This is a genomic window from Micromonospora sp. WMMC250 (genome assembly GCF_027460215.1).
Classification (GTDB): Bacteria; Actinomycetota; Actinomycetes; order Mycobacteriales; family Micromonosporaceae; genus Micromonospora; species Micromonospora taraxaci.
This window is the reverse complement of sequence record NZ_JAPZBJ010000002.1, coordinates 2002622-2232250: the sequence shown is the minus strand read 5'-3', so window position 1 is coordinate 2232250 and position 229629 is coordinate 2002622. Positions and strand designations below refer to the sequence as shown.

Sequence of the window (229629 nt, the reverse complement as noted above, 5' to 3'; positions counted from 1 at the left end):
CCGGTCGGCGGCCCTGGTGCGGCGGTCGTCGCTCATGCCGTCACTGTAACGGCACGGCACGTGCCGTTGACAAGTCGGTGAGTGCGTGAACAGACTGGGCGCGATCCACAAACGACACGGCACGTGCCGTGTCCCTGCCTCTGACACCCATGTCATCGCCCACGCCATGACGTGCGACCCGCCCGCCCCCTCTACCTCTCCGGCTCCACGAGCCGTGAACACCTGACCGACCGAAGGGAAGCGCCATGACCGAGACGCTGAGCTGGAACGCCGACAGCAACCCGCACCCCCCGCCTGCGCGGAGGTCGCGCAGCCGGCGATTCGACGTCGACCGCTGGCAGCGGCGGTTCGACGAGCTGCGCCACACGCACCACGTCCCCGGCGCGAGCCTGGCCGTGCTGCTCGACGGGCAGGTCCACGAGCTGGCAAGTGGTGTGCTGCACCGAGGCACCGGCGTGACGGTCACCCCGGACTCGGTGTTCCTGTCCGGCTCGATCGCGAAGGTCTACACCGCAACGCTCATCATGCGGCTCGCCGACGAGGGGAAGCTGGACCTCCGCGCGCCGGTCGTGGACGTGCTGCCGGAGTTCGCGACCCCCGATCCCGAGGCGACCAGGACGATCACCATTCGGCAGTTGCTGTCCCACACCGGTGGCGTCACCAACGACTTCAACTTCGACGGCGGCCGAGGTGACGACTGCCTCACCCGATACGTCAGCGCCGCCCGACGGGTGGCGCTGGACTGCCCGCCCGGCACGGCCATCTCGTACGGCGGACTCGGTTACATCGTCCTGGGCCGCGTCATTGAAAAACTCACCGGCCTCACCTGGGACCAGGCGCTCAAGAACCTGCTGTTCGAGCCGCTCGGCCTGGAACGCTCGATGACGCTGCCGGAGGAGGCCCTGCGCTTCCGCGTCGCCATGAGCCACCTGGGCGAATCCGGCGGCTATCCCGACCCGGCCCCGTCCTGGGACCTGATGCCTCGCGCCATCGGTCCGGCGGGCAGGGTCATCGTCTCCGCCGGCGACATGGCCCGCTTCGCCCGGATGCACCTCGACGGCGGCCTCGCGCCCGACGGCACCCGGGTACTGTCCAACGATGCTGTCGCCGCCATGCGACACCGCGCGGTCGACGTACCCGACAAGTGGACGGTGAGCGCCGACGGGTGGGGTCTGGGGTGGACCCTCTACGACTGGGACGGCATCCCCGGCTACGGCCACGACGGAGCGGCCATCGGCCAGTACGCCTACCTGCGCGTCGTACCGCACGCGAACCTCGCCCTGGTCCTGATGACCAACGGCGGCGCTGCCCGCCTGCTCTACGCCGACCTGTTCCGCGACCTGCTCGCCGAACTCGCCGACGTCACCATGCCCGCCCCGTTCGCCCCGGCCCCCGTGCCACAGTCGATCGACCTCGAACCGCTGCTCGGCACGTACCGGCGCGAGGGGGTCGTCCTCACCGTCACCCGGACCGACGACGGCGAGCCGCATCTGCGGTACGAGTTCGTCGACGACATGAAGGACATGTCACCGCCCCTGGAGATGAAGCTGGAACCTGTCACCGCAACGGTCTTCGCCGCCTCCGGCGCGGGACCGTCCTTCAGCGAGGACTACATGCCGGTGGTCTTCTCCACGCTGACCAACGGCACTCAGGTCTGCTACGTGGGTATGCGCGCCACGCCCAAGGTCGACTGAAAGCGAAGCGGGGCGCTGGCACAGCCAGCGCCCCGCCGTGGTGCACCGTCGAGTACGGCGGTCAGCAGCGCACCTCGGTCTCCTTCTGTGCCACGTCCGAGATCCCGCCGAGGGCGCGGGTGCACACCGACAGGGTGTTGGCGCCCAGGGACCAGACCTCCTTGCCGCTGGAACACTGCAGGTCGCGCAGCGTGCTACCGGTCACGATCGAGGTGCAGACCTGGTACGCGCCGTGAGTCTCCCGGTACTGCTGCCACACGTACGTGTAGGCGTAGTTCTTGCCGCAGCCCTTGTACTGCTTGACCGAAGCCGCGGTCTGGCCGCCAACTGTGACGTACGCGGTCGCACCGATCTGGACCGAATCCACGCAGCGCGGGTTGGTCTCGGCGTACGCCGGTCCGGTGAACGCCAACGTCGCGGGCACCGCCAACCCGGCGGCCGCGAGGATGCGCACACCACGTCGGGAGAGACTCTTCATCGGTGACCTCCTTCAATGCACCGGGACCGTGGAGCCCGGTGTCGTCGATGCACCACATTGATCGCCGCCAGCACCCGTTCGGTAGCCTCTGACACGCTCTGACAACGCCTGACGACGCCGTCTGACATGGGGGAGTGATGAAGGACCAGCGTGCCGCCACGGATGGAGTGCAGGACCGGTTGGCCGCAGGAAGGTTCGCCGAACAGTTACGCGCACTGCGGACCGAGGTGGGCGACCCGTCCTTCCGGAAGATGGCTGGTCGGTCGGGCCGGATCTCGCACACGACGCTGCACGAGGCCGCAGCGGGGACCAGGTTCCCCTCCTGGGAGACCACGCGGGAGTTCGTCCGAGCCTGTGAGGCGGACGAGACCCAGTGGCGGCGCAGGTGGGAGGAGGCGCAGCGACCGGCCCCGGCCCAGGGCATCCCGGACGCCGGCCCCACGCCGGACGTCGCCGAGCCCGGGTCCGACGTCGCCGAGTCGGCGGACCTCGGAGCCGAGCCCACCGCGACCGGCGCCGAGGCCGCTGGCAACCCGGAACCGTCGACGACCCACGGGCGGATGGTGACGGGTGGCGCGCTGTCCTCGGCGGAGCATCGGAGCGACCTGCGGGTCGCCGGGTACCCACCGGTCGAAGAGGATGCTGGAGCGCGCAGGAGCCGCTCGCCGTGGCTGGCCGCCGCAGCGGTGGTGATGGTGGTGGCGGTGATCGCCGTCCTGGGCGTGACCCTGCGGGACCTGTCGTCGCGGGACGGCGAGGACACTCCCGCGGCGCCGGCGTCGTCTGGCTCGTCACCGTCACCGTCACCGTCGTCGTCGGCGTTCTCGGACTCGTTGATCGCCGGCGACTCGAGCAAGTTCGTCGCGGACGTCACCATCCCCGACGGCACGCGAGTGAAGGTGAACAGCCAGTTCGTGAAGGTGTGGGCCCTCGCGAACGTGGGGAAGGTCGTCTGGCACAACCGTTACCTGGCGCGGACGAACCCGACCGCCGACGCCGACGGTTGCCAGGTGCCGGATCGGGTGGCGATCGGTGACACGCCACCCGGAGAGCAGGTGATGATCAGCGTTCCGGTCACCGCGCCGAGCAGCCCCGGGAAGTGCTGGGTCAGCTGGAAGATGGTCGACGAGAACGGGCAGGAGTTCTTTCCCACCCGCCGGCCGGTGTACTTCATGGTCACCGTCACCGCCTGAGCGCGCCGTGAGCGGCGTCCGGGTGCTGCCGCTTCGATGTCAGGCCCGGGCGCTCCCAAGCTGACAACACCGCATTCGTCCAGGTCGGAGACGGCCTGACGAATCTGACAGGCCAACGGGGTACCGAACAGCAGGCACCTCCTCGCACTGTGATGTCCGTTCCCAACGCGACTCACCACCCACGAGGAGGATCAACCTTGCGCCGTCCCTGGTTAACCGTCGGGCTCGCCGTGCTCTGTGTGGCAGCGAGCGTCCCGGCCCACGCGTCGGCCGCGACACCCGACACCACCGCCCAACGGGCCGTCACCACAGCCGCGCTGCCGGTGGTGGACATGGAGGCCACAGTCCTGGCCGCCCAGATCGACCCGCGCCGCGCCGACAACACGCTGACCCCGGGTGCGAAGAGTTCCGTGCTCGCCGTCGAGCAGGCGCTCCAGGCCCGGAACCTGCTCGACGCGCAGTGGGTCGACGGCTACTTCGGCACCGTCACCATCTCGGCGTACGCGGCCTACCAGCGCTCGCTCGGCTACAGCGGTCTCGCCGCGAACGGACTGCCCGGCACGACGTCGTTGACCAAGCTCGGGCAGAACCGGTACACGGTCGGCAACCCGATCGGACCGGGCGGCAAGGTGCAGCGCGACGGGCAGGTCGTCAACGCCCGTACTCAGGCCATGCTCACCGAGGCCCAACGTCTGCTCGGGTACGCCCTGGTGCTCGAACAGGGCTCGTACAACCCGGGGGGTGACCCGACCTCGGCCGGTACGCACGACGGCGGTGGCGTGGTGGACATCGCGGTCACCGGCATGACCGCCGCCAAGCGCACCGCCGTGGCCCGGGCGCTCCGCCAGGTCGGGTTCGCCGCCTGGGTGCGTAACCCGAGCCAGGGTGACTGGCCGTGGCACATCCACGCCACGGCGATCAACGACACGGACCTGTCCAGCCAGGCGCAGCACCAGGTCGGGGACTACTACCTCGGCCTGAACGGCCTGGCCAACCAGGGCCCTGACGACGGCCCCCGGATCCCGATCAGGACCTGGGAGCAGTACCAGCGCGGGCAGTGACCCGCACCCCTCACCGTTTTCGGAAAGGACACCATGAACATCCGTAGGAGCCTCGCCGCCGCCGCTGTCGCGCTGGCCGCGACCACCTCGATCCTCAGCGTCGCATCGCCCGCGTCGGCCGCTGCCCGAGACGGGGTCTGCGACAGCGGCGAGTTCTGCTATTACTACAACAGCGACAACGCCGGATCGGTCTCGGACTTCACCGGTTCGCTCGACGACTACGGCACCGAGCAGCCCTCGTGCTACGACTTCAAGGGCGCCGGCGCCGGCAAGGGCCTGTGCATCAAGAACGAGGCCGCCTCGGTCTGGAACCGGAGCACCAAGACCGTGCGCGTCTACTACAACAGCGGTTACGCCGGTTCCTACCAGGACTTCGCGGCCGGTGCGAAGGGGAACCTCAACGCCACGCTGAAGAACAACAACGCCTCGCACCAGTTCTCGCCGTCGACGCGTACGAACATGTCGTACGCCCTTTACCAGGCCAGCGGCGGCGCTGTCACGTGCGGCTTCGACGGGTACACCACGACGCCCGGCCGGCACGAGGGCATCGACATCGCCCGCGGCGTCGGCTCGGACGTACGCGCCCTGGTCGCCGGAACGGTCACCTACGTCGCGCGGGGCGCCACCGGCAGCGGTGGCCTGTCCACGATCGCCGTCTACAACTCCTCGCTCAACAAGACGGTGATCTACCTGCACACCGCGCCGAGGTCCGGGGTGAGCGTGGGCGACGCCATCAGCAAGGGCGAGATCATCGCCGACGAGTCGTGGCACGGGGTGTCCTCCAGTTCGGGCGCGCACACCCACGTCGAGGTCCGGGCCGGCCGGCAGACCCACGCGGCCGTCAGCGTCGGCGATCCCACTCTGGACAACGCCGACCCGACCTCGTTCTGGAACTCCCAGGGCTACAACGAGAGGTAGGACGTCGTGAACATTCGCAAGGGACTCGCCGTCGTCGGCGCCGTCCTCGCCATGTCCACCTCGATCCTGAGTGTCGCCTCGCCGGCAGCGGCGGCCGATCGCGACGGAACCTGCGACAGTGGCGAGTTCTGCTACTTCTACAACAGCAACCAGGCCGGCTCGGTCTCCGACTTCACCGACTCCCTGGACGACTACGGCACGACCCAACCGACCTGCTACGAGTTCAAGGGCGCGGGCAACGGCAAGGGCCTGTGCGTCAAGAACAACGCCGCGTCGGTGTGGAACCGGACCGGTAAGACCGTGCGGGTCTACTTCAACAGCAACTTCGCGGGTGCGAGCCAGGACTTCGCGTCCGGGGCGAAGGGCAACCTCAACGCCACGCTGAAGAACAACAACGCTTCGCACGAACTGGTGAGCGGGCCGACGGGCTGTAGCACCGACGGCACCAACAGCAAGCTGCCGAGCACCATCCTCGTCTACCGGGTCGGGCTCGGACGCGTCGACCGGGTCGACTTCAAGACGTACGTCAAGAACGTCCTCCCGAACGAGTGGATCACCAGCTGGCCGAACGCCTCGCTGGACGCCGGTGCCGTGGCCGTCAAGAGCTACGCCTGGTACTGGGCGTTGCACTCGACCCGCAAGACCCCCGGCGGGCAGTGCTACGACGTCCGTGACGACACCGGGGACCAGGTCTACCGGCCGTCGTCGGCGCAGGCCTCGACGTCCTCCGCGGTGGACCGCACCTGGTCGACCCGGATGACCCGGAGCGGCAACATCCTGCGGGCGCACTACTGCGCGACAACGACCGCCTGTGGCGGCTGGGTGGACGGGGACTGGCTGTCGCAGTACGGCTCCCGTGACCTCGCCAACGAGGGCCGGACCTACCAGGCCATCCTGCGCTACTACTACCGCGACGTGGCCCTGTCCTGAACCCACCGACCGCGCCGCCCGCCGCAGATCCGCGGCGGGCGGCGCGCCCATGTTCCTGGAGGCGCCGCAGCGGCGTCCCGTAGGTTGGTGACGGCGAGTACGCGATGGACAGGGACAGCCGGTCGCGGCCAGTGGGTCGTCGATCTGTCCTCGGAGCTGACGAGAGGCGGACCACTAATGACGGCGGTATCGAGTCACCGACCGCCTGCCGCGGATCCGGCGGTCGCCGGGCGGGGAGCTGCGGAGGAGGATCTCCGGGCGTTGTTCGGGCAGTCCATCGCCGTGTTCGCCCTGCTGGTCGGGCCGGAGCACGTGGTGGAGTCGGCGAACCAGGCGTTCTTCGACACCGTCGGCCAGGAACGGGCTCACACCGGCGTGCCCCTCGGGGACCTGATGCCCGAACTGGCCGGTCAGGGCTTCATCGCGCTGCTCGACCAGGTGTACCGCACTGGTGAACCGTACGTCGGCCGTGACGTCCGGATCATGGTGGGCGCCGGTCCGCACGCGCGCGAGACGTTCTTCGACGTCTCCTACGAGCCGCGCCGCACCGCCGACGGCCAGGTGACCGGGGTCCGCGTGCTCGGTGTGGAGACCACCCAGGTCAAGCACGCCCAACGGTTGATGACCGAACACCGGGCCCTGTTGGAGCAGATCGCCCGTCAGGCGCCCCTGACCGAGGTGCTCGACGGGATGGCCCGCCGCATCGAGGACCTGGCACCGGAGGAGGTGCTCGTCTCCGTACTGCTCGCCGATCCCGACGGCCGGCACCTGCGCCACGGCGCCGCCCCCAGCCTGCCCGACTTCTACAACCGGGCCATCGACGGGATAGCCACCGGCGAGGGCGTCGGCTCGTGCGGCACCGCCGCCCACCGCCGGGAGCCGGTCATCGTCACCGACATCACCACCGACCCGTTCTGGGCCGACTTCCGGCAGTTGGCCGACCAGGCCGGTCTGGCCGCCTGCTGGTCGACGCCGATCCTGGCCCGCGACGGCGGTCTGCTGGGCACCTTCGCCATGTACCACCGCACCCCGCGCGTGCCGCAGGACACCGACCTCGCTCTCATCCGGGTCTTCGCCGGCACCGCGGCGCTGGCCATCGAGCGTCACCACATCGAGGAGGCGAAGGCGACCGCCGAGGCACGGGCCAGGTCCGCACACGACGAACTGGCCGCTGTGGTACGCGTGGAGCGGGAGCTGCGCGCCGAGGCCGAGCGACGCGCGGCCGCCTCCGCCGAACTCGCGGCGCGGATGCGTGCCGCCGCGGCCGCACAGGCCGCCCGGCCCCATCCCGAGCACTGCCAGCTCGGTGATGCCCCAGGATGCACGGCACCCGCCGAGATCAAGATCGCCGACTCGTGGGGTGACTCGGCGTGGGGCTGTGCCGCGCACGTCGAGGAGGCCATCCTCAACGTGCGGTCGGTGTTCATCGCCAACGAGGAACTCGGTGGCCTGGCCGCCTACCTCAACCGCTGACCCGACACCCGTCAACACCAGGTCAGCGTCGAGTTGACGCGCGTGACGTTGCTGATGGTGTTGTTGGCCCCACCGCACGGGCTCTGGGTGATGTTGGTGCCGCTGACGGTCAGGTTCTGGAACCGGATGCCGGAGGAGATCGGGAACTCCGTCCGCGCCGCGATCCTTATCTCGCCCCCGCCCGTCACCGTCCCGGACACCCCGGCGATGACGACGTTGTAGCAGTTCTCCACCAGGATCGAGTTGTTCCCCGTGTTCGAGATGGTCACCCGGTCGATGACCGCGCCACCGGACTCGGACACACAGAAGATCCCCCGGCCACCGCCGGACGCGATCACGGTCCCGACCCTGATGTTGGTCGGGTACGAGGTGCCCACCCGGCCGTTGCGGTTGGCCATCCGGAACGCCGCGTAACCGGTGCCGGCCCCGGCGTTCTGCGCGTCGACGGTGCCCACCGTGGCGTTGATCGTGTCGTTGAGCAGCAGCCCGGAATCCCTGGTGTTCCGTGCCGTGACCGTGCCGATCGTCAGGCCGTCCACGCCGTACGTCTCCACCCCGTGTGTGCCGGTCCCCGACACGTACACGGTGTCGATGCGGACGTTGCGCACCTTGACCGCCCGATCCCCACCGTGGTTGTCGATGCGAATGCCCAGGCCGGCGGAGAGTCGCATGTCGATCTGTCCGAGGGTCAGGTTGTTCACGTTGCGCATGAAGATCCCGTACAGCGGCGACCCGGTCAGCGTGAGGTTCTGGACCTCGACGTCGGTGGTGCCGCGCGAGTACACCGGCGCCTGGTCGCCCGAACCGGACCCGGTCACGTTGATCGTGCCGCACACCGCCAGCGTCGTGTAGGACGGCAGGGACAACCGCGAACCCGCGCTCATCGACCCGGAGCCCCGCACCACCACGCGCTGCTTGGACGTCCGACCCGCGGACAGTGAGTTGACCGCCGCCTGCATCGCCGACAACATGTCCCCGCCCGAGTAGACAGTCGAGGAGCCGTTGCGGGCCGTCCAGGTGCTTCCGTTCAGGACGGCCTCGGCGTTGGTCGACCCGCTGCCGCAGCCGGTGGTGGGTGGCGTGCTGCCGCCGCCCACCGCTACCAACTGCCACTGCTGGTTCGGGCCGTTGAGGTCGGCGTACTGACTGATCCGGCCGCCGTCGGCTGTGGACCGCTCCCAGACCTCGAGGGCCTTGGCGGAATGGCGGTTGATGAGCCGGACGTAGCCGCTGTCCGAGTCGAGGACCTGGAACTGCTGGTTGGCGCCGTTGAGATCGGACCACTGGCGGTACTCGGCGCCGTCGGCCGTGTTCCACTCCCAGAGGTCGACGACCTTGCCGCTGTGCCGAGCCTTCAGGCGGTAGTAGCCACTCCCGGACGAGACGAACTGGAACTGCTGCCACGCGCCGTCGTTACGGGACCACTGCTGGATCACCGCGCCGTCTGCCGTCGAGGTGTCCCGGACGTCGAGGACCTTGCCGCTGTGCCGGTTGACCAGGACGTAGGAGGCGTTGGTGTCGATGCTCGCCGCGGCTGCCGGCGGTGCGCCGACCAGTACGGCACCGACCGCGCCGACCAGTGTGGTGATCACGGCCAGCACCAGGCCGGTACGCCCCGCACGGCGGACCGGCTCGGCGCTGGACGGCGTTCTGGTGGTGCGGAGCATAGCTCCTCCTGTCTGGTGGTGGGCGGCGGCTATTCGCTGTGGAAGGTGGCGGAGCCGCGCTCGGCGGTCGAACTGACGGCCTCGATGTAGAGCAGTCCGTCGCGGTGACGCACGTACCGTCCGGGGAAGTTCTGCGACTCCAGGGAGAGCCCGGAGTTGTCGGCCAGGCCGGCCCGGCGTTGGAAGCTCGCGTCGTTGCCGAAGAGGGACGACCCGTCGTTCTTCTCGACGTACAGCGCATAGCCGCGGTGCCGCAGGTAGTAGCCGGGGAAGTTGGTCGACTCCAGCGACACCGATCCGCCGCCGGCGAGGCCGTTGACGATGCGGAACTGGGAGTCGGCCAGGTTGGTCACGTTCGGCTCGATCCGGGCCCGGTAGTCGTAGTGCCGTACGTAGCTGCCGCTCAGGTCATGTGCTCGCAGCCGGACCGGGGTGGCCCCGTCGGGCACCGGAATGCCGAAGTTCGGCGTGCCGTCGGCGTTCCAGTACAGCTTCTGGAGCCTGGTCCGCCGGTTCGGGTCGTTGAGCGGATCGCCGCTGATGTCGCGGTAGTTGCGGTCGTGGTAGACGAGGATGTCGCTCTGCCCGTCCTCCGAGACGGTGAAGGAGTTGTGGCCGGGGCCGTACTGGCCGGTGGCCGCGTTGCTGGCGAACACCGGGGTGGGGCTCTTGCTCCAGGACGCGGCGTCGAGCAGGTTCGCGGTGGCGGAGGCGGTCAGCATTCCGAGGCAGTAGTTGGCGTCGGTGGCGCTGGCCGAGTAGGTCAGGAAGATACGACCGTTGCGCTGGATCACCGCCGGCCCCTCCGCGACGCGGTAGCCGCGGGTCTCCCAGTCGTACGTCGGCACCACGAGGCGGGTCACCGTGCCCGTGATCTGCCAGGGGTTCGCGCCCATCCGGGCGAGGTAGACGTTGGAGTTGTTGGACATGCCCGGTTCCTGCTGGGCCCAGGTCAGATACCGCACCCCGTTGGCGACGAAGGTCGAGGCGTCCAGGCTGAAGGTGTCCCAGGGTGTCGTGATCCGTCCGCGTTCGGTCCACGAACCGGTCAGCGGGTTCGCGTTGGCGTTCTCCAGCACGTACATCCGGATCCGCCACACGTCATCGGTCCGGCCGGCGGCGAAGTAGACGTACCACCGGTTGTTGATGAAGTGGATCTCCGGTGCCCAGATGTGGGCGCCCATCTCTCCGCTGGTGTGTCGGCTCCAGATCGTCGTCTCCGTCGCTGTCGCCAGCCCTTGCAGGGTCGTCGCGCGTCGTAGCACGATCCGGTCGTACTGCGGCACTGTCGCGGTCATGTAGTAGTAGCCGTCGGTGTGCCGGACGATGTGCGGGTCGGCTCGCTGGTTCACCAGCGGGTTGGTGTAGTTCACGGCTGGTGCGGCCTGCGCCGGGCCGGCGACCGGGAGCCCGGCCGACACGGCGAGCACCACCAACGCGGCTGCCACTGCCGACCGTAGGCGTCGCGAGCCACGGCGGCCGGCTGGCGCGGAATGAACTGCTGGGCAGATGACCGGACCGGTGCGGGGGAGTGGCAGCGACATCTGTCCTCCGTGCGGTTGGTGAGCGTCCAGACGACGCCACCCGGGGACGGTCGACCTACGGCATCCCGCCAGGAGGAAGCGTGAGCGGGCAGGGGAAACATGACGATGGCGTTACGTCGAGGTGGCGAACCAATGTTCGCGTTAACATCGATGTATGTCAAGGTCCGGCGGTCCTGCCCCACCCCTCGGGTGATCATGCTCGACGAACACCGGACCGCCGGCGTCCCCGCCACGTCAGCATCGTCGCGGGGATCGCCGGCGGGTCATTGGCCTGTGGTGTGCGCCGGGGTGGTTCGATCGCGACGCCGGGCATGAGCGCTCGGCCGGTGCGCCCGGCCGAGCGCGTCACCGGGGGCTGGCGCCCAACTCCACCAGCCTGTCCTCCAGTCCGTACGCGATCCGCAGTTCGCGGAAGGTGTCGGCGGCCTCCGGCCCGCGCTGTGGAACCGGTTCCAGCATGATCCGGTGCAACCGTTGGATCTCGGCGGTCGGCTCGACGCCCAGCTCGTCGCGTACGACCCGACGGAGCCGCTGGTAGACCTCCAGCGCCTCGGCGCGTCGACCGCAGCGGTGCAGCGCCACCATGAGCTGACCGTAGAACCATTCGTTGAGTGGGCGGGCGATCACCAGCGACTGCAGCTCGGGAACCATCTCGCGGTGGCGTCCCAGCCGTGCCTGTGCCTCGATACGCAGCTCGATCGCCCTGGTCCGCAACTCCTCGAGATTGGCCGCGTGTGCCGCCAGGACCGCGCCCTGGTTCACGCTCGCAAATGCCGAGCCACGGAACAGGGCCAGGGCGGCGTGCAACTGATCGCTCGCCTCTTCCCATCGCTCGGCCTGGAAGCTCTCCGAGCCCTGGCGCAGCAGCCGTTGGAACTGGCTGGCGTCCGTCTCGTCGACACTGGCGTCGAGGAGATAGCCGGGTGGTCGGGTGAGCAGGACGTTGCGTTCCGGCTCGGTGAGTTGGTTCTGCGCGAACATCCGGCGGGCGTGGTAGACGTACGTCTGGAGGGTGGTCAGGGCGCTCTTCGGCGGGCGATCCCCCCACAGCTCCTCCACCAGCGTATCGACGCTGACGACCTCGCCGGCCCGGGCGACGAGAAGGGCGAGGACCTGACTGATCTTGGATACTCCGAGCAGTATGGTCTTGCCGCCGTCGGTGATTATCTCCAGTGATCCGAGAACAAGGAATTCCATTCTTCCCCCCGATGAACTGTTACTTGACCGTCGTGTCGGGGTTCAACGTGCGTCAGTGCCGCTGATTTTCCCCGGTCGGTCTTTCGACGTGCTGCCGTCGCTTGTCCTCTCGGTCGTCCGAGGTCGCGCTCGTCATTCGTGCCCCCGCCCCGTGGCGTGACGGGAGGTGCTCCCCGTGCTCGATCGGCGCTGATGGCCCCCCATCGGCGTCGGCGCTCACCGTGCGTACACAATCACTACTACCTACCGCTGTCAATGGTTCTGTTGGTGCCTTCAATCGGACACCCGGCAGTTGGTGATTGGTTTTCGAATGACCATCGCGGGATCGTTGTGAGTCCCGACACAGTTTGTTCCCTCTCAATGTCCGTTTAGGTGTGATGACCCTCTTTGTCGTCGGGCAACAGCTATTACCAGCAATTATTGCGCCAGTAACAATATTGTGGGCAGTGGCGACGGAAGGGCTCGACGTCGGCCCCGGAAGCGGCCGTGAGCAGGGCGGCGGCGGACCGGGACCACCCAGTGCCGATCCGGCTGCCGGAGCGCGACGCCGTCCATCCGACAGCACGAGAGGTGCGTCCCGCCCGATCGGGGTGCGGTAAACGCCTTGACGCCAGCCGTCGCTGGACCCGGTTCGACTCGATCGCCACCGTCGAGGATCAGCTAGGGGTTGACGAGGGTGCCGAAGGCCCGGTTGAAGTAGATGGCCGGCCTGCCGTCGTCCACCCGGACCTGTCGTACCCGGCCCAGCAGGATGACGTGGTCCCCAGCCTCGTCGATGCGCTCGGTGGTGCACTCCAGCAGCGCGAGCGCCCCGTCCACCACCGTCACACCGCCGGCTCCGAGCACGAACCGCCCCTGGGCGAACTTGTCGGCGCCCTTACGGGCGAACCGCATCGCCAGGTCAGCCTGCTCGGCGCGCAGCACGCTCACGGCGAACCGGTCGCAGTCGGCGAAGGCGGGGAACGAGTTCGCCGAGCGGGCCAGGCAGACCAGGACCAGCGGTGGCTCCAGGGAGACCGAACAGAAGGAACTGGCCGTGAAGCCGTGCGCGACACCCGCCGAGTCGACGGTGGTCACGATGGTCACCCCCGAGGCGAACCGCGACATGGCCGCCGTGAAGGCCGACCGGTCGAGGTCGCGCCGCGTGGTCTCATCCAGGTCCGAGGAATGCACTGGCGTCACGGCACGGCCCTTCGTCGGTGAGTCAACACCGTCCACGGTGCCCCCGCGTCCTCGAAGACCACTCGATGCCGCCTCGACCCCCGCCGACACGGCCCGATCCGAATCCGGTCGATGTTCGAGCGGCGGACCGCATCGTTGGTGACCAGCCGCGTCCGCACGAACGACGCGTCCGCCGAGGAGGACGGATGACCCTATTGACGACCCGAGGCGCCGAGGAGGCGCAGTGGGTGCTCTGCCAGGGCTGTACGACACCGTTGTACCGCAAGCGGTGGACGCGTGGCCGGAAGGTCTGCCCCGAGTGCGGGCACCACGCACGGCTCACCGCGCCGGAACGGCTCGACCAACTCGTCGATCCCGGCACGCTCGAACCGCTGCCGTTCCCCGCCGTTACCGAGGACATCCTCGGTTTCGTCGACACCGTCGCGTACCCTCGCCGGCTGGCCGACGCGCGGGCCCGGACCGGCCTGGACGAGGCCGTCGTGTGCGCCCGGGCCGCCATCGACGGCCACCCGGTCGTCGTCGCCGTGATGGACTTCCGATTCCTGGGCGGCAGCCTCGGTGTCGGTGTCGGTCAACTGATCGCGATGGCCGCGGAGACCGCGCTGGTCGAGCGGATTCCGCTGCTCATCGCCACCGCCTCGGGCGGCGCCCGGATGCAGGAGGGGACATTGGCGCTCATGCAGATGGCCCGCACCAGCGCGGCGCTCGGGCAGCTCGACGACGCCGGCATCCTGACCATCTCACTGATCACCGACCCCACCTACGGTGGCGTCGCCGCCTCCTTCGCGACCCTGGCCGACGTCATCGTCGCCGAGCCGGGCGCCCGGCTCGGGTTCGCCGGCCGCCGGGTCATCGAGCAGACCATCCACCAGGTGCTCCCGCAACGGTTCCAGACGGCGGAGTTCCTGCTGGAGCGGGGCTTCGTGGATCTGGTCGTCCCGCGTGACCGCCTGCGTGCCGAGCTGTCCCGGCTGTTGGCGGCGGTCGCCGTACCCCCTCGTGGAGCGACTCACGACGGCCGGCCGGGGCCGACGGTCAGTGATCCCGGTCTGCTCCCCGAGTCAGACCCGTGGGAGCAGGTACGCCTCGCCCGCAAGCTGGACCGACCCACCACCCTGGACTACCTGGCGATGGCCTTCACCGACTTCCAGGAACTGCACGGCGACCGGTCGGGTGGTGACAGCCCCGCCGTGGTCGGCGGCACAGCCCGGCTGGCCGGCCGGCCGGTGATGGTGATCGGCCACCAGAAGGGACACACGGCGGCCGAGCTGAACCAGCGCAACTTCGGTATGCCCGGCCCGGACGGCTACCGCAAGGCGGCTCGCCTGATGCGCCTGGCCGACAAGGTGGGCCTGCCCGTGGTGACCCTCGTCGACACGCCGGGGGCGTATCCCGGCGCGGACGCCGAGGAACGCGGCCAAGCGGTGGCCATCGCCGAGAACCTGCGGCTGATGGCCGGTCTGCGGGTGCCCGTCGTCACCGTGATCATCGGCGAGGGTGGAAGCGGCGGCGCCCTGGCGCTGGCCGTGGCGAACCGGGTGCTGATCTTCGGCAATGGCGTCTACTCCGTGATCAGCCCCGAGGGGTGCGCGGTGATCCTGTGGCAGGACCCGGCCGCCGCTCCCCGGGCCGCCGCGGCGCTCGGCGGCTCCGCCCGGGACCTGCTACGGCTCGGGATCGTCGACGGCGTCATCCCCGAGCCCGACGGTGGCACGGGCGAGGACCCCCTGCGCGCGGCCGACCGGCTGCGGGCGGCACTGGTTCCGCTCATCGGCGAACTGTCGGACATGACACCGCAGGCTCTCGTCGCCGACCGGCGGGAACGCTTCAACGCCTTCGGAACGGCCCTCACGGTCGAGACCGGGCTGCGGCCGCTGCGGGAGGAGGTCTCGTGACGGCCCGACTCTTCCACAAGGTCCTCATCGCCAACCGGGGCGAGATCGCGGTGCGTGTCGTCCGGGCGTGCCGGGAGCTGGGCGTCGCCAGCGTCGCTGTGCACTCCACCGTCGATCGGGAGTCGCGGGTCGTCCGCCTGGCCGACGAGGCGGTGCAACTCGGTCCGGCTCCGCCGAAGCTGAGCTACCTCAATGCCGCCGCCGTGCTGGAGGCGGCGCGGATGACCGGGGCCGACGCCATCCACCCCGGCTACGGCTTCCTCTCCGAGGACCCCGACTTCGCCGACGCCTGTGCCGCCGAGGGCATCACGCTGATCGGCCCCCCGGCCGCGGTGATGGCGCAGCTGGGCGACAAGGCGTCGGCCCGCACGTTGATGTCCGAGGCTGGTCTGCCGCTGCTGCCCGGCAGCCTGGACCCGCTCTCCGCCGAGGAGGCGCATCGGCTCGCCGACCGGATCGGCTACCCGGTGATCGTGAAGGCCACCGCCGGCGGTGGCGGTCGGGGCATGCAGGTCGTGCGCTCCTCGGCCGAGTTCCCGGACGCCTACCGGCGTACCCAGGCGACCGCCCGGATGCTCTTCGGCAACGGCGAGGTGTACGTGGAGCGGTACCTCGCCGAAGCCCGGCACGTGGAGATCCAGGTGCTGTGCGACGGGCACGGACACGCGGTCCACCTGGGGGAGCGGGACTGCAGCGTGCAGCGCCGGCACCAGAAGCTGATCGAGGAGACCCCGGCGCCCAACCTGCCGGACGGCCTCGCCGAACAGATGGGCAAGGCCGCCGTCGCCGGAGCGCTCGCGGCCGGGTACGTCGGCGCGGGCACCTTCGAGTTCCTGGTCGACCCTTCCGGCGGCTTCTACTTCATGGAGGTCAACTGCCGGATCCAGGTGGAACATCCGGTCACCGAGATGGTGACCGGGGTGGACCTGGTGGCGGAGCAGATCCGGATCGCCGCCGGCCGGCCGTTACGCCTTACCCAGGAGGACGTACGGCTCTCCGGGGTGGCGATCGAGTGCCGGATCAACGCCGAGGACCCACGGCACGGCTTCGCGCCGACCCCCGGGCGGTTGACCGAGTTCATCCCGGCCGGTGGTCCCTTCGTCCGAGTGGACACCCACGCGTACCAGGGGTACCTCGTCCCGCCCAACTACGACTCGTTGCTGGCCAAGCTGGTGGTCTGGGCGCCACAGCGGGACCAGGCGATCGCCCGGATGCTTCGCGCGCTGGGGGAGTTCCACGTCGCCGGCGAACGGGTCAGCACCACCACCGACTTCCTCGCCGACGTGCTCGCCACGGACGCGTTCCGCACCGCGACACACAGCACCGCGCTCGTCGACCAACTGCGCTGAGAGCCGCTCCAGACGTACTCGACCGGGCTTCGAGCACCGGCCGACAGCCTGGACACCGTCGCCCGGCGCGTGCGGCCGTCCGGCACACCAACTCGCAACGGAGGAACAATGACGCAGGACAAACGGGTCGCGCTGGTCACCGGCGCGACGAGCGGCATCGGGTTGGCGATCGCCCGTCATCTCGCGCGCGACGGCGTGTCGGTCTACCTCTGTGGTCGGAGCGAGCAGACCCTCGCCGAGACCGTCAAGTCCCTCGGCGACGAGGGATTGCAGGTGGACGGGAGCACCTGTGACGTGACGTCGCCGACGGAGGTACGGGCGTTCGTCCGGGCCGCCGTCGAGCGGTTCGGGCCCATCGACATCCTGGTCAACAACGCCGGCCGCTCCGGCGGAGGTGTCACCGCCGAGATTCCTGACGAACTCTGGTTCGACGTGATCAACACGAACCTCAACAGTGTCTTCCTGGTCAGCAAGGAGGTGTTGAACAACGGCGGCATCCTCGGCCGGGGATGGGGACGGATCATCAACATCGCCTCCACCGGCGGCAAACAGGGGGTGCTGCACGGTGCGCCGTACTCGGCGTCGAAGCACGGCGTCGTCGGGCTGACCAAGGCCCTCGGCCTGGAACTGGCCAAGACCGGCGTCACCGTCAACGCGGTCTGCCCCGGGTTCGTGGAGACACCGATGGCGCAGCGGGTCCGGGAGGTCTACTCCGGCCTCTGGCAGGTGCCCCCGGACGAGGTGCTCGAACGGGTCAACGCCCGGGTGCCCATCGGCCGCTACGTCCAGCCCGACGAGGTGGCGGCGATGGTCGGCTACCTGGTCCACCCGGCCGCGGACGCGGTGACCGCGCAGGCGTTGAACGTCTGCGGCGGGCTCGGAAACTACTAGGGGTCGGCCGTGACGCAGGCAGAGACCAGAGACGACCAGCACCTGCTGGAAACCGTCGAGCACAGCGTGCTGCGGCTGCTCTCCGGCTTCCGTGACCCACCGGCCCGACTGGAGATCACCGCAGGAGCGGTCACGGTGACCGCCGAATGGGCGGCCGGCGAGGGTGTCGGCGGCACCGCGACGGCGGCACCGGCGCGCGCGGCGACGGACGTGTCGGACACCCCGGCCGACGACCGGCTGCTCGTCCGGGCCCCGACCGTGGGGGTCTTCTACCGTGCCCCGCAACCGGGCAGCCCGCCCTTCGTGCAGGTCGGCGACCAGGTCGCGGCCGGTCAGCAGATCGGCATCGTCGAGGCGATGAAGCTCATGATCCCCGTCACCGTGGACGTGCCCGGAGCCGTTCTCGACGTCCTGGTCGCCGACGGCGCGGCGGTCGAGTACGACACACCGCTCGTCGCCCTGTCCGCGACCGAGGCGGATTGAACCGCCGCCCAGAATCGAGGAGGAACCATGATCACGACCGGTGTCTCGACCGACCTCTACGCCGAGGTGCTGCAGTTCTACGCCCGGCAGATGCAGGCGCTCGACGGCGGTGACTTCCAGGCGTACGCCGACAGCTTCACCGACGACGGCGAGTTCACCCACTCGCCCGGTCTGCCGCCGGCCCGGACCCGTGCCGGCATCGCCGCCGAGCTGACCGAGTTCCACCGCCGGCGCTTCTCCGGTGCGCCGGTGCAGCGGCGGCACTGGTTCAACCACGTCGTGTTGGACCACCGCCTGGACGGCGGGATCGACTCGACGAGCTACGCCCTGGTGCTCACCGTGCATCCGGGGGAGAAGCAGCCGGAGATCGGGCCGAGCTGCGTCGTACGTGACGTGCTGGTCCGGGTCGACGGCGATCTGCGGCTCGCGTCGCGTCGCGTCGACCACGACCAGGACCGTTGACGTGGGTGCGGTCGTCGTCATCGGCGCCGGCACCATCGGGACCGGCTGGATCGCGCTGTTCACCGCGCACGGGTTGCCGGTGCGGGTGGTCAGCCGCCGGCCGGAGGCCGAGAAGGTGGTACGGGCCGGGCTGGAGCTGTTCGCGCCCGCGTTGCCGGGGGCGCCGGATCCGGCGGCGCTGCTGGACCGGATCGAGTTCGAGCCGGACCTGGCCCGCGCGGTCGTCGACGCCGAGGTCGTCTCCGAGAACGTGCCCGACGACCTGGAGCTGAAGCAGCAGCTGTTCGCCAGCATCGAGCGGGCCGGCACCCAGGCGCTGCTGCTGTCATCGACGTCGAAGCTGGTCCCCGACGACCTCGGCGCCCGGATGCGGGACCCCGCCCGGCTGGTCGTGGGTCATCCGTTCAACCCGCCACACCTGGTGCCGCTGGTGGAGGTCGTCGCCGGCGACGCCACCGCACCGGCGGCCGTCGACCAGGCGATGACATTCCTCCGGTCGGTGGGTCGGCAGCCGGTGCTGCTCCGCCGCGCCCTGCCGGCCTTCGCCGCCAACCGGCTCCAGTCGGCGTTACTGCGCGAGTGCATCCACCTTGTCGTGGAGGGGGTGCTGACGGTGCCGGAACTCGACGACCTCGTCACCAACTCGATCGGCCTGCGCTGGTCGACCATGGGCCCGTTCCAGGCGTTCCACCTGGGGGGTGGGGAGGGTGGCCTGCGCGGGTGGCTGTCGCACCTGGGCGCCGGCCTGGAACGGGGCTGGGCCCAGCTGGGCACCCCGCCCCTGACCGAACAGACCCGGGAGCTGCTGGTCACGCAGACCGAGCAGGCGTACGGCGACCGCACCTACGCCGAGCTGGCAGCCGAACGCGACCGGATGCACCTGGCGGTGCTCGACGCCCTCGCCCGTGCCCGGGCCGAACCTTCCTGATTGGAGCGCGCGCAGATGCGAGTGATGCAGTTCGACAGTTACGGCGGGCCGGAGGTGCTCGTCGCCGCCGACGTCGCCCGGCCGCAGCCCGGTCCGGGCGAGGTGCGGATCCGGGCCGAGGCGATCAGCGTGGGCCACGCGCAGACGCAGATGCGGCGCGACGTCTTCCCGGCGCCGATGTGGAGACCGGTGTTCCCGGTGGTGTTGGGCGGTGACGTGGTCGGGCGGATCACCGGGGTCGGTGACGACGTGACAGGTGTCCGGGTCGGCGACCGGGTCGGCGCCTTCACGCTCTACGGCGCGTACGCCGAGGAGGTCGTTGTCGACGCCGCCACCCTCGTGCCGGTGCCGGAGTCGGTGGACGCGGCCGAGGCGGCGGTGCTGCCGGGCACCGGTCTGATCGCCGGTGGTGTGCTGCGCACCGCGTTGCTGCGCAAGGGGGACACGGTTCTGGTGCACGCCGCCGCCGGCGGCATCGGCCACCTGGCCGTGCAACTGGCGAAGGCGGCAGGCGCGAGCCTGGTCGTGGCGACCGCGGGCTCGGCGTCGAAGCGCGACTTCGCCCTCTCGCTCGGCGCGGACGTGGCGGTGGACTACACGCGGGCCGACTGGGCGGCCGAGGTGCGCTCCGCCACGGGTGGCCGTGGCGTCGACGTCGTCCTGGAGAGCATCGGCGGGGATGTCGTCGAGCAGGGCCTCGACCTGCTCGCGGCCGGCGGTCGCCTGGTCTTCTACGGCTCCTCGGCGGCCGAGCTGGCCGTGCCCACGGTGCCGCTGATGAAGCTGATCGGTCTGCGCTACGTCACCGGGTTCGCCCTGTCGGCGTGGCGGGGCAGTCGACCCGACGAGTACCGCGAGGTCCTCGACGACCTGACCTCCCGGCTGCTCGACGGGCGGCTCCGCTCGTCAGTGCACGCGCGACTGCCGTTGACCGCCGCCGCGCGGGCCCACGAGCTGGTGGAGAGCCGGGCCCACCCCGGTCGGGTGGTGCTCATACCGGGTCTGGACTGAGCTTCGAGCCAGGCTCAGGTCACCGTCCGTAGCGTCCATTGTGGTTCGTTCCGGTACCTCACAAGGAGATGAGATGGCAGGAAACAGGAGATGGATCGGGCGATTCGGCATGGGTGCCGTGGCGCTCAGCGGGGTGCTCGCATCGGTGGGTGTCGCGAACACCAGTGCCGGCGCGGCCACACAGCCGACGCCGGTGACCACCCACAGCACCGTCGCCTACGACTGCCGCACCACCGTGCAGCAGGGCTTCCACCCGGTCGTCTACAGCCGTGACTTCGACGTCACGGCACCGGCCTCGGTCGCCGCCGGGGCCGAGTTCGACGTGACGCTCGACCCCACGCCGATCACCGCGTTCGCGGAGTACAACCAGACCGTGACCGACGTCCAGGTGGCCTACGCGATCCCGCGTGACGCCAAGGTCAAGAGCTACTCGCTGGTCGGCGGCTCCGGTCTGGGTGCGGCGTTCACCTGGGTCGAGGAGCGCGACGACGCACTGGTCGTGCGCAGCAGCGGCCCGTTCACGGGTGGCGTCGAGTTCGACCTCCCGTCCCTGTCGGTGCACCTGAAGGCGGGGAAGAAGGCCGGTGCCGTCGTGTTCGCCTCCGGTGGCCGCAGCTACGTGGAGCCGGGCTTCGGCTGGTTCCGCTACCAGCCGATCCTGAACGAGTGGGGTCCGTTCCAGTGCTTCCCCGACCCGGCCCTGCCGCCGGTGGAGCTGGCGCGGGTGACAGTCACCAAGTGACGTACGGGGCGGGCGTCGGGACACCGGGGCCCGCCCCTCTCCGCGACAATGGGACTCCACTTACCAAAAGCACTGAAAGGAACCCTCATGCCGCTCGCGATGGCGATCACTGAGTTCGGCGACGCTGACGTTCTGCGACCGTTGGAGGTGCCCGAGCCGTCCGCCGGGCCCGGCCAGCTCCGCGTGCGCGTGCGGGCCGCCGGCGTCAACCTGATCGACTGTCGGATCCGGTCCGGGTTCATGCAGTCCATCTACCCGGCAACCTTCCCGCAGGTGCTCGGCAACGAGTTCGCCGGCGTGGTCGACCAGACCGGGCCGGACGTGACAGGCTTCGCCGTCGGCGACGAGGTGCTGGGCTTCGCCTTCATGCAGTCGTACACCGAGGTGCTCGTCGTCGGCGTCGACCAGGTCGTCACCAAGCCCGCCGACCTGTCGTGGGAGGCCGCCGGCTCGCTCTCCGCGGTGGGCCAGACGGCGTACAACGCGCTGCGTGCCCTACAGGTCACCACCGGGCAGACCGTGCTGGTGCACGCCGCCGCCGGCGGCGTCGGCACCGTCGCGGTGCAACTGGCCCGGGCCTTCGGCGCGACGACGGTCATCGGCACCGCCAGCCCCGGCAACCACGACTACCTGCGGTCTCTCGGCGCGGAGCCGGTCGCCTACGGCCCCGGCCTCGCCGACCGCGTCCGGGCGCTGGCCCCGGCGGGTGTGGACGTCGCACTCGACGCCCACGGCGGCCAGGAGGCGCTGGACGTGTCGCTGGCGCTGGTGCCGGACCGCGCGAGCATCGGCACCATCGCCAACTTCCGCGCCGCCGGCCAGCACGGGATCACCATGCTGCGCGGCGAGCGGTCCGCGGAGACCCTGGCCGCCCTGACCCAGCTGTACGACGAGGGCGGCCTGCGGCTGCACGTGCAGCGCACCTACCCGCTGCGGCAGGCCGCCGACGCCCACCGCGAGGCCGAGGCCGGGCACGTACGCGGGAAGCTCGCCCTCGTCGTCTGACGGCTTCCACCTGGAGGACACCGTGCCGCCGCCCCCCGACTCCGGACACCCTCGACGCTGGCGGATCCTCGCGGTGCTGGTGTGCTGCCTACTGTCGATCATCCTGGACAACACCGTGCTGAACGTCGCGCTACGGACCCTCACCGATCCTCGGCACGGTCTCGGCGCGACGCACAGTCAGTTGGAGTGGATCCTCAGCTCGTACACCCTGGTCTTCGCGGCGTTGCTCTTCGCCTGCGGCGCGGCGGCCGACCGCTTCGGCCGACGTCGTCTGCTGCTGTTCGGGCTGGCGGTGTTCGGGCTGGCGTCGCTGGCCTCGGCGTACGCCGACAGCCCTCCGACCTTGATCATCACCCGGGCCGTGATGGGCGTCGGCGCCGCCGCGGTCATGCCGTCCACGCTGGCCGTGATCGCGGCGGTCTTCCCGATGCGCGAGCGGCCCCGGGCGATCGGGGTCTGGGCCGGGGCGGTGGGCTTCGCCCTGGCCATCGGGCCGATCACCGGCGGGCTTCTGCTGTCCCGGTTCTGGTGGGGCTCGATCTTCCTGGTCAACGTGCCGCTGGTGCTCGGCTGCGTCGTCGCCGTGCTGCTGGTGGTGCCGGAGAGCCGGGGACACCCCGACCGGGGCCTGGACCTGCCGGGTGTGGGGCTGTCGGTCGCCGGTCTGGCCGCGCTGGTGTACGGAGTGATCGCCGGAGGCCGACTGGGCACCCTGACCGACGTGCGGGTGTGGGCGCCGATCCTGGTCGGCGTGGCCGCGCTGTGGCTGTTCGTCCGCCACGAGCGGCGTGCCGCCCAGCCCGCCTTCGAGCTGTCCTTCCTGCGCGATCCGGCCTTCTCCGCCGCGCTGGCGGCGGTCGGCTTCGTGTCCTTCGCGATGCTGGGTTTCCTGTTCTTCAGCGCGTTCTACCTGCAGAGCGTGCGCGGCTTCAGTCCGCTGCGCGCGGGTTCCTTCACGCTGGCGCTGGCCGCCGCCAACGTCGTGGTCGGCCCGCTCAGCGCGGTGGCGGTTCGCCGGCACGGGCCCAGGGCGGTCTGTACCGCCGGGCTCCTGTCGGTGGGCGCCGCGCTGCTCGGGGTGGCCCTGGTCCGTCAGCACACACCACCGTGGGCGCTGGTGCCGATGTTCGCCCTGCTGGGCGGCGGGATGGCCGCGGTGCTGCCGGCCGCGTCGATGTCCATCATGACCGCCGTTCCCCGGGAGAAGGCCGGGGTCAGTTCGGCGATGAACAACACCATCCGGCAGGTGGGCAACGTGCTCGGGGTGGCGGTGCTCGGTTCGGTGCTCGCGTCGACCTACCGCGCGGGCGTCTCCGACGAGTTGACGGTGCTGCCTGCTGCGGCACGGCACGACGCGGGCGAGTCGCTCGACGCGACGCTGGCCGCCGCGCACGTGTGGGGCGGCGACACCGACACCCTGGTCGCGGCGGCCCGCGCGGCGTTCATCGACGCGATGCACCTCACCGCGGTGCTCGCGGCAGTGTTGGCGCTGGCCGGGGCGGCGGTCACCCTGCGCTGGCTGCCTCGGACGCTGCCGACCCAGGAGAAGCCCACCGCGCCGATCCCCGGCCGACCACAGCGCTACGCAGTCGAATCGTCACCGAAGCCCTAGGATGAGCCGATGTCCTTCACCGATGTGGAGATCGAGTACCTGACCTCGCAGCGACTGGGCCGGTTGGCCTCGGTCGCGCCCAGCGGCGCCCCGCAGAACAACCCGGTCGCCTTCACCTACAACCCGACCACCGGCACGATCGACATCGGCGGTCACAACCTGACGTCCAGCCGTAAGTTCCGCAACATCAAGGCCGACCCACGGGTGGCGTTCGTCGTCGACGACCTGGCCTCGACCAACCCGTGGAAGGCCCGGGGCGTCGAGATCCGCGGCCACGCCGAGGCACTGGTGGACGTGGAGCCGCCGCACCCCTACTTCGGATCGGCGATGATCCGAATCAGGCCGCGTCGCATCATCACCTGGGGGATCGACGACGCGCCGATGGCCGGCCGCGACGTCGAGCCGTGACCGACCAGCCGACATAGCGCTCTTCGAGTGGGCCGCGAGCCCGCCCTGACACCGTTGACCTGCAACCGCGGGACAGCCGGGAGGGGCGCAGATGACGGCACCGACAGCGCAGCAACTCTTCGAGGACGACTTCACCGACGGCGTACGCAGCGGGGCGGGGGCGCCCTGGCGGCTCCGCCCCGTCGACGCCCTGCCGACAGGTGACGGCGTCGTCCGTACCACCCCCGACGGCCTGGTGGTCGTACCGACCGGGGTCGACGCCCGTTCCGGCGCGCCGGCCTTCGCGCAGCCGGCGACGCCGGTGCAGCACCTGCGGTGGGCGGCGTTCACCACGCACGTGTCCCCGTCCGGCCGCCCGGGTTTCGAGACCGTCGACGGGCAACTGCTGACCGTGTCGGCCGACGTGGCACTGCGCGGGTTCGGGCTGGACACCCACCCGTACGACGACGTCGCCGACGCCACTGTCGACATCCGGCTCGGCGCCGGAGGGCTCATCTCCGTCGACCTGGAATCCGGCATCGTGTTCGACTTCTTCCTCACGCACCACCGCCTCTACGCGGTGTACGAGCGGCTGGCGCTGCGTCCGGAGGCGCGGTTCGCGGCGTTCACCTACGCGGTGCCGGTGGCCGACCGCAGGCCCGAGCAGGTGCACCGGTTGGAGGTCTCCTTCGAGCGGGCGACCGGCACGGCCCGCTGGCGGGTCGACGGTGCGGAGGTGCTGTCGGTCGACCGGGTCGGCACGCGCTGCCTCGACGCGGCGTACCTCAAGCGCGACAACGGCGGTGTCGAGGAGTCGGTGTTGCCCGGCCAGTTCAGCTACGGCCTCGGCCTGTTCGCCGACCGCATGTACGGCCAGGGCGTCGAGCTGTCCGCCGGCCGGCTGCGGGTCACCGCCGTCCCACGTTCCTGACGCCACCCGCCACCTCTCCTTCCGTCACCTCTGGAGGTCAACCGTGTCTTCTTCCGACAAGACCGTGCTCGTGCTCGGTGCCACCGGCAAGCAGGGTGGGTCGACCGCCCGACACCTTCTGCGGCGCGGCTGGTCGGTCCGCGCGTTCGTCCGCGACCCGAACGCCGCGAAGGCCAGGGCCTTGGCCGACCTGGGCGCGACCCTCGCGGTCGGCGACCTGGAGGACGCCGACTCGGTACGGCAGGCGATGAAGGACGTCTACGGGGTGTTCAGCATCCAGACCCCGATGAGCGAGCACGGTGTGGAGGGTGAGGAGCGGCACGGCAAGACCTGCGCGGACGCGGCGAAGGAGTTCGGCGTCCAGCACTACGTGCACAGCTCCGTGGGCGGCGCCGAGCGGCCCGAGGGCATCAACTGGCGGCTGTCCAAGCTCGCCATCGAGCAGCGGATCGTCGAGAACGGGCTGCCGTTCACCTTCCTACGCCCCTCGTACTTCATGGAGAACCTCAACCACGACATGTCACCGCTCGTCCTGGTCGACGGGGAGTTGGTGTTCCGGCGCGGCCTGGGCCCGACCAACACCCTCCAGATGATCAGCGGACCGGACATCGGCTACTTCGCGGCCGATGCCTTCGACAACCCCAACCGGCACATCGGAGCGAAGATCGAACTCGCCGGTGACGAGGTGACCGGCGACGAACTCGCCGCCGCGTTCGGCCGACACACCGGCCTCCCGGCCCGGTTCGAGTCGGTGCCGCTGGACCAGCTGCACGAGGAAGGTCTGGTCTGGCAGTCCATCTCCTACCGCTGGCTCAACGGCATCGGCTACCACGCCGACATTCCCGCACTGCGGGCCCAGTTCCCCGGGCTGCTCACCCTCGACCAGTGGCTGGCGAAGACCAACTGGCAGCCGCTGCCGCCCGCGCCGACCGAGTGACCGATCCACCGCGACACGAGTCGCGTACGAGCGCGCGACGCCATGGTTGAACCGAATCGATGAGGGGGCCGAGATGCCGGATCTGTTGGCGGCGACACGTGACGTCGTCGAGCTCGCGGCGAAGAACGCCGCCGACGCGGAGACCAACCGCAGACTGGACCCGGAGGTGGTCCGGGGAGTCGTTGCGGCCGGGTTCGCCAGGCACTTCGTGCCGACCCGGTTCGGTGGCCGGGCCTCGACGTTCACCGGTCTGGTCGAGCCGGTGGCGGTGCTGGGCGAGGCGTGCGTGTCGACCGCCTGGTGCGCTTCGCTCACCGCGGCGCTGGGCCGGATGACCGCGTACCTGCCGGTCGAGGGCCAGGCCGAGGTCTGGTCGGACGGGCCGGACGCGTTGGTCGTCGGGGCGCTGATGCCCCTGGGTCGGGCCGAGCCCACCGAGGGCGGCTGGCGTCTGTCCGGCAGTTGGCCGTTCGTCAGCATCGTCGAGTACTCCGACTGGGCCCTGGTCTGCGCGATGACGCCGGGTGCGGACCGTCCGCAGCCGTGGTTCTTCGCGGTGCCGCGCGACACCTACCGGATCGCCGACACCTGGCACACCATGGGCATGCGGGGCACCGGCAGCAACGCGTTGATCCTGGACGACGTCTTCGTCCCGAGCGAGCGCGGTTGCAGCCGGGAGAGCATCGCCACCGGCGACGCGGTGGCCGCCGAGGCGATCTGCCACACCGTGCCGATGCGCGCCGTCAACGGCCTGGCCTTCGCCGTGCCGGTCCTGGGAGCGGCGCGAGGCGCGGCGGCGGCCTGGACCCCGTGGGTCGCCGAGAAGCTCGGTGGTGGCTCGAACGCGATCTCGGCCCTCGACCGGGGAGCGTACGAACAGACCCTGGCGCGGGCGCACGGCGAGATCGACGCGGCGCAGCTCCTCCTGGAACGGGTGGCGCGGGTGGCGGACGCGGGCGGCGTGACCCCGCTGGCGGTGACCCGCGGCTCCCGCGACTGCGCCCTCGCCGCCGAGACGCTGGTCGCGGCGACGGACCGACTCTTCACCACGGCGGGCACCCGCGCCCAGGCCGAGAACAACCCGCTGCAGCGGTTCTGGCGGGACGCCCACGCGGCGGCCAGCCACATCGGCCTGCAGTTCGGCACCGCGGCCAGCGCCTACGCCGGCCGGCTGCTCGCCGGCCGCTGACGACACCACACTTCCGGAGGCAAACAGTGGATCCGACCAGGACGGACGCGGGTTTCGTCGCGATCGTCACCTTTCCCACCGACGGCCCGGAGACGGCACGCGAGCTGGTCGAGCTGGCGACCGGGGGAGTTCAGGAGTGGATCCGGGCGGTGCCCGGCTTCCTCTCCGCCAACTACCACATCAGCTCCGACGGCACCCAGGTCGTCAACTACGCCCAGTGGAGCAGCGAGGCGGCCTACCGCGAGTCCTTCACGAACAATCCCAGGTCGGCCGAGGTGCGAGCGTCACTCAGCGCGCTGCCGGGTCTCACCGGGCCGCCGCGCTCGGTCTTCTGCACGCTCGCCGCCAGCATCCTGCCGGCGCCGGTCGAGGAGACGTCCGCGTGAGCCGCCGGGTCGTGATCACCGGCATCGGGGTACGGACCCCGGGCGGGTCGGGCGCCGAGGAGTTCTGGGATCTGCTCACCGCCGGCCGCACGGCCACCCGCCGGATCAGCTTCTTCGACCCCGCGCCCTACCGGTCCCAGGTGGCCGGCGAGTGCGACTTCGACGCCGAGGCCGAGGGCTTCACCCCACGCGAGATCCGTCGGATGGACCGTGCCACCCAGTTCGCCGTGGTGTGCACCCGCGAGGCGGTGGCCGACAGCGGTCTCGACCTCGACGGCGTGGAGCCGCACCGGATCGGCGTGAGCCTGGGCAGCGCGGTCGCCGCCGCGACGAGTTTGGAGAACGAGTACCTCGTCCTGTCCGACCGCGGGCGGGAGTGGGAGGTCGACCCGACGCACCTCTCGCCGTACATGTTCGACTACCTGACCCCGGGCGCGATGCCGGCGGACGTGGCCTGGACGGTGGGGGCGGAAGGGCCGGTAGCGCTGGTCTCCAACGGCTGTACCTCCGGGCTGGACGCGGTGGGGCAGGCCGCGCAGCTCATCCGGGAGGGCAGCGCCGACGTCATGATCACCGGTGCGACGGACACCCCGATCACCCCGATCGTCGTCGCCTGCTTCGACGCCATCAAGGCGACGACCCCGCGCAACGACGAGCCGGCCCGCGCCTCCCGGCCCTTCGACGGCTCCCGTAACGGCTTCGTGCTGGCCGAGGGTGCGGCGATGTTCGTGCTGGAGACCCACGAGCGGGCGGTGGCACGCGGCGCGCACATCTACGCCGAGGTGAGCGGGTACGGGGCGCGCAGCAACGCGTACCACATGACCGGCCTGAAGACGGACGGTCGGGAGATGGCCGAGGCGATCCGGGCCGCGTTGGCCGAGTCGCGGCTCGACCCGGAGGCGATCGACTACATCAACGCGCACGGCTCGGGCACCAAGCAGAACGACCGTCACGAGACGGCGGCGTTCAAGCGGAGTCTGGGTGAGCACGCCTACCGGACGCCGGTCAGCTCGATCAAGTCGATGGTCGGGCACTCGCTGGGCGCGATCGGCTCCATCGAGATCGCCGCGTGCGCGTTGGCCATCAAGCACAACGTGGTGCCGCCCACCGCGAACCTGCACGACGCCGACCCGGAGTGCGACCTGGACTACGTGCCGGTCGTGGCGCGTGAGCGCCGGCTCGACGCCGTGCTGACGGTGGGCAGTGGATTCGGTGGTTTCCAGAGCGCGATGGTGCTCACGCGGGCGGGGGGAACGCGATGACGACGGTGGTCACCGGGGTTGGTGTCGTCGCCCCGAACGGGCTCGGGGTCGACTCGTACTGGAAGGCGACGCTGGACGGGGTCAGCGGCATCGCACCGCTGACCGGGTTCGACACGTCCCGGTATCCGGCTCGGCTCGCCGGGCAGATACGCGACTTCGACGCCCGCGACCACATCCCCGGCCGACTGCTGCCGCAGACCGACGTCTCCACCCGGTACGCGTTGGCGGCGGCGGACCTGGCGCTGGCCGACGCTCAGGTGCGCACCGACTCGCTGCCCGACTACGACATGGGGGTGGTGACGGCCAACGCCCTCGGCGGCTTCGCCTTCACTCACCGCGAGTTCCACAAGCTCTGGTCGCAGGGGCCGGAGTACGTCAGCGTCTACGAGTCCTTCGCCTGGTTCTACGCGGTCAACACCGGCCAGATCTCCATCCGCAACGGTATGCGTGGGCCCAGTAGCGCCGTCGTCACCGAGCAGGCCGGCGGGCTCGACGCGATCGGGCACGCACGGCGCTCGATCCGGCTGGGTACCCCACTGATGCTCACCGGTGGGGTCGACTCCGCGCTCGACCCGTGGGGCTGGGCGTCGCACCTGTCCAGCGGCCGCGTCAGCCTCGTCGAGTCGGCCGACCGGGCGTACCGGCCGTTCGCCGCGGACGCCACCGGCTACGTGCCCGGCGAGGGCGGGGCCATCCTGGTGCTGGAGGACGAGGCCGCGGCGCGACGTCGGGGTGCCGGCCCCGGCTACGGCCGGGTCGTCGGGTACGCCGCGACCTTCGATCCCCCGCCCGGTTCACCGCGCCCGCCGGCGCTGCGCCGCGCGGCCGAGGCCGCCCTCGCCGATGCCGGCATCGGGCCCGCCGACGTGGGTGTGGTCTTCGCCGACGCGGCCGGCGTCGCGGAGCTGGACCGGGCCGAGGCGGAGGCGCTGCGCGGCATCTTCGGACCGCGCGGCGTGCCGGTCGCCGCGCCGAAGGCTCTGGTCGGGCGGCTCTTCGCCGGTGGGGGAGCACTGGACGTCGTCACCGCCCTGCTGGCGATCCGCGACGGCGTCATTCCGCCGGTGCCGCGCTCCGTCGACGTCCCGGACGACTACGGGCTCGATCTCGTGTACGGCGAGGCCCGGCAGGCCCCCCTGTCGTACGCGCTCGTCCTGGCCCGTGGCAAGGGCGGCTTCAACTCCGCGGTCGTGGTCGGTCAGGCCACGACCGGACATCAGCATTGATCGAGAGGACCAGGTAGATGACCGACATCACCCTCGACGACCTCCGGCGCGTCATGGCCGCCTGCGCGGGCGCTGACGAGAGCGTCGACCTCGACGGCGACATCATCGACGTGCCGTTCGAGGATCTGGGCTACGACTCGCTGGCCGTGATGGAGACGGCCGCGATCCTGGAACGCGACTACAAGGTCACGATCCCGGACGAGAAGATCGCCGGCCTGCCCACGCCGCGGGCCATGCTCGACGAGATCCGGCACAGCCTGGCCGCGGCGAGCTGAGCCGTGTCGCACCGGACCGAACACACGCTGACCGTCGCGGCGCCACCCCGCGTCCTCTACGACCTGGCCGCGGACGTCACCCGCTGGCCGGCCATCTTCGCCCCGACGGTGTACGTGCACCACCTGGAGCGGTCGGAGTCCGCCGAGCGGTTCCAGCTCTGGGCGCTGGTCGGTGGCGAGGTGGCCACCTGGACGTCCCGCCGCAGTCTGGACGCGGCGGGGCTGCGGATCGGCTTCACCCAGGAACGCAGTCAGGCGCCGATCGCCTCGATGAGTGGTGAGTGGATCTTCCGCGCTGCCGCCGGCGGCGGGACCGAGATCGTGCTGGTGCACGAGTTCACCGCCGTCGGTGACGACCCCGGGTCGGTCCGCTGGATAACCGAGGCACTGGACCGTAACAGCCCTGTGGAGCTGGCTGCCCTGGCTCGCATCGCCACCACCGGGCATCCGGTCGAGGACCTCGTGTTCACCTTCGCCGACCGGGTGCCGGTGGACGGCGCGGCGGCCGACGCGTACGAGTTCGTGAACCGCTCCGATCAGTGGCCACAGCGGCTGCCGCACGTGGCCCGGGTGGTGCTGCGCGAGGTGAGCCCGGGAACGCAGGACATGGAGATGGACACCGTCACCGAGGACGGCTCGACGCACACCACCCGGTCGGTGCGGATCTGCACACCGGTCGAGCGGATCGTCTACAAGCAACTGGTCCCACCGCGCCTGCTGCTGGGTCACAGCGGTCGGTGGCTCTTCACCGACGACGGTGGCGGGGCCACGGTTACGGCGGAGCACACGGTTGCCATCGATCCGGACCGGGTGCGGGAGGTGCTCGGCGCAGGTGCCACGCTCGCCGACGCACGGGACTTCGTCCGCTCCGCGCTGGGCGGCAACAGCCGTACGACGCTGGCACACGCCGGCTCGTACGCGGCTGCCCGACGATGACCGTGACGGGGCCGGCGGTGACGTCGGTGGCGGCGGAGTTGACCGAGGTCGCCGACGGGGTGTTCGCGTACACCCAGCCCAACGGTGGCTGGTGCCTGAGCAACGCCGGCATCGTCACCGGGCCTGAAGGGGTCCTGCTGGTCGACACGGCGGCGACCGAGCGGCGGGCCCGCGCCCTCGCCGAACGGGTCGACGGGCTGCGGGCCGGCCCGGTCCGCACGCTGGTCAACACGCATCATCACGGCGACCACACCTTCGGGAACGGGATCTTCACGCCCTCGGCGACCGTCATCGCCCACGAGCTGGCCCGCCAGGAGATGGCCGAGACCGGGCTCGCGCTGACCGGGCTCTGGCCGGACGTGCGGTGGGGCGACATCCAGGTGGTGCTGCCCGACGTCACGTTCGCGCACGAGTTGACGGTGCATGTCGGGGAGCGCCGCGCCGAGCTGCTGCACGTCGGCCCGGCGCACTCCACCAACGACGTCGTGGTGTGGCTGCCGCGTGAGCGGGTGCTGTTCGCCGGGGACGTGCTGATGTCCGCGTGTACGCCGTTCCTGCTGTTCGGTTCGGTCACCGGGGCTCTCGACGCGGTGGCGCGGTTGCGGGCGCTACGGCCTCGGACGGTGGTCTGCGGACACGGCCCGGTGACCGGTCCGGAGATCTTCGACGCCACCGAGCGTTACCTGCGGCGGGTCGTCGAGGTGGCGGCCGAGGCGTACCCGCAGGGGCGCACTGCGCTGGAGGCGGCCCGTGCGGCGGACTGGTCGGAGTTCGCGCACCTGCTCGACCCGGAGCGGGTGGTGGGGAACCTGCACCGGGCGTACGCCGAGCTGGCCGGTGTTGCGTCGGGGGCGCCGCTGCCGGTGGCCGCGGTGCTGGCCGAGATGATCGAGTACAACGGAGGGCGACCGCTGACCTGCCTGGCCTGACGGGCCGTCCCGCGCGTCGACCGGTCGCGCGCGGGGCGGCTCAGGCTGGTTCGGCGTACGTCGACAGGCCTCGCATGATGATCTCCATGCCCAGCTCGAAGCGCCGCTCCGAGTCCAGGGACGTGATCGGCCCCGCCATCTGCGTGAGGTTGGGGAACCGGTCCGGGGGCAGTGAGGTCAGGTAGTCGTGGATCTGCGCCACGTACGCCTGAACGGCGCTGGTGTCCGCGCCGTCGCCCGGGAAGGCGTCGTCGAGTGTCTCGGTGGTGACGAAGGAGGTCACCAGGTCACCGGCGTAGGCGGCGATGTCGTCGGGGAGGCCACCGGCGCGCAGCAGCGCCATGGTGCGTTCCATTCCGGCCACGCCGTTCGTGCCCAACGGGATCCGCGACAGCGACACGCGAGCCAGGTCGCGGTGCGACCGGAAGACCTGGCGCAACGAGCGCAGCATCTCCTTGACCTGCTCGGCCCAGCGTGCCGGGTCGGGTTCGGGGATGTCGACCTCGGCGAGCACCCGGTCGTACACCAGGTCCAGCAGTTCGTCCTTGTTGGCGACGTGGGCGTAGAGCGACGCCGGCCCGGTCTGGAGCTCCTGGGCGACGCGACGCATGCTCAGGGCGTCCAGCCCTTCGGCGTCCAGGACCCGCAGTGCCGTGGTGACGATCAGCTCCTGGCTCAGGGGCTGCCGAGGTGGGGGTTTCGGGGGCGTCTGCCATGGCGGCGTGGGGATCGCCTGGGTCACGCGGGCCTCCATGCTCGCTCGTCTCCGGTTGACACATCGTAGTTGACGCCATTCGGTGTTTGCTGTTAGAACGGTGTTCGTGCGTGGAACAGCGTACGCTGATCGCCGTGGAGAGGTCGAGATGAATCCCCTGACCGAGCAGGAAGCGCCCGAGGCGCCGGCCGACGAGACACCGCAGCCGTACCGGCATCGGTGGATCGCCCTGGCGGCGATCCTCGGCGCGGAGGTCATGGACCTCTTGGACGGCACGATCATGAATGTCGCCGCGCCGACCATCCGGCACGATCTCGGCGGCGGCCTCACGGCGATCCAGTGGATGACCGCCGGCTACACGCTGCCCTTCGCGGTCCTGCTGATCGTCGGCGGCCGGTTGGGCGACATGTTCGGCCGCAAACGGATGTTCCTCGTCGGCGCGGCCGGCTTTGCCCTGGCATCACTGCTCTGCGCCGTGGTGCAGGACCCGTGGCAGCTGATCGCAGCCCGCGCGCTCCAGGGCGGCCTCGGCGCGCTGATGATCCCGCAGGGCCTGGGGCTGATCAAGCAGATGTTCCCGCGCCGTGAGCAGGCCGCGGCCTTCGGGGCGTTCGGGCCCGTGATGGGGCTCTCGGCGGTCGGCGGACCGATCCTGGCGGGCTTCCTCATCGACAGCGACCTGTTCGACACCGGCTGGCGGATGGTCTTCCTGATCAACCTGCCGATCGGCATCGCCACCCTCTACGCGGCGGCCAGGTTCCTGCCCGAGTCCCGGGTCGCCACCCGCCCGAGGTTCGACCTCGGTGGCATCGCGCTGGTCACCACGGGTCTGCTCCTGCTCGTCCTGCCGCTGGTGCAGGGGCACGAACTCGACTGGCCGGCGTGGACGTTCGCGATGATGGCCGCCTCCGTCGTGGTCCTCGCCGCCTTCGCCTGGTACGAGTTGCGCAGGGAGAGCAGCGGCCGGGCCGCCGTGATCGAGCTGAGCCTGATGCGTAAGCCCCGCTTCCTGGCGGGTCTGCTCGTGGCGCTGGTCTTCTTCGCCGGCACCGCCGGGATGTCCCTGACGCTCGGCGTCTACCTCCAGGCGGGTCTGGGCTGGAGCCCCACCCGGACGGCCGCGACGATGATGCCCTGGGCGATCTTCCTGGTCGTCGGCGCGATCCTGACCGGTGCCGTCCTCGGTGCCAAGCTCGGTCGGGCCGCGCTGCACCTCGGTCTGCTGGTGATGATCGTCGGTGTGCTGTTCATCCGGTTCACCATCGGGCGCCACGCCACCGACCTGACCAGCTGGGACCTCGTCCCGTCGATCGCGATCTCCGGTCTCGGGATGGGCATCATGATCGGCCTGCTGTTCGACATCTCGCTGGCCGACGTGGAACCGGAGGAGTCCGGTACCGGCGGCGGGGTGCTGACCGCCGTGCAGCAGCTCGGTTTCGGCATCGGCGTGGCCCTCATCGGCACGATCGTCTTCGGCGTCGTCGGCAGCCACGCCGCCTCGGCGCAGGCCTCCCGTGCGGCCTTCACCGACGGGATCCTGCGCGGCCTCACCGTGGTGATCGGGCTCCTCGCGCTCTCCTTCGTCCTCGCCTTTCTGTTGCCACGTCGGGCGCGAGACGAGTCGGAGGCGCACTGACCCGCAAGCTCTGCCCGTCCAGGCCGCCCACCGGGCCGGTCGACACCCCCTGACCCCACAGCCACCCTGACCCCGCCGCCCTGCCCCGTACCGTCAACGCAAGGAGACACACAGCCATGACCAAGGTTCTCGTCATCGGTGCCACCGGCAACCAGGGAGGAGCGGTCACCGACCTGCTCCTCGACCATGGCCACGAGGTCGTCGCGTACGTCCGCGCGCCCGAGTCACCCGCCGCCCAGGCGCTCGCCGCCCGTGGTGTGCGGCTCGCCCCCGGCAACCTCGCCGACGCCGAGGCGCTCGGCCGGGCCGCCACCGGCGTCGACGCGGTCTTCGGACTCTCGGTGCCCTTCGGTGACGGTGGCAAGGAGGAGGAGATCGCCCAGGGACGCCTGATCGTCGACACCGCGACCCGTGTCGGCGCCCACCTGGTGTACTCGTCGGTCCGTGGCGCGGACCGCTTGGAGGACAGCGACATCGACCATGCCGACAGCAAGCAGGTGGTCGAGACGTACCTGCGCGGGCAGGACGTGCGCGCCACAGTTCTCGGACCGGTCTACTTCATCGAGAACGTGCTCAACCTGAACTTCAGCCGCCTGGGCGACGGCGTCCTCTCCAACCCCCTGTCGCCGGGCAAGAAACTGGACCAGGTCACCGTGCTCGACATCGCCGGCCTGGCGGTGTACGCCATCGAGCACCCGGACGAGCTGGTGGGTAAGCGGATCGACGTGGCCTCCGACAGCGTGACCGGCGAGGAGGCAGCCCGGATCCTCGGTGCGGCGATCGGCCGGGAGATCCCGTACCGGCAGATGCCCCTCGCCCAGGTCAGGCAGTGGGCTGGCGACGAGATCGCGGACATGTTCCAGCGTTTCGAGGACAACACCGACTTCGTCGACGTGGCCGGTCTGCGGGCGCAGTACCCGGGTGTGACCTGGCACAGCTACGCCGATTGGGCCAAGACGGTCGACTGGGACCGGGTGCTCAAGGGCTGACGACGGGGCGGCGCGGGGAGGTCCGGGCGCTCCCCGCGCCGCCGCCACCACTCGCGCACGTACGACGGAGTCGGGCCAGGGTGACCTGCGGCTTGTCGGTTCCGGCTGCCCGCGGCCGGCCGAATGGCACAGTGATGTCCATGGACAGGAAGCACGTCAACGACTGGCTCGCCGCCTACGAGCGGGTGTGGCGGACGCCGGGCACCAACAACCTGGTCACCCTCTTCACCGAGGACGCGAGCTACCAGCAGGGGCCGTACTGGACGCCCGTCGTCGGCCTGCCGGCCATCGCGCGGATGTGGGAGAAGCAGCGCAAGGGTCCCGACGAGGTGTTCCGGATGACCAGCGAGATCGTCGCGGTCGAGGGCGACACCGCGGTGTCGCGTCAGGAGGTCCGCTACGGCGAGCCGGTCGAGCAGGAGTACCGCGATCTGTGGATCATGCGGTTCGCCGAGGACGGACGGTGCCGGTCGTTCGAGGAGTGGCCGTTCTGGCCGGGCCAGCAGCCGGCCAACCCTCCGGACGGTTCGGTCGAACAGTGAGCCGCTGAGGGGGCAGCAAGAGGCAGCGATCATGGCTAACATCCTCCGGCGATCACATGTCATCGGGGGAGAGTCATGCGCCGTCGTACGATCCTGCAATGGCCGCTGCTGGCCGGGGCCGCCGGTGCTTTGCCGATCTTGACGGCGAGTCCCGCCCTGGCCGCGGAAACCCGCCCGTGTTTGCTCGTCTCCGGCACTGACTTCGACGAGCTGCGTGGCCGAGCCGCGACTGAGCCCTGGAAGAGTTGGAAGAGCGCAGCGATCAGCCGGGCCGGCTGGGAGTACGTAGCGAACCCGGACGCCAGCGCCCGCTCCAAGCGCATTGCCGAGATCGCCAGCTACTCGTCCCTGGCATACATCCTGGACGCGGGTGAGAACGCCCCGGTCCACGCCCAGAAAGTCCTCCAGATGGTGGGCCGCCTCCGCCAGGAGATCTCCACCCCCGGCGTGATCAACAAGACGCAGTGGGGCGGCACCGTCCCACAGGCCAACGCCCTGTTCCACCTGGTGCTCGGGCTGGATGTCGTCCACGCCGCGCTGACGTCGAGCGAGCGAGCTAGCGCGGAGACCCAACTGGGAGAGATCGCCGCAACCTTCGCTGACTTTGCCTCCTTCCCGAGTTGGACGGCAGCGCCGATCGGCGCCTACGGCACCTGGCTCGCCTATCGGGTGACGGGCGGCGGGAGCACCGCGGACCTGGCGGCGCTCGGCAGGACCATCGGCGAGCTCGAAAAGCACCTTCAGTCCGTCATGGGCAAGAGCGGCGCGTACCTGGCCGCACCCACGTACGTCGGCCATCGCCTGGGTTCGCCGGGCGACCGGGACCCGAAGTCCTATTTCGTCGATGTCCTGAGCAGGGAGCCAAAGCTCTACTCCGGGGTGCCCGGATATCGCGACTACTACCAGGACCCGCACTACCAGAAGGCGATCGAGTTCTACGCCGGCTACCTCACCACGCCGGTGACCCGTCGGCTGCCTCGTCGGAGACTGACCGCCGAAGCCAACGTCACGGTGCGCGGTGGAAAATACGCCGGAGATCCGGGCGAGTCTGGTGGGCTGCTGCACGCGAAGGTGGACGAGCCCGACTTCACCCGGGAGTGCTACCTGCGCTTCGATCTCGGTGACCTGACCGCTGACCAGGTCGTCACAGTGCGGCTCCGGCTCTACATGAAAGAGGTCGGCGCCGACGGTTGCCGGTTGGAGGTCTCGCAGGTGGGCGACGTGTGGCCGGAGAACGTCAGCTGGAGCGGTCGGCCGGCCGCCAAGGCGTTGCTGGGCACATGGATTCCCCGCACCAGGTTCGTGGCGGAGTTGGACGTGACGACGGCTGTCCGGGACGCGCTGACGACCGGCTCCCGGAAGTTCTCCGTCGGCATCCGATCCACAGTCGCTGGTGCCGAGCGGTTCGCCCAGCTCTTCTCGCGGCAGCCGAGCACCCCCGACGAAGCCAATTCGGTGCCCAGACTTCTGGTCAACACCACCACCGATGTCGTCGCCCGCGACGAGTACACCTTCGGCGACAGCGCGACGATCGGCGGCGCGGTGTCGCGCTCCGCCCGTACCTACAGCGCGTACAGGTTCAGCACGGCGGCGGGGTCAAATGCGGCCTGGAGCCTGAACCGGGTCACCATCGCGCCGCTTCCGATGATGACGACGTATGCCCTGACGGCTCAAGCGCCATCGCCCACCGTCGCCGTGCCGAGCCGGGTCTTTCCCGACGCGGGTGCGTGGTTCTTGCAGAACAGTCACGACCAGCGGGCGCTCGCCGGTGCGCTGTGGAACGCCGTCAAGGACGGCGGCCACCAGCATCGGGACACGAACTCGCTGCACCTGGCCGCCTACGGCGAGCATGTGTTGCGCAACTCTGGTTACAACGGCTACCCCTATCCGGCTGTCGGCTTCACCTACGCTCAGATCAGGGACCTGGCCGTGCTCAGCAACACCGGGCTCATCGGTTATGAGCCGTCGTTCGCCGATTTCGCCCCGCCGAGTCTCAACAATCACGTGAGGACGTACGGCGCCGGCATCGTCGAGGACCTCATGTGGGGTGGCATCGACTACGCCACCGGCGACTCCGGCGGCGCGCTGCCCAACGGCCGGCACCGGCGCAGCCTGGTGTTCGTTCATCCGAACACCGGCACTCAGGGCTACTGGACGGTCTTCGACGAGTTCACGGAGGTGAGTGGCGCGGGTCCGGTGGGGCTGGCCTGGCATCCCAACTCGGCCAGCGACCCGGCCGCGGACCCAGCGATGGCGGACTACACCTTCCCTGTCGATGTGGACCCGTGCACCGACACCGGGGTGAAGCTCACCGCGTTCCTCGCCACGCCCCCGTCCCAGGTCCACGTCAAGAGTGGGCCATTGGCCGATTGGACCGACGGGCACCTCGGGAGGTACCTCTACGTCACCTACCCACCGGACGCCGCAGCCCGCAAGAACGCCGTTACCGTGCTCTTTCCCTCTGACGACGTACACCCGAAGGCTGCGATGAGCAGGGTTGGCGGAACCGGCTACTCGGGTGCGTCCATCACGCACACCAGTGGCCACACCGACTACGCGATCGAGTCGAAGGGCTCTCCCGAGATCACCATCGGTAACGTGACGTGGCAGGGTTGGGCTGCCTGGTATCGCACGACGGGCGGAGCCTCGCCGACCACCGTCGACGTGACGAACTACCTCGTTCGCAAGGGGCGCATCCTGCGGTGGCGGGAGTACGGGTTCGAGACCGACTCGTATGTCAGCATCCTGGCAAAGGGCCGTGGTGGTCAGGTGCTGAACACGACCGGTCGCGAGATCACTGTCACCTTCTACCACCCTGGGCTGAGCCTCGTCCGCCTCGACCGCGAGCCGGCTGCCACGACGGCTTCGGGGTCCGGCTGGCGCTCGGTCATCGTCCCCGCCGGGAGGGTGGTCTTCGAACTCGTGACAACCTAGGGCACCCGCGGCAACCGCCACCTCAGTGGCGCACGGTGAGGCAGACGGCCTCCAGCCGTTCCAGCGTCGCGGTCATGCTCGTGATCCAACTGCGGCCGTCGTCCATCGCCGCTCGCTCGTCGGCAGGCAGTGGGGAGCAGTCGTAGGTCTCGGTCACGATGGTCGCGGCCGGGCCGTCGGGGGTCAGCTCGAAGGCCCACCGGTGTCCCCACCGCCTCAGCGGGGTGGCACCGGGTGCGGTGTCCGGGTGACCTCGGCCCGGTTCCGGCGTCCAGCCGATGCGCCGGTTCACCTCGTACTCGACGACGTGGTTGTTCATCTCGTAGTCGCCGTAGGGCGAGTAGTACATGCGCATCACGAAGACGTCGCCGACCGCGCTGATCGGCCGGTCCGACACGGCACCGCGCAACATCCCGGAGCCGTCGAGATCGGTGTGTCGGCGCGGGTCCGCGAGGATCCGGAAGATGTCGGCCGCCGGTGCGGCGATCCGCCGCGACACCGCGACGGGTTCGATCTGACCACTTGTCATCGGTACGCCTCCTCCACATCGTTCGACGCATGTCGGTGGATGTCGTCGAGCCGGTCGGTCAGGAAGGCCCGCTCGACCGTGTTGTGGGCTTGGGCCAGCGCCTCCCGGTAGGCGTCCGCCGCGGCTGCCCATCTCTCGAGTCGGCGCAGGAAGTCACCACGGGCGGCGCTCAGGTAGCCGTAGGTGGCCAGGGTCGGTTCGGCGAGCAGCGGGGTCAGCGCGTCGAGACCGGCCTGCGGACCGTCGCGCAGACCGACGGCCACGGCCCGGTTGAGCTCGACCACCGGAGAGGGCCAGAGCTGGAGCAGGACGTCGTACAACCCGACGATCTCCGCCCAGTCGGTGTCCTGCCAGGTCGGTGCCTCGGCGTGTACGGCGGCGATGGCGGCCTCCACGGCGTACCGGGTCGGTGGCCTGCGGCTCAGCGCGTCGGTCACCAGGGCGACGCCCTCGCTGATGAGCCGCGTGTCCCAACGTGCGCGGTCCTGTTCCCAGAGCAGTCGCAGCCGCCCGGTGGGAGACAGCCGGCTGTCGGCACGCGCGTGGATGAGCAGCAGCAACGCGAGCAGGCCGCTGATCTCGGTGTCGGTCGGCATGAGCAGGTGCAGCATGCGGGCGAGGTTGAGGGCGCTGTCGACCAGGTCACGGCGGACGAGGTGCGCGCCGCTCGGCGCCGTGTGGCCGGTGGTGAAGATCAGATAGAGGACGTCGAGGACGGCGCTGACGCGTTCGGCCAGGTGGTCGGGCGACGGCACCCGGTACGGGATGCGGGCGGCGCTGATCTTCTTCTTGGCCCGTGTGATCCGGGCGGCCATCGTGGGTTCCGGCACCAGGAACGCGCGGGCCACCTCCGCCGTGGACAGGCCGCACACCAGCCGCAGCGTCAGCGCGACCTGAGCGTCGCGGGACAGGGCCGGATGACAGCAGGTGAAGACCAGCCGGAGCCGGTCGTCGTCGAGGCCGTCCTCCGGACCGGGCACCGACTGGTCGGTCACCAGCAGCGGTAGGGCCCGACGCATCACCGACTCGCGGCGCAGCACATCCAACGCCCGGTTGCGGGCGGTCGTTGTCAGCCACGCGCCGGGGCGATCCGGGATGCCGATCTGCGGCCAGACCCGCAGCGCCTGGGCGTAGGCGTCCTGGGTGCACTCCTCGGCAAGATCGAGGTCCCGGGTCAGACGCGCCGTCGCGGCCAGCAACTGGGCCCAGTCGCGGAGGTGCGCCTGCGCGACCGCCGCGACGACCTCGGCACTCATCCGTGATCGACCACCGGACGGATCTCCACCCCGCTGTGCCCGGCGGAGACCTCGTAAAGCCGCGAGGCGAGACCGATCACCTCGTCGAGGTCGGAGGCTTCGACCAGGTAGTAACCGCCCACCGCCTCCTTGGTCTCCAGGAACGGCCCGTCGGTGATGGCCAGCCGACCGTGTGCGTCGGTGCGCAGTGTGGTCGCGACGGCCGCCGGTTCCAACTGCTGGCCGTCGAGGACGGCCGAACCGGCTGCGGCGCAGAAGGCGCCGTGGGCCTCGTCGCGCTCCCGCATCTCCTGCGGCGACATCGCGGCCCACTGCCGCTCGTCGCCGTGGATGAGGATCAGGTACTTCGCCATGTCGCGCATCCCATCGTGTGGAGCCCGGCCGGGCCCGTCTACCTCACCGACGAGTCAACCCGATCCCGGATCGACAGACGAGGGGACCGATGTGTGTCGCAAGCACAGTGGGTCGGCGGACCAGACACCGCACCGCGGCGTCCGCCCGCCGTTCACACCCGGGCGTCGACGGGCTTCGGCGCCGTGTCGAGCGGCAGGTCGCGCATCCGACGGATCGGGGTGGACAAATAGATGATCGGCGACAGCACGGTGAGCGCCCCGAAGAGCAGCAGGGTGGTACGCGCGCCGAGCTGCCCGGCCAGGAAGCCGGCCAGCAGACCGCCGAGCGGGATGGCGCCCCAGGAGACGAACTTGACCGTGGCGATCACGCGGGACAGGAGCTCCGGCGGGCTGGCGAGCATCCGGTAGGTGCGGGTGGTCACGCTGAGCACCACAGTGGAGCCGGCGAAGACGAGGTTTCCGGCGGCGAAGGCAACGTAGGCGGCGGTGCCGGTGCCCAGCGGGATGACGAGAGCGCCGGCCACGCCGACGAAGGCGGCGATGATCAGGCCGCGTGCGGTGCCGACGCGGTCGGTGAACCGGGTCGTCAAGGCGGCGCCGATGAGCGTGCCGAGGCCGTCGGCGGCAAGGAGCAACCCGATCAGGAGCGGCGATGCGTGCAGCTCCCGCACCAGGTAGAACGGGAAGAGCGCGAGCATCGCGCCGTTGACGAAGTTCGTCGCGGTGGCGTCCCACATGGCCGGCCCGATGATCGGATGGCGGAGCACGAAGTGCCAGCCTTCCCGGATCATCGTGACCATCGGCGGTCGCTCGGTCGGCCGCTGCACCGTGCGGGCCGGGAGGGTGCGCAGCAGCACGGCGGAGACCAGATAGCTGACGGTGTCCACGAACAGCGTCGGAACGGCACCGAGCACCTGCACCGCGAGGCCGCCCAGAGAGGGCCCGCCCAACTGGGTGACGGCGTGGGTGCCGGAGTTGAGGCTGTTGCGCGCCTGCAACTGCGCGGCGGGCACGATCTCTGGCAGGAAGGTCTGGTTGGCCACGTCGAACAGCACGTTGGCGAAGCTCACGACCAGTGCGACCCCGACCAGTTGGGCCACCGTCAGGGCGTCGAACCACCAGGCCAGGGGGACGGACGCGATGGCCAGGGCCCGGATCAGGTCCAGGGTCACCTGCATGCCGCGCAGCGGCAGCCGCTGCACGACCACCCCGGCCGGCAGGCTGATCAGCAGGTACGCGAGATAGCCGGCTGCCGTGATCAGACCCATGTCGAAGGCTGACGCGTCGAGGACGGTCAGTGCGGTCAGTGGCAGGGCCACACCGCCGACCGCCGAGCCGAGGTGACTGGTCGTGCTGGCGGCCCACCAGCGCCAGAAAGCAGTAAGTCCCATAATGGAACTCACCATAGTGGTCGGCGCGGATCCAGGTGACCCCGCCAACGGAGGTGTGGGCTCGCGCGAGGTGGCGGCCCTCGATGCAAACCGAGCGAATCGCCAGGTGCCTACGGTTCCCGCATCCGGGACCTGAGCACGTCCAACTCGCACCCCGGCGCGTCCGGATCGAAGCCGTGCTCGATCAGCCAGCGCGACGCCACCAGGCTGCGCAGTGACCACCAGGCGCGGATCACATCCCGGTCCACGTCGGTGCCGTAGCCGGCAAGCAGGTCGTCCAGACGTTCCTCGTGCCCCAGCGTCACGATGGCGAGGTCGAACATCGCGTCGCCGGGCGCGGCCTCGGACCAGTCGATGACGCCGGTGACCGTGTCGTCGTCTACGAACACGTGGGTGATCTGCAGGTCGCCGTGGATGAACACCGGCTTCCACGGCCGGAGCGCGGCTCCGGCGATCTCGCGATTGCGGCGGATCACCTCGGCTGGCAGAACGCCGTTGGCGAGCAGCCACGCGCACTCGTCGTCGAGCTCCGCCGCCACGTCGTCGAGCCGGCGACCCGGCCACGGCGGCAACGGCGCGTCGTGCAGCCTGCGGATGGCCGCGCCTGCCGCGGCCCATGCCGCCGGTGACGCGGCGGACGGTTCGCCGAGGAGGCCGAGAGCCCTGCCGGGCACGGCGGCGATCGCGAGCACTGGCGGCTCGTGCCAGAGGATCGCCGGGGTCGGTACCGGTGCCAGGGCCATGGCCCGTACCTCGATGTCGGCATGCGCCGGATCTCCGTCGACCTTGAGGAACACGTCGCCCACGCGTAGCGTCGCGCGCTGCCGGTGGGCGACGACGACTTCGACCGCTTCCATACCGGCCATCCTGGCGCGGATGGTCGCCGATGTCGCCGGACTTCGCGGGTGGTGGGACACCGCCGGTCTCCGTCGGTTGCGCCGCACGAAGCGCCCCGTCCGCGGTGGACGGGGCGCTTGGTCGTGTCAGTCGGACTGCGTGTCGGAGACCGATCCGTCCTCGCCGCTCGTCGACGCCGGAGCGCTTGCTACCTCGATCCGGGGCGACCGGTCCGGCGGAAGGTGGGCGAGGTCGGCGATCACGACCACGTCCACTTCTCCATCGATCATTCTCTGTTCGACGGTCTCCCAAGGTGCCCGGACGATTCCCTTCAACCGGTAGTCGTGGTGCCGAAGGTGCGACAGGCACACGGCGACGGCAGGCTCCGACGGTTCGATGTCGGCGGGGATCCAGATGACAGCTATCTCCATGATCTCTCCTGATCAACGTCGTGGACGCGGCTGGGTGATCAGGAGTTGCTGTGGCGGTGGAGGGCCCCGCTCCACGGGCCTGCTGGTGGCGCGCATGTCGACGGCAGCCACGGTGAGCCCTCGGGACAGCGGTGAGATCGGTGGCGGACGTTCGGCAGCCGAGGTCGGCGCGTCGACGCCGCTGGCGCCGAACCCGCTGGGTGCGGTGGCCAGCGCCAGCACGAACGCCGGCGGACCGGAGTCGGGGCGGACGGGCGGGCCCGGCATCGGCGCCGCCGCCGCGGCCACCGCCGTCGGTGGCCGGTCCGCCGAGCGGGTCCGGCTGCCGCCGACGCCGTGGAGGTCGCCACGGGACACCGTCACCGTCGCGGCCAACGACGGCGAGGACGACGGCGGCGACGGCGAGGCAGGGCGCGCAGCGGGGGACGCGCCGCGGGCGGTGGGTGACGGTGACGGGCGAAGCGTACGAGGCAGGTCGGGAACGGCGGTGGGAGGTGTCACCGACGTCGAGGGCAGAGGGAGTGCCGGCAGCGGAATGGACGACGGCAGCGGCAGGGGAACGGCGGAGGGCAGCGGCAGGGCGATGCCGGACGGCAGTGGCAGAGGAACGGACGACGGCAGCGGTAGGGCGACGGCCAGGGGTGACTCGACCACGCGGGGCAACAACGCCTCGACGATGGTCGGCGACGCCGGGGCCTGTGTCGGGAGTAGGCCGGTCGGCGGCGGTGTCGGCTCGTACGCGTGGGCGTGGTCGGCGCCCAGGGCCGCGCCGAGTGCCGCCGCGCCGAGTGCCGCCGCGCCCAGTGCCACCGCGGGCAGACTGTGCGTCAGACGCATCGGGCGAGGGCTGCGGGACGTCGTGTCGCCAACTCCGCTCGGGCCGGTTCGCCGGGCCGGTGTCGCTGACCGAGCAGTCGCCCCTCGCTTCCCGCCGTTCGTTCCATGCGCGGGTTCTTGCCCCCGGCAGACGCGGACTACACCTCCCGTCGACAGGTAACCCGCGGGTGATCGAGGAAAGAGTCCACTGTGGGCCGATGGCGATCCACCAGACAGGTCCCGATCACCAGGGCGCGGCGTCTGGTGGTGTCGGGGGCGGCTGCCGGAGGGCGTCGTCGATGATCCCCGGCATCCGTCGGGCCACCCCGGCGACGAGGTCCGCGACCTGGACGCGCGGGTCGTCGCGGGAGTCGACCATCACCAGCCCAGCGAGCGGCGACACACCCACCGGCAACGCCTGGGCCGGTCCGGTGCCCGCCACCCAGCTGCTTCCGTCGGCCAACACCCGCTGGAGGCGGGTCAACCGATCGGCCGTCAGGGCGCTCTGCTCGTCGTGGGTCACCAGCACCTGCCGCCGCCCGCCGCTCCAGGACAGAACCGTCTCGGCCAGCGCCGGCAGCAGCGGTTCCAGCGGTGGTGGAACCGACCGGTCGTCGTTGTCCAACCTGCCCAGGACGGCCCGCACGTGGTCCGGGTCGAGCCCGTCGAGGATCTCGTCGGCCTCCGGGCCGAGGCGGTGTCGGAGCAGCGCGTCGCGGGTCTCGAAGAACCGCCGCACCGTCTGATGGACCGGCAGCCGCCGCTTCATCCGTACACAGTCGACGAACGCCGACAGGAAGGCGTCCCAGTCGCTTCCGGATGAGCGTCCGGCGGCGTGCAGGGCGACGGCTGCCGGAAGGTGCTCCCTCGCCAGGCGGGTGCCGGCCGCGTACGACGGCTCGACCATTAGGAGGTCGACGATCCGGGTGACGAGGAAGAACTCCTTGTCGATCACGTGAACGTGGGTACGCCCGGTCAGCTCCGTCCGGAGCCACCCCAGGGCCTCGTCCGCACCCGAGCCGCGCAGGAACCGCCCCGACTTGAGTTCGTGTGGTGAGAACCGGAAGCCCGACCGCAGCGTGGTGATGAGCGCGACGGCCTCGTCGACGGTCAGGTCGACACTCGCGTGCGTGATCACCGGGGCGGTGGATCGCAGCAGGTTGGTGCCGGAGAATCCGGACTCGTCGCAGGCGATCTCCACGACGGCGCCGACCACCGCGTCCCTGAGCGGCATCCCGCCCTGAAGTGGTGATCTCACACCCGGGTTCCCGCCATGCCGACCATGGTCACCCGTGCGCCCACTCCGAACAAGCCGATTGCGGGGCGGGACGGGGACGGCGGTGGGGGTGGATGCGGTGGTGAGCGGGAGGTGTGTCGGCTCACCACCGCGTCGGCACGGCGGGTGAACAGCGGGTCAGCGGGGTGAGCTGAGCAGCCGGTCGCCGTCCTCCGAGTCGTCCGCGCCGACGGACGGCGTTGGTGTGTACCCCCACTCGGACGAGATCTGCCTGGCGGTCTCCAGCAGGAGCGGCAGTGCCTGCTTCAACGTGTCGAGGCTGGCGATGACCTCGATGGCCGTCATCGAGGCGGCGGCGATGACCTGCCCGCGTGAGTCCCTGACGGGTGCGGCGATACACCTGACGTAGGCGTCGTGTTCGCCGTTGTCGGTGGCCCAGCCCTGCTCGCGGATGCGGGCGAGTTCGGCTTCGAGGGATTCCTGGTCGGCGAAGGTGGTGTCGGTGAACCTCTCGAACACGACGTGGGAGAGGAGACGGTCGCGCTCTGCCGAGGGCAGGTAGGCCAGGATCGTCTTACCGACGGCGCTCGCGTAGATCGACACCGCGCGTCCGACCCGCGACGGCAGCTTGACGGCGTCGAACGCCGGGCTGTCCACCTTGTCGATATAGATGATCTCGTCACCGGTCAGTTGCGCCAGGTGCACGGTGTGGCTGGTCTCCCGTTGCAGCGACCGCAGGTGTGCCGCGGCGAACTGGCGCAGGTCCATCGAGCCGAGCGCGAGTTCGGACAGTTCGATGACGCCGCTACCGAGCACATAGGTGCCCGCGCCGGTGCGGCGTACGAAGCGGGCGGACTCCAGTGTCTGCAGAATGCGCAGGGCCGTGGACTTGTGGACGCCGAGCACGTCCGCCGCCTCGGTGAGCGACAGCGGGTGCTCCGCCGATCGACGGATGAGGTCGATCGCGCGGCGAATCGATTGCGCCAAGGCCCTGTCTCCCCTCGCTGCGCCGGTCTGGTGCCGCCGCTGCCATTGCGTATTACGCAATATAGTTCACGCGATGCGCAATCGCTACTTGACACCGTTGCACATGACGCTACGATCGTTGCAATTTAATCGGCACGACGCTGACTCGTAACAGTGGAGTAACTATGGGTAATCGACGCGTTCGTCTCGGCATCGCCGGTGCGACATGTGCCCTCGGAATGGTTGCCGCCCTCCTGACCGGCTGCGGCTCCGACGGTGGCTCAAGTGACGGCGTCACCAAACTGACCTTCGCCGCCTCGACCTTCGGCGACCCCGGCCGTGGGCCCCAGTTGACGAAGTGGCTCGACGAGTTCAACGCCAGCCAGGACAAGGTCCAGGTCTCCGCCGCCGCGGTGCCGTACCCGACCTTCGGCCAGACGGTGCTCACCCAGATGGGCAGCGGCAAGGGCCCCGACCTGGTCCGTTTCGACATGCCCGAGTTCGAGGCCGCCTCGGACGCCGGCCTCGTCGCACCGCTCGACAAGATGATCGACGCCAGCAAGTACGACCTGCTCAAGCAGCCGGACCAGTTCATGGTCCACGACGGTGTGCGGCACGGCGTCATCTTCGAGGCGTCGAACTACGCGATGTTCTACAACGCGGATCTGATCCCGACGCCGCCGACCACCTACGAGCAGTTCGCCTCCACCGCCAAGTCGCTGACCAAGGGTGACGTCTTCGGCCTGGCCTTCCGCCAGACGGAGGCCGAGGAGGCCGGCGTCTGGCAGGACATCTTCAACTACGTCTACGGTTTCGGCGGCGCGTGGTCCGACGGTAAGAACCTGACGATCAACTCGCCGGAGAACCTCAAGGGCCTGCAGGCGTTCAAGGACCTGTACGACGCCAACGTCATTCCGCGCGGCGCGGACGCCGCGACGTTCCGGCGGATGTTCGCCGAGGGCAAGGTCGGGATGGAGCTCAACAACGGTGGATACGTGACCGCGACGCGCGGTCAGAACGCGAAGCTGAACTTCACCGTCGCGCCGATCCCGTTCCCGGTGCGCAAGCAGGGCGCGATCCTGGCGCCGATCGTGATCAACGAGGCGAGCGAGGGCAAGGACGAGGCGGCCACCTTCATCAAGTGGACGTTGGAGCCGCAGAACCAGGTGAAGCTGCAGGAGATCCTCGGCGCGAGCAGCGTCGCCACCACCACGCAGCGCAGCGCCGAATCGCTCAAGGCGACCCCGTTCCTCCCCGTCTTCGACGGTCTCACCGACACCAGCCTGCCGCAGATCGTCCTCGGGTTCGAAGCCAAGACGCCGGACATCCGCAAGGTGGTCGTGCAGAACGTGGTCGCGGCACTGCAGGGCAAGGCCGACCTCAAGTCGGCGCTGGACCGCGCCCAGCAGCAGGCGACCGAACTGGTCCGCTGACCGCTCGACACGGCGACGCCGCCGACGCGACGATCCGTGCGTCGGCGGCGTCCTTCCCCCAGAAGGACCGATCCGATGACTGTGGTCGAGCAGACCGGAGTACCGAAGACAACACCCTCAGGTCGGCCCCGGCGTCGGCCCAGCCCGCTGGGTAGCAAGTGGACGCCGTACCTGTTCCTGGCACCCGCCGCACTGTTCATCCTCGTCTTCCAGGCGGTACCCCTCGTCCAGGAGGTGTACCTCAGCTTCACGAGGACGAGACTGCTCAACCCCACCCGCAGTGAGTGGGTCGGGCTCGACAACTTCAACCGGATCTTCGGCGACCCCGAGTTCCACCGCACCCTGCTGATCACGGTCGTCTACGTGATCACCTGCGTGGTCGTCGCGATCGGCGCCGGACTCGGCGTCGCGCTCCTGCTCAACGGGAAGTTCCGGGGCCGTGGCGTGGCACGGGCGCTGGTGACCGTCCCCTGGGCCGCGCCGGGCATCGCGGTCGCGCTCATCGCCACCTGGATGCTCAACGCGCAGTACGGCATCGTGAACCGGTTCCTCGACGCGGTCGGGCTCGGCGTCCCGGGCGGCGCTATCCTCGACAGCCCGCGCTACGCGCTCCCGGCGGTGCTCGCCACCACCATCTGGCAGCTGTTCCCGTTCACCTCCGTGGTGCTGCTCTCCGCGCTGCAGTCCGTACCGCAGGACCTCAACGAGGCCGCGACGGTGGACGGCGCGGGCCGGTGGGCCACCTTCCGCGCCGTCACCTGGCAGGTCATCAAGCCGACCGTCGGCCTGCTCGCCCTGCTGATGACGATCTGGTCGCTGCGCCGGTTCGAACTCATCTGGCTGATGACCAAGGGTGGACCCGTCGGCGCCACCGAGACGCTCGTGATCGACCTCTACTCGCAGGCCTTCGACTCGAAGGAACTCGGTTCGGCGGCGGCCATCGGCATGGTCGGCGTCGTCATCTCGCTCATCGTCGTCATCGGCAGCCGCCTGGTCGCCCGTGCCGTGGAGAAGGGGGACGTCCGATGAGGCGCTTCCGTTTCGGTATCACCGCACGGATCGTCGCCGTGCTCGTCGTCCTGGGTGTCGCGGTGTTCCCGCTGTACTGGATGTTCGTCACCGCGCTGTCGAGCAACAGCGACCTCTTCGCCGATCAGCCCCGGCTCACGCCGGACCTCGGCCAGTTCGGGGTCTTCGTCGACGCGTTGGCCGAGGGCAAGGCCGCCGGTTGGCTGCTCAACAGCCTGATCATCGCCGTCGGCACGATGGTGCTCTCCGTGGGCCTGGGCATCCCGCTGGGCTACGCGTTGTCCCGGTTCTCGTTCTGGGGCAAGGCCGTGCTGACGGTCGTACTGCTGTTCACGCAGATGCTTCCCGAAGCGCTCATGGTCGTCCCGCTGTTCGCGCTGTTCCGCCGCTTCGAACTGCTCGACTCACTGACCGGCCTCGTCCTGGTGAACTCCGCCTTCGTCCTGCCGATCGTCGCGTTGATCCTCAAGGGCGCCATCGACGGCATCCCGAAGGAGCTGGAGGAGGCCGCGCGCGCCGACGGAGCCCGACCCTTCACCACCCTGACCCGCATCAACGTGCCGCTGATCGCCCCGTCGATCGCTGCGACAGCGGTCATCGCCTTCTTCCACGCCTGGAACGAGTACGTGTTCGCGGTGACGTTCATCTTCAACCCGGACCTGCAACCGGCGTCCGTCGGCATCGCGAACTTCATCGGCGAACTGGGTACACCGATCCAGACGGTGATGGCCGTCGCCTTCCTGTTCACGCTGCCGGCCGTCGCCTTCTACCTCCTGGTCCAGAAGTACGTGGTGTCCGGCATGACCGCCGGCGCGGTGAAGGGTTGAGCCGAAACATGAAGATCGTCTCCGTCGACACGGTGGTCGTCGACTTCTACCGCACGAATCTCGTCATCGTGCGCGTGCACACCGACGAGGGGATCGTCGGGCTCGGTGAGGCCACCCTGGAGGGCAAGGAACGGGCCGTCCAGGGCGCCGTCGCCGAGCTCGCCGAAGCGGTGGTGGGCCTGGACCCCACCAGCATCGCGAAGACCCTCTACGAGCTTGCCCGCAACTGGTACTGGCGCGGCGGACCGGTCGTTATGACCGCGCTGAGTTCGTTCGAGATGGCCCTGTGGGACATCTCGGCGCGGGACCTCGGCGTGCCGGTCTCCCGACTGCTCGGCGGCGCGACACGGGACCGGGTGCGGGCGTACGCGAACGGATGGTTCTCCGGTGCCGTCACGCCGGAGGACTACGCGGCGGCGGCGCGCAGGACCGTGGAGTCCGGCTTCCGCGGCCTCAAGTGGGACCCGTTCGAGAACTACGACCTCACCATCACCACCCAGCAACTGGACCGGGTGCTCGCCCAGATCGACGCGGTGCGTGGCGCGGTGGGCCGTGACGTCGAACTGTTCGTCGAGGGGCACGGACGCTTCGACGTCCGGCACGCCGTCAAGGTGGCGAAGGAGATCGCCCAGTTCGACCCGGTGTGGTTCGAGGAGCCCTGCCCACCGGACAACCTCGACGCGCTTGTCGACATCCGCCGCGCGTCGCCCGTGCCGATCGCGGCGGGGGAGCGGTGGTACGGCCGGCAGGGCTTCGCGCCGGCGCTGGCTCGTCAGGCTGTCGACTTCGTCCAACCCGATGTGACGCACGCGGGAGGGATCGCCGAGCTGGCCTTCATCTCGACGCTCGCCGCGACCAGCTACGTCGGGTTCGCACCACACAACCCCAGCGGCCCGCTCAGCACGGCCGCGACGCTGCAACTCGGGGCGACACTGCCGAACTTCAGGTACCTGGAGATCATGGCGACCGACGTACCCTGGCGTCCCGACATCACCAACGAGCGGCTGGTGCTGACCGCCGACGGAGACGTGTTGATCCCGACCGGGGTCGGGCTGGGCATCGAGCTGGACCTCGCGGCGATCGAGCAGCATCCGTTCACACCGCATCCGCTGCGGATGTTCGAGGACGCCGTCTACGACATCCGCCCTCGCGACGAGCGGTCCTTCTTCAACCTAGAGAGCGGCTCATGACGGTGCCACGGCCCCGGGGGGCGGCAGTGGAGGCGGGGTGGTCCGGCACCGCCGCCGAGGCGCTGCCGGACGATGCCGACGCCAGTGTCCTCGTCGGCCGCATCTGGGATCCGTCGGTCGACGGTCCGACTCCGGTGACCGTCCGCGACGGCATGGTCATCGACGTCAGTCGTCAGTTCCCGACCGTCCGGGACATCTGCGAACTACCCGATCCCGCCGCGGTGGTCGCCGGGCTCGACGGGCCGACGGTCGGGGACTTCGGGGAGATCTTGGCCAACACGGAGGCCGCGACCCGGGACCGCACCCGGCCCTGGTTGCTGGCCCCGGTCGACCTCCAGGTGCTCAAGGCCGCCGGGGTGACCTTCCCCGTCTCGATGATCGAACGCGTCATCGAGGAACGGGCGCGCGGAGATCTGGGCCTCGCCGCGGACATCCGTCACCGGATGCTCGCCGACGTCGGCGTCGACCTGCACAGCCTGGCTCCGGGCTCGGTGGAGGCGGACCGCCTCAAGAGCCTGTTGGTCGCCGAGGGCATGTGGAGTCAGTACCTGGAGGTGGGGATCGGCCCGGACGCCGAGATCTTCACCAAGGGGCAGGTCCTCTCCGCCGTCGGCACCGCCGTTCCGGTCGGAGTGCTCGCCGCGTCGACCTGGAACAACCCGGAACCCGAGGTCACCCTCATCGTCGCGTCCACCGGGCGGATCGTCGGCGCCACCCTCGGCAACGACGTGAACCTGCGGGACGTGGAGGGTCGCTCGGCGTTGCTGCTTCCGCTGGCGAAGGACAACAACGCCTCCTGCGCCCTGGGTCCCCTGATCCGACTCTTCGACGAGCGGTTCGGGATGGCCCAGGTGCGCGACCTTGAGGTCAGCCTGGAGGTCAGCGGTGTGGACGGCTTCCTGCTGGAGGCGGTCTCGGAGATGACGCGGATGTCGCGTGACCCGGAGGAGCTGGTGCGGCAGTTGATCGGCCCGCACCACCACTATCCGGACGGCGCCGCTCTGATGCTCGGCACCATGTTCGCGCCGATCCAGGACCGGGACCGCCCCGGTGAGGGCTTCACCCACAAGGTCGACGACGTGGTGCGGATCAGCTGCCCGGCGCTCGGCACCCTGGTCAACCGGGTGTGGCACGCGGAGGAGTGCGAGCCCTGGCACTTCGGCGTCCGCGATCTGATGGGCAATCTGGTGAGGAGAGGACTGCTGTGAACGTGGTCATCACTGTCGACCCGCGCGACGGCCGGCGGCGCTCGACGGATCTCAGCGAGACGGACGAGTCTCGGCTGGAGGCCGTCGCCGACCAGGCGGCCCGAGCCGCCCAGTGGCTGTCCGGGCTGGGCAGACTCGGCAGGGCGGACATGCTCGACCGCATCGCCGCGTCCCTTGAGTCCCGGCGCGCCGACCTGATCGCGGCAGCCGAGGCCGAGACCGGGCTCAGCACGGCGCGGCTCAACCAGGAACTCACGCGGGCGGCACTCCAGTTCCGGATGTTCGGCGACGTGGTGCGCGACGGGGCGTACGTCGAGGCGGCCATCGACCACGCCGCCGACACCCCGATCGGGCCCGGTCCGGACCTGCGACGGATGCTCGTACCCCTCGGACCGGTGGCCGTGTTCGGGGCCAGCAACTTCCCGTTCGCCTTCTCGGTCGCCGGGGGCGACACCGCCGCCGCGCTCGCCGCGGGGTGCCCCACCGTCCTGAAGGCCCACCCGTCGCACCCGCTGACGTCGCACGCCTCCGCCGACGCGATCGAGGCGGCCATCCGCGACCTGGGTGGCCCCGAGGGGGTGATCGGCATCGTGTACGGGGAGCAGGCAGGCCGGTCGCTGGTGCGTCACCCGGCGATCCGGGCGGCCGCCCTGACCGGGTCCGTCGGTGCCGCCCGTGCCATCCAGGCGGCCATCGACGAACGACCCGATCCGATTCCCCTCTACGCCGAGCTGAGCAGCGTGAACCCGATCGTCGTCCTGCCCGGGGCGGTCGAGGACCGGAGCGACCGGATCGCCGAGGGCCTGTTCACCTCCTTCACGGCGTCGGGCGGTCAGCTGTGCACCAAGCCCGGCCTCGCGTTCGTGCCGTCCGACCCGGCCGGTGACCAGTTGGTCGACGCGCTGCGGGAGCGGGTCGCCTCGGCGGGGGGCGCGGTTCTGTTGAACGAGCGCATCCGGGACGCCTACGAGAAGCAGGCGGCGGCGTTCGAACGAGCGGGCGCTCGGGTCGCGGCGCGACCGCAGGTCGAGCCCGGCGAGGGCTTCACCGTCGCGCCGACACTGCTGGAGGTCGGTCTGCCGGACCTGACGACCGAGATCGCCGACGAGTGCTTCGGCCCGCTGCTGATCGTGGTCCGGTATCGCGACGTCAGCGAACTCGACGCCGCCCTGGCGACCGTCCCACCGTCGCTGACCGGTGCCATCCACAGTGGACCCGCTGACCAGACCGCAGTGGTACGCCGGCTGGTCGACGTGTTCGCCGCCCGCGCCGGCCGCATCGTCTTCGACGGGTACCCCACCGGTGTCCGGGTTTCCTGGGCCCAGCACCACGGCGGACCCTGGCCGTCGACCAACGCCGTACACACCTCGGTGGGCGCCACGGCGATCCGACGGTTCCTGCGCCCGCTGGCGTGGCAGGACGCCCCGGAGTGGGTCCTCCCCGAGGAGCTTCGAGACGAGTACGCCGCGATTCCGCGTCGAGTCGACGGAAGGCTGGAATCGAAGGGGGAATAGTCGCGACGGAGGCCGTCACCGCACGTCTATTCGGTGGTGCCAGGTCGGCCGGCGAGCAGTTCCGCGAATTGATCCTGCATGGATTCGCGCCGGTCGCCCTGGTGTCGCTGAAAGGTGCCCACAATTGCTTCTGCATCGCCCGGCAAAATGCGTCATTGACCGTCATCGCATTTCGTGGTTGTGTTCTGGACAGGGGCCAGATGTTAGCGCTCGCATAACAACATCGCCCGTTCCTGGTATCCGTTCACCTCACCATCGAATGGTTGGTCGACTGCTCGGTGCGGTCCGGCCACACGCCGAAGAGGGAGCAGGAAACATGTCCGTCGCCACACCCCGTCCCCCGACGTCGTCGCCGCGCCGCCGGCTGGCGATCGCACTGCTCGCCGCCGTCACCGTCGCGGCCGGAACGGTAGCGGTTCCCGCGGCGTCGGCCGCACCGCCGACACCGATGGGCCCGACCGTCATCCGCACCGACAAACCCCCGACCGGGTACGCGGTGACGTTCCGGTACCGGGCGCCCGACGACGTCCAGCAGGTCCACGTCTACGGCGACTGGTTCTTCTCCCGACCGGAGAACATCCCCTGTCAGGACTGCGGAGACGCCCGGCCACCCACCGAGTGGCAGCCCGGCGACGTGGCGGCCACCCCGTGGCACATCCTGCCCATGCGGAAGGGCCCCGACGGGGTGTGGACGTTCACCACGCCGCTGCCGGCGGGCACCTTCCGCTACGCGTTCACCCACGACTGCGCCAACGAACTCGGCACCGGCTGCACCCTGTACGACGACCCGGCCAACCGGTGGCAGATCCAGCCGCAGTACCCGGGAGCGCCCGGCGCGGTACGCAGCACGATCTACGTGCCGACCAGCAGGAAGTTCCCGACCTACGACACCGCCTACCAGGCGCCGGTCGCCCGGATCGGCCGGTTGGAGTCCCGGCGGTACACCTCGCCGCTGTCCACCAACCCGGCCGGAGCGCACGACATCGTCGTCTACACGCCGCACGGCTACGACCCCGACCGGGCCGAGCCGTACCCGACGCTCTACCTGAGCCACGGCAGTGGTGACCACTCCACGGCCTGGACGATGCAGGGCGTGGCCCACCTCATCCTGGAGAACGCGATCAAGGATCGGGCGGCGCAGCCGATGGTGATCGTCTCCACCGATTTCAACGGACTGCCCGGCGGGAACGAGGGGTACGTCGACGAGCTGCGGAACAACATCTTCCCGTTCGTCGAGCAGAACTACCACGTGTCCACCCGAGCACAGGACCGGGCGTTCGGAGGCTTCTCAGCCGGCGGCAGTCGGGCGTACACCATCATGTACAACCACACCGACCTGTTCGGCTACCACGCCGCCTGGAGCGCGGGGGGCCCGGCCGCCACCCCCGAACAGATCGACGGCATGAGGGCGGTGGCCGGCGGCATCATGATCGGCACCGGGCTCCAGGACCGCCTCGGCAACATCGCCGAGAATTCGCAGCGCAACGCCGCCGCCCTGCGGGCCGCCGGTGTCGCGCTGGACGAGTACAACGTGCCGGGCGTGCACACCTGGCACGTCTGGCGTCCGCTGCTGAACCACTACCTGCGTACGCTGGCGTTCCGCGCCACGACGACGGGCCTCGACGTCTCGGCGGCACCCGTGGGCGGCTCGCGCCACACCGGTGTCACCGCCACCGCGACTGTCGGCGCCGTCAGCACCGGCGCCGCCGCGCCCTCCGGCACCGTCGAGTTCTCCGCCGGCGACCGGCGTCTCGGGTCGGCCCGGGTGCACAACGGTGTCGCACGGCTGAAGACGATCCTCCACGGTGACCTGGACGCCCCGGTGGTCGCCCGCTACCACGGCGACAAGCTCTTCAACGGATCCCACAGCTCCCCGGTCGACGCCCGGTAACCCCGGCTCGACGGCGAACTCCCTGTGGTGGGGAAGCCCCGGCCGCGTACCCCCTGGTGAACCCAGGGTGTACGCGGCCGGGGTGGTTCGTCAGCCGATCACGTGGTCACGTCGGTCGCCCGAAGCCGCAGCATGGTCCAGGACGCGGGCGGGAGCGTCAGCTGGACGCCCGTGTCGGCGCTGCGGGCCGTGCCGTTGGGACGCGGCTCGGCGTGGTCCGGGCCGTCGGCCGTGTTCTTGGCGTGCAGGTCGGTCCCGCCGACGGTGACGCACTCGATGATGCCGGCCAGCCGGGCGCCGGTGACATCCACTGTCACCTCGGCCGGGGTGGTGACGACGCGGTTGACGAGGAACACCGTCATCTCACCGGTGTCGTCGTCCCAGGTGGAGACCGCGTCGACGGCGTCGATCTCGCCGAAGCGGTCGGTGGACGTCGTGCTGCCCTCGCGGAGCACGTCGAGCACGGCGCCCCGGGCGTGCCGGGCGGTCCGGGCGAAGGGGTGGAAGATGGTCTGTCGCCACGCCGCGCCGCCCGGTTCGGTCATGATCGGTGCGATCACGTTGACCAGTTGGGCCTGGCAGGCGGCGGTCACCCGGTCGCTGTGCCGGAGCAGGCTGATCAGCAGACCGCCGACGACCACCGCGTCGGCCACGCTGTAGTGGTCCTCCAGCAGGGGTGGGGCGACCGGCCAGTCCTCGCCGCTCGGCGGGTTGGAGGGGGCGGCGGACTGGTACCAGACGTTCCACTCGTCGAAGGCGATCATGATCTTCTTGGTGGACCTGCGGATCGCCCCGACGGAGTCGGCGATGGCGGTGACCGCGTCGATGTACCGGTCCATGTCCTCGGCGGAGGCGAGGAAGCTGGCCAGGTCGTCGTCGACCGGCTGGTAGTAGGCGTGCAACGAGATCAGGTCGACGTCGTCGTACGCCTCGGTGAGCACGTCACGTTCCCAGGCGCCGAACGTCGGCATGCCGAGGTGTGACGAGCCGCAGGCGACGAGTTCGAGGTCGGGATCGAAGCGGCGCATGGCCTTCGCGGTCTGCGACGCGAGTCGCCCGTACTCGGTGGCGCTTCGCTGACCCACCTGCCACGGGCCGTCCATCTCGTTGCCCAGGCACCACAGCGTGATCCCGTACGGATCGGCGGCGCCGTTGTCGCGCCGCTGGTCGGCCAGGTGGCTGCCGCCGCGGTGGTTGGCGTACTCGAGCAGGTCGACGGCCTCGGCGGTGCCGCGGGTGCCGAGGTTGACCGCCATGATCGGGTCGACGTCCGCCTTGCCGACCCAGCGCATGAACTCGTCCAGCCCGAACTCGTTCGTCTCCAGGCTGTGCCAGGCGAGATCCAGCCGGGCGGGCCGTTGGTCGACCGGGCCGACGCCGTCCTCCCATCGGTAGGAGGAGACGAAGTTGCCGCCCGGATAGCGGACCGTGGTGACGCCCAGTTCCCGGACGAGGGCGAGGACGTCGCGCCGGAAGCCGTCCGCGTCGGCCGTCGGATGTCCCGGCTCGTAGAGGCCGGTGTAGACACAGCGTCCGAGGTGCTCCACGAACGAGCCGAAGAGCCGCCGTGGCACCGGCGCGACGCGTCGGCGTGGGTCGAGGCTCAGACGGTAGGGGAGTGGACGGTCCGTGCCGGACGGTGGTTGCGGCGCTGCGTCGAGGTGGGTGTTCAGGGCTGGCTCCCTTCGTGCGGGGTCCCGCCGTGACGTGGACGTCGCGTACGCGGGACCCGGGGGTGGTGGGTCAGTGCGAGCTCTGGACAACATGATGATCGCCGATTACGTTCTTGATCTATGTAAACGTTACCGATCACGTTTACGGTAGGGAATCCGATGTCCATGATCAATGTCGGAGTCGGCGGCCGGGGGTGCGCCGCCCCGGCCCGGGTCGGGCGTCCGGCGTCCCTGTGTGCGCGTCGATCGTCGATGCCGGGATCCCGTCGCGTCCGCCTCGCCGTCGTGGCGGAGTGGTCCCGACGGGGAGGTGGCGCTTCGATGTCGACGGTGCCGAGCCACGGTGAGCGACGACGCCGTCGCCGGTCGCCGGTCGCAATGGTTGTTAACGTGCCCACGGTCTCGGGGAACGCGTGTCCATGACCGTGTAGTCGTCCTGGTAGGACGGTCGGTGCGAGAGTGAAGAGGTCTTGTGTTCGTAATACTTGTCCGTTACGTTGGCAACACCCTGGAAACGTAACCGATAACGATTGCAGTCCAGAGGGAGCGGCATGACCGAGGTCAATGCGCCCGTGACAATGAGTGATGTTGCTCGGGTTGCCGGCGTTTCCACGGCTACTGTTTCGCGCGTCGTCAACGGCCATTACGGCGTCAGCGCCAACACGGTGGCCCACGTCCGTTCGACCATCGAGCAACTCGGTTACGAGTCGAGTCTGGTCGCGACGAGCCTCCGGCGCAGCCGCACGAACGTCCTCGGCCTCGTGACCCACAGCTTCCAGTCGTACACGGCCGAGGTGCTCAAGGGGGCGATGAAGGCACTGAGCCGCTCGGGCTTCGACCTGATCGTCTACGCCAACAGCGACCTCTACGGGTCGTACTCGGAGGGCTGGGAGCGGCGACACCTGACCCGCCTGTCGGGCACCCTGACCGACGGGTGCATCGTGGTCACCCCCTGGGGCGAGGTGCAGAGCCGCACGCCGGTGGTGGCCATCGACCCGGCGAGGGGCACGACGGGGCCCTCGGTGATGGCCGACAATCTCGCGGGCGCCACCACCGCCGTCGAGCACCTGCTCGCTCTGGGCCACCGACGCATCGGCTTCATCGCCGGTCGGTCCAGCCTGGAGGCGGCCTGGTCCCGTGAGGAGGGCTACCGCGCTGCGCTGGCCGCCGCCGGCGTCCCGGTCGACCCGACGTTGATCGGTCGAGGCGACTTCAACCCCGAGTCGGCGGTTCCGTTGGCGCGGGCCCTCCTGCAACAGGCGGACCCGCCGACGGCGATCTTCGCGGCGAGCGACGGGATGGCCCTCAAGGCCCTGGAGGTCGCCAGGGAGTTGGGAATCTCCGTCCCTGCGGACCTGTCCGTCGTCGGGTTCGACAACATCCCGGAGTCCGCCTCGACGGCACCGGGTTTGACCACAGTGGACCAGTCGATGTACCAGCTGGGATACGAAGCCGCCCGCATGCTGAAGTCACTGGTGACCGGCGAGTGGGAGGGGCCGCACCGGATGGTGCTTCCGACCAGCCTCGTGGTCCGCAGCTCGACCGCGCCGCCGAAAAGCACCTTGGCTTGACGGTGTCAACGCAGAACCACGGCTAGATCCACCAGTGAATCGAGCCGGTCAGTCGGGTCGCATCCGCTGCCGGCGCAGAGAGGAGTGGAGCGTGACAACCGAACCGTACCATGGGCGCCTACGCCGGCTGGGTGGGCGTCGACTCTCGGCGGCCTTCACCGCCGGAGTCATCGCCGTCGCAGCGGTAGTGCTCGCACCGCAACCGGCGGCGGCCGACACCCCGTGGCTGACCGTCTCCCCGGATCGCTACGCGTCGTTCACCGTTCCGGCAGCCTACGTCCAGGAGCAGCTGGGCACGGTGTCGCAGGTCGTGGTGGAGGGCAATTTCGGGCCGTCCTCGGCCACGGCGGAGTTCGGATTGACCCGCCGTGGCGACGTGTGGTCCGGCGTTCTCGGCGCACTCGAGCCGGGGCTCTACCACTACCAGTTCACCGCCGACGACACCAAGAGCATCAAGGACCCGACGAACGACACGAGTGTGGCGTCCAACCCGCTGCTGAGCACCTTCCTCGTCGCGGGTGACTCGGCACGGTGGTTGGTCGACGCGCCACCCGGCGCCGGCGGCACGGTTGGGACGCTGACCTACCGGACCAAGGCCGGGCAGCGGTCCGCAGTGGTCTGGACACCACCGGGGTACGCGGCCAAGGGCCCGAAGGCCTACCCGGCGCTCTACCTGCAGTCGGGTGACGGGGTGGCCGCCACCGACTGGCTCGATCTCGGACGGACCAGGCAGATCCTCGACAACCTCTCCGCCGCGGGCACCATGCGGCCGATGGTGGTCGTGATCACCAACGGCTCGGGTGACAGGGAGCTGAAGGACCTCCGTAGGGCGGTCGCCGACACCTACCGGGTCCTCCGCGATCCGGCACACCAGGCGATTGCCGGAGTGTCCGACGGCGCGACGGCGGCGGTGGAGGCGGCGCTGGCCAAGCCGGCCCAGTTCGGCTACGTCGGCTGGTTCTCGGGTCGGTCGGTCCCGGACGTCGACCGCACGGACGCCAGGACGGTCAACCGCACCGTGAAGCTGCTGCGCCTCTACACCGGCAACGTGACCGATCCGGCGCACAATGCCACCTACCGGCTGGCGAAGGCGTTGGGCCGGGCCGATGTCAGGTTCGAGTCGGACGGGGTCAACCCGGACGGTGGCGCGAACTGGGACACCTGGCAGGAGAATCTGGTCGACTTCCTGCCGAGGCTGTTCCGGCACGTGTCGGACCACGGTCCGAGCCCCGGTCACGGGCAGTTGAAGGGGGAGTTCAACCCGCCGCCGGCGGGCACCACCCCGACGCCCTTCGTCAACGAGGACGGCTTCGTCACCTTCGAGACCACCACCGACTTCGCCGACGCCCAGCACGTCACGGTCTGGGCGAACATCGCTCCGGGCGGCAGTTGGCTGCGGGTGCCACTGGCCCGTGACGGTGACCGGTGGCGGGCGACAGTGGGCCCTCTGGATCCCTGGTTCTACTACTACCGGCTGATCGTGGACCGGGTGCCGTTCAAGGACACCTCGAACCCGACGAAGGTGACCACCGAACCGATGTGGAGCACCTTCTTCATCCCGGGGCCGGAGGCCCGTCTGCTGTCGGACGTCCCCGCGGGCCAGGGCGGGAAGGTCGAGAGCATGACCTACGCCAGCACCGTGGCCGGCCAGGACCGCACGGCGCTGGTGTGGACCCCGCCCGGGTACGACCCGGGTCGTGCCGAACCGTACCCGGTCCTCTACCTGCAGCACGGCGGTGGGCAGAACTACACGGACTGGGTCGAGATGGGACGCGCCAAGCAGATCCTCGACCACCAGTTCCTCGACGGTGACCTGGTGCCCATGGTGGTCGTGATGGGCAACGGCAACTCGTCGAACTTCAACCGCGAGCTGTTGGAGAACATCGTTCCCACGGCCCGTGCCCGCTACCACGTCTCCAGCGACCCGTCCCAGCAGGCGCTCGCCGGTCTGTCGATGGGCGGTGGGCAGGCGTTCGGCGTGCTGCGGGCGTACCCGGGGCAGTTCGCCTACGTCGCTGCCTTCTCGGCCGGGTTCGGCAGCGGCACCGGCGTCGACGTGGAGGCGATCAACAACGGCACCACGATGCTGCGCCTCTACGTGGGTGACCAGACCGACTTCGTGTACCCGAGTTTCATGGCGTCGCTGGCCACGTTGGACAACCTCGGCATCCGCTACGAGTTCGACGGGGTGACCCCCGGGCCGCACGGCTGGGACGTGTGGCAGAAGAACCTCATCGACCTGGCGCCCCGTCTGTTCAAGCGCTAGGAGCCGTTGCAGGCGACGCCACCGGAGCGGGCTTCCTGCCCCGGTGGCGCCCGCCAGCGCCCGGATGCCTCCGCACCGCCACCTTGGAAGGGAACCACCTCAATGAAGAGAAGACGGATACTCGCCACGGTTGCCATGCTCGCGGTCGGGAGCGGCCTCGTCGCCTGCTCCTCCGACGAGGGCGGAAACGACGCGAGCAACTGCACGAACACCATCACCAAGAAGGACCTGCCGGTCGTGACGATGTGGGGCTGGTACCCCAACACCCAACTCGTCGTCGACAACTTCAACAAGCAGAACAACGAGGTGCAGGTCTGCTGGACCAACGTCGGGCAGGGCGGCGACGAGTACGACAAGTTCCAGACGGCCATCTCGGCGGGCACCGGAGCACCCGACGTGATCATGGTGGAGGCGGACCGGATCCCGACCTTCCAGATCCAGGGCGCGCTGATCGACATCAAGAAGTACGGCTACGACGCGGTGAAGGCCAACTACAGCGAGGGTGCCTGGAAGGACGTGTCGGTGGGTGACGCGGTCTACGGCGTCCCGGTCGACGGTGGCCCGATGGGCATGATCTACCGCAAGGACATCTTCGACAAGTACAAGATCACCCCACCGAAGACCTGGGCCGAGTACGAGCAGACCGCGCAGAAGGTCAAGGATGCCGGTGGCCCGCTCTTCGGCGACCTCGGCGCGAACGTCCCGGCGGTCCTGATGGCGCTCCAGATCCAGAAGGGCGCCTCACCCTTCACCTTCGATCCGGCGCAGCCGAAGTCGATCGGTGTGAAGCTCAACGACCAGGCGTCCAAGGACGTGCTGGACTACTGGGGTGGCCTCGCCAAGAAGGGCCTGGTCGGGACGCAGGACCAGTTCACCCCGGAGTACATCTCCGGCGTGATCAACGGTAACTACGCGACGTACATCTCGGCGGCGTGGGCGCCGGGCTACCTGACCGGCGCGGGCGTCGGCAAGGGCCAGGACACCGGCAAGTTCGCGGTGGCGCCGCTGCCGCAGTGGGACGAGGCCAACCCGGTGCAGGTGAACTGGGGCGGGTCGGCGTTCTCGGTGACCAAGCAGTCCAAGAAGCCGGAGTTGGCGGCGAAGGCCGCCTACGGGCTCTACGCCGACAAGGAGTCGCTCACCGACGGCTGGACCAACCAGATCATCTTCCCGCTCAACCTCACGGCCCTCAAGGACCCCGCGTTCATCGACCTGAAGGTGCCGTTCTTCGACGGCCAGCAGGCGAACAAGGAGGTCTACGTCCCCGCCGCGGACGCCTACAAGGGCGTCGCGTACGCCCCCTTCGGCCAGTACTACCTCGACGCCATGACGAAGCAGGTCAGCGAGGTCATCAAGGGGTCCATCACCGGCTCGCAGGCCGCCGACCGGATCCAGGAGGACGTGGCGAAGTACGCCAAGGAGCAAGGCTTCACCGTTCAGTGACCTGACGGGTGGGCCGCGCCGTCAGCGGGCGGGCGGCCCACCCTCGACCCTCGGCGTCCACGTCCCGGAGACCACAATGACACTCACCGAGAAGAGCGCATCGCGTGCTCGTAACGAGACGCGCACGATCCGTGGCAAGGTACACCTTCGCGAACACCTGATGGGGTGGCTCTTCGTCGGGCCGTTCGGGATCGTCTTCCTGGCGTTCCTCATCGCGCCGCTGGCGTACGCGCTGTATCTCAGCCTCTTCCAGAAGAAGCTGATCGGCGGCACCAGCTTCGTCCTCTTCGACAACTACGTGAAGGCGTTCACCGACCCGAGCTTCCTGTCCGGGGCGTGGTTCGTCATCCGCTTCTCGCTCGTGTCCATCCCGATCCAGATCGTCCTCGCGCTCGCGATGGCACTGATCCTGGATGCGGTGACCACGCTGTTCGCGCGCTTCTCCCGCCTGATGATCTTCCTGCCGTACGCGATTCCGACCGTCATCGGCGCGGTGATGTGGGGGTTCCTCTACAGCAAGGGCTTCGGCCCGCTCACCGACATCTTCGGCTTGTTCGGCGCCACCGCACCGGACTTCCTGAGCAGCGATCTGATCTTCTATGGCCTGCTCAACGTCGTCACCTGGCAGTGGGCCGGCTATTACATGATCATCCTGTACGCGGCGTTGCAGGGCGTCGATCCCACTCTCTACGAGGCCGCCCGGATGGACGGCGCCGGGCGGTGGCAGATCGCGACGCGGATCAAGATCCCGCTGATCGCGCCGGCGCTGATCCTGATCCTGGTCTTCTCGCTCATCGGCACCCTGCAGTTCTTCAACGAACCGCAGATCCTGCGATACCTCGCCGCGGGCACGATCGGGACGGACTTCACCCCCAACATGTACGCGTACCAGCAGGCGTTCTCGCTGGCCAACTTCAACTACGGGTCCGCGATCTCGTTCGCCCTCGGCGGCATCGTCTTCATCTGCGTGTACGCCTTCCTGTTCTTCACCCGCAAGCGGAGGAGCTTCCTGTAGATGACCGCCCCCACCAGCGCCCGCGCCGGCTCCCGCCGGCCGCAGCGCTACCTCCCCCTGCAGATCCTCCTCGGCTTCCTGGTGATCTATTTCCTCGTACCGTTCTGGTGGGTCATCGTCAACAGCTCCAAGGACGCGCCGGGCCTGTTCGGCGGCGACAACACCCTGTGGTTCACCGACCAGGTCGACTACCTCGGCAACCTTCGGCAGCTCTTCACCTACGACGGGGGCATCTACCTGCGGTGGATCCTCAACTCCACGCTGTACGCCGTCGCGGGTGGCGTGGGCGCCACGGTCCTGGCGGTGATGGCGGGCTACGGGTTCGCCAAGTACCGTTTCGCCGCCCGGCGGTTCAGCTTCGCCGTCGTGCTCGGCGCGTTGATGGTCCCCGCCACCGCCCTGGTCATCCCGACCTTCATCATGTTCTCCCGGCTCGGTCTGACGAACACGGTCTGGGCGGTGATCCTCCCGTCGCTGCTCAACCCGTTCGGCGTCTACCTGATGCACGTGTACGCGCGCGACGCGGTGCCCGACGAACTCCTGGACGCCGCGCGGGTCGACGGTGCGGGCGAGGTGCGCACGTTCCTGCAGATCGCCCTTCCGATGATGCGCCCCGCGGTGGTCACCGTGCTGCTCCTGTCCGCGGTGGCGTCCTGGAACAACTACTTCCTGCCCCTGGCGATGCTCTCCGACAACCGGCTCTTCCCCGTCACCGTCGGTCTCGGCCTCTGGCAGGGGATCGCGTCGGCGAACAACGCGGGAGGCACCTCGCTGTGGAGCCTCATCATCCTGGGCTCGCTCGTGTCGGTGATTCCGCTGATCATCGCGTTCTTCAGCCTGCAACGACACTGGCGCGGCGGGTTGTCCGTCGGAGGCCTCCGGTAGGCCCCACCCGTGTCACCAGCCAGTGCACCACCAGCTCACAAATCGCCGCGAACCCCCGCGGCGCGGACGGATGACAGAGGAGTCTGCTGATGTCGACGACGAATCGACAGCTGCGCAGCGCGCAGTGGTTCGGTGCGGAGGGCCGCAACGGCTTCATCCACCGGTCCTGGATGCGTAACCAGGGGTTCGCGGACGACGTCTTCGACGGCCGCCCGGTGATCGGCATCGCCACCACCTGGTCGGAACTGACCCCCTGTAACGCCCACCTGCGGGACCTGGCCGAGTCGGTGAAGCGGGGGGTGTGGGAGAGCGGCGGGTTGCCGCTGGAGTTCCCGGCGATGAGCCTGGGTGAACCCCTCATGCGGCCCACGACCATGCTCTACCGCAACCTGCTGGCGATGGAGTTGGAGGAGTCCGTCCGGGCCAACCCGCTCGACGCGGTGGTCCTGCTTTCCGGCTGCGACAAGACCACCCCCGGCCTGCTGATGGGGGCGGCGAGCGTCGACCTGCCGACCCTGATGCTGACCGGGGGCCCGATGCTCAACGGCAAGTTCCGCGGCCAGGACATCGGCTCGGGCACGGTCGTCTGGCGCTTCACCGAGGAGATGCGGGCGGGTCGGATGAGCGCGGCCGACTGCGCGGAGGCGGAGGTCGGCATGTCCCGCAGTCGGGGGCACTGCATGACCATGGGGACCGCCTCCACCATGGCCTGTGTGACCGAGGCGCTCGGCGTGCAACTCCCGGGGGCCGCCGCCGTGCCGGCTGTCGACTCCCGGCGGTACGCGCTCGCCCACGCCGCGGGGCGCCGGATCGTCGCCATGGTCGAGCAGGACCAACGGTTGTCCACGGTGCTCACCAGGGAGGCGTTCGAGAACGCGGTCCGGGTCAACGCCGCGATCGGCGGTTCGACGAACGCCGTCGTACACCTGCTCGCGGTTGCCGGACGCCTCGGCGTCCCGCTGTCGTTGGAGGACTTCGACGCCCTCACCGCCGACGTGCCGATGCTGGTCAACCTCATGCCGTCCGGGGCGTACCTGATGGAGGACTTCGCCTACGCGGGCGGTGTCCCGGCCGTGATGGCGGAGATCGCCCCGCTGCTGCACATGGACCACGTCACCGTCAGCGGAAAGAGCGTGGCCGACAACATCGACGGCGTGAAGTGCTGGAACCGGGAGGTCATCGCCACCATGGCCGAACCGTTCCAACCCGCCGGCTCCGGCACCGTGGTGCTCCGCGGGTCGCTCGCGCCGTCCGGGGCCGTGCTGAAGGTCTCCGCGGCCTCCGCCCACCTCCTCACCCACACCGGGCCGGCGCTCGTCTTCGACCGGATCGAGGAGTACGTCGTCGCGGCCGACGACCTGGACCTCGACGTCACCCCCGACACGGTGATCGTGGTCCGCAACGCCGGGCCACGCGGCTACCCCGGGTTCCCGGAGGTGGGCAACGTGCCCATGCCACGACGGCTGCTCGCCGAGGGGATCACGGACATGGTGCGGATCTCCGACGCCCGGATGAGCGGCACCGGGTACGGCACCTGCGTCCTGCACGTGGCCCCGGAGGCGTCGGTGGGCGGCCCGCTCGCGTTGGTGCGCACCGGTGACCTGGTCCGCGTCGACGTGGCGACGCGGTCTCTGGACCTGCTCGTCGACGACGCGGAACTCGCCCAGCGCCGCGCCGCCTGGCAGCCACCACCGCCGGTCGCCGACCGGGGGTGGGTACGGCTGTACAGCGAGCACGTCCTCCAGGCCGACCAGGGCGCCGACCTGGACTTCCTGGTCGGCGGCAGTGGCAGCGACGTGCCCCGGCACTCGCACTGACCACGCCGCGACGCACGAAGCCGGGAGGAACCGGTAGCAGGGAAGGTGGGACGGCCCGCGGGGTGAGGCCCCGCGGTTGCCGCCTCAGGAGGAGATCGCGCGCGCCCACGGCACGAGGAGGCGTTCGAGGCCGGCCATCAGATAGAAGAGCAGTGCCCCCATGAGCGCGAGCAGGATCAACGCCGCGAACGCGAGCGGAGTGTCCGCGGACTGGCCGGAACTGGCGATCACCGCGCCGAGCCCGGCCTGGGGGTTGATCACTTCGCCGATGATCGCGCCGATGATGGCGAGTGAGGTCGCCACCTTCAGCCCGACGAAGATCTGCGGCAGGGCCCACGGAAGTCGGACCTTGAGGAAGGTCTGCCACCACGAGGCGGAGAGGGAGCGCGCCAGCTCACCGAGGTCGTTCGGCGTCGAGGTCAGGCCCGCCATGGTCGAGATCAGGATCGGGAAGAAGCAGAGCAGCACGACCATCACGATCTTGGCCTCGTAACCGAAGCCGATCCAGACCAGGAGCAGTGGCGCGAGCGCCACCTTCGGCACCGCGTTGATGCCGGCGATCATCGGTAGGACCATCCGCTCGACGGTCCGCGACGCGGCGAGCAGGACGGCGAGCAGCAGCCCGCCCACCGCCGCGATGCCGAAACCGATGATCGTCTCCAGGAAGGTGATCCAGGTCTGCTGGGCCAGGTGACCGGGGAGCCGCAGGAACGCGTCGACCACGTCCGGGGGCGCCGGAAGGAAGAACGGCTCGATGTCGAAGGCCCAGGTGGACAACCACCAGAGCCCGGTCGCGACCACCGCGCCCAGGGCCGGCAGCCCGAGGGTGTGCCAGCGTCGTAGTGCCCGGGAGTCGCCGGTCACGACTTCTTGACGAAGGTCGGGTCCACGACGGCCGCCGGGGTCAGACCCGACGGAATCAGGTTGGCGCGTTCGAGGACGGCGATGGTCTGGGCCACCCGCGACTCGTCCAGGAACCCGATCGGGGCTCCGTCGGCGGGGCGGACGTGCGGGGCCATCGCCTCGATCTCGCCCTTGCCCGCAGCCACCGTGTAGGTGGGCTTCGCCTTGTTGAGGATCGTCGCCGCCTCGTCCGGGTGCTCGATGCTGTACGCCAGGCCCTTGAGCGCGGCCTTGGTGAACCGCTGCACGAGGTCGGGGTCCTTGCTGATGAGCGACGGGGTGGTGATGATCGCGTTGCCGAACAGGTCCGGTAGGTAGTCGCTGTACGGCAGGACCACGACGTCCTTGCGGGCGGCGGTCTGCAGGGCGCCTCGGCTGAGCAGGAACGTGCCCAGCGCGTCGACCCGCCGGCTCGCCATGAGGCCGTTGAGGGCGGTGGGTTGCACGCCCTCGATCTTCACCGTCGCCGGGTCGAGCCCGGCCAGCCGCGCGTACGCCGGGAACAGCAACTCGGTCACGGAGCCGCTGCCGGTGGCGATCGTCCTGCCCCGCAGGTCCTTCGGGGTGGTGATGTTGGTGTCCTTGGTGGTCATCACCGAGATCAGCGTCTGCTGGTGCACGGCGGCGATCGCCCGCCAGTCGGTGAACTCGCCCTTGCCCGCCTGGATGACGGCACCGGTGAGGTCGAGAGCGCCGAACTGCACCTGCCCCGACTTGAGCGCCGTCAGGTTCTGCTGGTTGCCGGCCCCCTCCTTGATGTCGACCTCGATGCCCACCTCGGCGAAGTAGCCCTTCTCCTTGGCCACCCACGCGAAGGCGTCCCGGCCCACCGCGCCGAACGCGGTGATGTAGGCGACCTTGTCGATCTCACCGCCGGGCGGGTCGCCGCCACTGTCACCGGTGTCGCCGCAGCCACCGGCGGCGAGAGCCACGGCCAGCCAGGTAGCCACGAGCGTGGAGAAGCGCTTACCCATGCGGTGCCTCCAGCCTCCGGGCTCGCGGCGCTCGGCCCAACCCTGTCGAGGGGATCGGCGGAACGACGCGAGGTCGGCATCGATAGACGATTTTAGATCAGGTAGGTGGTGTCCGTCTGTCCCGAGCGGGCAATCGGTTTACCGGACAACGATTCCCACAATTCCATAGTGGACGGTGGGTGTGACAGCATCTTGAAACAAGCATGATCACCGATATGCTTGCGCTCGGCGGCTCCCGGCTCGTGACCGCCGCGCTCGACCGAGCGCACCCGTACGACCCCGCTCTCGGGGCTCACCGAGGAGCGCGATGCCTGACCCGCTGGTCCCCTCCGCCCGTGCCCGCACCGTGGTCCGCGGCGCCTACGACACGCACGTGCACGTGGCCCCCGACGTGATGGCCCGACGCATCGACGACGTCGATCTGGCGCACCGCTGCGCCGAGGTCGGGCTGGCCGGTTTCGTGCTCAAGTCCCACTACGTGGCGACTGCCGAGCGGGCAGCGGTGGTCCGCAAGGTGGTGCCCGGCGTCGACGTCCTCGGTGCCGTCACCCTCAACGGCGCGATGGGCGGCATCAACCCGGTCGCGGTCGAGGTCGCCGCGCGCCAGGGTGCCCGGATCGTCTGGATGCCGACAGTGGACTCCGGAAACCAGCGGCGCAGCACCGCCACCGATCTGCCGGGCGCCACACCGGCGATGTGGGGCGCCTTCCAATCCGACCTGCACAGCCAGGGCATCGTGCCGGATCCGGTCGAGGTCGTCGACGACGAGGGGCGGGTCCTCGACCGCGTACGCCAGGTGCTGCGGGTGATCGCCCGGCACGACATCACGCTCGCCACCGGCCACCTGAGCGGCGGCGAGATCGCCGCCGTGGTCCGGGCCGCGACGCAGGAGGGGGTACGCCGGATCGTGGTCACCCATCCCGAGTTCACCTCGCAGCGACTGACGCCCGCGCGGCAGCGCGAGCTCGCCGAGGCGGGTGCCCTGTTGGAGCGCTGCTTCACGACCCCGCACTCGGGCAAGGTCGACTGGTCGGACCTGTTCGCCACCATCCGGTCGGTAGGTGTGGCGCACTCCGTCCTCTCCAGCGACCTGGGGCAACCGTTCAACCCGCCGGTGGAGGACGGTCTGGCGCTCTTCGCCGACCGCCTGCTCGAGGCCGGCTTCACCGAAGACGAGGTCCACGTCATGGCGGTGGTCAACTCGCGCCGTCTGGTGACGTCGGCCGGAACGACACCGGCATGAGCGGGCGACGGATGCTGGTGGTGGGCGCCCACTCGGCCGACTTCGTCTGGCGGGCCGCCGGAGCCATCGCCACGCACACGCGGGCCGGCGGCGAGGCCGTCGTGGTGGCGCTCTCCTACGGCGAGCGGGGCGAGTCCGGCGAGCTGTGGAAGGACCCGCAGCAGACGGTGGAGAACGTCAAGCGACTGCGGCACGCCGAGGCGGAACGCTCTGCCGCCGCGGTCGGCGCCCGGTTCGAGGCGTTCGACCTGGGCGACTACCCGCTGCGGATCCGGGACGAGGACATCGACCGGCTGGCGACGTTGATGCGCGAGTACGCGCCACACGTGGTGCTCACCCACCCCGAGCGCGACCCGTTCAACCCGGACCACCCCACGGCACACGCCGCGGTGGCGACCGCCCGGCAGCTCACCGCGGGCGCCGGAGTGTCCAGCGGCTTCCGAACCGCCCCGCCCTCGGAGTTCCTGGCCTTCGAACCCCACCAACCTGAACTCTGCGGTTTCGTTCCCACCGTGTTCGTCGACATCACCGAGGCGATGCCGGCCAAGCGGGAGGCGATGGCGGCGATGACGGCTCAGGGCTACCTGCGTGAGTACTACACCCAGCGCGCCGACCATCGTGGCAACCACGCCCGCCGGGTGACCGGCGACGCGGCCATCCGACAGGCGGAGGCGTTCCAACGGTTGATCCCGAACGTCGTGGCGACACTGTGAACTCCGTCCACGACGCGGCGGACGTCGACCCCACGGTGATCGAGACACTGGCCGCTGCCGGGGTGGCGACCGTCTACGAGGCCGCCGGTCGGCGGGGCCTGATCGACGTGGACCTCGTGCAGGTGGTGCCGGGTTCCCGGGTCGCCGGCCCCGCCCGGACCGTCGTCTGCGGCCAGGGTGACAACCGGGCAGTGCACGAGGCCATGACGCTCGTCCGCCCCGGCGAGGTGCTCGTGCTCACCATGCCCGAGCCGGCCCCCGTCGCGCTGATCGGCGAGCTGCTGGCCACGCAGGCCAAGGTCGCCGGCGCGGCCGGTGTCCTGGTCGACGCCGCGGTACGGGACGTGGACGAGCTCCGGACGCTCGGTCTGCCGGTCTGGGCCCGCTGGCGTCGGGTTCGCGGAGCCACCAAACGCGACAGGGGTTCGCTCGACGTGCCGGCGTCGGTCGGCGGTACGACGGTCGAACCGGGGGACATCATGGTGCTCGACGCCGACGGGGCCGTGGTGGTGCGGCGGACGAGCGCGGACGCCGTGGCCGCCGCGACGAGGAGCCGGACGGCCAGGGAGACCGGATTGCGGGCCCGGCTGGAAGCCGGCGAGTTCAGCTACGACCTGCACGGGATGCGGACGGAGGACGAGCCCCGCGGGCGGTAGGACCGGGCGGACCGCCCGACCCCACCGCCCGACCCGGTCAGCCCAGGTACTTCTCCCACGGGCCGGTGATGGCCAGGGTGAGGCCCGGGTCCTGCATGTTGACGAAGAGCACCTGGCCGTCGGCGCTGAAGGTCGGCCCGCAGAACTCCGAGTCGTTGAGCATGTTGCGGGCGATCGCGTACGTCGGGCCGCCCGGGATCGTGCTGAGCACGTGCGAGGCGCCCTTGCCGTCCTCGGCGAGGACCAGGCTTCCCCACGGGGTGACTGTCACGTTGTCCGGGCCGTCGAAGGTGATGTCGGTGTACTTCACCGGCGTCCCCTCCTCGGCGAAGGTCTGGTGCGGGAAGTACGTCACCAGCTGGATGGTCTGGTCCTTGAAGTTGTAGAACCAGACCATGCCGTCGTGCGGCGCCGCGTCGGACGGCAGGTCACCCTCGTCCCAGGCGAAGGAGTTGACCACGTACACACCCTCGTCGGTGCTCCACACGCCCTCGAACTTGCGCCCGCGGGTGACCTGGCCGTCGGTGAACTGCTCGCGCACCGACGTGTGCCGCGCGTCGCGGTCCGGCACCTCGATCCACCGGACCGGGAAGGGGCGGCCCAACTGGGCGGAGGTCAGGTAGGCGACGTCCGGCAGCACCGAACCGTCGTCCATGATGATCTGCATGGCGGCGAGGACGCCCGCGTTCGGCGCGAGGCGGGTCAGCACGCCGGGGCCGACCTTGACGCCGCGCGGCGCCGACCAGCGGTAGAAGAGGCCGTTGGGCTCGTCGGCGTCCTCGGACAGGTAGATGTGGGTGCGGTCCTTGTCGATCGCCAGGGCCTCGTGGGAGTAGCGGCCCAGGCACTTGATCGGCCGCGGGTCCGCGCTGCCGTCGGCCCAGACCTCGAAGACGTAGCCGTGGTCCTTCTGGTACGTGCCGGTCCGGCCGCCCTCTTCCCACTGGTCGCCGGCGCGGTCCTCGGTTTCCTCGCAGGTCAGCCAGGTCCCCCACGGGGTCGGGCCGCCGGCGCAGTTGGAGATGGTGCCGGAGAGGGCGACGAACTCACCCAGGTTGCGGCCCGCACGGTCCGTCTTGATCACGGTGCAGCCGCCGGCGTCGACGGCGCCCGGGTCGTACACCGTCCCCTTGACGTGCGGTACGCCGAACTCGGCGCCCGGGTCGATCTCGTGGTTCTGGATCAGGGTGTAACGGCCGTGGCCGGCGTCGTAGACGGCCATGCCGTCGTGGTCGGCCGGGGTCATGCCCTGGCCGCGGTCCAGCCGGGTGACGCCGGTCCGGGTGACCACCGTGTAGCTGAAGCCCTCGGGCAGGGCGAGGACGCCCTTCGGGTCGTCCACGAGCGGCGGGAACGGCACGTGGCCGGACGTGACCGGCGGGTGCGGGCGGCCCGGGCTGGCCTGCGCCAGCGACGGCAGACCGCCGGCGACGGCGAGGCCCACACCGGCGGCGGCGCCGCCGGCGAGGAAGGTACGACGAGAGGAAGGCACGTGATCAGCTCCTGGTCAGGACAAGTGCGACGAGTCGGAGCCAACCCGTGCGGACGAACAGCAACACGTCGTCGACGGGATCGGTCGGTGACATCGGGGTGAAGAAACAGCGCCGCCGGCGACGTGACGTTTCCCGTGCGCACGGTGGGTAATCAGCCGCGCCCACCCAGTCCGTACGGGGGTGCACACCCCTCACGAGAAGGAGCCGATGGCCGTGTCAGATCAGAACATCACCGTTGTCCTCGTTCACGGCGCGTTCGCCGAATCGGCGAGCTGGAACGGTGTGATCGAGCGGCTGGGTGCTGGCTACTCCGTGGTGGCCGCCGCCAACCCGCTCCGCAGCGTCGCCGGGGACGCCGAATACGTCCGGGACGTGGTGCGAGGGGTCGGCGGACCGGTCCTGCTCGTCGGCCACTCGTACGGGGGCATGGTCATCACCGAGGCCGCGGCGGGCGAGCCGATGGTGCGTGGACTGGTCTACGTCAACGCGTTCGCCGCCGACACGGGCGAGTCGGCGACGACGCTGTCCGCCAAGTTCCCCGGCAGCACGCTCGCCGACACCCTGGTCTCCTACCCGGTGGCGACCGGCGGGAACGAGGTGGCCATCGCGCAGGACGCCTTCCGGCAACAGTTCGTCGCGGACGTCTCCGAGGACACTGCGGCGTTGATGGCGCGGACCCAGCGGCCGATCACCGAGCAGGCGCTCGGCGGTGCGCTCTCGACGTCCGAGCCGCCGTGGAAGTCGTTGCCCAGCTGGTTCGTCTTCGGCGACGCGGACCGCAACATCCCGGTCGCCGCGCACCGCTTCATGGCCGAACGCGCCGGCGCCCGAGGCACCCGCGAGGTCGCCGGTGCCTCCCACGCGATGACGATGTCCCAGCCCGGCGAGGTCGCCGAGTCCATCATCGAGGCGGTCCGGGGCGTCGGGGCCGGCTAGCACCGGCGTGACCGGTTCGTGCCCCGGGCAGAACGGCGCGTGAACCCACCGGCGACCAACGACGGACGGCCCCAGCCGCGATCCCGCAGCGGCCGGGGCCGTCCGTCGTTGAATCCTCTTCCGGCGCGACGCAACCTGGTGGTCGTCGCGACCCGTCGAGGGTGCGGAGGAGGGAGCCTCGATGGCGGATGCCGAGGGTGAGTTCGTGCAGTACGTCTCCGCGCGACTGCCGAGTCTGCACCGGACCGCGTTCCTGATGTGCGGAGACGCCCATCTGGCCGACGACGTGGTGCAGCAGACGATCACGGCGTTGTACGTGAACTGGCGTCGGGTCAGCCGGGTGGACAACGTCGACGCGTACGTGCACCGGATGCTGGTCCACAAGCTCGTCGACGAGAAGCGGTTGAGTTGGGCGAAGGTCCGGCTGTTCGGTGCGGTGCCGGAGCCGTCGCGTGCGCCGGTCACACCGCACGACGAGGTGGTCGAGCGGGACAGCGTGGTCGGCGCGCTGGCTCGTCTGTCCCGCGGCCAGCGCACCGTGCTGGTCCTGCGGTTCCTGTGCGACCTGTCGCTGGCCGAGACGGCGGCGGCCATGGGTTGTTCCGAAGGCAACGTGAAGGCGCAGACAGCTCGGGCGCTGGCGGCGGTCCGCCAGGTGCTCGACGTCGCGGAGATGTCCGGGAGGAGTACGAGATGACGGTGGACGAGCAGCGGATCGCCGCGCTGCTGCAATCGGCGCCGGTGCCCGAGCCACGGGTCGACGTCGCACGGGCGATCAGCGACGGCCGGCGTCGCCGTCGACGCCGTCGCACCGGCGGGGTCGCCGCCGTGACGGTGCTGGCCGGGCTCGTCGTCGTGGGTGCCGTCGGGTTCGGTGGTGCCGGCCGGCCGCAGGCCCCGGACACGCCATCCGTGGTGGCGGCGCCGACCGCCGTCGCGTCCACCGCGGGGGCCCCGCCGGTCACCTGCGAGGCGTCGTGGTTGCCGCAGCCGATCGGAGGGCCGGTCGCGGTGGCGGGCGGCGTGGACCCCACCGGGCGGTACATCGTCGGCGACATCGGCACCGGGAACGAGGACGGGAGGATCGTGCTCTGGACCGACGGCAAGGCGACGGTCCTGCCCGCCGGGGCACGCCACGCGGCGGCGGTCAACGCCCGGGGTGACGTGGTCGGCACCGGAGGCAACGGCGTCGGCTGGGTCTACCGGGCCGGAAAGCTGCGCTTCCTGGTGACCCCGCCCGGCTACCAGGCGGTTCTCGTGCACGCGGTCAACGGCCGGGGTGACATCGTCGGCACCGCCCGCGGGGCCCGCGACTCGCACCAGGCGGTCGTGTGGTCGGCGAACCGGCCGCAGGAGTACCGGCTCGTCGGGGGGCCCGGCTCCGCCGCTACAGCGATCACGGAGGACGGTTCCGTCGTCGGCGCGATGGGTGATCTGCCCTACCGGTGGACACCGGAGGGCACCGGGATCGCGCTGGCGGTGCCCGACGGTCTCCCGTACGCCTCGGTGCAGGCGGCGCGCGGCGAGTGGGCGGTCGGGATGGCCCCCGGTGAACGGCAGGGCTCTACCGTACGGATGCTGCCGGTGCGGTGGAATTTCACCACGGGTGCGGTGAGCCTGATGCCGTTCCCGAGTATCAGCGCGATCGCCGGCAACGGTGAGGTGTTGGTCGACGACGGCGCCCCGCTGCTCGTCGCCCCGGACGGCACGTCGCGCCGGTTGCCGGGCAGGCCCGAGGTCCGGGCGACCGGGGCGGGCACCTACTCGGCAAGCGGGATCAGCGACGACGCCATGACGGTGGTGGGTTCCGTCCACGAGAACGAGGCGTACCGGCCTCTGGTGTGGCGCTGCCGCCGCTAGTGGTGCTGAGGACGGTGCCCGCCGACCGATGGTCGGCGGGCACCTCGGCTCAGAGGGTGAACACGAGCGTGGAGATGCTGCGCGCGCCCACGTTGATGGTGGCTTGTCCTCCGTTGACGCTTGTCGGTTGGCTGGCCGCGTTGGCGTTCTGCGAGGTGAGGTAGTGCTCGGCCCGGGTGACGTTCTGCGGGGCCTGGATGACGGCGTTGTTGACCGCGCTGTTCGAGCGGTTGAGGATGACCAGCGTGATCTTCCCGTCGCCCTGGTAGGCGGTGACCTCCAGCGGGGAGGCCTTGGAACTCTTCGTCAGGGCGACCCGCTGGTAGCCGGGGCGGACGTACTTGGCGTACTGGGAGAAGGCGTACCCGCGCTTGAGCGGGGCACCCGCGACGGTGCCGTACGCGGACTCGCCGTCGCCGATGAAGGAGTAGTAGCGCTTGCCGTACCACCAGATGTAGGCGCTCCAGTTGGCCTCCATCGACTTGTGCACGGTGCGCATGATGTCGTCGAGGGTTTCGTTCCAGACCGTCGTGTTGGCGGGGTTGCCCCAGATGTTGGAGCCTCCGCCGTCGGCGGCGTGCAGGTTCCACTCGGTCATCCACACCGGCTTGTTGTGCTGCTCGGCCAGGTTGTAGGGCCGCAGCCGGCCGGACTCCTCGGTGCCGTAGAGGTGCCCGCCGATGTAACCGATGTTGTTGCGGGCGGTCGAGTCGTTCAGGGTCGGGTCGGTGAAGTTGTAGTTCAGGTTCACCGCCTCGGCGACCATCAGCTTGGTGTTCTGCACCTTGGTGCCCTGGTCGCGGACGAAGGTGCGCAGCTCGGTGCCGCTCCAGTCCATCGAGTCGTAGTCCGGGTGCCAGTCCGGCTCGTTCTGCACCGAGGTCACGTCGATGGTCACGCCCTGGCCGCGCATGTACTGCACGTAGCTGTTCAGGTGGTTGGCGTAGTCGTCGTAGTAGTCGGTCCGCAGCTTCCCGCCGTTGACCCGGCTGTTGTTGGTCTTCCACGCCGCCGGTGCGGTCCACGGCGAGGCGAGGATCTTCACGTTCGAACCAGAGGACTTCGCCGTCTTCAACGAGTTCACGTGCGTCGCCCACTCGCTCGACACCGGCGACAGACCGGTCCGCACGATGGAGAGACCCAACTGGTTGGCGCCCATCCCGACCAGGGTCTGCGTCTCGGCGGTCGACCACGCGCTGCCCCAGATGGACTGCGCGGCCCCGAACCCGTCGACGGTCTGGTACCTGGTCGCGCTGTTCACCGTGATGTCCGCCGGCCCGTTCGGCGGCGGTGTCGTCGGCGGGGGTGTGGTCGGCGGGGGAGTGGTCGGGGTCGTGTCGCCGGTGCAGGCCACCCCGTTCAACGCGAAGCTCGTCGGAGCGGGGTTGCTGCCGCTCCACGAACCGTTGAAGCCGAACGAGACCGTCCCGTTGGTCGCGATGCCCCCGTTGTAGCTGACGTTCTTCGCGGTCACCGCCGCGCCGCTCTGGGTCACCGTCGCGTTCCACGCCTGGGTCACCGTCTGACCCGCGCCGTAGGACCAGGTCAACGTCCAACTCGACACCGCGTCACCGAGGTTGGTGATGGTCACGTTGGCCCCGAAGCCGTCCTGCCACTGCGACGACACACCGTAGTTCACCGAACAACCGGCGGCCGCTGCCCCGGCCGGCGTCGCCAGGGCGACCGCCGTCGACGCCAGCAGGACGGCGCCGGCCGACACCAGGACGGCGTTGGTCCTTCTTGGTCTTCTCATGAAGCTCCTCCTGAACGGTGGTGGTGTCCACGCCTTCGGAGGGCTCGCCGTCCCGGCAAGATTCCGTCACTCATCGGGCATATTGGGAGCGCTCCCAGCTCGGCGATTGCCAGGAAGGTAATTCATCCAATGATTGTTGTCAATGCTCTGACCCTCTGAGCAGGGGCGGGATGGCTCGGCGGCGCTGTCACGCACAACGCCGCCGACCGTCAGCCGGTGAGGCCGAGCAGGTGTCAATCGAACTGCCCGAACTCCGGCACGTCACCGACGGTCCACGTGAGACGCACACCCCCGTATGCCACGGCCCAGCCGAGCACTGCGTACGTCAGACTGTGGTCCGCCCGGCCGACGATCGGCGTCGCTGTCGCGATGCCTCTGATCGTCGCGGGGCGGGGGCGCGGCCGGCTCACGCGGGCAGGGGAGGGTGCTCCCTCGCGGGAGGGAGCGTCGGGTCTCAGGCGAGTGGCTCCGAATCCCGGCTCCGGTCGGTGCCGGTGATACCGGCGGCCTGGTCCCGGGCTCGACTCAGGATCGTCTCCGCCTCCTGGCGGGCGGCCGTCACGAGCTCCTCGCTTTCGCGCCTCGCTTCGGCGCGGTGGTCGTTGGCCTGTTCCTCGGCGAGCTTGAGGATCCGTTCGACCTGAGTGCCGAGGCCGCTGAGAGTGGGGCGTTCGTACCGCTGTCTCCACTCCTCGTACGAGGTGTCCGTGCTCGTACCGCTTCCGTCGCGGCCCGCTGTGCCGTCGGCGACAAGGTCGGCCTCGCTCTCACCGACCATGGCGAGGCCGACTCCGAGTGCGGCCACCGCGACCCCGGACCACAGGGCGGCCGTCCCGAGAGACGGTCCGACGGCCGCACCGACGCCCAGTCCGAAGAGGAGGGCTGCGGTCTTGGCTGGCTTTCGCATGGCTCGTCCTCAGGGCTGCGGGAGAAGGGGCTGCTGGTCCCAGCATGCGAAGCCGGGTCAACCCAGTGCCGCACGACACCGGCGGTATAGACGCCTTCGGCGGGGTGGGGCCGCAGGCGGTAGGACCTCCGCGGAAGGAGGCCGCGGTCGTGCGGTGGTCCGAGTTACTCGGCCGGTGGCAGGACGCTGCGTACCGCGACGCAGGGGTCCGTCGCCGGCGCGGCGGCGTGGATCGCCTCGGCGGCGCGGGCTGCGAAGTCGCGGAAGGCGTCGCGCTGATCCTCGGGCAGCCCACCCAGCACGTGGTCCTCGGCGTGGGTGACCCGCCGCTCGGCCTCGGTGAGCGCCGCACGTCCGCGGTCGGTGGCCACGATCCGGCGGGCGCGCCGATCCTGGGGATCGAGCTTCCGTTCGATGAGGCCGGCGTTCTCCAGGTCGTCGATGACGTACGTCAGGACGCTGCGGTCGATGGCCAGGCGGGACGCCAGGGCGCCCTGCGTGGGCACGTCCTCGTGGACGACGACAGCCAGGATGTGGTAGCCCCGGCTGCCGTGCGGCAGGTCGTTCAGCATCTCCTCGACGTACTCGTGCCAGCGGCGCAGCACCACGCCCAGGGACCAGCCGAAGGTCGAGCCGCGTCTGCGGTCGGCCGGCAGTTCGCACGGGTCGGTGGCGGTCATGCACCGGACGCTAACAGGCGAGGTGTCGACCGAGCTGAGGTTCCGGAGCGGCCTGGAATGCGTGGGCGGACAACTGCGTTGTGGGACATACGATCTGCTGGACAGAACATAGTCTGGCAATATGACCACGGAGATGCTGACACGATGCCTGATTACGGTCACGAAATCCTGTTCGGGACGTTCCTGACACCCGCCGCTCAGGACCCGGACCACGTGGTGGCGCTCGCCGAACTGACCGAGTCGGCCGGCCTGGACCTCACCACCTTCCAGGACCACCCGTACAACGCCGACTATCTCGACACCTGGACCCTGCTGAGCTGGGTCGCCGCCCGGACGGAACGGTTGCGGATCTCGGGAAACGTCCTCAGCCTTCCGCTGCGCCCGCCGGCCGTCCTGGCCAGGGCCGCGGCGAGCCTGGACCGGTTGTCCCACGGCCGGTTCGAGCTGGGCCTCGGCGCGGGCGCGTTCTGGGACGGCGTCGAGGGCATGGGCGCTCGCCGGCTGACGGCCGGGCAGGGCGTCGAGGCGTTGCGCGAAGCGATCGACGTCCTGCGCGGTGTCTGGGACGACGCCGCACCCGGGCCGCTGCGCCACGACGGGAAGTACTACCCGATCCCCGGCATGCGGCGCGGCCCCGCGCCGGCACACGACATCGACATCTGGCTCGGCGCGTACCAGCCGAAGATGCTGGCGTTGACCGGGCAGAAGGCGAACGGCTGGCTGCCGACGCTGGAGTACCTGCGGTCCCCGGACCGGGTGACGGCCAACCGCCTCATCGACGAGGCGGCGGTCGCGGCGGGACGCGACCCGCGGCAGATCCGGCGGCTCCTCAACCTCTTCACCGTCGACGTCTCGTCACGCAGCCGAGGTTTCCTCCAGGGGCCACCGGAGCAGTGGGTCGAGCAACTCCTCCCGCTGGTCGTCGAGGAGGGATTCAGTACCTTCCTGGTCGGCCGCGACGACCCGCGACTGATCCAGGCCTTCGGGCAGGAGATCGCTCCGGCGCTACGCGAGGCGGTCGCCAGGGAGCGCGCGGCGACCGGGCCGGACGCCAGTCGGCCCGGCGCGGTCGCCGTCCGGTCCGAGCGTCGTTCGGGGCTCGACCGTGAGGCGCTGCCGGCGTCGCTGGCCGCCCGGACCGTCGAGCCCGGCGACCGGGAGTACGAGGGCGTCCGCCACACCTACAGCTGGAAGGGGGCACCGGCCCTGGTGATCCGTCCGGAGAGCGCCGCCGAGGTCGCCGAGGCCGTGTCGTACGCGCGGACGCAGGACGTCCCGTTGTCGGTGCGCAGTGGCGGGCACGGCATCAGCGGCAGGTCGACGAACGACGGCGGAATCGTCATCGACATGTCGAGGATGAACAGAGTCGAGGTTCTCGACCGGGCGAGTCGTCGGATCCGGCTGGAGCCGGGCGCCCGGTGGGGGCAGGTGGCGCAGGCGCTCGCCCCGTACGGCCTGGCGATGAGCTCGGGTGACTATGGCGACGTGGGGGTCGGTGGTCTCGCCACCACCGCAGGCGTCGGATATCTGGCGCGCAAGCACGGTCTGACCATCGACCACGTCGTCGCCGCCGAGATCGTCACCGCGGACGGTCGCCTGCTCCGCGTGGACGACGAGCATCACCCCGACCTGTTCTGGGCCATCCGTGGCGCCGGCGGCAACTTCGGCGTCGTCACCGCCCTGGAACTGGAGGCGTACGAGGTCGACACTGTGGTCTTCGCTCACCTCGTCGCCGACGCGACCGACGCCGCGCAGCTGCTCCGCCGCTGGGGTCGACTCGTCGAGGACGCGCCCCGGGAGCTGACGAGTTTCCTGTCCCTCTTCCCCGGGCGTCGCGGCGATCCGCCGATGGCCCAGGTCACCCTGGTCTACGCCGGTGACGACGTCGAGGCCGCCCAGTCCGCCCTGAGCCCGTTCCTGGAGATCGGGCCGATCCTCGATCAACAGGCGCAGCTCGTGCCGTACCCGGCGATCGTCGCCCCACCCGGCAACCAGCATCGAGGTCAGGGGCTGCGCGACACGCGCAGCGGCCTGTCGCACCACATCACCCCGGAGGTGGCCGACCTGATGGCAAACATGATCAATTCCGGCGACGTGATGATCATGCAGGTCCGGTCCGTCGGAGCGGCGGTCAACGACGTGGCACGCGACGCGACCGCGTACCCGCACCGGGACCAGAACTTCTCGGTGCTCGCCGCCACTGTCGAGGACCGGCGGCCCCAGCTCGACAAGCTGTGGGCCGAGCTGTACCCGCACCTCGACGGCCTGTATCTCAGCTTCGAGTCCGACACCGACCCGGCGCGACTGCTGGACGCCTGGCCCGAGCCCACCCTGAGCCGACTGCGTGCCGTCAAGGCCACCTACGACCCGGACAACGTCTTCAACCGGAACTTCCCGATCCCCCCGGCCGACTAGAGCGCGCCCGACAGGTAGTCCCGACGTCGCTGCGGTTCGAACTTCTCGATCGCGTACCGCAGCATCACCCGGGGCATGGCGCGGTAGCGGCGGAGCAGGAACTCCTCCTCCGCCGCTCGGTCACGGTTGCCCACCTCGCGCAGCATCCAGCCCACCGCCTTGCGGACGAGGTCATGCGGGTCGTGCAGGAGCCGGTCGCTGAGTCGGAAGGTCCAGTGGAAGTCGTCGACCCTGATGAAGGCGAAGGTCGCCATGATGGCGATGCGTCGGTCCCACACCAGGTCAGACCCGGCCAGCCGGTCCAGGACGCCGCGATCCTTGTCGACGAGCCAGGGGCCGACGATGTACGGCGCGGACGAGTCCACCAGGTCCCAGTTGTTGAGCCGGTCGGTGTTGGCCAGGACGATGCGGAAGATCTCGCCCCGTTCCCGCTCGTCGCCCTTGGCGAACTTGCGCACCAGGATGAGCAGCGACGTCAGCCGCTCCTCGTGCACCTCACCGTGCAACAGGTCCGTCGTCTCCACCAGGGAGAGGTCGCGCCAGTATCGGGCGGCAACCCGGCGCTGGTCGGGCACGGTGACGCCGATGGCCCGGTCGCCCTCGCCGTAGCCGCCGGGGACCATCTGCAGGAACCGGCTCGACGCCTCGGCGCGACGTGGGTCGGCGAGGCTGGCGAGATCTCGACGGACGTCGACGCTCGTGGCCATGACGTGCAAGCTACTGCGATCAGCGGCAGTCAGGGCGTCCTACCCGCCGCGGACTGCCGCAAACGAGGTCGTCGGATGACGGGCCCGGGAATGGGCGCCGGCCCGAGGGGTACGGCCCCACCATGCTGAAACGAGCGGTGTGGCAGGGGTTGGCGGCGGGGCTGGTCGGGGCGGCGGTGATGACGGCCGCGGAGAAGGTGGAGCAACGGGTGACCCGCCGGCCCGACTCGTACGTGCCGGCCCAGGTGCTGGCACGGCTGGCCGGTCTGCCGGAGTCCTCCGGGCAGCAGCCCCGCTGGCAGAACCTGGCGATGCACTACGGTCAGGGCGCGGTGGTCGGCGTGCTGCGCAGCGTCATGGCCCAGGCCGGGCTGCGGGGCGTCTGGGCCTCCAGCGTCTTCACGGCGCTGCGACTGGCCAACGACCAGATCCTGGAGAACGCCACAGGTGTGGGGGCACCCCCACTGACCTGGCCCCGCTCGGAACTCGCCATCGACGTGCTGCACAAGTCCGTCTACGCGTTCGCCACCGGAGCGGTGGCCGACGCGCTCGCCGCCCGCGACGGCGCCGGGCCCGGGCAGCGGCACGCGGCGATGCGCCCCGGTCGCCAGTCGGACGTCGGGCCCCTCCCGTACGAGGGGCGGCGGAACGGCCGGGTCCCGGCCAGGCCGAGATGAGGTCGGCGCGGCGGTAGCCGGTGCGGGGAAGGGCCCTGACGGTGGCCCTTCCCCGTATGTCACCCGTCAGGCGTTGGCGAAGTGCTCGCGGTGGTCGTTGGCGAACTCGGCGAAACTCCGCGGCGCCCGGCCGGCGACCTGCTCGACGTGGTCATTCGTGAAGTCGCCCCAGCCGGAGCCGTAGGCCACCCGGTATTCGGCGAGAACCTCCGCCGACCACTCGTCGAGCCCCGCCTGGAGCAGGCTGTCGCGCACCTCGTCCGGGCTCTGCGGCGCGTACCGCACCGGCTTGCGGGTCGCGCGGGCGATGTCCTCGGCGGCCTGGTGCAGGGTGATGCTCTCCGGGCCGGTGGGCGTGTAGATCCTGCCCTCGTGCCGCTCGGGCGCGGCGAGGATCGCCGCCCCGGCCGCGGCGATGTCCCGGGCGTCGATCAGACCGACCTTGGCCTCGCCGAAGAGCCCGTAGAGGTGTTCACCGGCCTTGGCGGCGAGCAGATTCTGCATGAAGAAACTCGGGCGCAGGATCGTCCAGGGGATGCCGGACTCCTGCACCTCGGCGTCGGAGAACGCGTGCAGGCGGCCGTTGCGGGTGGGCGCGTCGTGCGCGGCGCCGATCGCGGAGAGCCGGACGACGTGCCGCACCCCGGCCTGCCGGGCGGCCCACACCGCGTTCATGCTCTGGCTCGGCGCCGTCGGGCCCATCGGGGTCAGCAGCCAGAGTGTCGTCACGCCCTCGAACGCCGGGGCGAGGGTGCGGGGGCGGTCGAGGTCGCCGACGACGACGTCGACGCCGTCGAGTTGGGGAGCGCGTGCGGCGTCCCGCACGAGGGCGCGCACCGACTGCTGCCCGGCGAGTTCCCGCAGCACCTCCCTCGACACGGTGCCGTTGGCTCCGGTGATCAGAATGGTCATTGTTGTCCTCCGGTCGGGTGGACAGCGGTCGGGCTGGCCGCTGGTCGACGCCCGCCACGTTATAGTCCAAAACTTGTACCGTCCAATGATTGGACTACTTTATGAAGCGCAGCACACTCAAGGAGCAGGACCCGGACCTCGGCATCCTGGCCGTGCAGCTCTCCGCGCGCGTCCAGCGGGAGATCTTCCGACGGTCGGCGGAGCACGGATTCGGCGACGTCCGGCCCCGGCACGGGGCGGTCCTCGCCTACCTGGACGCCGAGGGCACCCGCCCCGGCGAACTGGCCCGGCTGGCCGGACGCAACAAACAGACGATGGGAGCGATCCTCGACGAGTTGGAACGGCTGGGCTACGTCCGGCGTACGCCCGACCCGGCCGACCGTCGGGCGAAGCTGATCGTGCCGACGGACCGGGGTCGCGAATTCATGGAACTCACCGACGGCATCGTCGACCAGATCGAGCAGAAACTGTCCGACACGCTCGGTGCCGAGCAGTACCAGATTTTCCGGAGCGCACTGGGCCGTGGCGTGGCGGCCCTCCCGGCGACCGGTCACGACACCGAGGGCTGAGGCGTCGTGGCCCGGCTCGCCCGCATGTGACGGCGCAGAGCGGGTACCCGGCCGTCGCTCACCAGCGGGACCTCCGGGTTCCACCGCCGTCAGCGCAGCCCGAGGAGCACCGACATGCCGATCGCCGGGAGGGCCCGACTCTCGCCGAGGGTCTCCCTGCTGCTTCTGGCGTCGATCCTCGTGTCGTTCCTGGCCGCGTCGGCCGCCCCGACCCCGCTCTACGGCACCTACCAGGAGCGTTGGCACTTCTCGCCGGTCACGACCACAGTGGTGTTCGCCGTCTACGCGCTCGCGGTGTTGGCGTCGCTGCTCACGTTCGGCAAGTTGTCGGACCACGTGGGTCGCCGCCCGGTCCTGGCCGTGGCGATCGTGGTGCAGATGCTCTCGCTCGTCGTCTTCATCTTCGCCAACGGCGTACCCACACTGGTGGTCGCGCGACTGCTCCAAGGGCTCGCCGCCGGTGCCGCCACCGGCGCCGTCGGGGCCGGGATGCTCGACATCGACCGCGCCCGCGGCACGCTCGCGAACTCCATCGCCCCCGGCATCGGCACCGGGAGTGGCGCCCTGCTCTCGGCGCTGCTCATCGACTTCCTGCCCGCGCCGACGCGGCTGGTGTACGTCGTCCTCTTCGTGGTCCTCCTGATCCAACTCGTCGGTATCGCGCTGATGCCGGAGACGGTCACGCCGATGGCGGGAGCGCGACGCAGCCTGCGACCCGAGATCAAACTGCCACGCGCCGTACGCGAACCGCTGCTGGTCGTCGTCCCGGTGCTGTTCGCGGTCTGGGCGCTGGCCGGCTTCTTCGGGGCGCTCGGCCCGGCGCTGGTACGCAGCCTCATGAACACGTCGATCGTGGTCGGCGGTCTGGTCCTCTTCGTCTTCGCGGTCTTCGGGTCGATCGCCGTCCTGCTGATGCGCAACACCGCCGCCCGGACCGTGATCCTGATCGGGATCGTCGCCCTCGTCCTGGGAATGGTCGTCACGTTGGTGTCGGTCATGGCGGAGTCCGTCCCGGGATTCTTCGTCGGCCTCGCGCTCGGCGGCGTCGGCTTCGGCGGGGGATTCCAGGGCAGCCTCAAGACGATCACCCCATTGGTGGAGGCACACGAGCGCGCCAGCGTGCTGTCGCTGCTCTACATCGTCTGCTACGTCGGGTTCGGGCTCCCGACGGTGATCGCCGGCTTCCTCGTCGTGTACGCGGGCGGCCTGCCGCAGACCGCCGACGAGTACTCCGTCGCCGTCATCCTGCTCGCACTGGTCGCCCTGTTCGGGGTGCGCAGGGCAACCAGGACCACTCAGCCAGCAGCAGCGACCGGGAGGGGAACGCGATGAGCCCGAAGAGCGCCCAAGGGGACGCCGGCATCGAGAACGTCGACGTCAAAGTCGAGGTGATCGTCATTCCGGTGTCGGATGTCGACAGGGCGAAGGAGTTCTACCTGCGCCTCGGGTGGCGGCTCGACCAGACGCCGCCCGGCATCGTTCAGCTGACGCCGCACGGCTCCGGATGCTCTGTCCAGTTCGGCCCGGGGCTCACCCCGGCGGCACCCGGTTCGGCCATGGCGTACCTGGTCGTGTCCGACGTCGAAGCGGCCCGCAACGCCCTGGTCGCCGCCGGGGTCGAGGTGGGCGGGCTCTTCCACGTCAGCCCGGACGGCCCGGTCGACGGGCTGGACCCGGAGCGGCGTAGCTACGTCTCGCGCGCCACGTTCCGCGACCCGGACGGCAACACCTGGCTCATGCAGGAGATCACGACCAGGCTGCCCGGGCGCATCGAGGGCGGACTGACGTCGTTCGGCTCGGCGAGCGACCTGGCGAGCGCCCTGCGCCGCGCGGCCGCCGCGCACGGCGAGCACGAGGAACGCACCGGCCAGCGGGACGAGAACTGGCCCGACTGGTACGCGACGTACATGGTCAGCGAACAGTCGGGGGCCAAGCTGCCCGAGTGAGGATGGCCGGTCCGCTGGCTGCGTCAGCGCAGCCCGCGGACGAGGTTGTCGACCAGGGTGCGCGCGAAGTCCTCGGTGAGCGGGAGGTCGGCGATGAGCAGCCGGTGGTAGCAGGCGCCCCAGAGCTGGTCCACAACGGATTCCGGGTCGATGTCGGCCCGTAGCTGCCCCCGGCTCATGGCCCGGCCGAGGGTTTCGACGGCCAGGGCCCGACGGGGGGCGGAGTAACGCTCCCGGTAGGCGGCGGCCAGCTCCGGGTCGGTCTGCGCCTGCCCGATGAGTTGACTGATGACCCGCCCGGCGGTGGTGTCCCGGACGAGGTGGACGAAGGCGACGAGCTGGTCGGTCAGGTCGGTGACGATGTCGCCGGTGTCCGGGAACGCCAACGTGGGTGCGACGACGGTGAAGTAGCCGTCCAGGGCGAGCGCGCCCTTGGAGGGCCACCACTTGTAGATCGTCATGCGGCTGGCCCCGGCGAGCGCCGCGACCTTCTCGATGGTGAAGCCGGCCATGCCCTCGTCCAGCAGGAGGCCGCCCGCGGCCGTGAGGATCTCGGCCCGCACCTGGTCGGCGGGCCGACGGCCGCGACCCCGCCGGGCCGACGCGGGGGGTTCCGGGGTGAGCTGGGCCACTGGTCCTCCGATTATATGGACAGCGTGTCTTCATGCTGTTTATATGGACACAGCGTACACAGGGTGGCGACAACCGAAGGAGACGAGCGACATGGCGGGTCTACGACGGCGACAGTTGGGTGCCTCCGGTCCGGAGGTGTCGATCATCGGGCTCGGCGCGATGGGCATGTCGGACCTGTACGGGCCGGCCGACGAGGCGGAGAGCGTCGCGACACTGCACGCGGCCATCGACGCCGGTGTGAACCTCGTCGACACCGCGGACTTCTACGGTTCGGGTCACAACGAGATGCTGATCGGCCGGGTGCTGCGGGAACGCCGCCGCGACGAGGTGGTGCTCAGTGTGAAGTTCGGCGCCCGGCGGACACCGGACGGCGGTTTCCAGGCGGCACCGTACGACGTGTCGGCGGCGGCGGTGAAGGACCGACTGGCGTACTCGCTGCGCCGGTTGGGCACCGACCACATCGACATCTACCGGCCGTCCCGACTCAACCCCCAGGTGCCGATCGAGGAGACCGTGGGTGCGCTCCTCGAGATGCGGGAGGCCGGCTACATCCGGCACATCGGGCTCTCCGAGATGGGCGCGGACACCATCCGCCGGGCGGCGGCGGTGGCACCGATCAGCGACCTCCAGATCGAGTACTCGCTGCTGTCCCGTGGCCCCGAGGCCACGATCCTGCCGACCCTGCGCGAGCTGGGCATCGGGCTGACCGCCTACGGGGTGCTGTCCCGAGGCCTGCTCAGCGGCCACTGGTCGGCCGAGCGTGAGCTGACCGGCACGGACTTCCGGGCGAACAGCCCCCGCTTCCAGGGCGAGCATCTGGCCGCGAACCTGCGCCTCGTGGACGCTCTGGGCCGGGTCGCGCAGCGACTGGGGGCCACCACCAGTCAGGTCGCGATCGCCTGGGTGGCGGCGCAGGGCGAGCAGATCGTGCCACTGGTCGGGGCGCGGCGGCGGGACCGGCTCACCGAGTCGCTGGCCGCCGTCGACGTGGTGCTGGACCGGGACGCGTTGGACGAGATCGAACGTGCCGTACCGGCCGGCGCGGCCTCCGGCCAGCGCTACGCGAGCCCGATGATGTCCCTCCTCGACAGCGAGAAGTGACAGCGAGCGGCCGGCGGACCCTGCTGCGGTCACGCCGGCCGGTCATCGTCTGGCGCTGTCCCAGGCTCGCACCAGCTGCATCCGATTGTGGATCCCCAGTTTGTGGTAGATCGACCGGAGCTGGGTGTCGACGGTGTGGAAGGAGACGAAGAGGCTCCTGGCCGCCTCCTTCTTCGTGGCACCCGAGGCGAGCATCTCGGCCACCCGCTCCTCGGCCGGGGTGAGCGCCGCGATGCCCGTACGCACCGGCCCGTCGCTCGCCGGCCGGTGCCGTGGTGCGGTGGCGAGCTCGGCGCACCGGCGGTCCGCAGTCGCCTGGTCGCCCGGTGCCCCGATCCGGGCGTAGAGGGCAGCGGCCTCGTGTGCGGCGTCGCGTGCCTGCACGGGCCGCAGCGCCGGGCTGTTCGCCAGGTCGAGCAACGCGTCGGCGAGCGCCGGCCACGCGTCGGTGGTGCGTAGACCGTCGACCGCCGACCGGAGCGCGTCCGGGTCGCGATCGCGCAGCCCTCTGGTCTGGTCGGCCAGCGCGCGCCACAGTGGAACCGGGGTGCGCGTGGCCACCGACTCGACCAGTTCGGTGACCCGTCGGGCGGCCGGGGTGTCACCGGCGGCCATCGCGGCGCGTACCAGCCGAGGGCCGAACTGCGGCACGGGCAGCAGCGGTCGCACCGACCGGTGCAGGTCGGCGACGACCCGGGTGAGCAGGTTCGCGGGCACGCTGAGGGCACTGTCGCGAACGGCGACGCAGAAGGCGGGCGTCCACAGCGTGCTGTCGGGCCAGCGAACCTCCGCGAGGCACGGACGGAGCACCGCGCGCGCGTCGTCGTGGTCGCCACGGCGGTAGCGAACCTCGCCGATCACCGCGACGAGCAGGGCACGCACCTCCGGGCGGAGGCCCACCGGGCCGGCGGTGAGCGTCGTGACCGCGAGTGCGGCCGCCTCGGGCAGTTCGCCAACGGCGACCATCCGCAGGCAGTCCAGCGCGGTCAACGCGCTGCTGAACAGGGGATCGGCTTCGTTGGAGGTTGGGCGGGTCGCGGTCCGCGCGTCCTGGTGCCGGCCCAGGCCGAGCTGCACGAGGATGCGTTCGGCCCGGATGGACGAAGCGTCGGCTCGTGCCGCCGAGGACCCCGGGTCCAGGGCCGCCAGCACGGCGTGAGCCCCCAGCAGATCGCCGTACGACAGCGAGCGCGCGGCCCGGCCGAGGGCGAGGTGACGGGCCGACGAATGGTCCCCCGACGCGGCGTGCGCGATGCCCGCGTCACGGAGCAGGGCGTCGGTGTCCGGATGACCCACGCGGGCGGCGGTCCCGGCGACCAGCGCGAGCAGCAAGCTGCGGCTGCGGGCGTCCAGCCGCTGGTCGAGCGCCGTGCGCAGACCGACGAGGGCGACAGTGGGCTGTTCCAGTGCCACGATCCGCGTGAGGTGACCCAGCAGGTGCGTACGGTGGCGCTCGCCGTGCCGGTTCGCGGCGATCTCCGCCGCCAGGACGGCGAGTGCCGCCGTCCCGCGTCCGGCACGTCGCAGATGGTCCGCCGTGGCGGACACCCGCTGGCGTCGTCGCTCGGCGTCGTCGTGGTCGGCCGGGAAGGTGCCGGCGTCGAAGGATGATCCGGACAATGGCGTTCTCCCCGGTTGTTACCCGGCGCGTCGAATTGCCGTCCTGCGACCGAGCCTAGCCACGACGGCAGGGGCGGGCGCCCAGATCGACGAAGCGGCCGGACTGCGCCGATTCGCCCACGCCGTCCGGGATCCGCCGTGCCGCAATGGCGCGATCACGTGATGCGACGACGACGTCCGGCCGCCGATCATCGAAGGCATGGCCCACTCGACCGAACTTCCCGGCCTGCACCGGCTCCGCGTCGTACTCCTGATGTTCGTTCTTCTCGCCAGTACCGGGGCGGGTGGTCACGCCCCGCTGTGGACCCGCCTGGTGCTGGTGGCGACCGCAGCGGCGATTCCGGTCGCGGTCGCGGTCCAGTACGGCCGGGCCGGGGTACGCGCCCTGCTGGGGCTGTCGTCCCGGCTACGGCTGCGGGGTGGATCCGTTCCCGCGCCCCGTCCGATCCAACCCGAGTGAGGAGTCAGCGATCATGGCGAACAGCGATCCCCAGCCGCGGCGAGGTGACCAGGGCGCGCCTCCCTTCGCAGGCCGCAACGTCGAACTCGAACGGCAGAACCCCGACCTGTTGGTGCCACCGACCACCGACAGCCGGCTGGTGCCCAATCTGAAGTTCTCGTTCTCCCAGGCGCACACCCGGGTCGAGAAGGGCGGCTGGACCCGGGAGGTCACCAACCGCGACCTGCCGATCGCCAGCCAGCTGTCCGGTGTCCAGTTCGGTCTCGAACCGGGCGCGTACCGGGAGATCCACTGGCATCAGCAGTCGGAGTGGGCGTACGTGCTCAGCGGCAGCTGCCGGATCAGCGCCGTCGACCAGGAGGGACGCAACTTCATCGAGGACGTCAAGGAGGGTGACCTGTGGTTCTTTCCGCAGGGCATCCCCCACAACATCCAGGCGCTGGCGGACGGCTGCCAGTTCCTGCTGGTCTTCGACGACGGCGCGTTCTCGGAGAACAACACGTTCCTGCTCAGTGACTTCTTCGCCCACACACCTCGGCACGTCCTGGCCAAGAACTTCGGCTGGACGACCGAGCAGATGGAGAACCTGCCCGAACGGGAGAAGTACATCTTCCAGGGTGACGTTCCGCCGCCGCTGCAACAGGACCGGGTGGTCAGCCCCACCGGCGACATCCCGCGAAGCTTCAAGCACCGGATGCTCGCGCAGACACCGCAACGCTTCCGGGGTGGGACGGTCCGGGTCACCGACTCGACCAACTTCGCCGCGTCGGTGACCACCGCCGCCGCCCTGGTGGAGGTCGAGCCGGGCGGGATGCGCGAGTTGCACTGGCATCCCACCACCGACGAGTGGCAGTACTACATCTCCGGCACCGGACGGATGGGTGTCTTCGCGTCACAGGCCGCCGCCCGGACGTTCGACTTCCAGGCCGGCGACGTGGGTTACGTGCCCTTCGCGTACGGCCACTACATCGAGAACACCGGCGACGAGCCGCTGGTGTTCCTGGAGATGTTCCGGCACCCGCGCTTCGAGGACATCTCGGTGATGCAGTGGATGGCCAACACGCCCCACGAGGTCATCGCGGACACGATCAACGTGCAGAAGTCCATCGTCGACGCCCTGCCGGCCACCAAACAAACGGTGATCTGACCACGGTGACCGGTTCTCGCGTGGCCGTCACCGGGAGCGCCCGTCCGGCCCTGACGGCCCGCTCGGGCACGGCATCCGGCCGCCCGTCGTCGGACGGGCGGCGGGACCGGTGGATCAGGAACCGGCGGGCGCCGGAGACGTGGGCGCCTCGGCAGGTCGTCGGCGTCGGGACACCGCGCCGACGACGACGTCGATGACGAGGAAGGCCAGCAGGGTGAGCCCGAACAGCGGCAGCGCCCAGCCGATCGCCGCCACCACGGGTACGCCGATGAGCAGTGCCCGGAGCGGCAGACCACGGACCCCACCACGGGCCGGTGGGGTGCCGGCGAGGGCGCGTCGGTCGGTGCGGGTGGGGCGGCGTTGCCACCACATGCGGTAGCCCCAGACGATGACGCAGAGCAGCCCGAGGGCGATCGCGGCGAGCAGGATCTGGTTGATCGGTCCGAAGAGGATCCCCATGTGGGCCTGGATGCCGAGGCCGCTGAGTTTGGCAAGCAGGGGCCAGTCGGCGAAGTCGCTGCGGGCCGTGACCTCACCGCCGGACGGGTCGACGGCGACCCGGTCCTTGGCAACCGGCCAGGTGTTGTCGACCTGCGTGACGGTCCACGCCGAGCCCGGATCGGCGGGCGGGGCGATCTCGACCGGGCCGGACAGACCGGCCTCACGGGCGGCCGTCGCCACCCGGTCGAAGGCTGCCGACTCGACCACCCCACCCGCCCCGGGAGTGCCGTGGTGGCCGCCGCCGGTCGCGTCGGGGGCGACGGGATCGGCGAGGAGGCTGGTGGAGATGACCGGTGTGCGGGCGTTGAGCGCGTCGAGGCCGGCGCTGAAGTTCGCCCCGGCGTAGCGGGACCACGTCAGCCCGGTCGCGGAGAGGAAGAGCAGGCCGACGGTGAGCCAGATGCCGGTGGTCGCGTGCCATCCCCGGGTGCGGCGTACACCCTTGCCGGCGGACAGGTCCGGTACGAGCAGGTGGCGGGCGGTGGCGCGGGCGGCGCTGCGGCGACGCCACCAGAGGACGACCCCGCCGAGCGCGAGCACCCAGAGCCAGCTCGCGGCCAGTTCGGAGTAGTGCTCGCCGACCGCGCCGAGGTGCAGGTGGCGGTGCAGGTCGTCGAGCCAGGTGGTGGCGGGGGTGGAGCCGAACCAGGTGGTGAGCTGTCCCTGCGACTCGGCCGTGTACGGGTTGATGTAGACGGTGTGCTGGTTCTCGCCGAGTTCCGGCATGGAGAACGTCACCCGGGTGGTCTGGTCGCCCTCGCCGGGCTGCACGGCGGTGATGCTGCCCTCGGGGTGCGCGTTGCGGGCGGCTCCGACCTGCTCGGCCAGGGACACGGGACGGTCACCCACCTGCGCGACTGTCAACTTGTCGCCGTAGAGGAGCTGGTCGAGCTGCGGGGTGATGGTGAACGCCAGCCCGGTCAGCGCGGCGGTCACCAGGAACGGCGCGACGAGGATGCCGGCGTAGAAGTGCAGTCGCAGCAGCAGCGCGCCGAACGGCGACGCGCGCCGGACCGGTCGGGCCGGGGCTTCGGCGCTGGTGGCGGGTTCCGGCGTCGCCGCGCCGGACAACTCGGTGAGAGACATGCTGATCCGATCGGGATAGTCGGGATACCCCCGAGGGTGTCTCCCGTACTGACGTGGTCGCCCGGTGGTGGTGTGGCGTCGGTTCCGGCCCTGACGTGGTAGTCGGACAGCCGGACCGATTGGTTCCCACTGATGCTCGGCCGGCGAGCGGTTCGGCTCAGCGGCGGGCAGCCCGTCGCCACAGCAGCACGGCCGCCACCGCGACGAGGATCACGAGCGCCGCACCCGCCACGAGGACGCCGGCATCCGCGCCGCCGCCGTCGGGTCGCACCGCCGCCGCGGCGGACGGCGTGCTGGACGTGGCGGCCTCGACGACCGGCGCGGCGCTGGACGTGGGGTCGGCCACGGTGAACGGGTACGACCCCTGCACCGGGTGCCCGTCGGCGGAGACGACCCGGTAGGCGACTGTGTACGTGCCGTTCGGGAGGGTGTCGGTCACCTGGACGGTGCCCTTCGCCCCGGCGACCACCGGCTCGCCCGTGCCGACCTTCCGCTTGGCGGCGTCGGTGAGAACGATGGTGGTGAACGTGGGATCGAGCCGAGACATGAACTCGAGCACGATCTCCGTCGGTGCGCTGGTCAGCATCGACTGCTGCACCGGGGTGGCCGCCCGCAGCGAGTTGTGGGCAAAGGCCGGGCCGGCCGCGACGAGCAGTGCGACGAGGACGGCGAGCGCCGCCGCGCCGAGTCGGACGGCGGTGCGGCCCAGCGGCGGTACGGGCATGTGGAGGCTCCGGTTCATCCGAGCACCTGCTCGCCGATCCACCCGCCCGCTTGGCAGCCGGGTGGGATGGCGAAGACGGCGGAGCCGATCGGGGTGGTCCACTCGTTGAGCAGGTCCCGCTCGGCCAGCCGGCGTTGGATCGGCAGGAACTGTCGGGCGACGTCCGCCTGGTAGGAAGTGAAGACCAACCCGCTGTCGGCGTGGCCCTCGGCGGTCGGCACCCCGTCGTAGTTGTAGGGCCGGCGCAGGATCTTCAGCCGGTCGTCCGTCACGTGCGCGCGGGTCAGGTGGGAGAAGTCGGGGATGACGGTGAGCCCGTCCGGGCCGGCGGCAGCGAAGTCGGGCTCGTCGTGTTCGGCGGTGCCGGTGAGCGGGGCGCCGGTGTCGAGCCGCCGGCCGACGGCGAGTTCCCGGTCGGTGCGGCCGAGCAGGTCCCAGGTCTCCATGTTCATGCTGATCCGGCGTACGACAAGAGTGGTGCTGTCGCGCAGCCACGCGGGCCCGTCGGGCACCCAGACGGCGGAGTCCATCGGCACCCCGGGTCGGGGGTTGGCGGTGCCGTCGAGCTGACCGAACAGGTTGCGTTGGGTGTGGCCGCCCGGTTCGACGCCGGGGCTGCGCCGGAAACCCTGCTGCACCCACCGGACGGTGGCGAACGGCCGGCTGTCCTTGACCAGCACCCGTTGGGCGTGGGCGACGCTGATCGGGTCGTCCGCGCAGATCTGGAGCAGCAGGTCTCCGCCGGTCCAGGCCGGCTGGAGCCGGTCGACGCGGAACGGCGGCAGGTCGGCGACCGAGGCGGGCCGCCGGTCGTCGACGCCCGCCGCCCGGTACAGGGCGGGCCCGAAGCCGAAGGTCACTGTCAGCCGGGCGGGCAGGAGCCCCAGTTCGGCCTCGGTGTCGGCCAGCGCCGGCTTGCCCTGGGTGAGGCGGGCGGCGTCGTCGGTGAGCAGCCGCAGCATCCGGCCCAGCGCGGCCCGGTCGGTGCCGGCCCGCAGCGTGAACGCCACGAATGCCGCGTGCGCCTGCGGTTCGGTGGTCACGCCGGCCTGCCGGGCGCCGTGGAACGGCTCGACCAGAGCGCCGATGCTCGCCACCGGCGTGGTGTCGGCGGCGGCCGGTGACTGCCCGCTGTCGGTGCGGGTCGCGGCGATGGCCGCCCCGCCGGCGAGGGCTCCGCCGGCGGCCAGTGCCCCGCCGGTGAGCAGGCCACGCCTGCTCACCGGCCGGGCGGGTGGCGTGTCGGTCACGATGCCGGGCTCATGCTCATCTCCGGCGTGGCGCTCGTGCCGGGCATCGGCTGGCCGTGCCCGGGGGCGTAGCTCTCCTGCGCGCCGGTGAACGGCTTGGCCACGGCCGTGAACTGCTGGGTCCTGCCGTCGGCGAACGTCAGGGTGAACGTCAACTCGTCGCCGGCCTGCACCGGCTTGGCGAGGTTCATCAGCATCAGGTGGTCACCGCCGGGCTCCAGCGCGTGCGTGCTCTTCGCCTTGATCACGACGCCGCCCTGCTTGGCCTGCATGACCATCGTGCCGTCCTTCATGGTCATCTCGTGCAGCTCCATCGGCGACACCGAGGTCGCGGCGCCGGTCACCGTGACATCGCTGTCGCCGTCGTTGACCAGGGTCCCGAACGCCGCCGTCATCCCCTTGTCGGCGGCCTTCACCCACGGGTCACGAATGCCGAGCACCCCGGCGTCCGGGTTGGCCGAGGACGACGCGGACGGACCCGCCTGCCCGGTCGACGGAGAGTCGGACGATCCGCATCCGGCGGCGCCCACCGCCAGGATCGCGGCGGCGATGACGGCGGCCGAGCGGCGGCGCGGACCGAGCGGGCTGGTGCTGAGCATGTGTTCTTCCTCCGATGGTTGCTGCTGGCTGGATGGTCGGCCGCAGCTGGGAGAAAGTTCCAGGCTCAGGGCACGTTGATCGTGTACTCGGCGGTGTGCACCTTTCCGTCCACCTGGAAGTCGAAGAAGGCCCGGTACCGGCCCGAGCTGGGCGCGGTCAGCCAGAACTGGACAGTGCCGTCGACCAGCTCCGGCTCAGGGTGGACGTGCACATAGCCGAGATCGCCCTCGCGGACGACCACCAGGTGCCCGTACGCGCCCAGGTAACGCTCCAACTGCGCGGGCCCGGCCGCGTCGGTGCGCTGGACCTGGAACTGCATCGGCGCCGTCACCCCCACCGTCGGGGTGCCGCTCATCGACACCGCGTACGGCCCGGCCGTCGCCTGTGCCTGCCCCGGGGGCAGCGCGGCCGGGGTGTGCGCCCCCGGCACCGTGTGGTCGACGCCCAGCACGAGAGGCACCTGCGCGCCGTTGGCAGCGGTCACGGAGAAGTCGGCGTAGACGCGGTAACCACCGGGTTGGGCCAGCGTGAGGGGGACGCTCCAGGTGCCGTCGGGGGCCATCGTCGGGTGTACGTGCTGGTAGCCGGTCAGGTCGCGGCCCACCACGATCATGTGCAACGGCTTGTCGTGGACGACCGCGAAGCGGGTCGCCGGCTGCCGGTCGGTCCCGACGATCCGGAAGCGGTAGTCGGCGCGTACCCCGGCGGGTTGGGACCGCTCCAGCGGTTGCAGGGTGTACCCACCGGCGCTGACCGTCGTCCCGGTCGCCAACGTCTCGCCCGTCGCGCCGTCACCCCGGTGCGTGTGCGGACCGGTCCCCGCCGGGTGTTGGTGCCCGTCGGTCGCGGACCCCGCCGACCCCGAGGCCGGCGGACCGCCGGCCGGCTGCCGGGCGGTGTTCGACGGGCTCTGGTCGCCGGCGCCGATGCGGGCCAGCCCGAACCCGGCCAGCAGGGCGACCACCAGCCCGCCGACGAGCAGCGCCAGGTGGCCGTTGCTGAGCCGAGACCCGGGTGCCATCCCCGCGAGGTCCGTGCCGGTCCGGGAGCCGGCCTCGACTGTCGACTCGCCGTCGGTGCTGGCGGGGACCTTCGCCTTCTGGTCGGTGGCGGAGGGGGTCTTCGCCTCCTGATCGATGGTGGCGATGGCCTTCGTCTCCTGGTCGGCGGGCGTCGGGTCGACGGCGACGCCCGTGCGGGCCGTGACGACCGCGTCGCCCGTCCGCGCCGCCGGCACGGTGGCCGGTCGCCGCTTACCTCCCGTGGGCTTCGTGCCGACACCGCTCACCGCGGCGGCCGTCCTGCCGGCGGAGGACTTGGCAGCGGTCGTCTTTCCGGCGGCGGCCCTGGCTGGGCTGGTCTTGCCGGCGGAGGGCCGGTTCGAGGTACGTGCACCGCCGGCGCGTCGACCGGAGGCCGCCGGCGAGGTACGGCCCCGGCCGGTGGGTTTGGCGGTGGACGCCGTCCGGCGACGCCACACGACGAATCCGGCCGCCGCCACGAGTGCCGCGATCGCCGCCGCCCAGCCGGCCCAGGCCAGTCCTCCGGAATCGCTCTCCTCGCCCGGCCCGGTCGGCGGGGCCGCCGCAGCGTCGGACGGCGGGGTCACCGGCTGGGCCGAGGTGGTCGGCACCGCCGACGCCTGCCCGGACGACCCGTGCTGCTCGGTGGCGGCCACCAGCGCCGGGTCCGGCTGCGTCGTCGGTGGGCTCCACCCCTTGGGTGCCGCCGTCACCGGCCCGTTGTAGCGGAACGTCAGCGTGCCCCGCACGGTGTCGCCGTCCGAGGCGACCGACAGGTAGCTCACCGAATACTGGCCCTTGGCCGGCAGGTGGGTGACCGCCACCGTCGCGGGGAACCCGGTCGTGTACTCCCGTGGCTCGAACTGCCCGTTGACCAGGAAGTACTCCCGTACCGGCTTGTCCAGCGGCTTCGGCTCCCCGTACGACCAGCTGTTGTCGACCCGGATGCCGCCGGGGGCGGTGACGGTGAAGAACGCGTTGGGCGCGGCCTTCTCGGTGAAGAAGAGCTGCACCGCCGTCAACGGCTCACTCACGGTGGCCCCACCCGCTGGCGTGGACATGGCGAGAGTGCCGTGAGCCGAGGCGGGTTGGGCGGACGCGAGGAGAGCGACCGCCGAGGCGAGGAGGAGCGCGAGGACACCCGAGAGCACCCGCCCCGGAGTCTGAGGGAGACGACGCATCTGAATATCCTTACCGGAGTGAGGCTTTTTTCAAGAGCTGGCGATCTTTTTCCTCACATAGCAAAAGCCGACGACGGGCGCAGCGGTCCCCACACTGTGCCCCCGGTACCGGGACTTCCCTGGCCAGCTATGCTGCGGGCGGCGCTGGTTCGCCCCGTCGTGACCGTCGGGGCGTCGTAAGAGGGAACCCGGTGAAAGTCCGGGACTGCCCCGCAGCGGTGAGTGGGAACGAACGCCGTCATCAGCACTGGGCCGTCGGCCTGGGAAGCGACGGCCGGTAGGAGACCGGCATGACCGGTCAGGCCCGCAAGTCCGAAGACCTGCCTGCGCTGCGTACACGACCGTGTGCGCCGCCGTCGGCCTCGCGGGTGGGCTGAGCGGGTGACGCGCCGTCCGTCGGCGCGTCCTCGTCGGGGTGTCCGCGTACCGGTGGTGTGGTTTCCCGAGGGACGGACTACCGCTGTGCACGACACCGCCACGATCGCCGGCCGAGCGCCGTCGGCGTCGCACCTGACCCTGTCGCAGATCATGGACCAGCACCACACCAACCTGATGGGCACGGTGCACGGCGGCCGGATCCTCAACCTCATCGACTCGGTGGCCGGGGTCGTCGCCGCCCGGCACTCCGACGGGCCGGCGGTCACGGCCGCGATCGACGAGACCGCGTTCCTGCGCGCGGTGCGGGTCGGCGACGTGGTGCACGTCGACGCCCGGATCACCTGGGCCGGACGCAGCTCGATGGAGGTCGCGGTCAAGGTCACCGCCGACCGGTGGGACCGGGCCGTTCCGCCCACCGACGTGGCCACCGCCCACCTGGTCATGGTCGCCATCGACGACGACGGCCAGCCGAGGATGGTACCGCCGTTGCTACCCGAGACCGACGGGGACCGGAGGCGCTACCGGGAGGCGGAGATCCGCCGCGAGCACCGGTTGGCGTTGCGGCGGGCGCTGCTCGACGGCGCCGACGAGGGCTGAGGGGCGGCTCTGGGCCGTCCGTCGCCACGTTCGGCGGCTCTCGCCGAATCGTCGTCCTGGCCGTCACCCCGGATGTCACCCGGGCGGCACCCCCAGTTGGATAGCGTCCACGTGATGTCTCGATCACGGAGGGTGTGAATCGTCATGCGTGCAGCGGTGCTGCGGGAGTTCGACAGTCCGCTGACGATCGAGGAGATCGATCAGCCCACACCCGGGGCGGGGCAGGTGCTGGTGCGGATCGTCGCCAGCGGGGTCAATCCACTCGACACGAAGATCCAGGCCGGACAGGCCGCGCACGCGCGGGTCCAGCCGCCCGCGGTGCTCGGATTGGACCTTGCCGGGGTCGTCGCCGCTGTCGGCGCGGAGGTGACCGACTTCGCGCCGGGAGACGAGGTGTACGGGCTGTGCGGGGGAGTGGGTGGGCTACCGGGTTCGCTGGCCGAGTACGCCGCCGTGGACGCCCGGTTACTGGCCCGCAAGCCCGGCGGCCTCTCGATGCGCGAGGCCGCCGCGTTGCCACTGGCGGCGATCACCTCCTGGGAGGGGCTTGTCGACCGCGCCGGGGTCCGCCCCGGGCAGAAGGTGCTGGTGCACGGCGGTGCCGGCGGTGTCGGTCACGTGGGCCTGCAACTCGCCCAGGCGAAGGGTGCCGAGGTGTACGCGACCGGCGGGCCGGCGAGCGTACGGGTGATCGAGAGCCTGGGCGCCGTGCCCATCGACTACACCTCGACGAGCGTGGAGGAGTACGTCGAGAGGCACACCGGTGGCGAGGGGTTCGACATCGTCGTCGACAACGTCGGTGGCGCGACGCTCGACGCGTCGTTCGCGGCGGTACGCACCTATCACGGACACGTGGTCAGCGCGCTCGGCTGGGGCACCCACTCGCTCGCCCCGCTGTCGTTCCGTGGTGCGACCTACTCCGGCGTGTTCACCCTGCTGCCGATGCTCACCGGCCGGGGCCGCGACCACCACGGCGACATCCTGCGGGAAATCGCGACGTTGGCCGATGCCGGCGCGCTGCGCCCGCGACTGGACCGGCGTCGGTTCACGCTCGACACCATCATGGACGCCCACCGTGTGGTCGCCGACGGCATTGCCGAGGGCAAGGTCGTGGTGGACATCGCCGACTGACCGGCCGGTACGTCAGGTCCGCGCCGGCACCCCGCTGTCCAGGTCGACGATCCGGTCGGCCCAGCGGTCCATCAGGGTCTGGTCGTGGCTGATGACCAGGACACCGGCCCGCTGGGTCCGCTGGTAGTCGCTGATGACGGCGGCGACGTGCGCCTGGGTCGAGGCGTCCAGCATCGCCGTGGCCTCGTCGCAGAGCAGGTAGTCCGGCCGGTGTACGAGGGCCCGGGCGAGGCAGGCACGTTGCAACTGCCCGTCGGACACCGCGTGTGGCCGTCGGCCCCGCAGGTCGGCGGTGAGGCCGACGAGGTCGGCGAGTTCGGCCACCCGTTCCCGGACCGTCGCCTCGGGCGTTCGGACGGCACGGAGCGGTTCGGCGATCAGGTCGTCCAGGCTCAGCCGGGGATCGGCGGCGGCGCGCGGGCTCTGGAACAGGACGGCGACGCGGGTCCGCCTGTCGACCGGCACGGCGTACCGCACTCCGTGCACCGGCCTGCCGTCGATGCTGACCTGGCCGTGGTCCGGGCGGTGCAGGAGGGCCAGGACCCGGACCAGTGTCGACTTGCCGCAGCCGGACGGGCCGCGCAGCCCGACCGTCTCGTTTCGACCGACCCGCACCGTGACGCCGTCGAGCACGACCTGACGGCCGTACCCGACGGTGACCTCGTCGGCGAGCAGGTTCTGTTCGCTGGTCACGTGACGGCTCCGGTGCGGATCGGGTGGTGGCAGGCGACAGTGCCGTCGCCGGCGATCGGCGTCGGCGGTGGCTGGCTGGCGCAGGTGTCGGTGCGGTGCGGGCAGCGGGGCGCGAACGCGCAACCCGGAGGCAGCGCGGTGAGCATCGGCGGGTCGCCCGGCACCGGCCGGAAGGCGCGGTCCGGCAGGGCGTCGAGGAGCGCCGCGGCGTACGGGTGGGTGGGCGCGGCGAAGAGACTGTCGGCGTCGGTGTGTTCCACGATGCGGCTGGCGTACATGACGGCGACGGTGTCGGCGACCCGTTGCGCGGCGGCCAGGTCGTGCGTGATGAGGACGACGGCCGAGCCGTTGTCGCACCGGCGGCGCAGCAGGTCGAGGGTGTGGTCCACCAGCGGCCGGTCGAGGCCGGTGGTGGGCTCGTCGGCGATGAGCAGCGACGGGTCCGGTGCCAGCGCGAGCGCGCTGACCAGCCGCTGGGCCATGCCGCCGGAGAGTTCGTGCGGGTAGCGGTCCAGGTCGGCCGGGTCGAGCCCGACGTCGAGGGCGAGCCGCTCGGCGTCCGCCCGGTCCCGACCGTGCGCCCGGAGTGTCTCGGCGAGCAGTCGCCGTCCGGTGCGGACCGGGTTCAGCGCGGTGGCCGGGCTCTGCGGGACCAGCCCGACCCGACTGCCGCGTACCCGGCGGGCCAGGTGACGCTGACCGCAGGTGACCAGGTCGACCGGGTCGCTGTCCGGGTGGTGCAGGACGGCGTGGCCGGTGAGCGTGGCGTTGCCCGGCAACAGGCCGAGCAGCGCGTGGGCCAGGACGGACTTGCCGCAGCCGGACTCGCCGACGACGGCCAGCAGTTCACCGGCCCGTACGGTCAGGCTGAGGTCGGTGACCGCGCGCACTGTCGTGTCGCGCAGCCGGAACTCGACGCCGAGGCCGTCCACGGCGAGCAGCGGGCGACCCACGGCCGTCGGGCCGGGTGCCAGGTCGGTGATGCGTTCGGTGGTGGTCACAGGTGCAGCTCCGCTCGGACCCGGGGATCGAGGCGGTCCCGCCAGCGGGCGGCGATGACCGCGATGGCGAGGGTGACGACGACGATGACCGCGCCGGGTGCCAGGCTGGCCCACCAGGCGCCGGTCAGCAGCGACCCCTGACCGTCGTTGATCATGTTGCCGAGTGAGGCGAGGTGCGGCGGCAGACCGAGGCCGAGGAAGGACAGCGCTGTCTCGTGCCACACCGCGTGCGGGATCATCAGCGTGGTGGCCAGCGCCAGCCGGGGCAGCACGTGGGGCAGCAGGTGTCGGGTCAGGACCCGGCCCCGGCCGGCCCCTCCGCTGATGGCGGCGTCGACGAACGGCCGGGTGCGAAGGCTGAGCAACTCGGACCGGACGATGCGCGCCGTGGAGAGCCAGTGGGTGAGCCCGACGGAGGCGATCACCGCGCCGAGGCTGGGACGCAGCATGGCGACGATGAAGATGCCCAGCAGCAGGTGTGGCATCGCGGCGATGGTGTCCACGATCCGCATCAGGATCCGGTCGACCCGGCCGCCGAGCGTGCCGGCGATGCCGCCGATGACGCCGCCGAGGACGGTGGCGACGAGCGCGGCGACAGCGCCGACGAGCAGCGACACCCGCAGCCCGTAGACGGCGCGGTGCGCCACGTCCCGGCCGAGGTCGTCGGTGCCGGCGAGGTGGGTCCAGGACGGCGCCAACCGGGTCTGGTCCAGGGCCACCGCGCTCTGGTCGAGCGGCCAGACGAGCGGGGCCAGGAGCGAACCGACGAGGGCGACGGCGAGGGCCAGACCGGCGGCGACGACACCGGTCCGGCCGGGTCGCAGCCGCAGTCGGGACCGGGCCACGCGGAGCAGTGGCGGTCGGGTAGCAAGGTCAGCCATCGAGTCGCACCCTCGGGTCGGCGGCGGCGTACGCCAGGTCGGTCGTGAGGTTCGCGGCCAGCACCACAGCTGTGGTGACCAGCGTGATCGCCGCCAGCAGCGGGAAGTCGCTGCCCAGCGCGGCAGCCACCGTGACAGCGCCGAGACCCGGCAGCGAGAAGACCGTCTCGACCAGCACCGCACCGCCGACCAACTCCGGCAGGTGGGTGCCGACCAGGGTGAGGAACGGCAGCAGCGCGGTTCGCAGCGCGTGCCCGAACAGCACCGTCCGCCCCGGCAACCCCCGGGCCCGCGCGGCGAGCACGTGGTCGTCGCGCATGCTCTCCGCGACGGCGTCCCGGACGAACAACACGAACCACGGCGCCTGCGACACGGCGAGCACTCCCACCGGCAGGATCAGGTGGTGCGCCACGTCGGCCCACGACGTGCTGGTCGCGGTGACGTCGGTGAGCCCGCCGGCCGGCAACCACCCCAGCGCCAGCGCGAACACGGCGATCGCGGCCAGGCCCAGCCAGAAGACCGGCATCGACTCGACCGCGTAGGCCGCTGCCCGCAGACCCCTGTCGAACAACCCACCCCTGCGGTACGCGGCCAGCGCCCCCAGCAGCAGACTGCCGACCAGAACCAGGGCGAGGGTCACACCGATCAGCAGCAGCGTCCAGCCGGCCCGGGCGGAGAGCACCGAGGCGACCGGCTCGTGTCGACTCGTCGACCAGCCCAGGTCGCCCTGGACCAGGTTGCCGATCCAGCGCAGGTACTGCACCGGCAGCGGGTCGTCGACACCCCAGTTGGCGCGGATCTGCGCCAAATTCTCCTCGCTGGCGGTGAAGGCCGCCGCGCCCGCGTACTGCTTGGCCGGGTCCACCGGGGAGGCCGCCCCGAGGGCGAACATTCCGATGCTGGTCGCCGCGAGCACCGGAACGGCGACCAGGAGCCGGCGTCGGACCACCGCCCCCGCCCCGGCCAGTCGACCCGATCGGGTCACGAGCGCTTCCAGGTGTTGATGTTCCACCAGATGCTGTTCGCCACCCCGTGCTCGTGCGCCTCGACCCGGGGGGTCACGCCCTGCACGGAGGACTTCACCACGTAGGTGTGCCGCAGGTAGGTCAGGAACAGCCACGGCACGTCGGCGGCGAGCTGCTTCTGGAACTGCGCGTACGCGGCCTTGCGGCGGGTCGGGTCGATCTGGTCGCGGCCCTCCTGCAGGGCCTTGTCCACGGTCTCCGAGCGGTACGAGCCGGGGTTGAAGTAACCCTGCCCCGCGAACTGGGAGCCGAACAGCTTGTACGAGACGAAGTCCGGGTCGTACGGGGTGCCGTAGCCCATCAGCAGGGCGTCGGACTTCATCCGGGGGTCGATGGCGTCCCAGGTGAGCCCGGCCGGGGTGACCTCGATGCCGATCTTCTTGGCGTCGGCGGTGACGGCCAGGGCCAGGTCCTTGCGCAGGGTGTCGGTCGCCGGGTACATCAGCGTGAACCGGGCCGGCCGGCCGTCCTTGGCCCGTACTCCGCCCGCGCCGGGCTTCCAACCGGCCGCGTCGAGCAGCGCGGCCGCCGCCGTCGGGTCGGCGGTCGGCGTGCCGACGGTCGAAGGCTCGGCGAACTCGGAGGTCGGGGGAACCGGCCCGAACGCCGGCTCGCCGGCGCCGCCGAGGATGCCGGACACCATCGCGGCACGGTCGACGGCGACGTTCAGCGCTCGGCGGACCGCCGGGTCGGCGAGGACCGGGTTGCCCATCGGCAGCATCACGCCCCGATAGTCGGCCGTCGGCACCCGCTGCACCCGGTACGCGGTGTCGGTGTCGAACCCGCTGGCGAGCTTCGGTGGCAACTCGGCTGCGTCGAACTCGCCGGCCCGCATCCGTTGGGCGCGGACGTTGTCGTCGGCGACGAACGCCACCACGACCCGGTTGTTCGCCGGCCGGCCACCGAAGTAGCGCTCGTTGGCGGTGAGCACCAGTCGGTCACCCGGCGTCCAGGACTCGACCTTGTACGGCCCGGTCCCGATCGGCTTCCGGTTGAACCCGGTGGTGTTGATGTCCTGCCCGCCGAGCAGCTTCGACGGCACGATGCCGAGGGTGAGTCGCTGGAGGAACGGCGCGTACGGGTAGCGCAGCGTGAACACGACTGTCGACGCGTCGGGCGCGGTCACCGACGCCACCATGTCGAGGTCGGAGCGCAGCGTGGAGTCCACCTTCGGGTCCAGCACCGCCTGGTACGTGAAGACGACGTCCGCCGCGCTCAGCGTGGTGCCGTCGTGGAACTGCACGCCGTCGCGCAGCTTGGCGGTCACGGTGCGCCCGTCGGCCGACACCGTCGGCAGGGCGGCGGCGAGACCGGGGACGAGGCGGTTGTCGCCGTCGCGGGCGACGAGCCCGTCGAAGATCAGCGCGGCGCCGTCGACGCCGAAGTTGAGCACCGGGTTCAGCGCGTCCGGCTCATCGGAGGTGGCCACGACCAGCGTCGCGCCGCTGGCTGAACTGTTCGGGGTGGTCGGGGCCGAGCAGCCGGCGAGGACGAGCATCCCGGCCGCTGCGGTCGACGCCACGAGGCGTCGGAAGGTCGGACGGATCCGGGTCACAGAACGCTCCTGCGGTAGGTGTGGTGAATCTCGGTCAGGTGGGACTGCGCTGCGCACGGCGGGTCGGCCTCGTCGGTGTCGCTCATCTCACGGCAGCCGTGGGCCGGCTTCGCGCTGGACCGCCAGCCAGGTTTCGACGTCGTCGGCCGTGCCGGGCAAGCCCGTCGACAGATTCATCGCGCCGCCGGCAGTGACCAGGATGTCGTCCTCGATGCGGATGCCGAGACCCCGCAGTTCGGCGGGGACCAGGTCGTCGTCGGGCTGAAAATAGAGGCCAGGCTCCACAGTGAGCACGAAACCCTCGTCGAGCTCCCCGTCGCGGTATCTTTCGGGCCGAGCCGAGGCGCAGTCGTGGACGTCGATGCCGAGCATGTGGCCGAAGTCGTGCAGCGTCCATCGGCGGTGGATGGTGGAGCTGCTGTCCATGGCCTCGTCGACGCTCACCGGCAGCACGCCCAGCGCCGCCAGGCCCTCGGTAAGCGTCCGCATGCAGACCTCGGAGACCTCGGCGAACCTGACTCCAGGCTTGATCAGGTCGATGCCGGCCTGTTGCGCGGCGTACACGATGTCGTACACCTGCCGCTGGAGCGGGGTGAAAGTGCCGGAAACCGGGACAGTGCGGGTCACGTCGGCGGTGTAGAGGTGCCGGTTCTCCACGCCCATGTCCATCAGCAGCAGCTCCCCCGGCACCGTGGTGCCGGTGTGGTGTTTCCAGCACAGGACGGTGGCGTTGGGGCCGGCGCACACGATGGAGCCGTAACCGACGTGATTGCCGTCGTGCCGGGCACGCAGGCCGAAGACGCCTTCGACGAGCCGTTCGGAGACGCCGCGGTCGGCTGGCAGAACCCGGGCGACGTCTTCGAATCCGCGGACGGTGGCGTCGACGGCGTCCTGGAGCTGAGCGATCTCCCACTCGTCCTTGACCAGCTTGGCCTCCGATATCACCGCGGCCAGTTCCCGGTCGCGTGCGCCGGCCCGCTCCGGCTCGTACGGCCGCACGGCGTGGTCGACTCCCCGGTCCAGCCCGCGCAGCACCCGAGTGCGGCCAGGTGCGCAGGCGGCGAGTGCGGCATCCAGGTCGGCGAGGTCGGCAGTCTCGATGCCCAGTTCGGTCGACTTCTCGGCGTGCGACTGCCGCCGGCCGACCCACAGCTCACCGTCGCGGCTGCGGAAGAACTCGTCGCTCTCCCGGGACGTACGCGCCCGGGTGTAGAGAACGGCGTCGTGCCCGCCGCCGCCCGGCCACAGGATCAGCACACCGTCGGGGTCGTGGTCGCCCGTCAGGTAGGCGAAGTCGCTGCCGGGGCGGAACGGAAACCTCGTGTCGTTCGCCCGCACCTTCTGCGAACCGGTGGGAATCACCAGCGTCTCCCCGGGAAACGCCTGTGACAGTGCCGCCCGACGACGCGCCTGATGGTCGACCTCCGGTCGGCGCTGCACGTCGAGCGGCTCGTCACGCCAGCCGGTCCGCATGAACGTCAGGAACGCCTCCGGAAATTCGGCATCGTGCGACTCGGTGCGCACTGCTCGCCGCTCGTCCCCTTGCTTCACGACTTGCTCCTTGCTCGGCACCACCCCATGATCACCCGCAAACCTTAGGCTATTGCAAATCCTGGGCAATAACTAGACCAGCAGTTCGTGTCCAGCGTGAAGATCAACGGAATGTTCACGCCGTGGCTTGGTGCCGAACACTCGCCTGGACCTGCACGTTTGCGCGCGCTCAGCAGGGTGGCCAGGAATCCTGCAACCCCAAGCCCGGAGCGTTCCTTGTCCCTGCCCCGACGTCGTCGACGAAGCGCGGTGACCGTCCTCGCGCTGACGGCCCTTGCCGTCGCCGCGCCCGTCCTGGCCCTGCCGTCCCCGGCGGCGGCGCACCCGTTCGGTGACCCGCAGACCGTGTCCATCACGCCCGACGAGCAGCGGCCCGACGTCGTGCGAGTGCGGTGGCGCGTCGGAGGCCCCGACGACCTGACACTGCTCGGAGTCTCGCTCGGCCTGCTGCCGGCCGATCGCGTGCTGCTCGACGGTGCTGTCGACTACCGGGCGACCGATCCCGCCGTGCTCGCGTCGTCCCAGCAGTTCCCCGCGTACCTGCTCAAGCAGATCACCGTGGCCGACGGGCCGCGGCAGTGCGTCGGCGCTGTCGCGCCGCTGAAAGCCCTCGCGCGGGCGGGCGCGACAGTCGACTACACCTGCCCGGGCGCGGTGGGCACTGTCACGGTCGCGGTGCGGATGCTCACCGACCTCAACCCCGCCTACCGGGCGATGGCGACCGGCCCCGGCGGGCAACGCGCCGTGTACGGCTCCGGCGAGGACTCCCACGACTGGACCCTCGCCGGTGGTGCGCCGACCGTCGGCAGCACCAGCACCAGCACCATTACCGGCCGGAGTGCTGCCGTCCAGCTCGCCGCCGTCGTCGGTGCCGCGCTGCTGGTCGCGGTCGGGGCGCTGCTCGTGTCCCGGCGGGTGCGGCGACGGCGAGCAGTGGCATGACCGCGACCGTCGTTCTCTCCGCGTCCCTCTCGGACCGGTTGCAGGACATCGTCAACTCGCCGGGCGTACCCCCGCTCGCGTTCGTGCTGGCCTTCGCCGCCGGTGCGGGTCACGCGGTGGCCCCCGGCCACGGCAAGAGCCTGGCCGCCGCCTACCTCGCCGGCTCGCGTGGCCGGATCCGGGACGCCGCCTGGCTGGGCGGTTCGGTGGCGGTCATGCACACACTGTCGGTCCTGGTGATCGGCGTGGCGTGGACCTTCCTGTCCCTGTCCGAGGTGATCCGGATGCAGGAACTCACGAGCTGGCTGCAACTCGGTGCCGGTCTGATCATCCTGGCCACCGGTCTGTGGATGGTGCGCCGGCACCTGCACGCCGCCGGCCACGATCACAGCCACAGCCACAGCCACAGCCGCAGCCACGGCCGCAGCCACGGCCACGGCCACGGTCACGAGCACGGCAAGCGTCCCGGTCTGTTCCTGCTGGGCATCTCCGGCGGACTGACCCCGTCCCCGGCCGCGTTCCTCGTGCTGGCGACCGGGCTGTTCATCGGTCGGGCCGGCTTCGCCCTGCTGCTGGTCCTGACGTTCGGGCTCGGCATGGCCGTGGTGCTCTTCGGCGTCGGGGTCCTCGCGGTCGCCGGTAGCTCGCTGGTCAGCCGGGGAGCACAGTCCCACGCGATTCTCGGTCTGGCCACCCGGGTGGCGCCCGTCCTCGCGGCCAGCGGCATCACGCTGTTCGGCGCGGGCCTCGTCATCGTCGCCGCGATCCACCTCGTCGCCCTCAGTTGAGCGGCGGCGGACGGACCATCCGCCGGTGGTGACGGTCCCGGTTGACCGGCTAGGGTTCCGCTGTGTTTCGCGCCGTCGTGTTGATCGCTGCTGTGGTGCTCGCCTCGGACCAGGCCACGAAGTACTGGGCCGAGTCCGCGCTGTCGGACGGGCAGACCATCTCCATCGTGGGTGACCTGCTGTCCCTGCGGCTCGTCTACAACCCGGGTGCCGCCTTCTCCATCGGGTCGTCGTACACCTGGATCTTCGCGGTCTTCGCGGCGGCGGCCGTGGTCGCGGTGACGGTCGTGGCACGGCGGGTCACGTCGCGTCCGTGGGCCGTGGCGTTGGGACTGGTGCTCGGCGGCGCGACGACGCACCTGCTGGACCGGCTGTTCCGCGAACCGAGCTTCGCGCGGGGGCACGTGGTGGACTTCATCGACTACGCCGGGTTCTTCGTCGGCAACGTCGCCGACATCGCTCTGGTGGTCGGTGTGGCCATCGTGATGCTGCTCAACCTGCGGGGCGTCCCGCTGCGGGAGACGGCCCCGTCGGGCGAGGCGGTGTCGTCCTCCTGAGCTCAGGCCAGGACGACGTCGAGCCGGCGCGGCCCGTGCACGCCCTCGACCCGGTCGAGTTCGATGTCGCTGGTGGCGGACGGGCCGGAGATCCAGGTGAGCGGCGAACGCGCGTCCAGCCGGGTCAACGCCTCCGGCAGTAGCCCGACGACCTGGTCGCTGCGGACGACGCAGATGTGCCGGTCGGGCACCAGGGTGAGCGCCCGCCGACCCTGCGCCGGACCGGCGTCGAGCACGATGGTGCCGGTGTCGGCGATCGCCACGGCGCAACCGGTCAGGACCGCGTCCGTCGCGTCCAGCTCGCCAGGTGACAGTGGGGGAGCGTCCCGGCAGACCCGCCCGGCGTAGCCGGCCAGCCAGCCGGCGGGGACGTCGGTGGGGACGGCGAGTCGGTCCACAGTCGCCAGCAGCGCGGGCAGGGCGTCGATGCCGTGGTGGACGACCGCCCGATAGTCCTCCAACCGGTCCACGAGGACGGCGACCAGGTCGGAGCGGTCGTCGACGCGCCGGTAGCCCCGGGGCACCGGCACCGGCGGCGGGTCGTCGGCCAGGGCCGTGCGCAGTCGCGCCAGGATCTCGTCGCGTGCGGTCACTGCTGGTTCCACCATTCACGGAAGGTCTGCGGCGCGGGCAGCGGCACGTCCCGTGACCGGGTCCAGGCCGAGGCGGGCCAGGGCAGTTTACGCAGCGTACGGGCACCGGCGCGACGCTCGCGGTACGCGCCGAGCGGTCCCGCGCCGATCCGGGCCAGACGCAGGGCGGCGGCCCAGCGGCGAGGGCTGCGCATCACCCAGGACAGCACGCGCATCGCGGCCCGTTCCGCGGGTGGGTGCGGTGCCTCCTGCCGGAGGTGGACCAGGATCTCCGGAATGTTGATCTTCACCGGGCACACGTCGTAGCAGGCGCCGCAGAGCGTCGACGCGTACGGCAGGGAGGCGTTGTCGGCAACGCCGGTCAGCTGCGGCGACAGGATCGCGCCGATCGGCCCCGGGTACACCGAGCCGTACGCGTGCCCGCCGGCCCGCTCGTACACCGGGCACACGTTGAGGCAGGCGGAGCAGCGGATGCAGGACAACGCCGGCCGCCCGACCGGGTCGGCCAGCACCGCGGACCGGCCGTTGTCGACCAGCACGACGTGCACGTCCTGCGGACCGTCGCCGGGGGTGACGCCGGTCCACATCGAGGTGTACGGGTTCATCCGCTCGCCGGTCGAGGATCGCGGCAGCAGCTGCAGGAAGACCTCCAGGTCACCGAAGGTCGGCAGCAGCTTCTCGACGCCGACGACGCTGATCAGCGTCTCCGGGAGGGTGAGGCACATCCGCCCGTTGCCCTCGGACTCGACGACGACGAGCGTGCCGGTGTCGGCGACGGCGAAGTTGGCGCCGGACACGGCGACCCGGGCCGAGAGGAAACGTCGCCGCAGGTGGACACGGGCTGCCTCGGCCAGCGCGGACGGCTCGTCGGTCAGGTCGGTCGGGACGTCCGGCATCCGACGCTGGAAGATCTCCCGGATCTGTGTCCGGTTGTAGTGGATCGCCGGCACCAGGATGTGCGAGGGGGTGTCGTCGCCGAACTGCACGATCAGCTCCGCCAGGTCCGTCTCGTACGCGGCGATCCCGGCCGCCTCCAGAGCCTCGTTCAGCTCGATCTCCTGGGTCGCCATCGACTTGACCTTCACGACCTCGTCGGCCCCGGTGGCCCGGGTCAGCTCGACCACGATCCGGCAGGCCTCGGCCGCGTCCCGGGCCCAGTGCACTGTGGCGCCGGCGGCGGTGGCGGACGCCTCGAACTGCTCCAGCAGCTCCGGCAACCGGCGTTGGACGTCCGCCTTGATCGCGGAGCCGGCGTCGCGCAGGGCCGCCCAGTCGGGCACCTCGTCGACCACGCGGGCGCGCTTGGCGCGGATGGTGCGGGTGGCCCGGTGCAGGTTGGCGCGCAGTTGTGTGTCGGCGACGGCCGGTCTGGCCGCGGTGGGAAAGGGCAGTGGCGTGCGGATGCGTCCGCTGCCGGTGGTCGGAGCGATCGGGGGGTTCACGAGGTGGCCCCCGTCGAGGCGAGGATCTCCGCGTAGTGCATGGCCCGTACGCCGGACCGGTGGCGGTCCAGGCCGCCTCCGATGTGGGCCAGGCAGGAGTTGTCGGCGGCGGCGAGCACCCGCGCTCCGGTCTCACCGACCCGGGCACACTTGTCGGTGAGCATCGCGGTGGAGACGTCCGGGTTCTTGACCGCGAACGTGCCGCCGAAACCGCAGCACTCCTCGGCGTCGCCCAGCTCCACGAGGTCGATCCCGCGCACCTGGCGCAGCAGTTTCAGCGGTCGGTCGCCCAACCGGAGCATGCGCAGGCCGTGGCAGGTGGGGTGGTAGGTGACAGTCTCCGGGAACTCCGCTCCGACGTCGGTGACGCCGAGGACGTCGACGAGCAGTTCGGACAGCTCGTAGGTGCGGGCGGCCACCGACGCGGCGGGCGGGTGCAGGCGCGGGTACTGGTCACGGATCATCGCGGTGCACGACCCGGACGGCGCGACGATCGCGTCGTAGCCGTCGAACACGTCGACGTAGTTGCGCACCATCGGCATCGCCTCGGCCCGGTAACCGGTGTTGGCGTGCATCTGCCCGCAACAGGTCTGCCGGTCGGGGAACTCGACGGTGTGGCCGAGCCTCCGCAGGATGCGGGTGACAGCGATGCCGGTGGCCGGGTACGCGAGGTCGTTGACGCAGGTGATGAAGAGGGCTGTGCGCACGGCGGCTCCTCGGACGGGTCGGGGGTGGTTCAGGCCGGGTCGCGCGGTGCTCCGGGTGCGGGAAGCTGGTCGAAGGCGGGCAGGTGGCGCTCCCGGGCGGCGATCAGGTGGGCCCGCATGGCCTCGGTGGCGGCGTCGGAGTCGCCGGCGGCGACGGCGGCGGCGATGCGCTGGTGCTCGGTGTTGGTGGCCGGTGCGCCGGTGACCGGGAAGTACAGCCGGTGCAGGTGCAGGTGGGAGTGCAGCCGCGTGATGCTGTCGCGCAGCAGCGGGCTGCCGGCGACCTCGGCGATCAGGTCGTGGAACGTGGCGTCCAGCGCGGTGAACGCGGCGTGCCGGCGGTAGCCGTCGCCGGCCTCCACGTCGATCGTCGCCGCCGCCTCGGTGCTGATCCGCTGCCGCTCCCCGGTGGAGGCGTGGGCGGCGGCCCGGCCGGCGGTGGCGCCCTCCAGCAGCAGTCGGACCTCGAACAGGTCGTCGAACTCGGCGCGGGTCAGTAGCGGCGTGGTGGAGTAGCCGGACAGCGGGCGTTTGCGGACCAGGCCGTCGGCTTCCAACCGGGCGAGCGCCTCGCGCACCGGAGTGGGGGAGACGTCGAGCTCGCGGGCCAGGGCGTCGATGTTGACCCGCTCACCCGGGGGCAGGATGTGGTCCATGACCAGGGTCTTGATCGACTCGTAGACGTCGTCGGCGAGGGTGAGCCGGCGGGCGGGCCGGAGTCGGCCCTCGCGAGTTTCCTGCCGGGCCATCTCGTCTCCCCAACAACCCCTTGACTGCGCTCGTGTGAGCCGGTACACCAGCACAGGCAGCATCCTATAGGAAATAGGCTCACCTGCTCTGGAGGTTGGTTAGTGAAGTTCATGCGCGTCGGGCCCGTCGGGCAGGAGCGTCCCGTGCTGTACGTCGACGGCCGGCACTTCGACCTCTCGTCGGTCACCGACGACATCGACGGGAAGTTCCTCGCCGGTGACGGCGTCCAACGGGTCCGTGCGGCCACCGACCTGCCGGAGATCGATGTGACCGGCCAGCGGGTCGGCGCGCCGCTCGCCCGGCCCGGGGTGGTGCTCTGCGTCGGGCAGAACTACGCCGCGCACGCCGCCGAGTCGGGCGCCCAGCCACCGACCGCGCCGATCATCTTCTACAAGGCACCCAACACTGTCGTCGGGCCGTACGACGAGGTCCTGATCCCGCGCGGTTCCACGAAGACCGACTGGGAGGTGGAGCTGGCGGTGGTGATCGGGCGTCGGGCCCGCTACCTCGCCTCACCGGCGGACGCCCTCGACCACATCGCCGGGTACGCGCTCTCCAACGACGTGTCCGAGCGCGACTTCCAACTCGCCGTCTCCGGCGGCCAGTGGTCGAAGGGCAAGTCCTGTGAGACGTTCCAACCGCTGGGGCCCTGGCTGGTCACCGCCGACGAGATCGACGACCCGCAGGCGCTTCGGCTGCGCTCCTGGGTCAACGGCGAGCCCCGACAGGATTCCAGCACCAAAGACATGATCTTCGACGTGGCTCACCTGGTCTGGCACCTGTCCCAGTACACAGTCCTCGACCCGGGCGACGTCATCAACACCGGCACCCCGGAGGGGGTGGCGCTCTCCGGCCGGTTCCCGTACCTGGCCGCCGGCGACGTGATGGAGGTCGAGATCGAGGGCCTCGGCCGGCAGCGCAGCCCGCTCGCGAACGCCTGATGGCAGGGGAGAGAAGCATGCGGTGTGACGGTCTCGTGGCGGTGGTGACCGGCGGTGCCTCGGGCATCGGGGACGCCTGCGTGCGGGCGTTCCTGGCCGCCGGCGCCCGGGTCGGTGTCCTCGACCTGGACGTGTCGGCCCTGCCCGAGGATCCCCGCGTCCACGGCGTACGGGCCGACGTGTCCGACCGGTCCTCGTTGCGCGCGGCCGTCGCCTCGGTCGCCGCTGCGTTCGGGGGCGTCGACATCCTGGTGAACAATGCCGGCATCTCGGCGGTGGGCACCGTGGAGGAGGACGACGACGAGCAGTGGAGCAGGGTGCTCGACGTCAACGTCTCCGGCGTGGCCCGCACGAGCGCCGTCGTCCTGCCGTACCTGCGCCGGTCGTCGTCCGCCGCGATCGTCAACATCTCCTCGATCGCGGCGACCGTCGGCCTGCCCCGACGCGCGTTGTACTCGGCGTCGAAGGGTGCCGTGCACGCCCTCACCCTCGCCATGGCCGCCGACCTGGTCACCGAGGGGGTACGGGTCAACTGTGTCGCCCCCGGCACCGTCGACACCCCGTGGGTGGCCCGACTGCTCGCCGGGGCGGCCGATCCGACGGCGGAGAAGCGCCAACTCGCCGCCCGCCAGCCGACCGGCCGCCTGGTGACCGCCGACGAGGTCGCCGCCGCCGTCGTGTACCTCGCGTCGCCCGCCACCGGCTCGGTGACCGGCACGTCGCTGGCGGTGGACGGCGGCATGTCCGGCCTGCGGCTACCCGCGCCCGCCGGAGGCAGATCGGGTGCGTGACATGATTGCGCGATGGGGAAACAGCAGGACGTCGGCGCGGCCGACCGGCACAGCGGGTCCGGCACCACCGACCACCGTCCGATCGGTGGCGACGATGACGCTCGGCTCGCCCTCGCGCAGGACCCCACCACGCCGCAGATGACCCTTATCGACCTGGCGTCCGACCCGTCGGCGGTGGTCCGCAAGACGGTCGCCGCTCGGCCCGACGCCCCCGCGCAGGCCCTGCGACCGCTGACCAGGGACCACGATCGTCAGGTCCGCGAGGCGGTGGCGAGGAACCCGTCCTCCTCGATCGGCAACCTCATGCGCCTGGTCAAGGACGCCGACCGCTGGGTGCGCTGGGCGGTCGCCAGCAACCCGGCCTGTGACGAGTCGATCCGGCGCGTGATGTCGGAGGCCCCGGACAAGGAGCTACGCGGACTCCTCGCCGAGAGCCGTGAGCTGGAGCCCGAGTTGGCCGCCCGGCTGATCGACGACGCCTCACCCGAGGTACGCGAACGGCTCGCCACCCACACCCACGACCCCGACGTGATCACCGCCCTGCTGGCCGATCGCACCGCCCGCGTACGCAAGGGGCTCGCCCGCAACCCGCGGACCACCGCCGACCAGCGCAGCGCGCTCGCCGCGGACCCGGTGGTCGACGTCCGGGCCGCGCTGGTCCGCGCCCTCGAGTTGGACGAGGGGGACCTGGAACGCCTGGTCGACGACCGCTCGGTGCAGGTGCGACTGGCGATGGCGACCTCCGAGGTCGTCCCGGCGCACGTCCGGGAGGCACTCACCCGCGACCCCGACGAGACTGTGGCCGCTGCCGCGCGGGACTTCCGGCCCGGCGCCGGCACTTCGTCGGTGGTGCGGGCCCCCCGCATCGGCCACCGCCCCTCCGCCGCGGGCCCGGGGCGCCGGCGCGACTCCCGCCGCTAGGTTCTGTCTCGCGGATCATGAATCTCGCTCGTTAGGCCCTTTGTGGCACGAGGAGATCTGACGAACCACGAGTGGGCTGTGTTGGCGCCGTTGCTGCCGACACAGCCCGTTCGAGGTAACCAGTGGCGTGATCATCGGCAGGTCATCAACGCGATCTGCTGGGTCAAACGGACCGGTTCGCCATGGCGTGACCTGCCCGAACGGTATGGGCCATGGAAGACCGCGTACCAACGGTTCCGCCGCTGGGCAGCCGACGGCACCTGGGCCAGCCTCAAGGCGCACGTCATCGCGTTGGCCGAACTCGACGACGACATTGACTGGGACGCCCAGGTCGACGCCACCATCGTGCGGACCCACCAACACGCGGCGGGTGCCCGAAAAGGGGGCTGAGTAGCACCGACGCGCGGGCAGCGCAAGGCATCGGCCGGTCCCGCGGCGGACTGACCACGAAGATCCACACCCTGGCCGACGGACGTGGCCGCTCTCTGGCTACCCGCATCACCCCAGGTCAGGCCGCCGACACCCAGCAATTGATCCCACTGCTCGACCAGGTCCGAGTGCCGCGTCCCGGCCAGGTCGGCAGACCACGCAAGCGACCTGACTCCGTCACCGGCGACAAGGCGTACTCCTCGCGAGCCAACCGCAAGGCCCTGCGAGACAAACGCATCACCACCGTCATCCCCGAGCCCAACGATCAGATCGCCAACCGGAAGCGGCGAGGACAACGTGGCGGCCGACCACCGACCTTCGATCCCACCGCCTACAAGCGCCGCAACCAGGTCGAACGCGGCTTCAACCGACGCAAACACTGGCGCGGCCTCGCCACCCGCTACGACAAACTCGGCTCCCACTTCCAGGCCACCCTCGACCTGGTCGAAACCCTCGACTGGCTACGCGCCGTCCCCGACCACCAAGATCTACGAGACAGAACCTTGCGCGCGGGGACCTGACGTCCCATGATCAGGTGATGAGAAATAGCTCTCAGGGCGCTCCCGGAGCTACTTTTCATCACCTGATCATCGTGCGTCATCGACGACCGGTATCAACGCCACCGCCACGGCGCAGAACATCGAGGTCACCGAGAACACCACCCGCAGTGGGGGCGCCTCTTTCCGGGTGACAGTCCTCGTCGGGGTGATCCACTCGGGTTCACGGAAGTTGGGGTGTCGGAGACGGTCCGATACCGCGCTTTCACTGGAACCGAGTCGATCAAGGCGCGTGGTCGCGGCGGCGGTCGGTGTCGCCGGTCTGCTCCCACAGTGACCTCATCTCGTCGAAGGCCTGCTCCATCAACCGCACCATCGCCTGGCGGGCGCGGTCGCCGTCGCGCCGCTGGATCGCCTGGGCGACGTCCGCGTGCATCTGGAGGGCCTGCTGGTGGGGGTGGTGCGGCATGAGGTGGTGCTTGTGTCGGCCGGTCAGCACCTCCGCGACCAGATCCTGGAGCCGGACGAACATCTCGTTGCCGGAGGCGAGCAGCACCCGCCGGTGGAACTCGATGTCGAGGTGCAGGAAGCGCTCTTCGTCGCCGCCCTCGCCGGCCGCCCACATCTTGGCGGCCAGCCCGACCAGATCGCTCGCCTCGTCGTGGCCGATCCGTGTCGCGGCCAGGAAGGCGGCGTGCGGCTCGACGGCGGTGCGTAGCTCGGTGATCGACCGGAGCTGAGCCATCCGGCCGGCCGACGCGAGACGCCACCTGATCACCTGCGGGTCGAAGACGTTCCACGCGCTCGCCGGCAGGATCATCACGCCGACGCGGCGGCGTGCCTCGATGAAGCCGATCGAGGCCAGGACCCGCAGCACCTCGCGGACGACCGAGCGGGAGACGGCGTACCTGTCGACCAGCTCGTCGATGTTGAGGACCGCCCCGGGTGCCAGCTCGCCGCCGCAGATCGCGGTGCCGAGGTGGTCGAGGACGCGGGCGTGCAGCCCTGACTCGGCAGGGACGACGGCAACCTCTGGTGAGGACGGTTCCACGCAAAGATCGTATCAGTTAGATGTACCTCTTGAAATAGTCTGCTTTTTGCGCCTAGCATCCCGATGTTAAGCGGATGTAACACCGAGGTAGCGGCCTCCCCCCGGGGGCGGTGACCACGACAGAAGGCGAGACAAGCGTGCGACGTCGATCGATAATCGGCACTTCTCTGGCCGTGGTCGCAGCCATGGGCCTGACCGCCTGTGGCGGTGACGACGGCGGCGAGGGCTCGAAGACCGTTCGCGTGACACTGGTCAACCACGTCTGGACCGAGAACATCAAGAAGGCCCTGCCGGAGTTCGAGAAGCAGACCGGGTTGAAGGTCGAGGTCACCCAGCTCGGCGAGGACCAGCTCTCCGACCAGTACAACGTCAAGCTCAACGCCGGCTCCACCGACCTCGACGTGATGATGTACCGGCCGTTGCAGGAGGGGAAGCTGTTCGGCAAGAACAAGTACCTCGCCGACCTGGGCAAGAACGCCACGTCGGACAGCGCCTTCGAGCTCGGTGACTTCCAGGCCGGGCCGATGCAGGCGACGACCTACGAAGACAAGGTGGTCGGGGTGCCGATCATCACCGAGCAGGAGGTCCTCTACTACCGCAAGGACCTGCTGACGAAGTCCGGCTTCACCGCGCCGCCCAAGACCCTCGACGAGCTCAAGGCGCAGGCGGCGAAGGTCGAGGCCGACAACCCCGGCGTCGCCGGCTTCGTCGCCCGGACCGGCAAGGCCGCCGCCGTCACGCAGTTCTCCAGCTTCCTGTTCAGCTTCGGCGGCGACTTCGTCGACGGCAGCGGCAAGGCCACCGTCAACACCGAGCAGGCCAAGCAGGCGTACGCCTACTACGGCGGGCTGCTGCGCGACCACGGCCCGGACAACATCAGCACCGACATGAGCTGGTCCGAGGCGATGGCCATCTTCACGCAGGGCAAGGCGGCCTTCTACACCGAGGCCAACTCGCTCTACAAGAACGCCACCGACCCGACCAAGTCCAAGGTCGTCGACACCGTCGGCTTCGCGGCGTTCCCGGCCGGTCCGGCCGGATCGAAGCCGTACAACATCCCCTCCTGGGCGCTCGGCGTGAACGACAGCTCGGAGAACAAGGACAACGCCTGGAAGTTCATCCAGTGGGCGGCCGGCAAGGAGCAGGCGCTGGCGCAGCAGACGGCCGGCGTCCCCGGTGCCCGTACCTCGGTCTGGGCGAACCCGGCGAGCACCGCGAGCCTGCCGAAGGATCTCGCCGAGGCCAACACGGTCAGCACCGCCAACGGCGTCGGCCACGACCGCCCACTGGTGGTCAAGGTCGCGCAGGCGCGCGAGATCGTCGGTCAGCCGATCGTCGACGCGATCACCGGCAAGGACGCCGCCGCCTCGGCGGACACGGCCAACGCGGCGTTCCAGAAGTTCCTCGACGACGAGGCGAAGTAGCCCGACCGCCGGGCGGCGGAGCCGACGAGCTCCGCCGCCCCGCCGGGACCTGACCCCCGAACCCGGAGACCCCTCATGTCAGCCGTCATCACCCCCCGCACCGACACGCCCGAGGCCGCTGCGGCGCCCCCGGAAGACTCCGCCTGGTCACGGTGGGCCAACGAACACCGCAAGTGGCTCTTCGCGGCGCCCGCCATGGCGTTCGTCGCCCTGCTGATCATCTTTCCGGTGGCGTGGACCGGTTATTTGAGCCTGACCGACGCCGAGGGTTCGGTACGCGCCGACTTCGAGTTCATCGGCGTCCAGAACTACGTCGACGTGCTCACCGACACCGAACGGTTCTGGCCGGCGGTCTGGCGTACGGTCCTCTTCACCGGCGTCGTGCTGTTCTTCGAGGTCGTCCTCGGCATGGCGATCGCCCTGCTGCTGTGGCGACCCTTCCGCGGTGAGAAGTGGGTCCGGGTCGCGATCCTCCTGCCGCTGGTGGCCACCCCGGTGGCGGTCGGCATGATGTGGCGCCTGATCTTCGACCCCAACATCGGCATGGCGAACCAACTGCTCGGCTGGGTCGGCATCGGCCCGCAACCCTGGCTGGCCGGCCAGCACTCGGCGCTACCGACGACGATGTTCATCGACATCTGGCAGTGGACCCCGATGGTCGTGCTGATCCTGCTCGCCGGGCTCACCTCGCTGTCCGACGAACCCCAGGAGGCGGCCCGGATCGACGGCGCCAGCAGTTGGCAGCGGTTCCGGCACGTCACCCTGCCGCTGCTGATGCCCACGGTGATCGTGGCCATCCTGCTGCGCGGCATCGACGCGCTTAAGACGTTCGACATCCTCTACGCGACGAAGGGTCGCGGTGGCGGGTCCTTCCACGAGGTCGAGACCCTCAACGTGTACGCCTACGGCCTGAGCTTCGACTACAACGACTACGGCGTCTCGTCGACCGTCCTCATCATCTTCTTCCTGATCATCATCGGGGTGATGTGGGCCCTCACGTATCGCAAGAAGGGGCTGGGCCGATGAAGCCGAGCAAGCCGTACCAGGTGTTCCGTACGTCGGCTCTCGTCGTCGTGGTGTTCGCGCTGATGGCGCCGCTGCTCTGGATGATCGCCGCGTCGTTCAAGACCAACGTGGACATCTACGACACCGCCAAGGCGTTCGTCTTCTCGCCCAGCCTCAAGAACTACGAGACGGTGCTCCAGCAGGCGAACTACCTCCAGTTCATCGGCAACAGCCTCTGGGTGGCGTTCGCGGCGACGACGCTCTCGCTGCTGCTCGGGGTGCCGGCCGCGTACTCGATGAGCCGTTTCGCCATGAAGAAGTCAGCGCTGGTCGTGCTCATGGCCCGGGTGATCCCCGGCGTCTCGCTCCTGGTGCCGTGGTACTACGTCTTCTCGAACCTGAAGATGGTCGGCGGCTTCACCGTGCTGGTCCTGAGCCACATGTTCGTGTCGCTGCCGCTGATCGTCTACATCATGATGGGCTACTTCGACGGCCTGCCGACCGAGTTGGAAGAGGCCGCGCTCGTCGACGGGCTGACCCACATCGGCGCGTTCCGGCGGATCACCCTCCCGCTGTCGGTGCCCGGCGTCGCGACCGCCGGCATCCTGTCGTTCATCTTCAGCTGGAACAACTTCATGTTCGCCCTGGTGCTCTCCGGCGCCGACACGAAGACGCTGCCCGTCGCGATCTTCGACTTCGTCGGCTACGCCAGCATCGACTGGGGTGGCCTGATGGCCGCGGCGACGGTGGTCACCCTGCCGATCATGCTGATCGCCCTGTTCGTGCAGAAGTACGTCGTCTCCGGCCTCACCGCCGGTGCCACGAAGGGCTGACCGCTCGATGACGACAATCGCACGGGTGGAGACCTTCCTCGTCGCGCCGCGCTGGCTGTTCGTCCGGATCGAGACGGAGTCCGGCATCGTCGGCTGGGGCGAGGCGACCTGCGAGGGCCGGTCCGAGACCGTCCGCACTGCCGTCGACCAGCTCGCCGAGCTGCTGACGGGTCAGGACGCCCTGCGCATCGAGGACCACTGGCAGGTGTTGACCAAGGGCGCCTTCTACCGGGGCGGGCCGATCCTGGCCAGCGCGGTGTCCGGTCTGGACCAGGCGCTCTGGGACATCGCGGGCAAGCACTACGGGGCCCCCGTACACCAGCTGCTCGGCGGGCCGGTCCGCGACCGGATCCGGGTCTACGGTTGGGTCGGCGGCGACGAGCCCGCCGAGATCCGCGACCAGATCAGCGCCCGCATCGAGGCCGGCCTGACCGCCGTGAAGATGAACGCCTCCGGGCGGATGGGCCCGCTGGCCTCGGTCGCCGACCTCGACGCCGTGGTGCGGCGGGTGGCCGTCGCCCGCGAGGTCCTCGGCGACCAACGGGACGTGGCCGTCGACTTCCACGGGCGGTTCACGCTCGCCAACGCCCGGCGGGTCGCCCCGCTGCTGGAGCCGTACCGGCCGTTCTTCCTCGAAGAGCCGGTGGTGCCGGAGAACTCGCACCTGATCGGTGAGGTCGTCCGGTGCACCACGACCCCGGTCTCGACCGGGGAGCGGCTCTACAGCCGGCAGGAGTTCCTGCCCGTCCTGCAGGCCGGCATCGCGGTGGCCCAACCGGACCTCGCGCACGCCGGTGGCATCACCGAGGTGCGCAAGATCGCCACGTTGGCCGAGGTGTACGACGTGCAGCTCGCCCCGCACTGCCCGCTCGGGCCGATCGCCCTCGCCGCCTGCCTCCAGGTCGGCTTCGCCACCCCCAACTTCCTGATCCAGGAACAGAGCATCGGCATCCACTACAACCTGGGCGCCGAGGTGCTCGACTACTGCCTCGACAAGACCCCGCTGACCTTCGTCGACGGGTACGTGTCCCGGCTGACCGCACCCGGTCTCGGCATCGAGGTCGACGAACACGCGATACGGACAGCCGACAAACGCGGTCACGCCTGGCGCAGCCCGACCTGGCGGCACGCCGACGGCTCCTTCGCGGAGTGGTGAGACCACCCCCCAGACCGGCACTAACGGAAAGGCACCCCGTGAAGATCGTCGCCGCGGACATCATCGTGTCCAGCCCCGACCGCAACTTCGTCACGCTGAAGATCACCACCGACGACGGCATCACCGGCCTGGGCGACGCCACGCTCAACGGCCGTGAGCTGTCCGTCGCCTCGTACCTGCGCGACCACGTCGCTCCGCTGCTGATGGGGCGCGACGCGCACCGCATCGAGGACACCTGGCAGTTCCTCTACCGCTCGGCGTACTGGCGGCGGGGGCCGGTCACCATGGCCGCCATCGCCGCCGTCGACGTCGCGCTCTGGGACATCAAGGCCAAGGCCGCCGGCATGCCGCTGTACCAGCTGCTGGGCGGCGCGTCCCGCACCGGCATCATGGCGTACGGGCACGCGTCGGGGCGGGACATCCCCGAGCTGTTCGACTCGATCCGCCGCCACCTCGACGAAGGCTTCCGGTCGATCCGGGTGCAGACGTCGGTGCCGGGGATCAACGCCGTCTACGGCGTGGCCGCGCAACCCAGCGCCACCGGTCAGCGCTACGACTACGAACCCGCCCAGCGCACCCCGCTGCCCGCCGAGGAGGACTGGGACACCCGCGCGTACCTGCGCCACCTGCCCACCGTGTTCGAGGCGGTCCGCGCCGAGTTCGGCCCGGAGCTGCCGCTGCTGCACGACGGTCACCACCGGATGACCCCGATCCAGGCCGCGAAGCTCGGCAAGGCCCTCGAACCGTACGACCTGTTCTGGCTGGAGGACTGCACCCCGGCCGAGAACCAGGAGGCGCTGCGGCTGGTCCGCCAGCACACCACCACCCCGCTGGCCATCGGCGAGGTCTTCAACACGGTGTGGGACTACCAGACCCTGATCCGCGAGCAGTTGATCGACTACGTCCGGTCCGCCGTCACCCACACCGGTGGCATCACCGCCATGCGCAAGCTGCTCGACTTCGCCGCCCAGTACCAGATCAAGTCCGGCATCCACGGCCCCACCGACATCTCCCCGGTGGGCATGGCCGCGGCACTGCACCTGGACCTGGCCATCCACAACTTCGGGATCCAGGAGTACATGAAGCACACCCCGCTGGCCAACGAGGTGTTCCGGCAGTCGTTCACGTTCACCGACGGCTACCTGCACCCGGGCGACCAGCCGGGGCTCGGGGTGGAGCTGGACGAGGAGGCGGCTGCCCGGTTCCCGTACGAGCCGGCCTACCTGCCCTTCAACCGGCTCAAGGACGGCACGGTCCATGACTGGTGAGCCGCGTAGCCGGCACATCGTGGTGATGGGTGTCTCCGGGTCCGGCAAGACCACAGTGGCGCGGGGGATCAGCACGGTGACCGGGCTGACGTTCGTCGAGGCGGACGAGTTCCACTCCCCGGAGAACGTGGCACTGATGCGCTCCGGCGTACCCCTGGACGACAGCAACCGCCAGCCCTGGCTGGCCGACATCGCCGGGTGGATCGCCGCTCGCGCGGCGGAGGGCCGGTCGACGGTGCTGGCCTGCTCGGCCCTGCGGCGGGCGTACCGGGACGTGCTCCGCCAGGGCGCGCCGCAGGTGGACTTCGTGCACCTGCACGGGCCGGCGGAGGTCATCCGGGAGCGGATGGCGCGACGCGAGGGGCACTACATGCCGGCGAGCCTGCTCGACTCCCAGCTCGCCACGCTGGAACCGGCCGATCCGGACGAGTCGGTGCTCGTGCTCGACGTCTCGCTCCCGCCGCGAGCCCTGGTCGCGATAGCCGTCAGGAGGCTGGGCCTGCCCGTCTGGACGCCGGTGGGGGAGCGGTAGCCGCTGACGTGTTAGGTTAGCCTGCCCTCACCTACTGGAGTTCGCCGCCATGCCCCCATCGATCCGAGCATGACAGTCGCCGAGATCAGCGGGAGCGTGGTGCTGCGCCGTGCCCTGCGCCGACAACGCCGCCGGGTGGTGCTCGGCATCGTGCTGCTCTGCGCCCACCAGGCCACCGAGGCCCTCGTACCGGTCGCCATCGGCGTGATCATCGACCGGGCGGTGGCCACCGAGGACGTCGCCGCGCTGCTGCTCTCCCTCGCCGGCCTCGCCGCGCTGTTCACCGCCCTCGCCTTCGCCTACCGCACCGGCGCCCGGCTCGCCTACGCCGCTGTCGAACACGAGGCGCACACGACCCGCGTCGAGATTGCCCGAAGCGCCCTCGACCCGCGTGGACACCGCTCGGGTCTGCGCGACGGGGAGCTGCTGTCCGTCACGGCCTCCGACGCCGAGTTGTCCGCGCTTGTCGTACGCGTCGCCGGGCTCACCGCCGCGGCGCTCACCGCGATCGTGGTAGCGGCCGTCGCGCTGCTCCTCGTCGACGTCCCCCTCGGGCTCGGGGTGCTCGTCGGCGTACCGCTGCTGGTCGTCGCCCTTCAGCGGATGGCGCCGCTGCTCACCCGGCGCAGCACGTCGCAGCAGGAGGCCCTCGCGGCCACCACCGCGCTCGCCGTCGACCTCGTCACCGGGCTGCGCGTGCTGCGCGGCATCGGCGCGCAGGACCACGCCGCCCGACGGTACGCGGGCGCCAGCCGGCACGCCCTCGACGTGACCCTCCGCGCCGCCACCACCAAGGGCCTGCACCTCGGCCTCACCACCATGGTCAACGGCCTCTTCCTCGCGACGGTCGCCGGCGTCGCGGGCTGGCTGGCGCTTGAGGGTCGGCTCACCATCGGCGAACTCGTCGCCGTCGTCGGGCTGGCCCAGTTCATCGCCGAGCCGGTGCAGACGCTCGGGTACTGCGTACAACTGTTCGCCATGGCCCGGGCCTCGGCGGCGCGGGTCGCGCGGGTCCTCGGCGCGGCGCCGATCCTCGCGCCGGGAGACGCCGGGCCGCCCGCCCCAAGCCCGTCCCGGCTCGCCCTCGACGCGGTCTCGTACGCGGGCCTCGACACCGTCGACCTGCGCGTCCGGGCCGGTGAGATCCTGGGCGTGCTCGCCTACGACCCGAGCGAGGCCGAAGCGCTCGTCGCGCTGCTGGCCGGCCGGGTGCACCACGCGGACTACCGGGGGACGCTGTCCGTCGACGGCGTACCCGTGGAGGACCTGCACATCGACGCCGCGCGCACAGTGGTCCTGGTGGAGCCACACGACGTGGCGCTGTTCGAGGGCACCCTGCGCGCCAACCTCAGCGCCGATGCCCACGTCGACGACACGGTCCTGCGGGCCGCCGTGCGGGCTGCCGCCGCCGAGGACGTGCTCACCGCACACCCGGACGGTCTCGACCGCCGGCTCACCGAGCGGGGAGCGAACCTGTCCGGCGGTCAGCGGCAGCGGATCGGGCTCGCCCGCGCGCTCGTCGCCGACCCGCCGGTGCTGGTGCTGCACAACCCCACCACGGCTGTCGACGCGGTGACCGAGGCACTGCTCGCCGAAGGGTTGGCCTCGGTCCGCGCGGCGGACACCCGCGCCACCGTGCTGATCACCACCAGCCCGGCCCTGCTGCACGTCACGCACCGGGTCGCCGTGATCGACAAGGGTCGGGTCGTCGCCGAGGGGCCGCACGAGCTGTTGCTCGCCAGCGACACCCGCTACCGGGAGGAGGTCCTGCGATGACCGACCCGTCGACCGCGGGTGGCGTCGAGGCCCGGCACCTGCTGCCGACCGCCACCGGCCGGCAGACCTGGACCGCCCTCCGTACCGAACTGGCCCGCCTGCCGCTGCTCAGCGCCGTCGCCGGCACGCTGCTGGTCGCCGCGTCCGCGACCGGGCTCGTCGCGCCGTGGGTGCTCGGCCGCCTCGTCGACGACGTCATCGCCGGAACCGACACACAGCAGGTCGTGGCCTGGGCGGGCGTGATCGCGGGCGCGGCGGTGCTCGCGGGGCTCCTCACCGCGGCCGGAGCCGCGGTCGCCGCGCGCCTCGGCGAGACAGTGCTGGCCCGGCTCCGGGAGCGGGTCCTCGACCGTGCCCTGCACCTGCCGTCGGCCACCCTGGAGCGGGCCGGGACCGGCGACCTGGTGGCCCGGGCCGGCGACGACGTGGCAGTGGTGACGAACGTGATCGCCACCAGCGGCCCCGCCTTCCTCGGCGCGACGCTGTCCGTCGTGTTGACAGCGCTGGGGCTCTTCGCCCTCGACTGGCGGCTCGGCATCGCCGGGCTGGCCGCCGCACCGGCGTACGCGCTGGCGCTGCGCTGGTACCTCCGGCGGTCGGTGCCGTACTACGCCCGCGAGCGGGTGGCGACCGGCGAGCGTACGCAGGCGACGGCCGAGGCGCTGCGCGGCGCGGCGACGGTACGCGCCTACCGGACGGAGGACGCGCACGTCGCGCGGATCGCGGAACGCTCCGGCGTCGCCCGCGACCTGGCGCTGGAGATCTTCGGCCTGTTCACCCGGTTCGGGCTGCGCATCAACAGGTCCGAGTTCGTGGGGTTGGCCGCCGTGCTGCTCGCCGGCTTCCTGCTGGTCCGCGAGGACCTGTCCACCGTCGGTGCGGCGACCACCGCCGCCCTCTACTTCCACCGCCTCTTCAACCCCATCGGCCTGCTGCTGTTCGAGTCGGACTCGGTGCTCCAGGCCGGGGCGAGCCTCGCCCGGCTCGTCGGGGTGACCACACTGCCGGACACCGCATCGCCCGACAGCCGCCGGCCCGCCCGCCCGGAGCGGCCCGAGCCGGCGGCGCTGGAGGTGACAGTCGCTCAGCACCGCTACGACGATGGACCTGTGGTCCTGCGGGACATCACCCTCCGACTCGCGCCCGGTGAGCGTGTGGCGCTGGTGGGCGCGAGCGGTGCGGGCAAGAGCACGCTCGCCGGCATCATCGCCGGCATCATCGAGCCCAGCCAGGGTTCGGTGCGCCTGCGCGGCGTGCCGCTGGCCCAGCTCGGCGAACACCAGCTCCGACGGGAGATCGCCCTGGTCAGCCAGGAGGTGCACGTGTTCGCCGGGCCGCTCGCCGAGGACCTGCGCCTGGCCGACCCGGACGCCACCGACGCCGAGCTGACCCGCGCCCTCGACCTCGTCGGCGCCACCGGGTGGCTGCGTACCCTGCCGGACGGGCTGGCGACCGCCGTGGGGGAGGGCGGACGGCAGCTCACCGCAGCGCAGGCCCAGCACCTCGCGCTGGCCCGCCTCGTTCTCGCCGACCCGGCCGTCGCGGTCCTCGACGAGGCCACCGCGGAGGCGGGCAGCGCTGGCGCGCGTGACCTCGACCGGGCCGCCGTGGCGGCCACCGAGGGCCGTACCACGTTGGTCGTCGCCCACCGGCTCAGCCAGGCGGCCACCGCGGACCGCATCGTCGTCCTGGACCAGGGGCGCGTCGCCGAGCACGGTACGCACGCCGAGCTGCTCGCGGCCGGTGGCGGCTACAGCAACCTGTGGCGTTCCTGGCGTACGCCCGACCCGGTGCCGCCCGCACGGGAGAGCACCGAGGGGAACCGTCACCCGGATGTGGGAGCCCCGGGAACTTTTCCGGACCGGCCGGCGACAACCAGAGTGCGCGGCTGACCGGCGGCGTCCCGACGACGGCCTCCCGGCCGAGAAGGAGCGCCCGTGGCACACAGGACGGTGGTCAGTGCGGACCGGCGGCGTTGACGACGCCCAGGTCACCCGGTGGGCGCAGGACGCGGGCCAGGGCGACCGGCAGGCTGCCACGGCGTTCGTCCGGGCCCTCCAGGACCAGGTCTGGCGGTTCCTGTCGCATCTCGCCGGGCCGGGTGAGGCCGACGACCTGACCCAGGAGACGTTCCTGCGGGCGTTCCGCAACCTGCCCGGCTTTGCCGGCCGCTCATCGGCCCGCACGTGGGTGTTCACGATCGCCCGGCGGGTCGCCGTCGACCACGTCCGCACGGCGGTGGTCCGGCCGAGGCTGGCGTCCGTGCCGGACTGGCAGGCGGCGGCCGAGGCCGCCGGGGCGATCACCGCCGGGGCCGACGAGAGCGTGACACTGCATCAGCTGATCGCCGGTCTGGCCCCGGAGCGCCGGGAGGCGTTCGTCGCCACCCAGGTGCTCGGCCTGTCGTACGCCGAGGCGGCGGAGATCTGCCAGTGCCCGGTCGGCACGATCCGGTCCCGGGTGGCCCGGGCACGCGAGGATCTCGCCACGGCCTGGCAGCTCGACAGCGCCCCGGGCCACGACCGGCGGACTGGCTGAGGGTGACCTACCCCCACCACGGGTCAGCGCCACCGGTCGACGACCGGTGGCGCTGACGTTGCGCTCGGGTGTCACCCCAGGCGGGACTCGATGGCCTCGATGATGCGCGGACGCAGCTCGGCGGCGCGGATGACAGCGTCCACCGAGCCGACCTCGACCGCGCGGTGGATGTTGTGCACCCGGTCGAACTCCGCGGCGACCTCGCCGAGCTTCTCCGCCCGCACCGACGTGCGCAGCTCGTCGAGTTCCGCGGTCAGCGCGGCGCGCTCGGTGCCGCTGGCGGCCGCCACGCTGGCCTCCAGGTCCCGCACGCGCGGGTCGGCCGCCGTCCGGGCGTTGACGTCGGCGGAGAACACCACAGCGGCGGCGGGTGCGCCGCCGAGCACCGAGGCGAACGAGCCCTCCAACGCGAGCACCGTCATGTTCGGGTTCAGCGCCTTCGAGAACACCACGAACGCACCGCCGTGGTAGCGCGAGATCACGCAGAAGACGATGGGTCCGTCGAAGTTCACGATCGCCCGACCGATCTCGGCGCCGTACTCCAGTTGCAGCTTGCGCATCGACTCCGGTGAGCCGTCGAAGCCGGACAGGTTCGCCAGCACGACGAGCGGTCGGTTGCCGCTGGCCGCGTTGATCGCCCGCGCCGCCTTCTTCGACGAGCGGGGGAACAGCGTGCCCGCCGTGTAGGTGTCCGGGCCGTCGGTGGGCGGGAAGCCGTGCCGGGGTACCGACCGGGACTCGATGCCGAGCAGGCAGACCGGGATGCCACCGAGGTGGACGTCCTGCACGACGGCGGTGTCCGCGTCCGCCATGCCCGCCCACCGCTCCAGGACCGGGTGGTCCTGGTCGGAGAGGGCCCGCATCACCGTACGGATGTCGAACGGCTTCTTGCGGTCCGGGTTCGCCTCGGCGGAGAAGATCTCCCCGACGGTGCGGAAGGCGCTGCCCGCCACGTCGTGCGGGAAGTCGGAGATGTCGCGCTCGGTGGGGTCGGAGGTGACTGCCCGTCGGGGAGCGTCCTCGCCGGGGGCGACGTACGCGTGGTCGTAGTGCGCCATCACGACGTCCCGGGCGGCCGTGAGGTTCGGCGCCCAGTACTGTGCCTGCCCGTTCGGGCCCATCACCCGGTCGTAGCCGCCGATGCCGAAGTTGTCCTCGGCGGACACACCACCGGAGAAGTCGAGCGACTGCTTGCCGGTGAGCACCATCGCGGAGTCCGGGGTCATCACCAGGATGCCCTTGGTGTGCATGAGCATCGTCGCCTCGGCGTTCCAGTACGGCTGCGCCCCGACGTTGATGCCGGCCACCACGATGTTGATCTCACCGCCGGCCTGGGTGAACTCGACGATCCGCTTGAGCGCGGCGGCCACCCAGTCCATGTTCTCGGTGCCCGAGGTCATCGAGATCCGAGCGCCGGCGGACAGCGCCCACCACTCCAACGGCACCCGCATCCGCTCGGCCAGGTCCAGGGCGGCGATCACCCGCCGGCACTCCGGCTCCGACAGCGCGCCCAGCGACTTCGTCGGGTCACCGAGCAGCACCACCCGGGTGACACCCTGCGGGTGCCGCTCGGTCGGCGTCGTGACCACCCCGGCGACGATCGCGGCGCTGTTGCGCCCCTTCGGCCGGTCCACCGGTACTAGCGACGGAGCGCAGACGGAGCCGGTTTTGGGCGGAGACGAGCACCGTCCATCCTGCACGGCGTGGTCGTCGTCGAGGTCGTGCTCGACGAAGTCACCGAGTCGGCCGGTCAGCTCGTACGGGTACACGGTGTTGCGGCTGCTCGCGCGTAGCACCTTGAGCCGGTACTCGTCGAGCGGCTCGATCGGCTCGACCGGCGGTTCACCGACGGCCAGCTCCGCGCCGCCCGCGGCGTCGAACGAGATCCGTACGGCGATCTTGGTCAGTTCGCCGGTCCGGCGGTCGCGCTGCCGCGCGATGAACAGGATCTCCTCCAGCCCGGCGCCCGCCGTCGTCGGGCGCACGCGCCCGGCGATCATCTCCATCTCTTCGCGGGTCAGCTCGCTCGGCGGCCACACGTAGACCACGATGCGGTTGGTGTTGAAGCGCGTCTTCGACGGCCGCAGCGACTGGGCGCGGCGGATCGAGTCGAGGCAGGCGGCGATCGCGTCCTCGGTGGTCGGCAACGCGACCAGACGGCCGTCCTGCTCGCGAAGCTCGGTCAGGTCGCGCACCTGCGCGAACGCGACGAGACGCTCGTCGGCCCGGTTCTCCCGTGCCACGCACTGGAAGAGGTAGACCTCCTCGTCCGACGACGGCAGGCGGGTCAGGTCGAACTTGTGCAGCCGCTCCAACTGCATCCGCTGCGCGATGTACGGGTGCAGGCCACGGATCAGCCGGTCCTCGGCCAGCCCGGTGTCGGAGGGGCGGAAGGTGAAGTGGTGGTGCATGACCGCTCCGCCGCGACCCGCGACGGTGGTGGTGACCCGGCGGACCTGGGGCGGCAGCGGATGCGCGGCGATCACCTCGGCCAGCGCCGCCGCCATCGCGTCGAAGTCCTCCGGCTGGTTCTCCCAGCCGAGGTAGATGTCGGCGTCGACGGACTCCCCGTCGCCGGCCAGCTCGGCCAGCCCGCGCAACGCGCTGCCCAGCGCGTCGAAGCTCACCGCGGCGGAGACCACGCTCGAATCGGCCCGCTCGGCGACCACGAACGTGCAGCCCGCGACGGCCTGGCTACGCACGCTGGTGAGCGCCCTGTTGCCGTAGTACCGCCGGGTCAGCACCTCCAGCATCACCGCGTTGTCGAGGTGGTCGCGCACGAGCCGCTGCCCGAGCAGCCGGACCAGGGGCTCGGTGCTGCGGACCATCTCGGCGATGCGCTCGGCGCGGTCCGCCGCGTCCGGTTGCGCGTCCAGGTGCCGCAGGTGCCCACGGACCTCGGCGTACACCCGGGCCCGGTTGCGTCGCAGCAGTGGCTGGGCGAACCAGGCGAACACCACGCCACGGGCGAGGTCGGCGACCACGGGGAAACGCACCTGCGTCGCGGCGATCAGCCGCTCCAGCGCGAGACCGGCGGGCTCGCGCAACGACTCGTCCGGCGGGGTCTCCCGCAGCCAGGCGCGCAGCAGTGTCGCGACGACAGTGGCCTCGGCGGACGCCCGCTGCTGGGCCAGGAAGATCCGGAACACGGCCGCTTCGAGCGCGGGGGAGCGTTCCAGGTCGGTGACGCCGTACCTTCCGAGCGCCTTGGCGAGCCTGGTCTGGAAGGCGTCCGGCAGCCCGGCCCGCTCGACGTCGAGACTCTGCAGGTACGTGTGGAAGTACTCCCGGGCGCTGTGCACGTGGGCGCCGCCGCCGTCCTCGCCGGTCGGCCGGTTACGGCTCAACTCGGCGAGGTCGGCGAACACCTCGATGAGGTCGAGTTCGGCGGCGAGCGGCCGCTGACCGTTTCCGGACCGCTGGCTCACGTCGGTGGCCTGTCGCCGCGCGGTGAGGTAACCGTCGAGCACCCGACGGTCGTCGTGCGGGTCGACGTCGAAGCCGAGCAGCAGCCCCCGCAGGTCCTCCTGACCGCGCCGGACGCGCTCGTCCGTCGGGACGTCCTCGGCGGCGCTCGGCAGGTCCAGTTCGACGGTCTCGCCGGTCGGCCCGTCAGTGGCCTCCTCGGCGTCGTCCGCCAGTGGCTCCAGGCGCAGCAGCGGCGCGCCCGCCTCCACCTGGCTGCCCACCGAGACGGCGCACTCCTTGAGGCGGGCCTTGAACGGCGCCCGCAGCACCGTCTCCATCTTCATCGCTTCCAGCACCAGCACCGGCGCGCCCGCCTCGACCTCGGCGCCGATCTCCAGTGGCGTGGCGACGACGAGCGCCGGCATCGGGGAGCGCAGGACGCCACCCTCGTCGCGGCTGACCCGGTGGGTCACACCGTCCACCTCGACCAGGTGGGTCGGCCCGTACGTGCCGGTGAGCAGGCGGTAGCGGATGCCGTTGACGACGATCTGGCCGGTGTGCCGGTCGAACCGGTCCAGCTCGACGTCGGCGGTGCGGACGACGCTGCCCGCCTCGATGCCGACGCGGAACCGGTGTGGGCCGACCCGGGCCACCCGGGTGCGGTAGCCGACGCCGCGCAGCTTGAGGTCGAGCGGTCGTCCGCTGGCGTGCTGCACCTGGGGGCGTCCGCCGGCAGCCGTCGACAGCAGCCGCTGCCGCTCGACGCGCTCCTCCTCCTCGTACGCCTCGATGGCGGCGGCGGCCAGGGCGACCGCGCTGTGGCGGTGGGTGACGAGTCGGCCCTCGCCGCGGACGCGGTCGATCCAGCCGGTGTCCGCGCTGGCGTCGATCACCTCAGGCTGGTCGAGCAGGTCGAGCACGAAGCTCTTGTTCGTCGCGCCACCCTCGATGATCACGGTGGTGTTCGCCATGGCCCGACGCAGCCTGCCGAGCGCCTCGTCGCGGTCACGGCCGTACGCGATGATCTTCGCGATCATCGAGTCGAAGTCGGCGGGGATGGTGTCGCCCTCGCTGACGCCGGTGTCCACCCGGATGCCGGGGCCGCTGGGCAGGTCGAGCCGCGCGATCCGCCCCGGGGACGGCGCGAAGTCACGGTCGGGATCCTCGGCGTTGAGCCGGGCTTCGATGGCGTGGCCGCGCTCCACCGGCGGCGTGCCTTCGAGCCGGCCGCCGGAGGCGACGTGCAGTTGTGCCTTGACCAGGTCGAACCCGGTGGTCAGCTCGGTGATCGGGTGCTCGACCTGGAGGCGGGTGTTGACCTCCAGGAACGCGAACAGCCGGTCCCCGGGGTGGTACAGGAACTCCACGGTCGCCGCCCCGCGGTAGCCGACCGCCACGGCCAGCCGCTCGGCCGACGCCTTGAGTTCGGCGGCCTGCGCCGGGTCGAGCACCGGTGACGCCGACTCCTCGATGACCTTCTGGTTGCGCCGCTGCACCGAACAGTCGCGGACGCCGAGCGCCCAGGCGGTGCCCTGCCCGTCGGCGATCACCTGGACCTCGACGTGCCGGGCCCCGGTGACCAGGCGTTCCAGGAACACGATGCCGCTGCCGAAGGCCCGCGCGGCCTCCTGGCTGGTCCGCTCGTACGCGTCGTCGAGCTCGGCCTCGTTCCGGATCACCCGGATGCCGCGCCCGCCGCCGCCCGCTGTCGCCTTGAGCATCAGCGGGTAGCCGATCTCGGCCGCCGCCGTCCGGGCCGTGGCCAGGGTCTCGACAGCGCCCCGGCTCCACGGGGCGACCGGAACGCCCACCTCCTCGGCGATCAGCTTGGAGCCGATCTTGTCGCCGAGCTGGCGCATGGCGTCCGGGCTCGGCCCGACGAACGTGACGCCGATCTTCTCGCACAGTTCCGCGAACGCCGGATCCTCGGCGACGAAGCCCCAGCCGACCCAGGCGGCGTCGGCCCCGGTCTCGGTCAGGGCGCGTTCCAGCACCTGGAGATTGAGGTACGGGCGCGCGGATGCCGGGCCGAGATCGTAGGCGATGTCCGCTTCGCGGACGAAGGTGGCGGTGCGGTCGACGTCGGTGTAGAGCGCGACGGTTTCGAGCTGGATGCCGGTCTCCGCGGCCAACTCGCGGACCGCGTGGATGAGCCGCATGGCGGCTTCACCACGGTTGACGATGGCGACACGGTTGAACACCCGACTGACCCCTTAGCTAGACCTTGAACTGCAGTGATCACCTTTCCGGCTGGCGGCGGCCAGCGCTATGGCGCAACCACCGAACCAACAGTCGCTCAGTTGTAGGAAGTGCACAAAACTTTTTGGCACCCAGGCGCCGGCTCCGGTAGTTGATCAAGTCGGCCCGAGCGGTTCACGTCGACCGCCTCCCGTGTTCACCCCGGCCTGGTCGGCTGCTCAGGAAGATCATCGCCGGGCCGGACCACCAGCCGGTTCGATCCTCCCGGCCCAGACCAGGAATCGCATCACGAGAGGAGCGGCAATGAGGTCATCCAACCTCGTACGCCCGAGTCTGGCGCTGCTGCTCGCCGCGGGGCTGAGCACGCTCGTCGCGCCGGTCGGCGCAGCCCACGCCGCGACCGCCACGGTAACCGAGGCGGGCACCCCGATCGTCGTCACCGCCACCGAGCAGCTCGCGCCGGGCGTCACGTACGGCTCGTTCCAGGTGGCCACGCCGCGCGGTGTCACCGTCGGCTACCTGCTCACGGCCGACCTGAAGAAGAACACGGTATCCCTGGACCTGCTGCACCCCGACGCGGTCGCGCAGCGCACTGTCGTCTCGGCCATGACGAACGACCAGGGGGCCGTCGCCGGCGTCAACGGCGACTTCTTCAACAACAGCGAGACCCACGCCGGCGTCACCCCGACCTACTCCTCGTCGGGCCCGGAGATCGCCGACGGCGAGGAGTTGAAGTTCGCCGTGCCCACCGCGCAGCGCTTCGGCCCCGGCCTGGCCCCCGGCACCTCGACCCGGGACGTGTTCGGGGTGGGCGTCAACGGCAAGGCGCGCGTCGACACCCTGAGCCTGGACGGCGAGGTGCGCAGCGCCAAGGGCACGATCGCCCTCGGCGGCCTCAACCAGTACGCCCTCCCGGTCGACGGCGTCGGCCTGTTCACCTCCGACTGGGGTGCCGCCTCCCGAATCCGGTCGACCTGCGGCTCCGACACCAGCCGCAGTGACCCGTGCAGCACCCACACCTACGAGGTAACAGTGCGCGACGGCGTGGTGACAGCAGTGGGTCGGGTGCCGGGCGCGGGCGCGATCCCCGCCGACACCCAGGTGCTCGTCGGCCGTGAGGGCGGCGCGGACGCGCTCGACGACCTCGCCGTGGGCGACCGGGTCCAGGTGCGCGAGAAGCTCGACTCCGTCGGCAAGCCGAAGCTGACCTTCGCGGTCGGCGGAGCGCCGATCCTGCGCGACGGCGCGCCGCTGGTCGGCCTCGACACCAAGACCGCCGCGGTACGCAGCTCCGCCGGGGTCAGCCCGGACGGCAGGACCGTCTACCTGGTCGCCCTCGCCGGCCGCGCCCCGGCCAGCGCGGGCTTCACGATCGCGGAGCTGGCCGACCTGATGCGCTCGCTCGGCGCGTACGACGCCGTGAACCTGGACGGCGGCGGATCGAGCACGGTCGCCGTCCGCGAGCCGGGCCAGGCTGCGGCAACCGCCCGCAACATCCCGTCCGACGGTACGGAGCGCGCTGTCGCCAACGGCATCGGGATCTTCGTGGGCCGCCACTGACCTGTCGGACCCGTACGGATTCGCCCCGCCCGGTGCCCGCCGGTTGGGGCGAATCCGCATCCGGACCCTGTCGTCCTGGACCCTGTCGCCCCCGGACCCTGTCGTCCCGGAGACTGTCGCCCCGCGACGGAGAATGGGGACGTGACCGTTCTCGATTCGCGGGCGCTCAACCGCGCGACGCTTGCCCGGCAGTTGCTCCTCGATCGCGCCGAGATGCCGGTCCCCGACGCCGTCGCGCACCTCGGCGGTCTCCAGGCGCAGGAGCCGCAGGAGCCGTTCGTCGGGCTCTGGTCGCGGCTGCGTGCCTTCGACCCGGCGGTGCTCTCGCACCTGCTGACCGAGCGACGCGTGGTGCGCACCCACCTGATGCGCCGCACCGTCCACCTGGTCGTCGCCGACGACGCCGTGGCCTGGCGGTCCCGTCACGACGCCATGTTGCGCCAACGGGTGCTCGGCGTCTACCGCGGCGAGTTGACCGGCGTCGACCTCGACGAGCTGGCCGTGGCGGCCCGGAAGGTGCTGGCCGACGGTGAGCCGCGCTCGATGCCGGAGATCGGGCGGGCGCTCGCCGAGCGCTGGCCGTCTGCGGGTCCACGGGCGCTGGGCGAGATGGCCCTCGCGCTCCTCCCGTTGATCCAACTGCCACCGCGCGGCCTGTGGCGTACGAAGGGGGGCGTGCGGCATGTCCTGCTCTCCGCGTGGCTGGGCCGGGACGTCGACCCGTCGACCCCGGAGGGCGCCGATCCCGTCGGCACGGTGCTCGTCCGCCGCTATCTGACCGCGTTCGGGCCCGCTGCCACCGCCGACCTGCGCGCCTGGTGCGGCCTCGCCGGTCTGCCGGCGGCCGTTGCCGAGATGCGCGACGAGCTGGTGACCTTTCGCGACGAGCGCGGTCGGAAATTGATCGACCTGCCCGACGCGCCGCGCCCCGACCCGGACACACCCGCCCCGGTGCGGTTCCTGCCGGCGTTCGACAACGCGATCCTCGGCTACGACGACCGCAGCAGGATCATCGACGACGCGCACCGTCTCCTCTCGGTGGCCGGTGAACGCGTGGTGCTGGTCGACGGCCGGGTCGCCGCCACCTGGGCCGTCGAGGCGGGCACCGTGACCGTCAACCCACTCACCAACCTCGGCCGCGCCGACCGCGACGCAGTGCAGGAGCAGGGGCACGCCCTGGCGTTGTTCCTCTCCGACGACGAGAGCGACCGGGTGCGGGTGGCCCCGTCGCCCCGGTGACGGGTGCGGGAATACCCGCCACCGGGGAGGCGCAGGCGTCAGTCGACGGTCGGCGGTGCCGTCCTCGCCGCCTCGGCCAGCGCCGTCGCCGCTGTGGCGTACGGGTTGTAGCTGTAGGTGCGCGCCAGGCCCGCCGGCGCAGTGAAGTACTCGGCCGACAGTTTCGCCGGGTCGCTGGCGATCTCCCCGCGCGCGGGGAGATCGTTGCCGTCGTCCCAGCCCCAGGGCGCGTTCGCCGAGTTGGTCGAGCAACTCCAGGTGCCGACGCCGCAGTCGCCGGAGTTGTCACCGGCGAACGTGCCGAGGCTGGCGAACAGGCTCGGGTTGGACCGCTGCGCCCACAGTCCACCGTCGGCGAAGATGTCGATCAGCTTGTACCGGACGTCGCGGTCGTTGCTGCTGCTCGGCGTCTCGGCCACCGTCGATGGGTAGTAGATCAGCCCGTCGCCGTTGATGGCGTACTGCGGGTAGGCCTTCAGGCCATGGCCCTGAGCCTCCTGTGCCGTCACCGGGTGCTGGAACGCGTCGTGCGGTGACGCCTGGAACTGCAGTGTGCCGTCGATGCTCTCCCGGCCACTGGTCCAGGTGCTGCCGGCCGGCGTGTACGAGTAGAAGTCGCTGTGCGCCACGGTGACGGCCGAGCGGAGGACGCCGTACGGGGAGCCGTCGCGTTCGATGGCGAACAGGGCGCCCTCGCCGTCGTTCTCGTGCTCGGTCTCGAAGAACGGGTGGTCGGTCCAGTCGCGGGGGTGGAAGAAGAAGTACGTGATGTACCAGTGGGTGCTCGTCTCGACGACCGAGTAGTAGGCGTGGGCGGCGAGTGAGGTGCCCGCCTGGCCGGCCCGGTCCCAGTTGTTGCGGCCGTTGAGGTCACCGTCGAAGTCGACCGCGGTGATGTAGTCCGACTGGCCACTCAGTGCGTGGCTCCCGGTGGCGTCGACGTCCTGGTAGTGGATGGGTGCCCAGCGGAGGGCGAGTTCGGCACGGCTGACGGCGGCCGCGGCCGGCGTCGGCGCGGCGAGGAGAGAGGCGGTCAGCAGCGCGGCGGCGGCCGCCGCGATCAGCGTCCTCATCGTCCGGGGTCGCCGGGTCCTGGCGCTTCTGTCGAGCATGGTGTGCTCCCACGTCCGAAGTGATAGGCAACGATGAATCATTGTCGGCGTGGGAGCCCGGCGCGTGTCCGTTCGGCGAAGAGAAGACGGACGATTCCCGACGGACCGCGGACGGCCCCTTTTCCGGGGGCCGGGCACGCGCTTGCATCGATGTTTGTCGACTGCCATGCTGTGGTTCGGTCGTGCTCGGGAGCCAGCGCGCACCACACCTTCTCCGGTCCGCGGGACGCACGCGGTGGTCAGGTCACCCGTGCCGGGCAGTCCTCGTCGGCGACCGGCAACCCGAGCGCGGCACCGGCTACCACCTCGGTCATCGGTGCCCGGTAACCACCGGAGGTTCCGATGCTTCGCATGTTCCTCGCCGCCACGACCGTGGCGCTCGCCGTCCTGGGTGGGGCGAACGCCACGAACGCCACGGGCGCCACAGGGGCCACACCCTTGACCACGATGCCACCGGGGCCCACGCCGACGGTCGCGTGCCCGCCCGCGTTGCCGATCACGGCAAGGGTCGCCGGGGTGACCACGACGAGCGTGACCCTCTCCTACTCGATCCTTTCCCGTCCGCCGTGCGGCTACGACCCGCCGATGACCGTCAGCCTCTTCGCCAACCGCGAGGACGCCGAGCAGTGGCGGGCGCCGGTCGTGTCGGCGGTCTCCGGGACAGCGGAGCGCAACGGCACTGTCACCGTCGACCGGCTGACGCCCGACACGGAGTACTGGTACCGGTTCACCGACGCCGAGGGCCGGCGGGACCCGTACATGATCGGGCCGGCGCGGACCGCGCCGCTGGCCTCCTGCAGCGCGACGGCCACTATCGACGCCCGCTGGGGCAGCGGCTTCGTCGCCACGGTCACGGTCCGCAACACCGGGAGTGAGCCACTGGACCGGTGGCGGGTGTCCTGGCGGTGGTCCGGCGACGAGCGTGTCCAGTCGGTGTGGGGTGGCGTGGCCGAGACCGTCGGTGTCGACGTCACGGTCCGCAACGCCGCCTACAACGGAACGCTGGCGTTGGACGGTGTGACGACGTTCGGTCTGCTCGCGGCGACCAGTTCGGTGCCCGACGGGTTGACGGTGAGCTGCGCCCGCTGAACGACGGCCGCCCCGCTCCCGCCGTCACGGCGGAGGCGGGGCGGCGTCGCGTCGGTCAGGGCTTGCGGGCCACGGCGCCGTAGGCGTCGATGCCGGCGGCGTCGGGCTCCTCCGGCCGCCACAGCGGGATGGGCACCAGGCCCGGCTCGACCTTGGTCAGCCCGGTGAAGCAGGTGTCGAGGTCCTCCGGGCTGCGCAGGATGTACGGGACTCCACCGCTCTGCGCCAGCCGCTCGGCTCCGGAGACCACCTCGGGGCTGGTGTCGGTGCCGTCCCAGAGCACGAGGTAGCTGCCGGAGGGCATCGCGGCCATGGTCCGCTCGACGATCGAGCGCACCACGTCGAGGTTGGGTTCGTAGCCCAGCACGCCCATGAACATCACGGCGATGGGCTGGTCGAAGTCGAGTGTCTGCGCCGCCTCGGCGAGGATCTTCTCCGGGTCGTGGTAGTCGGCGGGCACGTAGGTGGTGACACCTTCGCTGGTCGTGTTGGCCAGCAGCGCCCGCGCGTGCACCAGCACCATCGGGTCGTTGTCGACGTAGACGATCCGGGAGTCCGGCGCGACGGATTGGGCCACGGCATGGGTGTTCTGCATGGTGGGCAGGCCGGTGCCGATGTCCAGGAACTGCCGGATGCCCGCCTCGGCGGCCAGGTGGCGCACGGCCCGCACCAGGAACACGCGGGACTGCTGCGCCATGACGACGATCTCCGGGTAGACCTCGGCCACGGCGTCGCCGGCCGCCCGGTCGGACTGGAAGTTGTCCTTCCCGCCCATCCAGTAGTTCCAGATACGCGCCGCGTGCGGCACGTCGGGCTGAAGCTTCGCGGCGAGTTCGGGGTCCGGACCGGCCATGCCAGGCTCCTATCGAGGGGTCGAGAGCTGGAGGTCACCACTGAGGTGTGAGCGGGATCGTACTCCGGCGGTGTCCACTGTCGACGGCAGGTGGGAGGCCCTGCGACGCCCACCCGGTCCGGGGGCTTGAAATCCTACTTAGTTGGTAGGAAAATCGCTGTCATGCCCGAGTCCACCGAGGCCCTGGTCGACGCCGACAGCGACGCGCTGCGGACGTTGCTGCGTCACCAGGCCAGCACCGTCACCGTGGTCACCGCTCCCGGCACGCCGCCTGTCGGCTTCACCGCCACCTCGTTCACCTCGGTGTCGCTGGCACCGCCGATCGTCTCGTTCTGCCTGAACCTCGGTTCGTCGAGCTGGCCCGCGGTCGCCCGTGCGCGACATGTGGCGGTGCACCTGCTCGCCCACCACCAGCAGGAGTTGGCCCGAACCTTCGCGACCAGCGGCGTCGACCGGTTCGCCGGGCCCACCCGCTGGAGGACCGGCCCGGAGGGCGTGCCGATCCTCGACGACACCCTGGCCTGGCTGCTCTGCCGGATCGTCGACCGGGTGGCAGTTGGCGATCACGCCGTGGTGCTGGCCGAGCCGGAGGTGCTCCGGCACGCCGACGTCGGGTCGCCGCTGCTGTACCACAGAGGTCGCTACGCCGGGCTGGCCGCCGACCAGACCGCGACGATCCGCCGACCGGCGGCCTGACCGCGCCGACCTGCGGCCGTCACCGTCGGACCACCCCGTTCTGGTACGCCCACACCACCGTCTGCAACCGGTCCCGTACGCCGATCTTCGCCATGGCCCGCCCGAGGTGTGACTTGACGGTGCTCGTCTCGATGAAGAGCCGGTCGGCGATCTCGACGTTGGACAGGCCCTGCGCGAGCAGCTCCACGATCTCGGTCTCCCGCGCGGTGAGCTGGTGCGCCGCCGCGGCGTCCGAGGGGGGAGCGGGGGTGCGTTTCGCGAACTCAGAGATGACCCGGTGGGTGACGGCCTGGTCGACCAGCCCGTACCCGTTGGCGAGGCGGCGGACCGCCTCGACGAGGTCCTCCGGTTCGCTGTCCTTGAGGATGAACCCGCTGGCACCGGACTCCAACGCGCCGAAGACGTACTCGTCGAGGTCGAACGTCGTGACCACCAGCACCGCCGGCGGTGTGCCCGTCGCGTCGGCGAGGATCTGCCGCGTCGCGCTGAGCCCGTCGCCGTGGGGCATCCGGACGTCCATGCAGATGACGTCCGGTTGCAGCCGGCGGGCCAGCTCGATGGCGGCGGACCCGCTCGACGCCTCCGCGACGACCTCGATGTCTCCCGCGTCCTCCAGGATCACCCGGAAGCCGGCGCGGACGATCGCCTGGTCGTCGACGAGCATCACCCTGATCAATTGGTTGCCTCTTCCCTCGGGTGGGACGCGACGGGACCGTTCGTCGGCAGCGTCGTGGTGACCGACCATCCGCCGGCCGGGGTCGGGCCGGCCGCGAACGACGCCCCGATCAGTTGCGCGCGTTCGCGCATGCCCACCAGCCCGACGCCGCCGGTCCGGGTGGTCGGTCCGGATCGTGGGGTGGCCGGTGCGTTCACCACCTCCAGCGTCACCGAGCGGGGCAGGAAGCGGAGTGCCACCCGTACCGGTGCCTCGGGCGCGTGCTGGCGGGCGTTGCTGAGCGACTCCTGCGCGATGCGGTAGAGCGCCACGTCGGCGATCGGCGACACCGCACGTGGCTGCCCCTCCCGGACGAGTTCGACCGGCCCAGAGAGGTTGCCCACCGTGTCGACCAGTTCGTCGAGCGCGTCCAGCCCGGGCACCGGGGCGGCGCCGTCGCCGTCCTCGTGCCCCGGACGACCGCGCAGCACACCGACGACGAGCCGCAGGTTGTCCAGGGTCTCCTTGCCCTGACTGCGGATCCAGGCGACCCCCGCCTTCGCGGCAGCCGGGTCGCGGTCGATCAACCGCTCCACCGCCGCCGCCTGCACGACCACACCGGACAGGTGGTGGGCCGCCACGTCGTGCAGTTCCCGGGCCATCCGGGAGCGCTCCGCGCCGATGGCCGCCTGGACCTTCGCCTGCTGCTCCCGGATCGCCTCGTCGGCCCGCAGCCGGACCAGCTCGACGTAGCGCCGGTAGGTGGCCACGTAGCCGCCGACGAACGTCGCGCCGGCGTAGGTCAGGGCGCTCGCCGAGACGTACGCGACGCCCGTCAGCAGGTCGGGGGTCACCACGACGGCTGCCCCGACCGACTCCGCCAGCACGGCCACGCCGACGGCCAGCAACGCGCGCCGCACCGGCAACAAGGAACCGACGGTGTACGCCACGACGAACGGCGCGACGCCCCGGATGGTCACCTCGGGCAGGGAGAGGCCGTTGACGGGCAGTTGAAGGCCGACGACGAGCGCGAGGCAGAGCAGTGGCCGGACCCGACGCAGGCACAGCAGCATCGCCTGCGCGGAGCAGATGGCGATGATCAGCCAGGCCCGCGTCGGGTCGAACGACACCCCGTCCTCCGGTGCCGCGAACCAGAACAGCGTCGCCAGCAGCACGAAGGTCAGGACGGTCAGGACCGCCGCCAGGAGGCTGTCCCGGGCGAACACGCCGGTCACTCCGAGCCGGGTCAGCCGTGCGTCGAGCCACCTCGTCAGTCGTGGTGTGCCGGGCTCGGTGCCGGTGTGGTCCCTCATGCGGTTCGCGTCCTTGCTCCGGATCGTTCCGGTTCGGGCGTTCAGTAGGAGATGCTAGGCGCGAGCAGCCGGAACTCCACGGCGAACCAGCCCGCTCCGGCGAGGGCGACCAGGATCAGGCCGCTGCCGACGATCCGTCGCCAACCGACGTGACGTCGGACGTCGTCGGCCAGCCGGACGCCGGCGGGCAGCACGCCGAGCAGACCGACCAGTTGCAGCGCCTGGATGCCGCGCAGGGCGGGCCCGGGTACGTCCCGCAGGCTCATGATGGTGCCGATGCTCAGCACCCAACCGGCGAAGGCGAGCAGCGTACCGGCGACGGCGACGCGGCTCAGGATCCGCGCGGTCCGCCCGGCCCGCTCGCGAGGTGCGCCGCCGAGCCGACGGCGCACGATCGCGCCGACCGGCCAGGCCAGGACGGTGAGGAGCAGCACGACAGTCGACAGGACCAGCACCGGGATGGCGACCGCCGAGGCGCGGGCGGGCTCGACGGGCAGCAGCGTGAACGCGGAGTCGAAACTGATCGCCTCGACCCGGTCGTCGGTGGCCCGCATGGCGATCGTGCGCTGCCCGCCGACCTCCCGCCAGACCCACGGCGCGACCTCCTCGTAGAGGGCGGGGGAGTCCGACAGCGGACCCGGCTCGAACCGTAGCCGGTCGCCGTCGGCGACGCTGACCGTCGTCCGGCCCACCAGGCCGATCGCCGTCAGGAAGTTGCTCCGCATCGCCCGCGAGGACTCGTACATGCCGGCGGCCAGCTGGGCGTGCGTGGCGGTGGTCGCGGCGTCGACGCCCGTGCTCGGCTGCCCGGCGCGGGCGGGGAAGTAGCGGTCGGCGAAGCCGTGCACGACCGCCTCGCGAAGCTCGTGGCTGTCGAGGCCACCGGATCCGTTGCTGTTGAGGGCGAGGAAGATGCCGGCCCGGTCGTCGGGGTAGATCTGCAGGTGCGAGTGGAAGTACTTGGTGTCGCCTCCGTGGCCGAGGATCCGGTGGCCGTTACGGTCCTCCTCGAAGAAACCGAGGGTCATCCGCGGTCCGTCGGCCAGGGTGCCCAACGACGTCGCGTCGAGTGCCGGACGCTGCATCAGCTCCCGGGTCGGCTGGTCCAGCAGGGGCGCGAAGCCCACCGGCTCGCCGAGCTGGGCGAGCATGAACCGCGCCATGTCCGTCGCGGGGGCGCTCAACGCGCCGGGCGGGGGCGTGCCGACGATCTCGAAGGGCGCGGCGGGTGCGGAGGACGTGTCGTACCCCTTGGACATCCGGTCGCGCAACGCCGCCGGTAGGGGCTGCTCGAAGGTCGACGACGGCATGCCCGCGCGCTCCAGCACGTTGCGCTGGACGTACTCCTCGAAGCGCGTTCCGCTGACCCGTTCGACGATGTAGCCGGCGAGCGCGTTGCTGTAGTTGGAGTAGGCCGGAACGGTGCCCGGCTCGTAGATCTGCTCCGGCGGGTCGGTCATCAGGGCCTTGCGCAGGTCGGTCCTCCTGCCGTCGGTGCCGATGAGGCCGGCGATCCGCTCCTCGAAGCCGGCGGTGTGGGTGAGCAGGTGCCGCAGGGTCACCGCCCGCTCGTAGCCGCTCGGAAGCTCGAAGTCGAGGTACGTCTCGACGTCGGCGTCGAGGTCGAGCTTCCCGTCCTGCACGAGTTGCATTACGGCGGTGGCGGTGACGAGCTTCGACACCGATCCCATCCGGAAGAGGTGCCGGTCCGGGTCGACAGGTACGGCCCCCTCGCCACCGTCGCCGGTGTCGGCGTACCCGTACCCCCGGGTTGTGACGATCTTGCCGTCGTTCACGACGGCGACAGTGGCCCCCGCGATGCCGGTACGGTCGAGCGCGGCCGGCAGCAGGCCGTCCAGCCAGGCGTTGACGTCGGTGCCGGTCAGGGCGGGATCCGTCCCGCCCGTGCCGGCGGGAGCTGCCGGGATGCCGGCGGCCGGGGCCGGGTCGCCCGGCGACGCGCCGCAGCCCGCTGTGGTCACGGCGACGACCACCATGGCCGTCAGCACCGCCCCGAGTCGGGCGACCAGTCGTGCGGGTCGGTGTGAGCGGGATCGAGGAACAGTGCGAGAGCGCATGGTCTGCCAGTGCCTTCCCAGGCGGAACGGGTGTCCGGATCAGGTCCGTGCGGGGTCACCCGGTGCCTGGTTCCAGCCTGTTCGAGCGATCGGCCCGAACCATCTGGCGCAGGACGGCAATGCGTTTACGACCTGAGGAGGAGGGCAGGGTGTCCATTCGCGTGAACCACTGCCCGTGCCGGTGCATCCAACCCTGTGACAGAGCCCGCGGAGGAAAGGACCAGCCATGCGCGCCACGCTGCTTCCCGGTGTGCTGCTCACCGTCACGGTCGTCGCCGGGTGCACCTCACCTGTCGAACGGGTCGGCGGTGACGCGGCACCCGCCGGCTCTCCGTCCGCCAGCGCGAGCCCGTCGGCGTCGAGCGCTTCGGCGACCCCCAGCTCCACTCCGAGCGCTCCGGCCACCCGCACCTCGGCCCCGGGCGCTCCGGCCACCCGCACCTCCGGGCCCGCCACTCCGGTGAGCGAGATGAGGAGGACCGACTGGCCCAACGCGGTGATCCGCAGCCTGAACTTCTGCGGTGAGTCCGACGAGTTCGTGAGGTTCCGCAACGGGTCGAACGGCTTCGACGTGCCGTGCCGGATCCTGCCGGGAGGCGCGCGGCCGGCGTACGCCGACTTCATCGCCGAAGAGCCGGCGGACGCACCGGCGACCGAGGACGCCCTCGTCCTCGTCGAACTGGGCAACCCCGGCGCGGCCCGGCGGCAGGCGCTGGTGCCCGTCCAGCTCGCCGACGACGGAAAGGAGCGGTTCGCGCGGCCGGTCATCAAGGGGGACGACCCGAGCCCGTCCGGCGACCGAGTCATGACGTTCGTCTCGTACCGGATCGTGGATTTCCACGTGGAGGCCACCGTCCGCAAGCTCGACGGCGGCACCGAGACCCGCCGCTGGCGCATGATGGACTACGCCGGCAACTGGGAACGGTTCTAGCCTTGCGTGAGCAGCGAGTCGTCCACCCGCAACGTGTCGAGGACCTCGTCGGTGCGGTCGCCGCCGTCGGTCTGTTTGACCTGGACGTACACCCCGAAGGAGCCTCCCGCGCCGGCCAGGGTGACCTCGCTGAAGGACCTCTCGGTGCCCCCGCAGCGGGCCCAGCGCCGCACCGTCCCACTGAGTGCTCCGACGGTGACCGCTCGCCCGGGGGCACCAGTGCATCCGCCGTGGTCGGGCAGCGTCGGCCGCTCCGTCGCCGGCAGGGTACGGCTCACGCCGACGAAGACACCGGGTGTCGCGCTGTCGACGTCGGCCCATTCGGTGAGGTCCGCTCCGATGAGCAGGCCAGGACGGCGCTCCTCGGAGAGACCGATCACGGCCGGATTCCAACCCCTGTCGCGCAGGTGCCTCGCCCAGCTGTCCGGCACGGCCACCGAGACGGTGCCGGTCGCGTCGCCCACCCGCGTCCAGCCGTATGGCGCTGTGGAGGGGACGGCGGACCCGGCCATGACCAGCGCGGCGGCCACGATGCCGACGGCGGCGAGGGACCGGCGGACGCGGTGCGCGGGTGGTCGGGCCGTGACCTGCCGCCTGGCGAGCAGACCCTCCAGCGCGGCGACGTACGCGGCCGCCGTCGGCCAACGGCGGTCCGGGTCGCGATGCATCGCCCGGCGGACGACCCGCTCGACGGCGGCGGAAGCGCGAGGTGCCGCCGGTTGCCCCGGCGGCGACCCGGTGAGCATGTGGTGCGTCAGGGCGCCGATCGCGTACACGTCGGCGCGCACGTCGATCCCACCGCCGGGGACGAGCTGCTCGGGGGCCATGTAGGCGGGAGTGCCGGCCACCACTGTGAACCCGGACGCGTGCGCGAGGGTCTTGGCCAACCCCAGGTCGGCGACCAGCACCCGATCGCCGGCCGTGCTGTCGAACAGGACGTTGGAGGGCTTGAGGTCGCGATGCAACACACCGTTGTCGTGCAGGACGGCCACCGCCCGCGCGATGTCGGCGGCGACGCGCAGTGCCTCGCGCACCGGCATCGGCCCGTCGTCCAGCCGGTCGGCGAGACTGCCACCCGCGGCGTACGTCATCACCAGGTACGGCCGACCGTCGGGCAGCTCACCGACGTCCAGCACCCGGACCAGATGGTCGGAGTCGACCTGCCGCATGAACCGGGCCTCCTGGCGGAAGCGCCCCCTGATGTCGGCCCGCTGCGACCAGTTGTCGGCGAGCACCTTCACGGCCACCGGCGACCGCAGCTCGTCGTCGTACGCCAACCAGACGGTGGCGAACGCGCCGGCGCCGACCGGGTGCGCGATGCGGTAGCGACCGACCTGTGGCGGGATGGACACGACCGTATTATCCGACGACCGGGACACCGGTGACGCCCATGAGCGGGGGAGCGCGGGTGGTGATCGGATCCGACACCGAGGAGTTGGCCCGGCGGGCGGCGGCCGGCGACCGCGCCGCCCTCGACGAGTTGCTGGCCGCGATCGGGCCGCGGGTCCTTGAGCAGTGTGGACGCTTCCTGCCCTGCCGGCAGGACGCGGAGGAGGCGGCGCAGGACGCGTTGGTGCAGGTGGCCCGGCACATCGAGCGGTTCGAGGGCCGGTCGTTGTTTACGACCTGGTTGCACACTGTGGTGGCGAACTGTGCCCGCCAGACCTACCGGTCGTTGCGGCGGCGGGCCGCCGAGGTGCCGAGCGCGTTGCTGCCCGACGACCTGGTCGACCCCCGGACGACGAGCGTCATCGCCGGCTCCCGTCTCGACCTCCTCGACGCGCTGGACCGGCTGGAGGCCCACCGGCCGGAGCTGGTGACGGCGCTCGTGCTCCGCGACGTGTGTCAGCTCGACTACCAGGAGATCGCCGGTCAACTGGGCATCCCGGTCGGCACGCTGAAGTCCCGGATCCATCACGCTCGTCGGCACGTGCGGGAGTCGTTGCAGGGCGGTTGAGCAGAGCGTCAGACCGGGTGCTGCCCGCCGTGCCGGGCCGGTCAGAGGACGAGACTCGGCATGAGTGGGTCGTCCCATCGGTCCGGCACGGCGACCCCGAGCAGCCCGAGCCGGTGCACCAGTGTGGAGTCGGCACCGATCATCCGTAGCCGGTCCGGGGCGTGCCGGAGCAGCCACGCGGTGAGCTCCACGCGCAGGACCTCCTCCTCGTCGTCGGTCAACTCCCAGGTCCTCCACGGTGGGTCGTCGCAGAGCAGGTCGTACTGCCACTCATCGAACGCCTCGGCGAGCCGTCGACTCGCGACCGGACCGGTAGCCGTCGCCCAGGCGTCGAGCCACCGACCGAGCGCGCCGGAGGCCTCCACGAGCACTGCCAGCACCTCGTACGCGGGGACCTCGGCGTCCTCGTCGGTGAGCGTGACGACCCACCAGGCGTCGAGGAACTCCCGGACCGCCGTCGACTGCTCGGTGGGCCACTGCTGCCAGCGGCCGCGTGCGAAGGCCCGTCCCGCCTCATCCATGCCGCCCAGACGCACCACCTCGCCGCTGACCAGAGCGCTGGCGAGTGGAGGCAGGATCCGGCGCAGCATGGCGGCGGGAAACTCCCAGTCGCCGGCCCAGTACGCACGGCGCAACAGGTCCGGGCTCAGTTCGACGTCCGGGGTCTTGAGTAGGGCAAGCTCCTCGGCGCTGCCCCAGTGACACTCGCAGTTGTCGTCGTCGGGATGAGCGGCCATGCCAAGGAAGGTGGTGGCGAGACGGGCCAGGGCGGCGTCGAGTCGACGCCGGGCCGGCGTGGGTTGCGTCATGGGAAGGGCCTTCGGGGACTCCGGCCGTGTTCCGCGGCCGAAGAGCACGACGATACACGCGGGCTGACCGAGGGCACTTGCGAAAAAGCGTCAGGCACTGGTCAGGATCACGAGTTGCTGGGTGGCCCGGGTCATCGCCACGTAGCGGTCGACAGCCCCTTGGATGCCGGTGCCGAAGGTGTCCGGGTCGACGAGGACGACCAGGTCGAACTCCAGCCCTTTGGCCTGCTCCGGGCTCAGCGACCGGACGCGGGACGTCGGCGGGAACGTCGGGTCACCGATCACGCAGGCGATCCCGTCGGCGTGCGTGTCGAGCCAGGTGTCGAGCGTCGACCTCAACTCGGACACCGTTCCCCGGACGACGGGCAGCCCGTTGCCACGGATCGACGTCGGCACGTTGGCGTCCGGCAGCGCGGTCCGGATCACCGGCTCGGCCACCGCCATGACCTCCGTCGGCGTCCGGTAGTTGACGGTCAGCGAGGCCAGGTTGATCCGGTCCAGCCCGACCCGCTGCAGGCGCTCCTGCCACGACTCGGTGAACCCGTGCCGGGCCTGGGCGCGGTCGCCCACAATGGTGAAACTGCGCGACGGGCATCGTGCCAGCAGCATCTGCCACTGGGCGTCGGTCAGTTCCTGAGCCTCGTCCACGACGATGTGTGCGAACGGGCCGGCGAGCAGGTCCGGATCGGCGTCCGACAGCGCCGAGTTGTCGATCAGAACCTCGTGCAGGTCCGGTTGGCGCAGCATCGCCAGCAGACCCTCCCCGTCGTCGTAGGCGTCGGCGGCGAGCAACTCGTCGACGACCCGGGCCATGTGGTCCCGTTCCACGGCGGCGGCCGGGTCGCGCCGACCCTTGCGGCCCGCGCCTTCCGGGTCGCCGAGCCGATGCCGTGCGGCGTCCAGGAACGGCAGGTCGGACACCGTCCAGGCCTGGGCGTCAGGGCGTTGCAGCGTGCGTACCTCCTCCGGAGTGAGCCACGGCGCGCACCTGCGCAGGTACGCGGGCACCGACCACAGGTCGCCGACGACGTCGGCCGCGTCGAGCACCGGCCAGGCACTGTTGAAGGCCGCCCGCAGCGCCTGGTTGCGCAGCAGCGAAGCCCGCAGCGCGTCGTCCGGTACCTCACCGTCGTACCTGTCGACGAGGATCGTGAGCAACTCCTCCCAGATCTCGTCGCGTGCCTCGTTGTGCGGGGTGCCCGGTCCGGGCGCCTGGAACGCGTCGGCCCAGTCGTCAGCGCCCAACCGGATGTCGGCGTCCTCGGTCGTGATCGTCATCGGTGTGCCCGGCGGGTCCTCGTAGAACCTGACCGCCGCGTCGATCACCTCGACCAGGCGGGCGGAGGACTTCAGCCGGGCCACCTCCGGGTCGGTGTCGACGGTCGCCGTGGCGCCCTCGGGAACGAGGTCGGTCAGGGTGCAGGTCTGCACGTCCTCCTCGCCGAGGCTGGGTAGGACGTCGGCCACGTACGCCAGGTAGGGCTGGTGCGGCCCGACGAAGAGCACCCCACCCCGACGCTGACCGAGACGCGGGTCGGAATACAGCAGATAGGCGGTGCGGTGCAGGGCGACGACGGTCTTCCCGGTGCCCGGACCGCCGTCCACGACGAGCGCGCCGGCCGACCCGGCCCGGATGATGGCGTCCTGGTCGGCCTGGATGGTGCTGAGCACGTCGCGCATCCGGCTCGACCGGGCGCTGCCCAGGCTGGCGATGAACGCGGACTGGTCGTCGAGCGCGGCGGCGTGACCCACGAACCCGTCGGTGGTGAAGACCTCGTCCCAGTAGTCGCTGATCCGGCCGCGCGTCCACCGGTACCGGCGGCGGCTCGTCAGGCCCATCGGGTTGGCGTGGGTGGCGCCGAAGAACGGTTCGGCCGCGGGGGAGCGCCAGTCGAGCAGCAACCGCCGTCCCTCGCTGTCGGTGAGACCACGACGCCCGACGTACACCGGATCCGGGTTGCCCGCCTCGACCACGTGGCCGAGGCACAGGTCCAGTCCGTAGCGGCTGAGCGCCCGCAGTCGGGCGCTCAGCCGGCGGATTTCGTCGTCCCGGTCCACCGCCTGCCGGCCCTTACCGCCGGGGGCCCGGCGGGCGGTGTCGAGGCGTTCGGTCAGGTCGGCGGTCATCTGCGCGAGGCTCTCCGCCATGGCCGCGAAGTGCCGTTCGTCGCGGGCGATCAGCGCCGGGGCGGCCTTGGGGGAGAGGCGATCGGGAAGGTCGAACACGGAGGTAGGCAAAGAATGCAATTCACGACTTCCATTCGGCCGAATCTGGCTTCGGCCGACGATTTTGCGTCATATATGGGGTCTTGCCGCAAGCCCCCCAGTGCGATATACGTTAGTAGTGGCGGAGGCGCGTCAGGCCCCCTTTTCCCCTGATCAAGGGCGCCGGTGACCGGGCAGCCGCTCAGGGAGCGTCGACGACCTCACGGCCGAGCGGCCAGAACGCCGCCGGCACGAGCTTGAAGTTCGCGATGCCGAACGGGATCCCGATGATCGTCACGCAGAGGGCGATGCCGGCGAGGATGTGCGACAGCGCGAGCCACCAGCCGGCCAGCACCACCCAGAGGACGTTCGCCAACCCCGAGGCGACGCCCGCGCCGGGCTTGGGCACCACTGTGCGGCCGAAGGGCCACAGCGAGTAGACCGCGAGGCGTAGCGACGCGACGCCGAACGGGATGGTGACGACCAGGACGAAGCAGATGAGGGCGGCGAAGCCGTACCCGACCGCGAGCACGATGCCGCCGCCGAAGACGAGCCACAACACGTTCAGTACGAAGCGAATCACCACTCCAGCATGAGCGATGCTCACCACCCGGTCGTTCGGCACCCGGTCGCCCTGCTCAGCGGGCTGCTGCCGGGCTGGTCAGGCCCGACAACCGGACGAGGGCGTCGTCGAGGCTCTCGAAGATCGGAAACGCTCCGTCCAGGCGCATGGTGTGCAGGACGGTGCGGATGAACCGCGACGGGGCCGCCAGGCAGAGCGTGACGCCGCGTTCCCGGGCGTCGCGGTGGGCGCGGACGAGGAGACCGAGCCCGGTCGAGTCGATGAGGTGCACCCGGGTCAGGTCGACGACGACGTGCCCGCCCACCTCGGCCCCGTGCCGCAGCGCGGTACGCAGCGTGTCGCCGCTGTCGAGGTCGATGTCGCCGGTGGCGGCGATGACCGTCACGTCGTCCAGGTGGTCGATGCCGAGGATGCCGCCGGGACCGTGGTCGTCGCACGACCCGTTGCCGCCCCGCGGAGGTGGCAGGAAGCTGCACGGCGGGCAGCGGTGCGGACCGGTGGCGAACGGGGAACCGCTCCAGCCGTGCTCGGCCACCAGGGTCCAGACGACCTCGGCGTCGGGGAGCACGCACGCGGTACCGCGAATGGTCTCGCCGCAGGTGTCGCAGATCAGGGTCATCAGGTACTCGTCCGGGACGACGGTCATGCTGGGGTCCTTCCTACGTCCGGGTCCGGCCTGGTGCGGTCCGCGCCGCCACGCCCGGATCGGTGACGATCGACAGCACCTGGTCGAGGCGGGCGATGTGCAGGATGCGCCCGACCCGAGGGTTCGGGTTGCGGACGGTGAGCACCGCGTCGGCCCGGGACAACCGCCGGTGCACATCGAGGAGCAGCCCGATGGCGGCGGCGTCGAGATGCCGGCAGTCGGACAGGTCGACCACGACCTGCGCGGGGCACAGGGCCAGCACCCGGTCGAACATCGCACCGACCTCCGGCAGACAGGTCAGGTCGAGTTCGGCGACGCGTACCTCGACCAGCGGCAGCGTGTACCGCTTCGGCAGCACGGGCGTTGTCATGGCCGTACCCCTCTCCTCACCGCTCGGTCGACTACCACCGTGCGGGGCGGGGTTGGCGATCTCCGCAAGGGTCTATGACAGTTGTGTGACAAAACGGCTCGTCGCCCGACACGGTTGGCCACCCGGCGAGCCGCCGAGGATGATTCCGACATGACGGCCGTACTGGTGATCGAGGACGACGACCGCATCCGGCTCGCGCTGCTGCTCGCACTGGAGGACGAGGGCTACGACGCCCTCGGCGCGGCCACGGCCGAGGAGGGCCTGCGCGCCCAGCGCCGCCACCCGGCCGACTACGTCCTCGTCGACCTGATGCTGCCCGGGCTCGACGGCTTCGAGTGCATCCGGCAGCTGCGCCGGGACGACGACGTACCGATCGTCGTGGTCAGCGCCCGGGACGAGACCGACGACATCGTGGCCGCCCTCGAAGCCGGCGCCGACGACTACGTGGTCAAACCCGTGGCGATCCGGGAGCTGACCGCCCGACTGCGGGCCCTGCGTCGTCGCGCCCGACCGCCGGCGGCGGTATCGACGCCGGACCCGGTGCCGGCGGTGGCCTTCGGAGAGTTGGAGATCAGCCCGGAAGCGGGGGAGGTACGCCGCGCCGGTCGGCAGGTGACCGTCACCCGCACCGAGTTCCGGCTCCTCTGTGAGCTGGCCGAGCACGCCGGCCGGGTGCTGTCCCGGCAGCAGTTGCTGCAACGCGTCTGGGGGTACGACAGCGGCGACGAACGGCTGGTGGACGTGCACGTCGGGCGACTGCGGCAGAAGATCGAGCCGGACCCGGCCAACCCCCGGCACCTGGTGACCCTGCGGGGTCTGGGCTACAAGCTCCAGCGATGAGACGGGTCGGCCTGCGGACCAGGGTCGCCGGGGCGTTCACAGTGGGCGCGCTGCTGCTCTCGGCGTCGATGGCGTTGGTCTCCTACGAGTTGACCCGTCGGTCCCTGCTCGACGACCGGGAACGCATCGCCGTGCGCGCCGCGTACTTCGACGCGGCAGTGGTGCAGTCGGGGATCGACACCGACACTCCGGACGTGGTGGAGGTGCTCCGGTCGCTGGACACCGGCGGGAGCCGGCGGCCGGTGCTCCACCTCAACGGCGAGTGGTACGCGCGCGCCGCCGACCCGGGCACCACCGCCGCCATTCCCACCGAGATGCGGCAGGTCGTCGCCGCCGGGGAACCGGCGGTGCAGCGGGTACGCGTCGCCGGGCAACCCGCCCTGGTGGTCGGGGTGCCGCTGTCCTCCACGGCGGCCTACTTCGAGGTCAATTCGCTGCGCGAGCTGGAGCAGACGCTCCAGGTCCTGGCGCTGGCGTTGACGACCGTCGCGGTGCTGGTCGCCGGGTCCGGCGCGGCCCTCGGTTGGTACGCGACCCGGCACGGGCTACGACCGCTGACGGCGGTCGCCGACGCGGCCGAGAAGATCGCCGCCGGTGACGTCACGGCCCGGCTGGACCCGGCCACCGATCCCGACCTGACCCGTCTCTCCTCGTCGTTCAACCAGATGGTCGACCAACTCGCCCGCCGCATCGAACGGGACCGACGGTTCGCCGCCGACGTGAGCCACGAGTTGCGGTCACCGTTGCAGACCCTCGCCGCGGCGGCCAGCGTCCTGGCCCGTCGACGGGAACACCAGGACGAGCGGACGGCGACCGCCGCCGGCCTCGTCGCCGACGAGATCGACAGGTTTCAGCGACTGGTCAACGACCTGATCGACCTGGCCCGCAGCGACCAGCCCGCCCACCGGGCCCCGGTGGACGTGGTCACGTTGGCCGGGGAGGCCTGCCACGCGTACGACCTACCGGACGGCCTCGTCCACCTGGCGCCGGACGTACCCCGGATCTGGCAGGTGGAGCGGCGGCGGATCGCCCAGGTCCTGGCGAACCTGCTCGACAACGCGGTGACCTACGGCGCCGGCCCGGCGGCGGTGCGCCTGTGCCGCGACGGTGCCGCCGGCGTGATCGAGGTCGACGACGACGGCCCGGGCGTGCCCGTGGAGGACCGTGAGGCGATCTTCGACCGTTTCGTCCGGGGTAGGGTCGCCCACACGCGCGGCGCTGGTGACGGCACCGGGCTCGGGCTCGCGCTGGTGGCCCAGCACGCCGCCGCGCACGAGGGGCACGTCACCGTCGTCGACCGCCCCGGAGGCGGCGCGCGTTTCCGGGTCACGTTGCCGGGCAGTCTGCCGTGAACCGACGTCGTCTCGCCCCGTTGGCGCTCACCGTGTTGCTGGCCGGCTGCGGCATCCCGACCGACGACAGCCCTCGGCCGGTGCAGCCCCCGCGCGGGCCGATGCGGAGCGCTGCTCCCGCCGACGCCACCGCGCCGGCCGGCCGCGCCGTCGAGACGCTCTGCCTGGTCCGCGACAACTGGATCGTCCCGGTGGTCCGGCGTGCCGACAACCCACCCAGCGTCGCCGAACACCTGCGGCATCTGCTCGCCGGGCCCACCGGGGCCGAACGCGACAGCAGCCTGACCACCGCGTTGCCCGGTGCGGTCAACGCGGCTGGTGTGACGGTGACCGGCATGCAGGCCCTGGTGACGGTGGACGCGCCCGCCGACGATGCGGGCCGTAGCGACGAGGTCCTCGCCTTCGGGCAGATCGTGTGCACCCTGACCAGCCGAGGGGACGTGACGACTGTGGCCTTCCTGCGTGACGGCAGAGCCCTCGGTGTGCCCCGGGCCGACGGTTCCCTGTCCGTCGCCCCGCTCACCCGCGCCGACTACGCCCCGCTCATCGTCGACAGGTGAGCCCGGTCGGCGCGGGCCGGCGCGGGGTCACCTCAATGGACGGTGCTTGTTAGACTCCTGCCTTGATGATCATGGTGCGGGGGCGCGGCGACGACCACCGAAGCTGGCGGTGATATCGATGGAGGACGGCTTCGCTGTCGACGCGGAGGAGATCCGTGCCCACGCGCGCAACATCGACGCGCTGGCCGCGCGCTTCGCGGCGGTGAAGGCGGCGAGCGCGCACATCGCGCAGGACGACTCGGCGTACGGGTTGCTGTGCGGGTGGATCGCCGGGGTCCTGGAGAGCAAACACGTTCGGCAGGACGAGCTGTTCGCCGGCGTCGAGGAGAACCTGACGCTGGCCGCCACCGGGCTGCGCCGCACCGCCGACGACTACGACGCGGTCGACGGCGACAACGCCAGCCTGATCACCGACGTCGGAAACCAGTTGGCCCGATGAGGGCCGCGCGATGACCGACAACTCGCTGGTCGCCGACGTCACGTCCACCCGCGAGGTCTGGACGGGCGCTTCCCTGGCCGACAGTGTCGAGGGGCTGGTCGACGCGATCAGGAGTGAGGGCTGGGTCGACGACCTGCTCGCGGGCGCCGCGTTCGGGCTGGATGTGGCGGTGACCGTGCTGGACCCGTTCAGCGCGTTGCTGGCCAACGGTCTGGGCTGGGCGATGGAATACTTCGAGCCGCTACGGGACATGCTCGACAAGCTCACCGGCATGCCCGACGTGGTGGCCTCGCACGCCGCCACCTGGAACAACATGGCCGCCGAGCTGCACAGCATGGCCAACGACCTGCGGTCGCACCTGGATGGTGACCTGCCCGAGTGGTATGGCCAGGCCGCTGTGGCGTACCACAATCTGATGGACCACAACGTCGAGGCTCTCGGTGGCCTCGGCGCGGTCTCCGCGGCGCTGGCGGCGGCCACCGAGGGCGCGGGCAACCTGGTGGCGTTCACCCGCGACATCGTGCGCGACCTCATCGCCGACCTGGTGGCGCGCGTGGTCGTCTGGGCCGTGGAGGCCATCTTCGTCGTCACGATCCCGGTCATCGCCGCGCAGATCACGGCCGCCGTCGTCAAGTGGGCCGGGCGCATCCTGATGTACGTGGGCGCGCTGATCACCAGCCTGACCAACCTCACCCGCATCGTGAACGGATAAGGCGTCCATGGCGAGGCCCGGAAGACCCGGTGGCGGCAGCGGTGGCGGCACGGGCGGCGGTGGCGCCGGCAGACCCCCGAGGAGCTACGGCGGCATCAACGCCGCGAACGGCATCTCCAGCGCCCAGCAGGCCACCGGCCAGGCGCGGCAGCAGGGCCATCCGCCGGGTGTCGGCCAGGGGTCCACCACCACACCGCCGAGGCCGACCCGGCCCCCCGCGCCGACCACGCCGCCGCCCGCCGGGGGCATCCACCACAGCGACGCGTCTCGGAAACACATCATCGAGGGCGACGGTGGTCGCCAGGGCGGCCACCTCGCGGGCACCGGCTTCTCCAACAAGACGGAGTTCCCGAAGAGCTGGGACGAGGCGAAGATCCTCGACGCCGCGCACCGGGTGACGCAGCAGGGGCCACCGACCAGGGGGCCAAACCCGACCAAGGACGCGGACGGCAACCCGGTGTGGGCCTACGACTACGTCGGCGTCGTGGATGGGGTGGAGGTCAAGACGACAGTGCTCGCCGATGGCGAGATCCGCACCGCCTTCCCGTCGAGAAAGACCGACCCGGGAGTCATCCTCAACCCGCCGGCGCCCAACCCCGCGCCGCAGGGAGTCCCGATGGGCAACCCGCCCCGATACAGTAGTCCCGACGTCGGCGGCGACGGCAGTTGGACCTGGGAGGGCCCGAAGGGCAACAAGATCATCAGAGTGGTCCAGGACGACCAGGGCAACGTCACGCGGACCGAGCTGGGCGACTACAAGAAGAGATGAACACCATGGACACCAAGATGTACGCGGCGGTCGGCGAGGTGTGCCGACGGCTAGCGGGTCGACTCTCCGACGACGCCCTGGGCAGTGTCCGTGAGCAGTACGCCGCAGGTGAGCTGGACCTGGCCGACGCCACCCTCCTACTCAGCCTGGATTACCAGGGCGTCGGTGTCACCGCCGAGGAACGCGACCTGATGCGCACGTTCGTCGGCGAACCCGACGGTCCCGACCTGGCCGAGGTGCCCGTCGTGGCGCAGGTGCCGCCACTGGCGTACCGGTTCGTGCCCGACGGCCCGGCGGAAGCCCCGGATCCGGCGCCGGCCGACGCGCTGCTCTCCGCCGACGCTCCGAACTGGGATGGCCTCGCCCTGCATCGCGCCTGGCGTGCCCCGCTCGACGGCGCGCCCGACGCGGCAACGTGGGCGTACGTGTTGCAGGTGGCCGAGGGCACGGACGAGCTGTCGACGTACTCGGGCGTGATGTCGAGGCTGTGGGTCAGACTGCAACAGAAGTGGTCGGTGGAGGTCATCGCCGGAGGCTCGCCGCGCACGCCCTACCAGGAGGCGGCGTTGGCCGGTTCCCGGGCCGTCTGGCGCGCCTGAATCACACCCCGCGCCGGGGTCTGCTCGGTGGAGAACCTGAGCCGGAATCCGGGGATGGGCAAGGGATCTTCCCGGAGTCGCGGCACCTGTCGGTGGTCAGATGATGGCGGGCATGAAACGCGCTGCGCTCTTCCTGATCGCCGGACCTGTCGGTATCGCCGCCTACGGCCTGGTCCGTCTCTGGGGTAGGTCGGATGGGGTCTACGGCCCGGGGTTCGACTGGCAGGCCGCGCACCTGGTCGCCCTCGCGGGCATGGTGTGCTTCGTGCCGGCCGTGCTCGCGCTGTCCCGTCTGCTGCCGGCGAGCCGATGGCGCGACGGGGTGGTGGTCCTGACGTTCGTCGGGCTTGCCGCGACGATGGTGCAGTTCGGTGCCGACATCGTCGAAGGGCTCCTGGCCGCCGACCGGGCGGAGATGTCGGCGCTTGGCGCGGACTTCAAGGACATCCCCGGTGTCGAGGTGGCCTTCTACGACGTCGTACCCCAGTTCTTCTTCGTCGGCCTGGTCGTCCTGGCCGGCATGCTGGCGGCCCGGCGGCGGCTGCCCTGGTGGAGCGTGCCGCTGTTGCTCGGTGGCATCGTCCTGCCGGTGGTCACGCTCGACCTGCTCCCCATCGCCGGCCTGTGCATGCTGGTGGCGCTGGCCCCGGCGCTGCCACTCCTGGGCCGGCAGAGCGAACCGGTCGAGTCACCGGTGACCGTCCACTGAGACGACCGGTCCCCGCCGTCGATTGTCGACGGCGGGGACATACGTGCGGGGGGTGCTACTTCAGGGCGAGGGTGCGGGCGTCGGCGGCGATGACGCTGGCGATCTGGGCCGGCACCAGCTTGCCGGCCTGCCGGTCGGCGTAGGTGGCCAGCTCGGCGTACTGGGCGTGGACCAGTTTGGTGGTCATCGCCGTGACGGCCCCCGCATCGGCCCCGGAGGTGAGGACCAGGTAGCCGAGGCCGGCCTGGCTCACCGTCACGGTGAAGGTGCTCGTCGCGGTGGCGGCACCCTCGGGCCCGCTCACCTGGACGGAGATGGTGTGCCGACCGGCGGTCAGCTTGGCCAGGTCGAGCTTGCGCCCGGCCGCAGACTTCTTGCCGTCGAGCGTGACGGTGACGGTGTCCGCGTTGGTGGTGGCCACGGCGATCACCGGAGACTGCGCCCGATCCAGGCGCGCGCCGTCGGCCGGCGAGGTGATCTGCACGGTCGGGTCGGTCGACGCCCGCTGGAGGAAGGCCGCGTTCCAGCCGACCAGCTCGGCCGCGCGGTTGGTGATGATCGCGTCCGCGCCGATGCGCTCCAACCGCTGCCACAGGCCGGCCGAGTCCATCGTCCAGGCCATCACGGCGACGCCGGCCGCGTGCAGCGGGGCGACGACCTCCGGCTTGGCCAGCAACGCTTTGCCGTCCGGGTTGTACGCGGTCAGGTGCAGCTCCCGGGCGATGGCCACCGGATCGGCGTCCAGGGTGCTGCGGAGCAGGCCCAGCGGCAGTTCGGGGGCGAGTTCGTAGGTGTACCGCAGCGCGTCGACCTCGAAGCTCTGGACGAAGACGCGGCCCGTCATCTGCTCGTCCCGGATCACCTTGACGATGGTGGCGACCTCGTCGCGGGTGTGCTTGCCCTTGATCTCCAGCAGGAGGTTGCCGCCGCGGGTCCGCAGGTCCGCCAACTGCTCGGCGAGGGTGGGCACCCGCTCACCGACATACTGCGGGCCGAACCAGGAGCCGGCGTCGAGCGCCTTGATCTGCGCGGCGGTCAGGTCCCGGATGGCGCCGGTGCCGTCGGTGGTCCGGTCTACCGTGGTGTCGTGCAGGATGAACGGGACGCCGTCCCTGCTCGGCTGGACGTCGTTCTCGATCCAGTCCGCACCGCCGCGACGCGCGATCTCCTGCGCGACGAGAGTGTTCTCCGGTGCGGCGGCGGACGCGCCCCGGTGGGCGATCACCGTGAACGGGCTGCCCTCGGGTCGCAGGTAGCCGTTCGCCGCCAGCTCGGTGACGGTGACGTCGTCGTACGAGACCGTCGCGCCGTTGACGAAGAGCCCCTGCACGCCGTCGGCGGAGCGTTGGAGACTGTTCGTCCGCATCGCCTCCCGCCCGTCGAAGATCCAGCGGGCCTGGTTGCCGTGCACCTCGACGGCCACCCGGACGTCCCGACCGGTGCCGGCGGCGTACGGGGCGGAGGCGGTGTTCGTCACCACCCAGGCGTTGCCCGTGGTGCGCTGGGCGAACTCGAGACCGTTGGCGGCGGTGGTGCCGCTGCGCATGGTGGCGATCCACCACGGGGTCGCCCCGTCGGCGGGGACGTCGATGCCGAGCGAGGCCCAGCGGGTCGCGGCGGAGACCGTCTCGAAGCGCATCGTCGCCTCGAGGCGGAAGTCGTTCAGGTGCCGACCGAAAGTGATCTTGTTGTTGTCGCTGGAACTCGCTGAGGTTCCGTACAGCCGGCCGTTCTCGACCTTCCAGGTGCCGTCGACCGCGTTCCAACCAGCGGGCAGCGACCCGGACGAGAAGCTCTCCGAGACGACGACGCTGCCGGGCCCGGCGGTGGCCGGCGACGAGGTCGCGACGGCGACCGCGCCGGCAGCGCCGGTGACGGCGAGCGCGGCGACGGTGGCGGCGACCCGGGTACGCAGGCCGCCGAACCTCGGCCCGGTGCGATCGAGCGACGATGGTGCGGGTAGGACAGTCATGGCCGGAACGGTACGAAGCGGCCCCGAACTGATGATCAATCAAGCGTTGCCGTCGACGGAACGCTCGGTGTACCGCTACCGACCTGAGCCGGTCAGCCTGAGATCAGTGCGTCAGGCCGGTGCAGGCGGTCCCGTCGATGGTGCACGCCTCGGGGGTCGCGCCCGCCAGTGAGCCGTTGACCCGGAACGTCACCCGGACCGACGCGCTGCCCGGCACCTGGCCGGCGCTTCCGTCCGGCACGAACGTCCACACCGCACCGTCGCGGCTGGCCCGTGCGCCCTCGACGCCGCTGACCCGCAGCGACTCCCGGGGCAGGGTGACCGTCAGCGTCCACTGCGGCACCGACACCGACCCGGGGTTGGTAATCGTCACCGCCGCGCCGTAACTGAGCAACGCGTTGTCCGCGACGGCGAAGTCGGCCGTCAGGGCGGCCGGAGCGGGCGAGGCGGTCGCACCGCTGGGGGTGGGCCGGGTCGACGCCCCGGCCGTCGGCGCTGAAGCGGTGGCCGACGCGGCCGGTGGGGGAGCGGACGCCGTCGGACTGCTCGCCGCCGGTCGCGCCTGCGCCCGTGGGGTGTCCGGCGCGGGCGTGCCCACCGGGTCGGCGGACGGCGGCGCGTCGAGGGTCAACGGCGTCAGCTTCTCCGGCGTACGCAGCAGTCCGACGACGGCGACGGCCGTCACGACGAGCACCCCGAGCGCCGCGATCGCGGCCACCCAGGTGGCCCGCGAGACGTCGTCCCGACCGGTGAGCACCCGCCGTGTGGCCGTGGCGAGAGCCACGATCCGGTCCAGCAGGATGATCGCCACAGTACGGCGTGGTTGGGGTGGTGTTGCCGGCACTGCCTGTCTCCCCTTCGGTTCGTCGCCGGATGCGCCGGCGATCCGTGCGGATCGCGGCTGTCATCGGCCGTGTCACAGACCGCGAAGCCCGACGAGGATCGCCTCGAGCAGATCCTCGGTCGGCAGCTCCGACAGCATCGGCGGGTCGTGCGTCTCGATCAGCCCGGCCGTGAGCAGGTCGCCGAGCAGCACCCGAACGGTCCCCAACGGAAGGTCCAGCTCGGCGCCAACCTCGGCCACCGACACTGGATGGTGGCACAGCTCGACGAGCCGCGCCTGTTCAGGGAAGAGCGGCGTGGGCGGCGTGACACCTCGACGGGCGACGACCAGTGCGATCAGGTCGAACTGGCCGCCCGTGGGCGCGGTACGCCCGCCGGTCATCGTGTAGGGCCGGGCTACCGGTCCCGCCTCGTCGTCGTACCACGCCTCGTCAGCGGTGCCGGTGCTGCGCACCTGTGTCCCCGATCGTCGCCGAGGAGGCCGGCCCCAGACGGATGGGCAGGTGCCGCTCGGCCTGCCCCACGAACATCGCCACCTCGTAGGCCATGTCGCCGACCTCGACGTCGTCGCCGGCGATCCGCACGGTGAGGATGGTCCCGTTCGGGATGGTGGCGATGAAGAGGAACGCCCGCGACATCTGGACCACCACCTGACGAAGCGCACCCCCCTCGCAGACGCGGGTGGCGGCCAGCCCCAGACCGATCAGGCCGGCGACCACACCGGAGATCTGCTCGACCAGCTCCGCACCCACCTGCCGCGAGCCGCCGAGGGGCAGCCCGTCGGGGGAGAGCACCACGGCGAACTCCGCGCCGTGCACTCGGTCGACCAGGCGGTCCAGGGCACCGGTCAGGCCGTCGTTGGTGACCACTGCGGACGTCATGGATGTCTCCTTGCTGTTCTGGCGATCGGGATCTCGACCGTGTCGAGGCTGGTCCTGTCGTTTCCGAAGCCGGACGGCCCGGCCTGGCGAACCCGTGTCGGCAGCGCGCCGTCGCCGTTCGGGGCGGGCGGGTCGACGGCGTCGCGGGAGGGCGGATAGGTGGTGCCGGTGGTCGCGCCGGGGCCGTCGCCGCGGGGCGTGACCAGCGCGGCCGGGAGGAGCACGATCGCCGCCGTCCCACCTCGCTGGCTGGGACGCAGGGAGACGCGGGCACCGCACCTGTCGGCCAGTACGGCGGCGGCGTACAGACCTGCGAAACCCGGGGGAGGGCCGTCCGGTGGCGGACTGCCGAACAGGTGGTTCGCCTCCGCCAGCGTCGACGCGTCCAGACCGGACCCGTCGTCCACGACCAGGACCGCGCAGCCCTGCGGGCGGGGCTCGCCGGAGACGCGGACCGTGGTGTCCGACGCCGAGTGGGCGAGAGCGTTCTCGATCAGCTCCGAGAGCAGATGGACGACGTCTGTGACGGCAGGGCCCGCCAGCGACCACGGCCAGTGCGGAGCGATCAGGACCCGGTGGTAGTCCGGCACCTCGGCGACCGCGCCGCGCGCCACGTCGAGCAGTGGCACCGGCCGCCGCCAGCGGCGGGCGGGCGTCGCGCCGGCGAGGGCGATCAGCTTCTCCACGTTACGTCGGACCCGGGTGGTGAGGTGGTCGAGCTGGAACAGCTCGTTGGTCTCCTCCGCCGACCGCTCCCGGCGTTGCATCCCGTCCAGCAGGTTGAGCTGGTCGCGCAGCAGTGCCTGGTTGCGTCGGGTCAGTCGCAGGAACAGGTCGTGGTTGCCGCCGCCCGGTGTCGTGCCGCCGGCCCCGGACTGTGCGGGGTCCGGGGCCGGGGTGTCATCGCCCGTCCTGGTCGGTGCGTCGGTCAGGCGGCGGACGGTGTTCACCCAGCTCAGCAGGAGCACGACCACGACGATGAGGCCCAGCCCCAGCACTGCGCCGGTACGCGCGATCACCACTGCCGCGCCCGGCGCCGCCCGATCGGCACTGCTGCGGGCGGTGGTCGTCACCAGTGTCTGCAACGCGCCGAGCGAGGCGTCCGCGGCGGCCCGCCAGGCCTGCGCGGTGACCCCGGCCGGGGTGGCGCCGGCGTCGCCGGAGAGCAGCAGGTCCTCCAGGGCGAGCAGGTTCGCGAAGTCGGGCCCGCCCACCAGGCGCTGGTACTCGCCCTGGTCGTCGGCGGGCAACCCGGCGGCCGCCTCGCCGCGCGCGTACCGCTGGCTGCTGACGAGCTCGGTCAGCCGCCGCCGCTCGTCGGCCCCGAGCCGACCGGTGGTCAGGGCCGTGCTGACCACCGTGTCTTCCCGGGCGAGCAGCTCCCGGGCGCGGGCCAGCGCGATCACCGCGCGGGTGTCGGCGGCCAGCGTGCTCTCGTACGCGCCCCACTCCGGGCCGTACACCCGGAAGGCGACGTCGATGACCTGGTCGTACCCGTCGACCGCCTTGGCCACGTCGAGACGCCCGGCGTCCACCCGGGAGCGGATCGTGCTCAGGCCGTCGAGTCGCCGGACCAGCTCGCCGGCCCGGTCCCGGACGTCACCGGCGCTGAGCAGTCGAAGGTCGCTGCCGTCGGCGAACTCGCGGATCTCGGCGGTGGCCCGGTCGGTCCCCCGGCGCGCCTCGACGAGCGGTGCCACCGCCGGCGCGGCTCTCGTGACCGTCTCGGCGGTCAGTCGACGTTCGGTCTGCAGGCCCACGATCAGGCGGTCGACGGGTTGGCCCAGGGTGCCCGCCAGCGCGCGCACCCGCAGCAGATCCATCGCGTCCTGGCTGGCCACGTAGGCCGCGTACGACCAGAGGGAGACCAGCACGGCGGCCAGCACGACCAGCCTGAGCCGGATCAGCCGCACCTCGTTACGCGTCACGTTTCGCCCCGCTCACCGGACGGTTCGCCGGGGCCACGGCTGGCCTGCCGTGTCGGCGGCCCGGTCGGCGACGAGAGTGCGCAGCAGCGCCAGCAACTCGGTGCGGTTGGCGCAGTTCAGCCGGTTGCGCATCCGCGCCACGTGGTGTTCGACGGTCTTCGCCGAGATGAAGAGTCGGTCGCCGATCTCCCGGTAGGTCAGTCCGGCCAGCACGAGTTCGGCGACCTCGTACTCGCGGTCGCTGAGCCCCTGCTGGGTGGGGCCGGCGACCCGTGCCGTGCCGGCACCGGTCGCCGGTGCCGGCCCGCCGGACGGCCGTCCCTGGAGTGCGCGGGCGCATTCGAGCAGGGTGGTCATCGCCCGTCGGTCCGCGGTGCGGATGGCGGCCTGACCGGCGAGGCGTGCGCCGTCCCAGCACAGCCCGGTGTCGTGCAGCCCCCGGGCGGCGGCCTCCACCCGGATCGGGTCGACGTCGCCGCGCAGCACCTCCACCCAGCTCTGTGCTGCGGCGGCGACCACGGCGGCGTACCGGCTGTGGTCGGCGGCGGCGAGCAACGCGGCGACGTGTTCGTCGGCGGTCGTCGGCTCGGCGGTCAGGATCGCGGCGTGCAGGCCGCTCCAGCGCAGCGGGACACTCCACAGTGGTGGATCGCCGAGCCGGCTCAGCAACGCACGTCCCTGGATCAGGTACGGCTCCAGCCGGGCCAGGTCGCCGAGCCGCGCGCCGGCGATGGCCAGCTCACCGAGCGGCAGCAGGGTGAACAGGTCGACGGGGTGCCGGACCACCGCCTCCAGCGCCTGCCCCCAGCCCTGCTTCAGCGCACCGAGGTCGCTGTTGCGTCGGCTGACGCCCATCCGGATCGCGGCGGCGAAGAGCAGGTCGCGGGACTCCAGCTGCCGCCCGTCGAGCGTGACGGTGGCGAGGCGTTCGGTCGCGGCGTGCGTGTCGCCCCGGACCATCAGGATCCAGGCCTGCAACAGCCGGTGGCGGCGTGCCATCAGCGGGCCACCGACACCGGCGGCCAGGGCCCGGTGCAACACCCGTTCGGCGATCTCCAGCTCACCGCAGTGCACGGCGGTCAACGCGGCGAGCGCGGCCGGGCTGTCCGGCAGGAGCGCCGCCCGCCCGTCCGGTTCCAGCAACGCGGCGGCCTGGACGAGGGCGGAGAGCGCGGCGGTCGGCGGGCCGGACACGCTGTCGCGTACGCCGGTGGCCATCAGGCGGGCGGCGCTGGCGTGCATGGTCGGGGGCTCGCCGGTGGGGTCACCCGGCGGTGGCTGGGCCGTGACGTCCAGGTCTCCGGTGGCGATCCCGCCGACGGTGGCGAAGGCCGTCGCCGATGCGGTGCCCGCCCACCGGTACAGCTCCACGCTGCGCCCGACGTGACCACGGTGCGCCAGGGCGGTCGCGGCCACCACTGCCGCCTCGCGGCGGTCGGGTGGGGCGGCAGTGGCCAGCAGCCGGTCGGCCAGGCGGAGGGCGTCGTCGAGGTTGCCGGCGAGCGCGGCGGCGAGCGCCTGCTCGGCGCCGGCTGGCCGGCCGGCCGCCGTGGCGGCCGCGAACAGGTCGGCGGCGAAGGCCGGCTCGTCGGCCAGCGCCTCGTTGGCCGCGGCGGCCAGGGTGGTGACCGGACAGTCGCCGAGCGCGCCCACCGCGAGCAGGGACCGGACCAGCGGCAGCACCGCACCACCCCGGGCGAGTTGCAGCTCGGTGAGCCGCCGCCAGACCGCAGCTCGCTCGGTGGTGGGGCTGAGCGTCGTGACGGCCCGCCGCACGATCGGCGTCAGTCGGCCGTCGGCGCCGAGCAGCCCGGCCGCCCTGGTGGTGGCGATCAGGTCGTCCACCGCCGCCGGTTCCCTGTCGACAAGCGCGCCGAGCATGCTCACCGGCAGTGTCCCGCCCGCCGCGACGGCGAGCAGCAGATGTCGTACGGCGGTGGGCTGGACGTCCAGGTCCGGTCCGAACTCCGCGACCACGGACCGGGGTGGGTTGACCACCGCGCCGGTCCGGGTTTCCGCGCCGGCCAGGCCACGGGCCAGCCGTTCGACGTCCCGGGGTACGCCGCCGGTCTGGGCGTGGACGAAGTCGACGAGGTCGTCACGGCTGCTCAACTCCGGTGTGTCGGCGAGGTAGGCGGCGGTCTGCTCCCGGGTGAACGGAGTGAGGAGCATGGCCTGCCCGTCGCGGCGCAACGCGTCGACCAGTTCGCTGAGCGCCGCGGACCGGGGCCACGGGCGGTGGGCGACCACCAGTCGGTGGCGGCGGGTGGCGAGCAGGCGTAGCAGCACCTCGACGCGTGCGTCGTCGAGCAGGTGCGCGTCGTCGACAAACACCACTGTGTCGGGGTCGACCGCTTCGCCCGGCTGGGGGGCGATGGTGCGGACGGCGATCCCGGACCGTTGGTGGACTCGCGCCAGTTCCGTCAGCAGCGCGGTCTTTCCGTGACCGCCGGGGCCGGCGATGCCGACACTGAGCGGCCCGGCCGGTTCCTGTCCGACGGCGTCCAGCAGAGCCTGCGGCCCTCGATCCAGGGTCAACCCGGATTCGGCGATGTCGTTCATGATCATTGGGGTCATCCTTCGCGTCCCCGGCTGCGGGCCAACGCCAGACGGGACGGTTTCGGCAGGTCCAGTGGGAGGACCCGGACCGGGGGCCGCGGTGGCGGATCACCCGGAACGGTGGTGTCGTGGTGGGGGCGGCGGGGTGCCGGGAGGGTGGCCCGCCCGGCGCCGCTGACCGGGGCCGTGTCGCGGACCGGTGGGTTTCGGCGGGCGCGCGGCGACACCACCTGGCAGGCGGCCATCGCCGCCCCGGTGGCGGCGGTCAACTGGGAGTCCGGTTCGACCTCGACGGGGACCGGGAGGGCCGCGCTGATCAGCTCGGTGACGAGCGGGACGCGGGTCGAACCGCCCGCCAGCAGGACACCGTCGAGGTGCTCCGGTGTCAGGTCGGCGCTGCGCACAGCCCGCACGAGAAGGTCGACGGTGACCTGCACCGTCGGGCGGATCATCGCCTCGAACTGGGCCCGGGTCACCGGTATCCGGGCCGGGCCGTTCGGTAGGGCCAGCACCACGTCGGCCGCCAGGTCGACGGTCAGCACCCGCTTGACCCGGTCGCACTCCGCGCGCAGCCCGCGCAACGCCGCCTGGGTGCCGCGGCGTGCGCTGGCGGCCAACTCCCGGGCCAGCGCGGTACGGGTGTGCTCAGCCAACGCCTCGTCGAAGTCGGCCCCGCCCAGCGAGTCGAGCCCCTGGGGAGTGCCGAACGTCTCGTAGGTGCCACGCGGGGTGCGCCGCACCAAGGCCGCCTCGAAGCTGTTGCCGCCCAACGCGTAGACGACAGCCGTGCTGCCGGCGAACCCGCGGGCCGCGTGGCTCTCGGCCACCGTGACCGTACGGGGCAGCAACGTCACGTTGTGCAGGCCGAAGCCGGACAGGGCCCGGTGCAGCACCTCCCGCCGGTACGGACGCCACCCCGCCGGGTGGCTGAGGACGATCGCCTCGGCCGGGCCGCCCTCGAGGGCGTGGACCCGCTCCACCACCCAGGCCGCCAGCTCCGCGGTGAGCGTCTGCGGCGCGCAGGCCTCGCCGCCGAGCAGCAGGGGCACGTCGTCGCCGATGCGGTGGACGAAGTCGCGCGTGGTGCGGCTGCCGTCGTCGGTGGCGGGCTCGCCGACGTGCAGCGAGCCGTCCTCCGACAGGCACAGCACCGACGGTACGACTGTGGAGTCGACGTGCAGCGGGACGGCCTCGGGACGGGTCCAGGTGCTGCCGTGCAGCCGTGCGACGGCGGCGGCGGTGTTGGTGCTCCCGATGTCTATCCCCAGGACGTACGGCATCGCTTCTTCTCCCCCCGTGAGGTGGCCGCCGGTGGCGATGGCGTCGGTGCTGCCGACGACCCACCCCCGGCGAAACCCGCGGGCTCCTACGTTCGTACCAGAGATGAGACCCTGGTCGGGACCCTAATCTCGCCGGGACGGTTTCCCCCTGTCCCCCTAACGTACGAGGTGGCGGACTCCCTAGTTCAACCGGCCCGGATGCGGGCTCAGCCCCGATGCCCGGGGGGCGGGCCCGGCAATAGCGTCACTGTCGACGTACGACACGTCGCCGACGCCAGATCCGAGGAGAACCAGCACATGGACTCGCACCAGACCCTCCACGACTTCGTGCTCGACCTGCTGACGAACCCCGACGCGCGGTCGGCCTTCGACCTCGACCCCGAGGGTGCGCTGCGTGGTGCGGGGCTCACCGACATCACCGCGGCGGATGTCCAGGACGTGGTGCCGCTGGTCGTCGACTACGCGCCGGGCCAGGGGCTCGGGCCGATCGCCCCGGCCGTCGGGCAGCTCGGGCTGGACCCGCTGGTCACCGACACCACCGACGTGGTGGGCCAGTTGCAGAGCGTGGCGCAGCAGATCAGCGTCACCAGTTCGCCCACCGGCGTGGACGTCAAGGCCGGCGTGCTCGGCGCCATCGCTGTCGACCCGTCGACCGCCGCCGCCGGGATCACCGTCCTGCCGGGGGTCGGCCTGGGCATCGGGCCGAACGGGCTCGACACCGACCTCGCCGGTGTGGGCGACGTGGCGTACACCCTCGACGCCGACGTCGTGCAGCCGGTGGACGCGATCGCGGACCCGGTCCTCGGCGACGTCACCGGCACCGTCGGCGACCCGAGCGGTCTGCTCGGTGTCACCGACTCGAACCTGATCGGCGGCGACCTGACCGGTGGTGTCCTGCCCGGCACCCACGGTCAGCTCGGCGGGGTCGTGAACTCCCTCGGTGTCAACGACACCCTGAGTGGGCTCGGCCTCGGGCACGGCGACGGTGTCGTCGGCGGTGTGGTCCCACCGCTCGACGTGCCGTCGGCTGTGGGCGGCGTGACGCACCAGGTGGACAGCCTCCTCCCCGGTGTCACCGGCACTGTCGGTGACGTGACCGGTGGGGTCACCGACGGTGTGCTCGGCGGCGACTCGCACGCCTCGTCCGATCACGGGCTGCTGGGTATCACCGGCGGCCTGCTCTGACCCGGATCTCCGGTCGGAGCGGGGGACCGGATCGCCTCGGGCGATCCGGTCCTTCCCGGTTCCCCACCCGGTCCCTCTTGATAATTGAGCCGAAATCCGCACACTTGGTGCGGTGATGGCCGGGATCTGGTTGGACGTGCTGGACGAGATCGCCCGCACGTGCAGTGCACACGGTCGTGCTGACCTGCTCCAGACGGTGCGGCAGAAGCGTGCGCAACTGCTGGATCCGACGCTGCGCGTCCTCGTCATCGGCGAACCCAACCAGGGCAAGAGTCAGCTGATCAACGCGATCATCAACGCCCCGGCCTGCCCGGTCGGCGACGGCCGCACCACAGTGCTGCCCACCGTCGTGCGGCACGCGGAAGCCCCTTCCGCGGTGGTGGCGCAGGCTCCGGCGCCGGCCTCGGGCCGTCCCGCCGGCACTGCCGACGCGGTGACCGTCGAGCGAACGCCGGTCGCGCTCGACCAGGTCGCTGCGGGCGTGGCCGGAACAGTCGGTCGGCGTCCGGGCGGCGGCCCGGCGTACGTCGAGATCGGTGTGCCACGTGCCCTGCTCGGCGCCGGGATGGTGCTGGTGGACACTCCCGGCACCGACGAGGTCGCCGGTGTCGGCGGCGCCGTCCCAGTCGCTGCTCCGGCCCGCGCGGACGTCGTGCTGCTGGTCTCCGACTCCACCCGGGAGCTGTCGGTCGCCGAACTGAACATGGTGCTGCACGTCATGCGGTCACACCCGAACGTGGTCGTGGTGCAGAGCAAGACGGATCTGGTGGCCGACTGGCGCACGGTCGCCGAACGCAATCGGCAACACCTGGTGGAGGCCGGCGTCCCGGCGACGCTGATCCCGGTTTCGGCGACCCTGCGACTGCGCGCCGCCGCGGCCGACGACCGTGGCCTCAACGCCGAGTCGGGGTTTCCCGAGCTGATCGCCCGACTGCAACGCGACCTGGCCGGCAAGGCCAACCATCTGGCCCGCGCATCGGTGCAGACGGTTGCCCGGACGGTCGTGGAGCAGTTGGCCGCTCCGCTGCGCGCCGAGTTGGAGACCCAGGAGACCGAGGAGCAGTCCGGGCCGATCTCCCGGTTGCACGCGGCGCAGCGCGAGGTGGACGAGCTGCGCAGGTGTTCCACCCGCTGGCAGAACACGCTCAACGACGAGATCGGCGACCTGCTCTCCGACATCGAGTACGACCTTCGTGATCGGACGCGGGAGATCCTGCGTACGGTGGACGAGGCGTTCGACACCGCCGACCCTCTGGTGGCCTGGGAGACCTTCCAGGACTGGCTGGAGAGGAGCCTGGTCGACGCGGCCGAGGCGAACCGCGAGTGGCTGATCCAGCGCTGCGACTGGATCGCCCGCCGGGTGGCCGCCAACTTCAACAGGTACGGCTACGACGTGCTGCCGGCCTGGTCGATGTCCATGCCGGACGACATCGGTGAGCGGATGCCGGAGCTGCAACGTCCGACGATCGACAGGTTCACCACCGGCCAGAAGTTGTTCACCGGCATGAAGGGCTCGTACGGCGGCATGCTGATGTTCGGTCTGGCGACCACCCTCGCCGGCATGCCGATGATCAACCCGGTCTCGGTCGGCATCGGTGCGCTCTTCGGTGGCAAGAGCATCCGCGACGAGAGCAAGCAGTTGCTCCGCCGCCGGCAGGCGACCGTCAAGACCACCATCCAGCGCCACGTCGACGACGTCTTCGTCCGGATCAGCCGGGACTGCCGGGACGCTGTCCGCCAGGTGCAGCGGATGCTGCGCGACCACTTCACGGCGCTGACCGAGGAGTTGCAGGAGGCGATCGTCCAGTCGTTCCGCAGCGCGAAGCAGGAGGCCGACACCGACGCTTCCCTTCGTGAGCAGCGACAACGCGAGATCCGGCTGAAGATGACCCGGCTGGCCGCGCTCTACGAGCAGGCGCAGCAGTTGACCGGCGTGCGGTCCGCCCCGCTGCTGCTGGAACCGCAGACATGACGGTGGGGCTGCGCCTGGACGAGGCGGCGTGGGGCCTGCTGCACCAGGCCATCGAGCTCTACCAGGACAACCCACGGGTCGTGGCGCAGTTGCGCAACCAGGTGGCCCGGTTGGAGCAACCTCTGCGGATCGCGGTCGTAGGCCCGTGGCGATCCGGCAAGTCGACAGTGGTCAACGCGTTGATGGGTGAGGAGGTCGCGCCTGTCGAGCGGGCCGACGGCGTCTTCACCTGGTACGAGGACGGCCCGGTGCCGCGCGCCACCGCGTACCCGTCGGGTCAGCCTCCGCAGGAGTTGGCGGTGGTGAAGTCGGCGACCGGCCTGCGGGTGGATCTCGGCTGGGACACCGGCGACCTCCGCGACATCGTCGTGCAGTGGCCGACGCGGGCGCTGCGGCAGATCACGCTCATCGACACCCCGGCGGTCAACGGTGACGTCGAGCAGGGCCTGGCGTCGGTGTTGGAGCGGGTGTTGCGGGACTCGGACGCGGTGTTGTACCTGACCCGCGACGGTCGTGACAGTGATCTGCGGGTGCTGGAGGCGGCCCGGGACGGCGCCGTCGGGCAGGCCGCCCCGGTTAACGTGATCATGGTGCTGTCCAGGGCGGACGAGACCGGGGGAGGTCGGATCGACGGCCTGCTCACCGCCCGCCAACTCGCCCGCCGGCACTACCGTGATCCACGGGTGGGCGCGCTCAGTGTGAACGTGGTGGCGTGCAGTGGGATGCTCGGCCTGGCGGGCAGGATGCTCGGCGAGTCGGACTTCGCGGCGCTCGCGGCCCTCGCCCGCGTGCCCCGGGCGGAGCTGGATGCCCACCTGATCTCGACCGATCGCTTTCTCCGGGGCGAGCTGCCGGTTCGGCTGGACACCGAGGTGCGCGCCGCGTTGCTCGACCGATTCGGGATCTTCGGTGTCCGGCTGGCGGCCACCCTGGTCCGAAGTGGCTTCGACAGCCGGGTGAAGCTCTCCGCCGAGTTGATCCGGCGCAGCGGTCTGACGGAGCTGCGCGAGTCGGTGACCCGCTGCTTCATCGACCGTCGTGACGCGTTGAAGGCCCGGTCCGCGTTGGCCGCGGTGGAGGCGGTGCTGCGGGCCGAACCCACGCGGGGTTCGGACGAGGTGGTCGGCGCGGTCGAGCAGATCCTCGCGGGTGCGCACGAGTTCCGGGAGTTGCGCCTGCTGGTGGCGTTGCGCAACACCCGGCTCGGGTTCGACGCGGAGTTGGCCGACGAGGCGCAGCGGCTGGTCGGGGGCAACGGGGTGGGCCTCGCCGCCCGGCTCGGTGTCGAGCACGAGGCGACCGCGCAGCGGCTCTGGGAGGTCGCCGCCGAGGCGCAGTGGCGGTGGCGGGACCGGGCCGAGGACCCGCTGCTTCCGCTGGCGCAGCGGCGCGGTGCGCAGGTCGTCGTCCGGAGCTGCGAGGGAATGATCGCCGAGCTGGTCGCGGGTGGTCGCTGAGCGGGGACGCGGTTCGGGGGCGGCCGTCCCGGCCGCCCCCGTCTGCTCAGCGCGGTTGGTAGGTCTGGCAGTCGGCGATGTCCTGGCCCGGACCGACCCGGATGGACGGTGCGTGGCACTCCAACTCGGCGTTGTGCTGGCAGTCGCTGCGCTTGCAGGCCCCGACCTGGGCGATGACGCGGTCTAGTCCGCCCTTCGCCGAGGTGTCGATGAACGTGGCGCAGTTGGCGTTCTGCTGCCCGATGGTGATGGCGAAGGCGTGGCAGCCATCGTGGTTGTAGCCGCAGTCGGTGACGGTGCACTCGTGTACCCGCGGCATCTCCAGCATGTCGGTCATCGGCGTTCTCGCTTCCGTCGGTGGTGCGGGTCATCGCAGTACCCGGCCCCGACGGGACAATTCGCGCCTTCACGGGATATTTTGGCTAGGGCAGCCTTGCCTAACCCCTGAGCAACGCGCGAGCCACCACAGGACCGGGCCCCGATCGTCTGGCGCCACCCACGCGCGGATCCCCGGCCCGAAAACCGTTATTCGATCTTGTGTTGCACAGTCGTCCCTGACCTGCGGAGATAACGCTCTCACGGATGGTGGGAGAGTGCTTGACGCGCCCGTCGCCGGAACGCAACGATGCATTCACATATCTCGTCCCACCACCGCCTGGCGTGATCGGCGCACGCCGTCCCCGCACCGCGAAAGGACCCCACTGTGCGCAGATCCCTGAGATCGTGGCTCGGCCTCGCGCTGAGCACGATCCTCGTGGCGGGCGGCATCGTCGCCGCGCCACCCACGGCCAGCGCCGCACCGTTCACCGTCCTGGTCTTCAGCAAGACCGCCGGATTCCGGCACGGATCCATCACCCCCGGCATCGCCGCCATCCAGCAACTCGGCGCGGCCAACGGGTTCACCGTCGAGGCCACCGAGGACGCCGCCCAGTTCACCGACGCCAACCTGGACCGGTTCGCCGCGGTGATCTGGCTGTCCACCACCGGCGACGTGCTCAACGCCGCCCAGCAGGCCGCGTTCGAGCGCTACATCACCGGCGGCGGCGGGTACGTCGGCGTGCACTCCGCCTCCGACACCGAGTACGACTGGCCGTGGTACGGCGGGCTGGTCGGGGCGTACTTCGCCTCGCACCCGGCCGAGCAGACCGTCACCGTCAAGGTCGCCGACCAGGTGCACCCGTCCACCGCGGGGCTGCCGCAGCGCTGGAGCCGGTTCGACGAGCTGTACAACTACCGGACCAACCCCCGGGGCAACGTGCACGTGCTGGCCACGCTGGACGAGACCACCTACACCGGCGGCAGCATGGGGGCCGACCACCCGATCTCCTGGTGCCAGAACTACTCCGGCGGCCGAGCCTGGTACACCGGCCTGGGCCACACCGACGCGTCGTACAGCGAGGCGAGCTTCCGCCAGCACCTGCTCGGCGGCATCAGGACCGCGGCGGGGGAGGTCGACGCCGACTGCGGTGGCACCGTCAACAGCAGCTTCCAACAGGTGGAGCTGGCCAAGGGCGCGGCCGAGACCGGTGAGCCGATGAGCCTCACCGTCCTGCCCGACCGGGGCGTGCTGCACACCTCCCGCAACGGCGTGATCCGGCACACCGACGCCAACGGCAACACCAAGATCGCCGCCACCCTGCCGGTCTACACCGGAGACGAGGAGGGCCTGCAGGGCATCAAGGCCGACCCCAACTTCGCCACCAACCGCTGGGTGTACGCCTACTTCGCCCCACCGCTGAGCACCCCCGGCGGTGGGGCGCCCGCGGAGGGCACCCCAGCCCAGTTCGCCGTCTGGGACGGTGTCAACCGGCTGGCCCGGTTCACCGTCAACGCGGACAACACCATCAACCTGGCCAGCGAGACACTGATCCTCAACGTGCCGACCAGCCGGGGCATGTGCTGCCACGTCGGCGGTGACATGGACTTCGACGCCGCCGGCAACCTCTACCTGTCCACCGGCGACGACACCAACCCGTTCGACTCGGCCGGCTTCACCCCGATCGACGAGCGCGCCGGACGCAACCCGGCGTTCGACGCCCAGCGCACCTCGGCGAACAGCAACGACCTGCGCGGCAAGGTGCTCCGGATCAAGCCGAGCGCGGCCGGCGGCTACACCATCCCGACCGGCAACATGTTCGCCCCGGGCACCGCGCGGACCCGCCCCGAGATCTACGCGATGGGCTTCCGCAACCCGTTCCGGATGAGCGTGGACAAGGCCACCGGCATCGTCTACCTCGGCGACTACGGTCCGGACGCGGGCACCGCCGACCCGAACCGGGGCCCGGCGGGCAACGTCGAGTTCGCCCGCATCGACCGGCCCGGCTTCTACGGCTGGCCCTACTGCACCGCCCGCAACGACGCGTACAACGACTACACCTTCCCGTCCGGCCCGTCCGGGGCGAAGTTCAACTGCGCCGGCGGACCGGTGAACAACTCGCCCAACAACACCGGCATCACCCAGCTCCCGCCGGCCATTCCGGCCTGGCTGCCGTATGGCGGCTCCGGTTCGCCGCCGGAGTTCACCGGCGGCGGCCTGTCGCCGATGGGTGGCCCGATCTACCGGTACGACCGCACCAGCACCTCGCCCGTGGCGTTCCCCGAGTACTACGACGGGACCTACTTCGCCGGGGAGTTCGGCCGTCGCTGGATCAAGAACATCAAGCTCGATTCGACCGGCCAACCACTGAAGATCAACCCGTTCCCGTGGACCGGCACCCAGGTGATGGACATGGAGTTCGGGCCGGACGGCGCGCTCTACGTCCTCGACTACGGCACCGGCTGGTTCAACGGCGACGCGAACTCGGCGCTCTACCGCATCGAGTACGCCCGCGAGGGTCGAGCTCCCGTCGCCCAGGTCTCCGCCACCCCGACCAGTGGCACCGCGCCACTGACCGTGGCCTTCTCCTCGGCCGGCACCCTCGACCCGGACGGGGACCCGTTCACCTACGCCTGGGACTTCGACAACAACGGCACCACCGACTCGACGGCGGCGAACCCCAGCTTCACGTACACCACCAACGGGACCCGCAGCCCGACGTTGACGGTCCGGGACACCACCGGCAAGACGGCCACCGCGAGCGTGGTCGTCACGGTCGGCAACAGCGCCCCGGTGGTCACCGTGAACACCCCGTTGAACGGGCAGACCTTCACCTTCGGGGACGCGGTGCCGTTCTCCGTCACCGTCACCGACGCCCAGGACGGTGCGATCAACTGCGCCCGGGTCAAGGTGAACTACGTCCTCGGCCACGACTCGCACGGCCACCAGCTCGGCAGCGTGCAGGGGTGCTCCGGGGTCATCCAGACGTCGAAGGATGGCGAGCACGACGCGGCGGCGAACATCTTCGGCATCATCGACGCCGAGTACACCGACCTGGGCGGCGGTGGCCAGCCGGCGCTGACCACGCACACCCAGGCCGTCCTGCAACCTCGGGTACGTCAGGCCGAGCACTTCGGTGACTCGTCCGGCGTGCAGATCGTGGCGGGTGCGGCCGGGAACGGCGGCGCGGCGGTCGGCTACATCGACAACAACGACTGGATCTCGTTCCGCCCGTACAACCTGACCGGCGTCCAGTCGTTCAGCGCCCGGGTCGGCGCGCCGGCCGGCGGCGGTGGCACGTTGGAGCTGCGGGTGGACTCGCCCACCGGCCCGCTGGTCGGCTCGGCCACCGTCACACCCACCGGCGGGTACGCCACCTTCGCCACCGTCACCGGAGGGATCACCGCCGTCACCGGCACCCGGACCCTGTTCCTGGTCTTCAAGGGCACCGGCCCGTACTTCGACATCGACGAGTTCACCCTCTCCACCAGCCCCGGTGGACCGGGTCCGGACCCGGACCCCGACCCGGATCCCGAGCCGGGAGCGAACCTGGCCCGGGGCAAGCCGGCGCGAGCCTCCAGCCTCGAGGGCGCGTACGGCGCCGCCAACGCGTTCGACGGCGTCGCCGGCACCCGGTGGAGCAGCGCGTTCAGTGACCCGCAGTGGATCGACGTGGACCTCGGTGCCACCTACGCGATCAACCGGGTCAAGCTGACCTGGGAGGCGGCGTACGGCAGCGGCTACCAGATCCAGACCTCCCCGGACGGCGTCACCTTCACCACGATCCGCACGGTGACCGGCGGCGACGGCGGAGTGGACGACCTGACCGGGCTCACCGGCTCCGGCCGGTACGTCCGACTCCTCGGCACCACCCGGGGCACCGCCTGGGGCTACTCGCTGTTCGAGTTCGAGGTGTACGGCGGCACCGGCGGCCCGACCGGACCGACCGGCAACCTGCTCCTGAACAAGCCGACGACGACGTCCAGCAACGAGGGAGCCGACGTGACCGGCGCCCAGGCGGTCGACGGCAGCCTCACCACCCGCTGGTCGAGCACCTTCTCCGACCCGCAGTGGATCCGCGTCGACCTCGGCAGCCCGACCGCGATCGGTCGGGTCAAGCTGAGCTGGGAGGCGGCGTACAGCAGCGCGTACCAGATCCAGACCTCGAACGACGGCACCACCTGGACCACAGTGAAGTCGGTGACCGGCGGCGACGGCGGGGTGGACGAACACACGGCGCTCAACGCCAACGGTCGCTACCTGCGGATCAACGGCACCGCCCGGGGCACCGGCTACGGCCACTCGCTCTGGGAGGTGGAGGCGTACACCAGCTGAACCGCAACCGGTGACGTGGCCGGCACGGGTCTCCGTGCCGGCCACGTCCGTCCCTCACCTGGTGGGCGGTGGCGCGGGTTCCGGGTGGCCGTGCTGTTCGATGTGGCGCGCCCACTGCCGGGTGAGCGCCGCTCCGGCGGCGCGGCTCGTCACCTGCCGCCGATACGGCCGGTCGCCGCGCTGGTCATCCTGCGCGACCGGAGACGAACCGAGCGGGTAGGCGACGACCGGCCAACGCCCGGAGACCGCTCGATACGGCCAGACGACCACGGTGGCCAGCAGCGCGGCGAGCCAGGTGACCAGGTAGCCGAGGACAATCAGGACGAAAAAGGGGAGAACGAGCAGCTCGAACGGCCCGCCGTCTCCGCCGGCGAGCCATGTGCCTTGAGGAAAGCGGGGACGCCAGGCGAGACGGCGTCGACCCACCCGCCAGGCGTGGAGCCGACCAGACTCGTCCCGCCACCCCGCCACCCCGCCACCATGACGACATGGTGGCCCACCGCGACAACACCAGCAGTACCGGGCTGTGGCGGATCAGTCGTCGGCGACGGACACCGGCTCCGAGCCGATGCAGCGCACCTTCAACTCGTACTCCCGGGTCGGCCCCTGGAACGTGACCTCGACGTCGTCGTCCGGGCCCCGGTCCACGTCGCGGACCCGGTAGCCCTGCGCGGGCGCCCAGGACACGAGGCGTACCCCGCCGGCGCCGCACTCGGCCACGGCCGTGCCACCGTCGGTGGCGAATCCCCGGCGGACCCCGGAGCTGGCGCTCGGCGCGGCGCTCGTGCCCGGTGCTGCGCTCGTGCCCGGCGCGGTAGGAACAGCGCCCGTCGTGCCGTTGGGCGTCGGTTCCGGTGCGGCGAGCGCCCGCTCGATCTCGGCCTCGCTGCGCACCCCGCCCGGGGTGCCGGTGATGCTCTCGCCCACCAACCGGATCGCGCCCAACCCGATCAGGGTTGCCGCAGCGGCGGTGGCCACCCAACCGGTGGCGACGAGGATCGAACGACGGCCCATGCTCCGACTATCCCCGATCAATCGTTGTCGTCGGCACATGCGCAGGCTAAGGCACGGTTAACGTGCGTCTCGCCGGCGGCGGGAGCGGTTAGCCTGCCACCTGTGGCCCGCCTGCTGCTCATCGAGGACGACCTGACCATCCGTACCCCGCTGATCCGTGCCCTCCGGGAACGCGGCCATGCGGTGGCCGCGGCCTCGACCGCGATGGCCGGGCTCCGCGACGCGCTGGAGGACCGGCCCGACCTCGTCGTGCTCGACCTGGGCCTACCCGACCTGGACGGGCGCGAACTGCTGCGGATGCTGCGCGCGGTCAGCTCGGTACCGGTCATCGTGGCCACCGCACGTGACGACGAGACCGAGATCGTGCGCGTGCTCGACGCCGGCGCCGACGACTACGTGGTCAAGCCGTTCACTGCGGCGCAGCTCGATGCCCGCGCCCGGGCGGTACTGCGCCGGGGCCCCTCCGGCGCCGACGCGCAGGAGGCGGCGCTCGTCGTCGGTGGGCTGCGCGTCGACCCCCGGGCCCGGCAGGTCACCCTGGACGGGGTGACTGTCGAGCTGACCCCCCGCGAGTTCGACCTGCTGCACCACCTCGCCGGCCGACCCGGCCAGGTGGTCACCAAACGTGAGCTGCTCACCGAGGTCTGGCAGATCCCGTACGGCGGCGCGGACAAGACCGTCGACGTGCACCTGTCCTGGTTGCGTCGCAAGTTGGGGGAGAACGCGCAGCAGCCTCGCTACCTGCACACGGTGCGCGGAGTCGGGGTCCGCCTCGAAGCGCCGGCGGCGCAGCCGTGAGGGCACGTCTCGCGCTGCTGGTCGCCGCGGTCAGCGTGCTCACCCTCGTCGCGTTCCTGGTGCCGCTGGCGTTGCTGGTCCGTACCGTCGCGGAGGACCGGGCCACCGTCCGGGCCACCGCCGACGCGCAGAGCCTGGTGCCGGTCGTCGGCACCGCCGACGCGGCGACCATCCGGCTCACCGTGGAGCAGCTCGCGGCGGAGTCCGGACGGCCGGTGAGCGTCTTCCTGCCGGACGGGACGGTGCTCGGCGCGCAGACCCCCCGCACCCCGGCGGTGGCGCTGGCCGCGCGTGGGCAGAGCCTCACCGGGGAGTCGGCGGACGGCCGGGAGGTGGTCATCGCCGTGCAGGGTCGGACGGACGGCACCGGCGTGATCCGGATCGCGGTGCCGCAGCACGAGCTGACCGCCGGGGTCACCAGGGCGTGGCTGGTGCTGGCGTTGCTCGGCGTCATCCTCGTGCTGATCGGGTTGCTGGTCGCCGACCGGTTGGCGCGCACCCTGGTCCGCCCGATCAGCGACCTCTCCGCCGTCTCCCACCGCCTGGCCAACGCCGAGTTGGACGCCCGGGTCACCCCCGCCGGTCCGCCCGAGTTGCGCGAGGTGGCCGGCGCGCTCAACCACCTCGCCACCCGCATCCAGGTGCTGCTGGTGCAGGAACGCGAACAGGTCGCCGACCTGTCACACCAGTTGCGTACCCCGCTGACGGCGTTGCGGCTGGAGGCGGAGTCGTTGCGCGACCCGGACGACGCAGCCCGGATCACGGCGGCGGCCGACGGTCTCGAACGCGCGGTCACCGGGCTGATCCGACAGGCCCGGTGGCGGCACTCACCGGCGGCCCAGCCGGCCGCGGCGGACGCGGCGGCGATCGTCGCCGACCGGGTCGCGTTCTGGTCGGTGCTGGCCGAGGACACCGGTCGGGCCGTCACCCTCGACCTGGCGTCCGGCCCGCTCCCGGTCGGTGTGGCCGCCGATCATCTGACGGCGGCCGTGGACGCGCTGCTCGGCAACGTCTTCGCGCACACCCCCGACGGCACGCCGTTCGCCGTCCGGCTCGCCGGCGACGCCGGGGAGGTGGTCCTCACCGTCGCCGACGAGGGCCCGGGCATGCCGGCCGGCGCGGTCCAGCGGGGCGCGAGCGCGGCCGGTTCGACGGGCCTCGGCCTGGACATCGCCCGCCGCGCCGCGCAGGCCGCCGGCGGTCGCCTGGACCTGCGTGCCGGTCCGGGTGGCGGGGCGCAGGTGCTGCTGCGGCTCGGACCGGCGGCGTCGTTGCCTCCGGCGTCGTTGCCTCCGGCGTCGTTGCCTCCGGCGTCGTTGCCTCCGGCGTCGTTGCCGGAGGCATAGCCGCTGCGTTGCCGGGTAGCTGCCAGTCATGGCGCGGTATACGAAACCCGAGCTCAGAGAACAGATCAAGGAAGAGATCAAGGCCTCCGACAAGGGCGGCAGGCCGGGGCAGTGGTCGGCCCGCAAGTCGCAACTGGTCACGCAGGAGTACAAGAGGCGCGGCGGGGGATTTCTGGGCCCGAAGGACGACCGGCAGAAGGCTCTGCAGCGCTGGGGCAACGAGAAGTGGCAGACGAAGGAGGGCGACACCCGAGCCCGCCAGGGCGGCACGACGAGCCGCTACCTGCCCAAGAAGGCCTGGGACGAGATGTCGGAGAGCCAGAAGCGCGCTACCGACACCAAGAAGCGCGAAGCATCCCGGACCGGTAAGCAGTACGTGGCCAACACCGGCCCGGCCAAACGGGCGCGGCGAGACGCCACCACTGCCGGCCGGATGACGGAGATGTCGGTCACCGAGGCGGTCAAGCTGGTCCGCGGCCTGGACACACGCCAGCTCAAGACCGCCCTGCGTAACGAACGGGCCAGCAAGGACCGCAAGACGCTCGTCCAGCGGCTCGAAGCGGAACTCAACCGGCGTGGCTAGCGCGCCGAGCAGGTCAGCGCGCCCCGCCCCTGCCTAAAACGTTGGACGTTCGAGTGGCGGCGACCGGAGAATCGGGCGATGAACCCGAGCATGCTGACCGTCACGTCCATGACGACCACCGAGGAGGCGGAGGCATTCCGGGCGTTGAACGAAGAGTGGATCTCCCACTTCTTCACCATCGAGGAGTCGGACCGCAAGACGCTCAACGACCCGTTCGCCGCCATCGTCGAACCCGGCGGCGACGTGCTGATCGTCCGCGACGGCGGGAAGATCATCGGCTGTGTCGCAGTGGTCCGTAGCTCGGACGACGTCTTCGAACTGTCGAAGATGGCGGTGACCCCGGCGGTGCGCGGCAGGGGCCTCGGCCGCCGGCTCATCGAGGCGGCGATCGCGCGCGCCCGCCAGTTCGGCGCGACCACCCTCTTCCTGGTCAGCAGCACCAAGCTTCCGAACGCCGTGCACCTCTACGAAACCGCCGGCTTCCAGCACGTCAGCCCCGATCAGGTCCCGCCGCCGCCGTACGCCCGCGCCGACGTCTTCATGAAGATGGCGCTCTGACCCGTTCACGCCGCACGCTTTAACCCGGCCTTAGTGTTCGGACAGCGCGCTGCTATCCCGGTTCAGCCGATCCTCGAAGTCGACAACCGAGGAAAGGTGGACACCACGATGAAGCGCACCAATCTGCTTCTGGCGTCGGTCGGCGGTTCGGCGGTGCTGGCGGTGGCCGGGGTCGCGCTGGGCGTCAACGCCGCGAACGACTCGCGGGCGGGCGGCACGACCCTCGCCGCGGCGACCGTCGTCCCGACGCCCACGGACGCGCCCGGTGCCAGCGGTTCGCCGTCGGCCAGCGGCTCGCCGTCGACCGACACCCCATCGGGTACGCCGTCGAGCGGCGCTCCGTCAAGTGGTGCGTCGACCGGCGGTGCGCCGGCGGGCAGCGCCGTCGACGAGAAGCGTGCCGGTGAGATCGCGCTCGCCAAGGCCGGTGGCGGTCAGATCGTCGAGGTCGAGGCCGAGCAGGAGAACGGCCGACCGGTGTGGAGCGTCGAGATCGTCGCTGGCGACACCGAGCACGAGGTGGACGTCGACCGGGACAACGGCTCGGTGGTCAAGGCCGAGCAGGAGCCGGTCGACGACGACGATGACGACGACGACAAGGACGACGACGACAAGGACGACGACGCCGATGACAAGGACGACGACGACTGACCTGGTCATCATCGATCCCCGAATTGAGTAGGGGCCGCTCCTGGTACGGGCCCCGCCCACCGTCTGAAGCCGTCGCCCGCCCTGGGGCTCACCCAGGGCGGGCGACTGGTCGTTCGTCGCCCACCCTGCTGCTCGTTCGCGGTGGGCGACTGGTCGTTCACCGCCCGCCCCGGCTCAGACGGCGACGCGTTGCTCCTGGACGGCCGGTTGGTCCTGGGCGAACTGGGTGCTGTACAGCTCCTGGTAACGGCCGCCGGCGGCGAGCAGGTCGCTGTGCCGCCCCCGTTCGACGATCTGCCCGTCCTCGACGACGAGGATCTGATCTGCCGCCCGGATGGTGGAGAGCCGGTGTGCGATGACCACGCTCGTCCGGCCGGTCAGGGCTTCGGCGAGAGCATCCTGGACCGCTGCCTCCGAGGTGGAGTCGAGATGTGCTGTCGCCTCGTCGAGGATGACCACGCGCGGGCGGGCCAGCAGCAGCCGCGCGATGGTGAGCCGCTGCCGCTCACCCCCCGACAAACGGTAACCGCGTTCGCCGACGACCGTGTCGAGCCCGTCCGGGAGCGAGCGGATCAACTCGTCGAGCCGGGCCCGCCGCAGCACGTCCCACATCTCGTCCTCGGTCGCGTCCGGGCGAGCGAACACCAGGTTGGCGCGGATGCTCTCGTGGAAGAGGTGCCCGTCCTGGGTCACCACACCCAAAGCCGACCGGATCGACTCGGCCGACAGGTCGCGTACGTCGACGTCGGCGAGCTTCACCGCACCGTCCTCGACGTCGTACAGACGTGGCACGAGCTGCGCGATGGTCGACTTGCCCGCCCCGGAGGAACCGACGAGCGCGACCATCTGCCCCGCCTCGGCGCGGAACGACACACCGTGCAGCACTTCCTCGCCGCCACGCGTGTCGAGCTTCGCCACGTCCTCCAGCGACGCGAGCGACACCCTGTCCGCCGACGGGTAGCCGAACCGTACGCCCTCGAACTCCACAGCGACCGGTCCCTCGGGGAGGGGCCGGGCGTCGGCCTTGTCGAGGATCAGCGGCTTGAGGTCCAGGACCTCGAACACCCGCTCGAAGCTCACCAGAGCGCTCATCACCTCGACCCGGGCGCTGGCCAACGACGTCAACGGCGCGTACAGGCGCGACAGGAGCAGTGCGAGAGCGACCACGGTCCCGGCGTCGAGGCTGCCCCGTAGGGCGTAGATGCCGCCCAGCCCGTACACCAGGGCCAGCGCCAGCGAGCCGACAACGGTGAGCGCGGTGATGAAGACCCACTGGAGCATTGCGGTACGCACGCCGATGTCGCGCACCCGTCGGGCCCGTGCCGCGAACTCGGCGGACTCCTCGGTCGGCCGCCCGTACAGCTTGACCAGCGTGGCGCCGGGCGCGGAGAAGCGCTCCGTCATGCGGGTGCTCATGGCAGCGTTGTGCTCCGCGGCCTCCCGCTGCAACCGGGCGAGCTTCGACCCCATGCGTCGGGCGGGAAGCACGAAGATGGGCAGCAGCACGAGCGCCAGCACGGTGATCTGCCACGAGAAGGTGAGCATCACGGCCAACGTCAGGACCAGCGTGACGGTGTTGCCGACCACGCTCGACAGCGTGTCGCTGAAGGCCCGCTGCGCACCGATCACGTCGTTGTTCAACCGACTGACCAGCGCACCTGTGCGCGTCCGGGTGAAGAACGCGACGGGCATGCGTTGGACGTGGTCGAAGACCGCCGTCCGGAGCTGCACGATCAGACCCTCACCGATGCTCGCGGACAGAAACCGCGTCACCAGACCAAGGCCGGCCTCGGCGAGCGCGATCAGGGCGATCAGCACCGCCAGGCGGATCACGAGGCTGCTGTCGGCGCCGTCCACGATCGCGTCGACCACCCGGCCGGCGAGAATCGGCGCCGCAACCGTGAGGACGGCCGTCACCACGCTCAACAACAGGAACCTGACGATCAGCGGACGGTGTGGCCGCGCGAACTGCGCGATGCGCTTCAACGTGGCGCGGGACAGTGGACGCTCATCCTGTGCGTTCATCGCGTGGTGCAGGGACGTCCACGCGGCAAATTCCATGCTCATGCATTACCTCCGATATCGGAGGTTAGGACCTCACCCGAGCTTGAGGTCAAGTCATTTCGCCGGTTGCTCCACTTCGGCGCGGATCTGGCCGAACACACCAGGCGGGTCATCCGTCCGCGGGAAGCCGACGAAGGTCACCATGCCGAGTGTGTGTTGGTCGCTCCATGCGCAGATGTCGACACGAGTCCCCGTCGTGGCCTGACCGATGCCACAGCCGGCCACCCCACCCAGAGGGCCAGGCGGGGCCGGGCGCACGTCGGTGACGTTCGTCAGGGTGCCGAAGATCTTGTTCAGCGTCGCCGTGGGATCGGTGATCGTGCCCGACAACGCGCTGATCACGATCACCCGCTGGTCATCACCGGGGATGTGCAGCCCGCGCTCTCGGGACTGGACCTCCTTCGCCCGGACGTAGGCGGTGCCCATCAGGCTGGTGGGCTCGGTGCTCGACAACTTCCTGAAGTTGACCATGTTCTGCTTGGCGCGGTCGTGTAGACCTCGATCCACGGACTCGGGCCAGGTGCCCAGAAGCGTGGCCGGCCCGTGGACGCGCATCGCCACCGCAGGGGGCGATGACTGCGTAACGGCTGCCGGCGCGGGTGCGTCATCCTGCCTCGTACACCCGGTCGTGGATAGCAGGAACACCGAGATCACTGTGCCGACGACCGCTGAGCCTGACAGTCTTGTGCGCCTCATTGAGCACCATCCCCGTCCTCGCGTCCAGCGCGCAAGATATCGCAGGCCACCAGCCGAGGACGACAGGCCCACTGGGTGCAGGAGCGCATACCGCAACGAGCGGTAGCCGGGACGAGGGCTCGGCTCGTCGGGCCGCTCAAATCTTCGTGCTCGCCACCACTATCTGCGTCGGTGGTAATGGTTGCGGCGGGGGATCTGATCGGGGTCGAGCCAGGCAGGCGGGATGAACTCGGGTCGTCCGTTGTCGCCGAGTCGGACTGTCCACTGGCTGTGGTGGATGTGTCGGTGGTGGTGGCCGCAGAGCAGGACGGCGTTGGTGAGGTTGGTGGGGCCGCCGTCGGCCCAGTGGTGGATGTGGTGGGCGTTGCACCAGCGGGGTGGGCGGTCGCAGCCGGGGAAGGCGCATCCGCCGTCGCGTAGCACCAGCGCACGACGCAGCGCACCGGTGACGAGTCGGCGTTGTCGACCGACGTCGAGGACCTGGCCCGCGCCGCCGAGGACGGCGGGCAGGATGGCAGCGTCGCAGGCCAGCCGGCGCACCGTGTCGGGGGTGAGCTGAAGGCCGATGTCGAGGGCGCCGGCGCCGAGGTGCCGGGTCAACGCGTCGTAGCCGGTGGTGACGACGATCTGGGCCGGGTCGCCGCCGCTGTCGGGCAGGTCACCGGTGCGCAGGGCGAGCCGGCACACGTCGGCGAGGGCGTCGTGGCGGCGTTGCCCGGCGCAGCGGGTGTCGTCCGGGCCGGCGGGTGCGCTGAGCGGGTCGATGGCGGCCCGCAGCAGACCTGCCGTTTCGGCATCGAGCGTGCCGGTGAGCCGCAGCCGACCGTCGGTTTGCGTGGACAGGGTGAGGTGTCGGTCGCGGGTGGCGCGGGCGTCCTCGGCGGCGAGGGCGGCTTCGGCGGCGGCGTCGGCGAGGTCGGGGGCGACGTGGTCGAGGATCCGGGTGCCCATGCGACGCAGCAGGGTGGGGTCGAACTGCCCGGCCCATTCCACGAGGACGCCGACGGCCTTGTCGGCGGTTTCGGTATCGGCGGTGGTCTGCACGGTCGTGGCGGTGTCGGCGATGACGCGGGCCTGGTCCAGGTTGATGGCACCGTCGGCCAGTGCTTGTCGGATGCCGGGGTTGCCGGTGTCCAGGGCGGTGGCGAGGTCGACCAGGCGGCGCGCGGCCGGAACGGTCATCCGCAGGCGTTCGCGTAACCACACGGCGGTGGTGGAGGCGCCGTGGGTGCGGGCGGTGCCGCGGCCGTCGATCTCACGGACCAGGGTCAGGGTGACGGCGGCGAGGCGTTGCTGAAGGCGGTGCGCGGCGTCGAGTGCCGCGATCAGGTCGTGTTCCGGCAGGGACCAGACGGCGGCGTCGACGCAGGCAGCGACCGCGTCGTCTGCCTGCGCCAACTCCTCCACCATGACCAGAGACTAGAACAGGTGTACGACAAAACTCAGTCAGCGTGATCGATTGCTGTCAGGCCGAGCGTGGAGGTTCCTTGAGGTGCTGAAGTGCATGGCGGGGGTGACGGTCACAGGCCCGCGTGCATGGTCAGGCTCTGCCGCAGGTGGAGTTTCGGCCTGGATCCGACGACCGAGCCGACGACCTCGCCCCCACGGAACACCAGCAGCGTCGGCAGGGACATGACCGCGTAGCGACGCGTGGCCTGCGGGTTTTCGTCGGAGTTGAGCTTGGCGATGACCATCCGGTCGCCGAACTCCTGTGCCAGCTCGACGAGACTCTTCTCGATCATCTTGCAGGGCGGGCACCACTCTGCCCAGAAGTCCACCACGACGGGCCGGTCGCTGGCCAGCACCTGCTCGGCGAACGTGTCGTCGGTGACGGTGATCAGGGAGCTGACGCTCGTTTCCTGGGGCATGTTTCCTCCCGGTGCGCGATGGCGTGGGTGAGCTGGGTGTGCAACTGCTGACGGACCGCTCCGAGCCGTTCGAGGTAGTCGTCGACCTCGGCGAGCTTGCGTCGCAGCACCAGCACGGAATCGGGACAGACGTCGCCGGACGCGTTGCCCGCCCGCAGGCAGGCGACGAACGGACGGACGTCGTCGAGGCCGAAGCCGACGTCGAGCAGCGCCCGGATCTCCCGGACGACCCGCAGCTCCGCCTCGTCGTAGACGCGGTAGCCGTTCGCCGAGCGCTGCGGGTGGACCAAGCCGTGGGCTTCGTAGTAGCGCAGCGTCCGGGTGCTCGTGCCGGCCCGTTCCGCCAGCTCGCCGATCAGCATCAGACCTCCTCGACCAGCCTGTCGCGACCAGGCTAAACCTTGTCGTCAGCGTCAAGGCAAGGCTGCGCCCCAGCCCAGCCGCCCCAGCCCAGCCGCCCCAGTCCAGCCGCCCCAGCCCGGCCCGCCCAGCCCGGCCCGCCCAGCCCGGCCCGGCCCGGCCCGCCCAAGCCGCCCGACCGGTGGCCGGGCCGACCCCGGACACGGCTCAGGGCGCCGGGTTGCCGGCGCCCTGAGCGTGTGAGTCCTAAGGCCTGTTTCATAAGAACTGGCCGGCCTGCGGCGGGCCCGGACGACGACCGGCGGCGTTGCGGTTTCCTCCGGATACCGGTGTTGTATCCGGACGAAACCGCGCCTTGCCGGGTCGCCGTCCGGCCTCCGCCTCGGCTCGACCGCCCTGATGAAACAGGCCTTAGCCGATGCGGAACTGGTCGCCGTAGACGGCGAAAGTCAACGGCGTGTTCAGGTTGAAGTTGCCGTTGTTGAGGAACACCCGCTGGGCCGTGTCGACCCGGGACGTGTCGGAGTGGGCCTCCTCCTTCTTCATCTCGATGACCCGCTCGTCGAGGAACGCGTTGAGCCAGGTCCGCTCGTCACCGCCCTGCGCGGGGGGCTTCGCCCGGGCGAGGGCGCGGTTGCGGATCTGACGCATGCCCTCGTACCCGTGCATGACTGCCGCGTCGTAGTAGGCGAACTGGCCGAGTGCCCGGACCTGGTCGTTCTTGCCGTCGCGTACCGATGGGTTGAAGTAGACGCGGTCCCGCTCGGCCTCCTGGGCGGCCCGGAAGACCGAGTCGTTGGCCGCCGTGCGCCAGTCGCGGGGGAAGTTCGGGTCGAGGCCCGAGTGCGAGGGGGTGCCGTTGACGGCGCGCAGCGCCGGCAGGTAGCCGGCCAGCACGTTGCCGGGCTTGCTGTTGGTGTACGCCTGCACCAGTTCGAGCATGTCGCCGGTGCCGGAGCAGAAGCCGATGATGCCGGCGGTGTAGCCGCGCCCGTCGCCGATGTCCTCGATGTAGGAGAACTGGGCACGCCAGTCGAGGGAGGAGTTCTCCGCAGCCGAGACGAGCTTCATGGCGACGTCCTTCTTCGTCGGATCGTCGAGGTTGGTCCCGGCCGGGGTGGTGGGCGGAGGGGTGCTGCCGCCGCCGGGCAGGGTCCACTGCTGGTTGGAGGTGCCGCCGCAGGTCCAGATCTGCAACCGGGCGCCGTTGGCGGTGCTGCGGTCGGTGACGTCGAGGCACTTGCCGGAGGCGGAGTTGACGAGAGCGCCGTTGCTGGCGGTCCACTTCTGCGCGCCGGTGCCGTTGCAGTCGTACAGCTGGATCTTGGCACCGTTGGCGGTCGACGCGGCAGTGACGTCGAGGCACTTGCCGAGTGCCCGGATCGAGTTGTCGGTGTTGCCGACGGTCCACGTCTGGGCCGCGCTGCCGTTGCAGTCGTAGAGCTGGACGGCCGTGCCGTTGGCCGGGTTCGCACCGGCCACGTCGACGCACTTGCCGGCGAGGCCGGTGATCGGGCCGGCGGTGGCGGCACTCGCCGACGGTATGCCGTAGCCGACGGCGGCGACGCCGATCAGCAGGGTGCCCGCGACGTAGGTGGCTGTTCTTCTGTGCACCATGGGGGTCCTTGGGGGAGGGGTGGTGCGCCGCCGGCCGGTCGATGGCCCGGCGCGGCGCATCGGCCCCCGGCGGGCACCGCGAGCATCAGGAAACTGTATTAACAGATATCAGTACGTGGGTGTGCCGTCAATCGACGTCAGCCGTCCGTGACGAGGCATGTTCACCTCGTCGACGGCTACCCGAGAGCTCGATGCCCGGACCGCACAGTTAGATGTCGTCAGCAGTGCCGCGGTCCCGAGCGAGCAGACCCGGGACGGCACCGAGACGCAAGGAGTGCTCCATGGCAGTCGACCCCCGCCGTACCCGGCCTCTCCGGGCCACGGCCGCCGCCGTGCTCGCCGTGGCGGCGCTGTCCGCCTGCGGCGGCACCGACGGCGCCGACCCGGTCGGCGCGCCCGCCACGAGCAGCGCCGCCGCGCCGACCGCTGTCGCGCCGACCGACGCGGCGCCGCCGCCGGCGCAGGGCAAGCTGCGCGGGTACGGCACGGTGCGGCAACTCAGCGAGACCGCGGACCTGGTGGTACGCGGTGAGGTCGAGCCGGCCGGCTTCCGGGTCGACGAGGTGCTGCGTGCGGCGAACGGGGCGTCCGTGAACGCCGGGGCGCGCATCACGCTCGCCAGCCTGCCCGCAGGCGTGCCGGACATGGCCCACATGTCCACGCTCGAACCGGGCCAGGTCGCGGTGCTCTACCTCGCCAAGGACCCGGCCGCCCCGACGTTCCGCACGCTCAGCGGAGACTTCGGTGTGTTCGACGTGACCGGGGACGGCGACGATGCGGTCGCGGCGTCCCGCTCGCAGGCCATGGCCGTCAGCGGCCTGGTCACCGAGGACCCGGCCGCGTCGGGCCACGGTTTCCGCACCACCCTCGGCCAGCTGCGCGCCGTCGCCGCCCAGGTCAAGTAGCAACTATGGAACGCGGACGGCACCCACCGGGTGCCGTCCGCGTGCTCACTGCTCCCGGTAGGTGGCCAGGTCGAAGTCGGCGTACGCGCCGTCGCCGCCGAGATCCTGCACCCACAGGCCGAGGAACGACCCGGTGAAGCCCCACGCCGCCGGCTCACCGTCGATGATCAGCGCGGCGTGCTCGTCGGACAGGATGGTCGCGTCCAGGTCGATGCCGGCCGGCTGCCAACCGGCGCCGAGGTCGTAGTCGAAACGCACCACCGGCCCGTCGAACACGGCCCGCAGGCCGACCCGGGTGACGCCGCTGACGTCGACGGTCAGATCCGGGTACGGGGTGCGCCTCCCGTTGTCGGAGCTGAGCAACTCCAGCACCGTCCGCCCGTCGTCGTCGCGGGTCAGGTAGAGGTGGTGCCAGTTCAGCGTGTTGTAGTACGCGGTGATCCCGGCGAGCTGCCGGTGGTCGGCGGGGTCGAACTCCACAACGGTCTCCAGCGAGCAGTGCATCGCCCCGACCCGTCGCGCGACCAGGCTCGGAGCCTGCCGCCCGACCGGCGACTGCCCGCCGTGGATCCGCAGGTACGACGGGCGGGCGTGCAGGTCGACCCAGTCGGTGCTGGCCGGTCGGCGCAGCGTCGACCAGCACAGGCCCAGCTCGGGGGCGTCGAAGTGGTCGGTCTCGGGCTCCGCCGGCCACGGGTGCGCGGGCAGGTCGGGTGCGACGACCTCGTCCGCCGGAACACCGCCGGCGATCTTCGGCCATTCACCCGACGGCCACTCGACCCGTTGGATCGCGGTCTCCCGGCCGAGCACACAACTGCCCAGCGGGGAGTAGGGGCGCCCCACCAGGTGGGCCAGGTACCACTCGTCGGTCTGGGTACGCACCAGGCTGCCGTGACCCGCCTTCTGCAACCGCAGGTCGGGGCGACCGACGGACGTGAGCAGCGGCCCGTCCGGATCGACCTCGTACGGCCCGAATAGCTCCCGGGACCGCGCCACGGTGACCTGGTGCTCCCAACTGGTGCCGCCCTCGGCGGTGATCAGCCAGTACCACCCGTCGTGGCGGTAGATGTGCGGACCCTCGGTGACGCCGACCGACGTGCCGGTGAACAGCATGCGCGGGCTGCCGACCAGTCGACGCTCGGCCCGGTCGTACTGCTGGATCTCGATGCCGCCGAAGCGGTCCCGGCCGGGTCGCCAGTCCGCGCTCATGCTCAGCAGCCACGTGGTGCCGTCCTCGTCGTGGAACAGCGCCGCGTCGAAGCCGCGCCCGTGCAGCTTCACCGGGTCCGACCAGGGGCCGGCGATGTCCTCGGCGGTCACCAGGAAGTTCTGCGGGTCCCAGTAGCCGCTGGCGAAGCTGGCCACGTCGCTGTAGACGAGGTAGAACAGACCGTCGTGGTACGTCAGGTCGGGTGCCCACACGCCGTTGGAGTCACCGCAGCCACGCAGGTCGAGCAGGCGGCGGTCGGTGATGACCCCGCTCAGGGTGCGCCAGTTCACGAGATCACGCGAATGGTGCACACGCACGCCCGGATACCACTCGAAGGTCGAGGTAGCCAGGTAGTAGTCGTCGTCGACCCGCAGGATCGACGGATCCGGGTGGAATCCGGCGAGGACGGGGTTGCGGATCGACCGGGTAGCGGTCGCCACGTTAGCGATGTCGGTCGACACGTAGGGGCTCCTCTGGACGGGCTGTCTGGAACTTCCGGAAACTTGCGGTCCCGGATCGCTGGAAGTCCTGCCTACGCTAGCCGGTCTTTTCGCAATAGGACAGAGGGCTTGACCGTTGCGGAAACAGCTCGTAGCGTGCCCGCCATCGACCGGTAATACCGGCGAAGCTTTTTGAAAGTTCCGGAGATCCATAGGTTCCCACCACGCCGGCCCGGCCGGCAACCGAGCACCCCGTGAGTTCCCGAAGGGATGGATCATGACCCCGCACCTTTCCCGCCGAACGCTGCTCGGCCTCGCCGGTGCCGGCGCTGGCGCGTACCTGCTGAGCGCCTGTAGCGGTGACGACAAGTCCGGCGACCCGAACGCCCCGCAGACCATCAACTGGTGGCACATCCAGAACACCGAGCCGATGCTCCCGGTCTGGCAGGCGATGGCCAACGAGTACAAGTCCGCGCACAGCAACGTCACGTTCACCATCCAGCCCCTGGAGAACGAGGCGTTCAAGGCCAAGCTCACCACCGCCACCCAGGCGGGCGACCCGCCGGACCTGTTCCAGTCCTGGGGTGGCGGCGTGCTGAAGCAGCAGGTGGACGCGGGCCTGGTCAAGGACCTCACCGACGACGTGAAGGACCTGGTCGCCGGCATCCTGCCCGCCGCCATGCAGCCGTACACGATCGACGGCAAGATCTACGGCATTCCGTTCGACATCGGCATGGTCGGGTTCTGGTACAACAAGGAGCTCTTCACCCGCGCCGGCATCACCGAGACCCCCACCACCTGGAACGGCGTTCTCGACGCGGTCCGCAAGCTCAAGGCCGCCGGCATCACCCCGGTCGCGCTGGCCGGCAAGGACAAGTGGCCGGCCCACTTCTACTGGTCCTACCTCGCGATGCGCATCGGTGGTGTCGACGCGCTGCAGAAGGCCGTCGACAGCAAGAACTTCGACACCCCCGACCTTGTCGCCGCCGGTGAGCGGCTCAAGGAGCTCGTCGACCTGCAACCGTTCCAGAAGGGCTTCCTCGGCGCGGAGTTCGGCTCGCCCGACGGTCAGGCCGCCACCATGGGCAACGGCAACGCCGGCATGGAGCTGATGGGGCAGTGGGCACCGGCGGTGCAGGCGTCCAGCTCCACCAGCAAGAAGGGCCTCGGCGACAAGCTCGGCTTCTTCCCGTTCCCCTCCGTGGAAGGCGGCAAGGGCGCGGCGACCGAGGTCTTCGGCGGTGGCAACGGCTTCGCCGTCGGCAAGGACGCGCCGGCCGCCACCATCGACTTCCTGAAGTTCCTGCTCAGCGTCGAGAACCAGAAGCGCTCCGCGCAGACCGGCGCGGTGCTGCCGACGGTGAAGGACGCCACCTCCGCCATCAGCGACCCCAACAACAAGGCCGTCGCGGAGGCCCTGTCCAAGAACACCGGCTTCCAGCTCTACCTCGACCAGGCGTACGCGCCCGCGCTCGGGCAGCAGATCAACGACAGCGTCGCGGAGATCATCGCCGGCAAGAAGTCGCCGGCGGCGATCGTCAAGGACATCACGCAGGTGGCAAAGACCGCCTGATCGTGACCCGTCACCCGTCCGTAGCCGGCCGTAGAACCCGAGTGGAGCAGGAATGACCAGGCCATCGACCGTGTCCGACCTGAGGCGCGGCGACACGGCGACCGATCCGCCGGCACCGGGGCCGGGCACCGCGCGCAAGCGTGGCCGCCAGCCCCGGCCGGGCCGGGGTGGCGTCCTCGCCGTGTTCCTGGCGCCTGCCCTGGCGCTGTTCGTGCTGCTGGTCCTCGCCCCCATCGTGGTGGCCGCCTACGCCAGCTTCTTCAAGTGGAACGGCTTCGGCCTGCCGGAGAACTTCATCGGGCTGGACAACTACACCCGTGCCTTCGGCGACCCGACGTTCCGCGGCGACCTGTGGCGTGGCCTGATCCTGGTGGTGCTGTCCCTGGTCGTGCAGCTGCCTGTTGCGCTGGCCCTGGCCATGCTCCTCAATCAGCCACTGCGCGGGCGGGCCGTCTATCGGCTGATCTTCTTCGCCCCGTACGTGCTCTCCGAGGTCACCACGGCCGTCCTCTTCACCCTGGTGTTCTCACCGAACCGAGGGCTGGGCGAGGGGGTCGCCCGGTGGCTGGGCGCCGACGCGGGCACCGTCTTCGCCGACCCGGACACCGTGCTGTACGCCGTCTTCCTGGTGGTGTCCTGGAAGTACTTCGGCCTCTACATGATGCTCTTCCTGGCAGCCCGGCAGGGCATCCCGAAGGAACTGCACGAGGCGGCGGTCACCGACGGCGCCACCGGCTGGCAGGCGTTCCGACACGTCACCCTGCCCCTGCTCGGCCCGACGATCCGCATCAGCATCTTCCTGTCGGTCATCGGCACCATCCAGCTGTTCGACATGGTGTGGGTGCTCACCGGCGGTGGGCCGATCCACTCCTCGGAGACCCTCGCGGTCACGATGTACCAGTTCGGCTTCCGTCGCTTCGAGGTCGGCTACGCGAGCGCCATCAGCATCGTGATGTTCCTGCTGAGCCTCGTCTTCGCCCTGTTCTACCAACGCATCGTCCTGCGTCGTGACACGGCGGGCGCGATCACCACCCAGGGAGGCCAGCGATGACCGCCACGGCGAGTCGCGCCCAGCGGACCCGCAGCGTCGTGTTGCACCTCGTCTGCATCGCCGTCGGCGTGCTCATCGTCGTGCCGGTGTACTTCGGCGTGCTCGGCGGTTTCAAGGACAACGGCCAGTTGTCCACCAACCCGCTGGGCTGGCCCGACCCGTGGGTGCCGAACTACTTCGAGATCCTCGGCAACGGGGTGTTCTGGCGGCAGCTCGGCAACAGCCTCCTCATCGCCGTGAGCAGCACCTTCATCGTCGTCGGCGCGGCGGCGATGGCCGCGTTCGTCTTCGCTCGCTACGCCTTCCGGGGGCGCGAGTTCCTGGTGACGTTGTTCGCGATCGGCCTGATGTTCCCGTTCGCGGTGGCCATCCTGCCGCTGTTCGTGCTGCTGCGCAGCGTCGGCCTGCTGGACAACCCGCTCGGTGTCATCCTGCCCCAGGCCGCCTTTGGGCTGCCGATCACCATCATCATCCTGCGCCAGTTCTTCCGGACCATCCCGGCCGAGGTCGAGGAGGCCGCCGTCCTCGACGGCTGCAGCGCCTTCGGGTTCTTCTGGAAGGTCCTGCTGCCGATGGCGCGCCCCGCCCTCGCCACCGTCTCGGTGCTGGCGATCGTCACCAGCTGGAACAACTTCATGCTCCCGCTGGTCGTCTTCAGCGACCAGAGCTGGTGGACACTGCCGGTCGGGGTCCAGGCGTTCCAGGGCCAGTACGCCGACGACACCGCACGGGTGCTCGCCTACGTCGTGCTGTCCATGCTGCCGGCCCTGGGCTTCTACGCGGTGGCCGAGCGTCAACTCATCGGCGGCCTGACCGGCAGCGTCAAGGGATGACATCGCAGCATCGCGAGCAGACCTGAAGCTTCCGGTATGACGAGGGGGGACCGTGGGCGCGGAGAACGGCCGAAACGTCACCATCGCCATGATCGCGCGGTTGGCGGGTGTCTCCGTACCCACGGTCTCCCGAGTCATCAACGGTCGCTCCGACGTCGCTCCCGACACCCGGGAGCGCGTCGAGGCGCTGCTCAACCGGCACGGGTACCGCCGCCGGTCACCGGCCCGGCGGACCGACGCGGCCCTCATCGATTTGGTCTTCAACGACCTGGACAGCCCGTGGGCCGTGGAGATCATCCGAGGGGTGGAGGACGTCGGCCAGACCAGCGGCGTCGGCACCGTCGTCTCGGCGATCCACTGGCGCATCTCCTCTGCCAAGCAGTGGCTCGACAACATGCGGACGCGCTCCACCGAGGGCGTCATCTTCGTGACGTCGATGGTGAACCCGCCGTTGCAGGCCGAGCTGCGCCGGCTCCACCTGCCGGTCGTCATCATCGACCCCGCCGGGGTGGACCCGCAGGAATCACCCACCATCGGCGCCACCAATTGGGCGGGCAGCCTGAGCGCCAACCAGTACCTGATCAGCCTGGGGCACCGGCGGATCGGCTTCATCGCCGGCCCACCGCACCTGATGTGCAGCCGGGCCCGGATGGACGGCTACCGGGCCGCGCTCGGCGCCGCCGACATCCCCATCGACGACGCCCTCATCCGACCGGGCAACTTCTACCACGAGTCCGGTTTCAGCGCGGGTACGCAGTTGCTGGCCCTGCCCGACCCACCCACCGCCATCTTCGCCTCCAGTGACCAGATGGCACTGGGCGTCTACGAGGCGGTCCGCAAACGCGGCCTACGGGTGCCCGACGACGTCAGCGTGGTCGGCTTCGACGACCTGCCGGAGGTCCGGTGGTGCTCCCCGCCGCTGACCACCGTCCGCCAACCCCTCGCCGAGATGGGCATGCTGGCCGCCCGGACCGTCCTGCGCCTCGCCGGCGGCGAGAAGACCGAGAGCCCAAGGGTCGAACTCGCCACCGAGTTGATCGTGCGCGACAGCGCCGCGCCACCCCGCTGACCGCGCCGCGCGGCTCGTCGCGTTCGTGCGGCGTCGCGGGTCAGGCGTCGCGGGTCAGGCGTCGCGGGTCAGGCGTCGCGGAGCGCGTCCTCGACGCCACTCTCGCGGCGACCGAGGTGCGCGGGCTCCCGGCCGGACAGCACGTCCAGCACGGCCTTCAGGCAGGCGCCGTTCTCGCGCAAGGACCCGAACCGCCAGGTCAGGGAGTACTGCTTCGCGCTGTCGTCGCCCACCCCCTGGGCGTCGATGCCGAGCCGTCGACACAGTGCCACGGCCCGGGGCAGGTGAAACGACTGGGTGACGACCGTCGCGCGTCGCACCCCGAAGATCTGCCGGGCCCTGGCGCAGGAGTCGTACGTGTCGAAACCGGCGTAGTCGAGCACCACCTTCCGCGCCGGCACGCCCCGGTCGACCAACCAGCCCCGCATCGCCTCGGGCTCGTTGTAGTCCGCGTTCATGTTGTCGCCGGACACCAGGATCGCGCCCACCCGCCCGGCGTCGAACAGCCGCCGCGCGATCTCCAACCGGGCGGCGAGGACCTCCGACGGCGTACCGTCGGCGTCCACCTTCGTGCCCAGGACCAGGGCCACCGGCGCAGCGGGCACGTCTGCCTCACCGAAGAGATGGCCGTCGGCGGTGTCGCGGACCCACCACACGCTGGCGACCGTACCGCCGGCCAGCAGCACCGCGCCCACCACCAACGCGAAGAGAGTACGGCGGACGAACCGCCGGTGCTCCCCGTACCATCGCGCCACACCGAAACGTCCCCGCATGCCGGCGAGACTATTCGGACCTTGCGGGACGGCGACGGCCTGCCTCTCGTTGCTAGGGTTCCGTGGGTCGTCACGGGGAGGCTACGAATGCCGGATGATGCCAGAGACGTCTACGCGACGCGGATCAACGCCTACCGTCGCGAGTTGGCGGAGCTTCGGAGGAGTCCACCAAGGACTGACGCCGTCGCCGAGTGCCGGGTGGATACCGCACGCGGGCCGGTCATCGTCACCGCGGCAGGAGGGCGCCTGCGTTCAGTCACCGTGGCTGCGTCGATGATGCGCTTATCCGGCGCCGACCTGAGCCCTTCTGTGATGGACGCTGCGAACAGCGCCCTCGCCGATACCCGTGTCGAGCTGTCCGACGGTGGGCCCGCAGCGGATCTGTCCGTGTTGGGCGGCAGTCTGGCAGAGGTCCTCGCGGAGAGCGAGCTGGCGATGCATCGGCTTCAGGGGGCACTGGCCGAGGCTGTTGCCAAGGTGGGAGCGACGACCGGGCTCGGCGGTGATCCCTCGGCGAACGGTACGGCGGACCTTCTGCACGGTGTCCTGGACTTGTTGGGGTCGACGCCTGCCCCTGATCAGCCGGAGGATGGCGAGCATCAGCGGATCGGGACGGACGACGCGGGGCGGGCCTTGGCCGAGGTGGATGGCACCGGCCAGATAGTGCGCCTGGAACTAACGCCCCACGCCGGCAGGTCTACATCTGCGGAGCTGGGTGAGTCGATCGTCGAGGCGGTCAACCGGGCGGTGGACGACTGCGCAGCGGCGGCGGACGCGGCGTCGCACGGGCTGGTCCCGGAGGACCTCGGTGTTCGGGCGGCCGAGTTGCAGGAGGCCAGTCTTCGGCAGATGGCCGCACTGACCGGAGCGTTGACGGGGATGATGGCTCGCATCCGAGAGCCGTGACAACGATCGATGGAGGTGAGGCGTGATGGCCAACGAGATCGAGATCAACCCCGAGGCGATCATTGACGCGGGCGACAACCTGGTCGCCTCGGCCCAGCGCATCCGCGCCGCGATAACCTCTTTCGACGCCGAGCTCGGCGCGTTCGGCGCACCCTGGGGCAGCGACGATCTCGGCTCGCTCATCGGGATGGTGTACGAGACGATTCGCGACCTGGCACTGGAGAGCTACGACGCCAACCTGGTCGAGATCGAGGACATCGGCAAGCTGAGCCGGGTGATGGGCCTGAACTACCAGCAGACCGAGCGTGCCATCGTGGAGCACCTCGGCCGATTCGGGGAGATGCTCAGCTGACATGGGACTGACGCTGCCGACCGAGCTGGTGTCCCTGCTGGGCATTCTCGGCTACACCTGGCCGGAGGCCGACGAGACCACGTTGCTGGAGATGGGCCAAGCATGGCTGGCCTTCCCGGAGCGCCTGGCCGAGCCCGTGTCAGACGCCGATCGCTGGGCGCAACAGGTGTGGACCGACAACCGGGACGACGCCATCGAGCGTTTCCGGGCCACCTGGCAGGCGGCCGACTCGGCGAAGACGAACCTCGACGACGGGGCTTCCGCCGCCGCGTTGATCGGTGCCGGACTGATGGTGTGCGCAGGCATCGTGCTCGCACTCAAGATCAACGTTATCGTGCAGCTCACGTTGCTGGCGATCCAGATCGCGCAGGCTGTTGCGACGGCGGCGGTGACCTTCGGTGCCTCACTGCTGGAGATCCCGATCTTCAAGCTCATCACCGGTGCCCTCATCGACCAGTTGCTGAACATGGCTACAGAAGCGGTCCTCGGTGGGTAGCCGAGGCAAGGCGGGCCTCTTCCGGCCGGTAGAGAAATGGCTCAGAGCGCGCATGCGTCACCGCCGCTACGAGCACATCTTCCGCGGCCACGTCAACGCGAACGCCACCCCGCCGCGCGGCACCGGCTTCCACCATCGCTTCATGGGGGAGAACCCGCCCGGCGCCCGGGTCCGGGTCGGCCCGGACGGCCGGGAGATGATCCTGGAACGGCATGTCGACGGCACGTACCGTGCCCGGGTCGACGTGCTTGACACTGGTGGTGTCTGGCGTCAGAAGCGGGGTTCGAGCACCTTCTTCCCCGACAACTGGACGCCCCAGCGGGTCGACGAGACGATCGAAGGTGCTTTCCGATCGGGGGGTCCGCATCCGGTGGATCCGAACAAATGGCAGGGTAGGGCCAACGGTGTGCTGGTGGAGGGTTTCTACAATCCCGGCGGCACGACGTGGTATTCGGCCTGGCCGGTGGGGGGAAGCTGACGATGGCGGACATCGAGTTCGGTCGCAACCAGTTCGGTGCGCCGACCATGACGCGCGGTGATCGGCGCTTCCGTGACTTCGCGTCCCAGCTCACCAGCGATATTCAGAACTATGCGCCGGACTGCCTCGAACTGCTCCAGTGCATCGACGACGTGGTGTCGGGGCGTTCCGCGTACGAGGAGTTCGAGGGCAACTCGTCCGTCGTGCGCTGCACCTCCGCCGGTGTCACGGTGGAGAGCCTCGGGCCGGTCCCGTCGGGGACGACGTACGGGGTGGACGAGGCCCGTTCGCTCATTCTGACGTACTTCGACTTCCTGGCGCCGTCGGTCGAGGATCGCAAGCGGCACCTGAGGACGTGGGAGCAGGAGCATGGGGGCCCGTTCCCGGGTCGTCACCTCCTGCGCCTCGACAAGGATTAGCGGCCGCGGGCGCGCGCCGAGCGCGTGACCCGGATCGCTCCGGGCCACGCGCCGTGATCGGTCAGCGCCTCAGTTCCGGGTCCACTTCTGGCTGTTGCCGCCGGTGCAGCTCGCCAGGACCATCGTGGTGCCGTTCGCGGTGCCGGCGCCGTTCGGCGACAGGCACAGGCCGGACTGCACGCCGGTGACCGTGCCGTCGGTGTTGAGGTTCCACTGCTGGTTGGCGCCGCTGCCGCAGTTCCAGATGATCACTCGGGTGCCGGGTGTGGTCGCGGCCCCCTCGGCGTCGAGGCACTTGGTGCCGTACACCTGGAGTTGTTTCGTGGTGGTCGGTGTCCACTGCTGGTTGGTGCCGCCGTTGCAGTCCCACAGCGTCAGTTGGGTGCCGTTCGTCTGTGACCTGGACGGCACGTCCAGGCAGCGGTTGGCGGCCACGTTGCGCAGCGGTGCCGCGGCGCCGCCGGGCGGCGGGGTGGTGGGGCTCGTGGTGTCGAAGCCCAGGAACCGGACGGCCTGGGCGGCGTCGAACGGAATGGAGTGGCCGTACCCCTGGAAGCTGATCGCTTCAACGGGCGCCGTGCCGCCGGTGCCGCCGTAGCGGGTGCGGGTGGCGCTGGTCTGCGGTGAGTCGGTGTAGCTGGGTGTCGGGGACACACCCAGGACGTTGGTCCACTGCTTGACCTGCTCGCCGAAGTTGACGTAGCTCAGTGTGGTGTCCGTGGTGCCGTGCCAGATCTGGACCCGGGGGCGGTTGCCGGTGTAGCCGGGGTACGCGCCGCGGACCAGGTCACCCCACTGCTGCCCGGTCCGGACGATCCGCCCGCCGGAGCACTCGCTGTTCCACTCCGCGCCGTTGGTGGTGGCGAAGCAGCCGAACGGGACACCCGAGGAGCTGAAGCCCGCGTGGAACACGTCGGGGTAGAGGCCGAGCATGACGTTGGTCATCATCGCGCCGGAGGAGAAGCCGCCCACGCCGATCCGTGTGGAGTCGACGGGGTAGCGGCTCCGGACGTGGTCGACCATGGACTTGAGGCCGACCGGGTCGCTGCCACCGTCACGTCGGAGGGCCTGCGGCGAGGAGACGTCCCAGCACTTGCTGCTCCGGGTCACCGACGGGTAGATCACGATGAAGCCGTAACGGTCGGCCAGGGTGCTGAGGCCGAAGCCGGTGTGTACCGCCGGACCGCTGCCGGTGCAGTAGTGCAACGCGAGGAGCAGGGCCGGCTGGGCCGCCAGCCGGTCCGGCACGTACAGGTGCATCTGCAGGTTCGTCGGGTTGGTGCCGAAGTTGGTCACCTGGGTGAGCGTCGCCGCCGACGCCGGGGTGGCGACAGTTGCCACTGCCGTCATCGTCGCGAGGGTCGTCGTGAGTGCGGCGGCCAGCAGTGCGGTTCTGAATCTCATCGGCGATTCCTCTGTCGTGGGTCGGCGGACCTGGCGGCAGCACGTCATGACCGTCGGGTCCGACCAGCGAGGGCTCGCCCGGAGAGCCGTGGACGCTGATCGCATCGCATCGACTGTGAGCGATAACATCCCGGTCGTCAAGCCGTGCCGCGCGGGCCTTCCGCCGCGTGGGAGGGGGTGTCACAATGGCGGTGGCGCTCACGTGGTCACCGCTGAGCCCGGGGGAGGGGCCTTCCGCAGGAAGCGGACGGTGGGCACTAACCCGGAGGCCGTTCATGGACCTTGCGCCAGACGTCAACGCCATCTCCAGCCTGGTCGACCTGCTGGGCGCCGTCCTCCAGTTGGCCGCCGCGGTCGTCACCCTGCTGGCCGCCGCAGCCGTGAGCAGGCGTCGCAGAGGCGGCGGCGAGGACAAGGAGCGGTGACGCCCTTGAGGTCCGCGATCAGCTCATGACATTCTTGTGCGTCGATGACAAGCTGTGCGCGCGGGGCTGAGGCCCGTCCGGTGGGCAACCGGGATCCGGTACGGATCCGGGGGGACGGGTGACACGAGCGACGGACCACCGAGGTCCGTCGTCCACCCCTTCCCGTGAAGGAACCCAGCCCATGCGCATCCAGCACAAGAGGCGCGCGTCCCTCCTGGCGAGCCTGCTGCTCGCCGCGACCGCGCTGTCGGGCATCGACGCCCCGACCGCCAGCGCGGCGGCCGACCCGGTCGCCGTCACCGTCGACGCCCGCGCGGGCATGGCCACCGTGCCCGCCACCGCGCTGGGCGTCAACCACGCCATCTGGGACCAGAACCTCGGCACCGCCGAAACGTCAGACCTGCTCCGCGACGCCGGTGTGCAGATGATGCGCTACCCCGGTGGCTCGTACGCCGACATCTACCACTGGAAGGACCACACCGCGCCCGGCGGTTACGTCGCACCCGGGACCGACTTCGACACCTTCATGGCGGCGGTTCGGCGCGTCGGCGCGCAGCCGATGATCATCGCGAACTACGGCACCGGCACGCCCGCCGAGGCCGCCGACTGGGTGCGGTACGCGAACGTCACCAAGCGCTACGGCGCGCGGTACTGGACGATCGGCAACGAGAACTACGGCAACGGCCACTACGGGTCCGCCTGGGAGGCGGACGACCACCCGGACAAGAGCGCGACGCAGTACGCGAGGCTCGTCGTCGAGTACGCCGACGCCATGAAGGCGGTCGACCCGAGTATCAAGGTCGGCGCGGTGCTGACCATGCCGGGCAACTGGCCGGACGGCATCACCGCCGGCAGTGACCCGGGCCCGTGGAACCAGACAGTGCTCTCCATCGCCGGCCCGAAGATCGATTTCGTGGACGTGCACTGGTACCCGGGTGGTTCCGCCGCCGAGTCGCTGGCCCGCACCAACCACCTGCCCGACGCGACCTACCTGCTGCGACAACACCTCACCCGGTACGCGGGCCCGAACGCCGACCGCATCGGCATCAGCTTCACCGAGCTGAACGTCGACGCCGGACGGAACACGCAGCCCGCCGCGCTCTTCCTGGCCGACGCGTACAGCGCGCTCCTGGCGAACGGCATCTTCACCGCCCACTGGTGGAACGTGCACAACGGCATCGGCACGGTGTCGCAGGTGGCCGGGCAGACCGACTACAACGACTTCGGCATGCTCTCCAGCGGCACCTGCACCGAGGACGGCTCGGTCTGCGAGCCGCCACTGAACACACCGTTCGCTCCGTACCACGGGCTGACCATGATGAAGCTCTTCGCGAAGACCGGTGACCAGTTCGTCCGCGCCGGCTCCGACGAGCCGCTGGTGACCGCCCACGCCGTCCGTCGGGGCAACGGTGACCTCGCGCTGCTGTTGCTCAACAAGGACCCGGCCAACGCTCACCCGGTCACCATCGACTACGCCGGGTTCATCCCGTCCGCCGCCGCCCCGACGGTGTCCACCCTCACCAACGGCGCGACCGGCATCGTCACCAGCCAGAGCGGCTCCGCCACCAGCCGGACGCTGCCGGCGTACTCGTTGACGACGCTCGTGCTGCGACCGGCCGGCGCGACCGCCGGGCGGCCCTCGGCCCCGGGCCAGCCGACCGCCAGCGGTATCACCGACCGTGCCGCGACGATCTCCTGGCCGGCGGCCACCCCGGGCCGCAGCCCGATCGCCAAGTACGAGGTGTACCGGCAGAACGGCGGCGTCAGCGAGCAGCTCGGCGAGACGGCCGCCACCTCGTTCACGGTCGGCAACCTGGTGCCGGGCAGCAGGTACACGGTCAACGTGCTGGCCCGGGACACCGCCGGCCGGGTGTCCTGGGCCTCGCCGCCGCTGACCTTCGCCACCGGTAGCCCGACCACCAGCGCGTGCACCGTCCGCTTCACCACCGCCAACGACTGGGGCAACGGCTACATCGGCGGCGTCGAGATCGTCAACAACGGCACCGGCCCGATCGACGGGTGGACGCTCACCTGGACCTGGCCCACCGACTGGCAACAGGTGAGCAGCGGGTGGAGCGCCACCTGGGAACAGGTCGGCACCGCCGTGCGGGTCACCCCCACCGACGACAACCGGCAGATCGCCGCCGACGGCAGCGTGAGTGCCGGCTTCGTCGGCGCCTACGGCGGACCGAACGTGCTGCCCACCGTGTTCACTCTCAACGGCACCGTGTGCGCCAGCGGCTGACGCGACCGTCGGGCGCACCGGCTGACGCGTTGACCGCGCCAGCCGGTGCGCCCGACCCGCGGGGCCGGTGATCGATCATGGTGGACGTTATGCTGCGGGACCGGACGGGGGAGAGGTGGTCGATCATGACGCAGTCACAGCCCGAGGTCGGCCTGCAACCGGACAGGCCGAACGCGGCGAGGATGTTCGACTACTACCTCGGCGGCAAGGACAACTTCGCCGCCGACCGGGCGGCAGCCGAGATGGTGTTGCAGGTGGCGCCGTGGATGCCCGAGGCTGCCCGGCAGGGCCGCGAGCTGATCTCCCGAACGGTCCGACACCTCGTCGAGGAGAAGGGCATCCGGCAGATCCTGGACCTCGGATCCGGGCTGCCGACCCAGGACAACGTCCACGAGATCGCGCACCGCATCGACCCGGACGTGCGGGTCGTCTACGTCGACAACGACCCGGTGGTCTGCACCCACGGCCGCGCGCTGCTCGCCGACTCGAAGACGGTGTCGGTGGTCCAGGCCGACCTGACCGACCCGCAGCAGGTCCTCGGCCACCCGGCGATCGGTGACGCGATCGACATTCGTAGCCCGGTGGCGGTGCTGATGATGTTCGTGCTGCACCTGGTGCCCGACGAGCAGGATCCACAGCGGATCGTGGCCACCTACCGCGACGCGCTCGCCCCCGGCAGCTACCTCGCGCTGTCGCACGCCGGCACCGACGTGCACCCCGACCTGATGGCCCGCATCTCGGCGATCTACGCGCGCGCGAACAGCCCGTTCGTGCCACGGAGCCACGCGGACATCTCCCGCTTCTTCGGTGACTTCGTCCTCGAACCGCCGGGACTGGTCAACATGTGGCCGCACGCGGAGCCGCCGGCCGACGCTGACCCGCAGGTCGCCCGCACCGGCTACAGCGGCGTCGCCCGCAAACCCTGACGCAGGCGTGAGACTCGGGCCGAAGGGCGGGCACCCCACGCGCGGTGCCAGCCCTTCGGATGCTCGTCAACCGTCTACGCTGCGGAAGACCTTGGGAACGCAGGAGTAGCCGGATGTGTCGGTCGGGCCCATTGCTCCGCAGATCCGCATCTCGACCACGTCGTTTGCGTAGACCTGAGCCGGATCCCAGATGATCGAGCTCCCGTTGCCGCCGCCGTTGTATCTGCTACCGGCAAACTCGCCATTGACGTAGACCCGCGCCAGAACTCCGTCACCATTCGCGCAGGTGTCCCGCAGAACGAAGTAGTCGTCATTCATGCCGCCGCCGGGCGCGCCCTCGCCGTAGTCGACGAAGTCGAGGCGGCCAGCCTGGCACGATTTGATGTAGTCCCACGTCGTCACGTGGTCGTCGTCGTTCACGGCGGCGGAGGCAGGTGACCCGGTGGCTACCAGGGCGGCTGTCACCGCGAACGCCATTGACAGTTTGAGTGCGAGACGCTGCACCTGCATGTGCTACCTCCAGAAATGGTTGTCTCGGCCGGCGATTCGGTGGACGCCGCCCGCCCAGCGTATTGATGGGGATTGAGCGCATTCCATGGTCGATGTCTGTTCCGAACAGGACGTCGATGTTCGGCCTGCTCACCTGCCGTTTCGGGTCTGTTCCGAACGCAGCGCCCGCCCGCGAACCGTGGGGACCCGCGTTCGTAACCGCCACCGGCCGCGTCGCTACTGACGCTCCGCTGTGGAGACAACTACGCTGAGGCGATGTTCGCCGACTCGAACCGTGCCGGCGCAGCGTTCACGCCGAGAAGCGGCGTGAGTGGTCGTTGGGAGCGTTGAATGGCTGATCTGCCGCACCCGCTCGCCGCGTTCATCGTGGGTGAGATCCGCCGCGCGCGAGGGGTAGCCGGGATGACCCAGGAGTCCTTCGGCCGGGGTGCAGGTTTCAGCGCCTCCCACGTCAGCGCGGTGGAGAGCGAGACGCGGGCGCTGACGATGGACTTCATCAAGGGCGCCGACCGCGCGTTCAAGAACGGCGGCCTCTTCGAGCGCATGGTTGCCAAGCTGGGGGCGCCCTCCTGGTTCCTGCCGTGGTTGGATGCCGAACGCGTCGCCACCCAGCTCCGGTCGTGGCAGCCGTCCCTGGTCCCCGGCCTGCTTCAGACCGAGCACTACGCCCGAGCGGTGATTCGCTGCGACGACACGCTCAGCGATGAAGAGGTCGACAAAGGGCTTGCGGCTCGGCTCGATCGGCAGTCGATTCTCACTCAACCGAAGGCGCCGCAATTCGTTGCGGTCATCGGGGAGGAGGTGCTGCGACGGGCGGGGGAAGACTTTCGGGCAATCATGGTCGGACAAATCACGCACTTGCTGGCCATGGTTGAACGTCCGAACATTAGCATCCACATCATTCCGATCGACGTGAGCATGCACGCCGGGCTGACGGGGCCGTTCATCCTGGCTCGGGCAGCGGACGGCAATTGGGTCGGTCAGTTGGAGAACCAGCTCGGCGGGGCGGTCATCGACAACGACGATGACGTGGCTACGCTTCTGTCGAAGTGGGAGACCGTTCGGAACGAGGCCCTGCCTCGACGGCAGTCAACTGACCTGATGAAGGAAGTGGTGACGGCATGGACCTGATCGACGCGGTGTGGCGCAAGTCCACCCGCAGCGGCTCCAGCGGTGGCGACTGCGTCGAGGTCGCTGACAACCTCCCCGATATCGTCGGTGTGCGCGACTCGAAGGACCCGCAGGGGCCGGCGCTGCTCTTCGGGCCGGTGGCCTGGCGGGCGTTCGTCGCCGAGGTTCCCCGGCGGTCCTAGTCGGCAGAACGCCGAAGCGCCCGCCCCCACTCTTCGGGGCGGGCGCTTCGTTGCACAGAGGACTGCGTCAGCCCACCACCGACCGCAGCGGCACCCGCGCGTCGCGCAGCGCGCGTACCAGATCCTTCGCGAACGGGTGCTCGTCGGCCTGGAGCCCCTGCGGGTTCGGGATCACGACGTACGCCGAACCGTCCTTCGCGGACGCCGTCGCGTCGGTGGTGAAGCGTTCGACGATCGCCTGGGCGCGCGGCAGGTCCGCCGCCGCCACCTCGACGGTGATCGGCCGCCAACCGCCCCCCAGGTCCGGCGTCACCGGCGCGGCGGCGGCGCTGGCGCGCGCCGCGTCGACGCCGGCCGTGCGCCGGGCGTCCGGCGTCGCGGCCGCCGGGTAGAGCAGCGCGTTGGCCACCAGGTGCAGACCATTCTCGTTGTACGCCCGGAAGAGCGGATTGAACGCGAACAGCACCGCCCGACCGGCCCCGGTCGGCTCGTCCACCACCGCCGCCGTGCCCTTGAGGGCGTCGGCGCCGACGGTGTAGCCGTTGGCCCAGAACGTGTCACCCGTCGGGTAGGTGAGCACGTTCGTCCCGGTGGTGCTCGGCGTGAGGATCGGGTCGCTGTTGTTGAACTCGAAGTCCTCCGCCGGGCGACCCGACGCCACCGGGCTGGAGGTGTCCACGTCGACCCGCAGGTGCGAGCCGATCACCAGGTAGTCGGCGGGCTTGGTCTTCTCGGTGGTCGAGGTGAGGCCGGCCGCGCGGGCCAATCGGGTGCCCTCGTTGCGCAGCCCGACGTAGGTGTGGCCCTGGGCGATCCACTCGCGCAGGTTGGCCTGGCCGGTGGCGGTCAGGCCGCCGGTCGGGTTGCTTCCGTCCGGCACCACCAGCACGGTACGCCCGGTGAACGCGGCGGTGTTGTCGTTGATGTCGGCGGTGGTGACCGGCTTCAGGTCCAGCCCCCACCGCTTGCCGAGCACGTAGCGTGCCTCGCCGTGGGAGCCCGACGTGGTGGAGATGCCGGTGCCCTGGAAGAGCCCGACGTCGGGCAGGTCGAGGCGGGTGCCGGTCGGCCGGCCGCCCGGCGTGAGCGTCACCCCGAGCGACCTGGCCAGCTCGTCGACGGTACGGCTCACAGTGGTCGCCGGGATGGCGACCCGGCTGCTCGCGAGGTCACGGACCAGCGGGACCCCGCGGTCGAGAAGGGTGAAGGTGAACTCGGCGGCGGCGGCCGAGTCCATCGGGTACGTGTACGAACCCGACGGCCGGGCCGCGCCGGTGCGACCACCGGTGATCTTCCGGACCAGCTCGGCGTTCGGCTTGACGGTGTCACCCGTGTAGAGGGCCGAGACGCCCATCAGCAGCGGGTTGCTCCAGGACGACACGTCGTAGAAGTACGGGAACGGCACGTACGGGTCCTCGCCCATGACGGCCTGGATCCAGTGCTTCTGCGGCTGGTCCATCGGGATCCAGTACGCCCCCTTGGGCACTGTCACGTTCGTGGCGCTGCGCCCACCGAAGATCCGCGCGCTGGGCACGCGGGTCGGTTTGCGCACCTCGTACACCTCGACGTCCATCCGGCGAAGTCGCTCGACCAGCTGACGGACGTCGGCGAGCTGCCGGTCGGGCAGCAGGAAGTACGAGCGGATCGTGATGTCCGGGACCGGGAACTGGACCTCGTTGGTGGGCTGCACCACCTCGTTCGGCTCCAGGGCGCCCGCCCGGCCCTGGGCGAGCGCGTCGGTCCAGATGTCGTAGTAGCCGTCCAGCACCTCGCGCTTGTTGGCGGCGGCCCAGCCCAGCGTCGACCACTGGGTGTGGAACTGCTGCTGCACACGGTCGGCCACCGCCGAGGCGCTGCCCTTCTCGTACGTCATGCCGGCCGCCCCGAAGCCGGTGGTCGGCACGGTGTCGCCGTACCCCATGAAGAACATGTCGTACGTGTCGTAGTTGAAGTAGCACTCGGTGGTGACGGTGTCGTCGCAGGCGCCGTTGAAGCCGAAGCCGGCCTTGTTGGCCTCGCCGATCCGGTTGATCCAGTCCACCGCCTCGCCGGCGATCTCGTGGTGGATCGGGTCGGCGTTAGGTGGGAAGAAGTACTGCCGGCCGCCCATCTCGTGCGCGTCCACGAACACCTGCGGCGGGTAGCGGCGCAGCAGTTCGAGCTTGCCGTCGGTCTCCTGCTGGGTGCGGGCGAACCAGTCCCGGTTCATGTCGAAGCCGAACTCGTTCTGCCGCCGCGTCGCATCGCGGCCGTCCGGGTTCTGGGTGGGGACGATGATGGTGACCAGGTTGTCGTTGCGCCGTGCGACCTCGCAGGACAGGCCCGCCGCCAACTCGTACAGCGTCTTGAGCGCCGCGTCGGTGCCGCTCTTCTCACCACCGTGCACGTTGGCGGTGACCCAGACGATGGCCGGGCTGTCCTTCGCCGTGCGGGCGGCCGTCCGCGCGTTGGTCCGGCGCGGGTCGCGCAGGTCCCGTACGTCGTCGGCGATCGTCCGCAGCGCGGCGGGCCGCACGTTGCGCTCGTTGGACACCACCGCGTACGGCAGCGGCTGGCCGAGGACGCTGGTGGCCATGACTCCGGTGACGACCCGGTTGGAGGCGCTGTCGACGGCCCCGAGGTAGGTGCGGACCTCGTCGTTGGTGACGACCCGCTCCTGCCCCGCGCCGAGGGGGAAGCCGAGCACCGCCTCTGGGCTCGGCACGGTGCCCAGCCGTGCGGTCGGGTCACTGCTGCACCGTGACGGGGGTGCGGCGCTCGCCGCGGACGTGCCGCTGACCAGGGGAGTCATGCCGAGCAGAAGCGCGACGGTGGCCGCACCCGCCAGCCGTTTCGGAGGGACCGTCCAGAACGGACGCGACGATGAGGGCATGTCTCGGGTTCCCTTCTGGGGAAGAGCCTCGCAGTGGCCGGAGCCTATGAACAGTGGATACGACGGTCAAGGCCTGATCGACTCCGCCGACTGTCCGGGATGCCGTAACGACGACGGGCTGGCAGGATGAGAGCGTTGTCGATGCCTGGAAGGTGGAGACGTTGACGGAGATGATCACACTCTCGGTTCATCCAGATTCCTCCTCCGCCGACGCTCGGCGATCCCTGGCGTCCTGGCTACGCGCCGATGCCCGGCTTCGCGACGCGGTCACCACCACGCCCGCGGACGGGACGTCGACCGACGGCCCCGACGTGCTGCGGCTGGCGGTCGGCGGCGCGGGTGCCGCCATGGTGCTGGTGCAGGCGGTCGCCGACTGGCTGAGTAACCGTCGCGAGGACGTGACGGTCCAGCTCAGCCGCCCCGGCTGGTCGGCCGAGCTGGACGTGCACCAGGCGCGGGACATGGGCCAGGTGACCGCCCTCGTCGAGACGACGGTGCAGGCGGTCACCCCCGAGGAGGGAAGGCTCCCTTGATCACGTGATGAGGGGGTCCGGAGACCTGGTCCTCGTCACCTGATCAAGGGAGCCCGGGAGGAGTGCGGCTACCAGGTGGTCAGGCCGAGGTCGATCGTCCTGGTCAGCGTGGCGTTGTCGTCGTCGCCGTCGAGCGACCAGACCATCGCGCCACCCAGGCCGGCCCGGCGGATGTAGAGCGTCTTCTGCAACACGACAGCCGGGTCGTCGTACGTCCACAGGGTCGTACCGTCGAACAACCAGGCGTGCCCGGCGCGGAGGTCGCGGTGCACGGTGAACCCGTTGCCGGCCATGGTCTTGAGCTTCTTGTAGTCCTCGTTGCCGGCCTCGAAGGTGGCTGGCGCGGGCCCGGCGGCCGGCTGGAAGAGACCGTTGCCGCCGCCGGTGATGCCGGTCCAGCCGCGACCGTAGTACGGGATGCCGAGCACCAGCTTGTCGCGGGGCGCGCCGCGGGCGATCCACCCGTCGACGGCGACCTCGACGGAGAAGTCCGGGTTGTCCGGCGCGCCCGTCGGCACGCGCAGCGCGGACTGCTGGTTGGACTTGGCGTCCCAGCCGCCGTGGAAGTCGTACCCCTGCACGGTGGCGAAGTCCAGGTACTTGAAGATCTTGCGGCCCTCGTAGCCGGCGTCCATGGTCGCCGGGTTGGCCGGCAGGAAGGCGGTCAGCGGGTGGTGGGTGCGGGTCGTGCGCCCGTGGGCGTCGAGTTGCCGGCGGAACTCGGCGAGCAGCTTGGTGAAGTTCTCCCGGTCCTCCGGGCGGATCACGTTGCCCGGCTCACCGTCCCAGTTGGGCCACTCCCAGTCGAGGTCGATGCCGTCGAAGACGCCGGCCCCGGCGCCCGGGCTGCCGGGAAGGTTGCCCTTGAGGTAGAGGTCGATGCAGGACGCGACGAACGCCTTGCGGGAGGCGTCGGTGCGGGCGGCGTTCGAGAAGTACGTCGACCAGCTCCAGCCGCCCAGCGAGATCAGCACCTGGAGTTCGGGGTGCTTGGCCTTGAGTTTGGCGAGCTGGTTGAAGTTGCCGTTGAGGGCCTGACCCGGTGCGTCGGCGACGCCGTCCACGCTCTCCTCGGCGGGAACCGGTCGCTGGTAGTCGGCCCAGGCGTCGCCCTCGCCCGGCCCGCCGTCGACGTAGCAGCGGCCGTCCTCGCTGACGTTGCCGAACGCGTAGTTGATGTGGGTGAGACGGCTCGCCGCCCCGGACGTGTCGAGCTTCTTCACCGGGAACGCCCGGCCGTAGATGCCCCACTGGGTGAAGTAGCCGACCCGGTGGTAGCCGGTGCGGTGTCGCTTGGTGTCGCCCGCGCTCGCGGCGGCGGGCGGGGCGGCGGTGATCAGCAGGGTCGCCAGTGTGACGACGGCGGTGAGACGGCGGTGGCGGAATGGTCGCATCGGCACACTCCCACGAGGCGTCAAGCAGAATAGTAAAGAGACTTATCTGATTGATGAAGTTAAGCCGGTGGCTGTCCACGGTCAAGAGCCGTCCAGCCAGATGGGGGATTGTGACGTCGTTACCCGGTGGTAACGATGTTGTGCCATGGACTCCGCCCTGACTCTGATCGGACTGCCCATCGCCCTCGGCGTCATCATGCTCGGTCTGGGTCTCGGACTGACCATCGCCGATTTCCGCCGGGTGGCCCAGCACCCGCGAGCCGCCGTCATCGCCCTGGTGTGTCAGGTGCTGGTGCTGCCGGCGCTCTGCTTCTGCCTCGTCCTCGCGTTCGACCTGGCACCTGAACTGGCCGTCGGCATGATGCTGCTGGCCGCCTCGCCGGGCGGCACGACGGCCAACCTCTACAGTCACCTGTTCGGTGGGCACGTGGCCCTGAACATCACCCTGACCGCCATCAACTCGGTGCTCGCCGTGTTCACACTGCCGGTCCTGGTCAACCTGTCGGCGGCGTACTTCCTACCCGACGGGCGAAGCCTCGGACTCCAGTTCGACAAGGTGGTGCAGGTCTTCGCCATCGTGCTCGTCCCGGTCGCGATCGGCATGCTGATCCGGGCCCGGCTGCCACACGTCGCCGAGCGCCTGAACCGCCCGGTCCGGATCCTCTCCGTCGTGGTGCTCGTCGCCGTCATCGCCGGCGCGGTGCTCGGCGAACGGGAAAACATCGCCGACTACTTCGTCGCGGTGGGCCTGGCGGTGCTCGCGTTCAACCTGCTGAGCCTCGCCATCGGGTACGGGGTGCCGCGACTCGCCGGAGTCGACCGGAGCGCCGCGACGGCCGCCGGATTCGAGATCGGCATCCACAACAGCACCCTGGCCATCACCATCGCGCTCAGCCCGGCGCTGCTCGACAGCACCCAGATGGCGATCCCCGGAGCCGTCTACGGCATCGTCATGTTCTTCACCGCGGCGGCCTTCGGTTACCTGGTGACCCGTGTCCGCACCCGGTCCGCCGCGACGTCAACGCCCTGACGGGGGTGGTGCCGGCCCGGTCACCGCCGTACGGCCGACCGGGCCGGCCGCTCAGCCGATCTGGCTGTTGTCCTTGAGCGAGCCCCAGCCGTGCCAGCGGTCGATCTCGATCAGGGCACTGACCCGGCCACGATCGCGCCGGGGGTACGCGTTGCCGGTGTAGTGCTTGGCCAGCCGGTCGATGTCGGTGAAGTCCTCGTCGGCGCGCAGCTCGGCGACGTGCCCGATGATGCTGACGTGGGTGTACCAGCCGGCCTCGTCCAGGACGGTGAGCGACACCCGTGGGTCGTTGCGGACGTGCTCCAACCGACGACGGCTCTCGTCCATGTTCACCAGGATCCGACCGTCTTCCCACAGGTACCAGGTGGCGGCGGACACCGGCTGACCACCGTTGCGAAGCGTGGTCATGACGGCCGGGTTCGGCTTGCGCAGCATCTCGACCGCGGCCTCGGGAAGCGGTGGCTTGGACATGAGGTCTCCTCGTGGCGACAACGTTTACCCCTGCACGTTACGCATCCGCAGGCCCGATCACTGTGGTACGCGCGGAAACCTCGCGCGGTCAGCCGAGCCAGCGGCCGTCACGCATGAGGAGGCGCCCCTTCAGCTCGTTCGCCTCCCGCCAGGCCTGGATTCGCTGCGGTCGGATCAGAAAGTACTGGTAGGGCTCGTCGAGAGCGCTCGGGTCGAAGCCCGTCTTGGCCGCGAACGCGGCACCCGTCTGGGTGCCGAGGTCGGCGATGTCCACCGGCTCAGCGATGCCCTCGACGATGACGACGTCGCGCGTCGGCCCGAGGCTGAGTCGTACCCGGCCATCCGCCACCAGGTTCCGGCCGGTGACCGAGGCGCGCGGCGTCGAGATGAGGAAGGCTGTCCCGTCCCAGAGGAACGACAGTGGGATGAGGTGTACGCCCCCTGGGGAACCCGCCGTCGCGACCCAGAGGTCGACGTCGTCCTCCAGTCTGGCGCGAGTGTCCCGCAGTCTCTGCTCAAGCCCGCGCGGCGGAACGTCAGTCATGCTTCCTCCGGTCACGTCGCTGTCGTCGGCGGCGATGGATGTCATGGTGATCACGGTAGGTGCGGCCCGACGACCGGCGCTTCTCGATTTCTGACGACCTCGCCAGGGGTACCGCGTGTGGGTCGGCGTTCGCCCCCGGCGAAGATGTGGTTATGAGCGAATCCGCACTGCCCAGGCGTGTCGTCGTCACCGGTGCCACCGGCAAGCTCGGCCGCGCCGTCGTCACCCACCTACGCGCGGTCGGCGTCGACGTGCTGGCCGTGGACCGCGCCGGTGGCCGCGACCCCCGCGACGTGGACGGCGAGTTCCTGTTGGTCGACCTGACCGACTACGGGCAGGTGGTGGAGGCGTTCACCGGGGGCGCCGACGAACACGCGGGTGGCGTCGACGCGGTCGTGCACCTGGCGGCGGTCCCGGCCCCCGGGCTGATGTCGAACGCGACCACGTTCGCCAACAACTCGGCCGCCACGTACAACGTGTTCGCCGCCGCCCGGGCGGCCGGGATCAAGCGGGTCGTCTGGGCGTCCAGCGAGACGGTGCTCGGGCTGCCGTTCGACACCCCGCCGCCGTACGCGCCTGTCGACGAGGAGTACGCGCCGCGCCCCGAGTCGACGTACTCCCTGAACAAGGCACTTGAGGAGGAGATGGCCCGGCACTTCTGCCGCTGGGACCCGGAGCTGGTCATGGTGGGCCTGCGCTTCTCCAACGTGATGGACGTCGAGGACTACGCCCCGTTCCCCTCGTTCGACGCCGACCCTCAGCTGCGCCGGTGGAACCTGTGGGGCTACATCGACGCCCGCGACGGCGCGCAGGCGGTCGAGCGGGCACTCGCCCACGACCAGCCCGGCGCCGACGTGTTCGTCATCGCCAACGCCGACACCGTGATGAGCAGGTCCAGCGCCAGCCTGATGGCCGAGGTGTACCCGGGTGTCGAGATCCGGAAGCACCTCGGCGAGCACGAGACCCTGCTCAGCATCGACAAGGCGCGACGGGTCCTCGGTTACGAGCCGCGGCACTCCTGGCGGGACCACGTGTAGGTCGGGGTCAGCGAGCCGCCTGGTACGCGCGGCCGACGGCGGTCGCCTCGCTGCCGGTGCGGAACAGCCCGGTCTGGTCCTTGTCCGTCGCGGGCAGGCCGAACCACGCGTACCGCTGGAGCCAGGACAGGTTACCGAGCATCTTCGTCGCCGCGGTGAGGAACGCGGCCTGCTGTGCCTGGGTGGGGAAGCGGACGCCGTTGGAGAAGTCGATCAGGGCGAACTCGGTGAGCCAGATCGGCAGCCCGTACCGGTCGTGTACGCCCTGGAGGTACGACTTGAGCTGGTTGACGGCGTTGGCGGTGGTGAAGTCGCCGCCGTACCAGTGCAGGGCGATGAAGTCGACGCGGTAGCCGCGCTGCTTCGCGCCGGCCATGAAACGGTCGAGCCACTCGCCGGGCCGGTCGCCGCCCCAGGCCACCGCCGGGCTCCCCAGCGGAAGACCGGTGGCCTGCAACTGCGGCCACAGGTCCAGCGCCTGCTCCACTGTCATCTCGGCCTGGCCCTTCAGGTCCGGCTCGTTGAATCCGAGTAGATACCTGCCGTTCTGCTTGGCCTGCTGGAGGTTGGTGGCGGTGACGCTCTTCGCGCCCCAGATCATCGGGACGAACTCGGCGCCCTTGGGGCTGGTGATGCCCTGGTGCTTCACGTCCCAGGTGTAGTACCAACTCGCGCCGGAGTTCGCCAGCGCCTGGCTGACCCCGTCGAAGGTCCACACCCCGACACCCTTGCGCTTCGAGGTCACCGTCGGCGCCGCCGGGGCGACCGGACGTCCGGTCGTCGGTTTCACCGACGGTGTCGCCGACTGGGTCACCGCCGTCGGGCTCGCCGTGGCGGCGGGCGTGGTCGCGGTGGGAGTGCCGAGCTCCGGGTCGGTGGACGGCGGCGCGTCGACCGCCTGCGTCGCGGCCGGGGCGGGCGTCGGCCCGGTCGGTTGCATCACGACGATCACACCACTGACCAGTACGGCGACCACGGCGGCCACGACGAGCGGCCACAGCAGACGCCGCGCACCTGTCGGGAGGCGGCCGAGCAGCCCGCGTCGGGGGTCCGCGTGGACACCTCGACCGCCCCTCGCGGCGTCCGCTTCTCCCGGGCCGGTTGCGCGCATCGTCTCGACTCCTTCGTGTGCTCGCATCGCTACTCGATGCCGCGTCGGTGGGTGGATCCCGCCAACGCCCCACATCAGGAGACTCGCCAGCCGTACCCGGATAACAGTTTCGCCGAAACCGCGACGCCGCGCGGACGCGCCCGGTGGATCATCCCTTCAGGCCGGTGTGGGCGAGGCCCTCGATGAACTGCCGCTGCGCGATGACGAACACGACCAGGACGGGGAGCGCCGTCATCGAGGCCGCGGAGAGCTGCACGTCCCACATCGGGCCGCCGTACGCGTCGACGAACTGGGTCAGCGCCTGCGGCAGGGTGAACTTCTCCGGGGTGGACAGGAAGACGATCGGTTCCAGGTAGAGGTTCCAACTGTGCAGGAAGGTGAAGATCGCCACCGCGCCGAGCGCCGGACGGGCCAGCGGCAGCGCGATCCGCCAGAAGGTCGCCAGCCGGCCCAGGCCGTCCACCCGTGCCGCCTCCTCCAACTCGCCGGGGAGGGTGACGAAGAACTGCCGCATGATGAAGGTGGCCAGCACACTCGGCGCGCCGAGCATCGGCACCAGGATCAACGGCCAGTGGGTGTCGATCAGGCCGACCGAGTTGAACATCTGGAACAGCGGCACGATGGTGACCTCGCTGGGGATCAGCAGGCCGACCAGCACCACCAGGAAGAGCGCGTGCTGCCCCCGGAACCGGATCCGCGCGAACGCGTACCCGGCCAGCGACGAGACGGCGAGGGTGCCGATGGTGACCACCACGGCGATGTACGCGCTGTTGACGTACTGCTGGGCGAACGGTTGCAGTTCGAACACCCGCCGGTACGCCGAGAAGCTCAGGTCGGTGGGGATCAGCGACGGGGGGAACGCGAAGATGTCACCGACCGGCTTGAACGACGAGGTGACCATCCACCAGGTCGGGAAGACGAACGGGACGGCCAGCAGGCAGATCAGCCCGTAGATCGCCACCCGCGCCCGCAACGACAGCCTATTGCTCATGGAAGACCCACTTCCTGCGCATCCGCCACTGCATGACGGTCAGCGTCAGCACGATCAGGAACAGCAGCACCGACAGCGTCGAGCCGTATCCGAACTGGTGGAACTGGAAGGCCTGCTGGTAGAGGTAGTAGACGAGCACCGTGGTCGAGGTGCCCGGTCCGCCCTGGGTGAGCACGGCGATCTGGGCGAAGACCTGGAGCGCGCCGACCACTGTGATGATCGACGTCAGCAGGATGGTCGGGCTGATCAGCGGCACGGTAATCCGACGGAACTGGGTCCACCGGCTCGCTCCCTCGACCCGGGCCGCCTCGTACAGCTCGGCCGGGACGCCCTGCAACGCGGCGAGGAACAGCACCATGTTGAGGCCGACGTTCTTCACCACCTGAACGACGATCACGGACAGCAGCGCTGTCCACTCGCCGCGCAGCCAGTTGGGGCCGTCCAGCCCGACCGTGCCGGCCACCCCGTTCACGCCGCCGTTGTCCTGGAGCAGGAAACCCCAGACGATCGTCCAGGCGACGAGGGACACCACCACCGGGGAGAAGAACAACGTCCGGAACACCACTGTGCCGCGCAGCCGTTGGTTGAGCAGCACGGCGAGCAGCAGGGCCAGAGCGAGGTTGAGGACGACCAGGCCGACGGAGAAGAACAGGGTCGTCCGGAGTACGCCCGGCAGCTTCGGGTCGTCGACCAACTCGCGGTAGTTGTCAGTGCCCACGAAGTCGAAGGTGTCCGCGAGCACGTTCCACTCGTGCAGGCTGTACCAGACCACCAGGCCGAGCGGCAGCAGCACGAAGAGCGCCGAGCCCACCAGTTGCGGTGTCACGAAGAGCAGGCCGGCCAACTGGTCGCGTCGTCGACTCGTCCACCATCCGCGTCGTCGGGGGGCCGCTGCGCCGCCCGGGGCGGGCCGGGGTTCGACCCGACCCGCCACGTCGTCCACGAGGACCGGCATCGCTGATCCCCTACTTCGCCAACAGCGGGTTGATCGCCGAGCAGACCCCGTCGAGGACGGCCCGCACGTCCGCGTCGGGCTTCCACATCGGGTCCAGCGCCGACCGTACGGCCTGGCTCAGCTCGGCCTGGCCGGTGTGGTTGGGCTTCACCACGCCGCCTGCGATCCCGTCGATGACCACGCTCTGCAACTGCTCCGGCTTGAGCAGGGGATTGGTCTTGGCCAGGGTCGCGGCGGTCAGCAGCGGGGTACGCGGCGGCGGGAAGAACTGCGCCAGCTTGGCGGAGTTGGCGGGGTTGGTGAGGAAGGCCAGGAAGTCGGCGGCGACCTTGGCGTTCTTGCCCTTCTTCAACACGCCCATGCCACCCTGGCCGATCACCGAGTAGTCACCCTTCGGGCCGGCCGGCAACGGCACCAGGTCCCAACCGAACTTCTGCTTCTCCAGCAGCGAGGCCCGGGAGATCTGGGTGATCGTCATGCCGGCCTCGCCGGCGAAGAAGTCGGCGGCGGTACCCGGGCCGGGCAGTGCCTTGGCGGTGAAGATCGCCTTGTGCAGGAAGGTCATCGCGTCGACCATCTCGCCGGCGTTGAAGCCGCAGGTCTTCCCGTCCGCGCTCCACGCCTGGGCACCCCAACCGGTCCAGATGGTGGAGAGGTTGTCCCAACCCTTGTAGTCGAAATCGCGTACCACCAGGCCTGCCTTGCCGGTTTTCGCCGCCACCGCCGAGGCGGTGGTCACGGCGTTCTCCCAGGTCCACGAGTTGGCGGCGATCAGCTCGGCCGGGCTCTTCGCGCCGGCGGCCTTGACCAGGTCGGTGTTGACGAAGATGCCGAACGGCGAGGTGGAGAAGGGGTACCCGTAGAGCTTCCCGTCGGACTGCCACAGCTTCGTCGCGGCCGGCGCCAGCTCGTCGAAGGCGTACCCGTCGGTGGCGCGCAGGGTGTCGTCCAGCGGCAGCAGCGCGCCCGAGGAGACGAAGTCGGGAGCCGCGTTCTCCAGGACCCAGGCCAGGTCTGGCGGGTTCCCGCCGGCGATCTGGGTGGTCAGTGTGGTGGTGTAGCCCTCGAACGGGATCGGGTCGAACGTGATTTCCTTGACGTTCGGGTGGCTGCTCCGGTACTCCGCGGCGATCTCGTTGAACAGCTTCAGGTGTGCCTCGTTCGCCGACCAGGTGGTCATCCGCAGCGAGACCGGGCCGTCGGAGCCGGCACTGTCGCCGCCGCCGCACGCGCTCAGGCCGAGCATCGCGGCGAGCGCGACGACGGCCGTCAACCGTTTCCTCATCAGGGTTCTCCCTCAGTAGCCGGCGATGTCGGGCCAGCGCAGCTCGACGCCCTCGTCGGCGAGGCGGTTCTGGAAGTCGGCCAGCAGGCCGGGGGTGTAGCGCACCGCGCGGGGAGTGACCCGGCGGGCCAGGCAGAAGTCCGCGAGCAGACCGGCGACCTCGCCGACGTTCCACTCCACCGGGTGCAGGCGGTACGAACCGTTGGTGATGTGGGTGGTGCCGATGTTCTTCCCGGCGGGCAGCAGGTTCTCCACCCGCCGGGGGATCAGGGCGCCGAGCGGGATCTCGAAGGGACACGAGGCCACGTCGACGTAGTTGTCCCCACCCGTGGACGGGTGCAGGTCGATGCGGTACATGCCGACGCCCACCGCGTCCGGGTAGCTGACCGCGCCCTTGTCGCCGCGTACCGCCAGAGAGAGGTCCTGCTCGACGACCGTGTACTCGGCGCGGATGCGTCGCGCCTCACGGATGTACGGGGCCTGGGCCAGACCGCTGTGGGTGACGTCGCCGCCGGTGCTGATGCCGCCGGTGCCGGTGACGTCGCCCCGCAGACGCAGCCCGGGGAAACCGGTGCCCCCGTCGGCGCGGGGCGCTTCGGTCTGCAGCCAGTAGAGCACCGACAGGGAGAGCTCGCGGGCTGCCGCGACGTGGTGAGCGGGGTCGGGCACGTCGATCAGCGGCTGCTCGAAATAGTCGATCATCGGCCAGTTGACCAGGCAGATGTCGCTGTCGTAGCTGCCCGGCAGGAAGTTGCGCCGAGCGGCGATCCGACGGAACGTCCACAGGTTCCCGTCGCCCGGGCTCAGCCGTTGGTCGGCCATCACCAACCACGGGTCGTCGTCCGGGTTGGGGGTGAAGCTGCGCTCGGATATCTCCAGGGTGCGCGGGTTGGGGGATCGGAAGGACAGCATCCGGTCGCCCCAGTACGGCGGCTGGTACGCCCGCCAGAAGTCGTACCGGGCCGGCCGGTCGATGGTGTGGTCGCCGTCGACGTGGTCGACAGCGAAACACACCGAGAACGCCTGCATGTTCGTGGGCTGCGCCTCGTCCGGCGCGCTCGGCTCGCCGGTCTCGCCGCACGACTCGAAGCCGGTGACGTACTCGGTGCCGGTCAACGGCAACAGCTCGCCGGTCTCGGTGGCGTCCAGCACGTACGGCGCGACGACGTGCACGTGTTCGCCGTTGTCCCGGTGTGCCAGCGTCACCCCGGTCACCCGGTCGCCGTCGGTGTCGGCGGCCACCGGCAGGTACGGCTGGAGCAGCCGCAACCGACCGGCGCCCCGGTACGGCGCGAGCATCGCCTCCAGCACCGCCACCGCGACGCGTGGCTCGTGACAGAGCCGGCTGACGTGCCCGGCCCCCGGGTTCAGCGCGGTGGCCTGGCGGGCCCGGTCGGTGAGCGGGTAGTAGGCGCGGTAGTAGTCCCGGATGCCGTCGCGCAGCCTCCGGTAGCTGGCGGTGACACCGAACTGTTCGACCCAGGAGTGCTCGTCGGGGGGTACGGCCTGGCTGGTGAGCTGACCGCCGAGCCAGTCGTACTCCTCGGTGAGCACCACCGAACGGCCGGCGCGCAGCGCGGCGAGAGCTGCCGCGACGCCGCCGAGTCCACCACCGACGATCAGTACTTCGGCCTGCATGTCTGGCAAGAGCTGTCCTTTCACGGGGTCACCTTCGGCGGCGCGAGGGTGGCGCCGTCGACGGGTTGGCAGGGCACCAGCCGCTGGGGCGCGGTGTCCGGGTCCGCCTCCAGTAGCCCGGTCAGCACCTCGACGGCCTGCCACCCCATCTCCCGGCGGGGGATGCGGAAGCCGGTGAAGTCGATGTCCGTGCTGGCCGGTCGGGTGGGGTCGCCGAGCGCCAGGATGGACAGGTCGCCCGGGACGTCCAGGCCGCGTTCGCGGGCGAGTTGGGCGATGGCCACGCCGTCGGCGTACTCCTCGACGACCGCCGCGGTGACACCTGCCGCGAGCAGGGCGTCGAGCAACTCGGCGGGGGAGCGGTCGGTGGTCGGAAGATGCCGCGGTGTGTGTCCGGCCTCGTCGAGCGCGGTGCGGAAGCCGCGCATGCGGTCGGCGTGCGACTCGGGGCCGGCGCCCTGTCCCAGGTACGCCAGCGCGGTGTGACCCGCGGCCAGCGCCCGGCGGACCACTGTGGCGGTGGCGGTGGGGTAGTCGGCGCCGACGTACGGCACCGGCCCGCCCGCGTCGTCGCGACGGCCGACCGAGACGAACGGCTGGCCTTCGGTGACCAGCCGGGTCAACTCGTCACGGTCCAGCGACCGACCGAGCAGGACGCAGCCGTCGGCGAGGCGGAGCCGGTTGTCGTCGTGGAAGATCCGGCGTCGGCCGCCCGACACCGGGGCGCTGGTGAGCAGCAGCAGGTCACAGCCGAGCCGTTCGGCGCACTCCTCGATGCCGACCAGGAACGGGTGGTAGAAGTCCCCGGTGCCGGTCGGGAAGACCGGTTCGTAGGTGAACACGCCGAGGATGCGGTTGTGCCGTGCCGCGAGACGACGGGCGACCGGGTCGGCGACGTAACCGGTGGTGCGGATGGCGTGCAGCACCCGCTCCCGGGTTTCCGGGGCGATCCTGACGTTGCCGTCGTCGCGGCCGTTGAGCACCAGCGAGACGGTCGCCTGGCTGACGCCGGTCATCCGGGCGATGTCGTGCTGGGTGACTCGCCTGCGCGAACCAGTCACGTTCTGTGTCCAATCGTTACCGAGGTAATACGCATTAGCGTCGGTGAGGTGAAATGGTGCGGCCCACCCGTCGCCGTCGTCAAGCCCCTCGGGCGCAGAAATTCGGCAGCCGAATCCCGCTCGATAATTCGTATTAGCACCTTGACGGTCGACTGCGGACGCCACCAGACTCGTCGATGACGACAGGGTTCGCCGGTCCGGCAGCGATCTCACCGACAGTGACGCTGGCTGCGCCCTCGTCCGTGTCTCCGTGCTGCCGCATCGCCACCCACCCACGCTCCGCGGTCGACGAGCGTCCCCTCACGATCGGAGAACCAGATGGCACACGCGTACCCTGATCCGTCCGACGGTCGGCCCACCGAGCTCAGCCGGCGTGGGCTGTTGCGCGGCGCGGCCCTGCTCGGCGCGGCCTCCGCCGCAGGCGGCGTCGGTGCACTGCTGCCGGGCGCGCCGGCCCTCGCGGGCCCGGCCGGTTTCCCCAGCTACCGGTACGTCCGCGACGCGTTCGACCGCCCGCTGGCCTACAACCCCACCGGCGAGACGATCTTCCCCTGCGTACGCGGGGTCTACGACAAGATCAGCGGCGCGAAAGGGCGCTACTACCTCTACTACGCCCCACACGACTCGCCCGGCGGGATCTGCCTCGCCTACGCCGACCGGCTCGAAGGCCCGTATACCGAGCACCCCGGCAACCCCATCGTCGACCGGGTGCTACCGACCACGACGGTCAGCCACGTCTCGTCGCCGCACGTCGTCTGGAACGCCTCCAGCAGGGAGTTCTTCCTCTACTTCCACGGCGAGAACACCACCACCCGGGTGGCCCGTTCCCGAGACGGCATCACCTTCGGTGACGAGACGCCGATCCTGAGCACCAGGCTCGTGCCGAACACGACCGAGACCTCGTACGCCCGGGTGTTCGAGCACCGGGTGACCGGGTTGGACAACAAGTACGTGATGCTCTACATGGGAGCGCACACCGTCCGGCCCGGCACCCGGAAGATCTTCTGGGGGTGGTCGCCGAACGGTTGGGACCAGTGGCAGTTCGCGCCCGAGCCGCTGATCTCACCGGCGGGCGACGGGCTCAGCGACATCTCCGCGCCGCATCTGCTCACCCGCAACGGCACTGCGTACGTCGTCTACCACGGCGGCGACGGGCGGATGCACCTCACCGAGGTCGGCAACGCCTTCGACCGGGAGGTGCACCTCGGGGTGTTCCACAGTCCGATCGCCTCCGACAACGGTCGGGTCGCGTCGCCGAGCTTCGGCACCGACGGCGGCGTGAGCTACATGATCTACGAGGCGGGTCCGCGCCTGGGCGCCAGGATCTGCGTCGCCCGAGCGGTCTGACCGCACTTCGCCCAGCTATTCGGCTATAAGGCCCGTACCGGGCCAAAACCGATAAGATGCTCACAGTGGTCAGGTGGGATCGGTCGGTGGGGAGGCCCGGGAGCCATGTCAGCGGGGCGATTCACCGAGCACCGTCGTCACCTCGGTGTGCCCGTGTCGGCGGCTCTGGCCGGCTGAGCGGTCCCGCCGTCCGTGTCGACGAGTGGCGTGTTCCGGGGCCTCGGGGACACCCGGAGCCCGAACTCGGCGACGGTCCTGGAACTGCTGTTCGACATCGTCTACGTCTTCGCGCTCGCCCGCCTCGCCGGGCGGGTCGCGGACGACCTCACCATCGTCCGGCACACGTTGCTGTCGGAGGCGGGCCAGACCGTCCTGTTCTTCACGGCGATGTGGATGATCTGGTCGCTCAACGCGCTTCTGTCCAGCACCTACGACCCTCGCCGTCCCGAACTCCAGGCATTCCTGCTGGCGACGATGTTCGGCACGCTGGTGCTGGCGGTCTCCCTGCCGCAGGCATTCGGGCAACGCGGCGTCGTCTTCTCCGTCACCTACGTGATCATCCAGGTCGGTCGACCGCTCTTCCTCGCGTTCGCCCTACGGGGTCACCCGGTGCAGGGATTCTCGATCCGGATCCTGACCTGGCACACGGCGTCCGGCGTGCTCTGGATCAGCGGCGGCATCAGCGGCGGTCTCGGTCGGGGCGTCTTCTGGACCATCGCGCTCGCCATCGAGTTGATCGGCGCCGCCATCACCTACCCTCTGCCCCGGGTGGGCGGGCGGCAGCTCAACTCCCTGGGCGTCGTCGTCTCGCAGACGCATCTCGCCGAGCGCTACAACCAGTTCTTCATGATCGCGCTCGCCGAGGTGGTGCTCGAAGCCGGTGCCGCGGTCAGCTTCCCGGGCTTCTCCCGAGACGGGACCATCACCCTCGTCGCCTCGTTCGTGACGGTCGTCGCGTTCTGGCGGATCTACTTCTACCACGTCGGGTCCGGTCCCGCCTCGACCTCCAGCGGGGAGGGGATCAACCTGTCCCGGTGGGCGAGCTACAGCCTGCTGCTCATCGTCGGTGGCATCATCTGCACCGCCGTCGGCTTCGGGCAGATCATCGAGGACCCCCACCCGCCGATCGACTGGGCCCTGGTGGTCATCGTCTTCGGTGGCCCGGTGCTGTTCCTGATCGGGCGCAGCTTCCTGGAGGAGGAGAGCCGCACCGCGCCGCGCTGCCGGGCGTTGTATCTCGGCGTGGCGGCGCTGATCCTGGGGGCGCTACCCATGGTGCTGCTCCCACCGGTGGCCGTCGCGGTCAGCGTGGCGGTGATCCTGGCCGGCATCACCGTCTTCGACCAGCGAGCCCACCACCGTCGGGCGGAGACCAACCCGACACTGTGACGCTCCCTTGCGGGCCGTCGACCGTCACGCGTAGGGTCGTCGGCACGCCGTCGAGCCGGGAGGAGGTCAGAACAATGTCCGATGTTCTGCGCCCCCTCCGCGCTCCGGCGTCCGCGCGGATCTGACCCGGGGCGTTCGCTTCCCGAAGGACCACGCCATGACAGATCTGGTCATCCGTCCGCTCGTCGCGGGCGAGGAACACGTGTTCGACTCCATGCCCGACCCGCTGCCACAGCTCCGCCAGGTCGCCTACGCCGACGGAGTCGCCGGCGGCGGCTACCGGCCCGAGACCACCTGGGTCGCACTGCGCGCCGACCGGGTGGTCGGCCGAGCCGCCTGGCTCCTCCCACCGGGCGCCATCGGCGCCCCCTGGCTGGACCGGTTCGATCTGGACGCCGAGCCGGAGGTGGGCGCCGCGCTGCTGCGCGCCGCCCACGAGGCGCTCGGAGGTCCCGGTCTGTACTACGCCGCACTGCCGGCGCACTGGCGGCGTCGGCCCGAGGTGCTGGCCGTGGTGCGGGCACCGATGGCCGCCGCCCAGCTCGCCGGGCTGGTCGAGCGGGGGGAACGGATCCGGTGCTCCTGGGCCGGCACACCGCTGCCGGCGTCCTCCGGGTGCTACGACTTCCGTAGCCCCGCCGACGCGGCGGAGATCAACGCCCTGGTCGCCCGGATCGCCGAGCCGGACGTGGTGACCGGCGTCGAGATCGCACGGGTGGTCAGCGGCATCGACCTGGCCACCGACCCCCTCGGTTGGTTGGGGGACGCGGTGCGGGGATGGCGGGTCGCGTCGGAGGCTGGCCGACCGGTGGGCCTGGTCGGCACCGCCGGGGACGCCTGCTACCCGCTGCTCGCCTATCTCGGCCTGCTCGACGAGGCGGCCCGGCCCGAACTGCTGGCCGAGGCGGTCCGGGTGCTCGTCGCGGGAGGCGCCCGGGAGGTCATCGCCGACGTCGAGGCGCACCGGGTGGCGGTGCTGGCGGAGCTGGAACGGACCGGGTTCCGGCAGCTGCGCACCCGGGTGACCTTCGCACCGCCCACCTCCTCCGTATAGCCGGGCGGGGTGCGCCCTGTCACCGGGGCGCACCCCTCAGCCGGCGACGACCGCCGTCGGTGCCACCATCTGCCCATGCCGGAGACCATCGCGTTCGTCGTCGGCGGACTGGCGCTGGTCGTGGCGGCCGTCGCCGGCCTCTGGCTCTGGCCGGTACGTCGTCCTGGCCGCCGCCTCGCGCCCGCGCAACCACTCGACTTCGACACCGCCGTCCGTGCCGCCGAGGCCCACGTCGCGGACGAGACCACGGACCCGCAGATCCGGCCGGAGTCGCGAAGCCGTCTACTCAGCCACGGTTCCCGTACCGACCGGGCCGTCCTGCTCCTGCACGGATACACCCTCGCGCCGGAGCAGTACGACGAACTGGCCCAGGAGTTCTTCGACAGTGGCTACAACGTCTGGGTGCCGCGGGCCCCGCAGCACGGAACCGTCGACCGGCAGGCCCACCACCGGGTCGAGGCCGAGGAGCTGACGGCGTACGCCGCGCAGGCATGGGCGATCGCGGCGGCCCTGGGCGACGAGGTCGGCGTCGTGGGGATATCCGGCGGTGCCGTGCTCGCCACCTGGCTGGCCCAGGTGCCCGGCGCGGCCGTACGCCGCCTGCTGGTGCTGTCGCCGTTCTTCGGTCCGAATCCGCGACAGGCGCCGGCCTACGCGGTCAGACCCCTCATCCTGCTGTACGGGCGTCGCGTCCTGCGGGACCGGGTCACGTCGCGCGGGTACTCCCTCGCCGCCGTCACCCAGTACCTGTCGATCGCCCGCACCCTGCCGTGCCCGCCTCGACGCACCGGCTTGCAAAACGTGGCGGTGGTGATCAGCCCGCTCGACGGCGTGGTGGACCTCGAAGCGGCAGTCGACGTGCCGCGCCGCATCGCCGACGCGAACGCGGTGCCGCTGCGGGTCTGCACCCTGCCCGAGACGCTGGGCGTCGCACACAACACCCTCAACCTCGGTGCCGACGGGGACGAGTGGCGGCGGCGGTACGTCGCGCTCTACGAAGGCGCGACGGCTTCGGCGACGGACGTGCCGCTCGGTCGGTGACGCCGTCGCCGGAGCGGTCGCAGTGATCGGGGTGCGTGGGCCTGGCTCTGGCTTGGCCGGCGGCCCGGGGGCGGATGCGCCAACGAGCGGTATACCTCAGCGTCATATTTATGACGCTGAGGTATACCGCTCAACGGCACGTCACTCGGCGGGCTGGGCGGCGGCGTTGAGCACCGGCGGGGCGTAGCCGGCCGGCTTGTCGCCGATGGCCAGGCCGGGGCTGACCACCCAGGACTGGTACTGCGGGGTGAACATCATGTAGGGCAGGTCGAGCTGCGGTGCGCTGGCCTCGTCGAGCCGGCGACGGGCGTCGGCCGGGATCTCGAAGTCGAGCGCCTCGAAGTTGCTGCTGACCTGTTCGGCGCTGCTCGCCCCGATGATCACCGAGGCGACGGAGGGTTGGGTGGCAACCCAGTTGATCGCGACTTGGGCCATGCTGCGGCCCAGCTCGGCGGACACGCTCTCCAGGGCGTCGATGACCTGCCAGTCGCGGGGGCTGATCTCCCGTCCCCCGGCGTTGGGGGTGGTCAGTCGGCCGGTCCCGCTCAGGCCCTCGCCGCTGCGCCGGTACTTGCCGGTGAGCAGGCCGCCGGCGATCGGGCTCCACGCGGTGAGCCCCATGCCCACGTTCTGCGCCATCGACACGAACTCCGCCTCGATGCCCCGACTCACCAGGGAGTACGGCAGTTGCAGGTTGATCAGCGGGGCCAGTCCGTGCGCCTCGGCGTAGGTCTGCGCGCGGGCCGCGTACCAGGCCGGTACGTCGGAGAGGCCGGCGTAGCGGATCTTGCCGGCGCGGACCAGGTCGTCGAGCGTGTGCACGACCTCCTCGATCGGGGTGATCCGGTCCCAGGTGTGCAGCAGGTACAGGTCGAGGTAGTCGGTGCCGAGCCGGCTCAGCGACGCCTCCACGGCCCGCATGATGTGCTTACGGCCGTTGCCGCTGGCGTTCGGGTCGCTCGGGTCGACGGTGTTGGTGAACTTGCTGGTCAGCACGAGTCGGTCACGGACACCGGCCCGGTCGATCAGCCGGCCGAGGATCTTCTCGCTCTCCCCGGCGGTGTAGAAGTCCGCCGTGTCGATGAAGTTCCCGCCCGACTCCAGATACCGGCGGAAGATCGGCTCCGACTCCTGCTCGGTCTTGCCGTAGGCGGCGTGGAACCCGTCGACGCCGAAGTTCATGGTGCCCAGCGCCAGCCGGCTGACCCGCAGACCCGACCGTCCGAGCAGGTAGTAGTGGTTCATCGTGGTGCCCTTCCGATCATGTGTCGGCCTCCGATCGGACCGCTTGCCAGACCTTTGCTCGGCAAAAATGGACCTGCAAGTCCAAACCTGTGGTTAGGGTTGGAGCCGGCAAGTCGGGGTGGATGCTGGTGACGGAGGTCTTATGACACGTGCGTTGACCCGCAAAGGGGAGGCGACCCGGGCACGGATCGTCGCCGGCGCGGCCGCGGAGATCCGCGAGCGCGGTGTCGACGAGGTACGCCTCGAGGATGTGATGGCGCACACCGGCACCAGCAAGGGCCAACTCTTCCACTACTTCCCGGACGGGAAGGAGGAATTGCTGCTCGCGGTGGCCCAGCACGAGGCCGACCAGGTGCTCACCGACCAGGAGCCGATGCTCAGCAACCTGACGTCCTGGCCGAACTGGATGGCGTGGCGCGACCGCCTCATCGAGCGCTACCTCGCCCAGGGCGTCAAATGTCCGCTCAACGGACTGCTCGGTCAGACCGGCCGGCGCGCTCCGGGAGCACAGGCGATCGTCACAGGGCTCATGTGGCGGTGGCAGGACAAGATCGCCGAAGGCGTGCGGCACATGCAGTTGACCGGCGACATTGCCCCCGAGGTGGACGCCGACCGCGCGGCGGCGGCGCTGTTGGCCGGCATCCAGGGCGGCGTACTGCTGCTGCTCTCCACCGGCAAGATCGACCACCTGGAGGCGGCCCTCGACCTCACCATCGACTCGCTGCGCACAAGCCGCCGCGATGACCGGAAGGCACACCAGTGAACGGCGACAACCGACCACCGTTGGTCCTGCTGCACGGCCTCACATACGACAAGCGGCAGTGGGGTCCGGTGCGGCGCGAGCTCGCGGCGATCGATCCTGAGCGGCAGGTGCTTGCCCTCGACCTGCCCGGCCACGGCGACTCACCCCGGCGGGCGTCCTACCGGATGGCCGAGGTCGCCGAGGTCGTGCACGCCCAGGTGGCCGAGGCGGGTCTCGCCACGCCGATCGTGGTGGGGCATTCCGTCGGCGCGGTGGTCGCCACGACCTACGCGGCGCGTCATCCGGTGCGTGGCGTGGTGAACCTGGACCAGATCCTGCTGCCCGGCCCGTTCGGTGTCGCCGTACGCCAGGCCGAGCCGACACTGCGCGGCCCGGAGTGGCGGCAGGTGTGGGACCGCATGTTGGCCGGGATGGGCATCGAGTCGTTGCCGGCCGAGGCGCGCGAGATCGTGACCACCGCTACCGATCCTCGACCGGACCTGCTGCTGGGCTACTGGGGTGAGATTCTGCACGGGTCCGACGAGGGCATCGCCGCCGAGCGGTCCCGGGATCTGCGATCGATCGGCGAGCGGAAGATCCCGTACCGCTGGGTGACCTCGTCCGAGCCGCCGGCCCGCTACCTGGCCTGGCTGACCGAAGCCCTGCCGGAGATCGAGGTGACAGTGCTGCCCGGTAGCCACTTCCCGCACCTGGCGGAACCGGCGACGATCGCCCGACTGCTGACCACCGGCTGAGGGGCGGCGTCGGGCGTGGCCGGCTATCCTGGCGGCCGAATTGCGGAGATCGGAGCAGGCGTGGCAGGTGACGACGACATCTCCGGGTGAGAACCCGGACCGGCCGCCGACGGGCGCGTGATCGCGCCGTAGTCGCCGCGGCCTCCGTCGTCATGCCCTGCTCCCGCCGGGCCACCAGTGTGCGCCCGGATCTCCCTTCCCCGAGGTCCCCATGTCTGTTCGACCAGCCCTCGTCGCCCATGAGCTGGTGCGCGTCCGCGGTACCCGTCGAGTGCTCGACGGTGTCTCCCTGACCGCCGCGCCCGGCCACCGGATCGGCCTGATCGGTGAGAACGGCACCGGCAAGACGACCCTGCTGCGGGTCCTCGCCGGCGTCGACGAACCCGACGCCGGCACCGTCACCCGCCCGCCGGACGTCGGTTTCCTGCACCAGGAGATGCCCTTCACCCCGTCCGCGACCATCGCCACGGTCCTCGACGACGCGCTGCGCGAAGCCCGAGCGGACCTCGCCGAGCTGGACCGGATCGGCACCGCACTCGCCACCGCGCCGGAGGACGCCGAGGAGCACGACCGGCTGCTGGCCGCGTACGGCGAGGTTCTGGAACGGGCGCAGGACCGCGACGCGTGGGACGCCGACCGGCGTGCCCGGACCGTGCTCGACGGCCTCGGCCTCGGCGCGATACCCCACGACCGCACGCTCGCCGCGCTCTCCGGTGGGCAACGTGGTCGCCTCGCCCTCGCGGCGATGCTGATCCGCCGACCGGGCGCGCTCCTGCTCGACGAGCCCACCAACCACCTCGACGACGCGGCGGCCGCGTTCTGCGAGGACCAGCTCCGGGCCATGCCCGGGGTGGTCGTCCTGGCCAGTCACGACCGCGCGTTCCTGGACGCGGTCTGCACCGACGTCGTCGACCTGGACCCGGCGGTCGACGGGCCGGTCCGGCACGGCGGCGGATACACCGCCTACCTGACCGCCAAGCGGGCCGAGGCGCAACGCTGGCGTCGACGCTACGACGAGGAGCAGGCGCAGCTCGCCGAACTGCGCGAGGCCGCCGCCGTGACCGGGCAGCGCGTCGCCCACGGGCGGGCTCCCCGCGACACCGAGAAGATGGGGTACGGGCACACCGCCGGCCGGGTGCAGAACCAGATCTCCCGCCGGGTGCGGGACGCCTCCCGTCGCCTGGAGGTATTGGAACGGCAGCAGGTCGCCGCGCCACCGGAGCCGTTGCGCTTCCGCCCTCCTGCGACTCCGTCTGCGCCCGCCGGTGGTGTCGGCGACGAACCGGTCGTCACGGTTCGGATGGTGGAGGTCCCCGGTCGGCTGCGGCTGGACCACCTCGTCGTGACGGCCGACGACCGACTGGTGGTCAGCGGTCCGAACGGTGCGGGAAAGTCGACTCTGCTCGCCGTCCTCGCCGGCCGGCTGTACGGCAGCGGAACCGTTCACCGACGGCCGGGCCTGCGCGTCGGGCTGCTCACCCAGGACACCGTCTTCGACCAGCCACATCGGACGGCCCGGAGCATCTACGCCGCTGTCGTCGGAGCGGAACGGGCCGAGGTGGTGCCGCTGTCGTCACTCGGGCTGCTCGCGTCGGCGGATCTCGATCGACCCGTCGCCGACCTGTCGGTGGGACAGCGTCGCCGGCTCGCCCTCGCCGTGCTCGTGGCCGATCCGCCGGATCTGCTTCTGCTGGACGAGCCGACCAACCACCTCTCGCCGGCGCTCTGTGACGAGTTGGAGGAGGCCCTGCACACCGGCCCGGGCGCTGTCGTCGTGGCGAGCCACGACCGGCGACTCCGCGCCCGCTGGCCCGGCCGAGAACTGCCCCTGACCCCCAACCCGCCCCCACCCAGCTCGTCCTCCCTCCCGCCTCGGTGATCAAGAGGTTTGCGTCACCCGGCCCGGCGTGTCGTGACGCAAACCTCTTGATCACCGGAGCTGGGCGGGGGTGGGGGGCGTGAGGTGGGGGTGGGAGCTGGGGTGGGGTGGGTTTGCTGGTCGGGGGGGGTTGGAAACGTTTTCGTAACGGGGGGTTGACCTCTCCGCCATTCGCGGAGCAGACTCCCCGGAAACGTTTACAGCTATCGGGTGGAGGTGCCGGACGTGGGTCGTAAACGTTTACAGGAACCGGCTGACGGCCGGCCCACGGTGCACACCGTTGCCGCCCGCGCCGGCGTGTCCATCGCGTCCGCCTCGCGGGTGCTCAACGGCGTCGGCGGTAGCCCCGAGACGATCCGCAAGGTCCGCGAGGCGGCCGCGGAGGTGGGCTACGTGCCCAACGCGATCGCCCGTTCGTTGCAGTCCCAGCGCACCGGCCTGGTCGCGCTCGCGGTCGAGGACATCGGCAACCCGGTGTACGTGGAGATGATGCGCGCCATCGAGGCGGTGGTCGCGTCCTCCGGGCGGCAGTTGCTGGTGCACGCCACCGGCGGGCGGATCGACAACGAGACCGCCCTGCTGCGGCGGCTGGCCAACCGCTACGTGGACGGGATGATCGTCTCGCCGATCCGGGTCACCGACGACCACCTGACCGCGCTGGTGGACAGCCCGGTGCCGGTGGTGGTCGTCGGACAGCTCGGCGCGGACGCCCCCGTGGACAACGTACGTACCGACTCACGGCAGGGTGTGGCGCTGGCCGTGGACCATCTCGTCGCCACCGGCCGGCGTCGGATCGGCTTCGTCAACGGTCCGCTCGACACCGTCCCGGGCGCCGCGCGCGACGCCGGGTTCCGGGCCGCGGTGGCCCGACACGGCATCGCGCTCGACGAGGAACTGGTCGAGGTCGGCGACTTCCAGTACGTGGCCGGCCGGTCCGCCACCGAGCGGCTTCTCGCCCGCACCGACCCGGAC

Annotated in this window: 212 protein-coding genes and 1 riboswitch (2 of these 213 only partly in view); of the genes, 124 read left to right on the top strand and 88 right to left on the bottom strand. The window is 70.7% G+C overall.

The features are described from left to right. On the bottom strand, positions 1-36 hold the start of the coding sequence (locus O3438_RS09650) for a TetR/AcrR family transcriptional regulator (protein WP_269679642.1). Its footprint begins 546 nt before the window's first position; only the first 36 of its 582 coding nucleotides appear in the window; its start codon is at positions 34-36; its stop codon lies beyond the left edge, outside the window. A gap of 209 nt (positions 37-245) precedes the next feature. On the opposite strand from O3438_RS09650, the gene O3438_RS09645 reads away from it, so the two are divergent. Beyond that, positions 246-1694 (top strand): serine hydrolase domain-containing protein, encoded by a 1449-nt coding sequence (locus O3438_RS09645; RefSeq protein WP_269679641.1) that lies wholly within the window; start codon positions 246-248, stop codon positions 1692-1694. A gap of 61 nt (positions 1695-1755) precedes the next feature. On the opposite strand, the gene O3438_RS09640 is transcribed toward O3438_RS09645, so the two are convergent. Further along, positions 1756-2172 (bottom strand): hypothetical protein, encoded by a 417-nt coding sequence (locus O3438_RS09640; RefSeq protein ID WP_269679640.1) that lies wholly within the window; start codon positions 2170-2172, stop codon positions 1756-1758. A 137-nt stretch (positions 2173-2309) separates the two neighbouring features. Here O3438_RS09640 and O3438_RS09635 point away from each other — a divergent pair, with 137 nt between their 5' ends. The 5 genes from O3438_RS09635 to O3438_RS09615 all read left to right on the top strand — a co-directional run bounded on the left by O3438_RS09635 (position 2310) and on the right by O3438_RS09615 (position 7747). Beyond that, positions 2310-3365, top strand: coding sequence for an NBR1-Ig-like domain-containing protein (locus O3438_RS09635; protein WP_269679639.1), 1056 nt, complete (start codon positions 2310-2312; stop codon positions 3363-3365). A gap of 197 nt (positions 3366-3562) precedes the next feature. Beyond that, on the top strand, positions 3563-4426 hold the full coding sequence (locus O3438_RS09630) for a peptidoglycan-binding domain-containing protein (RefSeq protein ID WP_269679638.1): 864 nt from the start codon (positions 3563-3565) through the stop codon (positions 4424-4426). A 33-nt stretch (positions 4427-4459) separates the two neighbouring features. After that, positions 4460-5344, top strand: coding sequence for a peptidase inhibitor family I36 protein (locus O3438_RS09625; RefSeq protein WP_269679637.1), 885 nt, complete (start codon positions 4460-4462; stop codon positions 5342-5344). Positions 5345-5350: 6 nt separating this feature from the next. Further along, on the top strand, positions 5351-6274 hold the full coding sequence (locus O3438_RS09620) for a SpoIID/LytB domain-containing protein (RefSeq protein ID WP_269679636.1): 924 nt from the start codon (positions 5351-5353) through the stop codon (positions 6272-6274). Between the two features lie 261 nt (positions 6275-6535). Further along, positions 6536-7747, top strand: a complete 1212-nt coding sequence (locus O3438_RS09615) for a GAF domain-containing protein (RefSeq protein ID WP_269679635.1) — start codon at positions 6536-6538, stop codon at positions 7745-7747. Between the two features lie 11 nt (positions 7748-7758). Here O3438_RS09615 and O3438_RS09610 read toward each other — a convergent pair whose 3' ends face one another. The 4 genes from O3438_RS09610 to O3438_RS09595 all read right to left on the bottom strand — a co-directional run bounded on the left by O3438_RS09610 (position 7759) and on the right by O3438_RS09595 (position 13337). Next, on the bottom strand, positions 7759-9414 hold the full coding sequence (locus O3438_RS09610; protein WP_269679634.1) for an RICIN domain-containing protein: 1656 nt from the start codon (positions 9412-9414) through the stop codon (positions 7759-7761). 29 nt (positions 9415-9443) lie between these two features. After that, positions 9444-10862, bottom strand: a complete 1419-nt coding sequence (locus O3438_RS09605; protein WP_269679633.1) for a family 43 glycosylhydrolase — start codon at positions 10860-10862, stop codon at positions 9444-9446. A gap of 441 nt (positions 10863-11303) precedes the next feature. Next, positions 11304-12155, bottom strand: a complete 852-nt coding sequence (locus O3438_RS09600; RefSeq protein WP_269679632.1) for an AfsR/SARP family transcriptional regulator — start codon at positions 12153-12155, stop codon at positions 11304-11306. A gap of 660 nt (positions 12156-12815) precedes the next feature. After that, the gene (locus O3438_RS09595) at positions 12816-13337 is read right to left on the bottom strand and encodes a flavin reductase family protein (RefSeq protein ID WP_269679631.1); all 522 of its coding nucleotides are present in this window, start codon (positions 13335-13337) and stop codon (positions 12816-12818) included. Between the two features lie 185 nt (positions 13338-13522). Here O3438_RS09595 and O3438_RS09590 point away from each other — a divergent pair, with 185 nt between their 5' ends. From O3438_RS09590 to O3438_RS09495, 20 genes are all read left to right on the top strand, one after another. Beyond that, positions 13523-15232: an acetyl-CoA carboxylase carboxyltransferase subunit alpha gene (locus O3438_RS09590; protein ID WP_269679630.1), complete on the top strand. Its 1710-nt coding sequence runs from the start codon at positions 13523-13525 to the stop codon at positions 15230-15232. Continuing rightward, a complete protein-coding gene (locus tag O3438_RS09585; protein WP_269679629.1) occupies positions 15229-16581 on the top strand; it encodes an acetyl-CoA carboxylase biotin carboxylase subunit in 1353 nt (450 codons plus the stop codon). The genes O3438_RS09590 and O3438_RS09585 overlap by 4 nt, the downstream gene beginning before the upstream one ends. A 108-nt stretch (positions 16582-16689) precedes the next feature. Further along, positions 16690-17472 (top strand): SDR family NAD(P)-dependent oxidoreductase, encoded by a 783-nt coding sequence (locus O3438_RS09580; RefSeq protein ID WP_269679628.1) that lies wholly within the window; start codon positions 16690-16692, stop codon positions 17470-17472. Positions 17473-17481: 9 nt separating this feature from the next. Further along, a complete protein-coding gene (locus tag O3438_RS09575; protein WP_269679627.1) occupies positions 17482-17955 on the top strand; it encodes an acetyl-CoA carboxylase biotin carboxyl carrier protein in 474 nt (157 codons plus the stop codon). 27 nt (positions 17956-17982) lie between these two features. Then, positions 17983-18417 carry an SgcJ/EcaC family oxidoreductase gene (locus O3438_RS09570; protein WP_269679626.1) on the top strand — a complete coding sequence of 145 codons (435 nt, stop codon included), beginning with the start codon at positions 17983-17985 and terminating at the stop codon, positions 18415-18417. A gap of 1 nt (position 18418) precedes the next feature. Then, the gene (locus O3438_RS09565) at positions 18419-19345 is read left to right on the top strand and encodes a 3-hydroxyacyl-CoA dehydrogenase NAD-binding domain-containing protein (protein WP_269679625.1); all 927 of its coding nucleotides are present in this window, start codon (positions 18419-18421) and stop codon (positions 19343-19345) included. A 24-nt stretch (positions 19346-19369) separates the two neighbouring features. Continuing rightward, positions 19370-20356, top strand: coding sequence for a quinone oxidoreductase family protein (locus O3438_RS09560; RefSeq protein ID WP_269679624.1), 987 nt, complete (start codon positions 19370-19372; stop codon positions 20354-20356). A gap of 73 nt (positions 20357-20429) precedes the next feature. After that, complete coding sequence (locus O3438_RS09555; RefSeq protein ID WP_269679623.1) at positions 20430-21098, top strand: hypothetical protein; 669 nt, start codon at positions 20430-20432, stop codon at positions 21096-21098. Positions 21099-21185: 87 nt separating this feature from the next. Beyond that, positions 21186-22103 (top strand): NADP-dependent oxidoreductase, encoded by a 918-nt coding sequence (locus O3438_RS09550; protein ID WP_269679622.1) that lies wholly within the window; start codon positions 21186-21188, stop codon positions 22101-22103. A gap of 22 nt (positions 22104-22125) precedes the next feature. Beyond that, a complete protein-coding gene (locus O3438_RS09545; protein ID WP_269679621.1) occupies positions 22126-23715 on the top strand; it encodes an MFS transporter in 1590 nt (529 codons plus the stop codon). Positions 23716-23724: 9 nt separating this feature from the next. Next, positions 23725-24123 (top strand): PPOX class F420-dependent oxidoreductase, encoded by a 399-nt coding sequence (locus O3438_RS09540; RefSeq protein ID WP_269679620.1) that lies wholly within the window; start codon positions 23725-23727, stop codon positions 24121-24123. A 91-nt stretch (positions 24124-24214) separates the two neighbouring features. Continuing rightward, positions 24215-25033, top strand: a complete 819-nt coding sequence (locus O3438_RS09535) for a DUF6081 family protein (protein WP_269679619.1) — start codon at positions 24215-24217, stop codon at positions 25031-25033. Positions 25034-25076: 43 nt separating this feature from the next. Next, positions 25077-25970 carry an NmrA/HSCARG family protein gene (locus O3438_RS09530; protein ID WP_269679618.1) on the top strand — a complete coding sequence of 298 codons (894 nt, stop codon included), beginning with the start codon at positions 25077-25079 and terminating at the stop codon, positions 25968-25970. 73 nt (positions 25971-26043) lie between these two features. After that, the gene (locus O3438_RS09525; protein ID WP_269679617.1) at positions 26044-27159 is read left to right on the top strand and encodes an acyl-CoA dehydrogenase family protein; all 1116 of its coding nucleotides are present in this window, start codon (positions 26044-26046) and stop codon (positions 27157-27159) included. A gap of 26 nt (positions 27160-27185) precedes the next feature. After that, complete coding sequence (locus O3438_RS09520) at positions 27186-27545, top strand: antibiotic biosynthesis monooxygenase (protein ID WP_088988925.1); 360 nt, start codon at positions 27186-27188, stop codon at positions 27543-27545. After that, positions 27542-28807: a beta-ketoacyl-[acyl-carrier-protein] synthase family protein gene (locus tag O3438_RS09515; protein WP_269679616.1), complete on the top strand. Its 1266-nt coding sequence runs from the start codon at positions 27542-27544 to the stop codon at positions 28805-28807. The genes O3438_RS09520 and O3438_RS09515 overlap by 4 nt, the downstream gene beginning before the upstream one ends. Then, the gene (locus O3438_RS09510) at positions 28804-30033 is read left to right on the top strand and encodes a ketosynthase chain-length factor (protein WP_269679615.1); all 1230 of its coding nucleotides are present in this window, start codon (positions 28804-28806) and stop codon (positions 30031-30033) included. Before O3438_RS09515 ends, O3438_RS09510 begins: the two co-directional genes overlap by 4 nt. A gap of 17 nt (positions 30034-30050) precedes the next feature. Beyond that, complete coding sequence (locus tag O3438_RS09505; RefSeq protein WP_145780255.1) at positions 30051-30308, top strand: acyl carrier protein; 258 nt, start codon at positions 30051-30053, stop codon at positions 30306-30308. A 3-nt stretch (positions 30309-30311) separates the two neighbouring features. Then, a complete protein-coding gene (locus O3438_RS09500) occupies positions 30312-31244 on the top strand; it encodes an aromatase/cyclase (RefSeq protein WP_269679614.1) in 933 nt (310 codons plus the stop codon). Then, the gene (locus O3438_RS09495; RefSeq protein ID WP_269679613.1) at positions 31241-32173 is read left to right on the top strand and encodes an MBL fold metallo-hydrolase; all 933 of its coding nucleotides are present in this window, start codon (positions 31241-31243) and stop codon (positions 32171-32173) included. Before O3438_RS09500 ends, O3438_RS09495 begins: the two co-directional genes overlap by 4 nt. A gap of 40 nt (positions 32174-32213) precedes the next feature. On the opposite strand, the gene O3438_RS09490 is transcribed toward O3438_RS09495, so the two are convergent. Beyond that, on the bottom strand, positions 32214-32915 hold the full coding sequence (locus O3438_RS09490) for a TetR/AcrR family transcriptional regulator (RefSeq protein WP_269679612.1): 702 nt from the start codon (positions 32913-32915) through the stop codon (positions 32214-32216). 121 nt (positions 32916-33036) lie between these two features. Here O3438_RS09490 and O3438_RS09485 point away from each other — a divergent pair, with 121 nt between their 5' ends. The 4 genes from O3438_RS09485 to O3438_RS09470 all read left to right on the top strand — a co-directional run bounded on the left by O3438_RS09485 (position 33037) and on the right by O3438_RS09470 (position 38989). Next, complete coding sequence (locus tag O3438_RS09485) at positions 33037-34524, top strand: MFS transporter (protein ID WP_269679611.1); 1488 nt, start codon at positions 33037-33039, stop codon at positions 34522-34524. 116 nt (positions 34525-34640) lie between these two features. Then, positions 34641-35513, top strand: a complete 873-nt coding sequence (locus O3438_RS09480; protein WP_269679610.1) for an NmrA/HSCARG family protein — start codon at positions 34641-34643, stop codon at positions 35511-35513. A gap of 140 nt (positions 35514-35653) precedes the next feature. Beyond that, positions 35654-36055, top strand: a complete 402-nt coding sequence (locus O3438_RS09475) for a nuclear transport factor 2 family protein (RefSeq protein WP_269679609.1) — start codon at positions 35654-35656, stop codon at positions 36053-36055. A 75-nt stretch (positions 36056-36130) separates the two neighbouring features. Continuing rightward, a complete protein-coding gene (locus O3438_RS09470) occupies positions 36131-38989 on the top strand; it encodes a CBM96 family carbohydrate-binding protein (protein ID WP_269679608.1) in 2859 nt (952 codons plus the stop codon). A 22-nt stretch (positions 38990-39011) separates the two neighbouring features. Here O3438_RS09470 and O3438_RS09465 read toward each other — a convergent pair whose 3' ends face one another. From O3438_RS09465 to O3438_RS09425, 9 genes are all read right to left on the bottom strand, one after another. Then, the gene (locus tag O3438_RS09465; RefSeq protein ID WP_269679607.1) at positions 39012-39518 is read right to left on the bottom strand and encodes an SRPBCC family protein; all 507 of its coding nucleotides are present in this window, start codon (positions 39516-39518) and stop codon (positions 39012-39014) included. After that, positions 39515-40774, bottom strand: coding sequence for an RNA polymerase sigma factor (locus tag O3438_RS09460; protein WP_269679606.1), 1260 nt, complete (start codon positions 40772-40774; stop codon positions 39515-39517). The genes O3438_RS09465 and O3438_RS09460 overlap by 4 nt, the downstream gene beginning before the upstream one ends. After that, positions 40771-41127 carry a YciI family protein gene (locus O3438_RS09455; RefSeq protein WP_269679605.1) on the bottom strand — a complete coding sequence of 119 codons (357 nt, stop codon included), beginning with the start codon at positions 41125-41127 and terminating at the stop codon, positions 40771-40773. Before O3438_RS09455 ends, O3438_RS09460 begins: the two co-directional genes overlap by 4 nt. Before the next feature lie 152 nt (positions 41128-41279). Next, positions 41280-42518, bottom strand: a complete 1239-nt coding sequence (locus tag O3438_RS09450; protein WP_269679604.1) for an MFS transporter — start codon at positions 42516-42518, stop codon at positions 41280-41282. A gap of 110 nt (positions 42519-42628) precedes the next feature. Next, positions 42629-43375 (bottom strand): phosphotransferase family protein, encoded by a 747-nt coding sequence (locus O3438_RS09445; RefSeq protein WP_269679603.1) that lies wholly within the window; start codon positions 43373-43375, stop codon positions 42629-42631. Positions 43376-43501: 126 nt separating this feature from the next. After that, a complete protein-coding gene (locus O3438_RS09440; protein WP_269679602.1) occupies positions 43502-43786 on the bottom strand; it encodes a hypothetical protein in 285 nt (94 codons plus the stop codon). A gap of 12 nt (positions 43787-43798) precedes the next feature. Beyond that, positions 43799-44623 (bottom strand): hypothetical protein, encoded by an 825-nt coding sequence (locus O3438_RS09435; protein ID WP_269679601.1) that lies wholly within the window; start codon positions 44621-44623, stop codon positions 43799-43801. 223 nt (positions 44624-44846) lie between these two features. Continuing rightward, positions 44847-45860 carry a hypothetical protein gene (locus O3438_RS09430; RefSeq protein WP_269679600.1) on the bottom strand — a complete coding sequence of 338 codons (1014 nt, stop codon included), beginning with the start codon at positions 45858-45860 and terminating at the stop codon, positions 44847-44849. A 156-nt stretch (positions 45861-46016) separates the two neighbouring features. Continuing rightward, on the bottom strand, positions 46017-46826 hold the full coding sequence (locus O3438_RS09425) for an IclR family transcriptional regulator (RefSeq protein ID WP_269679599.1): 810 nt from the start codon (positions 46824-46826) through the stop codon (positions 46017-46019). A gap of 164 nt (positions 46827-46990) precedes the next feature. Between O3438_RS09425 and O3438_RS09420 the strand changes: the two genes are divergently transcribed. The 7 genes from O3438_RS09420 (at position 46991) to O3438_RS09390 (ending at position 55897) form a co-directional block, all read left to right on the top strand. Further along, positions 46991-48238 (top strand): ABC transporter substrate-binding protein, encoded by a 1248-nt coding sequence (locus O3438_RS09420; protein WP_269679598.1) that lies wholly within the window; start codon positions 46991-46993, stop codon positions 48236-48238. Between the two features lie 75 nt (positions 48239-48313). Continuing rightward, positions 48314-49267: a carbohydrate ABC transporter permease gene (locus tag O3438_RS09415; RefSeq protein WP_269679597.1), complete on the top strand. Its 954-nt coding sequence runs from the start codon at positions 48314-48316 to the stop codon at positions 49265-49267. After that, the gene (locus tag O3438_RS09410; protein WP_269679596.1) at positions 49264-50094 is read left to right on the top strand and encodes a carbohydrate ABC transporter permease; all 831 of its coding nucleotides are present in this window, start codon (positions 49264-49266) and stop codon (positions 50092-50094) included. Before O3438_RS09415 ends, O3438_RS09410 begins: the two co-directional genes overlap by 4 nt. 8 nt (positions 50095-50102) lie before the next feature. Further along, positions 50103-51284: a mandelate racemase/muconate lactonizing enzyme family protein gene (locus O3438_RS09405; protein WP_269679595.1), complete on the top strand. Its 1182-nt coding sequence runs from the start codon at positions 50103-50105 to the stop codon at positions 51282-51284. After that, positions 51281-52492, top strand: a complete 1212-nt coding sequence (locus O3438_RS09400) for a fumarylacetoacetate hydrolase family protein (protein ID WP_269679594.1) — start codon at positions 51281-51283, stop codon at positions 52490-52492. The genes O3438_RS09405 and O3438_RS09400 overlap by 4 nt, the downstream gene beginning before the upstream one ends. Next, positions 52489-54006 (top strand): aldehyde dehydrogenase (NADP(+)), encoded by a 1518-nt coding sequence (locus tag O3438_RS09395; protein WP_269679593.1) that lies wholly within the window; start codon positions 52489-52491, stop codon positions 54004-54006. The genes O3438_RS09400 and O3438_RS09395 overlap by 4 nt, the downstream gene beginning before the upstream one ends. 316 nt (positions 54007-54322) lie before the next feature. After that, positions 54323-55897: an alpha/beta hydrolase-fold protein gene (locus tag O3438_RS09390; RefSeq protein WP_269679592.1), complete on the top strand. Its 1575-nt coding sequence runs from the start codon at positions 54323-54325 to the stop codon at positions 55895-55897. Positions 55898-55995: 98 nt separating this feature from the next. Here O3438_RS09390 and arfA read toward each other — a convergent pair whose 3' ends face one another. Next, the gene (gene arfA / locus O3438_RS09385; protein ID WP_442929714.1) at positions 55996-57504 is read right to left on the bottom strand and encodes an arabinosylfuranosidase ArfA; all 1509 of its coding nucleotides are present in this window, start codon (positions 57502-57504) and stop codon (positions 55996-55998) included. Between the two features lie 617 nt (positions 57505-58121). Between arfA and O3438_RS09380 the strand changes: the two genes are divergently transcribed. The 6 genes from O3438_RS09380 (at position 58122) to O3438_RS09355 (ending at position 66567) form a co-directional block, all read left to right on the top strand. Further along, complete coding sequence (locus O3438_RS09380) at positions 58122-59141, top strand: LacI family DNA-binding transcriptional regulator (RefSeq protein ID WP_269679590.1); 1020 nt, start codon at positions 58122-58124, stop codon at positions 59139-59141. Positions 59142-59232: 91 nt separating this feature from the next. Beyond that, positions 59233-61407: an alpha/beta hydrolase-fold protein gene (locus tag O3438_RS09375; RefSeq protein WP_269679589.1), complete on the top strand. Its 2175-nt coding sequence runs from the start codon at positions 59233-59235 to the stop codon at positions 61405-61407. Between the two features lie 102 nt (positions 61408-61509). After that, entirely contained in the window at positions 61510-62850 is a 1341-nt protein-coding gene (locus O3438_RS09370) for an ABC transporter substrate-binding protein (RefSeq protein WP_269679588.1), read from the top strand. 76 nt (positions 62851-62926) lie between these two features. Beyond that, complete coding sequence (locus tag O3438_RS09365) at positions 62927-63865, top strand: carbohydrate ABC transporter permease (RefSeq protein WP_269679587.1); 939 nt, start codon at positions 62927-62929, stop codon at positions 63863-63865. Further along, positions 63866-64750: a carbohydrate ABC transporter permease gene (locus O3438_RS09360; protein WP_269679586.1), complete on the top strand. Its 885-nt coding sequence runs from the start codon at positions 63866-63868 to the stop codon at positions 64748-64750. Between the two features lie 89 nt (positions 64751-64839). Continuing rightward, positions 64840-66567, top strand: coding sequence for an IlvD/Edd family dehydratase (locus O3438_RS09355; protein WP_269679585.1), 1728 nt, complete (start codon positions 64840-64842; stop codon positions 66565-66567). Positions 66568-66651: 84 nt separating this feature from the next. On the opposite strand, the gene O3438_RS09350 is transcribed toward O3438_RS09355, so the two are convergent. Then, the gene (locus O3438_RS09350) at positions 66652-67431 is read right to left on the bottom strand and encodes an ABC transporter permease (protein ID WP_269679584.1); all 780 of its coding nucleotides are present in this window, start codon (positions 67429-67431) and stop codon (positions 66652-66654) included. Next, positions 67428-68444: an ABC transporter substrate-binding protein gene (locus O3438_RS09345; protein ID WP_269679583.1), complete on the bottom strand. Its 1017-nt coding sequence runs from the start codon at positions 68442-68444 to the stop codon at positions 67428-67430. Before O3438_RS09345 ends, O3438_RS09350 begins: the two co-directional genes overlap by 4 nt. Positions 68445-68751: 307 nt before the next feature. On the opposite strand from O3438_RS09345, the gene O3438_RS09340 reads away from it, so the two are divergent. Genes O3438_RS09340 through O3438_RS09330 form a run of 3 tightly spaced genes read left to right on the top strand, consistent with a single transcriptional unit; the run spans position 68752 to position 71056 of the window. Beyond that, the gene (locus O3438_RS09340; RefSeq protein ID WP_269679582.1) at positions 68752-69687 is read left to right on the top strand and encodes a DUF6282 family protein; all 936 of its coding nucleotides are present in this window, start codon (positions 68752-68754) and stop codon (positions 69685-69687) included. Beyond that, positions 69684-70400: a PIG-L deacetylase family protein gene (locus O3438_RS09335; RefSeq protein WP_269679581.1), complete on the top strand. Its 717-nt coding sequence runs from the start codon at positions 69684-69686 to the stop codon at positions 70398-70400. Before O3438_RS09340 ends, O3438_RS09335 begins: the two co-directional genes overlap by 4 nt. Then, positions 70397-71056 carry an RraA family protein gene (locus O3438_RS09330; RefSeq protein ID WP_269679580.1) on the top strand — a complete coding sequence of 220 codons (660 nt, stop codon included), beginning with the start codon at positions 70397-70399 and terminating at the stop codon, positions 71054-71056. Before O3438_RS09335 ends, O3438_RS09330 begins: the two co-directional genes overlap by 4 nt. A 37-nt stretch (positions 71057-71093) precedes the next feature. Here the strand turns inward: O3438_RS09330 and O3438_RS09325 are convergent, their stop codons facing one another. Next, positions 71094-72548, bottom strand: a complete 1455-nt coding sequence (locus tag O3438_RS09325) for an alkaline phosphatase PhoX (RefSeq protein WP_269679579.1) — start codon at positions 72546-72548, stop codon at positions 71094-71096. A 208-nt stretch (positions 72549-72756) separates the two neighbouring features. Between O3438_RS09325 and O3438_RS09320 the strand changes: the two genes are divergently transcribed. From O3438_RS09320 to O3438_RS09310, 3 genes are all read left to right on the top strand, one after another. Then, the gene (locus tag O3438_RS09320; RefSeq protein ID WP_269679578.1) at positions 72757-73485 is read left to right on the top strand and encodes an alpha/beta fold hydrolase; all 729 of its coding nucleotides are present in this window, start codon (positions 72757-72759) and stop codon (positions 73483-73485) included. A gap of 181 nt (positions 73486-73666) precedes the next feature. Next, positions 73667-74182 carry a SigE family RNA polymerase sigma factor gene (locus O3438_RS09315; protein WP_269679577.1) on the top strand — a complete coding sequence of 172 codons (516 nt, stop codon included), beginning with the start codon at positions 73667-73669 and terminating at the stop codon, positions 74180-74182. Then, complete coding sequence (locus tag O3438_RS09310; RefSeq protein ID WP_269679576.1) at positions 74179-75345, top strand: hypothetical protein; 1167 nt, start codon at positions 74179-74181, stop codon at positions 75343-75345. Before O3438_RS09315 ends, O3438_RS09310 begins: the two co-directional genes overlap by 4 nt. Positions 75346-75394: 49 nt before the next feature. On the opposite strand, the gene O3438_RS09305 is transcribed toward O3438_RS09310, so the two are convergent. The 4 genes from O3438_RS09305 to O3438_RS09290 all read right to left on the bottom strand — a co-directional run bounded on the left by O3438_RS09305 (position 75395) and on the right by O3438_RS09290 (position 78685). After that, complete coding sequence (locus O3438_RS09305) at positions 75395-77098, bottom strand: cellulose binding domain-containing protein (protein WP_269679575.1); 1704 nt, start codon at positions 77096-77098, stop codon at positions 75395-75397. 233 nt (positions 77099-77331) lie between these two features. Beyond that, positions 77332-77508: a hypothetical protein gene (locus O3438_RS09300; RefSeq protein WP_269679574.1), complete on the bottom strand. Its 177-nt coding sequence runs from the start codon at positions 77506-77508 to the stop codon at positions 77332-77334. Between the two features lie 44 nt (positions 77509-77552). Next, a complete protein-coding gene (locus O3438_RS34320; protein WP_442929583.1) occupies positions 77553-78005 on the bottom strand; it encodes a DivIVA domain-containing protein in 453 nt (150 codons plus the stop codon). A 164-nt stretch (positions 78006-78169) separates the two neighbouring features. After that, entirely contained in the window at positions 78170-78685 is a 516-nt protein-coding gene (locus O3438_RS09290; protein ID WP_269679573.1) for a MarR family winged helix-turn-helix transcriptional regulator, read from the bottom strand. A 144-nt stretch (positions 78686-78829) separates the two neighbouring features. On the opposite strand from O3438_RS09290, the gene O3438_RS09285 reads away from it, so the two are divergent. Beyond that, positions 78830-81100, top strand: a complete 2271-nt coding sequence (locus O3438_RS09285; RefSeq protein ID WP_269679572.1) for an LLM class flavin-dependent oxidoreductase — start codon at positions 78830-78832, stop codon at positions 81098-81100. Here O3438_RS09285 and O3438_RS09280 read toward each other — a convergent pair. Beyond that, positions 81097-81807, bottom strand: coding sequence for a DNA alkylation repair protein (locus O3438_RS09280; protein ID WP_269679571.1), 711 nt, complete (start codon positions 81805-81807; stop codon positions 81097-81099). The genes O3438_RS09285 and O3438_RS09280 overlap by 4 nt on opposite strands. Positions 81808-81929: 122 nt before the next feature. Between O3438_RS09280 and O3438_RS09275 the strand changes: the two genes are divergently transcribed. Next, on the top strand, positions 81930-82484 hold the full coding sequence (locus tag O3438_RS09275; protein WP_269679570.1) for a hypothetical protein: 555 nt from the start codon (positions 81930-81932) through the stop codon (positions 82482-82484). A gap of 66 nt (positions 82485-82550) precedes the next feature. On the opposite strand, the gene O3438_RS09270 is transcribed toward O3438_RS09275, so the two are convergent. Further along, a complete protein-coding gene (locus tag O3438_RS09270) occupies positions 82551-83396 on the bottom strand; it encodes an NAD(P)H-binding protein (RefSeq protein ID WP_269679569.1) in 846 nt (281 codons plus the stop codon). 89 nt (positions 83397-83485) lie between these two features. Between O3438_RS09270 and O3438_RS09265 the strand changes: the two genes are divergently transcribed. The 3 genes from O3438_RS09265 (at position 83486) to O3438_RS09255 (ending at position 85911) form a co-directional block, all read left to right on the top strand. Next, complete coding sequence (locus tag O3438_RS09265) at positions 83486-83965, top strand: MarR family winged helix-turn-helix transcriptional regulator (protein WP_269679568.1); 480 nt, start codon at positions 83486-83488, stop codon at positions 83963-83965. A 114-nt stretch (positions 83966-84079) separates the two neighbouring features. Then, positions 84080-85297 carry an MFS transporter gene (locus O3438_RS09260; RefSeq protein WP_269679567.1) on the top strand — a complete coding sequence of 406 codons (1218 nt, stop codon included), beginning with the start codon at positions 84080-84082 and terminating at the stop codon, positions 85295-85297. Further along, positions 85294-85911, top strand: coding sequence for a VOC family protein (locus O3438_RS09255; protein WP_269679566.1), 618 nt, complete (start codon positions 85294-85296; stop codon positions 85909-85911). The genes O3438_RS09260 and O3438_RS09255 overlap by 4 nt, the downstream gene beginning before the upstream one ends. Before the next feature lie 23 nt (positions 85912-85934). Here the strand turns inward: O3438_RS09255 and O3438_RS09250 are convergent, their stop codons facing one another. Beyond that, positions 85935-86543 (bottom strand): TetR/AcrR family transcriptional regulator, encoded by a 609-nt coding sequence (locus O3438_RS09250; RefSeq protein ID WP_269679565.1) that lies wholly within the window; start codon positions 86541-86543, stop codon positions 85935-85937. A 91-nt stretch (positions 86544-86634) separates the two neighbouring features. Here O3438_RS09250 and O3438_RS09245 point away from each other — a divergent pair, with 91 nt between their 5' ends. Then, a complete protein-coding gene (locus tag O3438_RS09245; protein WP_269679564.1) occupies positions 86635-87645 on the top strand; it encodes an aldo/keto reductase in 1011 nt (336 codons plus the stop codon). A 42-nt stretch (positions 87646-87687) separates the two neighbouring features. Here the strand turns inward: O3438_RS09245 and O3438_RS09240 are convergent, their stop codons facing one another. Continuing rightward, complete coding sequence (locus O3438_RS09240; protein WP_269679563.1) at positions 87688-89265, bottom strand: helix-turn-helix transcriptional regulator; 1578 nt, start codon at positions 89263-89265, stop codon at positions 87688-87690. A gap of 199 nt (positions 89266-89464) precedes the next feature. On the opposite strand from O3438_RS09240, the gene O3438_RS09235 reads away from it, so the two are divergent. Together O3438_RS09235 and O3438_RS09230 are read left to right on the top strand one after the other, a co-directional pair. Next, entirely contained in the window at positions 89465-89725 is a 261-nt protein-coding gene (locus O3438_RS09235; RefSeq protein ID WP_269679562.1) for a hypothetical protein, read from the top strand. A gap of 13 nt (positions 89726-89738) precedes the next feature. Beyond that, positions 89739-90872 (top strand): oxalate decarboxylase family bicupin, encoded by a 1134-nt coding sequence (locus tag O3438_RS09230; RefSeq protein WP_145780324.1) that lies wholly within the window; start codon positions 89739-89741, stop codon positions 90870-90872. A 114-nt stretch (positions 90873-90986) separates the two neighbouring features. Here the strand turns inward: O3438_RS09230 and O3438_RS09225 are convergent, their stop codons facing one another. The 5 genes from O3438_RS09225 to O3438_RS09205 all read right to left on the bottom strand — a co-directional run bounded on the left by O3438_RS09225 (position 90987) and on the right by O3438_RS09205 (position 97236). Beyond that, on the bottom strand, positions 90987-92459 hold the full coding sequence (locus O3438_RS09225) for a PepSY-associated TM helix domain-containing protein (RefSeq protein ID WP_269679561.1): 1473 nt from the start codon (positions 92457-92459) through the stop codon (positions 90987-90989). A 157-nt stretch (positions 92460-92616) separates the two neighbouring features. Beyond that, positions 92617-93201 carry a copper resistance CopC family protein gene (locus tag O3438_RS09220; protein ID WP_442929582.1) on the bottom strand — a complete coding sequence of 195 codons (585 nt, stop codon included), beginning with the start codon at positions 93199-93201 and terminating at the stop codon, positions 92617-92619. Beyond that, on the bottom strand, positions 93198-94406 hold the full coding sequence (locus tag O3438_RS09215; protein WP_442929713.1) for a Dyp-type peroxidase: 1209 nt from the start codon (positions 94404-94406) through the stop codon (positions 93198-93200). The genes O3438_RS09220 and O3438_RS09215 overlap by 4 nt, the downstream gene beginning before the upstream one ends. Before the next feature lie 23 nt (positions 94407-94429). Next, positions 94430-95032, bottom strand: a complete 603-nt coding sequence (locus tag O3438_RS09210) for a copper chaperone PCu(A)C (protein WP_269679559.1) — start codon at positions 95030-95032, stop codon at positions 94430-94432. Between the two features lie 65 nt (positions 95033-95097). Beyond that, positions 95098-97236, bottom strand: a complete 2139-nt coding sequence (locus tag O3438_RS09205) for a copper resistance CopC family protein (RefSeq protein WP_269679558.1) — start codon at positions 97234-97236, stop codon at positions 95098-95100. Positions 97237-97364: 128 nt separating this feature from the next. Next, a riboswitch (cobalamin riboswitch) is annotated at positions 97365-97578 on the top strand. Between the two features lie 186 nt (positions 97579-97764). Between O3438_RS09205 and O3438_RS09200 the strand changes: the two genes are divergently transcribed. Both O3438_RS09200 and O3438_RS09195 read left to right on the top strand, forming a co-directional pair. Further along, positions 97765-98211 (top strand): acyl-CoA thioesterase, encoded by a 447-nt coding sequence (locus tag O3438_RS09200; RefSeq protein ID WP_442929712.1) that lies wholly within the window; start codon positions 97765-97767, stop codon positions 98209-98211. 144 nt (positions 98212-98355) lie between these two features. After that, positions 98356-99342, top strand: coding sequence for a zinc-dependent alcohol dehydrogenase family protein (locus O3438_RS09195; protein WP_269679556.1), 987 nt, complete (start codon positions 98356-98358; stop codon positions 99340-99342). A gap of 12 nt (positions 99343-99354) precedes the next feature. On the opposite strand, the gene O3438_RS09190 is transcribed toward O3438_RS09195, so the two are convergent. From O3438_RS09190 to O3438_RS09165, 6 genes are all read right to left on the bottom strand, one after another. Further along, complete coding sequence (locus O3438_RS09190) at positions 99355-100035, bottom strand: ABC transporter ATP-binding protein (RefSeq protein ID WP_269679555.1); 681 nt, start codon at positions 100033-100035, stop codon at positions 99355-99357. Further along, a complete protein-coding gene (locus tag O3438_RS09185) occupies positions 100032-101036 on the bottom strand; it encodes an ABC transporter ATP-binding protein (RefSeq protein WP_269679554.1) in 1005 nt (334 codons plus the stop codon). Before O3438_RS09185 ends, O3438_RS09190 begins: the two co-directional genes overlap by 4 nt. Further along, positions 101033-101917: an ABC transporter permease gene (locus O3438_RS09180; RefSeq protein WP_269679553.1), complete on the bottom strand. Its 885-nt coding sequence runs from the start codon at positions 101915-101917 to the stop codon at positions 101033-101035. The genes O3438_RS09185 and O3438_RS09180 overlap by 4 nt, the downstream gene beginning before the upstream one ends. Continuing rightward, positions 101910-102902 carry an ABC transporter permease gene (locus O3438_RS09175; protein WP_269679552.1) on the bottom strand — a complete coding sequence of 331 codons (993 nt, stop codon included), beginning with the start codon at positions 102900-102902 and terminating at the stop codon, positions 101910-101912. Before O3438_RS09175 ends, O3438_RS09180 begins: the two co-directional genes overlap by 8 nt. Then, positions 102899-104497 carry an ABC transporter substrate-binding protein gene (locus O3438_RS09170; RefSeq protein WP_269679551.1) on the bottom strand — a complete coding sequence of 533 codons (1599 nt, stop codon included), beginning with the start codon at positions 104495-104497 and terminating at the stop codon, positions 102899-102901. Before O3438_RS09170 ends, O3438_RS09175 begins: the two co-directional genes overlap by 4 nt. An 87-nt stretch (positions 104498-104584) precedes the next feature. Next, positions 104585-106048 (bottom strand): aminopeptidase P family protein, encoded by a 1464-nt coding sequence (locus tag O3438_RS09165; protein WP_269679550.1) that lies wholly within the window; start codon positions 106046-106048, stop codon positions 104585-104587. Positions 106049-106297: 249 nt separating this feature from the next. On the opposite strand from O3438_RS09165, the gene O3438_RS09160 reads away from it, so the two are divergent. The 3 genes from O3438_RS09160 (at position 106298) to lspA (ending at position 108335) form a co-directional block, all read left to right on the top strand. Then, entirely contained in the window at positions 106298-106990 is a 693-nt protein-coding gene (locus O3438_RS09160; protein WP_269679549.1) for a hypothetical protein, read from the top strand. Next, on the top strand, positions 106987-107778 hold the full coding sequence (locus O3438_RS09155) for a HoxN/HupN/NixA family nickel/cobalt transporter (protein WP_269679548.1): 792 nt from the start codon (positions 106987-106989) through the stop codon (positions 107776-107778). Before O3438_RS09160 ends, O3438_RS09155 begins: the two co-directional genes overlap by 4 nt. Before the next feature lie 62 nt (positions 107779-107840). Then, the gene (gene lspA, locus O3438_RS09150; RefSeq protein WP_269679547.1) at positions 107841-108335 is read left to right on the top strand and encodes a signal peptidase II; all 495 of its coding nucleotides are present in this window, start codon (positions 107841-107843) and stop codon (positions 108333-108335) included. A gap of 2 nt (positions 108336-108337) precedes the next feature. On the opposite strand, the gene O3438_RS09145 is transcribed toward lspA, so the two are convergent. The 4 genes from O3438_RS09145 to O3438_RS09130 are packed head-to-tail and all read right to left on the bottom strand — an operon-like array spanning position 108338 to position 111826. After that, on the bottom strand, positions 108338-108943 hold the full coding sequence (locus tag O3438_RS09145) for a LutC/YkgG family protein (protein WP_269679546.1): 606 nt from the start codon (positions 108941-108943) through the stop codon (positions 108338-108340). Next, positions 108925-110370, bottom strand: a complete 1446-nt coding sequence (locus O3438_RS09140; RefSeq protein ID WP_269679545.1) for a lactate utilization protein B — start codon at positions 110368-110370, stop codon at positions 108925-108927. Before O3438_RS09140 ends, O3438_RS09145 begins: the two co-directional genes overlap by 19 nt. Next, positions 110367-111077 (bottom strand): (Fe-S)-binding protein, encoded by a 711-nt coding sequence (locus O3438_RS09135; RefSeq protein ID WP_269679544.1) that lies wholly within the window; start codon positions 111075-111077, stop codon positions 110367-110369. Before O3438_RS09135 ends, O3438_RS09140 begins: the two co-directional genes overlap by 4 nt. A 29-nt stretch (positions 111078-111106) precedes the next feature. After that, positions 111107-111826, bottom strand: a complete 720-nt coding sequence (locus O3438_RS09130) for a GntR family transcriptional regulator (RefSeq protein ID WP_269679543.1) — start codon at positions 111824-111826, stop codon at positions 111107-111109. 102 nt (positions 111827-111928) lie between these two features. Between O3438_RS09130 and O3438_RS09125 the strand changes: the two genes are divergently transcribed. The 4 genes from O3438_RS09125 to O3438_RS09110 all read left to right on the top strand — a co-directional run bounded on the left by O3438_RS09125 (position 111929) and on the right by O3438_RS09110 (position 115430). Next, a complete protein-coding gene (locus O3438_RS09125) occupies positions 111929-112768 on the top strand; it encodes a fumarylacetoacetate hydrolase family protein (RefSeq protein WP_269679542.1) in 840 nt (279 codons plus the stop codon). 17 nt (positions 112769-112785) lie between these two features. After that, positions 112786-113559 (top strand): SDR family NAD(P)-dependent oxidoreductase, encoded by a 774-nt coding sequence (locus tag O3438_RS09120; protein WP_269679541.1) that lies wholly within the window; start codon positions 112786-112788, stop codon positions 113557-113559. Positions 113560-113571: 12 nt separating this feature from the next. Continuing rightward, entirely contained in the window at positions 113572-114480 is a 909-nt protein-coding gene (locus tag O3438_RS09115) for a hypothetical protein (RefSeq protein ID WP_269679540.1), read from the top strand. A 42-nt stretch (positions 114481-114522) separates the two neighbouring features. Next, positions 114523-115430, top strand: a protein-coding gene (locus O3438_RS09110; RefSeq protein WP_442929581.1) for an IS5 family transposase whose coding sequence is annotated in 2 segments (ribosomal slippage) — positions 114523-114867 and positions 114870-115430 — 906 coding nt in all. Because the reading frame shifts where the segments join, the coding sequence is not laid out codon by codon here. Between the two features lie 259 nt (positions 115431-115689). On the opposite strand, the gene O3438_RS09105 is transcribed toward O3438_RS09110, so the two are convergent. Beyond that, on the bottom strand, positions 115690-116457 hold the full coding sequence (locus O3438_RS09105; protein ID WP_269679539.1) for a FadR/GntR family transcriptional regulator: 768 nt from the start codon (positions 116455-116457) through the stop codon (positions 115690-115692). A 185-nt stretch (positions 116458-116642) separates the two neighbouring features. Between O3438_RS09105 and O3438_RS09100 the strand changes: the two genes are divergently transcribed. From O3438_RS09100 to O3438_RS09060, 9 genes are all read left to right on the top strand, one after another. Beyond that, on the top strand, positions 116643-117881 hold the full coding sequence (locus O3438_RS09100; protein ID WP_269679538.1) for an ABC transporter substrate-binding protein: 1239 nt from the start codon (positions 116643-116645) through the stop codon (positions 117879-117881). A 75-nt stretch (positions 117882-117956) separates the two neighbouring features. Further along, positions 117957-118907: a carbohydrate ABC transporter permease gene (locus O3438_RS09095; RefSeq protein ID WP_269679537.1), complete on the top strand. Its 951-nt coding sequence runs from the start codon at positions 117957-117959 to the stop codon at positions 118905-118907. Beyond that, the gene (locus O3438_RS09090) at positions 118904-119719 is read left to right on the top strand and encodes a carbohydrate ABC transporter permease (RefSeq protein ID WP_269679536.1); all 816 of its coding nucleotides are present in this window, start codon (positions 118904-118906) and stop codon (positions 119717-119719) included. Before O3438_RS09095 ends, O3438_RS09090 begins: the two co-directional genes overlap by 4 nt. Positions 119720-119726: 7 nt before the next feature. Next, positions 119727-120875 (top strand): galactonate dehydratase, encoded by a 1149-nt coding sequence (gene dgoD, locus O3438_RS09085; protein ID WP_269679535.1) that lies wholly within the window; start codon positions 119727-119729, stop codon positions 120873-120875. A gap of 38 nt (positions 120876-120913) precedes the next feature. Then, positions 120914-122143, top strand: coding sequence for a D-mannonate dehydratase ManD (gene manD / locus O3438_RS09080; RefSeq protein ID WP_269679534.1), 1230 nt, complete (start codon positions 120914-120916; stop codon positions 122141-122143). Beyond that, positions 122133-122675, top strand: coding sequence for a gluconokinase (locus O3438_RS09075; RefSeq protein ID WP_269679533.1), 543 nt, complete (start codon positions 122133-122135; stop codon positions 122673-122675). Before manD ends, O3438_RS09075 begins: the two co-directional genes overlap by 11 nt. A 69-nt stretch (positions 122676-122744) precedes the next feature. Further along, positions 122745-124451, top strand: coding sequence for an ABC transporter transmembrane domain-containing protein (locus O3438_RS09070; RefSeq protein WP_269679532.1), 1707 nt, complete (start codon positions 122745-122747; stop codon positions 124449-124451). After that, entirely contained in the window at positions 124448-126343 is a 1896-nt protein-coding gene (locus tag O3438_RS09065; protein WP_269679531.1) for an ABC transporter ATP-binding protein, read from the top strand. Before O3438_RS09070 ends, O3438_RS09065 begins: the two co-directional genes overlap by 4 nt. Positions 126344-126410: 67 nt before the next feature. Then, the gene (locus tag O3438_RS09060; protein WP_269679530.1) at positions 126411-126989 is read left to right on the top strand and encodes a sigma-70 family RNA polymerase sigma factor; all 579 of its coding nucleotides are present in this window, start codon (positions 126411-126413) and stop codon (positions 126987-126989) included. Positions 126990-127060: 71 nt separating this feature from the next. On the opposite strand, the gene O3438_RS09055 is transcribed toward O3438_RS09060, so the two are convergent. Next, entirely contained in the window at positions 127061-132598 is a 5538-nt protein-coding gene (locus tag O3438_RS09055; RefSeq protein WP_269679529.1) for an ATP-binding protein, read from the bottom strand. A 301-nt stretch (positions 132599-132899) separates the two neighbouring features. Between O3438_RS09055 and O3438_RS09050 the strand changes: the two genes are divergently transcribed. Both O3438_RS09050 and O3438_RS09045 read left to right on the top strand, forming a co-directional pair. Continuing rightward, positions 132900-134156, top strand: coding sequence for a phosphodiester glycosidase family protein (locus tag O3438_RS09050; RefSeq protein WP_269679528.1), 1257 nt, complete (start codon positions 132900-132902; stop codon positions 134154-134156). 141 nt (positions 134157-134297) lie between these two features. Beyond that, entirely contained in the window at positions 134298-135395 is a 1098-nt protein-coding gene (locus O3438_RS09045) for a winged helix DNA-binding domain-containing protein (RefSeq protein WP_269679527.1), read from the top strand. A gap of 38 nt (positions 135396-135433) precedes the next feature. On the opposite strand, the gene O3438_RS09040 is transcribed toward O3438_RS09045, so the two are convergent. Both O3438_RS09040 and O3438_RS09035 read right to left on the bottom strand, forming a co-directional pair. Beyond that, positions 135434-136507: a hypothetical protein gene (locus O3438_RS09040; RefSeq protein WP_269679526.1), complete on the bottom strand. Its 1074-nt coding sequence runs from the start codon at positions 136505-136507 to the stop codon at positions 135434-135436. 239 nt (positions 136508-136746) lie between these two features. Beyond that, positions 136747-137031, bottom strand: coding sequence for a hypothetical protein (locus tag O3438_RS09035; RefSeq protein WP_269679525.1), 285 nt, complete (start codon positions 137029-137031; stop codon positions 136747-136749). On the opposite strand from O3438_RS09035, the gene O3438_RS09030 reads away from it, so the two are divergent. Then, the gene (locus tag O3438_RS09030; protein WP_269679524.1) at positions 137024-137596 is read left to right on the top strand and encodes a cellulose binding domain-containing protein; all 573 of its coding nucleotides are present in this window, start codon (positions 137024-137026) and stop codon (positions 137594-137596) included. The two genes, O3438_RS09035 and O3438_RS09030, sit on opposite strands and share 8 nt — an antisense overlap. A 55-nt stretch (positions 137597-137651) precedes the next feature. Here O3438_RS09030 and O3438_RS09025 read toward each other — a convergent pair whose 3' ends face one another. Beyond that, positions 137652-138449, bottom strand: coding sequence for an SAM-dependent methyltransferase (locus O3438_RS09025; RefSeq protein ID WP_269679523.1), 798 nt, complete (start codon positions 138447-138449; stop codon positions 137652-137654). Positions 138450-138611: 162 nt separating this feature from the next. On the opposite strand from O3438_RS09025, the gene O3438_RS09020 reads away from it, so the two are divergent. Beyond that, on the top strand, positions 138612-139145 hold the full coding sequence (locus tag O3438_RS09020) for a flavin reductase family protein (RefSeq protein WP_269679522.1): 534 nt from the start codon (positions 138612-138614) through the stop codon (positions 139143-139145). A 19-nt stretch (positions 139146-139164) separates the two neighbouring features. Here the strand turns inward: O3438_RS09020 and O3438_RS09015 are convergent, their stop codons facing one another. The 3 genes from O3438_RS09015 to O3438_RS09005 are packed head-to-tail and all read right to left on the bottom strand — an operon-like array spanning position 139165 to position 143122. Beyond that, positions 139165-139809 carry a response regulator gene (locus O3438_RS09015; protein ID WP_269683604.1) on the bottom strand — a complete coding sequence of 215 codons (645 nt, stop codon included), beginning with the start codon at positions 139807-139809 and terminating at the stop codon, positions 139165-139167. 8 nt (positions 139810-139817) lie between these two features. Next, positions 139818-141113 (bottom strand): sensor histidine kinase, encoded by a 1296-nt coding sequence (locus O3438_RS09010; RefSeq protein WP_269679521.1) that lies wholly within the window; start codon positions 141111-141113, stop codon positions 139818-139820. 41 nt (positions 141114-141154) lie between these two features. After that, positions 141155-143122, bottom strand: coding sequence for a serine hydrolase domain-containing protein (locus tag O3438_RS09005; RefSeq protein WP_269679520.1), 1968 nt, complete (start codon positions 143120-143122; stop codon positions 141155-141157). 295 nt (positions 143123-143417) lie between these two features. On the opposite strand from O3438_RS09005, the gene O3438_RS09000 reads away from it, so the two are divergent. Continuing rightward, entirely contained in the window at positions 143418-144122 is a 705-nt protein-coding gene (locus O3438_RS09000) for a hypothetical protein (RefSeq protein WP_269679519.1), read from the top strand. Here the strand turns inward: O3438_RS09000 and O3438_RS08995 are convergent. Then, positions 144119-145474: a serine/threonine-protein kinase gene (locus O3438_RS08995; RefSeq protein ID WP_269679518.1), complete on the bottom strand. Its 1356-nt coding sequence runs from the start codon at positions 145472-145474 to the stop codon at positions 144119-144121. The two genes, O3438_RS09000 and O3438_RS08995, sit on opposite strands and share 4 nt — an antisense overlap. Positions 145475-145512: 38 nt before the next feature. On the opposite strand from O3438_RS08995, the gene O3438_RS08990 reads away from it, so the two are divergent. Then, positions 145513-146079 carry an RNA polymerase sigma factor gene (locus O3438_RS08990; protein WP_269679517.1) on the top strand — a complete coding sequence of 189 codons (567 nt, stop codon included), beginning with the start codon at positions 145513-145515 and terminating at the stop codon, positions 146077-146079. A 41-nt stretch (positions 146080-146120) separates the two neighbouring features. Here the strand turns inward: O3438_RS08990 and O3438_RS08985 are convergent, their stop codons facing one another. The 5 genes from O3438_RS08985 to O3438_RS08965 form a co-directional block, all read right to left on the bottom strand. Further along, positions 146121-146888 carry a hypothetical protein gene (locus tag O3438_RS08985; RefSeq protein ID WP_269679516.1) on the bottom strand — a complete coding sequence of 256 codons (768 nt, stop codon included), beginning with the start codon at positions 146886-146888 and terminating at the stop codon, positions 146121-146123. A gap of 90 nt (positions 146889-146978) precedes the next feature. Beyond that, positions 146979-149114, bottom strand: coding sequence for an RNA polymerase recycling motor ATPase HelR (gene helR / locus O3438_RS08980; protein WP_269679515.1), 2136 nt, complete (start codon positions 149112-149114; stop codon positions 146979-146981). Between the two features lie 181 nt (positions 149115-149295). Beyond that, on the bottom strand, positions 149296-149676 hold the full coding sequence (locus O3438_RS08975; RefSeq protein ID WP_208744992.1) for a YccF domain-containing protein: 381 nt from the start codon (positions 149674-149676) through the stop codon (positions 149296-149298). Positions 149677-149731: 55 nt separating this feature from the next. Beyond that, the gene (locus O3438_RS08970; RefSeq protein WP_269679514.1) at positions 149732-150322 is read right to left on the bottom strand and encodes an STAS domain-containing protein; all 591 of its coding nucleotides are present in this window, start codon (positions 150320-150322) and stop codon (positions 149732-149734) included. A gap of 13 nt (positions 150323-150335) precedes the next feature. Next, complete coding sequence (locus tag O3438_RS08965) at positions 150336-150692, bottom strand: STAS domain-containing protein (protein ID WP_269679513.1); 357 nt, start codon at positions 150690-150692, stop codon at positions 150336-150338. Positions 150693-150842: 150 nt separating this feature from the next. Between O3438_RS08965 and O3438_RS08960 the strand changes: the two genes are divergently transcribed. From O3438_RS08960 to O3438_RS08925, 8 genes are all read left to right on the top strand, one after another. Next, positions 150843-151532 (top strand): response regulator transcription factor, encoded by a 690-nt coding sequence (locus O3438_RS08960; protein ID WP_088989020.1) that lies wholly within the window; start codon positions 150843-150845, stop codon positions 151530-151532. After that, the gene (locus O3438_RS08955) at positions 151529-152884 is read left to right on the top strand and encodes a sensor histidine kinase (protein WP_269679512.1); all 1356 of its coding nucleotides are present in this window, start codon (positions 151529-151531) and stop codon (positions 152882-152884) included. The genes O3438_RS08960 and O3438_RS08955 overlap by 4 nt, the downstream gene beginning before the upstream one ends. Continuing rightward, positions 152881-153444, top strand: coding sequence for a GerMN domain-containing protein (locus tag O3438_RS08950; protein ID WP_269679511.1), 564 nt, complete (start codon positions 152881-152883; stop codon positions 153442-153444). The genes O3438_RS08955 and O3438_RS08950 overlap by 4 nt, the downstream gene beginning before the upstream one ends. A gap of 118 nt (positions 153445-153562) precedes the next feature. Continuing rightward, positions 153563-153883 carry a type VII secretion target gene (locus O3438_RS08945; RefSeq protein ID WP_269679510.1) on the top strand — a complete coding sequence of 107 codons (321 nt, stop codon included), beginning with the start codon at positions 153563-153565 and terminating at the stop codon, positions 153881-153883. Between the two features lie 10 nt (positions 153884-153893). Next, positions 153894-154595: a WXG100 family type VII secretion target gene (locus O3438_RS08940; RefSeq protein ID WP_269679509.1), complete on the top strand. Its 702-nt coding sequence runs from the start codon at positions 153894-153896 to the stop codon at positions 154593-154595. A 7-nt stretch (positions 154596-154602) separates the two neighbouring features. Continuing rightward, the gene (locus tag O3438_RS08935) at positions 154603-155364 is read left to right on the top strand and encodes an EndoU domain-containing protein (RefSeq protein ID WP_269679508.1); all 762 of its coding nucleotides are present in this window, start codon (positions 154603-154605) and stop codon (positions 155362-155364) included. After that, on the top strand, positions 155361-155963 hold the full coding sequence (locus O3438_RS08930) for a hypothetical protein (protein WP_269679507.1): 603 nt from the start codon (positions 155361-155363) through the stop codon (positions 155961-155963). Before O3438_RS08935 ends, O3438_RS08930 begins: the two co-directional genes overlap by 4 nt. A gap of 112 nt (positions 155964-156075) precedes the next feature. Beyond that, positions 156076-156672, top strand: coding sequence for a hypothetical protein (locus O3438_RS08925; RefSeq protein ID WP_269679506.1), 597 nt, complete (start codon positions 156076-156078; stop codon positions 156670-156672). A gap of 55 nt (positions 156673-156727) precedes the next feature. Here the strand turns inward: O3438_RS08925 and O3438_RS08920 are convergent, their stop codons facing one another. The 7 genes from O3438_RS08920 to O3438_RS08890 all read right to left on the bottom strand — a co-directional run bounded on the left by O3438_RS08920 (position 156728) and on the right by O3438_RS08890 (position 166135). Continuing rightward, positions 156728-158644, bottom strand: a complete 1917-nt coding sequence (locus tag O3438_RS08920; RefSeq protein WP_269679505.1) for a glycerophosphodiester phosphodiesterase — start codon at positions 158642-158644, stop codon at positions 156728-156730. A gap of 103 nt (positions 158645-158747) precedes the next feature. After that, positions 158748-159488, bottom strand: coding sequence for a cellulose binding domain-containing protein (locus tag O3438_RS08915; protein ID WP_269679504.1), 741 nt, complete (start codon positions 159486-159488; stop codon positions 158748-158750). A 72-nt stretch (positions 159489-159560) separates the two neighbouring features. Continuing rightward, a complete protein-coding gene (locus O3438_RS08910; protein WP_269679503.1) occupies positions 159561-159941 on the bottom strand; it encodes a DUF742 domain-containing protein in 381 nt (126 codons plus the stop codon). After that, positions 159919-160368: a roadblock/LC7 domain-containing protein gene (locus O3438_RS08905; RefSeq protein WP_088989030.1), complete on the bottom strand. Its 450-nt coding sequence runs from the start codon at positions 160366-160368 to the stop codon at positions 159919-159921. Before O3438_RS08905 ends, O3438_RS08910 begins: the two co-directional genes overlap by 23 nt. Then, a complete protein-coding gene (locus tag O3438_RS08900) occupies positions 160365-162296 on the bottom strand; it encodes a sensor histidine kinase (protein WP_269679502.1) in 1932 nt (643 codons plus the stop codon). Before O3438_RS08900 ends, O3438_RS08905 begins: the two co-directional genes overlap by 4 nt. Positions 162297-162308: 12 nt before the next feature. Then, positions 162309-164864, bottom strand: a complete 2556-nt coding sequence (locus O3438_RS08895; protein ID WP_269679501.1) for a helix-turn-helix transcriptional regulator — start codon at positions 164862-164864, stop codon at positions 162309-162311. 5 nt (positions 164865-164869) lie between these two features. Beyond that, positions 164870-166135, bottom strand: a complete 1266-nt coding sequence (locus tag O3438_RS08890) for an Hsp70 family protein (RefSeq protein WP_269679500.1) — start codon at positions 166133-166135, stop codon at positions 164870-164872. A gap of 297 nt (positions 166136-166432) precedes the next feature. Between O3438_RS08890 and O3438_RS08885 the strand changes: the two genes are divergently transcribed. The 3 genes from O3438_RS08885 to O3438_RS08875 all read left to right on the top strand — a co-directional run bounded on the left by O3438_RS08885 (position 166433) and on the right by O3438_RS08875 (position 170749). Continuing rightward, entirely contained in the window at positions 166433-167320 is an 888-nt protein-coding gene (locus O3438_RS08885; RefSeq protein ID WP_269679499.1) for an IniB N-terminal domain-containing protein, read from the top strand. Positions 167321-167435: 115 nt separating this feature from the next. Continuing rightward, entirely contained in the window at positions 167436-169292 is a 1857-nt protein-coding gene (locus O3438_RS08880) for a dynamin family protein (protein WP_269679498.1), read from the top strand. Beyond that, positions 169289-170749, top strand: coding sequence for a GTPase (locus O3438_RS08875; RefSeq protein ID WP_269679497.1), 1461 nt, complete (start codon positions 169289-169291; stop codon positions 170747-170749). The genes O3438_RS08880 and O3438_RS08875 overlap by 4 nt, the downstream gene beginning before the upstream one ends. A gap of 46 nt (positions 170750-170795) precedes the next feature. Here O3438_RS08875 and O3438_RS08870 read toward each other — a convergent pair whose 3' ends face one another. Then, positions 170796-171086, bottom strand: a complete 291-nt coding sequence (locus tag O3438_RS08870) for a DUF1540 domain-containing protein (RefSeq protein WP_088991595.1) — start codon at positions 171084-171086, stop codon at positions 170796-170798. A 366-nt stretch (positions 171087-171452) separates the two neighbouring features. Between O3438_RS08870 and O3438_RS08865 the strand changes: the two genes are divergently transcribed. Continuing rightward, a complete protein-coding gene (locus O3438_RS08865; protein WP_269679496.1) occupies positions 171453-175400 on the top strand; it encodes a ThuA domain-containing protein in 3948 nt (1315 codons plus the stop codon). Positions 175401-175454: 54 nt separating this feature from the next. Here the strand turns inward: O3438_RS08865 and O3438_RS08860 are convergent, their stop codons facing one another. Both O3438_RS08860 and O3438_RS08855 read right to left on the bottom strand, forming a co-directional pair. Continuing rightward, entirely contained in the window at positions 175455-175871 is a 417-nt protein-coding gene (locus tag O3438_RS08860; protein WP_269679495.1) for a hypothetical protein, read from the bottom strand. Positions 175872-175934: 63 nt separating this feature from the next. After that, positions 175935-176414, bottom strand: coding sequence for a septum formation initiator (locus O3438_RS08855; protein ID WP_269679494.1), 480 nt, complete (start codon positions 176412-176414; stop codon positions 175935-175937). Positions 176415-176516: 102 nt separating this feature from the next. On the opposite strand from O3438_RS08855, the gene O3438_RS08850 reads away from it, so the two are divergent. The 5 genes from O3438_RS08850 to O3438_RS08830 all read left to right on the top strand — a co-directional run bounded on the left by O3438_RS08850 (position 176517) and on the right by O3438_RS08830 (position 180350). Next, positions 176517-177212, top strand: coding sequence for a response regulator transcription factor (locus O3438_RS08850; protein ID WP_088989039.1), 696 nt, complete (start codon positions 176517-176519; stop codon positions 177210-177212). Continuing rightward, positions 177209-178558, top strand: coding sequence for a sensor histidine kinase (locus O3438_RS08845; RefSeq protein WP_269679493.1), 1350 nt, complete (start codon positions 177209-177211; stop codon positions 178556-178558). Before O3438_RS08850 ends, O3438_RS08845 begins: the two co-directional genes overlap by 4 nt. A gap of 28 nt (positions 178559-178586) precedes the next feature. Then, complete coding sequence (locus O3438_RS08840; protein WP_269679492.1) at positions 178587-179141, top strand: DUF5872 domain-containing protein; 555 nt, start codon at positions 178587-178589, stop codon at positions 179139-179141. A gap of 78 nt (positions 179142-179219) precedes the next feature. Then, positions 179220-179699: a GNAT family N-acetyltransferase gene (locus O3438_RS08835; protein WP_332367454.1), complete on the top strand. Its 480-nt coding sequence runs from the start codon at positions 179220-179222 to the stop codon at positions 179697-179699. Between the two features lie 108 nt (positions 179700-179807). Continuing rightward, positions 179808-180350: a PepSY domain-containing protein gene (locus tag O3438_RS08830; RefSeq protein ID WP_269679491.1), complete on the top strand. Its 543-nt coding sequence runs from the start codon at positions 179808-179810 to the stop codon at positions 180348-180350. Between the two features lie 174 nt (positions 180351-180524). Here O3438_RS08830 and O3438_RS08825 read toward each other — a convergent pair whose 3' ends face one another. The 6 genes from O3438_RS08825 to O3438_RS08800 form a co-directional block, all read right to left on the bottom strand. Further along, the gene (locus O3438_RS08825) at positions 180525-182417 is read right to left on the bottom strand and encodes an ABC transporter ATP-binding protein (protein WP_442929580.1); all 1893 of its coding nucleotides are present in this window, start codon (positions 182415-182417) and stop codon (positions 180525-180527) included. 51 nt (positions 182418-182468) lie between these two features. Continuing rightward, positions 182469-183068, bottom strand: a complete 600-nt coding sequence (locus tag O3438_RS08820) for a hypothetical protein (protein ID WP_269679490.1) — start codon at positions 183066-183068, stop codon at positions 182469-182471. A gap of 201 nt (positions 183069-183269) precedes the next feature. Continuing rightward, complete coding sequence (locus O3438_RS08815) at positions 183270-184520, bottom strand: HNH endonuclease signature motif containing protein (protein ID WP_269679489.1); 1251 nt, start codon at positions 184518-184520, stop codon at positions 183270-183272. A 110-nt stretch (positions 184521-184630) separates the two neighbouring features. Beyond that, positions 184631-184978: a thioredoxin gene (trxA, locus tag O3438_RS08810; protein ID WP_269679488.1), complete on the bottom strand. Its 348-nt coding sequence runs from the start codon at positions 184976-184978 to the stop codon at positions 184631-184633. Beyond that, a complete protein-coding gene (locus tag O3438_RS08805) occupies positions 184948-185340 on the bottom strand; it encodes a MerR family transcriptional regulator (protein ID WP_269679487.1) in 393 nt (130 codons plus the stop codon). Before O3438_RS08805 ends, trxA begins: the two co-directional genes overlap by 31 nt. A gap of 409 nt (positions 185341-185749) precedes the next feature. Continuing rightward, entirely contained in the window at positions 185750-186955 is a 1206-nt protein-coding gene (locus O3438_RS08800) for a chitosanase (RefSeq protein ID WP_442929579.1), read from the bottom strand. A 281-nt stretch (positions 186956-187236) separates the two neighbouring features. Here O3438_RS08800 and O3438_RS08795 point away from each other — a divergent pair, with 281 nt between their 5' ends. Next, positions 187237-187860 (top strand): hypothetical protein, encoded by a 624-nt coding sequence (locus O3438_RS08795; protein ID WP_269679485.1) that lies wholly within the window; start codon positions 187237-187239, stop codon positions 187858-187860. Positions 187861-187905: 45 nt separating this feature from the next. Here the strand turns inward: O3438_RS08795 and O3438_RS08790 are convergent, their stop codons facing one another. After that, on the bottom strand, positions 187906-189531 hold the full coding sequence (locus tag O3438_RS08790; RefSeq protein WP_269679484.1) for a glycoside hydrolase family 43 protein: 1626 nt from the start codon (positions 189529-189531) through the stop codon (positions 187906-187908). A 256-nt stretch (positions 189532-189787) separates the two neighbouring features. Between O3438_RS08790 and O3438_RS08785 the strand changes: the two genes are divergently transcribed. Genes O3438_RS08785 through O3438_RS08770 form a run of 4 tightly spaced genes read left to right on the top strand, consistent with a single transcriptional unit; the run spans position 189788 to position 194036 of the window. Further along, complete coding sequence (locus O3438_RS08785; RefSeq protein WP_269679483.1) at positions 189788-191083, top strand: extracellular solute-binding protein; 1296 nt, start codon at positions 189788-189790, stop codon at positions 191081-191083. 52 nt (positions 191084-191135) lie between these two features. Further along, positions 191136-192134, top strand: a complete 999-nt coding sequence (locus tag O3438_RS08780; protein WP_088989051.1) for a carbohydrate ABC transporter permease — start codon at positions 191136-191138, stop codon at positions 192132-192134. Next, positions 192131-192967 carry a carbohydrate ABC transporter permease gene (locus O3438_RS08775; protein ID WP_269679482.1) on the top strand — a complete coding sequence of 279 codons (837 nt, stop codon included), beginning with the start codon at positions 192131-192133 and terminating at the stop codon, positions 192965-192967. Before O3438_RS08780 ends, O3438_RS08775 begins: the two co-directional genes overlap by 4 nt. A 52-nt stretch (positions 192968-193019) precedes the next feature. Continuing rightward, positions 193020-194036: a LacI family DNA-binding transcriptional regulator gene (locus tag O3438_RS08770; protein ID WP_145780472.1), complete on the top strand. Its 1017-nt coding sequence runs from the start codon at positions 193020-193022 to the stop codon at positions 194034-194036. Between the two features lie 68 nt (positions 194037-194104). Here O3438_RS08770 and O3438_RS08765 read toward each other — a convergent pair whose 3' ends face one another. After that, positions 194105-194809 carry a SanA/YdcF family protein gene (locus O3438_RS08765; protein ID WP_269679481.1) on the bottom strand — a complete coding sequence of 235 codons (705 nt, stop codon included), beginning with the start codon at positions 194807-194809 and terminating at the stop codon, positions 194105-194107. 87 nt (positions 194810-194896) lie between these two features. On the opposite strand from O3438_RS08765, the gene O3438_RS08760 reads away from it, so the two are divergent. Genes O3438_RS08760 through O3438_RS08740 form a run of 5 tightly spaced genes read left to right on the top strand, consistent with a single transcriptional unit; the run spans position 194897 to position 197460 of the window. Next, positions 194897-195715, top strand: a complete 819-nt coding sequence (locus tag O3438_RS08760; RefSeq protein WP_269679480.1) for a hypothetical protein — start codon at positions 194897-194899, stop codon at positions 195713-195715. 25 nt (positions 195716-195740) lie between these two features. Then, positions 195741-196067 carry a hypothetical protein gene (locus tag O3438_RS08755; protein ID WP_269679479.1) on the top strand — a complete coding sequence of 109 codons (327 nt, stop codon included), beginning with the start codon at positions 195741-195743 and terminating at the stop codon, positions 196065-196067. Position 196068: 1 nt separating this feature from the next. Beyond that, positions 196069-196563 (top strand): WXG100-like domain-containing protein, encoded by a 495-nt coding sequence (locus O3438_RS08750; protein WP_269679478.1) that lies wholly within the window; start codon positions 196069-196071, stop codon positions 196561-196563. Then, positions 196556-197041, top strand: coding sequence for an EndoU domain-containing protein (locus tag O3438_RS08745; RefSeq protein ID WP_269679477.1), 486 nt, complete (start codon positions 196556-196558; stop codon positions 197039-197041). Before O3438_RS08750 ends, O3438_RS08745 begins: the two co-directional genes overlap by 8 nt. A 2-nt stretch (positions 197042-197043) precedes the next feature. After that, on the top strand, positions 197044-197460 hold the full coding sequence (locus O3438_RS08740) for a hypothetical protein (protein WP_269679476.1): 417 nt from the start codon (positions 197044-197046) through the stop codon (positions 197458-197460). A gap of 69 nt (positions 197461-197529) precedes the next feature. Here O3438_RS08740 and O3438_RS08735 read toward each other — a convergent pair whose 3' ends face one another. Then, the gene (locus tag O3438_RS08735) at positions 197530-198864 is read right to left on the bottom strand and encodes an extracellular catalytic domain type 1 short-chain-length polyhydroxyalkanoate depolymerase (protein WP_269679475.1); all 1335 of its coding nucleotides are present in this window, start codon (positions 198862-198864) and stop codon (positions 197530-197532) included. Between the two features lie 275 nt (positions 198865-199139). Between O3438_RS08735 and O3438_RS08730 the strand changes: the two genes are divergently transcribed. From O3438_RS08730 to O3438_RS08720, 3 genes are all read left to right on the top strand, one after another. Beyond that, entirely contained in the window at positions 199140-199289 is a 150-nt protein-coding gene (locus tag O3438_RS08730) for a hypothetical protein (RefSeq protein WP_269679474.1), read from the top strand. A 181-nt stretch (positions 199290-199470) separates the two neighbouring features. Next, entirely contained in the window at positions 199471-201534 is a 2064-nt protein-coding gene (locus tag O3438_RS08725) for a cellulose binding domain-containing protein (protein WP_269679473.1), read from the top strand. A 125-nt stretch (positions 201535-201659) separates the two neighbouring features. Beyond that, positions 201660-202460: an SAM-dependent methyltransferase gene (locus O3438_RS08720; protein ID WP_269679472.1), complete on the top strand. Its 801-nt coding sequence runs from the start codon at positions 201660-201662 to the stop codon at positions 202458-202460. Between the two features lie 66 nt (positions 202461-202526). Here the strand turns inward: O3438_RS08720 and O3438_RS08715 are convergent, their stop codons facing one another. After that, positions 202527-202970 (bottom strand): hypothetical protein, encoded by a 444-nt coding sequence (locus O3438_RS08715; protein ID WP_269679471.1) that lies wholly within the window; start codon positions 202968-202970, stop codon positions 202527-202529. 330 nt (positions 202971-203300) lie between these two features. Here O3438_RS08715 and O3438_RS08710 point away from each other — a divergent pair, with 330 nt between their 5' ends. Together O3438_RS08710 and O3438_RS08705 are read left to right on the top strand one after the other, a co-directional pair. After that, positions 203301-204101, top strand: coding sequence for a helix-turn-helix domain-containing protein (locus tag O3438_RS08710; RefSeq protein WP_269679470.1), 801 nt, complete (start codon positions 203301-203303; stop codon positions 204099-204101). After that, positions 204092-204283, top strand: a complete 192-nt coding sequence (locus O3438_RS08705) for a DUF397 domain-containing protein (RefSeq protein WP_269679469.1) — start codon at positions 204092-204094, stop codon at positions 204281-204283. Before O3438_RS08710 ends, O3438_RS08705 begins: the two co-directional genes overlap by 10 nt. A 67-nt stretch (positions 204284-204350) precedes the next feature. On the opposite strand, the gene O3438_RS08700 is transcribed toward O3438_RS08705, so the two are convergent. Further along, positions 204351-207155: a M14 family zinc carboxypeptidase gene (locus tag O3438_RS08700; protein ID WP_269679468.1), complete on the bottom strand. Its 2805-nt coding sequence runs from the start codon at positions 207153-207155 to the stop codon at positions 204351-204353. Between the two features lie 170 nt (positions 207156-207325). Here O3438_RS08700 and O3438_RS08695 point away from each other — a divergent pair, with 170 nt between their 5' ends. Beyond that, entirely contained in the window at positions 207326-207688 is a 363-nt protein-coding gene (locus tag O3438_RS08695; protein WP_269679467.1) for an effector-associated constant component EACC1, read from the top strand. Positions 207689-207756: 68 nt separating this feature from the next. Here the strand turns inward: O3438_RS08695 and O3438_RS08690 are convergent, their stop codons facing one another. Next, positions 207757-209082 carry a glycoside hydrolase family 18 protein gene (locus O3438_RS08690; RefSeq protein WP_269679466.1) on the bottom strand — a complete coding sequence of 442 codons (1326 nt, stop codon included), beginning with the start codon at positions 209080-209082 and terminating at the stop codon, positions 207757-207759. A 145-nt stretch (positions 209083-209227) separates the two neighbouring features. Between O3438_RS08690 and O3438_RS08685 the strand changes: the two genes are divergently transcribed. Then, positions 209228-210112 (top strand): bile acid:sodium symporter family protein, encoded by an 885-nt coding sequence (locus tag O3438_RS08685; protein ID WP_269679465.1) that lies wholly within the window; start codon positions 209228-209230, stop codon positions 210110-210112. Positions 210113-210163: 51 nt separating this feature from the next. On the opposite strand, the gene O3438_RS08680 is transcribed toward O3438_RS08685, so the two are convergent. Together O3438_RS08680 and O3438_RS08675 are read right to left on the bottom strand one after the other, a co-directional pair. After that, positions 210164-210583: a PPOX class F420-dependent oxidoreductase gene (locus tag O3438_RS08680; RefSeq protein WP_269679464.1), complete on the bottom strand. Its 420-nt coding sequence runs from the start codon at positions 210581-210583 to the stop codon at positions 210164-210166. A gap of 88 nt (positions 210584-210671) precedes the next feature. Further along, entirely contained in the window at positions 210672-211172 is a 501-nt protein-coding gene (locus O3438_RS08675) for a pyridoxamine 5'-phosphate oxidase family protein (RefSeq protein ID WP_269679463.1), read from the bottom strand. Positions 211173-211279: 107 nt separating this feature from the next. Here O3438_RS08675 and O3438_RS08670 point away from each other — a divergent pair, with 107 nt between their 5' ends. Then, positions 211280-212164, top strand: coding sequence for an NAD-dependent epimerase/dehydratase family protein (locus tag O3438_RS08670; protein ID WP_269679462.1), 885 nt, complete (start codon positions 211280-211282; stop codon positions 212162-212164). A 7-nt stretch (positions 212165-212171) separates the two neighbouring features. Here the strand turns inward: O3438_RS08670 and O3438_RS08665 are convergent, their stop codons facing one another. The 6 genes from O3438_RS08665 to O3438_RS08640 form a co-directional block, all read right to left on the bottom strand. Next, positions 212172-213275, bottom strand: coding sequence for a glycoside hydrolase family protein (locus tag O3438_RS08665; RefSeq protein WP_269679461.1), 1104 nt, complete (start codon positions 213273-213275; stop codon positions 212172-212174). A gap of 148 nt (positions 213276-213423) precedes the next feature. Further along, positions 213424-214266, bottom strand: a complete 843-nt coding sequence (locus tag O3438_RS08660) for a carbohydrate ABC transporter permease (protein WP_269679460.1) — start codon at positions 214264-214266, stop codon at positions 213424-213426. Next, positions 214256-215221: a carbohydrate ABC transporter permease gene (locus O3438_RS08655; protein ID WP_269679459.1), complete on the bottom strand. Its 966-nt coding sequence runs from the start codon at positions 215219-215221 to the stop codon at positions 214256-214258. Before O3438_RS08655 ends, O3438_RS08660 begins: the two co-directional genes overlap by 11 nt. 10 nt (positions 215222-215231) lie before the next feature. Further along, complete coding sequence (locus tag O3438_RS08650; protein ID WP_269679458.1) at positions 215232-216506, bottom strand: ABC transporter substrate-binding protein; 1275 nt, start codon at positions 216504-216506, stop codon at positions 215232-215234. 12 nt (positions 216507-216518) lie between these two features. Further along, positions 216519-218144, bottom strand: a complete 1626-nt coding sequence (locus O3438_RS08645) for an FAD-dependent oxidoreductase (protein WP_269683602.1) — start codon at positions 218142-218144, stop codon at positions 216519-216521. A 20-nt stretch (positions 218145-218164) separates the two neighbouring features. Beyond that, the gene (locus O3438_RS08640) at positions 218165-219205 is read right to left on the bottom strand and encodes a LacI family DNA-binding transcriptional regulator (RefSeq protein WP_269679457.1); all 1041 of its coding nucleotides are present in this window, start codon (positions 219203-219205) and stop codon (positions 218165-218167) included. 318 nt (positions 219206-219523) lie between these two features. Here O3438_RS08640 and O3438_RS08635 point away from each other — a divergent pair, with 318 nt between their 5' ends. The 4 genes from O3438_RS08635 to O3438_RS08620 all read left to right on the top strand — a co-directional run bounded on the left by O3438_RS08635 (position 219524) and on the right by O3438_RS08620 (position 224036). Next, positions 219524-220552 carry a hypothetical protein gene (locus O3438_RS08635; RefSeq protein WP_269679456.1) on the top strand — a complete coding sequence of 343 codons (1029 nt, stop codon included), beginning with the start codon at positions 219524-219526 and terminating at the stop codon, positions 220550-220552. A 207-nt stretch (positions 220553-220759) separates the two neighbouring features. After that, a complete protein-coding gene (locus O3438_RS08630; protein WP_269679455.1) occupies positions 220760-221941 on the top strand; it encodes a low temperature requirement protein A in 1182 nt (393 codons plus the stop codon). Between the two features lie 157 nt (positions 221942-222098). Next, entirely contained in the window at positions 222099-222995 is an 897-nt protein-coding gene (locus tag O3438_RS08625; RefSeq protein ID WP_269679454.1) for an acetyltransferase, read from the top strand. A 75-nt stretch (positions 222996-223070) separates the two neighbouring features. Then, positions 223071-224036 carry an alpha/beta hydrolase gene (locus O3438_RS08620; protein ID WP_269679453.1) on the top strand — a complete coding sequence of 322 codons (966 nt, stop codon included), beginning with the start codon at positions 223071-223073 and terminating at the stop codon, positions 224034-224036. Positions 224037-224177: 141 nt separating this feature from the next. Here the strand turns inward: O3438_RS08620 and O3438_RS08615 are convergent, their stop codons facing one another. Beyond that, the gene (locus tag O3438_RS08615) at positions 224178-225281 is read right to left on the bottom strand and encodes an aldo/keto reductase (RefSeq protein ID WP_269679452.1); all 1104 of its coding nucleotides are present in this window, start codon (positions 225279-225281) and stop codon (positions 224178-224180) included. Between the two features lie 142 nt (positions 225282-225423). Between O3438_RS08615 and O3438_RS08610 the strand changes: the two genes are divergently transcribed. The 4 genes from O3438_RS08610 to O3438_RS08595 all read left to right on the top strand — a co-directional run. After that, on the top strand, positions 225424-226044 hold the full coding sequence (locus tag O3438_RS08610; protein WP_269679451.1) for a TetR/AcrR family transcriptional regulator: 621 nt from the start codon (positions 225424-225426) through the stop codon (positions 226042-226044). Continuing rightward, positions 226041-226778 carry an alpha/beta fold hydrolase gene (locus O3438_RS08605; RefSeq protein ID WP_269679450.1) on the top strand — a complete coding sequence of 246 codons (738 nt, stop codon included), beginning with the start codon at positions 226041-226043 and terminating at the stop codon, positions 226776-226778. Before O3438_RS08610 ends, O3438_RS08605 begins: the two co-directional genes overlap by 4 nt. Before the next feature lie 211 nt (positions 226779-226989). Then, positions 226990-228657, top strand: a complete 1668-nt coding sequence (locus O3438_RS08600) for an ABC-F family ATP-binding cassette domain-containing protein (protein WP_269679449.1) — start codon at positions 226990-226992, stop codon at positions 228655-228657. A gap of 225 nt (positions 228658-228882) precedes the next feature. Further along, on the top strand, positions 228883-229629 hold the 5' portion of the coding sequence (locus tag O3438_RS08595; protein WP_269679448.1) for a LacI family DNA-binding transcriptional regulator. 354 nt of this gene lie beyond the right edge of the window; 747 of the gene's 1101 nt are visible here — the first part of the coding sequence; the start codon lies at positions 228883-228885; its stop codon lies beyond the right edge, outside the window.

Coding starts and splice junctions, on each gene's coding strand:
- O3438_RS08615 (WP_269679452.1), bottom strand. CDS start 225,281: ATGAACCACTACTACCTGCTCGGACGGTCGGGTCTGCGGGTCAGCCGG.
- O3438_RS09475 (WP_269679609.1), top strand. CDS start 35,654: ATGGACAGGAAGCACGTCAACGACTGGCTCGCCGCCTACGAGCGGGTG.
- O3438_RS09155 (WP_269679548.1), top strand. CDS start 106,987: ATGACCGCGACCGTCGTTCTCTCCGCGTCCCTCTCGGACCGGTTGCAG.
- O3438_RS09485 (WP_269679611.1), top strand. CDS start 33,037: ATGAATCCCCTGACCGAGCAGGAAGCGCCCGAGGCGCCGGCCGACGAG.
- O3438_RS09200 (WP_442929712.1), top strand. CDS start 97,765: ATGGACCAGCACCACACCAACCTGATGGGCACGGTGCACGGCGGCCGG.
- O3438_RS09410 (WP_269679596.1), top strand. CDS start 49,264: ATGAGGCGCTTCCGTTTCGGTATCACCGCACGGATCGTCGCCGTGCTC.
- O3438_RS08805 (WP_269679487.1), bottom strand. CDS start 185,340: ATGCTGATCGGCGAGCTGGCGGAACGGGCCGGCACGAGCACCCGGACG.
- O3438_RS09280 (WP_269679571.1), bottom strand. CDS start 81,807: ATGGCCACGAGCGTCGACGTCCGTCGAGATCTCGCCAGCCTCGCCGAC.
- O3438_RS08675 (WP_269679463.1), bottom strand. CDS start 211,172: ATGACATCCATCGCCGCCGACGACAGCGACGTGACCGGAGGAAGCATG.
- O3438_RS08685 (WP_269679465.1), top strand. CDS start 209,228: ATGGACTCCGCCCTGACTCTGATCGGACTGCCCATCGCCCTCGGCGTC.
- O3438_RS08775 (WP_269679482.1), top strand. CDS start 192,131: ATGACCGCCACGGCGAGTCGCGCCCAGCGGACCCGCAGCGTCGTGTTG.
- O3438_RS09195 (WP_269679556.1), top strand. CDS start 98,356: ATGCGTGCAGCGGTGCTGCGGGAGTTCGACAGTCCGCTGACGATCGAG.
- O3438_RS08620 (WP_269679453.1), top strand. CDS start 223,071: ATGCCGGAGACCATCGCGTTCGTCGTCGGCGGACTGGCGCTGGTCGTG.
- O3438_RS09625 (WP_269679637.1), top strand. CDS start 4,460: ATGAACATCCGTAGGAGCCTCGCCGCCGCCGCTGTCGCGCTGGCCGCG.
- O3438_RS08665 (WP_269679461.1), bottom strand. CDS start 213,275: ATGCGCGCAACCGGCCCGGGAGAAGCGGACGCCGCGAGGGGCGGTCGA.
- O3438_RS08830 (WP_269679491.1), top strand. CDS start 179,808: ATGAAGCGCACCAATCTGCTTCTGGCGTCGGTCGGCGGTTCGGCGGTG.
- O3438_RS09370 (WP_269679588.1), top strand. CDS start 61,510: ATGAAGAGAAGACGGATACTCGCCACGGTTGCCATGCTCGCGGTCGGG.
- O3438_RS09245 (WP_269679564.1), top strand. CDS start 86,635: ATGGCGGGTCTACGACGGCGACAGTTGGGTGCCTCCGGTCCGGAGGTG.
- O3438_RS08725 (WP_269679473.1), top strand. CDS start 199,471: ATGCGCATCCAGCACAAGAGGCGCGCGTCCCTCCTGGCGAGCCTGCTG.
- O3438_RS09235 (WP_269679562.1), top strand. CDS start 89,465: ATGGCCCACTCGACCGAACTTCCCGGCCTGCACCGGCTCCGCGTCGTA.
- O3438_RS08960 (WP_088989020.1), top strand. CDS start 150,843: ATGACGGCCGTACTGGTGATCGAGGACGACGACCGCATCCGGCTCGCG.
- O3438_RS09310 (WP_269679576.1), top strand. CDS start 74,179: ATGACGGTGGACGAGCAGCGGATCGCCGCGCTGCTGCAATCGGCGCCG.
- O3438_RS08880 (WP_269679498.1), top strand. CDS start 167,436: ATGGCCGGGATCTGGTTGGACGTGCTGGACGAGATCGCCCGCACGTGC.
- O3438_RS09285 (WP_269679572.1), top strand. CDS start 78,830: ATGCCTGATTACGGTCACGAAATCCTGTTCGGGACGTTCCTGACACCC.
- O3438_RS09270 (WP_269679569.1), bottom strand. CDS start 83,396: ATGACCATTCTGATCACCGGAGCCAACGGCACCGTGTCGAGGGAGGTG.
- O3438_RS09075 (WP_269679533.1), top strand. CDS start 122,133: ATGACTGGTGAGCCGCGTAGCCGGCACATCGTGGTGATGGGTGTCTCC.
- O3438_RS08705 (WP_269679469.1), top strand. CDS start 204,092: ATGGACCTGATCGACGCGGTGTGGCGCAAGTCCACCCGCAGCGGCTCC.
- O3438_RS08645 (WP_269683602.1), bottom strand. CDS start 218,144: ATGCAGGCCGAAGTACTGATCGTCGGTGGTGGACTCGGCGGCGTCGCG.
- O3438_RS08740 (WP_269679476.1), top strand. CDS start 197,044: ATGGCGGACATCGAGTTCGGTCGCAACCAGTTCGGTGCGCCGACCATG.
- O3438_RS09555 (WP_269679623.1), top strand. CDS start 20,430: ATGGCAGGAAACAGGAGATGGATCGGGCGATTCGGCATGGGTGCCGTG.
- O3438_RS09050 (WP_269679528.1), top strand. CDS start 132,900: ATGAGGTCATCCAACCTCGTACGCCCGAGTCTGGCGCTGCTGCTCGCC.
- O3438_RS08715 (WP_269679471.1), bottom strand. CDS start 202,970: ATGCAGGTGCAGCGTCTCGCACTCAAACTGTCAATGGCGTTCGCGGTG.
- O3438_RS09570 (WP_269679626.1), top strand. CDS start 17,983: ATGATCACGACCGGTGTCTCGACCGACCTCTACGCCGAGGTGCTGCAG.
- O3438_RS09275 (WP_269679570.1), top strand. CDS start 81,930: ATGCTGAAACGAGCGGTGTGGCAGGGGTTGGCGGCGGGGCTGGTCGGG.
- O3438_RS09525 (WP_269679617.1), top strand. CDS start 26,044: ATGCCGGATCTGTTGGCGGCGACACGTGACGTCGTCGAGCTCGCGGCG.
- O3438_RS09315 (WP_269679577.1), top strand. CDS start 73,667: ATGGCGGATGCCGAGGGTGAGTTCGTGCAGTACGTCTCCGCGCGACTG.
- O3438_RS08840 (WP_269679492.1), top strand. CDS start 178,587: ATGGCGCGGTATACGAAACCCGAGCTCAGAGAACAGATCAAGGAAGAG.
- O3438_RS08870 (WP_088991595.1), bottom strand. CDS start 171,086: ATGACCGACATGCTGGAGATGCCGCGGGTACACGAGTGCACCGTCACC.
- O3438_RS09450 (WP_269679604.1), bottom strand. CDS start 42,518: ATGGGACTTACTGCTTTCTGGCGCTGGTGGGCCGCCAGCACGACCAGT.
- dgoD (WP_269679535.1), top strand. CDS start 119,727: ATGACGACAATCGCACGGGTGGAGACCTTCCTCGTCGCGCCGCGCTGG.
- O3438_RS08890 (WP_269679500.1), bottom strand. CDS start 166,135: ATGCCGTACGTCCTGGGGATAGACATCGGGAGCACCAACACCGCCGCC.
- O3438_RS08965 (WP_269679513.1), bottom strand. CDS start 150,692: ATGACAACGCCCGTGCTGCCGAAGCGGTACACGCTGCCGCTGGTCGAG.
- O3438_RS08930 (WP_269679507.1), top strand. CDS start 155,361: ATGAACACCATGGACACCAAGATGTACGCGGCGGTCGGCGAGGTGTGC.
- O3438_RS08760 (WP_269679480.1), top strand. CDS start 194,897: ATGCCGGATGATGCCAGAGACGTCTACGCGACGCGGATCAACGCCTAC.
- O3438_RS08855 (WP_269679494.1), bottom strand. CDS start 176,414: ATGGGCCGTCGTTCGATCCTCGTCGCCACCGGTTGGGTGGCCACCGCC.
- O3438_RS08800 (WP_442929579.1), bottom strand. CDS start 186,955: ATGGTGCACAGAAGAACAGCCACCTACGTCGCGGGCACCCTGCTGATC.
- O3438_RS09040 (WP_269679526.1), bottom strand. CDS start 136,507: ATGCTCGACAGAAGCGCCAGGACCCGGCGACCCCGGACGATGAGGACG.
- O3438_RS09405 (WP_269679595.1), top strand. CDS start 50,103: ATGAAGATCGTCTCCGTCGACACGGTGGTCGTCGACTTCTACCGCACG.
- O3438_RS34320 (WP_442929583.1), bottom strand. CDS start 78,005: ATGCGAAAGCCAGCCAAGACCGCAGCCCTCCTCTTCGGACTGGGCGTC.
- O3438_RS09560 (WP_269679624.1), top strand. CDS start 19,370: ATGCAGTTCGACAGTTACGGCGGGCCGGAGGTGCTCGTCGCCGCCGAC.
- O3438_RS09360 (WP_269679586.1), top strand. CDS start 63,866: ATGACCGCCCCCACCAGCGCCCGCGCCGGCTCCCGCCGGCCGCAGCGC.
- O3438_RS09455 (WP_269679605.1), bottom strand. CDS start 41,127: ATGGCGAAGTACCTGATCCTCATCCACGGCGACGAGCGGCAGTGGGCC.
- O3438_RS09095 (WP_269679537.1), top strand. CDS start 117,957: ATGTCAGCCGTCATCACCCCCCGCACCGACACGCCCGAGGCCGCTGCG.
- O3438_RS08920 (WP_269679505.1), bottom strand. CDS start 158,644: ATGACTGTCCTACCCGCACCATCGTCGCTCGATCGCACCGGGCCGAGG.
- O3438_RS08905 (WP_088989030.1), bottom strand. CDS start 160,368: ATGACGTCCGCAGTGGTCACCAACGACGGCCTGACCGGTGCCCTGGAC.
- O3438_RS09420 (WP_269679598.1), top strand. CDS start 46,991: ATGGGTAATCGACGCGTTCGTCTCGGCATCGCCGGTGCGACATGTGCC.
- O3438_RS09090 (WP_269679536.1), top strand. CDS start 118,904: ATGAAGCCGAGCAAGCCGTACCAGGTGTTCCGTACGTCGGCTCTCGTC.
- O3438_RS08670 (WP_269679462.1), top strand. CDS start 211,280: ATGAGCGAATCCGCACTGCCCAGGCGTGTCGTCGTCACCGGTGCCACC.
- O3438_RS09635 (WP_269679639.1), top strand. CDS start 2,310: ATGAAGGACCAGCGTGCCGCCACGGATGGAGTGCAGGACCGGTTGGCC.
- O3438_RS09390 (WP_269679592.1), top strand. CDS start 54,323: ATGTCCGTCGCCACACCCCGTCCCCCGACGTCGTCGCCGCGCCGCCGG.
- O3438_RS09205 (WP_269679558.1), bottom strand. CDS start 97,236: ATGCGTCGTCTCCCTCAGACTCCGGGGCGGGTGCTCTCGGGTGTCCTC.
- O3438_RS09610 (WP_269679634.1), bottom strand. CDS start 9,414: ATGCTCCGCACCACCAGAACGCCGTCCAGCGCCGAGCCGGTCCGCCGT.
- O3438_RS08750 (WP_269679478.1), top strand. CDS start 196,069: ATGGGACTGACGCTGCCGACCGAGCTGGTGTCCCTGCTGGGCATTCTC.
- O3438_RS09340 (WP_269679582.1), top strand. CDS start 68,752: ATGCCTGACCCGCTGGTCCCCTCCGCCCGTGCCCGCACCGTGGTCCGC.
- O3438_RS08935 (WP_269679508.1), top strand. CDS start 154,603: ATGGCGAGGCCCGGAAGACCCGGTGGCGGCAGCGGTGGCGGCACGGGC.
- O3438_RS08680 (WP_269679464.1), bottom strand. CDS start 210,583: ATGTCCAAGCCACCGCTTCCCGAGGCCGCGGTCGAGATGCTGCGCAAG.
- O3438_RS09480 (WP_269679610.1), top strand. CDS start 34,641: ATGACCAAGGTTCTCGTCATCGGTGCCACCGGCAACCAGGGAGGAGCG.
- O3438_RS09345 (WP_269679583.1), bottom strand. CDS start 68,444: ATGGGTAAGCGCTTCTCCACGCTCGTGGCTACCTGGCTGGCCGTGGCT.
- O3438_RS09025 (WP_269679523.1), bottom strand. CDS start 138,449: ATGGCCGGTCCGGACCCCGAACTCGCCGCGAAGCTTCAGCCCGACGTG.
- O3438_RS08795 (WP_269679485.1), top strand. CDS start 187,237: ATGGCAGTCGACCCCCGCCGTACCCGGCCTCTCCGGGCCACGGCCGCC.
- O3438_RS08925 (WP_269679506.1), top strand. CDS start 156,076: ATGAAACGCGCTGCGCTCTTCCTGATCGCCGGACCTGTCGGTATCGCC.
- O3438_RS08940 (WP_269679509.1), top strand. CDS start 153,894: ATGACCGACAACTCGCTGGTCGCCGACGTCACGTCCACCCGCGAGGTC.
- O3438_RS08985 (WP_269679516.1), bottom strand. CDS start 146,888: ATGACGCAACCCACGCCGGCCCGGCGTCGACTCGACGCCGCCCTGGCC.
- O3438_RS09130 (WP_269679543.1), bottom strand. CDS start 111,826: ATGGCCCGGCAGGAAACTCGCGAGGGCCGACTCCGGCCCGCCCGCCGG.
- O3438_RS09070 (WP_269679532.1), top strand. CDS start 122,745: ATGACAGTCGCCGAGATCAGCGGGAGCGTGGTGCTGCGCCGTGCCCTG.
- O3438_RS09580 (WP_269679628.1), top strand. CDS start 16,690: ATGACGCAGGACAAACGGGTCGCGCTGGTCACCGGCGCGACGAGCGGC.
- O3438_RS09440 (WP_269679602.1), bottom strand. CDS start 43,786: ATGGAGATAGCTGTCATCTGGATCCCCGCCGACATCGAACCGTCGGAG.
- O3438_RS09065 (WP_269679531.1), top strand. CDS start 124,448: ATGACCGACCCGTCGACCGCGGGTGGCGTCGAGGCCCGGCACCTGCTG.
- O3438_RS09145 (WP_269679546.1), bottom strand. CDS start 108,943: ATGGTGGAACCAGCAGTGACCGCACGCGACGAGATCCTGGCGCGACTG.
- O3438_RS08835 (WP_332367454.1), top strand. CDS start 179,220: ATGAACCCGAGCATGCTGACCGTCACGTCCATGACGACCACCGAGGAG.
- O3438_RS09460 (WP_269679606.1), bottom strand. CDS start 40,774: ATGAGTGCCGAGGTCGTCGCGGCGGTCGCGCAGGCGCACCTCCGCGAC.
- O3438_RS09000 (WP_269679519.1), top strand. CDS start 143,418: ATGCGCGCCACGCTGCTTCCCGGTGTGCTGCTCACCGTCACGGTCGTC.
- O3438_RS09590 (WP_269679630.1), top strand. CDS start 13,523: ATGACCCTATTGACGACCCGAGGCGCCGAGGAGGCGCAGTGGGTGCTC.
- O3438_RS09540 (WP_269679620.1), top strand. CDS start 23,725: ATGTCCTTCACCGATGTGGAGATCGAGTACCTGACCTCGCAGCGACTG.
- O3438_RS09415 (WP_269679597.1), top strand. CDS start 48,314: ATGACTGTGGTCGAGCAGACCGGAGTACCGAAGACAACACCCTCAGGT.
- O3438_RS09335 (WP_269679581.1), top strand. CDS start 69,684: ATGAGCGGGCGACGGATGCTGGTGGTGGGCGCCCACTCGGCCGACTTC.
- O3438_RS08730 (WP_269679474.1), top strand. CDS start 199,140: ATGGACCTTGCGCCAGACGTCAACGCCATCTCCAGCCTGGTCGACCTG.
- O3438_RS08655 (WP_269679459.1), bottom strand. CDS start 215,221: ATGCCGGTCCTCGTGGACGACGTGGCGGGTCGGGTCGAACCCCGGCCC.
- O3438_RS08650 (WP_269679458.1), bottom strand. CDS start 216,506: ATGAGGAAACGGTTGACGGCCGTCGTCGCGCTCGCCGCGATGCTCGGC.
- O3438_RS08765 (WP_269679481.1), bottom strand. CDS start 194,809: ATGCGGGGACGTTTCGGTGTGGCGCGATGGTACGGGGAGCACCGGCGG.
- O3438_RS08635 (WP_269679456.1), top strand. CDS start 219,524: ATGGCACACGCGTACCCTGATCCGTCCGACGGTCGGCCCACCGAGCTC.
- O3438_RS09445 (WP_269679603.1), bottom strand. CDS start 43,375: ATGGAAGCGGTCGAAGTCGTCGTCGCCCACCGGCAGCGCGCGACGCTA.
- O3438_RS08945 (WP_269679510.1), top strand. CDS start 153,563: ATGGAGGACGGCTTCGCTGTCGACGCGGAGGAGATCCGTGCCCACGCG.
- O3438_RS09355 (WP_269679585.1), top strand. CDS start 64,840: ATGTCGACGACGAATCGACAGCTGCGCAGCGCGCAGTGGTTCGGTGCG.
- O3438_RS08610 (WP_269679451.1), top strand. CDS start 225,424: ATGACACGTGCGTTGACCCGCAAAGGGGAGGCGACCCGGGCACGGATC.
- O3438_RS09535 (WP_269679619.1), top strand. CDS start 24,215: ATGACGGCACCGACAGCGCAGCAACTCTTCGAGGACGACTTCACCGAC.
- O3438_RS08695 (WP_269679467.1), top strand. CDS start 207,326: ATGATCACACTCTCGGTTCATCCAGATTCCTCCTCCGCCGACGCTCGG.
- O3438_RS09640 (WP_269679640.1), bottom strand. CDS start 2,172: ATGAAGAGTCTCTCCCGACGTGGTGTGCGCATCCTCGCGGCCGCCGGG.
- O3438_RS08885 (WP_269679499.1), top strand. CDS start 166,433: ATGGACTCGCACCAGACCCTCCACGACTTCGTGCTCGACCTGCTGACG.
- O3438_RS08660 (WP_269679460.1), bottom strand. CDS start 214,266: ATGAGCAATAGGCTGTCGTTGCGGGCGCGGGTGGCGATCTACGGGCTG.
- O3438_RS09180 (WP_269679553.1), bottom strand. CDS start 101,917: ATGGCTGACCTTGCTACCCGACCGCCACTGCTCCGCGTGGCCCGGTCC.
- O3438_RS09400 (WP_269679594.1), top strand. CDS start 51,281: ATGACGGTGCCACGGCCCCGGGGGGCGGCAGTGGAGGCGGGGTGGTCC.
- O3438_RS09305 (WP_269679575.1), bottom strand. CDS start 77,098: ATGAGAAGACCAAGAAGGACCAACGCCGTCCTGGTGTCGGCCGGCGCC.
- O3438_RS09435 (WP_269679601.1), bottom strand. CDS start 44,623: ATGCGTCTGACGCACAGTCTGCCCGCGGTGGCACTGGGCGCGGCGGCA.
- O3438_RS09495 (WP_269679613.1), top strand. CDS start 31,241: ATGACCGTGACGGGGCCGGCGGTGACGTCGGTGGCGGCGGAGTTGACC.
- O3438_RS09600 (WP_269679632.1), bottom strand. CDS start 12,155: ATGGAATTCCTTGTTCTCGGATCACTGGAGATAATCACCGACGGCGGC.
- O3438_RS09015 (WP_269683604.1), bottom strand. CDS start 139,809: ATGCTCGTCGACGACCAGGCGATCGTCCGCGCCGGCTTCCGGGTGATC.
- O3438_RS08700 (WP_269679468.1), bottom strand. CDS start 207,155: ATGCCCTCATCGTCGCGTCCGTTCTGGACGGTCCCTCCGAAACGGCTG.
- O3438_RS09290 (WP_269679573.1), bottom strand. CDS start 78,685: ATGACCGCCACCGACCCGTGCGAACTGCCGGCCGACCGCAGACGCGGC.
- O3438_RS09645 (WP_269679641.1), top strand. CDS start 246: ATGACCGAGACGCTGAGCTGGAACGCCGACAGCAACCCGCACCCCCCG.
- O3438_RS08955 (WP_269679512.1), top strand. CDS start 151,529: ATGAGACGGGTCGGCCTGCGGACCAGGGTCGCCGGGGCGTTCACAGTG.
- O3438_RS09470 (WP_269679608.1), top strand. CDS start 36,131: ATGCGCCGTCGTACGATCCTGCAATGGCCGCTGCTGGCCGGGGCCGCC.
- O3438_RS08735 (WP_269679475.1), bottom strand. CDS start 198,864: ATGAGATTCAGAACCGCACTGCTGGCCGCCGCACTCACGACGACCCTC.
- O3438_RS09210 (WP_269679559.1), bottom strand. CDS start 95,032: ATGCTCAGCACCAGCCCGCTCGGTCCGCGCCGCCGCTCGGCCGCCGTC.
- trxA (WP_269679488.1), bottom strand. CDS start 184,978: ATGCCCCAGGAAACGAGCGTCAGCTCCCTGATCACCGTCACCGACGAC.
- O3438_RS08755 (WP_269679479.1), top strand. CDS start 195,741: ATGGCCAACGAGATCGAGATCAACCCCGAGGCGATCATTGACGCGGGC.
- O3438_RS08710 (WP_269679470.1), top strand. CDS start 203,301: ATGGCTGATCTGCCGCACCCGCTCGCCGCGTTCATCGTGGGTGAGATC.
- O3438_RS09465 (WP_269679607.1), bottom strand. CDS start 39,518: ATGACAAGTGGTCAGATCGAACCCGTCGCGGTGTCGCGGCGGATCGCC.
- O3438_RS08815 (WP_269679489.1), bottom strand. CDS start 184,520: ATGGTGGAGGAGTTGGCGCAGGCAGACGACGCGGTCGCTGCCTGCGTC.
- O3438_RS09320 (WP_269679578.1), top strand. CDS start 72,757: ATGGCCGTGTCAGATCAGAACATCACCGTTGTCCTCGTTCACGGCGCG.
- O3438_RS09010 (WP_269679521.1), bottom strand. CDS start 141,113: ATGAGGGACCACACCGGCACCGAGCCCGGCACACCACGACTGACGAGG.
- O3438_RS09100 (WP_269679538.1), top strand. CDS start 116,643: ATGGGCCTGACCGCCTGTGGCGGTGACGACGGCGGCGAGGGCTCGAAG.
- O3438_RS09020 (WP_269679522.1), top strand. CDS start 138,612: ATGCCCGAGTCCACCGAGGCCCTGGTCGACGCCGACAGCGACGCGCTG.
- O3438_RS08970 (WP_269679514.1), bottom strand. CDS start 150,322: ATGACCGTCGTCCCGGACGAGTACCTGATGACCCTGATCTGCGACACC.
- O3438_RS09510 (WP_269679615.1), top strand. CDS start 28,804: ATGACGACGGTGGTCACCGGGGTTGGTGTCGTCGCCCCGAACGGGCTC.
- O3438_RS08780 (WP_088989051.1), top strand. CDS start 191,136: ATGACCAGGCCATCGACCGTGTCCGACCTGAGGCGCGGCGACACGGCG.
- O3438_RS09365 (WP_269679587.1), top strand. CDS start 62,927: ATGACACTCACCGAGAAGAGCGCATCGCGTGCTCGTAACGAGACGCGC.
- O3438_RS08895 (WP_269679501.1), bottom strand. CDS start 164,864: ATGATCATGAACGACATCGCCGAATCCGGGTTGACCCTGGATCGAGGG.
- O3438_RS09225 (WP_269679561.1), bottom strand. CDS start 92,459: ATGTCTCTCACCGAGTTGTCCGGCGCGGCGACGCCGGAACCCGCCACC.
- O3438_RS09255 (WP_269679566.1), top strand. CDS start 85,294: ATGAGCCCGAAGAGCGCCCAAGGGGACGCCGGCATCGAGAACGTCGAC.
- O3438_RS09230 (WP_145780324.1), top strand. CDS start 89,739: ATGGCGAACAGCGATCCCCAGCCGCGGCGAGGTGACCAGGGCGCGCCT.
- O3438_RS09115 (WP_269679540.1), top strand. CDS start 113,572: ATGGGGAAACAGCAGGACGTCGGCGCGGCCGACCGGCACAGCGGGTCC.
- O3438_RS08875 (WP_269679497.1), top strand. CDS start 169,289: ATGACGGTGGGGCTGCGCCTGGACGAGGCGGCGTGGGGCCTGCTGCAC.
- O3438_RS08720 (WP_269679472.1), top strand. CDS start 201,660: ATGACGCAGTCACAGCCCGAGGTCGGCCTGCAACCGGACAGGCCGAAC.
- O3438_RS09550 (WP_269679622.1), top strand. CDS start 21,186: ATGCCGCTCGCGATGGCGATCACTGAGTTCGGCGACGCTGACGTTCTG.
- O3438_RS08600 (WP_269679449.1), top strand. CDS start 226,990: ATGTCTGTTCGACCAGCCCTCGTCGCCCATGAGCTGGTGCGCGTCCGC.
- O3438_RS09380 (WP_269679590.1), top strand. CDS start 58,122: ATGACCGAGGTCAATGCGCCCGTGACAATGAGTGATGTTGCTCGGGTT.
- O3438_RS08785 (WP_269679483.1), top strand. CDS start 189,788: ATGACCCCGCACCTTTCCCGCCGAACGCTGCTCGGCCTCGCCGGTGCC.
- O3438_RS08990 (WP_269679517.1), top strand. CDS start 145,513: ATGAGCGGGGGAGCGCGGGTGGTGATCGGATCCGACACCGAGGAGTTG.
- O3438_RS08625 (WP_269679454.1), top strand. CDS start 222,099: ATGACAGATCTGGTCATCCGTCCGCTCGTCGCGGGCGAGGAACACGTG.
- O3438_RS08825 (WP_442929580.1), bottom strand. CDS start 182,417: ATGAGCATGGAATTTGCCGCGTGGACGTCCCTGCACCACGCGATGAAC.
- O3438_RS09505 (WP_145780255.1), top strand. CDS start 30,051: ATGACCGACATCACCCTCGACGACCTCCGGCGCGTCATGGCCGCCTGC.
- O3438_RS09120 (WP_269679541.1), top strand. CDS start 112,786: ATGCGGTGTGACGGTCTCGTGGCGGTGGTGACCGGCGGTGCCTCGGGC.
- O3438_RS08690 (WP_269679466.1), bottom strand. CDS start 209,082: ATGCGACCATTCCGCCACCGCCGTCTCACCGCCGTCGTCACACTGGCG.
- O3438_RS09260 (WP_269679567.1), top strand. CDS start 84,080: ATGCCGATCGCCGGGAGGGCCCGACTCTCGCCGAGGGTCTCCCTGCTG.
- O3438_RS09220 (WP_442929582.1), bottom strand. CDS start 93,201: ATGAACCGGAGCCTCCACATGCCCGTACCGCCGCTGGGCCGCACCGCC.